Below are 230,686 nucleotides of genomic sequence, written 5' to 3'. Positions count from 1 at the left end.
CGGTTGCGGAAGTCGCGCTGGGCGCTGATCACGCGCTCCTGCAAGTGGCGCTCACGTTGCTGGATTTGGTCCGAGGCCATATTTTTCGCCTGGGCCTGCAGCTTCTGCTGCTCGTCCCGCCAGCCAGCCTGCTCCTTCTGCGCGTCGCGCGCCAGTTCGTCGCGCCGGCCGCCCAACACACGCTCGGCCTGCTGCGCTGCAGTCGACAGACGCATCACGTCAGGCACGCTGATCACACCAATCACCGGCACCGGCGGGGCGACGCCGCGCGGAATATCGGGCGACGGTGGGACGGGCGGCAGCGGCAGCACAGGCGGGGTCTGCGACTGGGTCTCATCGCCATCGGCGGGAGCCGCGGGCATAGAAACGGGGGCCGTGCGCGCCGGGCCACGGGGGGCGGAAGCCGCCGGCGCCGGCTGGGCGGTCTTGGGCACGAACCAGCCTGCATTTCCGCCGGCAGGTGCGGCTCCCTGCGCCCAGGCCGGAACGCAGGAGGTGCCGGCGCATGACAGCACGACGGCCGCGACCAAAGCGGATACGCCACGTGAACGAAGCATTGTCACCTCAGAATTGCTGGCCGAAGCCGAAGCGGAACAATTGGGTCCGGTCATGCTTCTGCTTCAGGACCGGAATACCAAGGTCGATATTGATCAGGCCGAACGGGCTCTTCCACGCAAACCCGACACCGGTACTGACGCGGGGCGTCAATGTGTCGCCATAAACCGGCGTGTAACGGGGCATGTCCTGCGGATAGGATGTATAGCGCCGCGATACACGCAACCCGTCCAGTCCACCCATATCAACGAAATAGCGGCCGCGAATCCCCATATCGGCCCCGAACGGCATCGGGAAATTAAGGGTAGCCGAGGCGGTGTAGAGGAAGCGGCCGCCGATGAAATCCTCCTGCGAATGCATCGCATAGGACTGGCCGTTCCACGTATAAGCAGGGATACCCATGCTGCGCGGCCCGGCACCACCGTCCAGAAAACCGCGCAGCGTGTTACCGCCCAGATAGAAGTTATCGATGATGTCGCTGCGGCCGCCACCCCAGTTGGCGATCTCACCCGCGCCAGCCGTTAGTGCCAGCGTCCAATCATGGTTGCCCGTCAGGTCATCCATCGGAATATAGTAGCCGAGATCCACCTTGCCGCGCACGTAACGTTCATTGCCGCCCAGACCGGCGAAATCACCGCCGAGCCGCACCACGTAGCCGCTATGCGGCTGCATCCGGTTGTCACGCGTGTCGTAGGTCAGGGTGGTGCTGAGCTGCGAGAGTAACGACCAGCCAGTCTGATCCAGAACATACCACGACGCGTCGCTATAAGCATTGTCGACATGACGATCCGTCAGCGTGTAGCTCCACGATTGGGACAGACGGTTGGTATAGGCATACCCCATTCGTAACGTGATGCCGTACCGCCCCTCCGAATAGTTCTGATAGGTCTGGTAGTTGTTCTCGATGACGAACAGGTCGACGCCGGCCACCAGGTTGCGGTTAAGGAAATACGGATCACTGACTGATATATCCGCCTGCCTTTGGTAATATGCCATCGTGCCCGAAATACCGGCATCGACGCCCGACCCCAACAGATTATGCTGCTTCAGGCCGATATTGCCCAGAATACCCACATCGGTCGAATAGCCGCCGCCCAGCGAGAATTCACCTGTCGGCTTCTCAACAACATTGATCGCCACGTTCGTCCGGTCCGGGGCGGAGCCGGTGGTCTGATCAACCGAAACGGTGCTGAAGAAGCCAAGATCCTGCAGGATCGCCTTGGCGTATTTCCGTTCGGTGGGCGTGTACGGGTCGCCTTCAGACATTGGGAGTTGGCGACGAATCACTGCATCCTGCGTGATCGTGTTGCCGTTGATGTCGATCCGCTCGACATAAGCGCGCGGCCCTTCGCTGACATCGAACAGCAGGTCCACAACGTGACGTTCGGGGTTTCGGGCGATTTCAGGCCGCACCATGGCGAACGGATAACCCTGGCCCTGCAGAATTTCCTGCATGTCGGTCGCGTTATGCTGCACCGCGCTGCCGTCGTACCACTGATTCGCGAACAACTCGATATATTTGCGCATCGACGCCGCGCTGACATGTTTCAGTGACGAACGGATATTCACCTTGCCCAGCCGGTAGCGTGGTCCTTCGTCTACCGTAAAGGTCACGTAGAAGGATTTGCGGTCCGGAGACAACTCGCCGGTCTGGTTGCGTACCTGGAAATCGACGAATCCGTTGCGCAGATAAAACCGGCGTAGCAGCTCCGAATCGTAGCGAATACGCTCAGGGTTATATTCGTCGGAAGACGCAAAAAATCGGTACCAAGCCGTTTCTTTCGACGAAATGACCTGTGCCAGTCGGGCCTCGCTGAACGCCTTGTTGCCGACGAATGAGATCTTGTGGATCAGCGTCTGCTGGGCTTCATTGATCAGGAAGACCACATCGACCCGGTTATGGGCCAAGCGGATGATCTGAGGTGTCACAGTCGCGGCATAGCGGGCTTTGCCTGCATATACCTCCAAGATCTTCTGGCGATCAGCCGCTGTGATCTGGGTCGAGAACACAGCGCGCGGCCGCAGCGAAATCACCTTGCGCAAATCCTCGTCCTTCGCAGCGTGATTGCCCTCGAAGACGATGCGATTGACAATCGGATTCTCGGCCAGGCGCACCTGAAGCACGTTACCAGCACGATGCAGCGTCACGTCGCGGAAGAGACCCGTAGCGTACAGCGTCTTCAGCGAACGATCGAGCTCGTCCTGATTGAACGGGTCCCCCGGCTGCACCACCATATAGGACAGGACGGTACTGGTCTCGATCCGGTCGTTACCGGTGACCTGGATGGATTCGATGACACCACCGGACCGGACCGATTGCGTCGCCGAGGAATGACCTGCCGCTGCAACGCCGCGCCGAGCCTCGGCGGTCCCGGCAAAAAACAACGGCACGAGGCAAACCGACGCAAGAAGCGTTGAACGTTTAGTCGGCAAATTCGGTTTCCCCCAAACCAGACGCTCCGCGGCCCCCGACACCACGCCATGCGAACAGAGTCGCCGGGCACGAGATCGATCATATCCGCTTGGCGGACGTATCCGAAATCCCCCCCCTCGCGCAAGCGCCCGCATGCCGCAACATGCAGAAGCGTCAACCGCTCAGCGACGCAACCCAGCGAAACAGGCCGAAATGGGACAAATCATTAAATGTGGAAAACAGAAACAATCCCGCGATGACCGCAAACCCCGCCTGGAAACTGATATCGCGCACCCGGCGCGAAACCGGGCGGCCGAGCAGAGCCTCCAGCCCGTAGAACACCAGTCTCCCGCCATCCAGCACGGGAATCGGGAACAGGTTGATCAGACCCAGATTGACCGATAAGAGCGCCATGAACGACACTAGGCTCGCCACCCCATATTGCGCGACCTGCCCCGACATCTGCGCGATGCGCAGCGGTCCACCGAGATCCTTCGCGCTATGCTGGCCAGTCAGCATCTGCCACAGCCCATCCAGCGTCTGAACCGTCAGGCGCCACGTCTCCTGTACGGCAGCACCAAGCGCCGCCAGTGGCGCCATCGGCTTGCCGATCGTCGCGGTGAACATCACTCCAAGCTGGCCGGTCCGACCGCCGTTCTTGTCCGTCACAATTCCGACGGTCACCGGCAACGTCACCACCTGATCGCCTCGCCGGACGCCCAGTTCGGTGTGCGCACCTGGCTCCGCGGTGATGCGGGCCTGGATATCTGCGACGCCAGAGACCGCATGAGTGCCTATACGTACAATCATGTCCTCCGGCTTCACCCCGGCCGCCTCAGCCGCACTGCCCGGCATGACCTGCCCCACGACATTGCGAATCTCCGGCCGCCCCGTCGCCATGAACAAGCCGGCGAACAGGACGATGGCCAGAAGAAAATTGAACACCGGTCCAGCGGCAATCACGATCGCCCGCGACAATACCGGCTTGTCATGAAAGGTGCGCCCCGGCAGCCAAGCGGCCACCTGTTCCGGCGTCGCTTCTTCCGGCCCTTCGAATCCGTGCGGCTTAACGTATCCACCTAGCGGAACGGGACAAAGCCGCCATTCGGTTCCCACCCGGTCGTGCCAGCGCAGCAGGGGCCGCCCGAAGCCGATCGAGAAGACTTCGACATGCACTCCCCGCCAGCGGGCAGCCAGATAGTGGCCCAGTTCGTGAATGAAGACCAAGACACCCAAAACGAGGGCAAAGGCCAGAAGGGTCCGAAGCAGCTCGGGCATAGTGATGGGTCAGCTCCTCATAACGATATTGCCGCTCCATATCCCCGGGACACACGAACCCGGGCATAAGTCAGGCAGCAAGCGATGTCGTACGCAAGCGTGCCGCGCGACGGGCTTCCTCGTCCCAATGCAGCACCTCCTCCAACGAATCGGCACTCTGGTGTCCAAGAGCCCACATTACGTCCTCGACCACCCGCGCGATGTCGAGGAATCCGATGGAGCCCCCCAGAAACGCCTCGACCGCAATCTCGTTTGCCGCCGACAAAATAGTGGGGACGGCACCGCCCGCACGCAAGGATTCACGCGCCAGCCGCAGTGCCGGAAAACGCACCTCGTCGGGCTCCTCGAAATCCATCCGTCCCAATGCCGCCAGATCCAAGCGGGGCGAGTTCGTCGCCATGCGTGCCGGCCAGGCCAGGGTATGGGCGATCGGGATACGCATGTCGGCCGATCCCATCTGGGCCACGATACTACCGTCGCTGTACTGGACCAGACCATGCACCACCGATTGCGGATGTACCACGACCCCGATCCGGTCCTCGGTTAGCGCAAACAGGCGCGCCGCCTCGATCACCTCCAGCCCCTTGTTGAACATGGTGGCCGAATCGATGGTGATCTTGGCGCCCATCGTCCATGTCGGATGCCTCAGCGCCGCTTCCAGCGTCGCCTTTTCCATCTCGGCAAGCGTAGACCGGCGGAATGGCCCACCCGAGGCGGTCAATACGATCTTCTCCACTTCAGAGACCTGACGGTCGGCCATCGACTGGAAGATCGCGTTGTGTTCGGAATCGACCGGCAGCAACGTGGCATCGGCCAGTTCCACCGCACGCAGCATGACGTCACCCGCGCAGACAAGGGCCTCCTTGTTCGCCAGCGCGACGGAACCACCGTTCTTTACCGCCGCCAGCGTGGGCTCAAGCCCAATCGCCCCGGTGATGGCAGCCATGGTCCAGTCCACCGGTCGCGCAGCAGCTTCGATCACCGCCTGCCGGCCGCCTGATGCCGCAATGCCCGTCCCATCCAGCAATGTGCGTAGTTCCGGCAAGCAGGCCTCGTCAGCGATGACGGCATGTTCGACCCGCAATGCCCGGGCCTGCTCGGCCAGGCGCTGGACATTGCGCCCGCCGACCAGAGCGACAGCGCGAAAACGCTCCGGTGCCTGCAACAGCAGATCGACCGTGGAGCACCCGATACTACCGGTGCTGCCCAGAACGGTGACTGACTTCATGCCTCTTTCTTCCCTGCCGTTCGGCGTTGACACGCCATCATCCCAATCCGAGCGTACGCCCGCCGTCCAGCGCGTGCGGCACTACATCCGCGTGCGCCGCGAACAGGGCGGAAACCAGACCGGCGGGCGTCACATACCAGAACGCCCCGCCACCCGCCGCCCCCAGAGACAGCAGGGCTGCCAGCGGTGCTGCAACCAGCAGCCCATCGAAACGATCAAGCAGCCCGCCATGCCCCGGAATAATCGCGCCGGAATCCTTGACCCCACGCGCTCGCTTCAACGCGCTTTCCGCCAGGTCGCCGATCTGGGCCGCGACAGCCATCAACGCACCGAAAGCCACCCCACGCCCCCACGCATCAGGTCCGGACACAAGTGCGCAGACCAGTCCTCCGGCCACCATGGCACTGGCTAGCCCTCCCAACGATCCGGACCATGTCTTGGCTGGCGAGATCGCAGGCGCCAGCTTGGGCCCACCGATCAGGCGGCCGACCAGATAGGCCCCGCTATCGCTGATCGCGACACAGGTAATGACGAACAGCACGACGCCGGCACCAGGCATTGTCATTAGCCGCAGCCACAGCAGCGCCAGCCCTGCACAGCCGATCACCACCTGGCCGCTCCACAGCGCCGGACCAAATACGAATGCTCCGCCAATGACCAGGAAGGCCTCTAGCCAATGTCCGCCCAACGCCGCCGCCATGGCGGCAACCGGCCAAGCGACATATAGTGCGCCGCGCCAGGACCAAGCGTGCAATCCGAACAGGCGCCCCCACTCCACCGCCATGCCCGCCGTGGCCAGCAGGACGAGCACGGCGTAAGCAGTTCCTCCCGCCCATATACATAGCGCCGCCATAGGGACCAGCACGGCGGCAGAAATCAAACGAGCACGAAGGTCCTTCCAGTTCCTACCCCTACTTGGAATGGCGGGAGGCTCAGAGCGTGGGTCGAGCACCGAATCGCCTTTCACGCCGGGCGAACATGTCCAGCGCAGCGTCGAAATGCTGCTCATTGAAATCCGGCCAGAGCGTGTCAAGAAACACCAACTCAGCATAGGCCGACTGCCAGAGCAGAAAGTTGGACAAGCGGCATTCGCCGCTGGTCCGGATGATCAGATCCGGGTCGGGCAGATCGGCTGTGAGCAGGAAACGCCCGAACAGGGCCTCGTCCAGCCGGTCTGGGTCCAGCGTGCCATCACGCACGGCCAGAGCCACATGCTTCGCTGCCTGCATGATGTCGGCCCGTCCGCCGTAAGATAATGCCAGCACCAGCGTCAGCCGACGGTTAGCGGCTGTTGCCTCTTCTGCCCGCTTTGCTTCGGCTCGCACCTCGACGTCAAAACGCGACAGATCACCGATAATGCGGATCCGCACCCCTTCGCGCGACAACTCTGCCACTTTATGCCGCAGATAATAGCGAAGCAGAGATGTCAGGTCCGCCACCTCGTCGGGCGTCCGGCGCCAGTTTTCCGAGGAAAAGGCATATAATGTCAGATATCTGACTCCGCGCTTGATCGCAGCCTGGACGCAACGCCGCACTGCCTCGGCGCCCGCATTATGCCCCGCAGCACGAGGCAGCCCGCGGGCCATCGCCCAGCGCCCATTACCGTCCATGATCAACGCGACATGCTCCGGCGGGGCCGGAACGGCACCACCATCGCCTCGCCCCACCACAGGGAGCGGGGGCGTCGGAGGTGCCTGCGCGTCTGTTGTCCCAGCCGCCGGGCCGGGTACGGAGCCCACAGTCACAGCGAGGTCAGACCTGCTTGATCTCGCGTTCCTTTTCCGCGAGCATGTCGTCGATTCGCTTCACATACTGATCAGTCAGCTTCTGAATCGCCTCGGACCAGACCTTCACGTCATCCTGGCTGATTTCGCTTTTCTTTTCGAGCGTCTTCGTCTGGTCCATGCCGTCACGCCGCACGCCGCGCACCGCGATCTTCGCGTTCTCGGAATATTTTCCGGCGGTGCGGGCCAGATCGTTTCGGCGCTCCTCGGTCAACTGCGGAATGGGCACCCGCACGGTCTGCCCGTCCGCAGCCGGGTTCAACCCAAGCCCGCTATCGCGAATCGCACGCTCCACCGCGCCGACCAGCGACCGGTCCCACACCTGCACGGTCAGCATCCGGGCTTCGGGCACCGCGATCGACCCGACCTGCGTCAACGGCACTTCACCACCATAAGCCTCGACCCGCACCGGTTCGATCAGGGCGGGGCTGGCCCGTCCCGACCGCAATCCAGCGAAATCGCGGCGCAGGCTCTCCAGCGCGCCGTCCATCCGGCGGACAAGGTCATCCAGCAGTGTCTTCTGATCAGCAGCCACAATGGCCCTCCACACTCAAGCAGGGCAGCCGCCGGAGCGGCCGCCCGTCACAACATATCATATCCCGCCGCGTGAGCGCCGGGTCAGCGAAGCTGTCAGGATGCCTCGACGATCTTGGTATACAGCCCCTCACCCCGCATCACCTGGGGAAACGCCCCCGGCGCATGGATATTGAACACGAGGATGGGCAGCCGGTTTTCGCGCGCCAGACTGATAGCCGCGGCGTCCATCACATGCAGATCGCGCGCCAGCACGTCGAGATAGGTCAGCGTCTCGAAGCGCGTGGCGTCCGCGACCTTACGCGGGTCGGCCGAATAGACGCCGTCGACCTGCGTGCCCTTCAGCAGGGCGTCGCACTCCATTTCGGCTGCGCGCAAGGCGGCTGCCGTGTCGGTGGTAAAGAAAGGATTGCCCGTTCCCGCCGCGAAAATGACCACACGGCCTTTTTCCATATGGCGGACCGCCCGCCGGCGGATATAAGGTTCCGCCACCGACGACATATGGATGGCCGACATCACGCGCGTCGGCACGCCGTGCCGCTCCAGTGCGTTCTGCACCATCAAGGCGTTGATCACGGTCGCCAGCATGCCGGCATAATCGCCCTGCGCGCGGTCCATGCCCCGCGCGGCAGCCGCGACACCGCGGAAGATATTGCCGCCGCCGATCACCAGGCAGACCTCGACCCCAGCCCGGGCCACGGTGGCCACATCGCTGGCGATGGTATCCACCATCTCGGGGTCGATGCCGTACGAGCCGTCGCCCATCAGGGCTTCGCCCGAAATTTTCAGCAGGACACGGCGGTAACCCTGAACGTCTTGTGCTTCACGATCCGTCACGAGGTCCCCCGATTGCTCACATGATGGCTCCTCACGGGGTAGCCCCCGTCCGGCCCATACTTACGCCGATCCTCTTATCCCCCCTTAGGATCGGTCACAAGCACGCTCGTCGTCTCGAAATCATTCCCGGTTCAAGAGGCGTCGTCCAGTCCGATGGCGCGCAGGCGTGCCTTCTCCTCGTCCCAACCGGCGCGCTCCTTCACGTTCAGAAACAGATGGCATGTCCTGCCCAGCAGGCGTGACAGATCCTTGCGCGCCTTTTCGCCGATCGAGCGGATGCGGCTGCCCTTCTCGCCGATCAGGATCGCCTTGTGCCCCGCTCGCGCCACATAGATCGTCACCTCGATCCGCACCGAACCGTCGGGCTGCTCGCGGAAGCTCTCGGTTTCGGCGGTCGCGGCATAGGGCACTTCTTCGTGCGTCTGAAGAAAGATCTGCTCGCGTACCAGTTCAGCCGCCAGCAGGCGATCGGGCAGGTCGGTCAGGTCGTCTTCGGGATAGAGGTACGGTCCCTCGGGCACCGCAGCACCCAGCGCGTCCAGCAGGTCGTCCACCCCGTCACCACTACGCGCGCTGACCATGTAGACATGCTCCACGTCCAGCAGGCCGGACAATTCGGCCGTCAGCGGCAGCAGCGCCTGACGGTCCACCAGATCGGTCTTGTTCAGCACCAGCCAGACGCGACGGCGCGTCTTGGCCAACTGCTCGACAATGGGGCGCACCGTGTCACACAGGCCGCGACGCGCGTCGATCAGCAACAGCGTGATGTCGGCGTCCTCGGCCCCGGTCCACGCCGCCGCGACCATTGCGCGGTCCAGCTTGCGCCGGGGCTTGAAGATGCCTGGTGTGTCCACCAGCAGGATCTGGCTGACGCCACGCATCAGGATGCCCAGCACGCGAAAGCGCGTCGTCTGCGCCTTTGGGCTGACGATGGAGAGTTTCGCCCCCGCCATTCGGTTCAGCAATGTCGATTTCCCGGCATTCGGCGCACCGACGATAGCGACAAAGCCGCAGCGGGTGGTCATATCCTGTACCCTTTCCAGCGAGGTCGTCCCCTCGCCACAATAATCCGTCATCCGATCCGCCGCAGCAGGTCTGCCGCCGCTGCGCTTTCGGCAGCACGCTTGCTGCCGGCCTCGCCTTCGCCCGACTGGCCACCGGCCGTCACTGCGATCACGAACCGAGGGGCATGCGACGGCCCGTCAACCAGGACCGTCCGATAGGATGGCAGCGGCTGCCCACGGGCCAGCACCCATTCCTGCAAGGCGGTCTTGGGGTCCTTGGGCGGGCGGGCCTGGGCGATGATCGCATCGTTCCAGGCCGCACGCACAAAGCGGCGCGCGGGTTCCAACCCGCCATCCAGATACATCGCACCCAGAATTGCCTCGACCGCGTCGGCCAGCACATTGGCCATCTGCCGCACGCCGGCGCGGGCCTCGTGTTCAGCCACGTCCAGGGCCTGCGTCAGGTCCATCGTGCCGGCTATAGCGGCCAGGACCGGACGCGAGACCAGATGGGCATGGCGGGGTCCGAGCGCGCCTTCCTGCTCGTCGGGGAAGCGCTCGAGCAGCCATTCGGCCATCAGCAGGCCCAGAACGCGGTCGCCGATGAATTCCAGCCGTTCGTTCGATCCGGCACCACGCCGCGATGCCGGCTGGCGGCTGCGGCGCCCCGCCCCGGCGCTGCGCTGGTGCGCGGCCGAGCGATGGGTCAGTGCTTCGCGCAGCAGGTCGGTTCGGCGAAAATGATAGCCCAGACGCGCCTCGACCGCCTTCACGTCCGCGCCCGGCGCACCATCATCCAGGAGACCTTCTCCGCTCATCTCACGCCCATGAAGAGACGGTTCCAGCGGATTTCGGCCGGCCACATCCAGAATTCCCATACCGGATAGCGCGCGTCGAGCGACAGGAAGATCCATTTGGCCTGGCCGATCAGGTTTTCCATCGGCACGAAGCCCAGATCTTCCGGGTCATCGCCCATGAAGCGGCTGTCGGCGCTGTCGTCGCGATTGTCGCCCATTGCGAAGAAATAGCCCGGCGGCACGACATAGACAGGGGTATCGTTCTGGAATCCCTCGTTTGTCAGCTTCAGGATATCGTGCTCGACCGGCGGCGCGCCTGCGCTGCCCGGCAGCGTTTCCCGGAAGCGCTGGCCTTCCATGCGGGTGCGATGCTCGTCGACCGCGACGTAATCGCCCTTGGCCACGCGGGGTACCAGCACGTCGTTGAGGTAGAGCTCGCCCCCGCGGACCTGCACGCGGTCACCCGGCAGGCCGACGATGCGCTTGATATAGTCGATCGACGTGTCCCTGGTGAAACGGAAGACCGCGACATCGCCGCGATGAGGCACGCTTTCGAAGATTCGCCCGCTGAACAGATCGGGAGACCATGGCAGCGAGAAATGGGAGTAGCCGTAGCTGTATTTGGCGACCCAGAGATAGTCCCCGACCTGCAAGGTGGGAATCATCGATCCGGACGGTATGTTGAACGGCTCGAACAGCACGGTGCGCACCCCGATCGCCAGCGCGCCGGCGATGACGATGGTGCGGACCAGGTCCCAGACGCCACGCAAGGCCGGAAGAATACCCCCGGAGGAGAGGGGGGACATGTGGGTCTTGTGCGGGTCGTCCATAGGGATGATGTCTGAATCCGGAAGTGATGCGGAGGGGTCCGCCCGAGGGGGCCGGACGGCAAGCCCGCGGATGAAGCGAGGGGGACCATCCCCACCCGGCGCGCCGACCTTAGCCCGATCCTAGGGAGCTGGACCAGCGTCGATCATCACCTGCGCGAACGCATAGGGATATTCGTCGGTCATGGTCAGGAGAATCCGCGCGGCCTCGCCGGGCGGCAGGAGGGCATCCAGCCGGGCCCGGGCCCCGCCGGTCAGGACCATGACGGGCTGGCCGGTCGGCAGATTGTCGACCCCCAGGTCGCGATGGAACACGCCGAGCGAAAATCCGGTCCCCAGTGCCTTGGCGCAGGCTTCCTTCGCCGCCCACCGCTTGGCGTAGGCGCCCAGCCGCGCCTGCCCCTGCCGCCGGTCGGCCCGCCGCCGCTCGGCTTCGGTGAAGACACGGTCCAGAAACCGTTCGCCGTGGCGATCCAGCGCGCGTTCGATGCGCCGGATATCGCACAGGTCGGACCCGATGCCGAGCAGACTCATCCTTTCGCCCGCTCCACCTGGACGACGCTGCTGGAGGCGCGCATCGCGGCGATCAGCGACGAGAGATGGCGCAGGTCGCGCACCTCGATATCCGCCAGGATCTCCATGAAATCGAGCTGGCGGTTGACGATGCGCAGATTGACGATGGTGCCGTCATGCTTGGAGGCGACATTGGTCAGGGTCGCCAGGATCGAGGGCTCGTTGGCGGCGACGATGCTGAGCCGTCCGATATGCGGCTCGCTCGTGCCCCGCGCGATCACGTCGTAATCCCAGTCCACGTCCATGAAGCGCTCGGGCGTGGCGGCGAAGCTCTCCAGCGTCTGGCAGCCGGCGGTGTGGATGGTGATGCCCTTGCCGGTCGCGACGATCCCCACGATCCGGTCCCCGGGCAGCGGATGGCAGCAGCCCGCGAAATGGACCGCGATGCCGGGGCCGATGCCGGCCAGCGCCATGCCGCCGCCCGATTTGGGCCGCCCGGTGCGCGTGGGTGCGCGCATGGGAATGCCCGGCACCATGCGCGGCGCGCGCGGCGTCTGGCGCAGTGCGGGATAGGCCGCATGCACCACGTCGCGCGGCCCGATATTGCCGTTGCCGACCGCGACGTACAGATCTTCGACCGAAGCCTGTTTCAGGTCGGACAGGATGCTCTCCAGCACCTTTTCCGACCCGTCCACGCCCTCCTGCCGGAAGGCCTTGGCCAAGGCGGCGCGGCCGCCATCGACATGGGCCTCGCGCTGCTGGGCGGCGACATGACGGCGGATGCGCGCCCGCGCCTTGCCGGTGACGACGAACCGCTCCCACGACGGCGACGGCGTGCCGCCGCGGGCCGTCATGATCTCGACCTGGTCGCCGTTCTGCAATTCGTGACGCAGCGGCATCAGCCGCCCGTTGATCCGTGCGCCCACACAGGTATCGCCGACCTGGCTGTGCACCGCGTAGGCGAAATCGACCGGCGTGGCCCCCCGTGGCAGCGAGATGAGCTGCCCCTTGGGAGTGAAGCAGAAGACCTGATCCTGGTAGAGTTCGAGCTTGGTGTTTTCCAGGAATTCGTCGGGTGCCGCCGAGTCCTCCAGGATGTCCAGCAGGTCCTGCACCCAGCGCAGGCCGGTGACGACCTGTGCGGCACCGCCGGCGCCGGGTAACTGCTTGTACATCCAGTGCGACGCCACGCCGTTCTCGGCGATGTCGTGCATCTCGGCAGTGCGGATCTGCACCTCGATCTTCTGGTTGCGCGGATAGCGCAGCGTCACGCCCGTATGCAGGCTCTGATAGCCGTTGGCCTTGGGCGTGGAGATGTAGTCCTTGAACCGGCCGACGATGACGGGGAAAGCGGCATGGACCGCCCCCAATGCCACGTAGCAGGCCTCACGCGTCGGCACGATGATGCGAAAGGCCATGATGTCGGAAAGCTGCTCGAAGGCGACATTGCGCTTCTGCATCTTTTCCCAGATCGAGAACGGCGATTTTTCACGCCCCGACACCTCGACCTCGCCCAGCCCGGCATCGCGGCACAACCGGACCAGCTCGCGCCGCACCTCTTCGATCACGTCGGCGCCCTGGCCGCGCAGATAGTTCAGCCGTGCGCGGATGGTCGCGTTGGCTTCCGGCTCCAGCTCCGCGAAGGACAGGTTCTGGAGTTCGGTCTTGACCTTGTCCATGCCGATGCGCCCGGCCAGGGGCGCATAGATTTCCATGGTCTCGCGCGCGATGCGCTGGCGCCGGTCGAGCCGCTGCACATAATGCAGCGTGCGCATATTGTGCAGCCGGTCCGCCAGCTTGACGATCAGTACCCGGATGTCCTTGGACATCGCGAGCACCAGCTTGCGGAAATTCTCGGCCTGCTTGGTGCGGTCGGACTGGAGCTCCAGCCGGGTCAGCTTGGTGACGCCATCCACCAGGTCGGCGATGGCCGGCCCGAATTCGGCGCGCAGCCGCTCGTGCGTGACGCCGGTATCCTCGATCGTGTCGTGCAGCAGCGCGGTTGCGATCGAGGACGGGTCGAGATGGAAGCCGGCGAGGATGCTGGCCACCGCCAGCGGATGGGTAATGTAAGGGTCGCCGTTGTCGCGGACCTGCCCGGCATGGGCTTCCTGCGCCACGGCGAAGGCCCGGCGGATCAGGTCGAGATCGGCATCCGGAGCATAGGCGCGGACACGCCGCACAAGCCCTTCGCAGGAAATGACGCGGGCGGGGGGCTGTGTGGTCCCGGCGGGTTCACCCTCTTCCGGTTCAGGCGCGGACGCGGGCGAGGCCGGCGCCTGAGCGGCGACAGGTACCGTGTCGGCAGGGCCGGCCGCATCCGCTGCCATGGGCTTATCGCCGCGAACGGCCGCCCAGCTCGGCCTCGATCGCGGCCTCCAGTTCCTCGGCCGACATGCCGGCCCCGTGGGCCGCCTCTTCCTCGGCCGAAACGTCCTGAAGACCGAAAATATTCTGCTCGGTCGGGATCAGGTCCATCACTTCCTCATCCGCCGGCTCGGGCTCGGGCGCGCGGGCCAGCGAACGGACCAGGTCGCTGCGGATCTGTTCCAGTTCGATCGTCTGGTCCGCGATTTCACGCAGTGCAACGACCGGGTTCTTGTCGTTGTCGCGGTCGATCGTCAGCTCCTCGCCACGCGACAGGCCGCGCGCGCGCTGCGCCGCCAGCAGAACCAGCTCGAAGCGATTGGGAACCCGTTCAACGCAATCTTCGACGGTGACGCGAGCCATGAGGCAGGCCTCCGGAGTAAATTAGTTAAAAAAACAATTTTATCCACAACGAACGTCAAACGCAAGGTCCGCGTGTCACGCGCCTTCCAGGCGGCGGATCTGCTGGTCCGCGAGGGCCGCGATCGACGCCCCGATACCATGCCCGGTCCTGGGATTGCACCAGTCCGGCGCCACATCGCGCAAGGGCAGCAGGACGAACGCCCGCTCCTCGGCCCGGGGATGCGGCAGGATGGGATCGGGGGCATCGCGCACGCAATCCCCCATCGCCACGATATCCAGGTCGAGCGGCCGCGCGGCGTTGGCGACCGTACGCCGCCGCCCGGCCTCGGCCTCGATCGCCTGCAGGGCGGCCAGCAGCGTTGCCGGGTCGACCTCCCCTTCCGCCGCCACCATGCCATTGACATAAGGCGGCTGGCCGGACGGCGGAATCGGCGCGCTTTCATACCATGCCGAGACCGCCGTGACCCGCAATCCGGGAATGGTGGCGATACGCCCGACCGCCCAGCGGCAGGTCTCGATCGGCGTGCCGCCCCCTTCGCGCGGCAGATTGGCCCCGATCGCGATCAGGATCATCGGACCCGCCGCCGCGCCGCAATTCCATGGAGTCCACCCGATGGCGGTGGCGTTTCAGCGTTTTGCAAAAGGAACATCATATGCCTTATTCGCCCATATCAATTTGCCCACGGCGGCTCTACCCTTCCGCCTGGTGGGCATATTGTTAAGTGCGGCAATCAATCCGCGCGACATTTCCAGCTCAGGCCATACTACAAGGATTCAAGGCCCATGTTTTTTCAACCCGACGAACGTACATGTCTTTTTATCGATGGTTCAAGTCTCTATTCGGCTTCCCGTCATTTGGGGTTCGACGTCGATTACCGCAATCTGCTGACATTCTTCCGTTCCAAATGTCACATCATCCGCGCCTATTATTATTCCGCGATCCTGGAAAGCGAGGAATATTCGCCCCTCAAGCCCCTGACCGACTGGCTGGTCTATAACGGCTATTCGCTCGTCACCAAGACGGCACGGGAATTCGTCGACCAGAACGGGCGGCGGCGCGTGAAAGGCAGCATGGATATCGAGCTTGCCGTCGACATGATGGAGATGGCTCCCAAGATCGACCATGCCGTCCTGTTCAGCGGCGATGCGGATTTCCGGCGCCTGCTGGAAAGCGTCCAGCGTCAGGGCGTGCGGACCACGGTCGTCTCGTCCGTCCGCACCTCGCCGCCGCTGATCGGCGACGATCTGCGGCGCCAGGCGGACCAGTTCATCGAACTCGCCGACATCGCGGCGCAGTTCACCCGCCGCCAGAGCGAGGCCCGCGTGACCCGCCAGCAGCAGGCCCCCGTCCGCCACCCGGCGGACCAGTTCAGCGAACTGGACCACGACGAAGACTGACGGACACCGGAGCCGGGCAAGGCCGCACGCGGCGCCCTGCCCGGCCCGTGTCCTGTCGGGCCTCAGCCCTCGAGTTGCAGGGCCCGCGTCGTCCAGTCATGCACATGGGCGCACAATTCGGGCCGGTCGGCCAGCGGGCCGCCATAGGACGGGATCATTTCCTTCAGCTTCGCGTCCCAGCGCGGCAGCTCGCCGGCAAAGCATTTGCGGATGACGGTCAGCATGATCGACACGGCGGTCGAAGCCCCCGGCGAGGCCCCCAGCAGCGCCGCGACCGTGCCGTTGGCGCCGGTGATGACTTCGGTGCCGAATTGCAGGACCCCGCCTTTCTTTTCGTCCTTCTTGATCACCTGCACGCGCTGGCCGGCGGTGATCAGTTCCCAATCCTCGGCCCGGGCGTTCGGGACGAAGTCGCGCAGCGCATTCAGGCGCGTCTCGTTGGATTGCAGGACCTGCTGCACCAGGTAGCGGGTCAGCGGCATATTGTCGCGGGCCACGGCCAGCATGGCGCCCAGATTGTCCATGCGAATCGATTTCGGCAGGTCCCACAGCGACCCCTGCTTCAGGAACTTGGTCGAGAAGCCGGCATAGGGGCCGAACAGCAGCCCCTCCCTGCCGTCGATCACGCGGGTATCCAGATGCGGCACCGACATGGGCGGCGCGCCGACCGATGCCTTGCCGTAGACCTTGGCATGGTGACGGGCGACGATATCGGGGTTGGTGCAGCGCAGGAACTGCCCGCTGACCGGGAAGCCGCCGACCCCCTTCGATTCGGGGATGCCGGTCTTCTGCAGCAGCGGCAGCGCGCCGCCGCCGGCGCCGATGAAGACGAAGCGCGCGGCCACCGGCACGGTGGCGTTCGTCGTGAGGTCGCGCACCGAAACGCGCCAGGCGCCGGAGGCGTCCTGCTTCAGGTCCTCGACCTCATGCGACAGTTTCAGGTCGAAACCCGGCTGACCCGACAGGAAATTCACCAGCAGATGCGTCAGCGCACCGAAATTCACGTCGGTCCCCGACGCGATCCAGGTCGCGGCCAGCTTGGGGCCGGCCGTGCGGCCCTCCATCACCAGCGGCATCCACTGCGCGAGCTGTGCCGGGTCGGTCGAGAAGCGCATGCCGCTGAACAGCGGGTGATCCTTCAATGCTTCGTAGCGGCGGCGCAGGTAATCGCAATTCTCGTCGCCCCAGACGAAACTCATGTGCGGAATCGGGTTGAGGAACGCGCGGGGCGAGGCGATCACGCCCGACTCGACCAGATAGGCCCAGAACTGGCGCGAAAGCTGGAAGGCCTCGTTCACGCCGACGGCCTTGGAAATGTCGATCGTGCCGTCGGCGCGCGACGGCGTGTAATTCAGCTCGCACAGCGCGGAATGGCCCGTGCCGGCATTGTTCCAGGCGTTGGAACTCTCCTTCGCCACGTCGTCCAGCCGCCCGAACATGCCGATCGACCAGTCCGGCTGCAGAAGCTTGAGAAGCGCGCCCAACGTCGCGCTCATGACCCCCCCGCCGATCAGGACGACGTCATAGGCGGATTCGGTTCGGGTCGTATGCGAGGTCATGACATTCTCCGGAACGAGGCGCGCAGGCCGAGGCCTGTGAATACGGTCTGGGCCGCCGGTCCCATCGCGGCGGACCGAAGGCGGGAAAGGGTGATCGTCCATGAACCGGACGAACCTGAACCAGGTGCCATGCGGGCCGTACCGTCGCGGACAGTCCGCACATCGCACATACGGTATCGCACAGCCATCACCCGGTCCGGTCCACCGGAACGCCTCAACCTCTTGCCATCTGAACCGGTTTTCCGAGGCATCATCTCTGCGCGAGCCGATCCTGACCCGCCTTGCCCGCCACGGCAAGCGGCGAATGAATACAGATTCCGCCTCTTCCTTTTTATTTCTTCCATTTTTCGGACTTCCCCGTCGGAGTGGCGCTTCTGTCCATTCCATTACCGCATGACTGTCAGGCTTTTCCCGCATCATGGCAAGGGAACCGCCCGCCGCAATGCGGGACGCTCAGACTGACGGCGTTTTCACGCGGCGGGGCATGACCCGATAGACCCGGAAAGCCAGCAGGGCGGCCACGACCAGGCCATAGAGCAGCGTTTCGACCCGTATGACCTTGAAAGACAGGATGAAATGGATGGCGGCGCAGATCGCGGCGGCATAGACCCAGCGATGCAGCGCCTTCCAGCGCCGCCCCAGCCTGCGGATGGCCCAGCCATTGGACGTGGCGGCCAGCGCGGACAGGATGGTGAAGGCGACCATGCCGAGGATGATGAAGGGCCGCATGGTCACGTCGGCCAGCAGGGTGTGCAGGTCGAACCCCTGGTCGAGCGCCACATAGGCCGACAGGTGGAACAGCGCATACCAGAAGGCCAGCAGCCCCACCGCCCGCCGGTAGCGGAGCAGATTGACCCCGGCCAGGTCCCGCAGCGGCGTGATGCACAGCGACAGGATCAGGAACCGCAGGGCCCACAGGCCCAGCGTGCGCTCGAACGTATTGACCGGATCGGCCCCCAGCCGGTTCGTCGCCCCCAGGACGAACGAGACCACCGCCGGCGTCAGCCCGATGCCATACAGCGCCAGCCGGATCGGGCCGGCCGATCGCACGCGCCGCGCTGCCATCAGAAGTCGCGCCGCAGGTCCATGCCGGCATACAGGCCCGCCACCTGCTCGCCATAGCCGTTGAACGGCAGGGTCGGCTGACGCCCGGCACCGAAAAACCCGCCGCCGGCACCGATCGGCCGCTCGCTCGCCTGGCTCCAGCGCGGGTGGTCCACGGCGGGATTGACGTTGGCGTAGAACCCGTATTCGTCGGGTGCGCGGACATTCCACGAGGTATGGGGCTGCCGGTCGGTCAGCCGGATGCGCACGATCGACTTGATGCCCTTGAACCCGTATTTCCACGGCACGACCAGCCGCACCGGCGCGCCGTTCTGGTTGGGCAGCGTCTGGCCGTACAGGCCGACGGCCAGGATCGTCAGCGGATGCATGGCCTCGTCCAGGCGCAGCCCCTCGACATAGGGCCAGTCCAGTACCGGCAGCACGCCGCCCTGTCCCGGCATTTCCGACGGGCGCACCACCGATTCGAAGGCGACATATTTCGCGCTGCCCAGCGGTTCGACCTCGGCCAGCAAATCGCGCAGCGCGAATCCGATCCACGGAATGACCATCGACCACGCCTCGACACAGCGCATGCGATAGATCCGCTCTTCCAGCTTGCGCCCCAGCAGCGCGTCGATGTCATAGGTGCGCGGCCTGGCCACCATGCCTTCGACCCGCACGGTCCATGGACGCGGATGGAAGTCGCCCGAGCGCTCGGCGGGGTCGGTCTTCTCCAGCCCGAATTCGTAGAAATTATTGTAGTGCGTCACATCGCGCAGCGGTGTGGGCTTCAGCCCCTCGCCCGACAGGGGGCCAGGCTGCGCCGCCAGATCCACCGCCCTGGCCGAGCGGGAGGGCAGGATGCCGCCGAGGAGGCCGGCGGCGGCACCCGCCGCCAGCAGGTCGCGCCGCGACAGCCAGAGAGCGTGCGGCGTGATGGAGGAGGATGGCGGAGAAGGGTAGCGGAAGACACGCATGCTGGACGCCTTCTGGAGCGGGGCGGGGCCGGGCCGGCGGGCCGCCTGGGGGAGGTGACACCGCCGGGATCGTCCGGCACCCTGCCGGAAACGGGACGGAAAAGAAAAGGAGCAGCATCATGCCCGATTCCTCTGAGCACGGCACGGCCGGCACTGTCGGCTTTGTCGGCTTCGGCGCCATGGCCAGCCGCATGGGCCGCAATCTCCAGGCCGCAGGATACCAGATCGTGGCCTACACCCCTTCCGGCAAGGGCGGCGACGGCGATACGCGCTTCCTGCCCTCGCCGCGCCTGCTGGCCGAAGCGGCCGGGGGGACCGTCATTCTCTGCGTCCCGGACGACGAGGCGCTGGCCAGTGCCGCGTACGGGCCGGATGGCGCGCTGGCGGGCATGGCGGCGGGACAATTGCTGATCAACACCAGTTCGGTATCGCCCGAGGCGTCGCTGGCGCTGGCCGCCGCCGCCGGGGAACGCGGGATCGCCGCGCTGGATGCCCCGGTATCCGGCAGCACGCCCGAGGCCGATGCCGGGGCGCTGGTGGTGCTGGTCGGCGGGGACGCGCAGAGCGTCGCGCGGGCCCAGCCGATCTTCGACATTATCGGCAAGACGACGATCCATGCCGGGCCGGCGGGCAGCGGCTCGAAGCTGAAGCTGGTGATCAACGGCATCATGGGCGTGGGCCTGGCGGCGGTTGCCGAGGGCATGTGCTACGGACTGGCCGCCGGGCTGGAGCGCGACATGCTGTTCGAGGCCCTGGATTCGGTCGCGGTGATCTCGCCCCACCACAAGCGCAAGCTGAAGGCGGCGCGGACCGGCGATTTCCGGCCGCAATTCCCGACCCGCCTGATGCAGAAGGACATGCGGCTGCTGCTGGACGCCGCTGCCCGCGTGGCGGCCCCGGTGCCGACCATGGCCGCCACCACCCAGTTGCTGTCCCTGACGCGGCGGCTGCACCCGGACGACGATTATTCCGCGCTGTTCGCCGTGCTGGAAGGCACGGTGGCCAACACGCCGTAAGACGCACGCCGTAAGACGTACTGGGGGCCCGGCCGGACGGCCGGGTCAGCCGAACGCCATCGCGGCCATCACCGCCAGCCGGTCGCCCAGGCCGCGGGGTGCGAATCCGACCGGCGCGTCGGCGGCCCCCCGGGCCAGGTCCCGCCGGGCCAGGATGCCGGGCAGTGCCGCCGCGCGGGCCGCGCGCGGCAGGCGCGGGCGCCCGGCCTCGGCCAGGAAAGCCGCGCCTTCGCGGCACAGGGCGGCGCGCAGGCCCCGCAGGATGTCCGGCGTCAGCGTCGCGCCGTCGCGAATCGCGTCGCCCGACAGGCTGGCTTCGGCCAGTGCGGAGTCCGGCACCGGGCATCGGCCACCGGCCAGCACCATCTCCAGATGCCGCACCAAGCCGCCCGCGCCATAGGCGGCACCGTGCGATTCGACGGCTTTCAGCAGATCGGGGTCGGTCACGCCGGCCGCCTGGGCGATCGCGACCTGCACGCCGCCGGCACCGCCAAGCATCGCGGCGCGCCAGGCGGGCCAGTCCGCCAGCCCGTCCAGTTCGGCCTCACGCGCGTCCAGAATGCCCAGCAGCGTTTCCACCTTTACCCTGCCGGTCGCGATCAGCGCGCGCAGCGGCCCGGCGACCGCGTGCGGGTGGCCCGCGCCCTCGACGATCTCGCGCCACCATTGCAGGCGAATCAGCCCCGCCATCGGCCCCGCGACCGCGCGGGACTGCATGCCGCCCAGGGCGCGAACGGTTTCGTGATTGAACGCGATCAGCGTGAAGGCGTCCTCGCGCGCTGCCTGCGGCAGGAACAGGGCGCACAGGAAGCGGTCGGGATCGGCCCGACGGGCGGCTGCCGCGCCGGGGGAAACTCCGGCTCCGGCGGCGCGTCTTTCGGGGGGGGCTGGCCTGGCAGCGATTGTCATGACAACGACTTGCCGCGCGCGACGGCGTGGCGCAAGAGTTTCGGCCGGCGGGTCGGCCGTCCCTGTTCCGTCACTTGACGCCCCTTCCCCGCCCTCATAGCTCTGACGGGCGGCGTTTCCGCCGCTGCAATTCCAAGGAGAACGTCCATGGCTTTCGAATTGCCCACTCTTCCGTTCCAGACCAACGCGCTGGCGGCGCGCGGCATGTGCCAGGAAACGCTGGAGCTGCATCACGGCAAGCACCATCAGGCCTATGTCACCGCGCTGAACGGCTTCGTCGAGGCCAAGCCCGAACTGCAGGGCAAGTCGCTGGAAGAGATCATCCTGGCGGTCAAGGGCGATGCGGCCCTGGCGCCGGTGTTCAACAATGCCGGCCAGCATTGGAACCATATCCTGTTCTGGCAGAACCTGTCGCCGACCGGCGGTGTGATCCCCGACGCGCTGGCGGCCAAGATCACCGAGGATTTCGGCAGCGTCGACACGTTCAAGACCGATTTCAAGGCGGCGGCGACGTCGCAGTTCGGTTCGGGCTGGGCGTGGCTGGTCCTGGGTTCCGACGGCAAGCTCAAGGTGACCAAGAGCGCCAACGGCTCCAACCCGCTGGCCGAAGGCCAGGGCAAGGTGCTGCTGGGCCTGGATGTGTGGGAGCATTCCTACTATCTCGACTTCCGCAACCGTCGCCCCGACTATGTGACCAACTATCTGGACAAGCTGGCGAACTACGAGTTCGCCGAGGCGCAGCTCAAGGCCGCCTGATCGGCCGACGGCAGCGCAGGTTCTGGAATGCCCGGCCCCCTTGGGGCCGGGTTTTTCATGTCGGGCCGCCTGTTACCGGGGCCCGCGCCCGATATCGCGCAGGCGCACGCCGGCGGTGAGGTCACGCTCGATCCGCTCCAGCGTCAGGTCCTTCGTCTCGGGCACGAACAGCGCGACCAGCACCACGAACAGCGCATTCAGCCCCGCATAGAGCCAGAAGGTGCCGGACAGGCCCAGCCGGTCCACCAGGGTGAGGAACGATACGCCCACGATCATGTTGGCGATCCAGTTGGCCGCGGTGGAACAGCCGACGCCGAATTCCCGGCCCTGAAGCGGCTGGATTTCCGCGCACAGCACCCAGACGATCGGCCCGGCCGAAAACGCGAACCCCGAAACGAAGCAGACCATTCCGCCGATGGTCAGCGCCTGCGCCGTCGCCTCCCGCACCTCGGCGGAGGGCGAAAGGCCGAGCAGCACCATGCCGATGCTCATCACGACCAGCCCGCAGATCAGCAGGGGCCGGCGGCCCCAGCGATCGACCAGCCCGATCGCCAGGAAGGTGGCGGCCACGTTCACCGCCCCCACGCTGACGGTGCCCCACAGCCGGGCATGGTCGATGAAACCGGCCAGCCCGAGGATGCGCGGCGCGTAATACATGACCACGTTCATGCCGGTGAATTGCTGGACGAGTTGCAGCGTCACCCCCAGCAAGACCGAGCGGCGGAAATTCCGGTCCGCGCGCAGCAGCGCCCAGCCCGACGTGCGGACATGCAGGCGGGCGTCGATCTCGCGCAGTTCGCGGGCCACGCTGTGCCCCTGGCCGCGCAGGTCCTGCAGCGTGCGCCGCGCCGCCTCGCGCTTGCCGCGCATCATCAGCCAGCGGGGGCTGGACGGCAGGAAGGCGACGCCGATCATGAAGACGATGCCGGGAAACGCCACGATCCCCAGCATCCAGCGCCAGGTATCGAAATAGGAAAACAGCGCGTTCGAGACGAAGGCCGCCATGATGCCGAGGGTGATCATGAGCTGATAGATCGACACCATGGCGCCCCGGTGCGGGGGATCGGCGATCTCGGCGATATAGAGCGGCGCGGTGAAGGTCGAAATGCCGACCGCCAGCCCCATCATCACCCGTCCCGCGATCAGCATCCCCACCGATCCGGCCATGGCGCAGAACAGCGACCCCGCCACGAACAGGACCGCGCCGATGAAGAGCGTGTGCTTGCGCCCCCAGCCGAAGGAGAGGCGCGCCGCAATGGGCACGCCCAGCGCAGCGCCCAGCATCATGGCTGCGACGATCCATTCCTGCAGGAGACGATTGGCGTGGAATTCCCGCGCGATCGGGGCGAGGGCGCCGGAAATGACGCCGATATCGAGGCCGAACATCAGGCCGGCCACCGCCGCGAGGCCCGAGGCCACGCCGGCCCGGCCCGGTGCACTGGTGGCCGCGAAGCGCCCGGCCTTCATCGCGTCGAGTTCTCCGTACAGCGTCATTCCCCCTCCCCCGAACGGACATAACGGCGGTCGACGCCGCCGGTTCGCCGTCCGTGCCGAGGAGGTACGCCCAGAGCCTGACCGACCATGTGGGCTGGCGAGCGAGAGCGGCCCTGATGGCCGAGAGCACCGGAGCGCAGGACATGCGCGCCGGATCGCCGCCGGCGCGCATGTTCGGTCAGGCTCTTCAGCCGGCCTTGGGGGCGGCGTCGTTGGCCGGCTTGGCGGTGCTGGTGACCACCGAGGTCAGGGTCTCGCGCAGGACCGTCACCCGCACGTTGGGGGCGATCTCGACCTCAAGCTCGTTCGAATCGTCGCGCACCTTCTGCACGACGCCGACGATGCCGCCGGCCGTCAGTACCCGGTCGCCACGGCGCAGCGCCGCGAGCTGGGCGCGGAGCTGCTTCTGCTTCTGCTGCTGCGGGCGGATCAGGAGGAAGTAGAAGATCGCGAACATCGCGACATAGGGCAGGATCGACATCAGGCCGCCGGCGCTCAGGAATCCTCCCTCGCCTCCGGCGGTCTGGGCGTATGCCGGGGTTACAAGGAAATCCGAAACTGAGGTCATGTCGCGTTTCCGGCCGTCATTTAGTGGGTTGCGGGCTGAGGCAGTGGACCATAGTTTTCGTCCGTTTCCCGTCAAGGCGTCGGTTCGCCGGTAGCGGCGCTTTTCCCAGCCACCCAGCCACAGGACCGACGATGGAGTCCCACCCTCTGCTGCCCGTTCTCGACCGTATCGCCCAGGCGCTGGAGCGGCTGTCCCCGCCGCCGCCGAGCCTGGCGGGCCTCGATGCGGCCGATGCCTTCGTCTGGCATCCCGCCCAGGGGCGGCTGGCGCCGGTGGCCCATGTGGCGCATGTCGATATCGGCCTGCTGCGCGGTGTCGAGATCCAGAGCCGGCTGGTGCTGGACAATACGCTGCATTTCGCCCGTGGCCTGCCGGCCAACAACGTCATGCTGTGGGGGGCGCGCGGCATGGGCAAGTCATCGCTGGTCAAGGCCGCCCATGCCCAGGCCAACCAGATCGATGGCACGCCGGCCGAACCGGGCGCGGGCCGGCTGGTGCTGATCGAGATCCAGCGCGAGGACCTCGCCACCCTGCCCGACCTGCTGGCCCTGCTGCGGACCAGCCCGCGCCGCTTCATCGTCTTCTGCGACGATCTGTCGTTCGAGAGCGAGGATGCCGACTACAAGGCCCTGAAATCGGTGCTGGATGGCGGCATTTCCGGCCGGCCGGAGAACGTGCTGTTCTACGCGACCTCCAACCGGCGGCACCTGATGCCCCGCGACATGATCGACAATGAGCGCTCGACCGCCATCAACCCGTCCGAGGCGGTCGAGGAGAAGGTCTCGCTGTCCGACCGGTTCGGGCTGTGGATCGGCTTTCACAACTGCGCCCAGGATATCTTCCTGGACATGGTGCGGACCTATGCAAGAGCCCGCGACCTGGCGATCGGAGACGAGGATCTGGCCCGGCGCGCCAATGCGTGGTCCGTCACCCGGGGCGGGCGGTCCGGCCGTGTCGCCTGGCAGTTCGTCGAGGACCTGACCGCCGAACTCGCCACCGCGCCGCACGTTGGGGAATCGACATGTCCTTGATCCGGATCAAGGCCGGCGACCGATTCCATCCCTGATATCTTGATGCCCTCCGCCATGCCGGCAGGAGGGGGAAACCGGGCCGGCATCGTTCCGAAACATTGATACGCGTTATCAATTGCACGACACGATGAGATGCCTCTTTAATGTGTGCGGCTTATGTCCTGGTACCGCACGGCCCGCCGGACAGAAGCAGGCGACCGAGCATATGCATATAGAGAGACGATGAACCAGATCTTTTCGACGGACAGCATGCCCCGCCCCGCCCTGACCCTGGGAGAGGACCTGCGACGCATTCGCTGTGATCCCGATTTCTGGTACCCCGTGGCCTGGTCGCACGAACTCAAGGCCGGCAAGACGATCGGCACCCGCTATGCGGGCCTGCCGATCGCGCTGGTCCGCCCCGTCGAAGGCGAGGTCTTTGCGCTGGAGGATCGCTGCGCCCACCGGCAGGTGCCGCTGAGCAAGGGCACCGTGAAGGGCCAGGCGGTGCAATGCTGCTATCATGGCTGGGCGTATGGCCGGTCGGGCCGCTGCATCGACGTGCCCTATCTGGGCAAGGGCAAGCTGCCCAATGGCGTGCGCACCTATCCCTGCCGCGAACAGGACGGGCTGATCTTCGTCTTTCCCGGTGATGCCGAGAAGGCCGGGTCCGTGCCGCTGCCCAAGCTGTCGCAGGTCGCCAATCCCGAATACAAGACCAGGCGCTTCGGCCGGCATGTGAAATGCCACTACAGCTTCATGCATGAGAACCTGATGGATATGAACCATCAGTTCATGCACATGAAGCAGATGGGCCAGATGAAGCCCCGCTTCCTGGGCCAGGATCGCGGGCCCGGCATGATCGAGGCGCGCTATACCTTTGCCCGCACCGGCGGCAAGCAGCCGATCGGCGAGGCGCTGGTATTCGGGCAGAAGCGCGACAACAGCGCGAAATTCGCCCATCGCGACGTCATGACGATCCGTACCGAATATCCGTACCAGACGCTGAAGATCGAGCCGACCGGCGGCGAGGCGGTGATGGATCTGTGGATCGCCTACGTTCCGCAGGACGAGGAGCAGTTGACCAACCGCGTCTTCGGGCTGCTGTCGATCAAGCGCCCCAAGCTGCCGGGCGTGCTGGACCTGGCATGGCCGTTCCTGGTCGCCTTTACCGAGCGGATCTTCCGCGAGGATCGCGAGATCGTGGAACTGGAGCAGAATGCCTGGAACGAGCTGGGTGGCGATCACAACCAGGAAGTGTTCCCGGTGATCCGCGACCTGCGTCAGCTTCTGGCCGAATGCGGCATCCGCGCCCCCACCGCCGGTTGAGGGTGTCGTCACATCCATGAGCGACGAACGGACGGATACCACCCTGCAGGCCGGGCCCTTCCGGCTGCGGGCCCTCCTGTCCTCGGACGCGGGTGCGATGCACCGGCTGGTCAATGACTGGAGCGTCATCCGGATGCTCAGCCGTGTCCCGTTTCCCTATCCGCGGGGGCTGACGGATGAGTGGATCGCCTCGACCGCCGATCTGTCGCGGCGGGGGGCAGCCTATCATTTCGCCATTACCCACCCCGAATCGGAGACGCCCGATTCGCTGATCGGCTGCATCGGCCTGCAGGTCGATCGCGGGCGCCGTTCGGCGACCGTGGGATACTGGGTCGGCCGCCCCTACTGGAACCGCAAGGTCGCCACCAGCGCAGTGGGGCGGATCACGCGCTGGGCGCTGGCCAACATGCCGGTGGACCGCGTCGCGGCTGCCGTCGCGCATGACAATCCGGCTTCGATCGCCGTGCTGCGCCGGCTGGGTTTTCGCGAAACGGGCACCGGGCACCAGGAATTCGTCTCGCGCGGCGGCGAGCATCCGGTCCTGCTGTTCGAAGCGACGCGGGCGGACATGGCGATGAATGCGCCATCGGCGGGTTCTTCCACCCTGGCGGCGGAACGGAAGCGCGTGGTACTGGTGGCCGCCGTCGCGCTGATCGATACCGACGGGCGCATCCTCCTGGCCCGGCGGCCGGAAGGCAAGCCGATGGCCGGTCTGTGGGAGTTCCCCGGCGGCAAGGTCGAGGCCGGCGAAACGCCCGAAGCGGCGCTGATCCGCGAACTGGACGAGGAGCTGGGGCTGGACGTCAGCCGTTCGTGCCTCGCACCCTACACCTTCGTGTCGCACGATTACGGGCATTTTCACCTGCTAATGCCCGTTTATGTCTGCCGGCGCTGGAAGAACGTTCCGCGCCCGCGTGAGGGCCAGACCCTGGCGTGGGTTCGGGGGGAGGATCTGTCGGCTTATCCGATGCCCGAGGCCGATCTGCCGCTGGTGCCGTTACTGCGCGATCTGGTCTGAGAGACGGTTGCAAAGCCGCGCTTAGCCGCAGGCGACTTTCAAACCTGCCCCTACAGCGCGAACGGGGTGTCGAGCGTGAAGGTGGCCTGTTTCTGCCCGGCGATGCTGGTGCCGAAGGCGAACAGGCTGCCGCTGAGGGGCTGGTCCGCGAGCTGCTGCGCCGACAGGCCCTTGCGGGCGGTGGTGACGAAGACGGTGCGGTAATCGGCGCCGCCGAAGGCCACCTTGGTGACGTTGCGGGCCGGCATGGGAATGGGTTCGACCTTCGTGCCGTCGGGGGCCAGGCGCTCGATCCGGCCGCCATCCCACACGCCGATCCACAGGAAGCCCGCGCTGTCTACCGCGATGCCGTCGGGATAGCCGTCGCGCAGGATGGCGAAGACCCGCCGGTTCGACAGGCTGCCGTCGGGCGCCACATCGAACGCGTAGACGGTCCGGGCGGGCGAATGGTTGTGATAGAGCGTGCGCCCGTCGGGAGAGAGGGCCGGGCCGTTGCTGACGACGTAGCCCGTATCCTCGCGCCGGATCGACAGCGCGCCGCGATCCTGGCGGACGGAATAGAGCGAGCCGGTCGGGTCGGTTTCCGCGTCATGCATGGTGCCGAACCAGAGGCGGCCGAACCGGTCCACATGGCCGTCATTGATCCGGTTGCCGGGCTGGTCGGGCTCGACCGGCAGGTCCAGGCCGAACCGGCCGGTGGCGGGCGAAAACCGGTGCAGCCCGTCACGCAGCCCGCACAGGAAGGTGCCGTCGGCCAGCGGTACCAGGAAGCCCGGCCGGTCCGGCGCGGCCCAGGATGTCCGCTCCCCGCTTTCCGGCCGGTAGCGGTGGATCGCCTTTCCGACGATATCGACGAAATACAGGGCCTGCTCGGCTTCCGACCAGACGGGGCCTTCGCCCAGCATGGCTGGAAGCTCCCACACGCAGCGCGGCACGCCGCACATCGGTCCTTCCCTCATCGCCCATTCCTCCCGTCTGGCCGGAAGCGGATTCCGGGCCCATAATGATGGTCCATGCCATCGGACAGAGACCTGCCGCCATGAACCCGACAGCCTGCATTCTCGTCATCGGCAACGAGATTCTTTCGGGCCGGACGCAGGACGTCAACGTGCAATATATCGCGCGACGCCTGTCCGAACTGGGGATCACGCTGTCCGAAGTGCGGATCATCCCCGACCGCCGCGAAATTATCGTGACCACGCTGTGCGACGTGCGGGCCCGATTCGACATGGTGTTCACCACCGGCGGCATCGGCCCGACCCATGACGACATCACCGCGCCCTGCGTGGCCGAGGCGTTTGGCGTGCCGTGGACCATTCACCCCGAAACCTTCCGCGCGCTGGAAGCCCATTTCGCCCCGGGCGAATTCAATGCCGCCCGCCAGCGCATGGCCACCCTGCCACAGGGGGCGACCCCCATCACCAACAGCGTCTCGATCGCGCCGGGCTTCAGCATCGGCAATGTCCATGTGCTGGCCGGCGTGCCGCGGATCATGCAGGCGATGTTCGATTCCCTGGCCCCCAGCCTGCCGCGCGGCACACCCGTGACCTCGCGCAGCTGGTACGCGCTGGACCTGTATGAGGGCACGCTGGCCGCCGGCCTGTCCGAGATTCAGGACCATCATCCGGACCTCGATATCGGGTCCTATCCGTTCCGGCGGCCGGATGGACGACGGGGCGTCGCCCTGGTCAGCAAGGGCCTGGACCGCGATGCCGTGCTGGCAGCGGCGGAAGCGACGCGCGACCTGATCACCCATCTGGGCTTTACGCCGCAGGAAGGCGAACCGCCGCCCTGAGCGTCCGCCGTGAAGGTTTCTATCCGTTGTCACCATCCGGCAACGCGCCGGGGGCGTGCAGGTCCGGCAGGTGGATCATCACCTGCCGGACCAGATTGGCGGAATGGCCGCCGAGCGACACGCCGTAATCGCCGGCGGGCACCATCCATTCCAGCGTGGCCGGATTCCATCGCCCCAGCATCCGTGCATCGACCGCCAGGGTGAGATGCGTGGTCTGTCCGGGGGCGAGCTGTACGGGGCGCCAGCCGACCAGCCGCTTGGGTGCCCCGCCGCTTCCTTCCGGCAGGTCCAGATAGATCTGCGGCACGTCGCGCCCGGGCGCGGCGCCGCGATTGGTCACGCTGAAGGCGACCAGCAGCCGAGACCCGTCCCGCGTCGCCTTCAGGTCGCCATAGGTAAAACGCGCGCGGGCCGACAGCCCGTATCCGAATGGAAACAGCGGCGCGACATGCGCCCGGTCGAACGCCTTGTAGCCCGCCAGATGCTCCTGGGGCGGCGCCATGCCGCCGGTAAAGGTCACCGGCAGCCGCCCGGAGAAATCGCGCTGCCCGATCAGCAGCTCCGCCAGGACATCCTCGCCGCCGTCGCGCCATGACCAGGCCTGCACAAGCCCGTCGACCAGATCCAGCCAGGGCATGCGCCGGTCGGGATCGTCCGACAGCAGGACGACGACCACGTGCCCCCCATTATCGGCCACCGCGCCGATCAGCCGGTCGTCCTCGGGGCCGGCGGAGAGGATCACGATATGGCTGGCCTGCGCGATATCGGGCGGCAGCGGCCCGTTTTCGGGCGCATCGGCCAGTCGCACGGTCCGTCCCGTGCGGCTCAGGGCATCGATTACCGCCCGCGCCGCCGTACGGGCCGCCCCCGCGCCCAGGACGAGGATCGGCTCGGCTGGGGTGCCGGCCAGCGGCAGGACCGCGTTTTCATTCCGCAGCAGGACCGCCCCCTCGGCCACCATCTCTTCCGCCAGCGGGTCGCGGTAGGAGGTGGGCGCGCGCAGCGCGCCGAAGGGAGGCGGATGCTCGGTCACCCCGGCTTCGTCCATCGACTGCATGACATGGGCAGCCATGCGATCCAGCCGGACGGGCGGCACGAAGCCGCCCTTCGTCACCGCCTGCCGCAGGGTGGCGCCGAACAAACCCGTGTCGGCGGGTCCGGGCTCGCCCTCCACGTCGACGCCGGCCGCCAGTGCCGAAAGCAGGGCATGGCGACGGGCCGGCGGATCGTCCGGCGTCGCATGGTCCGCCAGCAGGGCGATCATGCCGCCATAGCGCCATCCATCGCGGAGCGTGCGCTCCATGCCGTCCAGGCCCCCGCACGGCCGGAGCCCCACGGTGGCGACCCGGCAGAGCATGCCCGCCCCCCTGGCCTGCCCCAGCGCGATGGACAGCGCCAGCATGCGGTCCTCGGACATGCCGTCGGCGCCGGGCCGGCCACGGCCGCCGAACAGCGGCAGCACATGGCCCGAGATCAGCCCGGATGCGACCTCGCCCATCATCCGGCCGGCCAGCAGCGGGTCCTCGCCATCATAGGCCCGCCCCGCCGGCAGCGGGCCAATTCCGCCGACCGCCGCGAGCGCGCGCCCGCCGGCCCGGATTGCGCGGGCCTGGGCCTGCCCCGCCCGCCGGGCCAGATCGCGGTCCCAGGTCGCCATCAGCGCCAGCGGGGAGGACTGGCCCGCCTCGCCATCCACCATGGCCATGCGCAGGGCCGGCAGACCGGCGCGCGGGATGCCGGGCAGGGTTACGATCGACACGCCTTCGGCTGGCGCGGGCGCGGGCACGACATCCGCCCGGACCAGCATCAGTTTCTCGGCCTGGGTCAGGCGGGCCGCCAGGAGCGTGCCCCGCGCCGGCCGGTCGGCCGCGCCGGCATGCGGGGCCGCCAGCAGCGACAGGACCGCCAGAGAGGCCACGCGCCGCCATTGCCCGTGGAGCCGCCCAGGGGACCGCCGCCATGTCCGCCTGCCCGCAATGCCTGCCACGCCGCCCCTCCGATCTTTCGTCCCGTCGCGCGGCGACTCCTCGCGCGGCCCCGTATGATGGCCATTTTCAAACCGCCGGGCACAGGGAAGGCAAGGCTTGGGATCGCCATCGCCGCCCCCATTCGTGCCCCGGTACCGATCGCCGTCGCGGGCGGCACGGAGAAAATCACCGGCCGGCTTGGCGGGGATGGCGGGCCGGGATATGAAGATGGCAGTGAAACCGGCTGAACCGAGGCCCGACCGCAGGCCCCGGACGGGCAGGACAGGCCACGGCCGCCGATCCATCAGCGGGGCCAGACCCGAGGGGACCACAGGGGCAACATGACCGTTCGACCGCCATTCGCCATTCACCGTCTTTCGCCATCGGCCCGCCTGCTGGGCGGGCTGGCGCTGTCGTCGCTCCTGGGCCTGACCGCTTGTTCCTCGTCGCACCGCCGCGCCGATGCGGGGCTGGCGATGCCGCAGAATCACCTGATCACCGAGGATCGGTCCGCCAGCGGCGGTGACGACCAGATCGGCAAGAGCGGCGTGAACGCCTATCTGTGGCGCGGTGCGATCGACACGCTGTCCTTCATGCCCTTTGCCTCGGCCGACGCGATCGGCGGCGTGATCCTGACCGACTGGTACACGCCGCCGGCGACCAGGAACGAGCGTTTCAAGATCACGGCCTATGTCCTGTCGCGCAACCTGCGCTCGGACGCGCTGCGCGTGTCCGTCTTCCGCCAGGCGCTGACCGACGGGCAGTGGGTCGATACCCCGGTCGCCCCGAACACGGTGTCGGACATCACGACCCGAATCCTGACCCGGGCGCGGCAGCTTCGCGCCGACAGTGGCGGCGGCAAGTAAGCCCCTCCCCCCGGCGCACCGCGCCGGGGACGATGCCGGGCTGCGGCCCGGCATCCCTTCTTCGTATCGGCCGGTCGTGACAGACCGCGACGCTCCGGCCCATGCTCCTGGACCCTGCCATGACTGAAATGACCCCCGCTTCCTACGATTTCCGCACGGCCGAACCGCGCTGGCAGGCCGAGTGGGAGCGGGCGGGCGCCTTCGACGTGCCCGACGTACCGCCGGCCGATCGCCCGAAATATTACGTGCTGGAGATGTTCCCCTATCCGTCGGGGCAGCTCCATATGGGCCATGTCCGCAACTACACGCTGGGCGACGTGGTGGCGCGCTACAAGCGGGCCAGGGGGTTTTCGGTGCTGCACCCGATGGGGTGGGACGCGTTCGGCCTGCCGGCGGAAAACGCGGCGCGGGAACGGGGCGTGCATCCGCAGGCCTGGACGCTGGACAATATCGCCGCCATGCGCGGCACGCTCAAGCGGCTGGGCTTCTCGTTCAACTGGGACCGCGAGATCGCGACCTGCCTGCCCGAATATTACGGCAAGCAGCAGAAGCTGTTCCTGGACATGCTCCGGGGCGATCTGGTCGAGCGGCGTGAGAGCTGGGTCAACTGGGACCCGGTGGACCACACCGTGCTGGCGAACGAGCAGGTGGTGGACGGGCGCGGCTGGCGGTCGGGCGCGCTGATCGAGAAGAAGAAACTGTCGCAGTGGTTCCTGCGCATCACCAAGTTCGCCCCTGAGCTGCTGGAGGGCCTGTCGCACCTGCCGCGCTGGCCTGAGCGGGTCCGCATCATGCAGGAACGCTGGATCGGCCGCTCGGTCGGTGCGCGCGTGCGCTTTGCGCTGCATACGCCGCCCGAGGGGTTCGACACCGATCTGGATTCGGTCGATGTCTATACCACCCGGCCCGACACGCTGTTCGGCATGGCGTTCCTGGCGGTTGCGGCCGACCATCCGCTGGCCGCGAAGGTCGCGGAAAACAATCCCGAGGCCGCCGCCTTCATCGCCGAATGCCGCCGCCTGGGTACCTCCGAGGAGGCGATCGAGAAGGCCGAGAAGCGCGGTTTCGACACCGGCCTGCGCGTGTCGCATCCCTTCATGCCCGATCAGAGCTTTCCGGTCTGGATCGCCAATTTCGTGCTGATGGAGTACGGCACCGGCGCCATCTTCGGCTGCCCGTGCGGCGACCAGCGCGACCTGGATTTCGCCAATGCCTATCACCTGCCCTTCCGTCCGGTCATCCTGCCGGCGGGCGAGGATGCCTCGACCTTCGCCATTACCGCCAAGGCGTGGGACGGTGACGGCACGCTGATCAATTCCGGCTTCCTGGACGGTCTGGACACCAGGGCCGCCCGGGCAGAGGCCATCAGCCGCCTGGAAGGGATGGGCATCGGCCGGGGCGTGGAAAACTGGCGCCTGCGCGACTGGGGCATCTCGCGCCAGCGCTACTGGGGCTGCCCGATCCCGGTCATCCATTGCGCCGCCTGCGGCCCGGTTCCGGTGCCCGACGACCAGTTGCCCGTCACGCTGCCCGAGGATGTGACGTTCGACCGACCGGGCAATCCGCTGGACCACCATCCGACCTGGAAGCATGTGGCCTGTCCGCGCTGCGGCGCGGATGCGACGCGCGAGACCGACACGTTCGACACGTTCGTCGACAGTTCGTGGTATTTCGCCCGCTTCACCGCCCCGCATGCCGCCGAGCCGACCGTCCTTCCGGCCGCCAATGGCTGGCTGCCGGTCGATCAGTATATCGGCGGGATCGAGCATGCGATCCTGCATCTGCTCTATGCGCGCTTCTTTACCCGGGCGATGCGCGAGACCGGGCATCTGGGGCTGGACGAGCCGTTCGACGGGCTGTTCACGCAGGGCATGGTCAATCACGAGAGCTACCGCGACGCAGACGGGCTGTGGCTGTACCCGGAGGAAGTCGAGCGGCGCGGCGACGGCGCGGTGCATCGTGAGACCGGTGCCCCGGTGACGATCGGCCGGGTCGAGAAAATGTCCAAATCCAAGCGCAACACCGTGGCGCCGGTGGCGATCATCGAGCGGTTCGGTGCCGATACCGCGCGCTGGTTCGTGCTGTCGGACAGCCCGCCGGAGCGCGACATGGAATGGACCGAGGCCGGCGTTGCCGGCGCCGCGCGCTTCCTGCAACGGCTCTACCGCGTGGTGCGGACGGTGGCCGAGACCGTCCCGGCCGCCGCGCCTGCCGAGACCGCGCCGTCCGAAGCCGCCGATACGCTGCGCCGTGCCACCCACCGCGCCATCGCGGCCGTGAGCGAGGCGCTGGAAAGCTTCGCGATCAATGTCGCGGTGGCCCGCCTGCACGAGCTGACCTCCGCCCTGGCGGAAGCCGAGCGTGCGTCGGCCGATGCCGGCATGGACCATGCGCGGCGCGAGGCCGCGCTCGCCCTGTGCCTGCTGGCCGCCCCGATGGTTCCCCATCAGGCGGAAGACATGCTGGCCCTGCTGGAACCGGGCCAGGCGCCGGCCGTCGATCGCCCCTGGCCGGTGGCCGAGCCCGAGCTGCTGGTGGCGCGCGAGCTGACCATCGCGGTCCAGATCATGGGCAAGCTGCGCGGCACGGTGGCCGCGCCGCCCGACGCGCCGGCCGAAACGGTGATCGCCCTGGCGGAAAACGAGCCCAATGTGGCGCGCCTGCTGGAGGGCAAGCGCATCGTCAAGCGCATCCATGTGCCCAACCGCATCGTCAATTTCGTGATTGCGGGCTGATCGCATGCCGCACCTGCCCCACTCCGACGCGCCCCGTTCGTATCGTCCGCTCCGCCGGGCGGTGCTGGTGGCCATGGTGACGATGCTGGGCGGGTGCGGCTTCCAGCCCCTTTACGGATCGCCCGCGGGCAGTACTGCCGCGGGCGGGACGATCCCCGACCAGTTGCGCCAGATCTACGTGGCCAGCATTCCGGAACGGTACGGGCAGGAATTGCGGCTGTTCCTGCAACAGAACCTGGCCGGGGCCGAGCAGGAAGACCCGACCGGCTATACGCTGCGCGTCAGTTCCTATGTGATGAACGAGGCGATCGACATCCATTCGGACAACACGACCGGCCGCACCCGGGCCACGGCCCATGCGCACTGGATGCTCTATACCGTCGCACCGACCCCGGTGCTGGTGACGCAGGGCGACACGCAGGTCATGGATGGCGAGAACGAGACGTTCGAGCAATATTTCGCCCAGAACCTGAATCAGGCGGCTCTCGCGCGTCGGGTCGCGCAGGCTGTCGCCGAGCGCATTACCCAGCAGCTCGCGATCTGGTTCAGGACCCGCGCCGCGCCTGCCCAGCGAACGGTGATGCCGCAGGCTACCTATGTCGACCCGAACGTCATGCCCAATTCCAGCACCGAAATCCCGCGCCAGTCGGTCGGTGAGGACGGCCTGCCCGGCATGGCGATCGGCCGTTCCTCCCCCGATCCTTCCGGCACGGCGGGAAGCGAGCCGGGCAACGGAACAGTCAACAACCAGTGAAGGTCGATGCCCGCTCGGTCGCCCGCATCCTGCGCGACCCCGGTACGCTGCGGGCCATCCTTCTGCATGGCGAGGATAGCGGCCTGATCCGCGAGCGCGCGCGCCTGGCCGCCACCGCCATCGCGCCGCAACTGGACGATCCGTTCCGCGTCGCGGTGCTGGATCGCGAGGCGGCGGATCGGCTGGAAGAGGAGATTTTCGCGCTTTCCCTCAGCGGCGGGCGACGGGTCGTGTGGGTGCGTGACGGCGGCGACAGCCTGACGGCGCCGCTGAAGGCAAGCCTGGCCCGCAATTCCGACACGCTGGTCATCATCGAAGCGCCCGGCCTCGCCAGCCGCTCGCGCCTGCGTGCCCTGGCCGAAGCGCAGGTCGATTGCGCCGCGATCGGCTGCTACCCGGAGGAAGGGCGGGCCCTGGAGGGCACGATCCGCCAGAGCCTGGGGGAAGAGGACATCCGCATCGACGCCGATGCGCTGTCCTGGTTCGCCGGCCTGCTGGGTCCCGATCGTGCCGCGATGCGCGGTGAGGTCGAGAAACTGGCTCTCTATGCCGGTCGGGGCGGGCATCTGACGCTGGATGATGTCCGCACCTGCATCGGCGATGCCGCCGGCGTATCGCTGGAAGACGCGGCCTTTGCCGCCACTGTCGGCGATCGGGCCGGCGCGGATACCGCCATCGAGCGGGCTTTGGCCGAGGGCACCAGCCCGATTGCCGTCGCGCGGGCGCTGCTGTCGCATCTGCACCGGCTGCGCCGGGCGCGAATCGCGATGGATTCGGGGCAAAGCCGGGCGGATGCCATGCGCGGACTGCGCCCGCCGGTTTTCTTCAAGCGGACTGAATCCTTTGGCCAGGCCCTGTCGCTGTGGACGGAAGAACGCCTGATGGACGCCGCCGAGCAGACCCAGGCGCTGGAGAAAGAGTGCAAGCAGACCGGTGCGCCGGACCTCGCGCTGTGCCGCCGTCACATCGCGCGCCTGGCCGCGACCGCGACGATGCTGCGCCGCGAGCGCTGACGCGTCGTCCCCTTTCCCTTCGGGGGCGCTTGCCCGAATCTCCGTGCTCGGTTAGAAACAGGCTGTGTGTCCGCGTAGCTCAGCAGGATAGAGCACAGGATTCCTGGTTTTCAAATTGGGCGTCATGGCGGGAAACCTCATGACGGATCCGCTCAAATTCGGGGAACGCTCTGACACGCTGTGTCGTGCCGATCCCGAGCCAAGCCCGGCCTTGCCGGGACGGTGTAGAGACTGGACGGGCGGCACCTGTCGGCCTTCGGGCCCAGGGTGAAGGGACAGTCCAGACCACGAACGCCATTTCCGGATGGCGGCGGCGAAAGCCGAAGTGGGATGAATCCTGGGGCCGTGGGTTCGAATCCCGCCGCGGACACCACAAGACGCCGCAGATGCGTCGCACCCTGTCAGCCTGTTGATTGCCATGCTGCTCGAGCGGGGCAGCCGTTGGTTTTCGGCAAGCATGCATGGCGGTGACATTCTTATGCCCGAGGCGTCGAAAGACATAAAAAAACCACAGACGATGCCGGTTATTCGTCAGTAATCGGGTGACGGATAACAGGTCCGCAGCCAAGAGGTTATATGTACCTTCGATAAAGGCGTCCGGAAGCACGAAAGAAAATCACAGCCATCGTCTGAATGATTGCCGAATAGTCCTGCACTGATGCGGCACGGTGGGACCAGTCGCCCGCCGCGCGCTGTGGCCCAGATGGGGGCAGTTCCAAATTCCCTCATATGCTTCGCGCAGGATATCAAGCGGCCCGGCCGGCCTTGCCCCCATCTCTCCGGACGGTGTGTCTCATGAAACCAGCTGAACTATTTTTTCAACGCCGATATGGCTTTTCCCCCCGACCCGACCGCGTTACATCGTAGTCCGATCATCGCATTGGGACACATATCTCTTCATGCATAACAGTTCGACGTCCGAGCCGAATACCACTACTCGGGATGAGCCCATCGCCATCATCGGCGCATCCTGCCGCCTTCCCGGGGCGCCGGACGTCAACAGCCTGTGGCAGTTGCTGGACGAGGAACGCGAAAGCGTGCGCCCGATCCCGGCAAATCGTTTTCCGCTCCGGGATTTCTGGCACCCTCGTCGCGGCGAGACGGGCAAGTTCTATGCCACCCGGGCGTCGACGCTGGATGAAATCGAACTGTTCGATGCAGCCTTTTTCGGCATTTCGGCCCGCGAGGCCAGGCAGATGGACCCGCAGCAGCGACTGCTGCTGGAACTGGCCTGGGAAGCCCTGGAAGACGCGGGCACGACGGCGGACCGCATCGCGTCGGCCGGCGTCTATGTCGGCGCGTCGGGCCTGGAATATGCCAACCTCCGCCTGACCGACCCGTCATCGGGCAATGCCTATTTCATGCCCGGCAACACGCTGAGCATCTTCTCGAACCGCGTCTCCTACGCTCTGGGCCTGCATGGGCCGAGCATGACCATCGATACCGCCTGCTCGTCCTCGCTGTTCGCCCTTCACGAGGCGTGCGAGGACCTGCGTGCGGGCCGGACGGGCGTGGCCCTGGTCGGCGGTGTCAGCATGCTGCTGACGCCGTACCCCTTCATCGGTTTCTGCGCCGCGAGCATGCTGTCCCCGACAGGGCGGTGCCACGCCTTCAGCGCCGATGCGGACGGCTATGTCCGGGGCGAAGGCGGCGTCATGCTGCTGCTCAAGCCCCTGTCGGCCGCACAGCGGGACGGCGACGACATCCGTGCCGTGATCATGGCCAGCGGAATCAATGCCGATGGCCGGACGCCGGGCCTGACATTCCCCAGCGCCCAGGCCCAGGCCGAGCTGCTGCGCGAGGTCTACGGGAAGGCCGGCGTCTCGGCGGACCAGGTCGCCTTCGTCGAGGCGCACGGCACCGGCACCCAGGCGGGAGACCCGGTGGAGACGAATGCGCTGGGCACCGCACTGGGCCAGTTGCGCGATACGCCCCTGCCGATCGGTTCGGTCAAGACCAATCTCGGGCATCTGGAACCGGCGTCGGGCCTGGTCAGCATGCTGAAGGCCATGCTTGCGCTGCAGAACCGGCGCCTGCCCGCATCGCTGCATTGCACGAATCCGAATCCGGCCATCCCCTTCGCCGAACTCAACCTGGAAGTCGTCACCGAGGCCCGGCCGCTCGCGGATGGCCCGCTGATCGCCGGCGTCAACAATTTCGGCTTCGGGGGCGCCAATGCCCATGTGATCCTTGCCAGCGCCCCGGTTGCGCCCGCTGCCGCGCCGCCCGTCGCGACCCCGTCGGATGACGCGGTGCCGTTGCTGCTGTCCGCCCGCTCGGAAGCCGGCCTGGCCAGCCTTGCACGCGTCTGGTCCACCCGGGCGTGGACCGATGCCGAGCTGCGCGGTCTGGCGACCCGCCGGGCACACCTGCCTCATCGCCTGGGCGTTCCGGGGGGAGACGCGGCGGAGATGCGCGCGGCGCTGGCCGCGTGGGTCGATACGCACGCCCATGCGGATGTGGTGACCGGTCAGGCACTCGCCCAGGCGCGCACCGTCTTCGTGTTTTCCGGCAATGGCAGCCAGTTCTCGGGCATGGGGCAGGATCTGCTGGAGATCAGCCCTGTCTTCGCTGCCGGGGTGGGGGAGGCAGACGCTGCCCTGCGCCCGCATCTCGGCTGGTCGGTCCTGGAGGCGATGCGGTCGGGCGACTGGTCGGCCGATCCGGCCGACGTCGCGCAGCCCATGCTGTTCGCCTTCCAGATCGGCGTTCTGCGCGGGCTGGAGCGGCAGGGGCTCAAGGCTGATATCGTCGTCGGCCACAGCGTCGGCGAAATCGCGGCCGGGGTCCATGCCGGCATGCTGGACATGGACGAAGCCGCGCGCATCGTCGCCCTGCGCAGCCGCCATCAGGCGACGGCACCCGGCGGCGGCATGGCCGCGCTGCATGGCGATGTCGAAGAGGCCGGGCGTCTGCTGGCCGAAGCGGCGCCGACCCTGGAAATCGCGGCCTTCAATGCGCCGAATGCCCTGGCCGTGGCTGGCGAGGCCGAAGCGCTCGATCGGCTGGAGGCGGCGAAGGGTGGTTCCTCGCTGCTGGTCCACCGCCTGAAGGTGGGTTATGCCTATCACAGCAGCCATATGGACCGGATCGCGGACGCGCTGATCCGCGATCTGGGCGAGATCACCGCGCGCCTGCCGGAACGGCTGATGATCTCGACCGTGACCGGCCAGTCCTTCACGACCCTGCCCGATGCCGATTACTGGTGGCGTAATGTCCGCGCGCCGGTGCTGTTTGCCGAATCGGTGCGCCAGGCGGCGGCGGAAGGCGGCACGGTCTTCGTCGAGATCGGTCCCCGTCCGGTCCTGCAACATTATCTGCGCGACATCCTGAAGGGTGGCGACGCGCAAACCCGCGTCATGCCGGCGGTCCCGGCCAAGATCACGACCGATCCGTTCCCCCGCACCGCGCTGGCGTGCTTTGCGGCGGGCTGCGACATCCTGTCCGCGTCGCATTTCGCCGGTCCGGCCCAGGTCCGGGGCCTGCCAGGCGTGCAGTGGCAGCGCGAGCGCCACTGGTACGAACCCACCGAGGAAGCCCTGGCGGTGCTGTGGAACCAGCAGGGCACGCACCCCCTGCTGGGCGACCACGGCAAGACGGATGCAAGCGAGTGGACCGCGCATCTGGACGGCGCGGTGCAGCCCTGGCTGGCCGACCACAAGGTTGGCGACACGATCGTCCTGGCTGCGGCCTGCCTGATCGAATTCGCCTTTACGGCCGCGCGGGCGACATGGCCGGACGCGCAGATGCTGGAACTGCGCGATTTCCAGATCCTGCGCCCCGTCATCATCGAACAGACGCAACTGCGTGAAATCCGGGTCCGGCTGTCGGCGGACGGCGCCGTGACCATCGACAGCCGTCCCCGGCTGTCCCATGCGGTCTGGACGCGCCATGCCACCGCCCGCGCCGGGCTGTCGCCGGTTGCCCCGGCCGCCCTGCCGTCGGCCGCCACCGATACCGACATGACGGGCGACGCGCTTTACGCCACGGCCCGCGCTGCCGGACTGGCCTATGGGCCGGCCTTCCGCCGGGTTGGCGGGATCTCCATGGCTACGGACCGGGTGGAGGCCACCCTGACCGGCGAGGCGCCGCTCGATGGCCTGACCCTGGACCCGACGGCGCTGGACGGCACGTTCCAGGCCCTGGTCGGGCTGGCCGTCAACCATACCGATGCCACCGAAGCCCCGCTGCCGCGCAAATTCGGCATCATCCGGCTGGACCTGACCGCCGGCACGCCCGCACGCGGCCAGGCGGTGGTCACGACCTCCGGCCCGCGCGAGACCGAGGCCGATATCGTGATGCTGGATGCCACCGGCCGCGCCGTGCTGTCGGCCACCGGCTGCTGGTTCACCCGCATGCCGGGCGAACGCCCGGTGCCGGTCGCCGAACGCAGCTTCCACGAGATCTGGCTGCCGGCGCCTGTCGCGTCGGCCCCGCTGTCCGACGAGCGGTTCCTGGGCCTGCGCCCGGCCATGGAGACGCCGGCCGGCGATGCGGATGACAAGGATGCCGGCCTGCTGGCCCATACGATCCTCGCCGGACTCCGCGCCTCGGAGGCTCCGGCCACCGAGGATGCGCCGGACCTTGCCCGTCTTTGGCAGACCCTTTTCCTCGACCTGCCGCAATGGTTGCCGGCGGCCCTGCTGCTGGCCTGGGTACAGGAACGGAAGAGCGCGGGCACAGCCCCCGATGCGGCGCGCGGCGACGATTCATTCCCCGATATCGCCTTCCGGCAGCTGCTCTCCGGCCGCAGCGTGGAACTGGCGGCCGAGCAGATCGCGGCCACCATCGCCGCCTATATGCAGGACTGGCCGCAGGACCGGCCGCTCCGCGTGCTGGAACTGCATGCCGACCGTGCGGCCCTGACCCGCGCGCTTGCCCCGCGCCTCGCGAGCCTGCCGGGCCGGCTGGACTATACGATCCTGGAGCCGAATCGCGAGCGACAGGCCCGGTTGCGCCCGACCGTGCTGGCCCACCTGCCCGGCATCGTCATGGCCGAGACCGTGCCCGAGGGTGCCTATGACGTGCTGGTCGCCTATGCGCCCGGCCTGCACGGCATGGTGCCGGCGACGACGCTCGCCCACGCCGACCGCCTTGCGCCGGGGGGGCTGATCCTGGTGGCCGAGGCGGCCGAGGATGCGGGCTGGGCCACGTTGCGCGACCTGTCGCCCGAGCCGCTGCTGACGATTGCCGCCTGGCGCGACCTGCCGCACCGCCTGCGCGCGGTGGCCGAAAGCGTGCCCGCCCAGGCGCCCTTCCCGCTCGCCGTGCTGGCGGCGGTCGCGGTCGAAGCCGAGGTTGCCGAAGCCGCCGCCGAGAGCGTGTCCGCGCCGCCCGCGATTCGCCTGTCCCATACGCCCGCGCATGATGAGGGCGCGGATGAGGCCACCCTCACCGCCCGTGCGATGCTGGCCCTGGCCGGTGACGCCCGCGCGGCGGCCGAGGCTGGAGACTATCTGGCCGTCGTGACCCGTGAGGCGGCCACCACGCCGCACGAGGCCGCGCGCATGGCCCTGGGCCGGACGATCGCCAACGAGTTCCCTGCCCTGCGCTGTCGCCGGATCGACCTCTCCGCCACCCTGTCGGAGACTGCGATCGCGGCCGCCCTGGATGCGGAGCGCAACGCCACGGACGATGAGCGCGAAGTGCGCTGGACGGAAGAGGGCCGTCTGGTCCGCCGCCTGCGCGAGGGCCTGCCGGCGCGCGCGGCGGCGGCGGCGGTGGATGTGCGGCTGATCCAGCCCGTGCCCGGTCCGCTCGACCGCCTGTGCTGGATGCCGGAGCCCCGGACAGAGCCCGGCCCGCGTGACGTGGTGATCGACGTCCAGGCCAGCGGGCTGAATTATCGCGATGTGCTGTCGGCCATCGGCATGCTGCCCGACGAATTGCTGCTGGACGGTTTTGCCGGCGCGACGCTGGGCATGGAATGCGCGGGCACCGTGCTGGCCGTCGGGGCGGAGGTCACCGACCTGGCCCCCGGCGACCGCGTCATGGCCCTGGCCGCCGCCGCGCATGCCAGCCGTGTGGTCACCGACCGGCGCAGCGTCTTCGCGCTGCCGGAATGGCTGTCCTTCGCGGCCGGCGCGACCATTCCCGTCACCTATCTGACCGTGCTGTATGCGCTGGAGACCGTTGGCGCGCTGCGGGCCGGCGAGACGATCCTGATCCACGGTGCCGCCGGCGGTGTCGGCCTGGCCGCGATTCAATATGCCAGCCATGTCGGGGCGCGCATCATCGCCACCGCCGGTTCGCCCGCCAAGCGGGCGGCCCTGCGCGAACTGGGGATCGAGACCGTCCTGGACAGCCGGTCGCTGCGTTTCGGGGCCGATGTCCTGACTGCCACCGATGGGCAGGGTGTGGACGTGGTGCTCAATGCCCTCAGCGGCGAGGCCATGGAGCGCAGCCTGGAGCTGGTGCGCCCCTTCGGCCGCTTCCTGGAACTGGGCAAGCGCGACTTCCTGGCCAATACGCGGGTCGGCATCGGTCCGATGCGGCAGAATGTCAGCTATCACGCGATCGATGTCGACGCGCTGGTGCGGCATCGCCCGGATCTGGTCTCGACCGTGACGGACCGGCTGCACGCCCTGCTCGAGGACGGTGCGATCGGGCCGCTGCCTTATACCGCCTTCCCGGCCTCCGCCGCGACCGACGCGTTCGCCCTGATGCGGACCTCGGCCCATGTCGGCAAGATCGTGCTGACGATGGGGCCGGTCCATGTGCCGCCGACGCTGGATGTCCCGGCTGACCGCACCGTGCTGGTCACGGGCGGCACCGGCGGCTTCGGCGCACGCGCCGCGCGGTGGCTCGTCGCCCGTGGGGCCCGCCACCTGGTGCTGCTCAGCCGGCGTGGGCCGGCGGCCGAAGGCGTCGCGGCGCTGCGCGAGACGCTGCTGGAGGCCGGTGCGCGGACGGTGGAGGTCCGGGCCTGCGACGTGACCGACCATGCGCGCCTGGCTGCCCTGCTCGCGGAGATCCGTGCCACGATGCCGCCCCTGGGCGGGATCGTGCATGCCGCCGTCACCGTGGCGGACGGGCTGGTCGCGACCCTCTCCGAGGAGCAGGTCATGGCATCGGTCCAGGCCAAGCTGGCCGGCGCCCTGTCGCTGGACGCGCTGACGCGCGACGATCCGCTGTCGCTGTTCCTGGTCTTCTCGTCCGCCACCATCACGCTCGGCGCGCCGGGCCAGGGTGCGTATGTGGCGGCCAACGCGGCGGTCGAGGCCATGATCCAGCGCCGGCGCGATGCGGGCCTGCCCGGCTGCGCCGTCCGCTGGGGGCCGATCGCCGATGCCGGCTTCCTGGAACGCAACGAAGCGGCGCGCGAGGCGCTGGACCGGCGGCTGGGCGCGCGTTCGATGCGTTCGATGGCCGCGCTGGATGCCCTGCCCGACCTGCTGGCCTCGTCCGATCCATGGCCCGTCCTGGCCGAAATGGACTGGCAGGCCACCGGCAGCCTGCCGATCCTGAGCGAGCCGCTGTTCGGCGCCGTGGCCCGCCGCCGCGACGAGGACAGCGATACCGGCGACCTGATGAGCCTGCTGGCCACGGCCAGCGAGGACCGGCGGGAGGAAATCGTCGCCGACCTGATCCTGGGCGAACTGACCCGCATCATGCAGACCGACCGCGAGGCCCTGCCCATGGACCAGCCGCTGGCCGAGCTGGGGATGGATTCGCTGACGGCGGTCGAACTGGCGCTGGGGCTGGAACGCCGGCTGGGCGTGTCGCTGCCCGGCTTCGCCTGGCAGGAAATGACGGTCCGGCGCGTTGCGCGCCAGGTGTCCACCCTGCTGGGCAACAAGGGACAGGATGCCCCCGCCGCCACGCCGGACGAGGCGGTGATGGCCCGCCACCTGTCGGATGAGGAACGGCATGTCGTGGCCGAGACCGCCGAAGCACCAGAGGCCCCCGAGCCTGCTCTTTCGAACGAAGAAGAAACCATCCGATGACGGGACCGAAATTCGGCCGGCGGCTGGGCGAGCGCATCAAGCTCCTCGCCAGCCTCTCGGGCACCGCGCCGGCCGAGACCGGCACGCGCGGCTGGTCGCTGCCGGGCGTGGAGGAAATGGAGTTCATGGCGAAGCGGGCGGCGGCGCTGGGCGTCTCCGATCCGTTCTTCCGCCAGCATGACGGGCTGGCGGCGGCCACGACCCTGATCGACGGGCGCGAATACATCAATTTCTCGTCCTACGATTATCTGGGCCTGAATGGCGATCCGCGCGTGATCGGCCGGGTGGAGGAGGCGCTCCATCGCTTCGGCACAACGGTTTCGGCCAGCCGCATGGTCTCGGGCGAACGTCCGTTCCATCGGGAGCTGGAACGCGCCCTGGCCGAATGGCATGGCGCCGAAGATTGCGTCGTGATGGTGTCGGGCCACGCCACCAACGTAACCACGCTGGCGCAGCTCATGCGGCCGGGCGACCTGATCATCCATGATGCGCTGGCCCATAACAGCCTGATCCAGGGGGCGATCCTGTCGGGCGCGCGGCGCATCGCCTTTACCCATAACGATGTCGCGGCGGCGCGCGAGCAGCTCTGGATGCATCGCCGGGCCCACAAGCGCGCGCTGCTGGTCCTTGAAGGCCATTACAGCATGGATGGCGACATCCCCGACCTGGCGGCCTTCGTCGAGCTGGCCCGCGAGTTCGACTGCATGACGCTGGTGGACGAGGCGCATTCGACCGGCGTGCTCGGCGCGCGCGGGCATGGCATTGCCGAAGAGGCAGGCGTTGCCCCGGACTCGATCGATCTATGGATGGGCACGCTCAGCAAGAGCCTGATCTCCTGCGGCGGCTACATCGCCGGCCGCGCCGATATCATTACCTACCTGAAGCGTACTGCCGCCGGCTTCGTCTATTCCGTCGGGCTGCCGCCGACCAATGCCGCCGCTTCTATGGCGGCGCTGGACATCATTCGCGAGGAGCCGTGGCGCATCGCGCGCCTGCGCGAGAATTCAACCCAGTTGCTGCGCCTGTTCCGCGAGGCCGGGTTCGATACCGGTACCTCCGAGGGCTACGGCATCGTGCCGCTGGTCACCGGCAGTTCCCTGCTGGCCGGCCGCCTGTCGCAGGCCCTGTTCGAACGGGGCCTTAACGTCCAGCCCATCATCCACCCGGCAGTGCCGGAAAAGGCGGCGCGCCTGCGCTTTTTCGTCAGCGCATCGCACACGCCCGGGCAGATCGAACAGACCGTATCCCTGGTCGGTCAGGCCATGCGGGCCCTGTCGGAATAGGCCGACAGAATCCTCCGCACCGAGCCCTCGACCGCGAGGGCGCGCCCCTCGGGGGTGAAGAAATCGCCCTCGACCAGGACTTCCTGGATCAGCATGCGGCAGAACGCATCGAGCAGTTGGCTGTCCGGCTTGCTCGCCTCCTGCCAGAAACGGTCCAGGGGCTCCTGGAACGTCAGCCCTTCGACATCGTAGATGGCTTCGCCCAGGATCTTGACCGGCCTGTTGCGCCGCAGCGCCAGCAACCCGACCGTGCTGTTGACCGTCACAATCCCCTCGCTGGCGTCCAGAACGGGATCGAGCGGGCCGTCGGCCATGAAATAGACCCGCTGCGCGATGCCCAGCGCGCGCGCGTGCCGGCCGATCAGCCCTTCCCAATCGGTCAGGCGCGGATCGAGCGGATGCCGGCGGATGACCAGGGAGAGCGATGCGGGCGCATGCCCGGCGAAGGAGACCAGGATACGCTCCAGCGCCTCGGCCATGCTGTGGAACGGCGAATGGACCCGCAACTGGTAATCGCCATCCAGTTGCATGGGCACCAGCATGAACGGCCCGTCGGGCAGGGTCGCTTCCTTCGGCTTGCGCAGCAATTGCCCCGCCCAGTCCCGCAGCCAGCCCGCATATTCCACGAACGGGCTGATCACGGCATGAAAGCGCGCGTGGGGAAACAGCGGCGTCATGGCCACGCGCAGCCCATGGTAGGACACATCATAGACGGCGCGCCGCAGGAAATCCGAATGCGGGTTGTAGCGCATGGGCGGCCATGGCGCCCTGCCCCGTTCGCGGATCGCCGCGGCATCGCGCGGCAGGGCCGAAAATCCGTTGACGCCATGGGGCTCCAGCGTGATCCAGCCGGGCCTCAGATATCCTTCCTCGAACACCCAGATGGCGATGCCGCGCGCCCGTGCGATGTCGGTCGCCACCAGATGGATCGGGCGGCAGTCACCAAACAGGATGATCGCATCCGGCCTGTCCTCATCGACGATCTTTTCGAGAAAGCCAGGCAGGGCATCCTGCCGTCCACGAAACCACGTGACATCGTGCGAAAAGACGACATCCCCGCCATTGAAGGCGATGCGGCGGACATGATGACCGGCAGCCCGAAGCGCCACCGCCAGTTCGGAGAAGAACGGCGTGGCATTCCCCTGCAGCATCAGAAAACTCAGCAAACCGTCTCCACCTTCCTATCCGTCACGTGAACGCGCCATGGCGCGCATGCCCGCTATCCCCCATCCCTGCCGTCGAGTACGGCCAGGGCGGTCAGTCCGGCGACCACCTGGGTCGGCCAGTCGGCGAATGACGGTGCGGCGACCCTGCCCGCCGCGCTGTCATCCGCGCTCAGTTCCCGGATCGCACGCCGCCAGCCAGGCCCATCCAGGGGGTCGAGATAGACGGGCAGGTCTCCGGCGATCTCGCGGAAAACCGGCAGATCGCTGCACAGGCACGGGATACCCATCGCCAGGGCCTCCAGCAGCGGAAGACCGAACCCTTCGGCGAAGGACGGGAACAGCAGCGCGCGCGCGCCATGGACCAGACCGGCGACAGCCTTGTCGGACAGGGTGGCATGTTCATGCACGATCCCCTGCAGAGCCGGGCATCGCTCGATCATGTCCAGGATATTTTCATTTTCCCATCCGCGCCGCCCGATGATCACCAGATGCGGCAGCGGGGCGGAACCGCCCTCGGCGGCCATCTGGCGCCAGAGATTCAGCAGCAGCAGGTGATTCTTTCGCGGCTCGATCGTCCCCAGGATGACGAAATAGGGCGCATCCGGCGCCAGGCTACCGACGGACGCAGGGACATCGGAGGGGACGAGGCACCCGTGATGCACCACGCTGACCGGCGGGCAGTGCCCGTGCGGGGCCAGATAGGCCCGCAGGGACTCCCCGACCGGCCGGGACGGCACGATCACGGCCTCCGCCAGCCGCCCCACCGTATCCATGCGCCGGCGATGGCGGTCGGGTTCGGTGGGACGGGCATATTCGGGATATTCGATCGGGATCAGGTCATGGACCATGACCGCCATCCCGGCATCCGCGCGTTTCAGGAACGCCTCGATCACGTCCTGGCGCATCAGGTGATGATGCGAAAGAAGAAGATATGTCCGACGCTGTTTCGTATTGCCGACCGCCCCGAGTGCTGCCGCCTGCAGCAGTAATCCGGCCATCAGCGATGCGGCGCGCGATGGCCGCGTCCCGCTTGCCCAGGCCCGCGCCAGAATCCGCAGGAAGCAATCCGTCAGGCGGCGTGGCAGGATGCCGATCCGCCCGATCGGATGCCAGGCCACGAACATGACCCGCGAAGACGGAAAGCGCATGAGATACAGCGCATATTCCAGTTCCACGCGGTCGATCCCCGTCGGTACCGCGCTGCCGGCGCGCGACAGCAGGCGGGAGATATCCAGCAGGACCGGACGGGGCATGATATCGGCGCGCCGTCGCGAAGCTTGAACCTGGCCGTCGATCATGAGGTCCAAGCTGCCCGGATGCGCGCCCATGCCTTGCGCAGGGCCGTCTGCGCGGCCAATGCGCGCATCCATGGGGTGGGGCGCCAGAGATCTGGGGTCTGCAATCGGTCGATCAGGACTTCCGGCCCGCACGGCAGGCGCGTGACCGGATCGAGATAGCGCGGGAACAGGATCAGCACTCCGGCAACGAGTTCTTCCAGGGACAGGTGCCGTGTCCGGCGTGCAGGCACGTCCCCCAGATCAACCGTCAGTCCCCAACCAGCATAGAACGGCGCGCCATACGTAACAACCCGCCGTCCGCGCATAAGCGCCTCGAACCCGGCGAGGGACGTCAGGGTATGTACCTCGTCGACCCGGCTGATCGTATCGAGGATCGCACCGCCCCGATCGATTCGATCAGCCAGTTGCATGACAATGGAATCATCCATGTGGCCCAATCTGTGGGTTGCCTCGACATCCGGATGGGGCCTGTAGACGACAAACGCGTCAGGATTATGTCGCCGGACGGTCTGCAGCAGTTCCAGGTTTCCACCGATCCGGCCGCCTCCGCACCGTACCGACTGATCGTCCGCCACCTGTCCGGGCACCAGAATGGTCCGCCGCCCCCCGGTGTCCCACGATTCGCGCAGGGCCACCGCGCGACCCGCGCCATATTTGGAAATGCCCCGCCGGACCAGGGATTCGACCAGCTTTCCGGCCCGGGCACGCAGCGCAGGGTCGAAGGTGGCGGTCTGCAGGATATGTTCCAGGTCGCTTTCCCGCGCCGGATCATAATAGATCCCGCGCGTATCGATGGTGATCGACGATGGCGGCATCAATGCGCTGCCCAGCCCTATGGAGCGGACGAAGCCGTCCTCCACGCGCCAGACGGGTGTTCCGCTCCTGCGGGCGGCCTCAGCCAGGCCCGGCGGCTGGCGTGTCGCCCAGACCGCGAGAGCCCCGTGCAGCCCGGCACGAAAATCCTCGATGAAGGGTGGCGCGCCGGGCGCCGTTGCCAGGAAATCGGCGATCCGCCGCCGTTTCCATCGCGACATGGCCAGGCAGGCGCCGATCTGGCGATTGGCCATGATCGTGCGGCGCCAGCCGGCCAGCAGCGCGATCGCCTCGGCACAGGATATCGGAGAGGATGTGAAGGGGCACACATACGCCGTGCGATCCAGAAGATCCGCCAGCACGTCAGTGCGCAGGAAGGGCTCCTCGCGCCCTCCCTCCGGCCCGAGCAGGACAACAGGCAGGCCGCGCAGGGCCGCCAGCCGGGCGATATCGCCCACGGCATCGGCATAGACGCGCACCGCGCCGTCCAGCAGCGCATGGGGGTCGCTCTCCCAGGGCACATGCGCAATGCCCAGCCGGCGTGCCAGGCCGGCTGCCGGCTGCCTCGCCCCCCGCCGGACCAGCATGACGTCCCGCGCGGCATGCACCGCCAGCACCTGTTTCAGCATGGTCGCCAGGCGGCTTCGTTCGGGCCCTTTCCCGGAGAGAACGACCAGGACCGGGCGGCGCTGCCCCGGATCGGGCGCCCAGAAACGTCCGCCGACCCGCTCGCGCACGATCCGGCCGGCCAGTTCCTCCCGCTCCGACTCCGCTACGGGGAAGGCTGGCGTCGCATGCCGACATGCACGGGCGAGGATGGGCACCGACCGATGGAAAGGCGGTGTCCGCAGCAATCCGGTCATGGACGGGGCCAACCGATCGACCGGACAATGGACCCGATCGTGGCCTCCCGGACCTTTCCTGCCAGCATTTTACCCCTCCCCGGTCGAAAACGCGTAGGACAGCTTCTTAGCACGCATGTTCCTGCACGAAAAAAACTCCGGTCCTGGTACAGGATGCGCCATCACGAAAAAGACGGAACAGGATCAGTCGCTTCCCGTTGAACGGAAAATGTCATCAACAGCCACGACGCCGATGATCGCCAGCGCGTTCATGGGCTGGAGGCCGTTGCGTAATGGCGCCTGTACCAGCCGACGGACGCATCGATGCCGACCTGAAGCGGCGTCGAGGGGCAAAAGCCGGTCAGGGCCTTGAGGGCGGAACAGTCAGCCCAGGTGCGCGGTACGTCGCCCTTCCGTATCGGCAGATAATGGCGCACGCATGACCGGCCGGTCGCTTTTTCGATCGCCTCGATAAATGCCGTCAGGCTGACGGGCTGACTGTTCCCGATATTGACCACGCGATAGGGCGCCGCGGGGCTGCTCCCCGGATCGTTCTCTGCCGCTTTTTCGGGCGCAGCCCGGGAGAGCCGGAAGATTGCCTCCACCACATCGTCGATATAGGTGAAATCGCGCTCCATATTGCCGTTATTGTAAACCGCGACCGGCTTGCCGGCATATATGCTGGCAATGAACCGGAAAAGCGCCATGTCCGGCCGCCCCCACGGACCATAGGCCGTGAAGAAACGCAGGACCGTCGTCGGAATTTTCCAGACGCAGGCATAGGAATGCGCAAGGTCCTCGGCCGCTTTCTTCGTCGCCGCATACAGGCTCAGCGGATGATCGCAACGATGCGCTTCGGAAAAGGGCAGAACCGTGTTCGCCCCATAGACCGAGGACGAGGATGCCATCATGAAATGCCTGGGCGGGTTCCGACGCATCGCCTCCAGCAGCGTGTACGTTCCGACGATATTGGAATCGACGTAGTGCCGGGAGCATCCAGGCTGTGGGAAACACCCGCCTGACCCGCAAGATGCATGACCATATCCGGTGTCCGCCGCGCGAACACGTCATGCAGTGCCTGAGCATCCTCCAGCATGAATTCATGGGACGAAAAATTTTCGAACCGATGCAGGAGGGCGTGGCGCCTGCGTTTCAATGAGACGTCATAATAGTCCGTGATGCCATCGAGACCGATGACGGTGTATCCTTCCTCCAGCAACCGCCTGGCAATATGAAACCCGATGAATCCAGCGGTGCCGGTCACGAGAACACGCATCGGGAACCTCCCAGAAGGACCCAGGACAAGCCATTCCAGGCCTGGCCGGACGGTCCCGGACCAACATATCGGGAGGTCTATACACCACCTCCCACGGATGGGCAGGTCGCCACGGCGCGGGTCACATCAGCGAACAATAGAACCGACGCAACCGGTCGACATAAGCGTCGGGCGAAAACCGGGCCGCATGCGCCGCTCCCCTGCCGATCAGGGCCAGACGGGCCGGATCAGTCTCACCCCAGCCATCCAATCGCCTGATTCCCTCCGCGATATCGGACACGTCCAGCGGATCGACCAGGATGGCGGCATCTTCCGTGGCGACTTCCCCCGTCGCGCCCCCCCGCGCGGTGAGAACCGGCGTGCCCAGCGCCATCGCCTCGATGATCGGCAGGCCGAACCCTTCGGCCAGCGAGGGAAACAGCAGGGCGTGCGCGTCCTGCATCGTCCGGATCAGGGTGGCGCGATCGCTCCAGGGCAGGCGTATGACCGGCACATCCCCCACCAAGGACTCGTAATCCGGCCTGTCATCCCCGTCGGGGCCGATCAGGACCAGCGGCCGGCGCGTTCCGCTGCGTGCATGGGCGGCGACGAGGCGACAGATGTTCTTCCGCTGCTCGACCCGGCCGACATGCACGAAATAGCCGGGCGGCGCCGGCGGCCGGGCAGCGCGCGCCAGCCGCAATTCCTCGTCCGAGAACGCGACGGCCTGGGAGAGGTTGTGGATGCGTGACGGCGAAATGCCGCACTGGGCGGCAATATCCTGTCGCGCGGTCTCCGAAACCGTCACGATCGCATCGGCGCTCTCGGCCAGGGCCTGCATCAGGCGCCGATAGCGCTCGGGATCGATGCCGGTCAGGTCCGGGTGGGTCAGCGGAACGGCGTCGTGGACCGTGACCACGTTCCGCGCGCCTTCCAGCCGGATGGGCAGGGGATAGGTCCAGTGCATGATGTCCGGCGGCGCCGATGTGCCGACCCGCGCCAGCCTGCCCTGATGGGTGAATTTGACATGGGCGATCCGGAAGATGTCGGGGCAGACCGCATAGGGCATGGGCCCTTCCCCCCGCAGGGCCGCAGGATAGCGCGGGCGCATGCTCTGCAATCTGCGCCATATCTGCCGGCCCGGGGCATGCGGGTTGGCCGGGGCCGTGCCCGGGGCGTAATCGGTCAGATATGTCGGTGGCATGCCGGCATCCGCCAGGCATTCCGCGATCACCTCGGTATAGCGGGCCACCCCCGTGCCGCCGGCCCGATTCGTGTTGCGGGCATCCAGCCAGATCTTCGGCATGGGTACGGGCATGGCAAAAACTCCCTCTTCTCTGTATGGACATGCCCCATCGATCACCTGCCGACGAGAACCGGAATTTTGCCGAGCACGATCCCGACTGCCAAGACGCGACACCCAGCCGTGGCGCACGACGCACAGAAAACAGGGGGATAGGATGCCGGGCTGGACCATTGCCGCCGTATCGGGCCTCGCGATCGTGGCGCTTGTCATCCTGAGGATAACAGGCGGCAGACCCTTCAGGCCGCTCAGGAACGATCTGCCCGATGTGGCGGTCGCCCTCATATTGTGGCTGTCGCTTGCGCTGCTGACCGGTCGTCCGGCCTCGTCGGCCCTGCTGTGGGTGGTGCTGGCCGCAGGCCTGCTGCTGGCCGACCATACCAAGCGGGAAGTCCTGCGCGAGCCGATCGTGTTTGCCGATGCCAGCGAGCTTCTGCTGGTCTTTACCCACCCGCGCTTCTACCTGCCCTATGTCCATCCGGCCGTCTTCTACGGTATCGGCGGCCTGCTGGTGGGGGCGACGGCATGGCTGTTTTCCGTCGAGCCGCCCTCCATGCCGGGCGGCCCGGTCCTGTCGCGGCTCATCGGGGCGTTGTTGCTGATCGTGCCGATCGCCGCCTATTTCTGGCGGCCGTCGCTGAACGTCATGGCCGGCGTGATCCGCCGGCTGCGGCCGACCGGCGACCCGGTCGAGGATGCGAAGACGCTGGGCATGCTGGGCAGCTTCGCCGCCCATACGCTCTGCTCGCGCCAGGAACGGCCGGCACGCCAGGCTGCCTGCAGCTTCGGTATCGTGACGGTGCCGGCCGACAAGCCCCCGGTCGTGCTGGTCCAGGCCGAATCATTCTTCGATATCGGCCGGCTGGACCCGAGCCTGCCGTCGCCGCTGACGGAATACCAGGCCTGCCGCGCCCAGGCGTGGCGCCATGGCCGCCTCGATGTCGATTCGTGGGGGGCCAATACCACCCGCAGCGAATTCGCCGCCATCAGCGGGGCGGCACCGTCCGACCTGGGGCTGGACCGTTTCAATCCCTATTATTCCTTCGCGCGCCGGCCGCTCGACACGCTGGCCGCCCGCATGCGCCGGGCCGGCTACCTGACCGTGTGCGTGCATCCCTATGACCGCCGGTTCTATGGCCGGCACAAGGTCATGCCCAATCTCGGCTTCGACCACTTCATCGGCGGCGAGGCATTCGACTCCCGGCGCGGCCAACTGGTCCCCGACGAAGTGCTGGGTGCCTGGATCAACGATTTCATCGCCCGCGAGACACGGCCGGTCTTCGTATTCGCCATCACGGTCGCCAACCACGGCCCGTGGGCCGCCCAGGCGGAAACCGACAGCCCGTTCGCCCCCATGCTGGGCGGCTACCTGGACAGTCTGATGGGCACGGATCGCATGATCGGCCAGCTCGCCGCCTCCCGGTGGCTGAACGAAGATGGCGGCATCTTCGCACTCTATGGCGACCATCAACCCAGCCTGCCGGTTCTGCTCAACGATGGCGCGCATATCGGCGCCTCGACCGACTATTTCATTCTGGACCGCACGCGCCCCGCCGGCCCACGCGACGACATTCGCGTCGACCAGTTGGGCCGCGCACTCGCCGGATGCCTGAAGGAGCATATCCCGCTGCCGGACAGGCTGCGCGGATAGGTGCACCCTGTAATTATCCGCCCTGGAACAAGCTGTTTTCGCTAGACTTTTTCCGATTTCGCAACTCGGCTCCGCCGGAACCGTTGCAGGCATGGGGGAAGAAGAGACCCACCATCCCTGAGCCCGACGATGCGATGCACTCGGCTTCACACAGATGTTAAATAAACAATAATGATTGGATAATAAGATATAGAATAACGGGACATCCCATAAGATTTATTTCCTTGCGCCGTGTTTTTTTGATTGTAGCATGACCATACCAACAGACGAGGCAAGAGTGTGCGCATACTCGTAACAGGTGGATGCGGTTTCATCGGTTCGGCGGTCGTGCGGCATGTGATCGGGTCGACTGGCCATTCGGTGGTGAATGTCGATGCCATGACCTACGCCGCCACGCAGGATTCGACAGCGGATGTCGCGGCGGACCCGCGCTACCTGCATATACGGGCCGACATCACCGATGGAGCGGCGATGCGGACGATCTTCGCGTCCCATCAGCCGGACGCGGTGATGCATCTGGCGGCCGAAAGCCATGTCGACCGCTCGATCGACGGCCCCGGCGTGTTCATGACGACCAACGTGCTGGGCACCTTCACCCTGCTGGAAGCCGCGCGGGAATACTGGTCGGGGCTGGACCCACGCCGCCAGGCGGCGTTCCGGTTCCATCATATTTCGACCGACGAGGTCTTCGGCACATTGCAGCCGGGCGATCCGCCCTTTACCGAAACCACACCCTACGACCCGCGCAGCCCCTATTCGGCGTCCAAGGCGGCGTCGGACCATCTGGTGCGGGCCTGGCAGCACACTTATGGCCTGCCGGCCTTCGTCACCAATACCACCAACAATTACGGGTTCTGGCATTTCCCCGAGAAGCTGATCCCGCTGGTGACGATCAACGCCATCGCCGGGCGCCCCCTGCCCGTTTATGGCGATGGCGGCAACATGCGCGACTGGCTGTTTGTCGACGACCATGCCGAGGCGCTGGTGCTGGCGGTGGAGCGCGGCCGGCCGGGTGAGACCTATGCCATCGGCGCCCGCCAGCCGCGCACCAACATTCAGGTGGTCCAGACCATCTGCACGATCCTGGACGAACTGCGCCCCGACCCGGCGGGGCCGCATGCGCGGCTGATCCGCTACGTCACCGACCGGCCGGGGCACGATTTCCGCTACGAGATCGACCCCTCGCACGCCGAAGCCGCGCTGGGCTGGCGCGCCCGCCACGATTTCGAAACCGGCCTGCGCCGCACCGTGCGATGGTATCTGGAGCATCGGGACTGGTGGACGGCGCTCCAGGCCCGGCATGACAGCACGAAACGTCTGGGGATTGCCCCGGCAGAGGGCACCCGATGAGCATGATTGTAGGAAAGCCGTTTGCGGAGGCAGCGATGAAGGGCATCCTGCTGGCCGGCGGATCGGGCACGCGGCTGCACCCCATGACGCTGGCGACCAGCAAGCAGTTGCTGCCGGTCTATGACAAGCCGATGATCTACTACCCGCTGTCGACCCTGATGCTGGCCGGCATCCGCGACATCATGATCATCTCCACGCCCGACGACCTGCCGCAGTTCCAGCGCCTGCTGGGCGACGGGACGCAATATGGCGTGCGCTTCAGCTACCGCGTCCAGCCCAGCCCCGACGGCATCGCCCAAGCCTTCCTGATCGCCGAGGACTGGCTGGCCGGCGCCCCCTGCGCCCTGGCGCTGGGCGACAACCTGATCTTCGCCGACCATCTCAGCGTATTGCTGCAGGGGGCGGCCAGGCGCGACAGCGGGGCGACGGTGTTCGCCTACCAGGTGCGCGACCCCGAACGCTACGGCGTGGTGACCTTCGATGCCGAAGGCCGCGCCAGCACCCTGGTCGAGAAGCCCGCCCATCCGGTCTCGCATTGGGCGGTCACCGGCCTGTATTTCTACGATGCCCGCGTCAGCACCTTCGCCCGGCAGATCCGCCCGTCGCCCAGGGGCGAGCTGGAAATCACCGACCTGAACCGGATCTATCTCGAGGAAGGCTCACTCCAGGTCGAAAAACTGGGAAGGGGCTGCGCGTGGCTCGATGCCGGCGTCCCCGACGCCCTGCTCCAGGCCGGCATGTTCGTGCAGACCATCCAGTCCCGGCAGGGCATGCTGGTCGGGTCGCCCGCCGAAGTCGCCTTCCGCATGGGCTTCATCGACGCCGAGCAGTTGCGCGAGATCGCCAGGACAGTCCACAAGACCGAGCTGGGCCGCCTGTTGCGCAACATGGCGGACGGGGAGGCCGGACGATGAAAATCGAAGCCCTGGCCATTCCCGATATCCTGCTGCTGACGCCACGTCGTTTTGCCGACGCACGCGGGTTCTTTTGCGAAACCTACAATGTCCGCACGATGGCCGAGGCCGGAATCACCCAGCCCTTCGTGCAGGACAATCACAGCCTGTCCCGCCAGCGTGGCGTGATCCGGGGCCTGCATTGCCAGCTTGCCCCGCACCCCCAGGGCAAGCTGGTACGCTGCACCCACGGCGCGATCTGGGATGTGGCGGTCGACGCACGGCAGGCCTCGCCCACCTTCGGCAGTTGGGTGGCGGCCGAACTGAGTGCGGAGAATGGATCGCAATTGTGGATCCCCCCCGGCTTCCTGCACGGATTCTGCACCCTGACCGACGATGCCGAAGTGCAGTATAAATGCACCGACCTGTGGGATCGCGACAGCGAGCGGTCGGTACGGTGGGATTCGCCGGAACTGGCCATCGCCTGGCCGGTGGCACCGGGTGCTGCGATCCTGTCCGACAAGGACGCCGAAGCGCCGGACTTCTCCACGGTGCGGGACTGGTTCTGATGACCGGCGCCCCGATCCCGGTCGCCCCGGTTCTCGTCATCGGCCGGTCCGGACAGCTTGCGACCGCCCTGGCGCGCTCCGGCCGTCCCGGTCTGCGCTGCGTGGGCCGGCCGGATCTCGATTTCGACCGGCCGGAGACGCTGGCGGCCGCGTTCGCCGCATTCTCCCCCGCCCTGGTCGTGAATGCCGCCGCCTGGACGGCAGTGGACGCGGCGGAGAGCGACCCCGAAGGGGCCGCACGTGCCAACCGGGACGGTCCGGCCATGCTGGCCCAATTATGCGCCGAACGCGGCATTCCGCTGATCCATGTCTCGACCGATTACGTGTTCGATGGCAGCAAGGGCGCGCCCTATGTCGAAACCGATCCGATCTCGCCCCGCACGGTCTACGGACGCAGCAAGGCCGAAGGTGAGCGCGCGATCCTGGCCGCCCACGACCGCGCGATCATCCTGCGCACTTCCTGGGTCTATTCGCCCTATGGCCGGAACTTCGTGCGCACCATGCTGAATGCGGGAGCGAAGAATCCGATCCTGCGGGTGGTGGGCGACCAGCATGGCAACCCGACCAGCGCCGATGACCTTGCGGACGCCATTCTGGCGATCACCGACACGATCGGCCGGGAGGGCTGGCGCGATGAATATGCCGGCCTGTTCCATTCCGCCGGCAGCGGGGATACGACCTGGCATGGCCTGGCGGTCGCCTCGTTGCAGGAAGCGGCAAGCGCCGGCCACCCGATGCCGGAGGTCCAGGCCATCGCGACCGCCGACTGGCCGACGCCCGCCGCCCGGCCGCAGGATTCCCGCCTGGACTGCACCCGCCTGCACGACGTGTTTGGCATCCGTCTGCCCTTCTGGCGCGACAGTGTCGCGCGCAGCGTCGCCAGGACGATCGGCACGTCATCGACCGGCTGAGATCGCCGTCGGGCCCGCCGCGCCCACATTGTCAGACCGGTTTCCGTTGCAAATATACAACATATTGCTCGGCTGTTCGCTCTTTTCCCACCCATGAATTGCAACATTATAACATACCACTTATAGGCTGAGAGGAGTTTCATACGAACAGGATCGCCTTGATGACCCCGTCTCGACCTGCGCTTCGCATGGCCGTTTTGCTTGCAGGAACCGCGTTGGCCCTGCCGCAGGCAGCCCGTGCGGGGGCCCCGGATCAGTCCCCACCTTCCGCTCCGTCCGGCCAGACATCGGACACGACCGCCCCAAAGGGGACATCGTCCCGGTCCTCCTTCACCGCCACGCCCGCGACCGACCGTATCCTGCCCGACGGCAGCGTGGAGGCGACCGCCGCCAACGAGGAACATATCCTGGTCAACGCGCATCTCGACGTGACGCGCGCGGCACTCCAATCATCCACGGGCGCCACCACCTATCGTTTCACGCGGCGCGATATCGAAACCATTCCCGGCGGCGACAACGCGCCGCTGAATTCCGTCCTGTTGCAGGCCCCCGGCGTCGCGCAGGACAGTTATGGGCAGATCCATGTTCGCGGCGACCATAATGAAGTGCAGTTCCGCCTGGACGGCGTGGAGCTGCCCGAAGGCATGAGCGTCTTCGGCCAGACGCTGATGACGCGCTTTGCCCATTCCATGTCGCTGACGACGGGTGCGCTGCCCAGCGAATACGGCTTCCTGCAGGCCGGCGTGATCGATATCACCACCAAGACCGGCAGCGCCGATCCGGGCGGGGACGTGTCGATCTATGGTGGCGCACGCGATTACTTCTTTCCGTCCCTGCAATATGGCGGCCATGCCGGACGATGGGATTATTTCGCGACCGCCGATTTCGTGCATGATCGCGTGGGCGTCGAAAATCCGACGCCGGATTTCAATGCCCTGCACGATCTGACGAACCAGTACCATTTCCTCGGCCATCTGCGCTATACGGCCGATGACGACACGCGCATCAGCCTGACGGCCGGCGTATCGAACGCCGAATATCAGCTTCCGAACAATCCTGGACAGCAGAGGCAGTTTGCCAACCCGTCCTTCCTCGACAGCGCGCTGTCGCAGAATCTGTACGGCAGCGTCGACAGCGCCAGCCTGAACGAACGCCAGAAGCAGATCACCGATTTCGGAATCCTGTCTCTACAAAAGGATATCGGCAGTATCAGCCTGCAAAGTTCGGCCGTGGTCCGCTACAGCTCACTGGGCTATTCCCCCGATCCGCTGGGGGACCTGGTCTATAACGGCATCGCCCAGCGCGCCCAGCGCTCGGTCTTCTCGTCCGGTTCGCAGACCGACGTGACGTGGCATGCCGATGCGCAGCACACGGTCCGTTTCGGCTACCAGATCTATGTCGAACGCACGATCTCCAAGACGGATTCCACCGTCTACCCGCAGACCGGCATCGATGATGACGGCAGCGCGATCTTTGGCGACCAGCCTGTCTCCATCCATGACGGCAATGGCCGCACCGGATGGCTCTACGGCCTGTATGCCCAGGATGAATGGCGCCCCGTGCGCAACCTGACCATCAATTACGGGCTGCGTTTCGACGGGGTGGATGAATATACCCATTCCAAGCAGGTCAGCCCGCGCATCAACATCGTCTATCAGCCCTGGCATGGCGGCACGTTCCATGCCGGTTACTCGCGCTATTTCACCCCTCCCCCGTTCGAACTCCTGAGCGGCGCGCAGCTTGGAAAATTCGCCAACACGTCGGCTGCACCGGCCAATTTCCAGAATACGACCGTCAAGGCGGAGCGCGACCATTATTTCGATGCCGGCTTCGCCCAGGAGATCCTGCCCGGCTGGCATGCCTCGTTCGACGCCTATGTGAAGCTGGCGAAGAACCTGATCGACGAAGGCCAGTTCGGGTCGCCCATCATCCTGTCCGCCTTCAATTACCGGCGCGGGCAGGTCCATGGCTACGAATTCGCCACCGATTACGAACATGGGCCCTTTACCGTCTACGGCAATTTTGCCTGGTCGCGCGCGATCGGCAAGGACATCGACACCGCCCAATGGAATTTCGACCCGGCCGACCTGGCCTATATCCAGCATCGCTGGGTCCATCTGGACCATGACCAGCGCTGGACGGCGTCGGCCGGCGGCAGCTACACGGCCTTCTACCGAACCGGCCACCCGCTGCGCCTGTCGGCGACGATGGTCTATGGCAGCGGCCTGCGCCAGGACAGCGACATTCCCAACGGGGGCGTGATCCCGCAATATGCGACGTTCAACCTGTCCGCCGTCCAGTCGTTCCGGGATCTGTTCCATATCCCGTTCCTGAAGCGCACCCAGTTGCGCCTGGACGTGATCAACCTGTTCGACAAACGCTACGAACTGCGCAGCGGCTCGGGCATCGGCGTCGGTGCGCCGCAATACGGGCTGCGCCGCACCATCCTGACCGGCATCGAACAGCGTTTCTGACCCGCGCGGGCTGGCGGACGCGTGCGCCGCCAGCCCGCGCGCTTGACACAAAGCCGTCCCCGATGCCTCTCTTGGGGACGGCAATGGATTCTGCCTGACCCTTCGGGGGTCGAACCGCCTCGCCGCCGAGGCTGATGATTCCTACCCGGCCCGACAGGGCGTGAAGGGAGGAATCCGTCCATATGCTCTCGATGCTCTCATTCCACGATGGTCCCGTGACCTCGCCTCTGGCTCGCGCCCATGGCCGGCATGGGTTACATATCGTCCCGGTCCGAAATCTCTGACGGAAGGGGCCGCGATGCGCATACTTGCCATTCTGGACCGGCCGGAGACCGCCCTGTCCACGCTTCAGGCCGCAGGGGAACTGGCCAGGCGGCTGGATGGGCACGACATCCGCCTGCTTCATCCCAAGCCGGCGATCGACCCGGCTTTCCAGGCGCCGGACGAAGGCATCCCCACCCCCGACCAGCGCAGGGCCTTCGCCGCCGAGGTCGCCAGCCGCGCGAAGCGGCTGCACGACATTGCCCGCCAGTGGATCGGGGCGGCCGGCCACCCGAGCGCCGCCAAGGTGGAATGGGTCGAAATGGCCGGCGATATCCGCGAGATCGTGGCCCGGGAGGCCCGACTGGCCGATCTGGCCGTCATCAGCCGCCCATGTGCGGATGACCGGCAGACGATCGGCCAGGCCTTTTCCGGCGCCCTGTACGATGCGGGTGCCACGGTCCTGATCGCCCCCTTGCAGGCCTGCGATACCGTCGGCCGGCGCCCGGTCGTCGCATGGCATCCCTCACCCGCCCTCGACCGGGCCCTGGACGCGGCCCAGCCGCTTCTGGACGCGGCCGAACATGTCACCTTCCTGATCGGCACGGCACATGACACGGCCGAAGCGCCGCCGCACCGGGCCCGGATGCTGGCCGATCGCGGCGTGCCGGTCACGATCGACCGTTTCGCGGCCCCTCGTGACAGGATCGGCGCGGAGATCCGCACCCATGCGCTGGCCGCGCGGGGCGACCTGCTGATCATGGGCGCCTATACGCATTCGCGCTTCCTGGAATTCCTGTTCGGCGGCCCGACGCGCGATCTGCTCGCCCACGCCACGCTGCCCATCCTGACCTGTCATCACGGTATCGAAGACCCTATCGCATGAATTCCAACATCATGACGACTCTCGGCATCGCCCTGGCTGGTGCCTGCGGCACCCTGATGCGCTACTGGGTCGGTCTGGCGACCGCGCGCATCAGCCAGAGCCTTCCCTGGGGAACGATCCTGATCAACCTGTCCGGATCGTTCGCCATTGCGTTCTTCGGCGCGCTGACGGTCGGCAATGCCCGCTTCCAGGTGCCCGATACCGCCCGGCTGATGTTCATGGTGGGCATCTGCGGCGGATACACGACCTTTTCATCCTTCACGCTCCAGACGCTGGACCTGCTGCGCGGCGGGGCGCCCGGGCGGGCGCTGCTCAATATCGTGCTGTCCGTCACGCTGGGCATGGCCAGCGTGACGGCCGGCTATGTCGCCGCCCAGGCCCTCAATCCTCCCCGCCCCACAGCCGGGTCAGGAGAACCCTGAAGACTTCCCCCCCCGGCTGCGCGAGGGACGGGAAGACGCCGGGTCATCGGGGTTGGACGATCTTCGATGCTGATGGTACAGGGGCCACGGAACTGTTTTGGAACGCTTAACCACCCTGACGACGCATGGAAACGTAGACCGTGCCGCGCGTTTGCCGGAGATGGTTTTCCCTCAAGATGAGATGATGGATCATCGTCTCTTGCGAAAGAGTGTCTCATGAAGATAGCCGAGTGGATGACTCAGTCCGGTGTTGCCTTCGGCACCAGTGGCGCCCGGGGCCTTGTCACCGCGATGACCGATGCGGTCTGCTTCGCCTATACGGTCGGCTATCTTCGGCATCTGTCAACGCTCGGCGAGTTTGCACCCGGCACGCCGGTCGCGGTCGCGGGCGATCTGCGCCCCAGCACGCCCCGCATCCTGCGCGCCTGCGTGGCCGCCATCCGGCATATGGAGGGCGAGCCGGTCTTCTGCGGGTATGTTCCCACCCCCGCACTGTGCCTGCATGCATTCGCGCAGGGATATCCGTCCCTGATGGTCACGGGCAGCCATATCCCCGCCGACCGCAACGGCATCAAGTTCAACCGCGCGCGCGGCGAGTTCCTGAAATCAGACGAAGCCGCCATGCGCACGCTGGACGTGGACCTGCCCGAAGGCTGGTTCGATGCTGACGGCGCCCTGGTCGCACCGGTCGAACTGCCCGAGCTGACCGATGTCGTGCCCGGCTATGTCGCGCGCTATCGTGCATTCTTCGGCGCGGATGCGCTGTCCGGCCTGAGATTGGGTGTCTATCAGCATTCCGCGGTCGGCCGCGATGTGCTGGTACGGGTAGTCGAGGCCCTGGGCGGCACGGCGGTGCCCCTGGGCCGTGCGGAGAGCTTTATCCCCGTCGATACCGAGGCCGTGCGCCCCGAGGATGCCGCCCTGGCCCGCGACTGGGCGGCGGACGGCACGCTCGATGCCATCCTGACGACCGACGGCGATTCCGACCGTCCCCTGCTGGCCGACGCCCAGGGCAACTGGCTGCGCGGCGATGTGCTGGGTATCCTGGCCGCGCGCTTTCTCGGCGCCGCTGCCGTCACCACGCCCGTCAGCAGCAATACGGCACTGGAGAAGAGCGGCTTCGCGCGGGATGTCCGGCGCACCCGCATCGGCTCGCCGTTCGTCGTCGCCGCCATGACCGACGCCGCCGAGGCCGGCATCACGCCCTCCGTCGGTTATGAGGCCAATGGCGGCTTCCTGCTGGCGACGGATATCGGGAAGGACGGCCGGACGCTGCATGCGCTGCCGACGCGCGACGCCGTGCTGCCGATGCTGTGCGCCCTGGTCGCAGCCCGCCGGGAAAAGACCGGCCTTGCCGCCCTCGTCGCCACGCTGCCGCCGCGCTTCACGCTCAGCGACCGGCTGGAGAACATGCCGACCGCGCAAAGTCTGGCGGAAATCGGAAAGCTCGCCAGCCATCCCGCCGAAGGCGCGATGGCGCTGGGCTTTATCCGGACGCCCGAAGATCTGGCGCATGTCGACCAGACGGATGGATTGCGCATGACTTTCGCCAATGGCGAGATCATCCACCTGCGTCCGTCGGGCAACGCCCCGGAACTGCGCGTCTATGTCGAGGCCGATACGCAGGCCCGTGCGGCAGAACTGCTGAGAACCGGCATTGATGCCGTCAGCGTCTGGAAAGATCGCGGAGCCTGATCAGGACCGATGGGATAACAGCAACCCGTGATCTGTATTGTCCATGGAGAGAAGGCAGGGCCATCACGGCCCATTCCCCTGCCGGATCCCGGCGAGTGCCTTCATGGATGTGATGAAAAGCTCGGCAGCTTCGTCGCCTTGCAGACTTTCCCCCGTTGGTCCGAGATAATTGACGAGTGCACAGTCGCCGCCGGGGGACCAGTTCGTCGCGACCCCGCTGCGTGAGATCTCGAATTTCGTCCGGCGCGACGGCGGAAAGATCGAGACCGATGGCGCGATCGCAGCGCCACGACAGCAGCCGGGTCAACTCGCCGATCGAACATCCGGCCTCGATCGCGACAGAATAGTGGGGTCGCGGCAGGGCATGCCGGGTCGCCCGCGGGCGTGGACCACACGTTCGGGAATGCGTTCGTGGTCGAAGTGGAAGATCTTCTCGCGGAAATGGAAATCCTCCAGCAGCGCGGGGCCGCGGGCGCCATAGCGCAGCGTGTTCTGGTCGTCGGCGACCGGTGCGCCCTTTGCGGTCGTCAGGGTTACGACGTCTCCGCCCGCTACCTGATGCGTTTCGCCACCGGCACGTCTCCCGACTTCTTACCCTTGGTCATGAGCCCTCTCCTCGCCGCCGTTGCTGACGGGGTGTCAGGATCGCCGGTCCGGGAGATCGACCGCCCACGCCCGACATCGTCCTCCTGCTACGCACAGTGGGGAGAGAGGTTCCGAAATTATATCGGCTCAATATTTCGTCATTTAAATACTTTTATTGTATAATGAAATAGTTCATTTTTATTGTAAAATATTTTATATCGACCTTCCCCTTCTCCGATATTTCGATCATTACCAGATCGGATGGAGAATGGACGATCCATCATCCTGCGACGGCCGCAGAGAGAACTTTTCCCGCTCTCCAGCCTTGTCACCAGACGTCGTCTCGTCCCGACCGAAGGGCAGAAGGCGGCAGCGATCTGTTGCGAGCGGGAGCATGAACCATGCCGCGTGGCGATAAGTCCGCCTATACGGACAAGCAGAAGAGACAGGCCGAGCATATCGAGCAGAGCTATGAGCAGCGCGGCGTCGGCGAGGAGGAAGCCGAGCGCCGGGCATGGGCCACCGTCAACAAGGAAACCGGTGGCGGCAAGAAGAGTGGCTCGGGACGGGGGCGTGAGGTGACGCATGAGCCGTCTCGCAAGGGGGGCAGACTGGGGGGTGCGGCCTCCGCCCACCGGTCGGCCGAGGAACGCTCGGCGTCCGCGAAGAAGGCTGCCGAGACGCGCAGGAAGAACGCGCAGGAATAGGGCATGGAGAACTGAAGCGGTGCGGGTTCAGCCTTGGCGTCCGAATACCCGGCGGAGTTCCTGCTTGGCGCGGTCGAGAACCCGGCGCCTCTCGGGAGGAAGCGAGCGCCCTGCCCTGTTGATGTAGAAAACCAGCATCGACATCGCAGAACGAAAGGGCGTGGCCTTGCGGCGCGTGCTGGCCTCGGCGGACTGTTTCAGGGATTCCGCAATGCGGTGCGGGTCGTCGGATTTGAAGAGATCGGGCTCGAGGTCCAGCGCATCGCTGTGGTGGGTCACCTCTGCCGACCAGCGTGCCGTCTTCGCGGGATGGTCGGCAGTCTTCCGGACGGTCATGGAACGGCTCCTTTCCGCAGGCGGGCATGCCGTGGCCTCCGTTCCGATATGGGCAATCCCGTGGTGGAAACCAGTGAATGAGGACCGAGCCATGGCACCGAGACCCTTCTGGACCGGCCATCTGAAGCTTTCCCTCGTGACCTGCGCCGTATCCATGACCCCTGCCACCACCGAGACGGAGCGCATCCGCTTTCACATGATGAGCCGCAGGACCGGCCATCGTGTGGTCGTGCAATATGGTGACGCCGCGACCGGCAAGCCGGTCGATGACGAGGACCTCGTGAAAGGCTACCCGCGCGGGGGCGACCAGTATGTGCTGCTGGAGGATGAGGAACTGGATTCCGTTGCCCTCGAAAGCACGCATGTCATCGATATCGAACGCTTCGTCGATGCCGGGGAGATCGGCTGGATCTGGTACGATACGCCCCATTACCTCATGCCCGACGACAAGGTCGGCGAGGAAGCGTTTGCCGTCATTCGCGATGCCATGCGCCATACGGGCACGGTCGGCATCGCCCGACTGGTGCTGTATCGGCGGGAGCATGCCGTTCTGCTGGAGCCGCGCGGCAAGGGGATCGTGGTCTGGACGCTCCGCTATGGCGAGGAGGTTCGCGACCCGGGCGACTATGTGCCGGCGAACAAGATGCCGGAGCCGGACCGGCAGGATGTCACCCTGCTCGGGCAAGTGATTGGCGAGCGCATGCGGCCCTGGAACCCGGACATGATCCGCGACCCGGTACAGGCGCGCCTGCAAGGGATTATCGACGCCAAGAGGCGCGCCCGGCCGAAGAAGCCGATCAACCGGAGTGCTACGGCGCCGGCCGATCACGTCGTGAACATCATGGACGCGCTCAAGGCGAGCCTGAAATCAGCGAAAGGCCATAAAGCCTAGGGCCGGTTACGCGAGCGGGTGCCGCGCCGCGTGAAACCCCTCCCACGGGTCGGTACGCAGCGAGGAGAGCCGCGCCATCGCATTGCCCACCGTGAACTGCGCCGATCCGGTGATCTCCCCCAGCTCGTCCCAGGCCAGCGGCATCGAGACGGGGGCGCCGGCGCGCGCGCGCGTGGAGTAAGGCGCCACCGAGGTCGCGCCACGCTGGTTACGCAGATAATCGAGCAGGATTTTCCCGTGACGCTTCGACTTGGTGATGGTCGCGATAAACCGGTCCGGATGATCGGCGGCCATCGTCTGCGCCAGCGTTCGGGAGAAGGCCTTGGCCGCCTCCCAGTCCGCCTCGGGTTTCAGGGGGGCCACCACGTGCAGCCCCTTGCCGCCGGAGGTCTTGACGAAGGCCGTCAGGCCCGACGCCTCCAGGCGCTCGCGCACCTGCCGCGCCGCGGCGATGATTTGCGCCCATGCGACGCCCTCGCCGGGGTCGAGATCCATCACCAGTTCGTCGGGTCTTTCCCAGTCGCGGCAGGATGCGCCCCAGGGGTGGATTTCCAGCACCGCCGCTTGCACCAGCCCCATGAGGCCATCGAGATCGTGAATGCCGATCAGATGCTCCTCCTCCTCACTGGCTGGATCGTCCAGCGCCTGGATATGGGCATTCATGCCCTTCCAGGCGTTTTTCTGAAAGAAGCGTGGCCCCTCGACCCCTTCCGGGCACCGCAGCAGCGCCAGGGGCCGATCGACGATGAACGGCGCGATGCGCGGCCATATGGCGGCATAGTAATCGGCCAGCCCTTCCTTCGTGACGCCGGCATCCGGCCAGTATACCCGGTCCGGATGGGTCAGTGCGACGGTGCGTTTCTGCTCTGCTCCGGCTTTGCGGGGCGATATGTCCGGCACGGGCATTTCACGTACGATCTCCGCTGCTGGCTTGTCGTCACGGATACCACGAAAGGACGCATGCCGAAGCCGGCCATCCGCCGTCCAGGCACGGAATTCCACTTCCGCCACGCACTCGGGGCGCACATAGCGCACGCCACGCGCTTCCGCCGCGGAAAGCCGGTCGACAAAGGGGCTTCCGGTCGTCCTGGTGGCGTCCAGGGCGCGAAACAGATCCTCCGCCACAGGGGCCGAAAACCCGGTGCCGACGCGCCCGACATAGCGCAGTCCCTGCGCGTCATGCACGCCAAGCACCAGGGAGCCCACGCTCTTGTGGCCTGTGGTCGAAAGCACATAGCCGCCGATGACGAATTCCTGCCGCGCGGAGCATTTCGATTTGACCCAGATCCTGCCCCGACCGGAGCGATAGGGGGCGTCCGCCTGTTTGGACACGATACCTTCCAGGCCGAGGCGGCATGCATGGCGCATGACCAGCGCGCCATCATCGGCAAAATCCTCGCTGAACCGCAGGATGCCGGGCGTTTCCGGCATGAGGCGGCGCAGCGCGGTCTTGCGGTCGGTCAATGTCGCCGCACGAAGGTCCTGCCCGTCCAGGTAAAGCAGGTCGAAGGCATAGAAGACGAAACGGTCCGTCCGCCCTTCGCTGAGATCGGTCTGCAGCGCCGAAAAATCGCTGGCGCCCGAGCGGATTTCGACCACCAGTTCGCCGTCGATCAGGGCCGTCTGGACCGGCAGCGCCGCCAGCGCGTCGCAAACGGCGGAACCGAATTTCGCGGTCCAGTCCAGGCCGCTCCGTGTCAGGAGCTTGAGCACGCCCTGCTCGATCCGGGCCTCCAGCCGATAGCCGTCGAACTTGATTTCGTGAATCCAGCGCGGCCCCGAGGGTGGTCTGGCGACCAGGGTGGCCAAGGCGGGTTCGACGAACGCCGGCAGATCGCCGGGCTTTGCCCCCCTGATCTGCTGCGGGTCCTGAATGGTGGACGGCGCATCTTTCTGCGCTTTCGGTGCCGGTTCGGTTGCTTTTCGCGCTGTCTTCGTCCGCTCGGTTGGCGGCGCGCCGTTGGCGATCTCGGCGATCGTCCGGCCCGTTTTGACGGAATTGGGCTGCTCTTCGAGGATGTCCGGATCGGTGGGGCTCCGGGCCGCCTCGTCGTCGCCCTTGATCAGAAGCCAATTGTCGCGCTTGTCGCTTGGCCGGCCTTTCATCCGCACCAGATGCCAGCGCCCGGCGAGTTTCTCGCCGTGCAGTTCGAAGTCGAGATGGCCTTTGGACAACCCTTTTTCCGCGTCCTCGAGCGGCGTCCAGGTCCCGCGGTCCCACACCGCCACCGTCCCGCCGCCATATTGGCCCTTGGGGATCGTGCCCTCGAAATCCCCATAATCCAGCGGGTGGTCCTCGACATGGACCGCCAGGCGCTTTTCGCCCGGAATCAGGCTCGGCCCCCTGGTCACCGCCCAGCTTTTCAGGACGCCGCCCAGTTCAAGGCGAAAATCGTAATGCAGCCGCCGCGCGTCATGCTTCTGGACGACGAAACGGTGCCCCTCGGCCCGGCTGCCCTCCCCCGCCGGCTCCAGGGTCCGGGTGAAGTCGCGCTTCTGGCGGTAGGTCTCCAGTGCCATAGGGTCAGCCCGCCTTGCGGCCCGGCGCGGGCCTGGAGCGCGATCGGGTCTTTTTCCCGGCAGGGGGGTGTGCCGCGCCGGCACTCTCGCGCAGGGCGTCCATCAGGTTGATGATCTTGCCCTCGGCCGGGCGGGGCGGCGGCGCGGGCTTCCTTCCTTTCAGCTTGGCCTCGACCAGTGCGGCGAGGGCCGCCTCGTACCGGTCTTCGAATGCCGACGGGTCGAAATGGCCCTTCCTGGTGTCGATGATATGCGCCGCCAGATCCAGCATCTCCTGGGGCATATGGTGGTCTGGAATGTCCTTGAAGGCGTCCTGGGATGAGCGCACCTCGTCATCGAAGTTCAGGGTCGTCGCGATCAGGATGTCCCCATAGGCCCTGATGAGCAGCGTGCGCACACGCCGGAACAGAACCGTCTGGGCCAGTGCCGCGACCTTCTGCTGATCGAGGCCCGCCCGGATCAGCGCGAACGCCTCTTCCGCCGCAGGGTCGGCAGGGCTGAGGTAATAGGGCCGGTCCAGATAGACGTCGTCGATCTCTTCGCAGCGGACGAAGGCGGAGACTGCGAGCATCTTGTCGCTGTCGGGCACGGCGGCCGCGACTTCTTCGGGATCGAGCAGGACGATGTCGCCGTTCTTCGTCTCGTATCCCTTGACCTGATCGTCCCGATCCACGTCGTCACCGGTCTCGCTGTCGACATAATGCCGATGCACCCGGTTCCCCGTCTCGCGGTTGATCAGGTGCAGGGCAATCCGTTCGGACGTCGACACCGCCGCAAAGAGCGCAACCGGGCAGGTCAGCTTCCCGATCCTGAGCGCGCCCTTCCAGCTTGCCCGCGGAGCCATGGCCACATCCTCCTGTCCAGATGGACACCAGCCCAACGCACCAGGGCGGACAAGCGTTGCGGGCCGCCCGAGCGGATCGCCGCGCAGGCGTGCCGCTCCAGACGCGCCTCGGCGCCGGCCGATCGCCGATATGGACATCACCCTGAATCTCAATACATTTGTCAGTATCGGATCGGTGCCAACGCTTTCTTCAACCAGTATCTCGCGGCCAACGGGACCTTCAATGCCTTGCCGGGCCGGGACCAGTATACCGGGTTTTCTCCTTTCCACGCCACCGGAGGATATTGTTACGACGGCGTCGGGGTGAATTTCTGACAGCCATTCCGGGTTGCCGCCGACAGACACAAAAGACGACGCATGCAGATGATGTTCAGGAGCATATTTGTGCCTTCCCTCCATAAAAAGTGGAAATCCGCGCTCTATCTCGGTGCTGTCTGCTCGTCCCTGGCCATGGGCGGCCGGGGATTGGCCGCCCCCGCGACGGGAACGGGCCAGGGCGAGATTCTCTGGGACACGTTCGGGGTCCCGCATGTTTATGCCCGCACCCAGGCCGGGGCCTTCTACGGTTTCGGATGGGCGCAGGCCCATAGCCACGCCGACATCCTGTTGCGCCTTTACGGAACGGCCCGTGGGCGGGCGGCGGAATATTGGGGGCCGAAAGAGGAAGAGTCCGACCGCTGGCTGCTTGCCAATGGCGTCTATGACCGCGCGAAGACCTGGTACACGCAGCAGACACCCGATTTCCGCAAGGACATGGATGCGTTCGCGCGCGGAATCAACGATTACGCAGCCAGCCACCCGAACGAAATCGCCAGCGACGTCGAACCCGTCCTGCCGGTCAGCGGTGTGGATGTCATTGCCCACGCCCTTCGCCTGATGAATTACGTCTATATCGCCGCCGAAGAGAAGATGCTGCCCGACCCGCCGGCGCGCGCGGCGGGCGGATCGAACGCCTGGGCCATCGCCCCCTCACGTACCACCGACGGTCACGCGGTCCTGCTGGCCAACCCGCATCTGCCGTGGGCCACGGCCTTCTACACCTATTACGAAGCCCAGATCAGCGGCCCGGGATTCAGCATTTACGGCGCGACACAGGTGGGGCTGCCGATCCTGCGCTTCGCGTTTACCCGGGATGTCGCCTTCACCAACACCGTCAATACGATCCTGGGCGCCACCCGCTATACGCTGACGCCCGATGGCGACGGCTATCGTCTGGATGGCAGGAAGCACGCCTTTACGACGAAGACCCTGTCCTACAAAGTGAAGATGCCGGATGGAACGGTTGCGACGAAAAGCTTCGCGCAGCATTACGCCGTGCAGGGGCCGGTTTTCAAGCGGGCCGATGGCAGTTCCTTCGCCCTCTATGTGGCCGGCCTCGATCGCCCCGGCATGCTCCGGCAATATTGGGACATGGCGCTGGCGCATAATTTCGACCAGTTCCAGACCGCGCTCAAGACGCTGCAGATTCCGATGTTCAACATCGTCTATGCGGATCGCGACGGCCATATCATGTATCTGGACAATGGAATCCTGCCGAAGCATGAAAGCGGGGATTTCAATGACTGGAACGGCTACGTTCGCGGCGACACATCCGATAATATCCCCAAGGGCATCGTCGGCTACGAAGACCTTCCGAAAATCATCGATCCGTCGACCGGTTTCGTCCAGAATGCCAACGACCCGCCGTGGGTGGCAACCTATCCGCGCGTATTATACCCTCAGGCCTATCCGGCCTATGTCGCCGTGACGGGACCGATGACGTTCCGTGCCCAGATGTCGGCGACGATGCTGGCGGGCAACGACAAGATGTCGTTCGATGATATCGTGTCGAAAAAGCTCAATACGCACGCGCTTATGGCGCAGCGCGTATTGCCCGACCTTCTGGCGGCCGCCGCGCACGATAATCGCCGCGACGTCAGGGACGCCGTCCGGGTCCTGAGTGCCTGGGATGGCGCGGATGATGCCGACAGCAAAGGCGCCCTTCTGTTCGAGACCTGGGCACGCCTGTTCATGGGCCCGAAACTTTCCGACCTCCGGAACTTCGCAACGCCATGGTCGCTGGAGGACCCGATCCACACCCCGTCGGGCCTGAAGAACCCGGCGCAGGCCGTGGACCTGCTCGCACAGGCTGCCGTTGAGACGCGACGGCTTTATGGTGCGATCGATCGGCCCCTGGGGGAGGTCTCGCGCTTTCATCTGGACAATGTGAACCTGCCGGGCAACGGAGGGTTCGGGAACACCGGAATCTTCCGCACCATCACCTGGGGGCCGATGAAAGACGGTGAGCGGACACCGTTCCATGGCGAAACCTGGGTGTCTCTCGTCAGCTTCTCCACCCCGATGAGGGCAAAGGGATTGCTGAGCTACGGCAATTCCAGCCAGCCGGGCTCGCCACATCACACCGACCAGTTATCCTATCTCAGCAACAAGACCCTGCGCGACCTGTGGCTGACGCGCGCCGAGGTGGAGAAACACGTCGAATATATCGATCAACTCCGCTGACGCGCTGGCGATCATGGCCGCGACCGCGCAGACCGCCGTGCCCCCGGGGGCGCCATCCCTGCACGCCCTGATCGACCGGATCACGACACCACGCCATCTCGACAATAGCGGGCAAGAGCCCCGGCGAGATGCCGGAACGCCGCATCAACCCGGCGGCTGTGACGCAGATCCTCGTGCGCGACGATCCAGGTATCGAGTTCGGCAACGACCAGGTCCGGCATCACCCGAATGAGATCGCGCTCCCCGATCGGGATCTGCGTCACGCCGATCCCCAGGCCGGCGCGCATCGCCGCCAGTTGCGCGGGATGGCTGTCCGTCCGGAAGGTGAAGGGCAATGTCTGGCCCAACCTTTCTTCCAGCGTACGGGCAAAAGCCCGATCCGCCTGCGCGCGGTCGGACCCGATCAGGGCATGACGGGCCAGATCCGCCGTGCCGCGGGGCGTGCCGTGCCGCTCCAGATAGGCGGACGTCGCAAAGAAGCCCAGAGGAATCCGGCCGGCATGTCGCGCGATCAGCGCCTCCTGCCGGGGACGATGCATGCGGATGGCCAGGTCCGCCTCCTGGCTCGGAAGATCGGCCGTTTCGTTGCTCAGCACCAGTTCGATGGCGAGCGCCGGATAGCGTGCGCGAAGAGACATCAGCATCGGCGGCAGCACCTCGATGCCCATGAATTCCGCCACGCTGATCCGTACGGTTCCGGCCACCTCTCCGGCAACGCCGGCCGCCGCACGATGAAAGGCCGCCGAAGCGAAATCCATGCGGCGGACATAGCCTGCCAGGTCCCGCGCGTTTTCGGTGGGCGTCAGGCCGTTCACGCCGCGCACGAAGAGCGGCTGCCCCACGGCCTGTTCCAGCGCCTCGATCCGATGACGCACAGTCGGCTGTGTCAGCCCGAGCAATCGCGCCGCCGCCGACAGGCTGCCGGTGTCGAGAACGGCCAGGAAGGCACGCTGGTCTTCCCAATTCGGTGTCGCATTGCTCATCGTTTTCTGATGAGCGGAATGATTTTTTCTGTCAATTTCCACCAGGCTCGGAATCACTGATCCTTCCCGAAAACACGGGAGTCTCCAACATGACGAAGACAATGCTTGTTCTCGGTGCCACCGGCGGGGTGGGCGGCGCCGTGACGCGTGCGATGCTGAAACGGGGGTGGCAGGTGCGCGCACTGGTCCGCACGCCCGACCGGGCAGCGACGGGATGGAAGGACGCGCAGGCTCCGCACTGGATCAAGGGGGACGCCATGTCGCGCGACGACGTCACCCGGGCGGCGCGGGGCGTCTCCGTCATCTTTCACGGCGTCAATCCGCCCGGCTACCGGGACTGGGAGAATACGGTCCTGCCCATGATCGACAACACGATTGCCGCGGCACGGGCGGCAGGAGGCGCGCGCATCGTGCTGCCGGGCACGATCTACAACTACGACCCGGCTGAAATCTCGCTGGTCGATGGCGAGACCCCGCAGCGTCCCAAAGGCAAGAAGGGCGCGATCCGGGTGGAACTCGAAAGCCGCCTTACCCGTGCGGCGCCTGATGTTCCGAGCCTGATCGCGAGGGCCGGCGATTTCTTCGGGCCGGATGTCGGGCAGAGCTGGTTCGCCCAGGCCATGGCAAAGCCGCCCCTGAGGCGGATCATCAATCCCGGCTCACCCGGCATCGGTCACGCCTGGGCCTATGTTCCGGACCTGGCCGAGGCCATCGTACGTCTGCTGGAATTACCGGCCGGCCGCCTGCAGCCGGCTGAATGTGTCCAGTTCGCCGGATTCTGGGATGCGGACGGTTCAGACATGGCCGCCGCGATCCGGCGGGCTGCCCACGCGCCACGTCTGCCCGTCCGTCGCTTTCCCTGGTGGCTGATGCGCGCGCTCTCGCCGTTCGGCGGATTCCCGCGCGAGGTCATGGAAGTCCGCCCGTTCTGGAACCATGCCGTGCGGCTGGACAATTCCCGTCTTGTCACACTTCTGGGAACGGAGCCGCACACGGATCTCGATCAGGCCGTTGCCACGACGCTGGCCGCATCATGACGGCAGCCCCTCGCCTATCTCGGGTTCAAAGTCTGTAGCCGGGTGCCTGGGCATCCAGCACGCGCTTGATGCTTTCAAGATGCAGGCGTGCGCTTTCCGGATCGCCTGCCCGCATCTGTCCTGCCGCGGCGGCGGCAACCTCCGGCCTGACCGGAACCAGGGGCCGTCCGGCACTCATGGCCTTGAGCTGCACTTCCGCCGCCCGCTCGAGATAGTAGAGATCATCCCAGGCCTCCGCGACATTCGGCGCGCAGACCATGACACCATGATTCCTCATGAACAGAATGTCGTTGTCCCCCAGCACGGCGGCTATGCGATCACCCTCCCGCTCATCGAGCGCAAGGCCGTTATAATCCTCGTCGACCACAGTGCGCCCGTAGAATTTCAGCGCGGTCTGCCCGGCCCAGAGAAGCGGTTCACCCTCGATCATGCCGAGCGCCGTCGCATTGGGCATGTGCGTATGAAACGCGGCGCCGACACGCGGCACCGCCTTGTGCAGCCGGGCGTGAATGAAGAAGGCCGTCGCCTCCGGTTCGCCGTCGCCTGACAGGACGTTGCCGTCGAAGTCGCAGATCAGCAGGCTGGACGCGGTCGCCTCCCCGAAAGCCCAGCCGAGGCGATTGACGAGGAACAGATCGGCATGTCCCGGCACGAGGGCGGAAAAATGATTGCAGATCCCCTCTTCAAGTCCATGCCGCGCCGCCGCCCGCAGACAGGCGGCCAGGTCCACGCGGGCCCGCCAGATCTCTTCCGTGTCGAGATCGGCATTGCGCAGGATCGCCGGCGACACCCGCCCGCGATTGAGTTCATGAGCCACGGTCGCACCTCCGCCAGAATGAGCGCCTCATCACATCCAGCCGGCATTCGAAAGCAAAGCGGGACCGTCGTCCAGCCGGGTGAGCCCGACGCATTGCAAGGGACAATCCGCCTCGGCCGTGCGTGCCAGACGTGACCGGTCTCCCGGCGGCCATTCATGTTCCGGGTCACGCTCCGCCACGGTCAGAGCGTCGCGTGGATCTTCAGGCCGATCGCGTCGATCGCGGGCTTGTTGCGTTGCAGGTTGGGCCGCATGATCCGCTGATAGTCGGGCTGGATCGAAAGCCCCTGGCAGACATGGATGTTATAGGTGGCTTCCAGAACGCTGATATGGCTTTGCGGATAGGTTGCGTTGGCGGGCAATGAACGCCCGGCATCGTAATCCAGCCATTGCGTTGCGACCAGTTCGGGACTGGCCGTGGTGCGCGAGACCTCGATGCCGAACGTGTCGTCGGGACGTGCGCGCCAGAAACCCCGGTCCACCAGCCCGAAATAATATTCGTAGAGATACGGGCCGCTTTCCGGCGTGTTGCGTACCAGACCGGCCATGAGGTAGAACCCGTTGAGCGGGCCATGACCGTTGCGGATCAGCATCTGGTCGCCTTCCAGCCAGATCTGCGTCTTGCCGTTGTCCATCTGCGCGGCCTTGCGTGTCAGCGCCAGCGGATTGCCGTTGATGTCATAGTAGTTATTGGCATAATTCGACGAATCGTAGGCGATGCCCAGCTTGTAGTGGCCGACGAGCTGGTTTTTTCCCAAGGATGGAATCAGGCCGACTTCGACCGGAATATACATGCCCGTATAGAGGTTCGTGTTGAAGTTGAAGCCGGTGCGGTCGTAGCGGTTGGTATTGAGGTACGGATTGACGCCGTACAGCCCCGCCTGCGCGTAGACCCCGTGCATCGGCCAGTATCGCACCCGCGTCCCCCAGGTCGAACCCGGATAAGTACCGAACCCCGCGGCGCCGCGGGTCAGCGACTTGGGGTTGCCGCACATGGATTTGTTCATGAACGTGCAGAAGAGCGGCGACGCCGAGAAATCGATATTGACCGGCATCTTGCCGATCGCGACCTGCACGCGGTCATGGAACAGGTTCTGGGTGCCGTAGACGTAGACCAGGTGGACGGCGGTATTGCCGCCGCCGCCATAGATCTCCTGGAATCCGTTGAGCGACCTGTCGCCGAAATCGGCGGCCATGTTGTGACCGGCGCGATTGACGATGACCGCATGGGTCACGAAGCCGCGCCAGCCGACCAGCTTCTGCCAGTCCACGTCCAGTTGCACGCCGATCTGGTGCGCATAACCCGCGTCGCCGGGATGGCCGCCATCGAGCGCCAGTGCGCTTTCGCTGGTATAGTCGATGACCAGGCCGATCCCCTTGCGATTGAGGTTCCGGATGATGCTGCCCCAGGCCGGCACGATATGCTCGACCGGCGGGGTGAACGGCGTGTTCGCATAGGACGTGGGCGTGTCGAGCGAGAAGGACGGCGCCGTCAGGGCGACCGGACCACGATATTGCGCGCGGGCCGGATGGCAGCACAGGACGGCCAGGGCCGCCACGATCCACATAGGCCGCGCAAGGTAGCGGCACGCATGCGACATTGAGGAGCGCATTGTTTTTTCTCTGATCGGATGAACGCCATGCGGATCGGCGCGGCCGACGCTTCGCCGCCGCGCCGGTCCATCGGATCACCTGGAACAATGGAAACGATATCCCCATCCCGTCCGCCCACCAGGCCCGGCAGGACATGCCGGGCCTGGCAGCACCATGACGGCTACACGACCGGGGTCAGCAGCGCCTTCCCGCCGAACCAGGCCGCCAGGTTGCGGACCACCAGGTCGCCCATCGCCAGGCGCGTTTCCACCGTGGCGCTGGCGCGATGGGGTTGCAGGACGACATTGTCCATCGTCATCAGCGCCTCGGGGACATGGGGCTCGTGCTGGAACACATCCAGCCCGGCGGCGCCCAGCGTGCCGGCCTGCAATGCCGCGACCAGCGCATCCTCGTCCACGACGCTGCCGCGCGCGACGTTGACCAGCACGCCGCGGGGGCCCAGGGCCTCCAGCACCGTCCGGTCGACGAGGTTGCGCGACTGCGCGCCGCCGGATGCCGCGACGACCAGGATGTCGCTATGCCGCGCCAACTCGGCCAGGTCGGCGAAATATGTATGGCCGCTTTCGGGAATTTCGCGGATGTCGTGATAGGCGACCGGCATGTCGAAGCCCCCGGCCCGCGCGGCGATCGCGCGCCCGACCTGCCCCAGGCCCAGAATGCCCAGCCGCTTCCCCGTCACCGCATGACCCAGCGCGATCGGTTCCCTGCCCCACGATCCGGCACGGACATAGCGGTCGCCGGTGCCCAGGCCCCGGCAGGCCATCAGGATCAGCCCCAGCGCCATATCGGCGACATCGGCGGTCAGCACGCCGGGCGTCGTCGTGACGCGGATGCCGCGCTCGCGCGCCCTGTTCAGGTCCACCGCGTCGGTCCCGATCCCGTTGATCGCGATGATCCCCAGTTCGGGCAGCGCGGCCATCACATCGGGGGGCACGCCGGTCGCGCCGCCGGTCGCGATGCCGCGGATCGATCCGGCCACGTCCGCCAGCGACGCGACATCGGTGAAACGATGCACGACATAGGCGTCGTCCAGGGCTTTTTCGATCTGCGGCAGCATCGGCTCGATCAGGAGAATGGCAGGTTTCATTCAGGCTCTCCGGTTCAGGTGGAATTAAGGGGCAGCTTCAAAAGCCTCCAGGATCAGCCACAGGTCAGCGACAGCGTGCCCAGATGCGCGAAGGTCGCGCGGACATGCGTGCCAGGGTCGACGAAAAGGGTGCCGGTGGTCGATCCGGTCGTGACGATCGTACCGGCGGCCAGCCCCCCGGCATGACGGGCCGCATGCCCGGCCAGCCAGACCAGGGTACGGATCGGGTCGCCGGCGGAATTGCCGCCGACATGATCCGCCACCACCCGGTCGCCGACGGTCAGGGTCACCCGTTCCTCCAGCGGCACCAGGGGCCGCCAGTCGGTGATGCCTGGGCCCACGAACAGGGCGCCATGGCTCTGCTGGTCCGCCAGATGGTCCAGTGCGGGCTGGCTGCCGGGAACGGCGAAGCGCGTATCGATGATCTCGATGGCGGTATGGACCGACACGATCGCGTCGCAGACCTCGCCGGCCGTATAGGGTACGGCGCGCGGCGGCAGGGCGCGTCCGAACCGGTAGGCGATTTCGGCCTCGACCCCGATATGCCGGCACAGGCCGGGCGGCAGGATGGTGCCACCATCGAACAGCGTCGCGGCCAGGATGGGGGCCGCGAACGGTTCGGATTCCGGCGTGCGGGCGCCGACCTTCCACCCCGCGATCCGCCCGCCCAAGGCGTGAATGGTCGCATGCTGCACCCGATAGGCCGCGTCCGCCGAAGGCACCTCGCACCCGTCGGGCACATGCTCCAGCAGGGGCGCGCCGGCACGGACCCGCAGGAACGATCCGGTCAACAGGTCGGTCGACCGACCGGAGAAAACGCTCACGCCATGCTCCTCAAGACAGTATTTCCTGCCCATGCACGCCCGATATCCATGGAGATCAGCTATTGATCAGGTCCCGCCGGTCCAGCAGGTCGCGGTTACGCGGTTCCGGGGCGAACAGGGTGGCCACGATCGTGATGGCTGCCAGCACCATCACATACAGCGCCAGCGGCAGCCACGCGATCAGGCCGGGATGGGCCGACGCGGCCTCATGGCGGCTGACCATCGCGATGATGACGGACCCCACCAGCGGCGCCAGCCCACCGGACAGCACGGCCGAAACCTCGCGCGTCAGCGAAACGCCCAGATATCGATGGCGCGCGCCGAACATTTCCGGCAGCAGCGCGCCCTGGGTGCCGAACATGCCCCAGGTGGCGCAGCCCAGCGCCAGCGACAGCGCCGCGATCGTCAGCGGCAGAGAGCCGAAGCTGAGCGCGTACCAGACCGGAACGGCGGCCACCAGTTGCAGGATGGCGAACCCGCGATAGACGACGATGCGCCCGAACCGGTCGCTCAGCATGCCCGCCACCGGGATCACGCAGGCCCCCACGACGGCCGCGCACAGCAGCGACAGCGCGCCGGTGGCATTGCGCATGCCCACCACGTTGACCGAATAGCTGACGGCCAGGACCTGATAGATCGAAGACCCGCCATTTTCGGCCATGCGCAGGCCCATGCCCAGCAGGATCGTCTTCCACGATTCCCGCACCACCTCGGGCAGGGACATCGATCGGGCGCGTTCCTCCTCCTCGATCCCCGCGAAGGTCGGCGATTCCTTGAGCGTCAGACGCATATAGAGGGCAACGAGCAGGATGACGGAACTGAGCAGGAACGGCAGGCGCCACAGCCAGCTTCCCAGCACGTCGGTCACATGGAACAGCAGCGCGAAATAGACGATGGCGGCGATCACCGTGCCGATCTGAATGCCCAGGAACGGCAGGGCGGCATAGAAACCCCGCTTGCCCGTCGGGGCATATTCCGTCATCAGCACGGCGGCCCCGGCCTGTTCCGCCCCGGCGCCGAGACCTTGCAGCAGGCGCATCATGATCAGCATGACCGGCGCCCAGATGCCGATGCTCGCGTAGGTGGGGATCAGGCCGATGGCGGTGCTGGCGCCGCCCATCAGCGTCACCGTGATCAGCAGGACGAGCTTGCGCCCGAAACGATCGCCCATCATGCCGAACAGGACACCGCCGATGGGACGGACGGCAAATCCCAGGAAATACGTCGCGAAGCTGGCGATCAACCCGACGCTCCTGCTCTGGTGCGGAAAGAACAGCGGGCCGAATACCAGCGCCGACGCCAGGCTGTACAACGCAAAATCGTAATATTCCAGTGCACTGCCCAGCGAACTGGTCCATGCCGCGCGGCGCAGGTCCGCCACGGTGATCTCAGGGCTGGACAGCACCGCCTCGCGTTGCGGCGCGCGCGACCGGATAATGGAGGCGCCCCCATGGGCGGCGCCGGCGAAAATTGGCTGCTTCATGGCACATTGATCCCGATCTCGCGCCCGGTTAGGGCGGATTCGCGCAGGGCCAGCGCGATGGCAAGCGAGGCGACGCCATCCTCGCCGCTGGCGGCGGGTCGGCCATCGCCATGGATGGCACTGGTGAACAGGCCGAAGGCGCGATGGTAAAGATTATGATGCTTCAAGGCGATTTCACGCTCGCCATCGGCATCGCGCACCGACACGGTGCCGATCGGCCGCTGGCTCATGCAGTCGCGGCCGATGATGATGCCCCGCTCGCCCATGATTTCGATGCCGCCGGGCGAAAACGGCGTGGTATAGCCGCCATGAATCTGCACCAGCACGTCGCCGGGAAAACGCAGGATGGCCATGATGCCGTCGGCGATCCCGTCCCGCGCCAGGCGCCCGCTCTGCGTCATGGCGAAGGCGCTGACGGGATTTTCATCGAACAGGAAACGCAGCGTGTCGATATCGTGGATCGTGCTGTCCAGGAGCACGCCGCCATCCTGCTCGTTGACGCGCCATCCCTGCAGGGCGGCAGCCAGGAAATTGGCGTGAAACACCCGCGCCGCGATCAGCCCGCCGATCCGCCCGTCCTCGATCAGGCCATGGATGGCCATGTGCGTGGCGGCATTGCGCAGATGATGGTTGGTCCCCAGGACGACGCCCGCATGGTTGCAGATGCGCACCATCTCGCTTGCGTCTTCCACAGACAGGGCCAACGGTTTTTCGCACATGACATGCTTTCCCGCCCGTGCCGCTGCAATGGCCTGTTCGAAGTGCAACCGGTTGCCGGTGCTGATATAGACCGCGTCGATGTCCGGCCTGGACAACAGATCCTGTAGCGACGTCGTGTGACAGGCGATATCATTGGCCTGGGCGAATGCCGCCCCGCGCCCGACATCGCTGCTGAGTACCGCGCGAACTTCGCCGCCGGGCTGGGCACGGATCGCATCGATGATCCATTCCCGCGCGACATTACTTGCTCCTATCAGACCCCATCCGGTTGGATGCGTCATTCCGCCCTCCTCCCGAGCCACAGATTCCGGCCCTTGTTCGTCTTATTGATTGTCGTAGAGATCGGATGAAAAACCTGCAGGACGTCGCACGGCGAAACGGAACGGCGCGGATGGAACGATGTTCCATCGGCATGTCCCGTCAGAACGGACGACGGCCCGACGATCCGCCCGTGTCCGCGCAGCGTCTTCGCCAAGCGCGGCAGGGCACAAGGTCCGATCATAGAGGCCGTCATCTCCGGCCAGGCAAGAACTTTTCCTTTCGGTCGCTTCACAAATTCGTATCTGTGTACTGCAAGATCATCCGTTCCGATTCAGGGCGGGATCTGGATCGCCTCCGGCGACATGTCGATGAACGCCGCCAGGGCCTCGACCGCCAGCCGGTGGTCCTCGCGCTGCGGCAGGCCGGAAACGCACAATGTGCCGACCACCCCCACCCCCCGCACCCGCAGGGGAAACGCCCCGCCGAAGGGGGCATACTCGGCTTCGGACAGGCCGAACCGCTCGGCAAGCGTCTTGCCTTCCTGCCCAAGCTGGAGGCCGATCGCGTACGAGGCCCGGTGAAAGCGCGCCGTCAGGCGGGTCTTGCGCGCGATCCAGCCCAGATTGTCGGGCGTTGCCCCTTCCAGGCAGGCACTGAACAGCGTCTGCTCGCCCCGGCGAATATCGATCGCGATCGGATAGCCATGCGTGCTGGCCGCCTGGCGCAGCCAGCACCCCAGACGCCAGGCATCATCCTCTGTCAGGCCCGGCAGGATCAGCGCGCGCTCCTGCCGGGCGATCCGCTCCAGGTCGCGCGCCGGTGACGAATGGTCTCCCCCGGCAATCCCCGTCCCGGCCGGTTCCGCCATGATGCCGTTCCCTCCCGCGCATTGTCCGCATGTCCGCGGAATCGTCACCATGGCGACCCGCAACCGGCGATGTGAACGATATCATCACCGTTGGGATGCGCGTGGAGAGTGACTTTATCGTGACGTCGGCCTGCGAGGCGGCAGGATCAGTCCCTGATCGCCCGTCGGCGAACAGTGTTTGTCATGCAGATGACCGAGCCCACCGATCGTTCCAAGCATCGCTTTTTGCGCAAAATCCGCCAGCAGATCGTCAGGTGATCGGTGACGGCGATTCCGGAGAGCTGACGGAAATGTGTTTTATGGTCCGGAACATGCCGACACGGCGGCAGCCCGAGCGCGGCGAGCGGGCGGCGCATCGCCGAGGCAAGCCGTGCGGCACGAGGCTGGACAGGCATGTATTATCATGGGCCGCCAAAGTTCGGCAAAGAACAGATACGGGGAAAGCTGCCACTCCAGTCTTCAGGGCGTTCTCATCTCACGGTTTCGTCCAAATCGATGACCTGGCCTGTTGCGTAAGCCATCTTTCGAGAATCTCCACGCATTCCGTCATCTGCGCGCCCCTGGGCCGGATCAGCCCGTAAGACGTCCCGTCGGCATCGAATCCGGCCGGCGCCAGCAGCCGCCCGTTCGCGACATCGTCCGCCGCGATGATCCGGGGCGACAGGGCGATGCCCAGGCCGCTGGCGGCAGCTTCCAGCATCATGAAATGATGGTCGTATAGACGGATGTCGCGCGGTGCCGGAATGCCGGGCCGGGACGCCAACCAGTTCTTCCACGCCTCGGGCCGGGTCCGGGACCCCAGCGCCAGATAATCTCCGCCCGCGAACTGCTCCGCCATGTCGGGCCGCACCACCGGCCCGACCGATTCCGGCACGAGCGTGGTGACGGCCCAGTCGGGATCGAGCGGGAAATCGAGGCGCCGGATCGCCAGCGTGATGCGCTCCCGCGCGAAATCCAGCGCCCCGCCACCGGTCGCAAGATGCACGTCGATGCCGGGATACCGATCCTGGAAGTCCGACAGGCGCGGGATCAGCCAACGCATGGCCAGCGACCGCTCGCAGGACAGCACGATCGGCGGCGCGGCGGCGGACGACCTGATCTCGGCCAGCGCCGCCGCGATCCCGCCCAGCGCGTCGCTCGCCGCGCGGGCAAGCCGCTCGCCGTCCCGGGTCGGCCGCACGCCGCGTCCGTCCGGTTCCAGCAATGTCAGGTTCAATCCGGCGGCCAGCTTGGACACCCGGCGGCTGACCGCCCCATGCGTCAGAGCCAGTTCCACGGCGGCCGCCCGCACCGAGCCCAGTCGCACCACCACCGCGAAGGCGCGCAGATCGTCCAGCGACGGGATGTCGGATCGCTTCATTGGTCAGTTTTTATCACCGGAACAGGTCAGTTCATATCGATTTTCCTCCCGCACCGTTCCGCTATTCTCACCATCATGACCGCACCATCCTCCTGCCACACCCGGCCGCTGGCCGTCACGATGGGCGATCCCGCGGGGATCGGGCCGGAAATCGTGGCCCGGATGTTCCTGCGGCGACCGGTGCAACGGCACTGGATGGTGGTCGGCGATCCGCTGGTGATGCGCCATGCGCTGGCCGCGCTCGATCCGGCGGCGCGCGTGCGCCGGATCACGATATCGGCCGAAGCCCGGTTCGACGACGGCGTGCTGAATGTCCTGGCATCATCGGAAGGCGTTTCCCTGCCGCCCATAGGCCGGATCAGCGCCGAGAGCGGCCGCGCCGCCTATGCGGCAATCATTGCCGCCGTCCGGCTGGCAAGGACCGGCACCGTCCGGGGCATGGTCACCGCGCCGATCCACAAGGAAGCACTCGCCGCCGCCGGCCTGCATTACCCCGGCCACACCGAAATCCTTGCCGAACAGGCCGGTGGCGCAGGTGTCGCCATGATGCTGGCGAACGAGGATATCCGCGTCGTACTGGTGACCATCCATTGTTCGCTGCGGGATGCGATCCGGCGCGCCGATCATCCCGCGCAGATGGCGGCGATCCGGCTGGCCCACGCGGGCGCGCGGGCACTGGGCATCGAACGTCCGCGCGTCGCCGTGGCGGGTCTCAACCCCCATGCCGGAGAAGGCGGCCTGTTCGGCGACGAGGAAGCCCGCATCATCGCGCCCGCCATCGCACAGGCGCGGCGGGAGGGCATCGATGCGTCCGGCCCATGGCCCGGCGACACGGTGTTCATGCAGGCGCGCGAGGGGCGCTTCGACGTCGTGGTGGCGCAATACCATGACCAGGGGCTGATCCCGGTGAAATATATGGGCCTGGCGCAAGGCGTGAACATCACGCTCGGCCTGCCCTTCGTGCGCACCAGTCCCGACCACGGCACCGCCTTCGATATCGCGGGACGCGGCGTTGCCGATCCGTCCAGCCTGGAGACGGCTTTCGATTACGCCCTTCGCCTCACCGGAGCCGCGACATGACCCGACCCGACTTCATTTTCATGCTGACCCGCAACGACCGGACGGTGGAGAATGCGGCCGATCTGATCGAAACCGCCCGAGCTGCGGGGGTCTGCCATATCGGGTTCAAGGATATCGGCCTGCCGTTTGCAGCCCTTCAGGCTCTTGCCAGTACCATCCGGCAGGTCGGGGCGAAGATCTATCTGGAAGTCGTCTCGCTCGATCGCGAGAGCGAGCTTCGCTCGGTGCGGGCCGGGATCGCTCTGGGCGTCGATTACCTGCTGGGCGGCACGCATGTCGATGATGTTCTGCCGCTGCTGGAAGGCACGACGATCCGCTATTTCCCCTTCCCCGGCCGGATCACCGGGCATCCCAGCATTCTCGAAGGAACCGAAGCCGAGATCGTGCGCAGTGCGGTCGATCTCGCTTCCCGGCCCGGCGTGCATGGGCTGGATCTGCTGGCCTATCGGTTCACGGGGGACGTGCCGAGTTTGATGCGACGGGTTTGCAAAGCCGGGGCGGACAAACCCGTCATTGTCGCCGGCTCGCTCGATCGGGCGGAGCGTATCCGGGCGGCTGCCGCGGCCGGTGCCGCCGGTTTCACGGTCGGCACGGCAGTTCTCGACGGGGCGTTTCCAGCACCGCCCGATCTGGCGCGGCAGATCGCCTATGTCCAGACCACCGTTCGGCAACTCTGATGGATATGCAAGCAATAAAAAAATAAACCGTGGCCATTCCTTCGCGATTTTTCCGACTATTGGAGCCTCCGTATGGCCGGCGACATCAACACGTCAAAGATCAGGCTGGCGAAATTCAAGGGGTCGTTCGACTGGCACCATCACGAGCATGAGGACGGACTGTTCCTGGTCGTCTCCGGGACATTGCTTGAGCCTCTTTTTGCGCTACCGCCATTCTGGCATCTGCCGCAGATCTTCGATCATGAACTCACGGCCGGGCGGCACGTCTTGCGAGAAATAGAATACCGTGTCCTTCGGAAAGAAACGCTGCGCTTCGGGGAAAAATTGGTGGAAGGCTGCCCGCGCCCGCTGCCGAATGGCCTCCTCCTCCACATCATAAAAGCGCCGCAACAGGTCGAGCAGATAGTCGAAGAAGTTATGACCGATGAAGCGGTCGTAGACGATGCTGTAATATTGTTCCATCGACTGGCCGGCATCCGGAACCAGGCCCACTCCGGGAAAAGGCAGGCCGAGATCGGCGCGACGTCGTGTTTCCGTATCAATCCAGATATCGAAATCGCGATGAACGATCCGTGTGGGCCGAAAATCGCGATCAATCTCAAGCAACGTATTCTGGGCGTGGGATTCCAGCAACAAGCCACGACGCGCGCCCCAGCACCAGGCCGCAATGATGGGAATGATGATCGCGTTGATCACGAACGCGGCCGGATCGACGCGCAACTGCGCAATCATCTGCACCAGCAGCGGCGGATCATCCGGGGCATGGATATCGCGCCCATAGAGCGCAAAGCACGGAATCAGAGAGCGGTCGGCGATGAGCGGCCGGGGAATGACTTCCCGCACCAGGAAACCCCAGGCCTTCTCGTCGGTGCCGAAAGCGAAGCCGAGCGTATCGGGCAGATAGGCAAACCGCTCCGACTGCACCTGCGCCATTTCCGCCGTGATGGCGACGCTGTTCTGGATGTTGCGCCGCAGCAGCCCGCGGTTGAAGCGAGAGATCCGCACCGGATAATGGAGCTTGAGACAATGCGGCGCCACTTCCGGACCGACTGCCAGGACGGTGCGGGTCGACGCCGTGGGCGCGGCCAGGATCGGCGTGCCGCGCGGCAGGGCACGAAGTTCCTCGATATGCGCAATTCCCTCCATGGCCCATGTCGCGGGATGGATCGCAAACCGGATACCTTCCGGCCGCAGATACTGCTCGGCCAGATGTCCGGCAGGCGCCGCCTGGAACACGGAGACTTGCTCCCGAGGCACCGTGACGGTGACGAGATCGAACGATGCCAGTTCGCTTTCCGGCTGATAGGCCGACGCTGCCTCTGTTCGTGCCGCCAGTGGACTATACGTTTTCGTACCCAGGCCGACATAGCGCTCCATATAGAGCAGCGACTGGCGATCCTGGGTGACGGCATCGAGTTTCATGGGCATGCCTCACGGGGGAACGGCGCGATACCGGCAGCCGGAGCAGCCGGACGACGCGCGTTCCCTTATCCTTTCTTCAGGTCCATCTGATCGAGCGCCGCCTTCAGGCCCTGCGCCAGCCGGCGCGCATCGTCATTCGCCCAGAAATGCATGAAGAACAGCCGGGGCTGATCATTCAGCATGTGATTATGCAGCGCCGTGACCGCGATGCCATGGTCTCGCAACGTGCGTAGTACTGGATTGACCTCGGACGCAATCAGCACGAAATCCCCTGCGATCGCCGCCCTGCTGCCGCCTGTCGGCTGAAAATTGATCGCGATGCCCGTTCCCATGGCAACCGGCAGCGACATGTCGTCGCTCATCAGCATTTCGGCCCGTGGAATGGTGAACTGATAGACCCCGCCATTGGCCTTGCCGGTCTGCCCGAGAATCCGATCCAGCATCGCGGTGTCGAGATCGAGCGGTTTCGAGGGGGGCGCACTCGCAGGAGCACCCAGCGGCGTCTTTGTCAGCAGCAGCGCCGCGTGCAGGGTCTGGGCCAGCTTCACGGGGTCTCCGTGTCCGTCAATGTGCATGTACATCGTCATCGGTTCGGCCCGCAGCAGATGGTTGTGCAAGGCGGTGATCTCGAAGCCGCCCTCGATCAGGCGCTTGATCACCGGCTCGACCTCATCCTGGGTCAGCACCAGGTCGCCCATCGCCATGGCATCCTTGCCCATCGGCAGAAAGGCCAGCCAGGACCCAAGCGCCAGCGCCGGCCTGATCGCGACGCCATCGAGCGTGACCTTGAGGTCGGAGCGCGGCAGGGCCACGCGATAGACGCTGCCGGGCAATTCCATGCCGGGTTTGCCCAGGGTCTCACCCACGGCTGCCCAGGGATCGGGCGCGGCAGAAGCAGGGGCGGCCCACAACATCGCCATGAGCGCCGCGCCCGCCATGAATCGTCTCAGCATTTTTCTTCTCCTTGATCGGTTCCTTGATCGGTGGCGGTACTGACCGGCATGGCCTGCCCGCTCCCGGCCCGGGCCCGAAGGGCGTCGTAAAGGACGACGCCACGCCGCAGGATCTCGTGATCGCCGGGCGTGATCGTCCGCAGCCCCCGGAAAATCGCCAGCCGTCCCGCCGATTGGGGTAATTCAGTCGATCGGTGTCCGCGCCCCACATGATCGCCGCGACCATTGAAATGGCCGGATCACGATCGAGACCGTATTGGGCAACGAAGGCGTCGAAGCTGCGGCACTCTCCGGCATGCCCGAATTTGACCTCCCGGACCGTCAAAGAAGATCGCACCGGTCGCCCCGACGACTGGCCGAACCTGTTCCGGCAGGATGAACAGGAATGCGGCCTTCCGGTCGATCACCGGCCGTTCGCGCGTAACCCATTTCATGGGCCCTCCCCTGGCAGGGGGCTGCATCACGCTTCTGCAGCACCAGAACTGACAAATGATACAGCGGTTGCACCCGGAAAGGGGCATTCCTGAAATAAACCTCATGAGCGCGGAGTCCTCCCGAACCGGGCAGCCCCGGCTGTTCCTGCTCCACCAGTTGCCGGCGAAGCCGGCCTATTTCCGGGTGAAGATCTGGCGGCGGCTGCAGGTCACCGGCGCAGTCGCGGTTGCGGCCGCAAAAGCTATCCGTTCTGTTCAGAAAATCGGGGGACATCGCGATCACCCAGCGGAGCTGACGTCGTCAATGGAACGGCGATCATATCCTTTCCGTTTTCAGGCACGGCACAGGCGTGCCGCATATCGTTATCGGGCACGAAGCCGACCTGCTCCATTCGACAACGCAATGTTCAACGTGCGAACGAAGGCGTGGCATGAGTATGGAGATGGAATGCAGGGCCTTCCTGTGACCTTCGCGCTCGCCCCTCCTCTCACAATCCGTAATTTCCTGAGAAGCATTGGGCAATTTTAATTATTGTACGCCCGCCTATTTCGTTCAGGTTCTCGTCAGGAATATGTGCTAGGCCACGGTCCATCTTCCTGGGGACCGAGCATGACCGAAGCCGTTGCGAATGCCACGGACAAGCTGCGCTATGATCGTGGCACTGTCCTCCTGCATTGGACGACGGCCCTCCTGGTAGTGATTCAGTTTGCCCTCGGGGAAATGTGGGATTGGCCTGCAAAGCCCGTCCACCATCTCATGGTCGTCACGCATCTGACGGCGGGCATGGTCCTGACCGCCATCATCCTGTTTCGCATCGGCTGGCGGATCACCCGGGGGCGTCGCCTGGCCTCCCTTCTCTCTCCGGTCGACCGGTTCTGCGCCCTGGCCATGGAAAGCACGCTCTATATGCTGCTGCTGGCGGAAATCGGCCTGGGCTATGCCTGGCGCTGGGGCGCGGGGCAGGCAATAAGCTTCCTCGGACTCCTGCTTCCCTCCCCCTTCACCCCTTTTTCATCCGGAACAATTTGGTGGATCGAGACTCTGCATTCCTGGAACGCGTGGCTGATCGTCGGTCTGGCGACCGGCCACGCCGCCGCCGCCCTCTTTCACCAATTCGTCATCAGGGACCACGTGTTGGCTCGCATGCTGCCTGCTGGAACGCTCCTGCCACGTACGAAGCCATAGCGCGCCCCGCAATCGCAGCCGCGGCGCCTGTTTCTACCCATCCTGGATGTTCTCGAGCCCAATACGTATGACGCGCTGCAAACGCCATAAGCAGGTCACACGACCTTCTCTCCCCACCCTTCTGGCAATTGGCTTTCTCGCTACAGGCAGGGTCGACCCGTCCACTGCACAGACGATGCACCGCGACCAGGCCGGTGATGTGACTGTCGACGCGGATTCACCACTCCTGCCGCGTCTCGCAGTGGAAACCGTCAGGGTCGAGGAGCGGCCGAAGACGATCGACGCGCCAGGCGAAATCGTCGCCGAACCCGCGCGCACCATCTCTCTGCTGCCGCCCGTGGCGGGCCATATCGTCCGCCTGGATGTCGCACCCGGCACCCCCGTCAAACGCGGCCAGCTCCTGGCCCTGATCGCGTCAGGCGATATGGCACAGGCCAGTTCGGACGAGGAAAAAGCCCGCGCCGCCTTCACCCTGGCGGGAGATCAATATGAACGCGCCCGCCATGTCGTCGGCGCCGGAGGCGGTGCGGTCAAGGATCTGGAAAGTGCACGGGCCGCCTACGCGCAGGCCCGATCCGAACTGGATCGTGCGCGCGACCGTCTCGCGGCGCTCGGCCGCGACGGACAGGCCGGGACCGACGCCCACGCCGGCTCCCTGGTCCCCTTGACCGCGCCGATCGACGGGGTGGTCGATACGGTCTCGGTCGCGGCGGGCATGAACGTCACCGATCCGACGGCCGTCATGATGACGTTGCTCGACACGCGCATGCTCTGGGTCACCGCCGACCTGGCGGAAGATCAGGCGCCGCTCGTTCAGGCCGGCATGACCGCGCATGCCACGTTTCCGGTTCTGCCCGGCCTTCAGGTGAGCGGCATGATCGACGGGCTGCGCCCCGCCCTGCAGGCGGACACGCGCCGGCGCACCGTACATTTCGAAGTCGCGAACCCGACCGGCACCCTGCTGCCCCACCTCTATGCCCATGTTGCCATCGCCGTGCCGCAGCCGCCGGACATCACGATTCCGCAGACGGCTATCCTGATGAACAACGACGCGACCACGGTGTTCGTGGAAGTGCGGCCCCGCGTCTTCCGCCGCCGGACGGTCGATATCGTCTATGATGACGGAACGAACAGCCGGGTCCTGAGCGGGCTGGCCGCGGGCGACCGGGTCGTGACCCAGGGCGCGGTGCTGCTGAACGATGATTAACAAATTCATCGGCCTGTGCCTGCGCCAGCGCCGCGTCGTCTTCATGATCATGGCGCTGCTGGCCTGTTTCGGTGCCCTGGCGTGGCGGGATATCGCGGTCGAGGCCTATCCGGACCTCGGCTCCGTCAATGTCGTGATCACGACGCAGGCGGGCGGCCTGGCTGCCGCAGAGGTCGAGCAGCAGATCACCACGCCGCTGGAGCGACAGTTGGCCAGCGTCCCGGGCCTGATCGACAGCCGGTCCAGCAGCACGTTCGGCCTGTCGCTGATCACGCTGATCTTCCGCGACGGAACGGACGTCTATTTCGCGCGCCAGCGCGTGACCGAACAGATCGCCCAGGCCAGCCTGCCGGCCAACGTCACGCCGGCCCTTGGCCCGGTCACGGGACCCGCCGGCGAGATCTATCGTTACACGCTGCGCTCCGACAGTCTGAACCTGATGCAGTTGTCGGATATCCAGAACTGGGTCGTCATCCCGGCGCTGATGCAAATCCCAGGGGTGGCATCGGTGAGCAATTTCGGCGGCTTCACCAAGGAATATCAGCTCCTGCTCGATCCGGACGCCCTGAACCGGTACCATATCGGGATCAACGACGTCCTGGCCGCGCTGAAGAACAATAATGTCAATGTCGGCGGCGATCGCGTCACGCGCGGCGACCAGTCCTATATCGTGCGCGGGATCGACATGGTTCATACCCTGGCCGACATGGGCGATATCGGCGTGGTCGCGCATGACGGCAAGCCGGTGCTGATCCGCGACCTGGGGCAGATGCAGTTCGGACATCAGGTCCGGCAGGGCATCCTGGGGATGGACGGCAATCCGGACACGATCGAAGGCATCGTCGCAACGCTGACCGGCCAGAATCCCTCGCAGGTCCTGGCCGCGGTCCACGCGCGGGTGGATCTGCTGAACAGGCGCCTGGCGCGGCAAGGCGCGCGGATCGTGCCCTATATCGACCGAGACAATCTGGTTCGCGCGACCACCGACAAGGTGGCTCACACGGTGCTGGAAGGCATGGGACTGGTCTTCGTCGTGCTCGTGCTGTTCCTCGGCAGTCCGCGTAGCGCCGTCATCGCCGCCGTCACCATCCCGCTGTCGCTGGCCACCCTGTTCGTGCTGATGATGGGCCTGCACATGCCGGCCAACCTGTTCTCCCTCGGCGCGATCGATTTCGGCGTGATCGTGGACGGCGCGATCGTGGTGACCGAAGCCATCCTGCGCCTGCGTGAGGACCATCCGGACAGGACACTGATTTCCGGGGACATCCTTGAGATCACCGATACGATGGCGCGCGCGATCTTCTTCGCGACCCTGATCATCATCATCGCCTACGGCCCCCTGTTCGCCTTCGAGGGGGCATCGGGCAAGCTGTTCCGGCCCATGGCGTTCACCGTCAGCTTCGCCCTGCTCGGCGCGCTGCTCTGCGCCATCACGCTGATCCCCTCGCTGGCGTTCCTGGTCCTGCGTAAACCACACCGGCTGTTCCATAATGCCCCGCTGGAATGGTTGCACGGGCTCTATCACCGGCTGCTGGCCCACAGTCTGGATCGTCCGTTCCTGGCCTATGCCGGGGGGATCGCCGCCTTCGTCCTGACGGCATGGCTCGGCGCCAGCGCCGGACGCGAATTTCTGCCCGATCTCGATGAGGGTGCGCTGTGGGTTCAGGTCCAGCTTCCCTCCGGCCTGTCGCTGGAGCGAGCCAGCGCCATGGCTGATGAGATCCGCACCGCGATCCGTTCCTTCCCGGAAACCAGCTTCGCCGTCACGCAGCTCGGCCGCAGCGATTCCGGCACCGATCCATGGACACCGTCGCATATCGAGGTGCCGGTCGGGCTGCATCCCTATGACGAATGGCCGCATGGCGAGACCAAGGCCCAGTTCGTCGCCCGCCTCCGCACACGCCTGGCGACGATCCCGGGTATCAGCTTCGGCATCAGTCAGCCGATCGCCGACAACATGAACGATCTGGTCGGCGGCGCGCACTCGCCGCTGGTTCTGCGCGTCTATGGGGACGATTTCCACGAACTGCGCCGGATCGGCACGCAGATCGTCGATATCATGCGGCAGGTTCCCGGCACGGCAGCGGCCTCGATCTTCCAGGAGCCGCCGACACCCGAACTGGATGTCGCCGTGGACCGCAAGGAAGCCGCGCGCTACGGACTGGCCGGCACGGACATCCTGGCGGTGGTCCAGAACATGATCGGCGACACCCCCGTCTCGTCGGTCTATGCCGGAGACCGCGTCTATAACATGACCGTCCACATCCCACGCGCGATCAACAGCAATCTCGACATCATCCGCCAGTTGCCGCTGACCACACCGTCGGGTGCGCGGATACCGCTGGGCGTGGTCGCCCATGTCTCGCTGCAGACCGGCGAGGGAACGATCGCCCATGAGCGCAACCAGCGCCAGATCACGATCCGCCTCGACAATGGACAGCGGCCGCTCTCCCAATATCTCGCCGATGCGCAGGCCCGTATCGCGACTCAGGTCCATTTCGATCCCTCCGTCTACAGCCTGGAATGGGCCGGCACGTTCGAGCAGGCGCAACGCGCCCAGGCGCGCCTGACCGTGGCGCTTGGCATCATGTTCGCCGTCATGCTGGTGCTGCTGTTCTGCCAGTTCGGCGCGATGCGCCAGGCGGTGCTGGTGCTGGCCGTCGTGCCGATGGCGACACTCGGCGGCCTGGTGGCGCTGCATGCACGTGGCGAGACGCTGAATATCGCAACCGCCGTCGGGTTCATCGCCCTGTTCGGCGTCGCGATCCAGAACGGCATCATCATGGTCTCGAACTTCAATCGCCTGCGCGCCGAGGGCGAAGCCCTGCGGACGGCTGTGCTGGACGGCGCGGGCCAGCGTTTCCGCCCGGTCCTGATGACGGCCACCGTGGCCAGCGTGGGCATGCTGCCGGCGGCGCTCGCGACCGGCATCGGCACCGATGTCCAGCGTGGGCTGGCGACGGTGGTGGTCGGCGGGCTGGGCATCGCCACCGTGCTGACCCTGTTCATTCTCCCGACCTATTATTACGAACTGGAAAAACGGCTGGAAGGACGGCCAATGCGCCGTACGCCCGGGGAGGCGTCATCATGACGCCGCGCCGCACCATATCCCGGCTGGCGGGCAGTTTCGCTATGATCGCGCTGGCTGGCTGCGCCGTCGGTCCCGATTACCATCGCCCGGCCCTGCCGGTGGACAATCGCTATACGCCCGCGCCCCTGCCGCCCCGCACCGCCGAAACCGGCGGCGTGGCGGGCGCCGCGCAATCCTTCCGGCCGGGGCAGGATATCCCGGCTCAATGGTGGGCGTTGTTTCACTGCCCGGCCCTGAACACGCTGGTATCCCACGCGATCGATCATAGTCCGAGCCTGGAGTCGGCGCATCAGGCCCTGCTAGCGGCGCAGGAGGGCGTCGCCGCGCAGAAAGGAGCGCTGTGGCCGAATGTCAGCGGCTTCTTCAACCCGACACGCAACAAGATCTCGCAGGGCATGGGTGTGCAGGGTTTCAACAGTTATCTCTACAACCTGCATACCCTGCAGTTGAATATTTCCTACATGCCGGACGTCTGGGGCTCCATCCGCCGGCAGATCGAGGCCAGTGACGCACAGCGTGCCCTGGCGCGCTATCAGCTTGATGCGGCCTATCTGTCACTGACCAGCAATCTGGTGAACGCCGCCATCCAATATGCCGCCATCCAGGGGCAGATCGAGGCGACCGAAGGGGTGATCGCTTCGGCGCGCGCCATCCTCGGCATCAACGAGAAGCAGAAGCGCTTCGGTGACATGGGCGAGCGGGACGTGACGCCGCAGCGGGTCCTGCTGGCCCAGGCCGAACAGACCCTGCCGCCTCTGCGCCAGCAACTGGCCGCCCAGCATGACCTCATCGACGCGCTGACGGGCGACGGGTCGGATGTGCCAACGCCGGATTTCCGTCTTGCCGATTTCCATCTGCCGACGGAACTGCCGGTTTCCCTTCCACTGCAGTTGATCGACCAGCGTCCGGATATCCGCGCGGCGGAAGAAACCTTGCATGCCGCAAGCGCCCAGATCGGAGTCGCCATCGCCAACCGCCTGCCCGACCTCGACCTTGTCGCGACGCCGGGACTGGCAGCCAACCGATTCAGCCAGTTTGCGACACCGGGATATGGAACCTGGACCCTGGCGGCAATGATCACGCAGCCACTTTTTGATGGATTCACGTTATTGCACCGGGAGCGGGCCGCCCGAAATACCTACAAGATGGCGGTCGAGGACTATCGGAATACAATCGTTCTCGCCATACAGAATGTCTCGGATGCGCTTCACGCGGTCGGCAATGACGCGGACACGCTGGTCGCGGCTGCAAAAGCCGAAGATGAAGCCAGGAAGAACCTGGACTTCGCGCGTATCGGGAATCATTACGGAGACGAGAGCACGCTCATGCTCCTCATGGCTCAGCAGGCCGAAATGCAGACGCGCCTGACCCTGGCCCAGGCGCAATCCGGCCGGCTGGCCGATACGGTCGGCCTGTTTCAGGCTCTCGGGGGTGGCTGGTGGAACAGAAAGACCGCAGATCCACGACCGGTTCGTAACCACATGCCATAACGCGCTTATGTTCACCTCAGAGCCTGACCGGAAATGCGCGTCGGATCGCCACCAGCGCGCATTTCCAAACAGGCTCTATGAGCCCCAGCACCAGCGTCGACCAGTGATATTCCTCCGGCCATTCGTGTTCGCCGTTGCGGTACGTGTAGGCTCTTTGCTCTCTGCATGATTCTCGTCCCACCTGTTCAAGGGCGGCGTCCACCGCATATCAAGAGGATTCGTGTCGCCCTCAATCGCAGTCCAGAGCATTGCCCCGTCGAGTTACATGCAGGTAGAATGATTTTTTAAAATCGGTCATAGGCGATGACGTCGGCATCCGGAATCCGTCCCCCATGCGGAGGCAGTTCGGCCACTCCCTTCCCAACCGCCACGAACATGACCAGCGCATGGTCCTTGGGCAGGCGGATGATTTCCGCTACCTGTTCGAAATCGAATCCGTCCATCGGGCAGGTGTCATAGCCGTGCGCCGCTGCCGCCATCATCAGGGCATAGGCCGCCATACCAGCGGAACGGAACGCCTCGTCGCGCTGCATGGTCAGGTTGTTTTCATAATACTGGGTGATCATGGAAATATATTTTTCGCGCATGGCCTCCGGCGCGTCCTTCCAGTAACGGCCGGGGTCCTTCGCGTAGGCATGCATGTCCGCGCACAGAACGATCAGTGCCGAGCATTCTTCGATCTGCGGCTGGTGCCATGCCACTTCCTTGATCGCGGTACGAACGACAGGGTCGCGCACCACCAGGAACCGCCAGTTCTGGATATTGAATGCGGTAGGCGCTGTCCGCGCGGCATGCAGGATGGCGGCCAGAGTCTCGTCCGGAATCTCATGACTGGCGTCGAAGCGTTTCGTCGCGCGCCGCGCGAGCATCGTATCCAGAATCTCATTCATCTTGCTTTCTCCTTCGGTTCATCCAGATCCGCTGCGGGCGCGGAGCGCATCAGGCCACGCATTGCCTCTGCCGGCCAAGCCCATCAATGCCGAGTTCCACGACGTCGCCGGACCGGAGATAGACAGGCTCCGGCCGCATCCCCATCCCGACGCCCGGAGGGGTTCCGGTGGCGATGACGTCGCCCGGCATCAGCGTCATGTAACGGCTGACATAGGCGATGACCTCGGCCACTGAAAAGATCATCGTGCGCGTATTCCCGGCCTGCATCCGGCGCCCATTCACCTCGAGCCAGATATCCAGATCCTGGGGGTCCGGCACCTCGTCCCGGGTCACCAGCCACGGGCCGAGCGGCCCGAACGTGTCGCAACCCTTGCCCTTGTCCCACTGGCTGGACTGCATCTGGAAGGCACGTTCGGAGACGTCGTTGGCAAGGCAATAGCCCGCAACATGATCCAGCGCCTCGCCCACTGCGATATTCTTCGCGCGCATGCCGATGATGACGGCGAGTTCGGCTTCCCAGTCCAGGCATGTCGCGCCGACCGGCGCCACGATCGGATCGTCCGGCCCGGAAAGCGCCGTGGTGGCCTTGAGAAAGACGATCGGCTCCTTCGGCACCGGCAGGCCGGCCTCCTCGGCGTGGTCTCGATAATTGAGTCCGATGCAGACATATTTCCCGATCCCCGCGATTGGCACGCCCAGCCGCGCCCCGGCATCCACAGGCGGCAAGGTCAACGGGTCGATCGCCGCCAGAGCAGCCAAACGCGCTGGTGCCAGAACCTCCGGCGACAGGTCACCGATGACGCCCGCCAGACTGCGCAGGCCCCCCATCCGATCGATCAGCGCCGGACGCTCCTGTCCCGGTTCGCCGTAACGGCACAGCTTCATGCATGTATCCTTTCGTTCAGTCGGAATCGCAGACGATGAGAGTCGATGGCTCGAACGCATGCAAGATGATCGTTTCGAATCCGGTAATCGCGACACCGCAGCCCGCGTCGGCGTCATGCCCAAGGATTTCCACATGTCCCGCAGCGACGAGAACGTAGACGCAGCGATCCGCATAGGTCGGGACGACCGCCTGTCCGCCGGCCGGCAGCATGAGGCGAAGCACACGGGCGCTGGCCTTCAAAGGTAGCGGATCGCCTGAGCGTCCCTGATCCGTTTCCTCCGGATCGTCAGCGGGAAAGCCGCTGGCCAGCAGGGCATGCTGATGCCCGAAGCGGTCCCCATTGCGACACAGGCCGATTTCCGGCTCTCCCCCCTCTTCCTCGGGCAGGAGCCACAGTTGCAGCAGCGATGCCGGCGCACCCCCGGCTTTCCACGTCGCCAGGGCCACGCCCTCACCGGCGCTGACGACATGACAGTCGCCCGGCTTCAGCAGGCTGTCGCCAAGACCATCCACCAGCGCCGCGACCACGCCATCCAGCACGAGAGTCACGATTTCGATCGCGCTTTCATGGTCCAGCCTGAAAGCGGCATCGGCCTCCAGTTCGACCCGGTTGAGAACCCGCAGCCGTCCCCAATGGAGAGGGGCGCGGTCGACATAGTCCCGGAACGCAAAATGACAGTCGAGTCTGACGCCATCCTGGACCAGATGACCCAACTCGGAAGGATGCCGTACCTTGATCATCCCTGTCGCCCCCCCTGCTCTGCCCGCTGGGCCGTCGCGACCGGATAGCGCACCTCCCAGCCGCCGCCGAGCGCGCGGTAAAGCCGGGCCACCGAGACCGAAACCGCTGTCGTCGACTGCACGAGCTGGTTCTGGCTGGCCAGGAGCGTGTTCTGCAAGGTCAGCACGTTCAGGAAATCCGACGCACCTTGCACATATTGCTGCTGGGCCAGACGTACGGCCGTTTCGTTCTGGGCCACGGTGTCCCTCAGCCGGTCGCGCTGCCGCTGGGCGGCCGAGAAATCGGCCATGGCATCGTCGATCTCCTGCCATGCCTTGAGGATGGTGCGCTGAAGGGTGATCGCCGCTTCCTTCTGCTGCGCCCGGCGCAGGCGCAATTGCCCGGTGAGGCGACCGCCCTCGAACAGCGGCAGCGTCATGGTCGGACCGAACCCGTATTGTCGCGACGCCCAGGACCCGAGCCCGCTGAATTGCAGCGCCTGCACGTCGAGACTGCCGGAGAGTGTCACGCGCGGAAAGAAATCCGCCACCGCCACGCCGATGCTGGCGGTGGCGACATGCAACCGCTCTTCCGCCATGCGAATGTCCGGCCGGCGTTCCGCCAGTTCCGACGGCAGGCCGACGGGCACGGCGTCGGGCACCGGCGGTATCGGTGCCGGCGTGCCGAGTTGCGCCCGGAGCGCACCCGGCTCGCGCGCGACCAGAAAGCTCAGCGCGTTGATCAGATGCACTTCCTGGCTCTGCAGGATCGGCAGGCGCGACTGGAATTCGCTGAGCTGCCCACGCGAATCCGCCACGTCGAGCTGGGTGGAGGCGCCTTGCGCAAAGCGCAGGCTGGTAAGGTCCACGCTGTGCCGGGCAGTGTCGATATTGCGGCCGACGATGGCGATCTGCGCCTGCACGCCACGCAGATCGAGATAATCCTGCGCGGTTTCGGCCATCAAGGAAACCAGGACATCCCGCTGCATGTCCTGCGTCGCCTTGACCGCCGCGTTGGCTGCCTCGACCTGGCGCCGGACATGACCCCAGAGATCGACCTCCCATGACGCGCTCATGCCGTATTGCGGCAGGTTGAAGGACGGATTGCCGACCGTGCCCGGCACGGCCACGGGGCCGAAACCCTGCGCGCCGCTGGCGACATCGCCCGCGCCGGCACGCTCCAGCGTGCCGAGCAGGCCGAGGATACCGTTGGTGCTGGCCCGCTCGCGGGCGTAGGAGGCATTCCCCTCCACATGCGGGAACTGTGCCGCGCTCGCGATCCGCCGCTCGGCCAGGCTCTCCGCCAGGCGATAGGCGCTCGCGCGCAGGTCCAGATTGGCGGACGCGACCTGCTGTTCCAGCGCGGTCAGCACCGGGTCGCGATAGATCGTCCACCATTGCGGGTCGGCGGGACTTTCCACCGGGTGGCTTTCGGCATCCGCCACGCCGCGATGCCAGTGCGGCGCGCTGGCGAGATCCGGCTTGTGATAGTCGGGCCCGACCGTGCAGGCGCCGAGCCAGAGCGCGCTTGCCAGAGCGAGCATGCGGCGGTTGAGGACTGCGGTCATGATCGGTCCCTCACCGCCACGCATAGCGGGGGTCGTCCGCCTTCGGGCCTTCGGGACGGGAAGCCGTATCGATCCTGACTTCCACCGACATGCCGACCCTGACCCGCGTCGCCAGAGGCTGCCCCGGATCGAAGGTGATGCGCACCGGCAGACGCTGCACGACCTTGGTGAAATTGCCGGTCGCATTATCCGGCTGGATCGGCGCGAACGCGACGCCGGTCGCCGGCGGGATGCTGTCGACATGGGCGCGGAACGGCTGACCCGGGAACGTGTCGACCCAGACCGTCGCTTTCTGCCCCGGCAGAACGTGCGTGAGCTGCGTCTCCTGGAAATGGGCAACCACGAAGGCGTCCTGCACTGGGGTGATCGCCATCAGCGCGCTGCCGGGATTGACATAGTTGCCCACGCGCACCCCGCGCGCGCCCACCACGCCATCCACCGGGGCCGGGATGGTGCAGTAGGATAAATCCAGGTCCGCCCGTTGTTCCTCGCCTTCGGCGCGGGTCAGATTGCCTCTGGCGCGTTCGATCTGGGCGGCGAGCACGTCCTTTTCCCGGGTGGCGGCCTGCACGGCGGCCTCGTCACGGGCTTTCGCGGCCGTGGCCTCGCGGGTCTGGGCCGCCGTGCGCTGGCGTTGCTCCATCGTGCCGGCGCCGCCGGCCGCCAGGTTGCGGTACCGGGCCTCGTCCTGCTGCGCGAAAGCGAGCTGCGCGTCGTCCGCCAGCACGGCGGCCCAGGCGCCGGCGATGAGCGAATCCTGCCGGATCAGCGTCGCCTGCAAGTTGGCGATGTCGGCGCGCGCGGCGACCACATTGCCCTGGGCCACCTTGAGCGCCGCGCGGTAGTCGTCATCCTCGATATGGGCCAGCACCGCGCCCTTGCGAACCTGCTCGTTGTCCTGCGCCATGACCGCGTCAATCCGGCCGCCGACCTTGGGGGCGACGACCGAGGAATAGGCCGACACATAGGCGTCATTGGTCTCGACCCGCACGCCGTCTCCGAGCACGAGGCGGTCGCCGCCCCAGGCCGCGGCCCCCAGCACCACCACGCCGGCCGCCAGCAGCAGCGCCTTCGTTGTTCCGTTCATGAATATTCCTTCTGGCGGCCCCGGTGGCCGCATCGTCTGTCGCAGATGCGCGGGACCGTCAGGTCAGCTTCAGGTAGAGCGTCACGACGAGGGCCACGAAATACCCCTCGATCCGGTCGCGCAGCATCCATCCCGGCGCTGTTGCGTTGCCCGTTCGATCCGATGATCGGATGTCCGGGTGCCGCAGTCGGCGCGTATCCCGATACGAACTGGTCTTCATATTATTCTCACATGACATACTGTCCCCCCGTCAGCGCGCAGGAGCGGTGGTGGATGGCGCGCGGGGCGGATAGACCCGTTGCGGCAGAACCAGATTGAGAGCGAACAGGGCCGCGCAGACGCCGATCATGATCGTGTAGATGTCCGCGCAGGCCAGAATGAGTGCCTGCTCCGACGCCTCGCCGTGCAGCAGGACGGTCATGTTCCAGTCCAGTCGGGCCGGATCGGCTATATGCGGCGCCAGCAGCGCCTGCGCCGGGTCACCCCAGGACTGCAGCGCGTTATGGTTGGTGCCATAGGTGTCGAGCAGCATGGTGGAATGGAATTGCTCGCGCCGGCGCAGCAAGGCCGAAATGACACCGGCCGCGATGGCGTTGGCCAGTCCCTTGGTCATGTTGAACATGCCCGAGATGAACGGCCCATCGGCCGGGCCCAGGCCCATCGTCGCCAGCATCAGGATCGCAATGACCATCATCGGCTCACTGGCCACCTGCAGGAGTTGCATGGCGTAGAAGTTCTCGCGCACCCAGTCGGCATCGATCCAGGTGCCCAGGAAATAGGACAGGCCCTGGATCGCCAGCCCGGCCATCAGCACATGACGACAGTCCACGCGGCGGATATTGCACAGGGCGGAGACCAGCGGCAGCGCCAGCACTTGTGGCACCGCGAGGATCAGCATGACCGGCGCGATCTGGATCGGGCGATAGCCGCGCACCTCCTCCAGATAGACCGTCGGGATCTCCGCCGTGACCGCGCCCAGCACCAGCACCGCCGCCAGCGTCAACAGCGCGGCGGATACGTTGCGCTGCTTGAGCAACTGGATGCGGAAGAACGGCACCGGGTGGAACCATTCATTGACGACGAAGAGCACGAAGAGGAACCCGCCACCGAAGAACAGATGGGTGATCAGCGGCGAGCGGAACCAGTCGAGCCGGTCCCCCTGCTCCAGCGCGATCACCAGCATGCAGATCGCGGGCAACCCGGTCAGCAGGCCGCGCCAGTCGAACTGACGGAAACGTTCCAGTCGGATCGGGTCCTGCGGCAGGCCCCATGCCACGCACACCATGGAAACGAGGCACAGCGGCACGATCTGCCAGAACAGGAACGGCCAGCCGACATACTCGAACCAGAATCCCGCCAGCGGCGCACCGCCCAGGTTGGGCCCGAAGGTCGCGGTCAGGGCATAGGCGCCGAGGCCGTAGATCTTGATGTTGGGCGGCAGGAAGCGCAGCGCCACAGTCATCAGCATCGGCGGCAGGCTGCCGCAGGCCAGTCCCTGCACGCAGCGCAGCAGCAGCAGCAGGGACGACAGGCTCGGCATGAAGGGTGCCATCATGCCCAGCACACCGGCGAGAGCGGTCATCGCGATCGTCAGACGACGGATCGAGAACGTCACCGAGCACCAGGGTGCGAACGCCATCGCGGCGATGTTGAAAGCCTCGAACAGAGCGGTAATCCAGGTTCCCTCGTCGTGCCCCAGATGGAACGCGCCCCGAATATCGGCGAGCCCCGCCTCGGTCGTGTGCTCGTTGAATCCCGCCAGCAGGACCGCCAGCAGCACGCCCGCCAGCCCCGTCGCCAGGCGCGGACCGAAGACCGGCGCCTTCGGCGGCGCCGGAGGTGGTTCCGACTGCATGGAAACGGGCGCGGGCAGCATATCGGAGTGCGGACGCGTCAGCGCATCAGCGTGGTCCATAGGACACCTCGCAACAGCATCGTTTGATCTCGTGGCGGCAGTCTCGGATAAACATCCCACGCTTGGGAACGCTCAATTATGAAATCGTCTGAAAGCAGATATGGAACGGTCGGATGTCAGATTCCGGTTGCGACGCAACGATGTCTCTGCCAGCGTTGGCCGAGGCGGAGGCTCCTCGCCATATATTCATCCTATGATTGGGTGTTTATCAGCCATTTCGGAGCCCGACCCGCATGGCAAGGGAAGACCTGATGGCACACGTGGCGCGCGGCTACGATCTCAATCTCCTGCAGGCCATGAACGTTCTGGTCGAGGAGTCGAGCGTCACGGGCGCGGCCGAGAGGCTGCAGGTGAGTGCGGCGACCATGAGCCGCACCCTGTCCCGCCTGCGCGAGACGTTTCACGATGCCATTCTGGTGCAGTCGGGCCGGCACATGGTGCCGACGCCGCGCGCCCTGCAGATGCAGCCGCGCGTCAGCCAGATCCTCTCGGCGATCAGCGACCTGTATCGTCCACGGCATGCCCTGGATTTCACGGGCCTGACGCCGACCTTCCGTATCCGGGCCGCCGATGTGGTGATCGGCCCATACGCCGAGGCGCTGCTGCGCGCCCTGCGCGCCGACTGTCCGGACACCACGCTGATCTTCACAGCGGAATCGAACAGCGACGACAGCGATTTCCTGCGGCAGGGCGGGATCGATCTCTATATCGGCGCCACGGCATTCCTGCGCCCCGAAATCATGCGCCAGACCCTGTTCGAGAGCCGCTTTCGCGGGGTCGTGCGGGCCGGTCATCCCATTCTGCTGGGTGATATCACGCCCCAGGCGCTGGTGGTCTACGATCACATCGCCGTCTCGCGCCGGGGGCGGCGACGGGGACCGATCGACGAGGTCCTTGCCGATCAGCATGGGCTCGAACGTAGTGTCGCGCTGCTGCTGACCTCCTTCTATGCCGCGCTGCAAGGGCTCGCGCAGACCGATCTGATCCTCCCGGCGCCGGATATCCTGACCGACGCGGCAATGCTCGACCGGCTGGGTCTTTATGGCTTTCCGCTGCCGCTCGATCTGGAGCCGGTGACGATCTTCCAGGCCTGGCATCCGCGACACGACACCGATCAGGTCCATCAATGGCTTCGACAGAAGGTCGTCCAGATCATGGGGCAGAGACGTCCGCTGTTGTTCGATGGACCGTCAGTGTCCGACGACGTCAAGCGTTCGATCCAGGCATGAAGTTGGGTCGGGTTGGGCGCCAACCCAGATGAGATGAAGCGATGTTCCCCGATCAGTTCGTAACAACCCGGCTTGGCTTTGCGTCCGGTCCGCGCGAGCGATGCTCAGGCCATGCTGCCGTGGATGTTGATAACGTGGGCTCGATCCGGGTCATGGAGAAGGCGGGTTTTCAACGTGAGGGCCTTCTCCGGAGATGGCTTGTCCATCCCAATACCGGCAATACCCCTCGGGATTGCATCATCTTGTCCAAGACTCGCTAACGCCCGGTTTCAGGAGGCGATCATGGAAATTCCTATGTGCGAGAAGAGGGCGAGAGTGGCCGGATTCACGACGGCATCATCACCTCAAGATAGCGTCCTGATCAGGGGGCGCAGCACGGCCTTGGCCGCTCGCGTGGCTTGTGCGCTATCCTGGGCCTCGATGGCCTGAAACAGGCGTTCATGCAATGCCAAACCAGGTTCCGCGACATCATGCTCGATCATCGCGGAACGCGCCGCCTGCCTCGCGACGGTCAGAAAGTAGCGATAAAGCTCCGCCAGTGCGCCGTTCCGTCCGGCTTCGGCGATGGCTAGATGGAATGCGGCATCGTGCTCCAGAAACGCGTCGATATCGCGTCCCTCGCTCCAGTCACCGCGCGCCTTGAGCGCCTTTTCCATCGCACGGAGGTCACGCGCCGATCGGCGTTCGGCGGCGCGTCGCGCGGCTTCGACCTCCAGTACGGCGCGCAATTCGAAATGATCGCGCAGGCTCGACCGGCTGATCGCCTGCATGATGCTGGCAGGATCCTCGACCGTCCTGACATAGGTTCCGTCACCCTGGCGCACATCGAGAACCCCCGCGTGCGAAAGAACGCGGACGGCCTCTCGCACGGTATTGCGCCCGATCTGCAGCATCTCGGCGAGTTCCGCTTCGCGCGGGATCCGCTCGCCCACAGGCCACGCACCCGTGGCAATCTGGTCGCGCATGGCGTCGAGCGCCGACGCGACGAGGGACGGCCTGGGCAGACGAACGAGGGAAGCCGTACGGGTCATGTGCAGACGCTCAATCAGGTGCTGTTCATCCGATGAAAGGATGTTCTTGAACACGATTTCATCCGCAGGCCAAGCCCGTGTCAAAATGGCCGCATCACGGACCACGAACAGAACCAACTGTGCGTAGCGGCGCCGCAGGAGAGTAATGCTCCTATCGCCAACGGCCTCAGAGCCTGTCTGGTATCTGGTCCGTCCTGTCAACGACCTGCTGCGCAGGCGGCGGTTGCGTATCTTTCGTAGTCCTTGACGAGCCTGCGACAGCGCGTGGCCGACTTGAGCATTATGCAAAAGGGCTGAGGCAATGGAATTATTCGTTTCCTACATTTTCAGATGGTCGCCATCCGTTCGTCCGATAGTATTCCACCATTTTCTTGACGATAGCTTTTGCGGTCCTGTCCGCGTCTTCATGGCCGTCGCTCAACGCCTCCTTCGTGATGGCGCGCGCACTGTGGATGCCAAACCCGATCGGATTCCAGGCGCTGACAATGACCCCAGGCATGGAGCCGCTATCGGCCTTGACGGTAAAGTCCAGAAGATCCGTCAATTGCGTTCCACGTTCATCATATAATATAACATGGGATTGCAGGCGGCTTTTTCCTGTCCCGAAACCGACCAGTTCACGCGTCCAGGCACTGCCGGTCTGGAGTGTGCCGATATCGACCACGAGCGCAAGATCACGACCGTTCGCATGAGGCGTCGTCTCCGATGGGTCGGCAGGGTACGCGACGATATGAGCCTTCTCCAGGCTTTTCGCCAGGCCGGCGGCCAGAGCCTGCATGTTGCGATCCAGGCGCGGTGCATTCTGCGCCGTTCGGGGCATGCTGGTCGTCACGGTCACGGCAACCGGGGCGACAGGTTGTCTATCGGTCATGGTCACGGGATTCTGGACATGAGCGCCGGCACAGGACGTGAGGAGCAGAACCGCTCCGATCGCCGGGATTTTTCCTGCGACCACCGTGGAGCGGCCCTTCAAAAAGAACGGCGTCATGGCATCGGGCGCGCCGGATACACGTAGGCAGGAGCGGGCGCCACGATGACCGCAGGCGGATAGACGACCGGGCGCGGTGCGACATAGACCGGATAAGGATAACCGTAAGGATAGGGATAAGGATGCGCTGCCGCACCGATCGCGGCACCTGCGGCGACGCCGGCCGCAACAGCCCCCGCCCCGCGCCAGGGGGCGTAGCAACATGGACCGGGCACCGGGTGAACATACGGGCCGGGCGCATGCACCGCAGCCACGCCGCCATGTGGCCCCCACCAGGTCGCCGTTCCGGCTCCGGCCGGAGCGGCAAATGCGATGAAAGCCGCGATGCCGATGGCGCCACCAAGCGCATGAGGAATTTTTGACATTCTTCGCCTCCAATTCAGGAATTGTTTATTTTTCTTCAGGATTGCGGATGCCAGTCATCGGGCGTCAGATATCCTTTGCCGCTGGTATCCATCTGGGCGAATTTTTCGTCGAGCCGCGCCTTCTGGTCCTCGGGCGCGAGCCGGCTGAACATGGCGGCGCGCATGCCGCCGGACGACGCCATCCGGGCTCTGGCAAACGCCTCGAATTCGTCTTGCGAGACGCGCCCGTCGTGATTCGCGTCAGCCGCCTGGAAACTCGCCATGCGTCGGTCGCCGGAACCGTCCTGCGCGAACGCCATGTCACTCAGAGCCGGTCCGACCGTGCCCAGGATGAGCGGCGAAAGAAGGACAAAAGCTCCGATCCTGATCGCGAATTCTTTGAAAGCGTCGGACATGCTGACCTCCGTTCGGTTGTCCAATGCTGTTACGGACGGAGGACTGGAATACGACGGGGGCGGCGCAATTTTTCAAGGACCGACAGGCACCGGGTAGATCACGGCTGGTGGCGGATAGGCGATAACGGGCGGCGGTCCATAGGCCATCGGTGGTGGAGGCAGTTGCTCGCCATGGCCGACCATGCATTGGGCATATGCGCCGTCATAACGATACTGGAGCGTCTGGCCGGTCTGCCGCGCGCGACCCGCCCCGATGACCGAACCGAGCAGGAGGCCGCTTCCCGCACCGATCGCTGCGCCGTTCCCGGCATTGCCGGTCACGCTTCCGAGCAAAGCGCCCGAAGCGGCGCCGATGCCAGTGCCGAGAACGGCGCCTTTCAGGCCGCTCGATGCAGCACCCTGCGACGGCGTCTCGCCCGTCTGCGTCTGTGCGTAGAGACGGCATTGGGCATCATTCTTCTGGAACGTCGCGAAATTTTCATCGGGACGAGGCATGATCGTGAAACTTGGTGCGACCGGAGCGGGCGACGTGCACGCCGCAAGCGTAAGAGCGCCAAGCAGGGGGATCACGGTCCGCCCGAAGAAGAAGAGTGGCGTGCGCGTGGAGAATTGTCTTTGAAACATGAAGCCTGACCCACCAGGGTTGAGGTAGAACGCATGGTCGCGCTGGCGACCATGCGTTCTACGGATGACGGATCGGCGTCCCCCGGATCAGGCGTTTCAGCGGTATCCTGCTTTGCCAAAAAATGGATCAGAGATCCGGCCGCTGGTGTGGCGCGGCACTGACCAGCGCACGGCGCCCCGCTGGAGACAGACGGCCCATGGCCTCGACCAGAGCGTCACTGAACGTGCCGACGAAGACATTCCACGCGGCCCGCCATTGTTGCATGGCGGCGCGGGTCGCCACCGGGTCGAATTGCGGCGCCAGCAATTGACGGTCGATTTCCGCGCGGGCCCGCGCGAGGTTTTCCTGTGCCTGGGCATAGCGTGGCGCCTCCTGGCGCAATACCGTGCGGAAAGCCTCCGCGTCCTTTGAATCGAGCCGGGACGTCACATGCTGCAGAACACGCATGAGAACAGGTGCGTTACCCTCACGATGGCGCAGATATTGACCGCCGACGACGGCAACGAGAAAGAGATTCAGCAGGAGCGAACCGGCCAGCATCCATCGGCGAGGCCCGCCGTTCGCGTCGTAAAAAATCATGATCCGCCACCACTTACTGGAATCACAAGAAGCGAATTGAGCAGGTCGCCCGCCCCGCCGGACGACTGCACCCATCCCAGCCACAGACCGCCTGTTACGGCAAAGGCGCAGCCGAGTACCAATCCCGCGCGACGGACGACGACAAGGCTGTCTGCCGTCATCGCCCAGGCTGGCTGCGCGCGTGGCCGATGGAAAATAAAGCGCCGCCATCCACGCGATGGGCTCATTTTCCCGCTTTGCTCAGCGATCCGCCCGGCCACGCCTGCGCGCAGGCGCGTCAGGGCGGCATGCGTGTCTTCATGGGCGCTCCGGATATGCAACTCCGCGTCCTGGGCATCGAACGCACGAGCAATGACAGCATCCATGTCCTGCTGTTCCCGCAAGACGGCACGGGCCTCCGGAGACTGTGCAAGAAGCGTTTCCGCCAGTCCACGATCGGCCGCAGGCCAGCGGGAGAGATCCGCGCCGTAGCATTCCGCCAGAGCACGGAATTTTTTCTGCGTCATCATGAGCTTTGTCCCCTTTCCGTGTGCCCTCCCCTCCCCAGCGCCTCCCGCAGGAGTGTGCGTCCCCGCGCGAGCAGCCGTTCCACCGCCTTGGCCGAAAGCCCCATGCGGCGTGCCGCTTCCGCGCCGGACAGGCCTTCGTCATACACCAGAGCCATCGCCGCCCGTTGCCTGGGCGGTACGGCCTGAAGCGCGGTGACGAGCGCCTGGTGTTCCTGTATCGCATCCAGACGGCTTTCAGCGGACAGCCCATCATCGATCATGTCGAATCCTTCAGGCAGCGGCTCCGGCTGCTTCCGGCGGGCAAGATCGATGCTGAGATTGACGATGACCCGGTAGAGCCAGGTGGTAAACCGAGCGCGCGAACCGTCGAAATCGCGCGCGTGACTCCATGCCCGCACGAAGGCGTCCTGCACCAGATCCTCTGCCGCTTCGACATTGCGGGTCAGGCGACAGGCCGTACGCAGCGCATACGGACCATGCCTGAGCACGATCTGATCGAATGCGTCACGATCCCCCATTCCCGACCAGCGCAGAAGATCGTCATCGGACGCCTCGCCATAGCGCCGACGCTCATCCGCCATCGACCGATACCCCACCCCTCTGTGGCTTGGAGCCGCGCATTCGGCAAGCTGCACGCCGATCATCCTGCTGAAGCGCCATCCTGTCATGCCATTCCGCCGTGTCCGATGCTGGCGATGATACGGCGGATGATCGACCATCCCCCGCCAGCGGACCAAAATTCTCCAGCCACGCTTTTTTTACGCTGGAACCGGGGGAGCAAGCCTTACAGACCGTAACAATGGCATGACACACGCTCATCCCACCTCAGTGATCCGTGGCACGACATTCGCCAAAGTCGCCAGCATGCTGACGCTGCTGCTCCTCGGTGGCTGTGCAGGCACCACGGTCAGCCACCGCCACAGCGGCCGCAAGCCCGGACTGATCGCGACCGCGGCGGTAACGCTCGGAACGGCCGTCCCGATCCACATGGCGATCGGGGGTGGCCTCAACCTGCTGCTCGGCCGTCGGGAGGGAACGGACGCCGATCTGCGCAACGCGACGGGTGCCATCACGCGCGAAGTTCTTGCCTGTTACCGGGCCATGGGCTGGAGTGCCCCCGCATGAGGTTTCCCCGGCCAGTATCCCTGCGCGGGCAGATGGCACTTCTGCTCGGCGGAAGTTCGGTCGTCATGCTGGCGATGGCGGCGGCGGCGTTCCTGACTCTGCGCACCGAGGAACCAATGCCGCCGCCCGGTCCGTGGCCCGACGCCATCGGCATCGCCACCACGTTGCGTGCGATCAAGGCGGTTCCGGCGCCGGAGCAGTCCGCTATCGCGTCGACGCTCTCCACGCCGGACCTGGTCGTCGTCCTGAACACCGACACCCCTTGTCGGCCGGAAACGGACGCTTTCGCGACACGAAGACTGCGGCGCGCACTCTATGCACTGGAGATGCCTGCCATGACGGCCCCCCTCGTCATGAATTGCGCCAGTGACGCCTGGCGGCCGGGATTTACCCATGTCAGCTTCGACGTCCCGAGGGCGACTTTTCTCGTCCGCAACTACGCCCGGGTCAGCGGACCGGGCATGATGCTGGCGACGTTGCCCTTTGCGCTCTGGATCGGAACGATTGCTGCCGGTACTGCTGTGCTGCTGTTATGGTCGGCATGGTCTATCCGCCGTCCGCTGGGACTGTTGGCGGACGCCGTATCGCAGTACGAAGCTCAGGATCGACCCGCACCGATCGATGAGACGGGGCCATCCGAGGTCCGGGGCGTCATCCGCGCGTTCAATGCGCTACAGGAACGTCTCGCCCGATCGAGTGAAGCACGGATCTGTGCCCTCATGGGCGTCGCGCATGATCTGCGCACGCCCCTGACGCGCCTCGCATTACGGGTGGAAATGGGTGACGAATATACGCGAAGGGAGGGTATGAAACGGGACATAGGCCTTATGAAACGCATGCTGGACGATGCCATGTCGCTGTTCCGGGGCTATGACGAGACGGAAGACTGGCAAGTCGTCGACCTCGCGGCCCTCGCGCAGGAGGTGAGCGCCGACTTCGCCGCCGTGGACCGCTCGGTGCGGAACCTGGCTGAATCCCCGATCCTCCTGCGCTGCCAACCATTGGCCATGACGCGGGCGCTCGGAAACCTGATCGAAAACGGATGTCGGCATGCGCATAACGTGTCTGTCACTCTGCGCGAAGACGATTCCGAGATCATCCTGGAGGTCAGCGACGATGGCCCTGGCATGCCTTCACGGCAACGGCGGGCGGCACTGCCGGGAGACACGCGAAAGGTTCCGGAGCGCGCCGATTGCGACGGACATCTTGGTCTCGGTCTGCCGATCGTCGCTGAAATCGTTCGCCGACATCAGGGACACATGGCGCTGCTCGATGCGACCCCATGCGGCCTCATGGTACGGATTGTTCTGCCCCGCATTCTTTCTTCAGGTGCGTCGCGGCCAGACACGATGGCGGGCCGCCGGCACGCCGACATGCTGTGGTCCGATGTCAATTACGGCATCGCGGTCGAGTAATTGATGGAGCAACCGGCCAGTCCGGCTCCAATACTAAAAATACCACGATGAGGGAAATGGAAATGCGGGACGATTTTTTGATTGAAAAGAACAAACAGGTCGTACTCGACTTCAACATGCAGGTGATCGTGGCGGGAAACAGGGACGCCTTCGATGCGCTTATGAGACGAGATTTCGTCAACCGCTCGGCCCCGCCCGGCGCGCCCAATGGTCCGGAAAGCATGTGGAACACCTTCGAACATATTCTTCGGCCGGCATTGGGAAACCTGACTGTGGAAATACACGACCAGGTCGCCGAAGGGGACGAGGTCACGACGCGAAAGACCATCAATGGCGTCCATATCGGCCCCTTCATGGGTGTTCCCGCGACCGGCAAGCCTGTCACCATCAACGTCATCGACATCGTTCGCGTGGAACAGGGGCAGTATGCGGAACATTGGGGAATCAACGATCTCGCATCGGTTCTGGCGCGACTCAATAACCGGGCTTGAAACATGAGAGGTCGCATGGGCGACCCGCAGGCTCGCAGGCCTCCGGGTCGCCGCCTTCACATGCCTTATGCCCGAAAACGTCGCTACACCCGCTCAAGGCAATGATTCGACCAACATGCCCGCCATCATTGCAACGGCGAACACCGCGCCGTCACCTTGCGCGAGCCCCAGTGACACGATAGCCGGTCCAGGACATAACCCCGCCAACCCCCAGCCGATCCCGAACAATGCCGCCCCGCCGATGAGGCGGCGATCGATCGCGGTTCGGGTGGGCAGGTCGAAATGTTCGGTGCAGACGGGCCGACTCATCCTGCGCGACAGACGATAACCCAGAAAAGAGACCGAGACCGCGCCGCCCAATACGAAGATCAGGCTTGGGTCCCACGCTCCGGCGAGGTCGAGGAATCCCAGCACGCGCGCCGGATCGACCATACCGGACAGGGCGAGGCCGAAGCCAAACAGCAGACCACAGCCAAGGGCAACGATGATGTTCACGATCCACCGCCCATCAGGTGCCGGGTGACGAACACCGTGATGAACGCCGTGATCATGAAGGTGGCGACGGCCGCCGCCGAACGCCTGGACAGGCGAGCCAGTCCACAGACGCCGTGCCCGCTGGTACAGCCCGATCCCAGCCGGGTACCGAAACCGACCAGCAGCCCAGCCAGCACGAGCACGGGCCAGGAAGCGGCGATATGGACAGCCGGCCATCTCCCGGTACAGGCCCGATAGAGCGGCCCGGCCAGGAGGAGCCCCGCGATGAAAGCGGCGTTGCCGGCGGTCGCGCGGTTCCGGGGCCCGAGAAGGCCGCCGAGAATGCCGCTGATGCCGGCGACCCGCCCGTCGAGCAGCAGGAAGAGCGCCGCCGAGAGGCCGATCAGCATGCCTCCGCAAGCCGCCTGGATGTCATGCGCCCAGTTCATGCGCGTCTCCTCCTGCCTGTGCTCACGGCAGCAGGCGGCGCGCGCAGGCGACGGCCAGCAGGTAAAGCGCAAGATAGAGCGCGGGAATAAAGAAGATGATTCGTTCCAGATCGCCCAACATGGTCAGATCTCCCGTTCCGAAGCCTGTTCATCCTGCGCATCCAGCAGGATGGCGCCGGCGCCGGCGATGAGGATGATCATCACCGTGCCGACCACCCAGGCGAAATACCATGGCCCCTGGTCGCCGACGAAGACGGCGAACAGAAGCGAGACGACCAGGGCGACGGCCAGCCCGGTCAGGCGCATGATGCTCATGACATGATCCTCAGTAGCTGTGGGTATCGTGGATGACGTCGGCTGTGCGGACCTTGCCGCGCATGACGTAATAACACCACGATGTGTAGGACAGGATGATCGGCACGAAGATCGCCGCCACCACCAGCATGCAGGCCAGCCCGTAGGCGCTGGCGGTGCTGTTCCAGATCGTCAGGCTCTGGTCCGGCGTGGTGGCGGAGGGCATGAGGAAGGGAAACATCGCGGTGCCGACGGTGCCGATCGTGCCGATCCACGACCCCACACCGGTCCACCAGGCAAGGACCGGACGGTCGGCGCGCACCATCAGCGTGCCGAACAGCATGCAGGCGACGCCCAGAAGCGGGATCAGCCACAATGCCGGGTGGGCCTGGAAGTTTTCCAGCCAGCCGCCGGCGCTGACGGTGACATGCTGGCCCTGGATCGGATTGGCGGGCATGCCGGGATCGGCATCGGTCAGGCGGAAGCCGTTCAGGCGGCTGATCCACACGCCGCCGGTTGCGAACAGGATTGCAGCGGCGATGCCGCCGCGCATCGCATAGCGCCGCGCGCGACCGTGGATCGGTTCCTCGGAGCGCAGCATCAGCATGACTCCGCCCTGATAGACGCTGAGGGCGACCGACATCAGGCCGCACAGGATCGCGAACGGATTGACCAGGTAGGACAGGAACGATTCGTCCTGGTAATACTGGCCGGTCCAGCCGAAATGGTAGCCCACGCCCTCCAGCACGTTGCCGAAGGCGGCACCGTAGATGAACATCGGCAGCGCGCCGGAGACCAGGAAGGCGACGTCCCAGCTGGCGCGCCAATGCCGGCTGTCGGCCTTGGAGCGGTATTCGAACGCCACCGGCCGCAGGATCATGCTGAACAGCAGCAGGATCATGACGACGTAGAAGACCGAGAACGAGGTGGCGTACAGCGTGGGGAAGGCAGCGAAGATCGCGCCGCCGCCCAGGATGAACCACACCTGGTTGCCGTCCCAGTGCGGGCCGATGATGTTCAGCGCCGTACGGCGTTCGCCGTCATTGCGGCCGACGAAGCGCAGCAGCGTGCCTACGCCCATGTCCATGCCGACCATCACGCCCAGCCCGATGAACAGGATGCCGAGAATGGCGGCCCAGAGCAGTTTCAGAATTGCGTACGAATCCATTTTGACGACTTTCCCTTATGAGGACAGGGAGGACACGATGGAAAACGCATCCTTCCGATCATGCGCGACCGTCAGGTGCGACCCGTGTGCGCCATGCGCGCCGTGATCGGGGCCGAGGCGGGCGTATTTGAACATCAGGAACAGTTCGGCGGCGATGAAGGCGGAGTAGAGCAGCGCGAAGCCGGCCAGGGAGAAGATCATGTATCCGACGCTGTGGCTGGAGGCCGACAGGAACGTGGGCAGGCGGTTGAAGACCGTCCAGGGCTGGCGGCCGGCCTCGGCGGTGATCCAGCCGAATTCGGTGGCCAGGATCGGCAGCGGGATCGACCACATGCACAGTTTCAGCAGCAGCCGGTTGCGTTCCAGCCGGTTCTTCAGGCTGACATAGGCCGACAGGGCGAAGACGGCGAAGAACCACAGCGACAGGAACACCATGATCCGGAACGACCAGAAGGTGACGAACACGTTCGGCAGGATGTCCGGCTCGGTCTGCCGCACCACGCTGTCCATCTCGGCGGCGGAAATGGCGGTCACGTCCTGACCGGGGGCATGACGCATGGCCAGGAAGCCGAAGCCCATGTCGGCCTCATGCGCCCTGAACTGCGCCAGGTCCGCCGGGTCGTGCCCCTGGCCGTAGCGGCGTAGTGCCGACAGGGCCTGGATGCCCGAAACGATGCGGGGGCCGGCCTGTTCTTCCAGTTCGGTCATGCCGGTGATCGGCGTGTCGAAGCTGTGGGCGACCAGCGGCGTCAGCACGAAGGGCACGCCGATTTCCAGATGGTTTTCCTGTTTCGCGTCATCGGGCAGGGCGAAGGCCAGCCAGGGTTCGAACGGCGGCTTGCTGGTGTGCCACAGCCCTTCGATCGCGGCGATCTTGGTGGGCTGGTGTTCATAGTCCAGCCGGCCCAGCACGTCGCCCAGCGTGATGACGGCGACGGTGGAGATGATGCCGAACAGCGCCGCCATGCGGAAGGATCGCGCCGCGAAAGCCTTGTGCTGGCCGCGCAGGATATAGAACGCGCTGATACCCATGACGAACATTGCCGCCGAGATGTAGCCCGCCACCGAGGTATGGACGAACTTGGCCTGCGCGTCGGGGTTGAAGATCACCTTCACCACGCTGTCGAACTGCATGCGCATGGTGTCGGGGTCGAAATGCGCACCCTCGGGCATGTTCATGCTGGCGTTGGCCACCAGAATCCACAGGGCCGACAGGTTCGAGCCCAGCGCGACCAGGTAGGTGACGGCCAGGTGCGCCGGACGGCTGAGGCGGTCCCAGCCGAAGAACATCAGCCCGACGAAAGTGGATTCCATGAAGAACGCCATGAGGCCTTCGATGGCCAGCGGCGTGCCGAACATGTCGCCGAAGAAGCGGGAATACATCGACCAGTTGGTGCCGAATTCGAATTCCATCGTGATGCCGGTGGCGACGCCGATGGCGAAGTTGATGCCGAACAGCTTGCCCCAGAACTGGGCCATGTCCTTGTAGATCTGCCGGCCGGTGACGACGTACACCGTCTCCATCGCCGCCAGCATGAAGGTCAGCCCCAATGTCAGCGGCACGAACATGAAATGGTACAGCGCAGTCAGCGCGAACTGGAATCGCGACAAGTCGACGACCCCAGGATTGATAAGCTCCACGATCAATTCTCCTGATCTTTGCAGTCTGGCCCGCGCGGCGTGGGCGCGGACGTCATTGTCGTGTCCTGCGACACGCAGCCATCGTCATGTCATCGCGGCCTCCCGCGAGATGTCGCGACCTCGTGGAAGCGGCGATCGGCGATCTCTACCGTCCGGTCCAGAAAGGGCAGGATGGCCGTGCGATGCGTGATGCACAGGAGGGTCGCATCATGCGGCAGGGAAGCCACGAGACCGGCCATCACCGCCTGCTCGGTCGCCGCGTCCAGTCCTTCGGTCGGCTCGTCGAGGATCAGCCAGCGCGGACGGCGCAGCACCACGCATGCCAGTGCCAGCCGCCGCCCCTGGCCGCCGGACAGGCGCAGCCCGGCTTCGCCGATCAGCGTGTCCAGGCCGGCAGAAGCCTCACGCACAAAGGTTGCCAGTTGGGCGATTTCGAGCGCTGCCCACATCGCGGCCTCGTCCGCCGTGGGGCATGCCATGGCCAGGTTGCGGCGGATGCTGCCCTGGAACAGGTGGGCGTCCTGCGCCATGACGCCCACCAGGCCGGGCAGTGCGTCCGGGGCCAAGGCGCGGGCCTCGACCCCGCCGAAGCGGATTGTGCCTTCCTGATAGCCATGGAAACCGAACAGCAGGCCGGCGACCGTGCTCTTGCCCGCACCGGATGGCCCGACGAGGGCCACACGTTCGCCCTGGCGGATCGTGAGGCCGGCATGACGCAACACCCAGTCTTCGTCCGGGGCGTACCGCATGCCGAGATCGCGCACTTCCAGGTCCAGCGGCGCGGCCGGCGACAGCGACCCGCTGGCCGGCAGGGGTGGTACGGCGCAGGCCGCACGCACGCGCCGGCCGGCCAGCAGGGCGTGGCGCGCCGTCTGCCGCGCCGCCGGCAGCGGGGCCACGCTTTCGAACGCAGCCAGCGCCCCCAGGCCGAGCATCGGCAGGCAGGCGGCGGACAGAAGGCCGGCATGCCGCGCCGCCGACGCACAGGCCAGCACCCCCAGCGCGGTCAGCACGGCCACCACGCCGACCAGTGCCCGCGCGCCGCCCTCGATTGCCGCCAGACGCAGGCGGGCCTGCCGGATCGTCGTCTGGCGGGCATCCAGGCGGCGGCACATCGCATCCCCGGCCCCCAGGAACGCGATTTCGTCCAGGCCTTGCAGGATGTCCACCAGGTCGCCATGCATCGCGTCCTGATGAGCGGCGATCCGGGCGGTCGCCCGGTCCGACAGGTGGCCGGCCGCCAGCGGCAGGGCCACGCCGCATGCCAGCAGCCCCGCCGCCAGCACGATTCCGGCAGAAGGAACGAAGGCGGCGATGATGCAGACATAAACGAGCCCGCAGACCGCCGCCGCCGCGAACGGCACCCCGACATCCAGATAAGCGTGGCCCACGCGCTCGGTGTCCGACACGAAGCGGAAAAGCTGTTCGCCGCTGCGCTGGCGCGACAGATGCGCCGGCGGCTGCCGAACCAGCCGCCCGAAGCTCCAGGCCCGAAACTGGCCGACCAGGCGCAGCGTCGCATCGTGGGTCACGACCCGTTCGCCGTACCGGGCCAGAATGCGGAGCGTCGCCAGAAAGCGGACGCCCGCCGCCGGCAGGGCCATGTTGAAGGCATGGGCTGCGACCGACCCCGCCAGTCCGGCGGCGGCCGCTGCCGCCAGCAGCCAGCCGGACAGTACCAGCAGGCCGAAATTTGCCAGCGCGGCCAGGCAGGCCAGGGCCAGCCCGCCCAGCATCCGGCGGCCGACCGGCCCCGTCGGTGCAACCAGGGACGAAAGCCGTCTCATGCCGCTGCCCTCTCGCTGATGGACAGGGGGCGGAGTGCACCGCCCGCGACCGAGAACAGACGATCGGCCTGTGCGATTACCGCCTGCCGGTGCGTCGTGACGATGACGATCCGCCCCGGTACGGCGTGCCGGATGGCCTCTGCGACTCGCTTCTCGCTCTCAGGATCGAGGTCGGCCGTCGGTTCGTCCAGGATCAGGATGGCCGGATCGCGCACCAGGGCCCGCGTCAGGGCCAGGCGCCGCGCCTGCCCGCCGGACAGGCGGGCGCCGCGTTCGCCGACGGGTGTATCGAAACCCTGGGGCAGTGCCTCGATGAACGCCAGGGCGTCGGCTTGGGCCGCCGCCGCGCGCAGCCGCGCCAGATCCGCGTCCGGAGCGCCCAGGCGCAGGATGTCGGCAACGGTGCCGAACGGCAGGCAGGGACGCTGCGGCACCCAGCCGATCCGGTCGCGCCAGGGACCTGCGACCGCCTGCCCCCCTTCGTCCAGCGCGACGACGCGGCCCGCCGACGGCGCCAGCAGGCCCAGCAGCAGGCGCATCAGGGTTGTCTTGCCCGCTCCGCTTTCGCCGACCACCACCGTCAGTTCGTCGCGGAGGAACTGGCAGGAGGCATGCTCCAGAACCGGTGCGCCGCCGGCATCGTAGCCGGCCGAGAGATCCGCGCACGCGATGGCTGCGACCGCTCCCCGCAGGGGCTCCGCCGGCGCAACCGCGGCCGGAGCCTCGGGCAATGCCAGCAGGGCGGCAACGCGCCGCATCGCGACGGTCGCATTCTGCCGGGCATGATAGCTGGCGGAAAAGGCCCGTAACGGCATGAAATATTCGGGGGCCAGCAGCAGGACCAGGAAGGCGGTGCGAAAATCGGCATGGCCGGCCAGCAGGCGCGCGCCGAACACGACCGCCACCAGGGCGATCGACAGGCTGGCGAAGAATTCCAGCGCCGCCGAGGTCAGGAACGCCACCCGCATGACCGACAGGGTGGTCCGGCGGTAATCGTCGGCCATGCAGGCGACGGCCGCCGCCGCCTGGCGCGCGTGACCGAACAGACGCAAGGTCGTCATGCCCTGCAGGAAATCGAGAAAGCTGCTGCCCAGCAGCAGGAGCTGGGTCCATTGCCGGTCCATGATCGCCTGCGCGCGATAGCCGACCAGCGCCATGAACAGCGGGATCAGCGGCCCCGTGCAGGCCAGGATCGCGAAGCTCCAGCCGTCCAGGCCCGCCACGCAGGCCAGGATCATCAGCGGCATGACCGCCATCATCGCGGCGCGCGGCAGGTAATGGGCCACATAAGGTTCCAGGGCATCGATCCCGTCGGTCAGGGTGGTCACGGCCTCCCCGGCGCCGAGGCCCGCCATGCCCAGAGGACCGACCCGCAGCAGATGGGCCAGCACGTCGGCGCGCAGCGCGGTCGCGACCTTCATCCCTGCCGTGGCGGCCGCCATGTCGGCCAGCCAGACCAGGAGCGCCCGGCCGGCCAGCAGGGCCGCCAGCCAGCCCGCACGGCCGGCTTCCGCGCCGAACCCATGGGATTGAAAGGCCAGATCGGCGACGATGCGTGCCAGGACGATCAGTTGCAGCACCAGCATGGCCGCCGCCGCACCATTCAGGACGACCGCCACGCCCAGCCACCGACCGGCGCGCGATGCCAATCCCGTCAGGCCACTGTCCCCCGTCCGCATCGACTGCGCACTTTCACCTACCCATATGGCAGGGCTGAATATACTTTCATATACTATGAAAGTATCATTTAATATAATTATGAAATTATATGCGGTCAAGGGACCGTGATTGCGCCCATGAGGGACTGCGACCGAAGCGTGACGATATCGGGCGAGGCCAGGTCGGGCATGATCGCCGCGGCGAGCAGGTTCGGACCAAGGGGAGCGCGCGCTGCCGTGCATATTCGACGCCTGCCGAATGCGGCACGTGTCACCCGGCGCTTTTCAGGACGATCCCGTCGACGGATGCAGGCTTCCGTCGGGATGTGGGGGCGTTATTCCCCGTCCGTTGTCATGCCAACGCGAGCAAATACCGCCCCGGCTTCTTCGTGCGCGATGCGGGGCGTGCGGCCGATGTCGGGTCGGAGCTGGATGTCGATGCTGGATTGCGCATATCGCATGCCCAGCAGCAACCGCACCCACTTCTCTTCCTCGGTATCCGCGAAGCTGTAGAATATCGTGCGGGATTCGCGTTCCGTGCGCAGGATGCCCGCTCGGCGCAGGATGCCGAGCTGCTGGCTGAGGACCGGCTGGCCGATCCCTGTGCTGCTTTCCAGTGCGCTGACGGCGCGGGGACCATCGAGCAGCTGCACCAGGATCAGCAATCGCTGCGGCTGGGCGAACAGCTTCAGCCGCTCGGCCAGTTCCTTTGCGCCATCCGCCGTCAGAACGCTCATGCGCCCATGTCCGGCCGGGTGCGCATGAACCATGCAGGCCCTGCCGCGGCCGCGTCCTGCTGGGTCTGCACTGCGGGCATGACCGTGTCCTGGCCGGGCCGCCAGTCGGCCGGTGTCAGCACGCCTTCCGTCGTCACCTTCTGCAGGGCTGCGACCAGACGCAGCAATTCATCTACCGAGCGGCCGACCTGCATCGGATACCAGGTAATGGCCCGGATGACGCCCTGCGGGTCGATGGCATGCACCGTGCGGACCGTGGCGCTGCTTTCCGCGGTGAAGTCCAGCATGCCGTAGGCGCGGGCGACCGCCATGGATGGATCCTCGATGATCGGGAAAGGAACGGTTACCCCGAACTGGGCCCGAATGGCCTCGATCCACGCCAGATGCGCAGGCAGACTGTCCACCGAAAGCCCGATCAGGGCGCAATCCAGGGCCTGGAACCGCTCGAACGCTGCCGCGAAGGCCAGGAATTCGCTGGTGCAGACCGGCGTGAAATCGGCCGGGTGGGAAAATAACAGCACCCAGTGCCCCCGCAGGTCGCTGAGCCGCAGGCGCCCATGCGTGGTCCGGGCGATGAAATCCGGCGCCTCGTCGCCGATTTTGGGCGGAGCCGCGAGGGTTGTGGCGCAGGCCGTCGAAGAGGAATCGGTCATGCCTCCTTCATAAATCGCCCCCCGACCTTGACGCAAGGATGTTTCATTGTTAAATAAATTAATATACATTAGTTAAGATATATTCTTAACGAATAGGAGTTCGCCGTGTCCGATTCCGCACTGGCAACCGCCATCGCCCAGGTCCAGAAAGTCGAGCAGGGGTTGGCCCCAGCCCCCGTGGTCCGGACCTTCTTCGACGAGGCGACCTTTACCGCCACGCATGTGGTGCATGACCCCGCCACTCGGCAGGCCGCCATCATCGACAGCGTGCTGGACTACGAAGCCGCGTCGGGCCGGACCAGTCATACCACGGCGCAGAAGGTGGTCGATTACGTGCGGGACGCGGGACTGGAGGTGCAATGGCAGCTCGAAACCCATGCCCATGCCGACCATCTGTCGGCAGCCCCGTGGTTGCAGGCGCAACTGGGCGGCAGATTGGCCATCGGGACCGAGATCGTGCGCGTGCAGTCGGTGTTCGGCAAGATATTCAATGCCGGCACCGAATTCGCGCGTGACGGCTCGCAGTTCGACCGGCTGTTCCGGGACGGGGACCGATTCTCGATCGGGGGGATCGAGGCGATCGCCCTGCACGTACCCGGCCATACGCCCGCCGACATGGCGTTCGTCATCGGCGATGCCGCGTTTATCGGCGACACGCTGTTCATGCCCGACTATGGGACCGCGCGGGCCGATTTTCCCGGCGGCGAAGCGCGCCAGCTCTTCCGCTCGATCCGGCGCCTGATGGCGCTGCCTGACGCCACGCGCGTATTCCTGTGCCACGATTACAAGGCCCCCGGCCGCGACCATTTCGCCTGGGAAACCACGATCGGCGCCGAACGCCAGGGCAATATCCATGTACATGACGGGGTGAGCGAGGATGACTTCGCCGCGATGCGGACCGCGCGCGACGCCACCCTGTCGCTGCCCAACCTGATCATGCCTTCGGTGCAGGTCAACATGCGCGGCGGGCGCCTGCCCGAGCCGGAAGAGAACGGCACCCGCTACATCAAGATCCCGATCAACACACTCTGACGCCCGCCTTCCGCACGCCTTTTCCTTATCCTTCGCCGACCGGGAATCCCGCCCCATGTCCTTTCGCTCGCTGACCCCCGCATTCTCCGTTTCGCCCCAGCTTTCCGTCGCCGACGTGAATGCGGCGGCGTCGGGCGGTTTCAGGACCATCATCTGCGCCCGCCCCGACGGCGAGGGTGCCGACCAGACGCCTTCCGCCGAAATCGAGCAGGCGGCGCGCTGCCGGGGCCTGGAGTTCCTCGCCATTCCCGTTCGTTCGGGCAGCCTGCCCGGCGACGAGGCGGTGGAGGCCATGCGGTCGGCACTGGAGCGGATGCCGGGTCCGGTCCTGGCCTATTGCCAGGGTGGAAACAGGGCGGCGCGGCTCTGGGCGCTGGCGCAGGCGGGCCACATGCCGGCGGATCGCATTCTGGCCGCCGGCCGGACGGCGGGGATCGACCTGTCCGCGCTGGGCGACCGCCTGAACGCCGCGCCACATGCGCCGCAGCCGGCGGCCAAGCGGGCAGGCGCGCGGCGCTTCAACGTCGTCATCGCGGGCGGCGGCGCGGCCGGCCTCGCCACGGCCGCGAGCATCCTGCGCCGCAGGCCCGGCATTTCGCTGGCCATCGTCGACCCTTCCACCACTCATTACTACCAACCGGGATGGACCATGGTGGGGGGCGGCATCTTTACGCCCGAACAGACGCGCCGCTCCGAAGAGGGGCTGATTCCGGCAGGGGCGACCTGGATCCGCCAGCCGGTGGCCGGCTTCCTGCCGGAGGTGCGCGAGGTCGCACTGGGCGACGGGACGGTGCTGTCCTACGATGTTCTGGTGATGGCGACTGGGCTGACGCTGGACTGGGCGGCGATTCCGGGCTTGGAGGAAACGCTGGGCAGGAACGGCGTCACCTCCAACTACCGCTACGATCTTGCGCCCTATACCTGGCAACTGGTGCAGGGCCTGTCGCGCGGCAGGGCCCTGTTCACCCAACCGCCCATGCCGATCAAATGCGCAGGCGCCCCGCAGAAGGCGATGTACCTGTCCTGCGACGCCTGGCGGCGGCGCGGCGTGCTGAAGGATATATCGGTCACATTCGACACCGCGACCCCGGCCCTGTTCGGCGTGGCGGCCTTCGTGCCCGCACTGATGACCTATATCGAACGATACGGGATTGACCTGCACCTGCGTTCGAAGCTGGTGGCGGTGGATGGCGCACGGCGCGTGGCGACCTTCGAACGCGCGACGGAAGCCGGTTCCGTGCAGGTCGAGCAGCCGTTCGACATGCTGCATGCGGTGCCGCCCCAAGTGGCGCCGGCCGTGGTCCGGTCCAGCCTGTTGGCCGGCGCCGACGGGTTCGTGGCCGTCGATCCCGCAACGTTGCGTCATGCAACCTTTGCCGACGTCTTCGCCCTGGGCGACGTCGCCGGCACGTCGAATGCCAAGACCGCCGCCGCCGCACGCAAGCAGGCCCCGGTGGTAGCGGTGAACGTCCTCGCGGCGCTGGACGGCAAGGCCCCCGTCGCGGCCTATGACGGCTATGGCGCCTGTCCGCTGACGGTCGAGCGCGGACGCATCGTGCTGGCCGAATTCGGTTATGGCGGAAAGCTGGAGCCGACCTTGCCCCTTTGGCTGCTGCGCGGCACACAGCCGACGCGGCTGGCATGGTTCCTGAAGGAGAAGATCATGCCCCTGCTCTACTGGCGCGGCATGCTGCGCGGGCATGAACTGATGGCCGCCCCCCAGAAGGCTCCGGGAGCGTGAGATGTCGGCCGACCTGACACATCTGGTGCTGGAAGTGTTCTCCGGCGCGCTGGTCGGTTTCACGCTGGGGCTGATCGGTGGCGGGGGGTCAATCCTGGCCGTTCCGCTGATGGTCTATGTTGTCGGCGTGGCCAACCCGCATGTGGCCATTGGCACCAGCGCCCTTGCCGTCGCGGTCAACGCACTGGCCGGGCTGGCGCAGCATGCGCGCCTCGGCACGGTCAAATGGCGCTGCGCCTCGATTTTCGCCGGCTGCGGCGTGGTGGGAGCGTTCGTCGGGGCAACGCTGGGCAAGGCGATGGACGGGCGCCGGCTGCTGCTCTGCTTCGCGCTGCTGATGATCGTGGTGGGTGTCCTGATGCTGCGCGGACGGCGCAACCAGGGATGCGCGGGGGCTGCCTGCAATCGCGGCAACGTGGGGCGCGTCATGACCTATGGTCTGGGCACCGGCGTACTGTCGGGCTTTTTCGGCATCGGCGGCGGGTTCCTGATCGTGCCGGCGCTGATCGCCTCCACCGGCATGCCGATCCTCAATGCCATCGGCACCTCGCTGGTCGCCGTCGCCGCCTTCGGTGCCAGCACGGCCATCAGCTACATGGTCTCCGGCCTGATCGACTGGAACCTGGCCCTGCTGTTCATCGTCGGCGGCATCGTCGGCAGTTTCGGTGGGATGCGCGCGGCCAAGGCCATGGCCGGCACCACCGGCGCCCTGACCGTCTTCTTCTCCGGTGTGATCTTCTGCGTAGCCACCTATATGATTTGGCGCAGTTTCTAACGAGACAATCCACAATCGCCCCGTCCAAGAGCCTGCTCGATCTTGATCCAATCTGCGGCTGCGGCGAGACGAAAGACAGCGAGGAGTGAGACGGCGGTCTTTCGTATCGGGTTGCGACGGCGTGCCATTCCTTCAGACAGACCCAAAGGTTTTTCTACCAGATGCCGGTTGCGATAAGCCCATTGTGGGCAGGCGACGGCGGCATCCCGGCGTTTGGGCGGGATCGCTGGCCGCGCTCCCATGGTCCGGATATGCTCCCGAAAAGCATTGGAGGCGTATCCTTTGTCGCCGAACTTACGCCGTGCCGCGGCGTAAGTTCGGCGGTATTTGGATGGGCCGGAATCACTCCCACTCGATGGTCAAGCGGTTCGAGTGTGCTTTGTAATCGCGATGCTTTCCGCCCGCGTTCAAAACCCATACCAACAGCGATACCATCAAATTCAGCAGGCTGAAATCGCGGATTGTCTCCACGGTGCTTGCCGCCACAAACCCGCGCGCATCATAAACGAACGTCGGGAGAAAGCAGGGAAAAGCGTCACCACATACGGGCAACAATTTGAATCATTCCCAATAACCTTTTTAACAATATGTGCTATTTTCTTATCCGATATTTTTTCCAGACATCATTCATGTCAAGCCCCTCAGCAAGAGCCTGTTTCATCTTTCTTGTCGCGTTGTCGGAGAAGCATGAGAAGGTGCTTCTTCCGAACTCGAATATATGGTGGCAATCCTTGTCATCGTCGATGCCAAGGTGCCAGCGGAGAGCCTTTGATTTCTGGGTATTCAGTTTTAAGGCTTTCGCCAGTTCGGCTGCCCGCATGTGGAACTTCTTGCGCATATCGACTTCGCGCACAGCAGCCGCCTCTTCTAAATCATCGCCGCTGACGTAGCGGACAGGTGCTCCTTCCTTTTTTGAGAAATGAACCTTAAGCGTTACGCCTTCACCAGAGGTTTCGGTCGAAACGGTGATGAGGCGTGGGAACACTTTGCCGATCTCCGCTCCTGCCTTGACTGCCTTTTCGATTCTGTCGATGTCCTTCTCGCTGATCTCCACCTCGTCGGTCGTCAGAGCTTCCATGGCGAGCAGGGAACGGATACGTGCTCGCGCCTCGTCCCGCTGGCGCTTGCCGGGGCGCAGTAACTCTGCAATCAGCTTGTATTCACGGTCGATCAGGAACTCGAAATCTCCTGGGGGTTTCGATGACACAGGCAGAACGCGCGGTGGTATATATGTATGGAGATCGGCTTCCAATGAGCGCTTCATGTAATCGTCGAAAGACGAAATCACCGCCCGCGTGTGCATGTAAAGCAGGTCTTCTGATACGAAGATAAACCAATGCTGGCTGGCGTCGCGCAGTGCATCGACGGCGCGCATGACGCCTGCCTCCTCTTGCTTCATCCCATGACTGGACTGGCAAAGACGCAGGCATTTCTCAAAGCCGATAGATTTCCCTGTTGTCTTGTCAAAGACGGCCGCCTTTTTCTGCACAAGGACCGCCTTCAGTAGCATTTCGCTGGCGTGCTGAAGGTGAAGAAGGACTGAAGTGATACGTCCCTCTTCTTCATAGGAATTGAAGGTCGTCATGGCGATTTTGAGCGAAGCGACGGCTTTTTCCTTTAGCGTCCTAGAATCACGTACAAGCTTCATCATAAGAGCGGCACCTCTCCTCCAAGACAGTTGTACCAACCGTCAGAATGCGAATTTCGCCTGGCCCCGGTCCTCGACCGGCCGCAGCCGAGCATAGGCCAGCAATTCGGCGATCGAGCCCCCCTTGTCGCGCCACCCATAGAAGGTGTCTTCACCGAGTAGGACATAATGCCAATCCGCCTCGCTGCGTGCTTCGGCCGGCAATCCGTTGATCCGGTCGCACCAGGCAACGGCGGCTTTGCGCTTCCGCAGCACGTTCGGGCTGGTAAGTTGGCCCTGCGCCTTGGTCTCGACGAGGTAGACCGCCCCGCCAGCCCGCACGAAGAAGTCGGGCGAATAGAAGGCGGGCAGCCCATCCTCCTTGATGTAGCGCAGCCGTGCGAAGGTGTGCTTTTGCTCGTTGATCTTGCAGAAGGCCTCCACGCTAGCGTCGCGCTCGCAAGTTTCCATGAAGGCCTGTTCTAGGCCGCCGTTCCGCGCGGGATAGGGCAGCCGCAGGTAGATCGCCTTCTCAACCGCGAGCGAGGCGCTTTCGCGCATGGCAAGCTTCGGCACTTCCGACAGCCGCCGATGCGCGACCTCAGCATCGGCCACGATCACGCTATCCTCGGCTCCGAGGATCGCCCTCGCCCAGACTTTGATGACGTGATCCGTCACCGGGTCGATCAACAAGACGCGCCAGTTTTCATCTGCCAGCGGATCCATGTCGCCTCGGAAAAGGTAATGACGGATGAAGGTGTCGATGCCCTCAGCCAGTTCGGCGCGGTTGATCTGGATATAGGGGAACTTGCTCGCGTTGGCGAAAGCCTTGGCGCTGCCGGTCGTGTCGGTCAACGTGACGGCTTCGGTGATCCGGCGCGTGATCCGCGCCAGATAGTCATTGTATCCCGTGGCAGTCATGACGCCACCATGCACGCGGTAGTCCCCAAAGCGGGTCCGGGCCTGCACATCCTCGGAATGGAACCGTTCGCCGTGTCCTAGCTGGCTCTTAAGCTGGTCAAGAGTGAAAGCCCCGAAAGGTTCAAGGCTGGCCGGCTCTATATGCGTGTCTTCCAGCTCTTCGACCTGTTCGTGCAGAATGAAAGGGATGGCGAAGTCGTATTCCTCGAAACCGGAGCGCAACCCGACCGAGATTAGGTCGCCCGTGCCGCTGGTGTTCCGATCATCATCATCGTCGGATTCCGCCGCCAGGCCTTCCTGGATCAGGTCGTCGTAGAAGCTCTGGAAAGCCGGATGCTCAACGATCGAGAGAATGTCGATCATGTTGGTGGGCGTCTTGCCAGCACGAATGAGTTGGCGGTTCTCTCGCTTGATGTCGTCGTATTCGTTGCCTCGCCACATGAGGCGCAGGCCTCGCCCGATCGTCTGTTCGAGCAAGATACCGGCGCTCGACGCGCGCAGTGGAACGATGACGCAGATGTTGTTCACGTCGAAGCCCTCGCGCAGCATGAGCACACTCACGATGACACGCGGGGATTTGTGCCGATCCACATCGAAAAGGCGCTCGCGCAGCACCTTCCATTCGTCGGGCTTCAGCTCGCCTTTGCGGTTTGAATCGACGCGTAACACCTCGTCGTCGGCCAGTCCTTCAAGTTGCATGAATTCAGACACAAGAGGCGTGACCGTGGTGTCTTCGCAGACAACCAGCATCTTCGGATGCTTGTCGGGATCAAGCCCCGCGAAATCGGCTTCGAGCTTGCGAAGCTTGGTGAGGCCGGCGCGCAGCATGATCCGCTGCCCTTCCGACAGCATGGGATTGCCGTTCTCGTCGCGGTCAGCCTTAAAATCCAGCTCTTCATGGCTGAGCGCCCCAATTTCGGAGCGTTTGTCGAGCACGAGCGATTTGACCAAACCCGCCCGCATGGCCGTCTTCAGGTCGAAATCGACGACGATATGCGGGAAATAGGACTTCCGGCTATTTCGTCCAGTCCCGACCTCGTTATAGGGCGTTGCCGAGAAATCCACCTGAACGAAGCGGCGGCCTTTCGGCTCGGCGATCAGGTTGAGACTCTTTTGCCATTCAACTTCTGTTACCTCACCTTCACGCTTGAATTCGTGAATATGATGCGCCTCATCATTGAAGACCATCAGGGCGGGTAGTTCTTTCAGATAGTCAAGAATACCGCCCCGCTCGTAGCGGCGGTTCAGCACGTTCAGGTCGTTACCTTTGCTCGTACCCGGCGTCAGCGGCAGGATGCTTTGCACAACTGCCTTCGGATCAATCTCTGCGCCGGGTGCTTCTATCTCCTCGTCTTCCGGCGGTTCGCCTTCTTCCGAGAGAACATGCCAGTTAGAAATGGCGATGATGCCGCCAGCCGTCACTTTCCGGCCGATATCCTCCTTCGGGCAGACCGCGCCTTGGACGAAGCGGAATACCTCATCCCGGTAGGCGTCGGGAATGAACAGCTCCTGAAAAATCGACAAATCGGAGATCGAGAAGTCGCGTTTGCCGTCGCGCTCCTTGCCCATGAAGGCGTCGAGCAGTCGGTCGTAAACGATCAGGCCAGGGGCAACAACGAGGAAATTCCGGGTGAAGCGGGGACTATCCGGCGCGCGTGCAGCGTTGAGAATTTGCCAGACCATGAGGGCTTGCAGCACCCATGTTTTACCCGTGCCGGTCGCCATTTTGAGACAGTATTTGGGATAGGCGTTCTTCGGCGCGCGGATGGTCTCGGAGTCCCGCGTGCTGGTCAGCATCACCTCCGACGCAGCGAACTGATAAAGCTCCTGTAACGTCGAAATGCCCAGAACTTCATGGGCATAGATGACATTCAGCAAGGCTTGCTGCTGACCGGGGTGGAAATTGAAGGTGCGGATGTCCTTAAAATCTTCTTCAAACCACCATTTCAGCAACTCCGCCGTGATCTCGGAGACCTGATCGAGGATCGGAGCATTGCCATTTTCCAGCCCGACGCAGGCCTCCTCGACCTTGGCCGTCAGGCCCTTGGCAAGGGAAAGGTCGTTGATGCTCGTCATCACACCACCTCGACCGTCGCTTCGGCCTCGAAGCCGAACACATCGACCACGCGCACGCAGATGCGGCGCGGACCGTTCTTTTTCGGCAATCCGACAAGTTTTGCCGCTCTGACCACACGATAGGGGTCGCCATCGTTATCCGTATTGCCACGATAATCTTGCCAAACAGAGCGGAACACCTCGCCGTCATAGTCGGGATCGACGCTCCAATACTCGATCAGCGCCAGCGGGTCCGAATTGATAATCTTTTGCAGCTTGTCCCGGTTCGCCTCATCGAGATTCAGCGCCTCCGGCGAGAGCAGCACATAATTGGCAATCTCCACAGAAAGAGTCTCGCGCTCCCCATCCTTCTGGCAGGAAACTGAGCCCAGCTTGAGATATTGCAGCGACGAGAAACGCACCTCGTCAGCCTTGAGCTTGTGGCCCTTCTTTTTGAGCCGGTCGAGCAGGTCTGGCGGGATCACCAGCACTTCGAGTCGATCCCCCTGCCCCAACGCCTCAATGTCGCGTCCGATCTCTGTCGAGAAGTTCCAGCCGAGAATCACCACCTTGTCCCAGCCGCCCATGAGGTTGTCACGGATTTCGATCGCGCGGCGCAGCGTGGCAAGGCCGGTCATTTTGTTCGGGCTATCGGCCAGCACAAGAGTTTTGCTCCCCTTAAGCCGACCCATGTTCTTGTTTGGATTTTCCTCGATGGGGAGTGGCAATGCTCCGTAGAGCCCAAGCACGATTTCAGCGAGGTCGCCGATGCGAAATCTCGCGCCCATTGTCGAACGCATCTGTTCCACCTGATAGTCGCCGATGTGCTGATAGAGGAACGGCTTCGCGTTCTGGTCGATCAGACGTTTGCGCGTGATCATGCAGGCTGGCTTGCCGAGATCGGACACAATCCATTGACGACCGAGCCGCTCGGCTACGGCCGCCGTTGTGCCGGAACCTGCAAAAAAATCCGCAACTAAATCACCCGTAACCGTGACAGCTTTTACTATCCTATTCAACAGCTCTTCTGGTTTCTGCGTTGCATATCCGATATTTTCGCTGCTATACCTGACTGAATTTCCATTAATATCTGTCCATATATTCGGAACTTGTTTTCCTTTTTCAAGGCGCTCATATAAGTAGTATTTTTCCCGTATTGTCTTTCCCGTGAAATGCAAGCGATTTTCATTTTCTAAATCTCGCATCCTTTTCTCATTGAATCGCCATCCATTGTTTGGCGACGCCCACGCCCGTCCCTTATTATCAGTATAGGTATATTGTAGATTCGGTCGCGGCGCGGGGTTAATGATGGGCTGTGTGTTATATGCCCCTCGACCATCTCCATCGTCCATGGTGAACGTGGAAATATCATTCTCACTCAGATCTTTAATAACCGGGAAGAATTTGTAAGATCCTGATTTTGTAAACCATATAATATAATCAGCATTTTTTGGAAGGTTGTTATAAATCGGTTTTCCAGCGGATGTTCTTTGCCATATTATTTCATTTCTATAGTTTTCATATCCGAAAATACTTTCTAGGGCTATTTTGACATGATGCCCCATCCGCCAATCTATATGAAAAAATAGAGAACCGGAGTCTTTTAGAAGTTCGCGCATAAGAATTAGACGCGGAACAATCATCCTCATATATGATGCAGCCCCGTCAACCCATGTATCGGAATATGCAAACTGCTCTAAAATTGTTGGGGCTTGTTCTAAATTTGTCGTTCCTAAATCAATTTTAGTTCTATAATCAGCCTTACTATCAAAAGGAGGGTCTATGTAGATAAGGTCGATCTTGCCCCGCATGGACGACGAAGGCTCGTCACCTGCCAGCAATGCCGACATTGCCAGCAGGTTATCGCCGTAAATCAGCCTGTTCATTTCGGTCGAATTCAGGTCGTGGCTGGCGCGATCGGCTATGCGCAGCATGTCAGCCGAATCTGTATCACGCGACGGAATGACCAGTTCGCGGGTTTGCAGCCCGAGGCGATAGTTGCTCTCGGCTCGCTCCATCACGCGCTCGGCTTCCCTCTTGCCGTCGGCGACGATGGCGGGAAGCTGGTCCAGCAGGCTTTTCAATTCAGTGTCCCCCAAGGTCCGTCAGGCTTTTGGCCCTGTGTTGTGCTCTGGCGATGATGCGGGCTGCTGCGCCGCCTTCAGCCGCTCGTATTCTTCAACCGACATGACCACGACCACGCCTCGTCCGTGTTTTTCGACCGTGACAGGCTCGGCGCGCGCTGTGTCGATCAGCAACCCAAAGCCGTTCTTGGCATCGCGCGCCGACATGGTTTTCATGGCCCGAATCTCACCGATTCCAAAGTGGCCATTTGGAATGAAATAGCTCTTTTTGGCAATAGCAGATGGGGCGGGCTGGGCGACGCTGAGATGTGTGCGGCGTGCGCCCCTCTCCTCAAGACGCGTGTCGATCTGGTCGTGCGCGATCCGTATTGCATAGCTCAACCTTAACGTGTCGGTCGGTATATGTTAAAAATACCAAGATTCTTCAGCATGTGCGGGCCGATATGTATAGGGAAATCGCCTGTCGTTAACAGGTCGCCAGCGTGTAGCTCCGGCGGCGTGGGGCGGAACCGCCGCAGCATCATATTGAAAATTCCGCTCTGAAAGCGGATTTTTGAGGACGACCCGACGCAGGTGACCCTCTCATTGACCTTCAGGGCTGGTTTATATATTGCAAGAAAAATAAAGCTTGGCTTAGCGAATGTCGATAAATATGAACTCGACACAGGTTTGAAATTCTGTCAGAATACTAAGCATGGATATGCGTTCTGGCGGAAAATTAAACCAACTCCAGCAGGAACTCCCCGAGGGACTCTTGGCCGATGCCGCTTGGATGGAGGCCCACGGCTATTCGTCGGCGCTACGCAGCCAGTATGTTCGCGCGGGCTGGCTCGATAGCCCGGCCCGGCGAGTCTATCGCCGCTCGCGCACGACGCTGACCTGGCAGCAGGTGGTGGTCTCGCTTCAGAAAGTGCTGGACCTTCCGCTGACCGCCGGCGGGCGCACGGCGCTCGAACAGCAGGGTTACGCCCACTATCTTTCGACAGCGACGCGGGAGGTTCACCTTTACGGACCGAAGCGCCCGCCGACCTGGCTGGCGAGCCTGCCGCTCGACGTGACCTTTCACTGGCACAACAGCCTGCGGCTGTTTCCCGGCGATGCCGACGCGCCGCCTGAACCACGTTCCGTCATGGTCAATCCCGGCGGACTGACCCTGCCACTCCGCTATTCCAGCAAGGAGCGCGCCGTTCTCGAATTGCTCGACGAGTTGCCCGAGCATGAGAGCTTCCATCAGGTCGATGCCTTGATGGAAGGGATGAGCGATTTAAGCCCCCGCCGCCTGCAAACGCTGCTTGAGGCCTGCGCCAGCGTGAAGGTGAAGCGACTCTTCCTCTTCTTCGCCGACCGCCACCGCCATGCGTGGCGATCCCGACTCGACATATCCCGCGTCGATCTGGGTTCGGGCAAGCGCGTTCTCGTCAAAGGTGGCAGGCTCGATCCGAATTACAACATCACCGTGCCGTCTGACCTTGGAGGCCCGTGAATTTCATGGCCTTCCTCGACACATACCGGCAGCAGGTTGCCCTTCTCATTCGTGCCCTTCCTTTCGTGGCGGAGGAGCGGGCTTTCGCACTCAAAGGCGGCACAGCGATCAACCTGTTCGTGCGCGACATGCCACGCCTCTCCGTGGACATCGACCTGACCTATCTGCCGGTTGAAGATCGGGCCACATCGCTCACAGCAATCGACACCGCAATGCTGCGGATCAAGGAACGGATCGAGCGAGGCATCCCCGCCGTGAGGGTCAACGCCTCGCGGTCCGCCGACGAGAATATCGTCACCAAGCTGATCGTTCGGGCGAATGGCGTGCAGATCAAGATCGAGGTGACGCCGGTGCTTCGCGGCGCAGTCTATGATCCCGTCGTGATGAGCGTGGTTCCTGCTGTCGAAGACGCCTTCGGCTTCGCCGAGATGCAGGTCGTGTCCTTTGCCGATCTCTATGCGGGCAAGATCGTAGCAGCGCTCGACCGCCAGCATCCTCGCGATCTTTTCGATGTGCGTGCCCTGCTGGCAAACGAAGGAGTCGACGATGCGTTGCGTCAAGCCTTTCTGGTTTACCTCATCAGCCACAACCGTCCGATGGCCGAAGTTCTTGCCCCGACTCGCAAGCCGTTGCGCGAGGAGTTCGTGCGGGGCTTCGCCGGCATGACGCAGGAGCCTGTCGCGCTTGCGGAGCTTGAGGCTGCGCGGGAAGCGATCATCGCCGCGATGGTGGCCGACATGCCGGACGATCACCGACGCTTCCTCATTGGCTTCAAAAAGGGCGAACCGGATTGGGCGCTTCTCGGAATACCGGAGGCGCGGCATCTGCCTGCCGTCATGTGGAAGCAGCGCAACCTCGCCAAGCTGCCCAATACCAAGCGGGCTGAACTGACCGAGGCCTTGGAGCATGTGCTCTTTCCCTGACCGCCCGCCGTCCCAATCTCACATCCCGTCATTCCGCTCCTGTATGACGGCGGGATTCGCATCGTCGCGTTCCGCCTTGAAAGCTGCTCTTCCCTTTTCGGCCCAGAGTTCACGGGCGCGTTGGGCGTCGTCGCTTTGGAGCTTGTCGGCCATCCAGAGCAGCGCGCCGTAGATCATGGCGCGGTTATCGTTGGTGAGGTCCACGATCCCGGCTTTGACGACGAGGCCGCCGAGTTCGATCAACCTGTGCGTGCGGATGCGGCGCTTGATCTGCCAATCGCGCATGTCATGTCTCGCTTGGGCTGCCTGGTGGCGATTGCGCGCCGCCCGGTTGCGTTTGAGCGCTGACAGCGTCGCGGTCAGGCGCTTGCGGAGTCCGCCGAATCCGGCGCTGAAAGAAGGCGGCACCTCGCTTCGCCCATGCCTCCCTCTTTCCGGCGTCCTTCGTCTCGGCGAGGACGATCAGAGCGCCCGCCAGTTCGTCGGCGTTGAGGACGTCGGCGCCGGTCGCGATGACCAACTCGCCGAGCTGTTGCACCTTGCGCGCTTTCAACGCTCGCGCCTTGTGCTCCAGAACCTTCAGGTCCGCGTCGAAGTCCCGTGGCTTGCGCATCATGTCCTCCATTGGCGTTCAATGAGGTCATGATAGTTGAGCGCACGCCTGATTGCTTCTATGTTGCCGGGACGCTCTGACACGGACCGATCCCTCCCGAGATTTTTTCGAGGGAGGGCGCGCTTATACGTCGTTCCGACGTGCGCTTGGCCGTGCCAATTCTTGATCGCGATGGCGATCTATCATCTTCACGTCAAGATCATCGGCCGCAAGGCCGGAAGCAGCGCGGTGGCGTCGGCGGCCTACCGCTCCGGCTCGCGGCTACGCGACGAGCGGCTCGAGCGCAGTCACGACTTTTCCCACAAGCGCGGCGTCGTCCATTCCGGGATCATGCTGCCCGAGAACGCGCCGGAGCAATGGAGCGACCGCGAACGGCTCTGGAACGACGTCGAAGCCTTCGAAATCCGCAAGGACGCGCAGCTTGCCCGAGAGGTCGAGTTCGCCCTGCCGCGCGAGATGACGCAGGCGCAGGGCATCGAACTCGCCCGCGACTTTGTGCAGGAAGCGTTCGTCGATCAGGGCATGATCGCCGACCTCAATGTGCATTGGGACATCGCCGAGGACGGGACGCCCAAGCCCCACGCCCATGTCATGCTGACCATGCGATCCGTGGATGAGAATGGCTTCGGTTCCAAGGCGCGCGAATGGAATCGCACGGAGAGGGTCGAGCGATGGCGGGAACGCTGGGCCGAGCTTGCCAACGAACGGCTTATAGAACTCGACATCGACGCGCGCATCGACCATCGCAGCTTTGAGGCACGCGGCATCGGGCTGGAGCCCCAGACGAAGATCGGCGCGCCCGCACAGCGCATCGAAGCCAAAGGGAAGGAGGCCGACCGCGCCGAGGAGCATCGGCGCATCGCGCGAGAGAACGGCGCGCGGATCGTCGCCGATCCTTCCATCGCCCTCGACGCGATCACGCATCAGCAAGCGACTTTCACGCGCCGCGACATGGCACTATTCGCCCATCGGCACAGCGACGGGATCGACCAGTTCAACGAGGTCATGGGCGCGATGCGCGCCTCGCCCGAGCTGGTGGAATTGGGTCAGGACGGACGCGGCGAGGACCGTTTCACCACAAGCGACATGATCGAGGCCGAACAGCGTCTCCATCGCGCCGCCGAACTCATGGCGGAGCGCAAACGCCATGAAATGAGCGACAGGGAGCGCGGCGCGGCTTTGGAGCGTGCCGAACAACGTGGCCTGGCTCTTTCCGGCGAGCAGGAAAACGCGCTGGCGCATGTCACGGAGGGGCGCGATCTCGGCATCGTCGTCGGCTATGCCGGGACGGGAAAGAGCGCGATGCTCGGCGTGGCGCGCGACGCCTGGGAGACGGCGGGTTACGAGGTCCGGGGCGCGGCGCTGTCGGGCATCGCCGCCGAGAATCTGGAGCGCGGATCGGGCATCGCCTCGCGCACCATCGCGAGCCTGGAGCATGGATGGGCGCAGGACCGTGACCTTCTCACCGCCCGCGACGTTCTGGTGATCGACGAGGCGGGCATGGTCGGCACGCGCCAGTTGGAGCGCGTGCTGTCACACGCCGCCGATGTGGGCGCGAAGGTGGTGCTGGTCGGCGATCCGCAGCAATTGCAATCCATCGAGGCGGGGGCGGCGTTCCGCTCCCTTCATGAGCGTCACGGCGGCGTCGAGATCGGCACGGTCCGCCGCCAGCGCGAGGACTGGCAGCGCGACGCCACGCGCGATCTGGCGACCGGCCGAACGGGCGAGGCGCTTCATGCCTATGACGCGCATGGGATGGTTCATCCCACTGAGACACGCGAGCAGGCGCGCGGCGATCTGATCGACAACTGGGACCGTGACCGGCAGGCATCGCCCGATAAGAGCCGCATCATCCTCACCCACACCAACGCGGAAGTGCGCGAACTCAACAAGGCCGCGCGCGAGAAGATGCGGGAAGCAGGCAATCTCGGCAACGATGTGCATCTGACCGTCGAACGCGGCGAACGGTATTTCGCCACGGGCGATCGCGTCATGTTCCTGCAAAACGAGCGCGGGCTCGGGGTAAAGAATGGCACGCTCGGGATTATCGAACTGGCCAATACCCAGAGCATGAGCGTCCGCACCGACGACGGACGCAACGTCTCCTTCGACCTCAAGGATTACAACCGCATCGACCACGGCTATGCGGCGACCATTCACAAGGCGCAGGGCATGACGGTGGACCGCACCTATATTCTGGCCACGCCAGGCCTTGACGCTCATGCCAGCTATGTCGCCCTCTCGCGCCACCGCGACGCGATAAGCCTGCATTACGGCCATGACGACTTCACCGATGAAAACCGCTTGGCCCGCACGCTGTCGCGCGACCGGGCGAAGGACATGGCCTCCGATTATGAGCCCACGCGGGATTTTGCCGAACGGCGCGGCATCACCTTCCGCGAGCGCGTTGCCGAGATCACGCGCAAGATCGTCCCGGAGAAGGTTCGTACCCTCTTCGACGGGCCGAGCCTGCCCGCCGTTGGCGGGCAGGGGCCGGAAAGAGCGACGCCGGAAAGAAGAGCGACAGACGACCCGGAAGCGGTGTTGCGTCGCGCGCGCACCCGCGCGCTCATCCGCCATGCCCGCGCGGTCGATGCGATCTTCGAGGCGCAGGAACGCGGCGGCAAGGCCAACCCGGAACAGGTGACGGAACTGCGCGACGCGCGCAAGGAATTCGAGGCGGTGCGGCCTTACGGCTCGCACGACGCCGAAGCCGCCTATAAGAAAAACCCGGAACTGGCTGTGGAGGCCGCGAGCAGTCGGGTCAACAACGCCATCCGCGCCCTGCAAATCGAAACCGAACTCCGCACCGATCGCCAGCGCGCGGATCGCTTCGTCGAACGCTGGCAGGGTCTGGAACGGACAAGCCTTCGCCAATATCAGGCAGGCGACATGTCCGGCTACAAGGCCACGCAGAAAGCGATGGGCGATATAGCCAAAAGCCTCGAACGCGACCCGCAGCTCGAATCCATCCTTGCTAACCGCAAGCAGGCTCTCGGCATCGCCATCGAATCGGGCCGCCGACTCGGGCAGGAACTGGCCTTCAATCACGGTCTCGACCTCGGCAGGGAACGCGGCCTCGGGCTCTGATCCTACCCTTTTACCGCCGATTACACGCTAGAACCCTACGACCTTAAATATCTGTTGCATAACGAGAAATCTTTATTCTGTCCTGTGTCGGAAGCCCAAAAAATCCCGGCAGAAGGCAGCACAACCATGTCCACGCCAGAGCGTATCGTCCGCCTGAAATCCGTCCTCGCCCGAACCGGCCTGTCCCGCTCCACGATCTACCGAAAGATCGCCGAGGGCACCTTTCCGTCCCAGATCCGAATCAGCATCAACGGCGCGGGATGGCACGAATCCGACATCGACCGATGGGTCGCCGATCCCGTGAAATGGAGACCCACCCACGGTGGGCCTTGACCGATCATTCAGAGATCGTCATCCAGCTCGTCGTCATGAACCTCGGCGGCGCGCTTTTTCGCGTCGGCGATCAGATCCTTCGCGGATTCCCCCTTCATCCAAACGTCGAGCATATCCGCCCAGCACTGAAGCATGATCCTCCGCTCCGTGAGATAGCGGTTCACGTTATAGACGGCCGCGATCCGGTTCCGGGGCGCGTGGGCGAGGCTCATCTCGATCCAGCGATCGTCGAACTTGGCGCGGTTCAGCCCTGTCGAGAACGTGCGGCGCAGGTCGTGAACGCCGAAGCTCTGAAAATCCGGGTTATCCTGCCGGATGCGCTCGACCACCGTATCGAGCACACGATTGAGCGTGGCGTTGCTGATGGGTGTTTCGCCGTCATACCGGCCAGGGTGCAAATATCGGCTGGTGCCGAACATGGTGCGGAACGCCGTCAGAATGTCGAGTGCCTGATCGCTCAGCGGGACGACATGTGGCTTGCCCGCCTTCATGCGCGCGCCCGGAATGTTCCACCGCGCGGCGGAGAAGTCGATCTCCTTCCATGTCGCGTCAATGAACTCCGACTTGCGAACGCCGGTCAGCAGGACGAACCTCACAGCCTGGCGCAGCGTGGGCGCTGCCGCCACATGATCCAGAGCCGCCAGAGCCATACGAATTTCGGACGGCGACAAGGCGCGGTCGCGCGGCTCGAACGTAGCGATCGCGCTGGTGCGAATCTGCTCGGCGGGATTGCTTATATCCAGCCCGCTTCCTTGAGCATGGCGGAATACGAGCAACACGACCTCCCGCACATGCACGGCGACGGCCGGCCCGCGCTTCTCCTTCACCTCGTCGCAAAGAGATTTGAGGCGCTGCGGCGTCACCTCCGCCAGCTTGAGCTTCGCCAACGCGCCCGCAATGGCGCGGTCATAGACGGATCGGCGCATTGCCAGCGTGCTGTCAGCCAGTCTCTCGGCCCCGGATTTCGGATCGGCCTTGTGCCTGAAATACGTTTCCGCCCATCCGCCGAAGGTCAACGCCTCGATCGACGCGGTGCGTTTCTCCGCCTTGGCTCTCGACGGCGAATCGCCCCGCTCGACCTGACGGCGCGCGCGGGCCAGCAGCGCCCTCGCCTCGGCAAGCGATACGTCCATTCCGTAATCCAGAGCCTCGGGCGCCCGCGTCAGCTTGCGCGCCGCCTCGGCACTATAGCGGCCGATGGTCAAGACCTCCTGCCGCCCGTTCACCCGGTAATGATAACGGAAAGAGATAATGCCGGTCGGCGTGACGGCCGCGAACATCCCGTCGCGGTCCGCCACCTTGTAGAGCCTGGTTCTCGGCTTGAGGTTTTTCAGTTCTTTATCAGTGAGTTGCCCCATGAATCCGCATCCGGTCGAGGGCGGACAATACCATCAAAAGGGCTTGATGGTATCGGAAGCCCGTTTCTCGACCATCCTGCGCGATACCATCACCAGTACCAACAAACCGGCCAGGCCGGGGTGATACGCAGAGATACGGGTTAGGAAAAATAATCCTTGTTCGTCAAAGACATCGTGCAATTATCGGCACGGCGCGAGATGGTCTGAAACGACCCTAGATCACTCCCACTCGATCGTCCCGGGCGGCTTCGACGTGATATCGTAGGTCACGCGATTGATGCCGCGCACCTCGTTCACGATGCGGCTGGCGACGCGGTTCAGGAAGCCGATGTCGAACGGATAGACATCGGCCGTCATGCCGTCGGTACTGGTGACCGCGCGCAAGGCGCAGGCATAGTCATAGGTACGACCATCGCCCATCACGCCGACGGTGCGGACCGGCAGCAGGACCGCGAAGGCCTGCCAGATCGCGTCGTACAAGCCAGCACTCCGGATTTCTTCCAGGAAGATCGTGTCGACCTGGCGCAGCAGCGCCAGCTTGTCGCGATCGATCGCGCCGGGAATGCGAATGGCCAGGCCCGGCCCCGGGAACGGGTGACGGCCGACGATGGCCTCGGGAATCCCCAGTTCGCGGCCCAGTTCCCGAACCTCGTCCTTGAACAGTTCGCGCAGCGGCTCGACCAGCTGCATCTTCATGCGTTCCGGCAGGCCGCCGACATTGTGATGCGACTTGATCGTCACCGACGGGCCGCCGGTGAAGCTGACGCTTTCGATCACGTCGGGATACAGCGTGCCCTGGGCGAGGAATTCCGCCCCACCCAGCTTCGCGGCCTCTTCCTCGAACACCTCGACGAACAGGCGGCCGATCGTCTTGCGCTTCACCTCCGGGTCGGTCACGCCTTCCAGGGCGGAGAGGAACAGGTCCGACGCGTCGCGATGGATCAGCTTGATATTGAAGCGGCCACGGAAGGTCTTCACCACCTCCTCGGCCTCGCCGGCGCGCAGAATGCCGGGATCGACGAAGATGCAGGTCAACTGGTCGCCGATCGCCTCGTGGATCAGCACCGCCGCCACCGAGGAATCAACCCCGCCCGACAGGCCGCAGATGACCCGGCCCGACCCGACCTGCTCGCGGATACGGGCAATTTCCATGTCGCGGAACCCGGCCATGGTCCAGGTGCCCTGACAGCCCACGACACCGTGCGTGAAGTTGCGCAGCAGGGCCGCACCGTGCGGCGTGTGCACCACCTCGGGGTGGAACTGCACGCCATACATGCGCCGCCCCTCATCCGCGATGATGGCATAGGGCGCGCCCTCGCTGACGGCAACCGCACGGAAACCGGGCGGCAGCTTCGTCACCCGGTCGCCATGGCTCATCCACACCTGCTCGCGCCCGCCTCGCGTCCAGGTGCCACGGAACAGCGCACAATCCTCGACGATATCGACATGCGCGCGGCCGAATTCACGATGCGCGTGCGTTTCCACCGCGCCGCCCAACTGGAGACACATTGCCTGCTGGCCGTAGCAGATGCCCAGCACCGGCACGTTGAGGGCGAACACGATATCGGGGATGCGCGGCGCGTTCTCGTCCAGCACGCTGGCGGGGCCGCCCGACAGGATGATGCCGCGCGGGGCGAAGGCACGGATCCGCGCCGCATCGGTGGAAAACGGCCAGATTTCGCAATAGACGCCGCTTTCGCGCACGCGGCGGGCGATCAGCTGCGTGACCTGGCTGCCGAAATCCAGGATCAGAATCCGGTCCTGATGCAACGTTGCATCAAGCGCCGTCGTATCCTGGGGCAGGGTCTGGGTGGAACCGGCGGTCTTCACATCGTCGCTCATCGTGGCTCTTTCGGTCGCGGCGTTACGGTCGCAGGGCGCGCTGCGCGACCGGGCGGGCCGTGCAGGAGCCGGATATGCGTCGACGCAGAATATAGTGCAAGCCCGGAGCGGGCGGGACCCTATGGTCCAACGGGCCGGCCGCCGCCATATAGGGTCGCAGACCAAGGTGTTACGGAGCCCGAACGTGTCCCTCTTCCGACTGGACCGCCCTTTGCCCCCTCCCTGTCCCCCCAACGTGGGACGCGCGACGATTATCGGCGCCCTCATCCTTGCCCTGTCGACGGGCGGCCTGTCGCGGGCTGCCGGAGCGGCCGAGGACGCAGCGCGCGATCCACTCGGGACCTGGACCGGTACGCTGATCGCCGACCGTGGCATCTGCCCCGAGACGCGGGCCCCGTCGACCTTGCAGATCGAAGGCAAGCGCATTGCCTTCACCCCCGCCGACGGCGCGCACACTCTGCGCGGCCAGCGCGACGCAACACCGGGCCATTTCCACGCCCAGCTCGTGCTGAGCGACATGAACCACAAGCCCTTTCCCATGGTATTCGAAGGCACGCCCGAAGGAGCTGAGATCCATGGCACCTACGGCACGCCGCGCTGCCGCGCCCATGTGGTCCTGACCCGCCCGCAATCCCATGCCATGGAGCATTTCCTGGGCCATTGAAACGGCCCGCCGGACGCCCTGCATCAGGATGATGGCCGGTTGCCTGATCCATCCGGTTGCGACATGGTCGACCACGCGAAAAGCATGACATTTCCGCATGACGGATAGAGCAGGAGCGCCTGGTTTGACCCTTCCCTTCCATCGCCCGGGCGGGGCGATCGCCTTTGCGACCGCCCTCGGCCTGATCAGCAGCCTGGGCCATGCCGCCCCTCCGGCGGCGCCGACGGCCGCATCGTCCCTGACGGTGCAGACGGGCAGCGACATCCCCGCCCATGTCACCTTCCCCACCGCCGCGCGCGATTACGTCAAGCGCGAGATCATGATCCCGATGCGCGACGGGGTGAAGCTGCATACGGTGATCGTGATCCCGCGCGACGCCCATGATGCGCCGATCCTGCTGACGCGCACGCCCTATCATGCATCGAAGCGCCTCAACCGGGTCGAGGACGCGCCGACCATGCGCGCGCTGCTGCCCCAGGGCGACGATGTGTTCGTGGAATCCGGCTATATCCGCGTGTTCCAGGACATTCGCGGCAAATACGGGTCGGAAGGCGATTACGTCATGACGCGCCCGGTGCGCGGCCCGCTGAACCCCACCCATACCGACGAAGTCACCGATGCGTGGGACACGATCGACTGGCTGGTCCACAATCTGCCGCAGTCCAACGGGCGCGTGGGCATGCTGGGCTCGTCCTATGAAGGCTTCACGGTCGTCATGGCGCTGCTGAACCCGCACCCGGCGCTGAAGGTCGCGGCCCCGGAAAGCCCGATGGTCGATGGCTGGATGGGTGACGACTGGTACCATTACGGCGCCTTCCGCCAGGGCGGGCTGGACTATTTCACCGACCAGATGACGGTGCGCGGCTCCGGCTCCTCCATTCCCCGCGTCGATCGCGACGACTACACCAATTTCCTGCGCGCGGGCTCGGCCGCCCAGTTCGCCTCCGCCGCCGGGCTGGACCAGTTTCCGTGGTGGCAGCGCATGCTGGCCCATCCGGATTATGATTCCTTCTGGCAGGACCAGGCGCTGGACAAGCTGATCACCCGCCATCCGCTGACCGTCCCCACCATCTGGGAACAGGGGCTGTGGGACCAGGAAGACATGTGGGGCGCCATCCATTCCTGGCAGGCGCTGAAGGCGACCAGCCCGAACGTGCCCAACGTGCTGGTGATGGGCCCCTGGCGCCACAGCCAGGTCAATTACGACGGGTCGGAACTGGGCCCGCTGCACTGGAACGGAGACACCGCGCATCAATTCCGCGCCGAGGTGCTGCTGCCCTTCTTCAACCAGTATCTGCGCCCCGGCTCGCCCGAGGTTCATCTGCCGGAAGCCATCATCTACAATTCCGGCGAGAACCATTGGGACCGCTTCCCGCACTGGCCCCTGGCGTGTGACGACAAGAGCTGCGACCAGAAGCTGAAGCCGCTGTATCTGCAGGCCGGCTACAGCCTGTCGTTCGACCACCCCGCCACCGGGCAGGATTCCTACGTGTCCGACCCGGCGCATCCGGTGCCGTTCGTGCAGCGTCCGTTCAATTTCGCGGAGGATTCACCGCGCTGGAAGACCTGGCTGGTCCAGGACCAGCGGCAGGCCGAAAGCCGCCCGGACGTGCTGACCTATGAAACGCCGGTCCTGACCAAGTCCATCCGCGTCAGCGGCGTGCCGGTGGCCGACCTGTTCGCGGCGACCAGCGGCACCGATTCCGACTGGGTGGTGAAGCTGATCGACGTGATGCCCGCCACCGACGGCGACCGGCCGGAAATGGGCGGATACGAACTGGCGGTGTCGATGGACATCTTCCGTGGCCGCTACCGCGAAGGGTTCGACCATTCGGTGGCCGCGGTGGCCAATGCGACGGCGCGCTACCGCTTCACGCTGCCGGCGGTCAACCACGTGTTCAAGCCGGGGCACCGGATCATGGTGCAGATCCAGTCCTCGCTGTTCCCGCTCTACGACCGCAACCCGCAGACCTTCGTCCCCAACGTGCTGCGTGCCACGCCGCATGATTATGTGACCGCCACCCAGACCATTCACCGGGGTGGTGAGCAGTCGACGGCCATCTGGCTGCCGGTCGTTCCCTAAAGCCTGACGGGAAACACGCGGGCAGCCATCAAGGCCGCCCGCATTCACAGCCTGCCCAGCCAGGCATTGAGGGGACGCCGTATGGTGGCGCCGGGGGCAGGCATGCGGTTAAGATCGCCGCATGACTGCTTCTTCCATCGTGTCCGCCGCCATCCTGGCCGTCGTTGTTCGTGACGCGCGCCTGCTGCTGATCCGGCGCGCCAACCCGCCAGACCAGGGGCTATGGGGCTTCCCCGGCGGCCGGATCGAACATGGCGAGACCCTGTTCCAGGCGGCCGAACGCGAACTGCGCGAGGAAACCGGGTTCGTCACCCGAGCCCAGGGCGTGTTGACGGCATTCGACGTGCTGGACCGGGCACCCGACGGGCGGTTGCGCTTCCATTACGTCATCACCGTGGTGCATTGCGCCGATTCCGGCCAGACCGACATCCAGGCTGCCGATGACGCGGTGGCCACAGGCTGGTTCACCCTCGACCAGATCCGGGCCAACCCGGAGCGCATGAGCCCCGGCCTGCTGGAACTGGGCACCCTGGCGCTTTCCGAACGAGGGCCCGCCCCGTGGCCCGTCCCCTGGGGCGATCCTCGTCGCCTCATCCCCGCACAGGACCATGCATCATGACATCTGGCCGCCATATCCTGCTGGTCGAGGACGAATCCGCCATCGCCGACCTGATCCGCACCGCGCTGGAGGCATCCGACCTGCGCGTCACCGCCTGCCCGGGCGTGCAATCGGCCGTGAACGCGGTGGAACAAGGGCCGGTCGACCTGGCTATCATCGACCTGTCCCTGCCCGACGGCCCGCCTGATCGCCTGATCGCCGAACTGAAGGCTGGGGGCATCCCCCTGATCGCCATCAGCGGTGACCCGGTGCGCCTGGCCACCCTCACGCCGATCCCGACGCTGGAAAAGCCATTCCGGGTCCGCGCACTGATGGAGCTGGTACGCAGCACGCTGGACAGCACGGCGAAATAGCGACGCCCTATTCCCCAGCCGGCAGGCGGGCTGCGCCGGCGAGCGGGCCGGGCGCCAGCGTCACGCGGAAGACGGCATAACGTTCGGCAACCCTGCCCTTGCGCGCCCGCTCCACTGTGCCGATCCGCGTGGCGCTGCTGAACGGCGACAGATCGAGGTCGCGCAGCCTCCGGACGCTGCACAGGAAGATACCGCTGCCCCCCGCCGGGCGCGGCAGGTCGAACAGTGCCCAGCGCGGCTCGATCCCGATCACGGTCCGGCGCGGCAGCGCCAGGGCCAGTTCCGCCGCCAGCCCGTATTCATCGGCCGCCACCATGTCGCCGGGGGCCGCCAGAGCATCGACGTCCCGCGCCAGATCCTGCCAGCCGGCCATCTGCCGCAGGGTGATGTCCAGATGCGGCGACAGCGAAACGGGCGCCAGGGTGGACTGCGCATAAACCAGCAGCGTCAGCGCAAACCCCAGCACCGCCCCCGCGCGCCAAAGGCGCCAGGCGGGTGACGCAGCCAGCACGGCCAGCGCGGGATAGAGCAGCACCGGCCAGTTGGCCTGCACCCGATCGCCCAGCGCGTGCTGCACGAACACCAGCGCCGACGGCACGATCCACCACAGCAGCACCGCCGCCCCCGGGTCGCGGCCGGCACGGCGCCAGGCCCGCCACATTCCGCCGCCAAATCCCAGCGCGATCAGCGGCGTCATCAGGCCGATCTGCCCGCCTGCCAGCTCCGACAGGAACTGCACGGCCCGCGCCGGCCGCCAATCCCCTGCCCGGCCGCCCTGACGCACGAAGCTGGCCCAATGATGCGCGTGGTTCCAGCCGATGACCGGCAGGAACAGGATCGCGGCCAGCACCACACCGCACCAGGGCCAGGGCGTGCGCAGCCACGCCCGGCCCGACCGGCTGCACAGGCACCACAACGCCAGCCCGCCAATGGGCAGCACCGCCGTATATTTGCTGTCGCAGGCCAGGCCGAGTGCCACCCCCAGCACCAGCCACCACGTCCCCCGGCCCGTGACCAGCAGCCGGCCCAGCGCCCACAGCGCCAGCGTCACGAAGAACAGCAGCGGCGTATCCGGGGTCATGGTCACGGCGCCGATGCCCAGCGCCAGCGTGGCGTTCAGCAGCAGCCCCGCCCGCACCATCCGGCCGGCCGGTGGCCCGTCGCCCTGGCCCAGGTCGCGCGCCGCCACAGCAAGGAAGAGCGTACCGATCGCCGCCGAGAGCGGGGCCAGCAGACGCACGCCCAGGGCGCCATCCCCCAGCAGGACCGTACCCGCGCGGATCCACAGCGCCACCATCGGAGGATGGTCCAGATAGCCCGGTGCCAGCGCGCGGGACCAGACCCAGTAATAGGCCTCGTCCGGCGACAGGGGCGTCCACGCGGCCACGATCACGCGCAGCAATGTCACCCCGACCAGGGCCAGGCCCCATCGCGACAGGTCGGGCCCGCCCCGTCCCACGGCGCCTGTCATCGCACGCGCCAGATCAGGGTCGATGAAACGGCGTAATTCCACACCACCGCGATCGCCGCCCCGGCCGCCCCGGCCAGGCGCCATTCCCCGTCACGACTGAAGATCGCCCGTGCGATGCCGACATCGGCGACGGCGCCGGCCGAACAGATGATCATGAACAGCCCCAGCCCCAGCCACATCCGCCCGCCGCGCAGCCGCCGGTCGCGATAGGTCAGCGCGTTGTTCATCCAGAAATTCGTCACCATGGCAACCAGTGTACCCAGCCATTGGCCGGTGGTGAAATCGGCGCCGAAACGCCGCCCGATATCCAGCACCGCCAGATTGACCAGAATGCCGACCAGCCCGACCAGCGAGAACGCGATGAACCGGGTCGGGAGGAACCCCCGGCAGATCTTGTCCGCCAGCATCGCCACGAACTGCATCAGCACCAGGATATCCAGCTTGCTCTCGCCCGCCGCACGGGGGCGGAAGACGAACGGCACCTCCAGCACCCGTGGCCGCTGGGGCGCGGACAGGAACACATCCAGCAGGATCTTGAAGCCCGTGCCCGACAGGCGCGGCACCGTACGTTCGAACAGATCGCGGCGCATGGCGAAGAATCCGCTCATCGGATCGCCCAGCCGCACCGGCAGGATCATCTGCACCAGGCGGATGCCGGAGTCGGAGAGGAAGGTCCGCCAGCCATTGGCCAGCCCCGCATTGTCGCCGCCGGCCACATGGCGGCTGCCGACCGCGATGTCGTACCCGTCATGCGCCACGGCGTCGATCAGCCGTCCGAGGCACGATTCGTCGTGCTGCATGTCGCCATCCATGACGGCGACGATCCGCGCCGAGGACGACAGCACGCCCTCGATCACCGCTGACGACAGGCCACGCCGCCCCACACGCAGCAATCCGCGCACGCGGCCATCGCGTTCCGCCATGGCCCGCACTTCGTCGATCGTGCCGTCGGGCGAACTGTCATCGACGAAGATGACCTCCCACGCCCGCCCCGCCAGGGCCTGGTACAGCGCCGCGACCAGGGGACGCACATTGGCGCGCTCATTGTAGCAGGGCACCACGATGCTGATGTCCGCCGCCGGACACGCCTGGCCGGCCCCGCCCGCAGCGCCGGTGTCATCCCCCCACACGGGGCCGGCCCGGCCCCGGACCTGGGTCATGCGCCGTCTGTATCGCCGAAGGGCTGGGCCAGTGGCTGCACCGGCACCCCGGCGCGGCTGAGGGAGGTACGGATGGTCTGCAATGTCTGGACCCGGCTGACATGCGGGCTTTCGGTCAGGCGCCGGGTCAGTTGATTTTCGTGCGCGGCGTCGCGCGCCACCAGCCGGACCAGGAAATCGCCGCCGCCCCGGATCATGTGGCACTCCCGTACCTCCGGCCATCCGGCAACCTGGGACTCGAAGGCGGTCAGGACCGCCTCCTTCTGGCTATCCAGCCCGATCAGGGCAAACAGCGTGATCGTCCATCCCAGCAGGGCCGCGTCGGTGTCGGCATGATAGCCGCGGATCAGCCCTTCCTCCTCCAGCCGGCGCACGCGCCGCAGGCATGGTGGGGCGGAAATGCCGACCCGACGCGCGAGTTCCACGTTGGTCATGCGGCCATCCGCCTGGAGTTCCGCTACGATCCGACGGTCAATCGCATCCAGATCCATCACGTCAGTTTTGCCCGTCCCAGAATATCAAGCCTTCAGGATACGGCATGCGCCCCGCGCCGAAAAGAGCATCCCGATCCCCACATGGCTTGTGCCTGGCGCGCCGCACGGCCATATCCCATGCAGCTTGAACAGACCTGTGCCGAGTCCATGACCCATACCCATTCCACCGACCTGCTCGTGATCGGGGCCGGCCCCGCCGGCTACACCGCCGCCATCTACGCCGCCCGCGCCAACCTGAAGCCGATTCTGGTTGCCGGCCTCCAGCCCGGCGGCCAACTGATGATCACGACGGACGTGGAAAACTATCCGGGCTTCGCCCGCGGCATCCAGGGCCCCGAGCTGATGGAACAGATGGCCGCCCAGGCCGCCCATGTCGGAACGCGGATCATCCACGACATCATCACGGAATGCGCGCTGGTGGGGCGCAAGGCGGGCGAACCCTTCCGCCTGGTCGGCGATTCGGGCGATGTCTACCTGGCCCGCTCGGTAGTGATCGCGACCGGGGCACAGGCGAAGTGGCTGGGCATTCCCGGCGAGGCCCAATATCAGGGCGCCGGGGTTTCGGCCTGCGCCACCTGCGACGGGTTTTTCTATCGCGGCCGCACCGTGGCCGTCATCGGCGGCGGCAATACGGCGGTCGAGGAAGCGCTGTACCTGACCCATCATGCAGAACATGTGTTCCTGATCCACCGGCGCGACAGCCTGCGCGCCGAGAAGATCCTGCAGGACCGGCTGTTCGCGCACCCCAAGGTCACGGTGAAGTGGAACCGCGTGGCCGAGGAGATTATCGCGGACGGCGAGCCGCCCGTCGTCACCGGCATCACCTTGCGCGACACCACGACCGGCGCGCATGAAGATCTGTCGGTCGACGGCGTGTTCGTCGCCATCGGCCACGCGCCGCACACGGAGATTTTCCGTGGCCAGGTCGAGACCGATGACGAGGGCTATATCGTCACGAACCCCGGCGGAACCCGGACATCGGTGCCCGGCGTCTTCGCGGCCGGCGACGTCCAGGACAAGATCTATCGCCAGGCCATCACGGCCGCCGGCACCGGCTGCATGGCCGCGCTGGAAGCGGAACGTTTCCTGGCTGGAATCCCGGGCTGATTCCCCATCAAATCCTTGACCGGACGGCCCGTTTCGGTCACCAAAAGTAACATTGGTTTCACAATTTCTCCTGTCAGGATCGGAGCGTACATTGGACTGGGACAAACTCCGTATTTTTCATGCGGTGGCCGAAGCCGGTTCGTTCACGCATGCGGGCGACGTACTCAACCTCAGCCAGTCTGCCGTCTCGCGACAGATTTCGGCTCTGGAAGAAGCACTTCAGGTTCCGCTGTTCCACCGCCATGCCCGGGGCCTGATCCTGACCGAACAAGGCGAGACCCTGAACCAGACGGTGCGGGAAGTCTTCTCGAAGCTGGCGATGACGCAGTCCCTGCTGACCGAGAGCAAGGAGAAAGCCGCCGGCCGCTTGCGCGTGACCACGACGACGGGTTTCGGCACCTGTTGGCTGACGCCGCGCCTGCATCGCTTCATGGAAACCAATCCGGACATCACAATTACGTTAATCCTGGAAGATAACGACCTGGATCTGGGCATGCGCGAGGCCGATGTGGCCGTCCGCATGCATCCGCCGCGCCAGCCCGACCTGATCCAGCGCCACCTCGCGGATTTCCCGCTGCCGATCTACGCTTCCCCCAGCTATCTGGAAGAATTCGGCACTCCCAAGACCCTGGACGAACTGTCGGGCCACAAGCTGGTACTGTTCGGCGGCTATCATCCGCCCGTGCCGCACATCAACTGGCTGGCGGAAGCCGGCGTGCCGTCGGACGAGAAGCGGGGTGCGCGGCTTGAGGTCAACAGCCTGCCGGCAATGGCATCGGCCATCGCGGCCGGGGTCGGCATTGGCTCGGTGCCGCTTTACGCGACCGAGCCGCATGCGAACCTGGTCAAGATCCTGCCCGACGTTCCGCTGCCGACGGTCGACGCCTATTTCGTCTATCCGGAAGAATTGCGGACATCGAAGCGCGTTGCCGTGTTCCGCGATTTCCTGCTGTCGGAAATCAATGCTCGCCACTAGGCGGTGCAACGCCCGCAAGGAACCGCAGCACCGATGAGCAGTCGCGACAAACCGACAAGCGGACCGGGAAAACAGGCCTACGAAGCCCGCCGGGCCGCGAAGGCAGGGGTCAGCCTCGATAACTGGCTGGCCCGCAAGGAAGATGCCCGCAAGGCCGCTTCCACCCCTGCCGCGCAGCCCAACCCCGTGCTGGCCCAGGCCCGCTCGGTGTGGCGACGGCTGATCGAACGCGCCCACCGCCCCCTCTGAGACCGTACCGGAAATTGCGCACTGGCGGCGATCTGGCCCGCGTTCCCGCGCTTCGGTGCCCCCGGCCATCGAGGCTCCTCTCCAATGCTTGGAAACACAGGATGGCCGTGCCGCCAGTCACCTGAATCTGAAGTTCGGTTCGATGAACGCGACGAGATCGGTCGTGGAGCGATGCACGCCGCGCTGGGGCTGCCTGCATGTCAACTCGGCAAACCTGCGCTCTACCTGATTGAACCAGGAAGCCGATGTCGGCGTGAAATGAACATGCCAATGAGGCCGACGGGCCAGCCAGGCCTTCGTCACGGCGATTTTGTGCGTGGCGGAGTTGTCCATTACGAGATAGACGTCCAGGCCGTCAGCGATCCCGGCGTCGATACGCTTCAGTAAAGTCCAGGAACCCGGCTGCCCGGTGCCATTTGCAGCATTTGCCGGTCACCGCACCCGTCGCGATGCCGAGGGCTGCGAACAGTGAGGCCGCGCTATCGTACGCCCGAACGTGCGGCGACCTCCCTGCTTTGCAAACCATCAGCAGAGCAGGAGCATCCCACCATCATTGCACTTCCGCTCTCCGCAACAAGAGCAGAATATAATGAAGTATATTTCAATTCCAGGTGACCGGGTGCTGCCTGCATTCGACTCAGCCAGATCATTGCGAATTCCCAATGTACGAAACCCTTGGAGGCCGGGAGCGTTTTCTCCCATCGCAGGCGATATCGGCATGAACTGTCGAAAGGGTGCTGTCGATCGGGGACATATGCGAAGTCCGACACGTTGGCCAGGGTATGGAAAAGCCTTTTCCGGACGACCGGGTGTGACCAAGGTCGAAAACGGGCGTGGACCACGGTCCATCCGCCGAACACGACCGGCAGGTCACGCCGGCATGCCGCATTGGCGGCCATCCGCAAGATCGCATCCGCGAACAGTCGATTGTCGACCCTACGCCGCCCGGGCGTTTCGATCCAGCCCGGCAGATAGCCTGTCTCAAACACGAGCATGTGTATGCTCGGCGTTTTTTCTTTTTAAAACATTACAAACCGGTTACGCTGAAATATTTCGTGCTGAGCCGCCCCATAAAAGGGGTCGCATTCGTCAACGCGACTGCAATACCCGATGCCAACTCACATCGCACCACCTAATCACGTCGCGTCATCCAATTTCCAGGACCACTCTCTTCAGGATGGGTTAAGATGCCATGAGGACAATACCTGCGAATAGCGTGAAATTTATAAATATAAGCAAACTGCTTATAGCAAATAAAATAAAAGAAGCTTCATTTATAGTATTAATATCGATGATATTAATTTCTGTATTTAATTTTAACATATTTGACTACAGCATTTCGAGATATATAAGTTACATTGGAAAAGGCAGAGACCTGATTGATGTTGTTGTGGGCATAATTACTGGACTAAATGCCTTTTCAAATATGTTGATGATGTCTATTGTTGTTTTTGCATGGTTTTATTCAGACACAAACGCAAAAAAGATCAGCGTCTTTATAGGGACTCTGACTTCATTCGGAGCAGGTGTGATTAGCCGCATATTGCAGTTTAACCTACCGATGCATGTCAGGCCCCTCTATGATCCGGCGCTGAATTTCCGACTTCCAAATGGTGTCGCACCTGGCACTCTTAGCCATTGGTCATCATTCCCGAGCGATCATGCCACGATTTTTTTTGGTTTCGCCTGCACAGTTAATGCCGTCAATCCCGCCGCCGGAGCTTTAGCCTATATACTTGCATTTATCTTCGATTTCGGTCGGATCTATCTTGGTTATCATTTTCCGAGCGATGTCATTGGAGGGGCAGCTCTAGGCATATTTTGCGTCACATTGACCAGGCCGCTCTGCGTCAATAAAAAAGTAAATTCGTTTTTCTTACGGTGCATGGCACATAAACCATATTTCTTTGCTGTTTCATTCTATTTTTCCATTTGCATAGCAACTATGTTTGATGATTACCGGGCAGCAATACTCAAGATTCTTCATACGTTTCATGTTCACATTCCAACCTAGCCACCCGAATCCGAGGTTCGATTCATTGTCTTGTGACAGAAGCGTTTGATGGATGCGAGAATCTGATCGGCGGATCTGACCCACCGATATGGTTTGGGATTTTCGTTATGCGCGTCCATGAACGCGACGAGATCGGTCGTGGAGCGATGCAGGCGTTGGAGTTGCCTGCATGTCAACTCGGCAAACCAGCGCTCTACCTGATTGAACCAGAAAGCCGATGTCGGCGTGAGATGAACATGCCAATGAGGCCGACGGGCCAGCCAGGTCTTCGTCACGGCGATTTTGTGCGTGGCGGAGTTGTCCATTACGAGATGAACGTCCAGGCCGCAGGTTGCCCGACCCGATCAGCTATGTCGGCGGCCCGTGCGGCCAAGCTGGCAGCGGTGCGCCTTGTCACGATAATACATGGCCTGCCCGATCGGGGCGAAATATTGCCGGTGGCCGATAATCCGCAGCCTGTGGCCATGAGTGCCGATCACAGCGTCATGAGACGCGCAGAGATGGGCCGCCAGCCCCGTGCGGTGATGATGATGCGACGCATGGCGCGTGCCGGCGCATGCCGGCAGGGCAACACACGACACCGCAACGCATACAACGAGAAATCCAGAGATTACGTACCACACCCTTACACACCTCCGCGGTCCGGCACCGCTCGTGGAGAAGGATTCGTAGCAGCCGCGATCGGAACATATCAAGAACATTCTATCCGGCACCCAGGACCCCACGTCCCGCGAACACCGGACCGGAACGATCAGTCGGCGCCGGGCTCGACGCCGCCATTAACGCGTTCACGCAGTTCCTTGCCCGCCTTGAAGAAGGGGACGACCTTTTCGTCCACCGCCACCATTTCGCCGGTGCGGGGGTTACGGCCGGTACGGGCATCGCGTTTCTTGACCGTGAATGCGCCGAATCCGCGCAGTTCCACCCGGTCGCCCCGGGCCAGCGCCGCACTGATCTCGCTGAAAATCGTCTGAACGATCAGTTCGACATCGCGGCCGAGAAGATGCGGATTGGCCGCAGCCAGTTCGGCGATCAGCTCCGATTTGGTCATCCGTCTTGTCCCGTTTCGATTCAAGGTTTCCAGAGCGCAACCGCTCCGTCGAGCGCAACACCTTGCGATACCACAGATCCCGCCCATTCCTCACCAAGAATGACGCCGAGCATGCTGCGCGTCAGTCGCGGAATCCAGTCCCGGCCGGTCGGAACCTTCAGATCGAGAACCGGAACCGTCTCGGACAGGTGCTGCTTGCGCGCCAGCCAGGTCACCGCATCGCGTTCGGTCCCGATCTGGTCGATCAATCCCAGCGGCAGCGCCTGCCGGCCGGTATAGGGCCGGCCATCGGCCAGCGATCGCACCCGGTCGACCGGCATATGCCGCCCGTCGGCCACCATCGTGACAAACTGGTCGAACAGATCCGCCACCACGCCCTGCAGCATCTGCCGCCCCTCGGGCGAAAGCGGCTGAACGACCGAAGGTTGCCCCTTCATCGGGCCGGAAACCAGTTCGTCCACGCGAACGCCCACCCGCTCCAGCAGGCCGGAGACATCCGGCGCCTGCATGATCACCCCGATCGATCCGGTCAGGGTCGACTGGCTGGCAAAGATGCGCTGCGCGGGAACCGAGATCATGTAGCCCGCCGACGCCGCGACGCCGCCCATCGTCACCACGACCGGCTTGCGCGCGGCGAAACGGGCCACCGCATCATGCAGGGCCTCGCCGCCGCTGACCGAACCGCCCGGACTGTCGACCGACAGCACCAGGCCCAGCACCGAGTCCGCCCTCGCGGCCCGGTCGATCAGGTCGATCAGCTTGCGATTGTCCGACCCGATGATGCCGGACACCCGCACCCGCGCCAGATGGTCACCCCCGACCAGGGCGCCATGATGGAACAGCGCATGACCGCCGAGCCCCAGCCAGGCGAGGACGAACGCGGCGACCGCCCCCACCCGCCAGAACAGCAACCGCCGACGCAGGCGCAGCCGGTCCACCACCAGATCGGGATCAGCCATGGGATCTCCGACCGGGCCGTGGCGCGAAACGCACCGTTACTCCTGCGGCGCCGCGGCCTTGCGCCCGCGGCGGGCCGGCTTGGCGGCCGCGCCGTTGTCGGCAGGCGTTTCTTCCACCGTCGCGGTGATCTTGCGGCCCAGGCCGATTTCCCGCGCCAGGGTGGAGCGGCGCTCGGCATAGTTCGGGGCGACCATCGGATAATCGGTCGGCAGGCCCCAGCGCTCGCGATACTGCTCCGGCGTCATGCCATAGGCGCTCTGGAGATGCCGCTTGAGCATCTTCAGCTTCTTCCCGTCCTCGAGGCAGACGATATAGTCCGGGAAGACCGAACGCTTGATCGGCACCGCGGGCTGCAGCTTCTCGGGCTCGGGCGCGGCCTGGCCGAGAGAAGTCAGCGCCTGGTAGACCTGCCGGATCAGATCAGGCACGCCATCGGCGACCACGCTGTTGTTCGAAACATGCGCCGACACGATCTGCGCCGTGAGTTCCAACAAAGATGCACCCTGCTCGATTTCCGACATACCGAAATTCCATTCTGTTATTATGACTTCTCACGACGTCAGCGATTCGCATCGCTTCATTATCATAAATATCTTGAAAAGATAGCGAAGACAAATAATTCTTACAAAAACATTTTAAATTTTTAACGGGAACGAGGCGCCGGTGTTCGTAACAGGAAGTAATAAATCCCCAATCTTCGTATTCGGCAGCGTCAATATCGACGTCAGCGCGCGGCTGAATCACTTTCCCGTTCCAGGGGAAACCCTCCACGCGCGGGATGCCGGGCTGGGCCTGGGCGGCAAGGGTGCCAACCAGGCGGTGGCGGCGGCGCGGCTGGGCGCGGATGTCGGGCTTGTCGGCCGAACGGGGGACGATCCGCTGGCCGATTTCGCCGCAGCGGCGCTGCGGCGGCACGGTGTCGCGCCAGACGGCCTGTATCGTTCGGCGGCCGACCTGACGGGACTCGCGATGATCTGCACCGACTCGGGCGGCGAGAACACGATCGTCGTCGTGGGCGGCGCCAACATGACCATCGACGCCACCGATATCGCCCGCCTGTCGCCCCTGCTGACACCGGGCGCGATCGTGCTGATGCAATGCGAAATTCCGATGGACACGCTGCGCGCCGCCGCACGGGCGATCGCTCAGGCCGGGGCGCGGCTGATTCTCGACCCGGCGCCGGTGCCCGAAGACGGGCTGGACGCCGAGTTGTTCGCGCTCGCCGAACTGATGACGCCCAACGAGACCGAGACCGAACGCCTGACCGGCCTGCGCCCGCACGATACGGACAGCGCACGCCGCGCCGCCGACACGCTGCATCGGCTGGGGCTGCGGCGCGCCATCGTCAAGCTGGGGGCGCGGGGTGTGCTGTATTCCGACGCATCCGGCCACGGCTTCGTGCCGCCCTTTGCCGTCACCCCCATCGACAGCACGGCGGCCGGGGACTGCTTCAATGGCGGCCTGGCGGTCGCGCTGTCATCCGGCATGGATCTGGCGGGCGCCACGCGCTACGCCGCCGCCTGCGGAGCCCTGGCCACGACGCGCAAGGGTGCCGCCGAAGCCGCCCCGACCCGGCCCGAGGTCGAACACCTGCTGGCGACCCAGCCCGGCTAGGCCTGCCCTGTTTGCAGCCCGCCGGTCCATACATGGGTCATATTGGCCCGCGACGCAGTATAGAGCGCGGTCGCCAGCAGATCCTCGTCGCTCTCGTCGCCCCATAGCCGCATGGTGCCCAGGGGCGCATCGGGGTCGATGCGCAGCACGTCGAAATGCTGGCCGGGGGCAAACCGCCCCACCGGCAGATCCAGCGCGTCGCCGCCCCCGGCCGTGGCCAGATGAAAAGCCGTGATCATGTCCACATCGCTGCCCGGCCGGCCGCGTTCCGCCGCCGGCCGGTCGGGATCGACGCCGTCCCGCAGCATGCGCGAGGCGGCGACCGTCATGCGCATCGCCCCCATCATCGATGCCGACGGGCCACCCGCAATGTCGGTCCCCAGCCCGACCCGCACACCTTTTTCCAGTGCGGCGCGCAGCGGAAAGACCGCATTGGCGAACCAGGCGTTCGACAGCGGACAATGCGCCACCGCGGCACCCCGTCGGGCCATCAGGTCCATGTCCGCCCCGGTGATGAAATTGCCATGGGCCAGCACGGTATGGCGGGTCAGGAGACCGAAACGGTCCAGTGTCTCGATATCGCTGTGCCCGAAACGGGCCTGGCCGTAGTCGCGCGCCCAGTCGCTTTCCGCGCAATGGGTCTGGACATGGCAGCCGCATTCCCCGGCCAGATCCCCGAGCGCGCGCAGCATGTCGTCGGTGCAGGAGGGCAGGAAGCGCGGAGTCACCACCGGCCGCACCCATCCGTCATTGGCCGGATGGGATTCGATATGCGCCGCGACCGCCCGGGTGGCCGCCAGCCCTTCGGCCACCGAAGCGTCACGATAGAAGTCCGGACACTGGCCGGGATTGTCCATGATCACCCGCCCCACCAGCGCCCGCTGCCGGGCCGCGATGCAGGCATCGGCCAGTTCGCAGGTGGCCTCGACATGCCGGCTGGCGAAATACAGCGCCGTGGTGGTGCCGCCCGCCAGCAGGTCGGACACCAGGCGCCGATAGACATGCCGGGCGAACAGGCGGTCGGCATAGCGTGCCTCCAGCGGGAACGTATAGCGTTGCAGCCAGACTTCCAGCGGCAGGTCCAGCCCCTTGCCCAGTTGCGGATATTGCGGCGCATGGACATGCAGATCGACCAGCCCCGGGATCAGCAGTCCATCCAGCGTCACCAGCCGGCCTGCCCGCGCCGCCGCGCGCGCCATCGCGCGGTGCCCTTCGCTGCCTGCATGGCAGACGGCGACGATCCGCCCGTCGGCGCCGATTTCGACCAGCCCGCCGTCCATCCGCTCCAGCCGGCCGGGCGACGGGGCATGGAACCAGTCCCCGGCCACCACGCGGTTCCGCAGGTCCGCCCATGAATGCGCTGCGGAATATCGGTCGGTCATCCTTCCCTCCGTGCGGCGCCCCCGCCATGCGACTTCCGATGTCTATGATTGATATACACGGCCTGGCTATCGTCCTGGAGATGCCTGACCTAGTCTGTCGCGTAACAGCCCCTGCCGCCGGAAACGCCACACCCCGTGCCCGCCTTCCCTGACTTTGCCCTCACCGTGCTGGAACGCCTTCTGTCATGGCGCCCCCGTTCCCTGCGCCCGCCGGGCGCCGGACGGCTGAGCCATCTGCGCTGGCTGTATGCCCCCAAGGCCGACGCGGTCGGCTTTGCGCTGCGCACCACCGCCGCCGCCATCCTGTCGCTGATCCTGGCGATGTGGATGGAACTGGACGATCCCCAATGGGCGCCGATGACCGTGTGGATCGTGGCGCAGGGATCGCGCGGCGAAAGCCTGTCGAAGGCGCGATGGCGCCTGGTTGGCACCGCCATCGGCGCCATATCCGCCGTCGCCCTGGTCGCGGCGTTTCCGCAGGCACCATGGCTGTTCTTTCCCGCCATCGGCATCTGGATCGGCCTGTGCTGCGGCGTGGCGACCCTGGTGCGCAACTTCCGCTCCTACGCGCTGGTGCTGTCGGGCTATACCTGCGCCATCATCGCGCTGGATGCGGTGCGCAGCCCGAACGACGTGTTCATGATCGCCATGTCGCGCTCGACCTACATCGTGCTGGGCATTGCGTGCGAAAGCCTGATCGCCGGCCTGCTGTCCCACAACCTGGCCGACACCGCGCGCCGCAATATCCGCGAGAAACTGCTGACGGCCCTGACCAGCACCTCGCACGCCATCGCCGACCTGCTGGCCGGCAATGAGGAGGCTTTCGTCCGCTCGCGCGCGCTGTTCGGCACCATCCTGACCATCAACGACCAGATCGAGTTCAGCGAGATCGAGATGGGCCCCCACGGGCACGAGGGCGACCATGCCCGCGCCGCCCTGGCCACGGTATCGGTGCTGCTGTCGCGCGGCCTGGGCATGACCGCGCGCCTGCGCGCGCTGGGCACGGCACACCCGGGCTTTACCGAAACCTCGCTGCTGGTGCGCACCTTTCTTCAGGGCCTGCCGCCCCGCCTGAAACAGGACGAGGACCTGCCGGCGGTGCTGGCCGACCTGCGCGCGCTGCGCGGCGTCTGCCGCCAGCAGATCGTCAATGCGCTGACCGAGGAAAGCAACGGCCGGCACCCGCCCGACAGCCCCGAGATCCAGGCACTGCTGGATGGGCGCATCCTGCACAGCGCGCTGGAGGAATTGCTGGCGGAACTCCAGCAGGCACTGGAGGAATTCGATGCCAGTCACCGCGTCATTCGCGGCGACCGCTTCCATTTCCGCCTGAAATCGCATCGCGACCTCGAGGAAGCCGCCCATAACGGCATCCGCGCCGCCGTCGCGATCACGTCCGCCGGCCTGATCTGGGAAGTGACCGCCTGGCCAAGCGGACTGGCCTTCATCATCATGGTCGGCCTGACCTGCGGCCTGTTCGCGACGCGCGAAAACCCGGTCCTGGCCACCATGAACTTCCTGCTCGGCGCGGTATGGGCGGTCGGGGTCTCGTTCGTCCTGGTCGTCCTGATCCTGCCGCGCCCGGCGGATTTCGAAATCCTGGCCGCCTGCCTGGCACTCCCGATGATTGCCGGCGGCCTGGCGACCCGCAACCCCGCCACGGCAGGGGCCGCCGCATCCTATACGCTCTTCCTGTCCAACCTGATCGGGCCATCGAACCAGGGAAGACTAAACGAGATCGCCTATTTCAATTCCTCACTTTCGCTGCTGGCCAGCATCGGCTTCTCGGTCCTGATCTTCCGCATCGTCCTGCCCTTCAGCAGCAAGGCGGAGCGCCTGCGCATGCGCGAGCGCAATCTGCACGACCTGCATCATCTGGCTTCGGCGCTGCCCATACCGCAGACCCGCGACTGGATCGGGCTGAACACCGACCGTTTCGCCCGCCTGATCCGCCATGCCGGCCCTACCCCCACACCCACCATCGAAGCCTATCTGCAAGGCACGCTGTCGGTCATGACGATCGGGCTGAACATCATCCGCGTGCGCACCGTCCTGGCCCGCGACCAGTTGCCGCTCCAGGCGCGCCGCCCCCTGCTTCTGGTCCTGCGGCGGATGGCGCAACTGACCGGCAAGCACGGCCGCACCGCGCGCGCGGCGCGCACCGCCGTCGCCAGCCTGCGCGCCATCGAGGCGCGCGAGCCCAATATCGGCGCCCGCATCGAACTGACCCGCGCCATCGCCTACCTGCTGGTCATTTCGAACGAACTGGATGCCAATGCCGTGTTTCTCGACACCTCCCGGTCCTATCGTCCCCAGCCGCCAGCCTGACATGCGCCGCGCCTTCACCATCGTGGCAAAACAGGCAACACTGGCCGGATCGTGCCAGACCGAGTACCCGATCATGATCCCGTCCCTCCCCCCTGCCCCCGCCCGCCATGCCCTCCGGGGGCGCGCCATCACCTTCGGCGCCAATCCTTTCCTGGACGATCCGGCCCGGGCGCTGGTGCATGAGGCCGATGCCCTGATCCTGATCGAGGATGGACACATCACGCGATTCGGCGCCTTCGACGCGCTGCACGACACGCTGCCACCCGATACACCGGTCACGACCTGGCACGACGGCATCATTTCGGCCGGGTTCGTCGATACCCATGTCCATTATCCGCAACTGCCCATGATCGCGGCCTATGGCGAACAGCTTCTGGAATGGCTGGAGCGCTATACGTTTCCCACCGAGGCCCGCTTCGCCGACGCCGATTACGCAGCCGGCGTGGCGCGGCGTTTCCTGCGGGAACTGCTGCGTGCCGGCACCACCAGCGCGGCGGTGTACTGCACCGTCCATCCCCAGTCGGTCGATGCGTTCTTCACGGAATCGGCCCGGCTGAACACCCGCATGATCGCGGGGAAGGTACTGATGGACCGCAACGCACCCGCCAACCTGCGCGACACGCCCCAAGGCGGCTATGACGCTTCCCTGGCCCTGATCGAGCGCTGGCACCAGCATGGGCGGCAGCTCTATGCCGTCACCCCGCGCTTCGCCGCCACCAGCACCGAAGAGCAGCTCGACCTCGCAGGCAGCCTGCTGCGCCAGCGCGAGGGCCTGTTCATGCAGACGCATCTGTCGGAAAACCTGGCCGAGGTGGAATGGATCAGCCACCTCTTTCCCCGGCGCGCCTCCTATCTGGATGTCTATGCCCATGCCGGGCTGGTGAGGCCGCGCAGCGTGCTGGGCCATGGCGTACATGTCGATGAAGACACATTCCATACCTGCCATGCGGCCGGATGCGCGCTGGCGCATTGCCCGACATCCAACCTGTTCCTGGGCAGCGGCGCCTTCCGCCTCTTCGACGCGCTCGACCCGCGCCGGCCGGTGCGGGTGGGCCTGGGCACCGATGTCGGCGCCGGCACCAGCCTGTCGCAATTGCAGACGCTCAACGAAGCCTACAAGGTCGCGCAATCCACCGGACGGCGCCTGCATCCGGCCCAGGCCTTCTGGCTGGCCACGGCCGGGGGCGCCCATGCACTGTATCTGGACGACCGCATCGGCACCATCGCCCCCGGCATGGAAGCCGATCTGTGCGTGCTCGACCCACATGCCACGCCGCTGATGGCCCAGCGCGCAGAACAGTGCGAAACGATCGAAGACCTGCTGTTCGTATTGATGATGCTGGGAGACGACCGCAGCGTCCGCGCAACCTATGTGGCCGGCCAACTGGTCCACGACCGGGACGCCCCGGAGGCGGCGGGGGCTCGATAGCGCGATGCATATTACTTCATTTACATGAACGAACGATATGTTACGTTAGGGAACCGTTAACACTCAGGATCGTCATGTCGAAACCACTCCATGACATACCCTCATATCGCAAACGATATGGCCCGGTGCGGCAGGTGGTTTCCGACCTCCCCCTAAGGGCCGGAGACATCCCGCCAGCGCTTCGATCTGTCTGGCGTCGCCGAATATGCCCTGATCTTTCGGCATGACTGACGCGACAATGTCCATGGTAAGCAGCCGATAGCTTTCCGCGCCATCCTTATGCCCGCAGCCGCCATGCCGATGAAGGAAATGTGATTTCTCTCCCATCGAAGATTATGAGAGTCAAATTAAGGATAGTCCCTTTCATGTCAGGTCATTCAGAACGCCGCTTATGGAACAGCCTGTCCGCCCGAATTGTTCTGATATGCGGGCTGGCCTTCATCAGCATACAGGCAATGGCGGTGACGATATCGGCATGGATGATGAAGTCCCAAGTCGAGAAGAGCGTTTTTTCCGAAGCGACATCCCGCAGCCAGATCCTGGTCGACCAGATCACACGGCGATTGCTGGACCAGAACGACATCGCACGCGCCAACTCGGTGGCCGCAGAAGCAATCCACAAGGCCGGAACGGCCAGCCGGGCCGAAATCGTCAGCCTGCTCCGCGAAGCCGAGATCCGGTCCCCCAACCTCTATGCCGTCTGGATGGAGGAAATACCCGGAGGGTTCGACGGCCAGAAGGCATTCAATGCCCCGGGGACCAACAGCCACGGCATCCTCAATCCTTATTACGTGCGCAAGCCGGACGGTTCGATCGATTTCAATGCCGTCGACGAACATTACAGCCAGACCTGGTTCACACTGCCGATGGAGCGTGGAACCGGCATCCTGACCGAGCCCTATATCGACGAGGGCAGCGGGGTGGAGATGGTCTCGTTTTCCTATCCGGTCACCTTCGACGGCAAGAAGATCGGCGTTACCGGGATCGATACCCCGCTTGACTGGATCGTCACCCTTCTCGGCAATTCCGACGTCTTCGGCAGCAACAGTATTTCGCTCCTGTCCGAAGACATGGTCTGGATCTCGCATCCCGACAAGAAGCGACTGCTCCAGCCCTACAAGGACGACGGAAAGGCCGAGCTGTCGCAGGCGATTTCCAGCCGCAAGGTGCGGATTATCCGTGGTTTCCATGATGGGGAGCAGGAACGGGTCCTGGTCCCCTTCCAGATCCCGGGCTTCAGCAATGTCTGGACCCTCGTCGTCGACATCCCCCGCGCCGCGCTGGACGCACCGGTGAAGAACAACGTCATCGCCCTGATGATTTCAGGCGTGCTGCTGATGATCCTTTCCGTGCTCGCCGTCTATTTCATCTCGGGAAAATTGATCAAGGCGCCGTTCCGCAACCTGCTCGACACGGTTTCCGACCTCACCCGAGGCAAATACGACAACCAGGTGTCCGGGACGCAACGGGGCGACGAGATCGGCATGGTCGCCCAGGGGCTGGAAGGTTTTCGCAAGACGCTCCAGAAAAGCAGGGAGGCCGAGACCCGCGCGGCAGAAGCCCGTGACCAGCACGAGCAACTCCAGAAGAAGACGAGGCAGGAAGAAGAAACCAAGATCCGGAACATCAACAACGTCATCCGGACCATGGGAGAAGGACTGGACAATCTGGCCAGGGGCGACCTGTCCTGCCAGATCGATAATCCCCTGCCGCCCGAGTTCGAACCCCTGCGGCTGAATTTCAACCAGTCGGTGTCCCAACTCGCCGAGGCCCTGTCCGCAATCGCCGGCGCGGGCCGCAGCATCAGCAAGGGCACCGCGCAACTTGCGACGGAGGCCGAAACCCTGGCCGAGCGGACGGAGCAGCAGGCGGCATCGCTGGAGGAAACTGCCGCCGCGGTCAACGAAATCACCGAAAGCGTCAGCAGCTCCGTCCAGCAGATCAGCGACGCACAGAAGGTCGGCCTGCAGGCGCGCGGGTCTGCCAGCAGCTCTTCCGACATCATGCAGCAGACGCAGACGGCCATGCTGAGGATCGAGGAGAGTTCCAGGCAGATCGTCGCCATCGTCGAGACGATCGACGTCATCGCGTTCCAGACCAATATCCTGGCCCTCAACGCCGCCGTCGAGGCGGCCCGGGCCGGGGACGCGGGCAAGGGTTTCGCCGTCGTCGCCAGCGAAGTGCGGGCACTGTCGCTGCGCTGCGCCCAGGCGGCGAAAGAGATCGGCACCCTGGTCAGGACCACGACGGCAGACATCCGGACCGGTTCGCGGCGCGTCACCGAAACCGGAAAGGCACTCCAGGATATTTCCAGCTTCATTGCTCAAATCAGCGATAATCTGAATCAGATCCTGACGGCGGCGCGGGAACAGTCCGCCACCCTGACCGAAATCAACATCACTGTCGGTAACATGGATCAGGTGACGCAGCGCAATGCCGCCGTTGCCGAACATTCCCGCGCCGCGTCCCGCCGCCTGGCAGGCGAGACGGACAAGCTGACCCAACTCGTCAGTCGTTTTCGGCTGGCCAGCACTGCAAATCTCGCCGAATACAGGGCCAGAAACAGGGCGTAAGAACGACGTGACGGCCAAGGGCGGCAGCGCGTTCACGCAACCGGGGGCCGTCGGATAACCAGCGGAGATTTTTTCAAAAGAGTTTCATTTGCCGGTCGGCCCTGCCTGGGACAGCCTGAAGGCAGGGCCTGAATAGCGAGAATGGCCGGACATTGGAACAACGGAAAGCCTCCGCAGGATGCACCACCGGCGCACATAGCCAGATAAGCCTCCAAAAGCATGCAGTCATGACGACCTATACCGACGATACCGAGATCGACGACCTCGTGGCGAGTTTCCTGAGTGGAAGCCTGCCCAAGGCCGAATGGACGCATGTGGCGCATTTCGCCGTCGCCCTCTGGTTGCTGCGTCATCGGCCCGAATGCGCGGAACCCGGCATCATGCGCAGCCTGATCCGCGCCTATAACACTGCAACCGGAACCGCCAATACGTCCTCCAGCGGCTACCACGAAACGATCACAATCGCCTCGATGCGTACCGCGAAGTCCTTCCTCGAAACCTACCCGCCCAATACGCCGCTTTTGCGCGTCCTGGACGCTCTGATGGCCGGACCTTCCGGCAGAAGCGACTGGCTGCTCACCTACTGGAATCAGGAAACCTTATTCAGCCCCGACGCACGATCACGCTGGGTCGAGCCCGACAAGGCCGCGCTGCCGATCTGATGCCCTCCCCCCGCCGGTGAGGCGGTCATGGACCATGGGAGGCACTGCTCGATCAGGCCGCCAGTTTCGGGCGCTGGAGCGAATCGATCGATCGGCCGACATACAGGCGCGCCCGCTGCCTGACGACACCGACAACGCGCTGACTCATCGGCCGCGTGCCGCACCATCTTGAAGACGATGGCGTTCACGATGGACTCAAACTCCACCCGGCCGAAACGGGACTGACGCGCCGAAAGTTGCCTCATCGCATCCAGTTAGAGCCGACCAGGCAGGTTTCCTGCTCGTGCGACGAAAATACCGCCGGTGCCGGTTCCGCGCCCGGCCGTGTTCACGCTCGGCAGCCAGATGCTTGCGCATATTCGCGCAGACATGGCCAGCCGGACAATGACAGGTCCATGCCTCCAACCATGCGCTGACAAAATCAGGGTGCCAGGTTGTGAGACCGGCGGGGCGTCAGATCGCCTGGCGACTCTTTTTCTTGAGCCGGCGTCCATAAAGTTCCAGGCGGGTCGTCGCGACTTCATAGCCCATCCGGGCCCCGATTCCAGCCAGAAGCGCCTTCAGATCCTCGTCGTCGAACTCCATGACAGTGCCGGTATCAACATCGATCAGATGGAAATGATCGCCGTGGTCGGTCGTCTCGTAACGTGCCCGGCCCCCACCAAAATCCCGCCGTCGCAGGATGCCATTCTCTTCGAACAGCCGGACCGTCCGGTAGACGGTCGCGATGGAGATGCGCGGATCGACCGCCACAGCCCGACGATAAAGTTCCTCGACATCCGGATGATCATCGGATTCGGACAGTACGTGCGCGATGGTGCGCCGTTGTCCGGTCAATTTCATCCCTTTCTCGCGGCACACCGCAGCGATCGGGGAATCCAGTCTATCGTCTGTTTTCATTGCAACGGCAGCATAACCCGATCCCACGAATCGCGTCCAACAGATTGGCGAGGCGCGAGCCTGCAGGCCGGTCGGAAATCGAGATGGATGTGACCGGCTTATATTTGCAAGTAATATTCGTTCTCATATTATGAGACGATACGGCAGTAGATCGGCGACAGGGACCCGTGGTATCGCACGCGGGGCAGCCATGCTGTCCGATGGCCAGGTCGACAGCGAGATGTCGGAATAGTCCGACAACCGGGTATCGGCTCCGAAAGCCGGCCAGCTTACAGCAAAGACGACTTTCCGTTTCCCGGAAGCGGGTCCACCGCTCTTCCACTTCCCGCCAGTTCGATAAACTCGCCAGCGAGCGTCACGATGTCCTCAACGACGTTGGAACCGTGTTTGGCCAGGCGTCCGGCGATACATTCCATCGCCGGCAGCCTCAATCCAATATCCATGATCCGGAGCACGCCCTGCTCGAGTTGGCGACGCACGACCTCGACGGGAAGCAACGCCAGGCCACCCCCTTTACAGATCATGTCAACGATGGTCGGCACCGAATTCATGGCACAGACGCGATGATGCACGATTCCTTCACGGGACAGCAGGCTGCACAAGATCGCATGAGGAACCGTATTGCGGCTGAACGTCATGATCGGCATGGATGGCATGGTCTTCAAATCGACCCGACCACCCTGACCCGAAACCAGATGGCCGGAACAGACCAGAGCCATCTCGAAATCGCAAAGATGTGTCTCTGTCAGCATGGGGGAATTGGTCGCACCGATATAGAAGCCGACATCCAGCATTCCCTTGAGAATCTTGCGCTGGATCTCATCGGATACATTGACATCAAGATCGACTGTAACTTGCTGATATTTATCAGAAATAACACACATCAAGGAAGGAAGCCATGTATGTACGGCGGTTTCCATCGTACCGATCCGGATGATTCCGTGCTCTTCATTATGCCCCTTGATCGTGGCGACGGCGGCTTCCCGGAGGGAGAGTATCCGTTCCGCATAATTGACCAGGGTTACACCGACGGGCGTAAGGGAAACTCTTTTACCGGAACGATAGAAGATTCGGGCATCAAGCATCGCCTCCAGTTGGGAAATCCGAGCCGAGACCGCTGGCTGCGTCATGCGCAAGGCCTCGGCCGCAGCCTTGAAGCTGCCAAGACGGTCCACCCAGATCACCGCTTCGAGGCTCTTGAAATCCATTGGATCGACGCATCCTTTCAGAACCTGTCGAGAACTGTGGCCAGAATGGCAGGAGCCAAGGAATCGGAGGGCCCGCTCCTTGGCCCGGCTACCCCTGTTGCATCAGAAACCCGATCCGGTCATTGATGCTTTAATATGCCCTCCACTGCCTCGGCAAATGCGAGCAACGGCCAGTCTCCGCCCCTGTGCCCCCAGAGCATCAACCCCACCGACAGGCCGGGACCAGGTATCGGCAACGACAGGGCAGGAAGGTCGAGCATGTTTGCGACCCGCGTGTTCCGCAAGAGCAATCCGTTGGCCCGCCGGAATGCATCGGCATCCTGCAATGCATCACGCCGTGGGGCGACAATCGGAACCGTCGGCAACATGATCGCGTCGAGGCCCACCATGCGATCCTGCATTTGCTCGGTCGCGCAGGCGCGCATGCGACACATGTTCAGGTAGCCGGTCGCGCGGACATCATATCCCGCGCGCACCCTCTCCCAGATCATCGGATCAAGCAGTTCACATTCGGCGTCGGTCAACGATCCGAGCCGAGCGGCGAGTTCGATACCCGGGAAAAGCCCGATCGCGTCAATCCTGGCGATACTGTCCAATAACGGCCCCAGATCAATCCCGACCAATTCCGCGCCGGCGTCACGCAGCAGGCGGCAACTTCTTGCGTAAGCGCGCGAAACCGTCTCATCCATTTCGGCCATGAGGCGCGGATCGTCGATCAGCCCGATCTTTCGGCCGGCGACACCCTCAATGCCGTCATGCGACGCCGGAACCAAATTGCTGAGAACAGCGAACGCCTCTCGGCATGTCACGACATCCGACGCGATCGGCCCGATCGTGTCCAAAGTGGTGGAAAGTGGAAATGCCCCTTTTGTCGAAACAAAATCAGAACTAGGGCGGAAGCCGGTCAGCCCGCACAAAGCGGCTGGAATACGCAGCGATCCTCCCGTATCGCTCCCCAGACCTATATCGGCCAGTCCCGTTGCTACCGAGACCGCCGCCCCCGATGAAGACCCGCCGGGAATGCGGGATGAATCAATTGGATTATCGGGAGTGCCGAAATGTGGATTGATCCCGACTCCCGAAAAGGCCAGTTCGGACATTGCCGTCCGGCCGATCACAACACAGCCTGCCGCCCGGAGAAGGCCCACCGCCATGGCATCCGCCTGCGCAGGCTTACCCGCATTTTCAAGAATTCGGGAACCTGCTACCGTTACACTTCCTTTCTCGTCGAACAGATCCTTGACCGAGACGATTCGTCCATCAAGCCTCCCGAGCGGACAGCCTGCAGCGAGCCTCCGATCGGAGGCTCGTGCCGCCTCCAGTGCCGTATCGGCATGGACAACGCGAAAGACATGGCGGGTCTCCCGTGCCCCCCGTTCCAGACGCTCGATGATCTCATGCACGCGCCGCTCACATGAGATCTGTTCGGCCGCCGATGCCGCCGCTTTCATGCGCGCGTTATCCAGTTCATTCATGCCACGGCCGGCAGGCAATTCACGCGATAGGCATGCGTGAGGGTCCGGCCAGAGACAGGATCGGATAACGAGACCGTCAATCCTTCCGAAGGTACGATTCCGCCGATCGCGGGTGTGGTGCCGCAGAACATGAGCGCGCCTGTCGCCAATCGCCGATCCGACGGCGCCGTTGCCGGTCCCTGCTCCATCAACCGCTCCGGTCGAATCAACGAGGAAAGCGCACCTTCCTGATAAAGGATGCGTTCCGTGCCGACATGGCGGTAGGAACGCAGCACAAGATCGTCCCAATGGTCGATCACATCCTCATATCGCCAAAACCGACGCCCGACGATCTTCGGGCAGACTTGTTTGGACAAGGCCACGCTGAAATTCTCGCATGTCCGGTCCGTATGATCCGATCCGACCCCCACAAACAGGCCGTCCTCGGTACGGACGAGAATGGGCTCCGCCTCGCCGGACGTATTTTCCCCCACCACAGTGATCATCTCCTGCTGAGTCACCCGGTCGACGGAGACACGATAGAAAAGCGGTGTCGCCGACGGCGGGGCCACACCAAGCGCCGCCAGTTCGCGTATATGATGCTCCACGTCCTCCCGATCCCGGCCGGCCCATCCGGCGATAATGACCGTCGAAATCGTGCTGTCGATGCTGAGTTGCAGTTCCATTCTTCAGTATTCCTGTTTGCCGGCACGATCTGCCCGCAAGAGAGCCAGTGCCGTAATGGCTGCCGCCACCACGACGTAAAGCGAAAGTGAGAGGGTTGAACCGGTCGTGCGGTAAAGGACCGTCATGATCAACGGAGCGAATGCCCCCCCGCCTGCCAGACTGCCGAACGTGTAAGAAATCGATGAGCCGCTATATCGAATCTCGGCGGGGAAACAGGCGGTGATGAAGGCTCCCTGAACGGCATACATCGAGGCGTGAACGACCAGCCCCGCCGCGACCGTGGCGATGATCGCCGCCTCATGTCCGGTTCGCATCAATGGAAAGAAAACACACGCGAAGGGTATCGCCATGAAAAGACCGCCAAGATAGACCATCCTGACGCCGATACGGTCGGCAAGCAGGGCAAACCCGAGCGTCGCAGGCACGCTGAGGGTCGACCCGACCAGAAGAGCCGTCAGGACAATGACGCGGGATTGCCCGACGACCTGCGTGACATAGGTAAGACTGAACACGACGAGCAGTGCATACAACACATCGGGGCCGATCCGCGATAACGAGGCGATGACCAGCGAGCGCCCGTGGTATCGCAGCAGGTGCCGGATCGGAGAACGCAGCGTTCTCCCCTTCCGTTGCATCGTCTCGAAGGTTTGCGTTTCGCGCACCCCGTGCCGCAACCACAGCCCGACGATCGCCAGGCCTCCACTGAGGACGAACGGGATACGCCAGCCCCAATCAAGGAACTGCGCTCCGTCCGTCAGGGTCGCAACGGAGGCAATCACGGCGGAGGACGCAAGCGTCCCTACCCCCGGCCCCATCTGTGCCCAGGAGGCATTGAGCCCGCGGCGACCGGCGCAGCCATGCTCCACGCCAAGCAGGACCGCGCCGGCCCATTCCCCGCCCAATGCAATGCCCTGTAAAAATCTGAGAAGCACCAAGATGATGGGGCTGAGCGCACCAGCCATCTGGTAAGTCGGAAGAAACGCGACGAGTCCGGTGCTGATCCCCATCAGCAGCAGCGTCAAAGTCAGGACCGCGCGCCGTCCGATCCTGTCGCCCATCTGCCCGAAGAGTATCCCCCCCAGAGGACGGGAAAGATAACCGACGGCATATGTGGAAAATGCCATCAGCGTCCCTGTCATCGGCGAACTGGCCGGGAAGAACAGCCGACCGAAGACAAGCGCTGACATGGTATTGTAAATCATGAAATCATACCATTCCAGCGCAGTTCCAATCATGCTGGCAATGGCGACATGCGTCATGGAATGACGGGCAATATGATCTTCGGAAGACAGGACTGTCATAAAATTCCGCCAGATTGAGACCGTCCGAAACGACGGGCGCGGCCGTGCGCGCCCGCCATCCTGGACCAGAAACGTGGGATCAGAAACGCAGGGACGTCTTCACGTAATACATGCCGCCATTAAATCCATAGGGTGAATTTCCGGCATAAAGGAACGAATTCTGCAACGCGGCTCTGGAGGCCGCATTGGCGCGTGCCGGATAATGGTTGCCGACATTATAGGCGCCCGCAGCCACATGCCATCTCTTGAAGATGTCGTAACCGATTTCGAGGTTGGTGATGTAGGACGGGCCGGCGTAAGTCCATTGCGTCTGTTGCAGGGATGGCGAGGCAACCCAGGTGTAGGCGCCGAACCGCTGCTCTTCCACCCTGATGGAATAAGGACCCTTGTTCCACAGAACGGTCAGGTTCTCGACATTCCTCGGTGAGGAGTGAAGAAGATATTCCTCGTTTGTACGATTGAAGGTACTCAGGCCCATCCCGGACAGGAGAGCCGGCGTCGCATTATAGTGGCTGATCTGCGTATCGCCGATATTGACCGAAAACCTGAATTGAAATGTCCCGGCCCGCGCTGTCCGCCAGGTATAGGATGTCGCGATATCGCCTCCGCTGGTCGTCGTATTGACCGGATTGCTGTAATAAGACGCATAATAGACACCCGGCAGGCCCGCGCCGGCCAGAAGATTTTCGATCTCGTTGCCCCCGAACTGGGATGTATTGAACAGGCGATCGTTGATCGAAATACGATACAGATTGGCCGTCAGCGTCCAGTCCGGCAGAAGCGTAGCATCCACGCCCACGCTGAAGCTGCGCGACTGCTCGCCCTTGAGCCTGCTGGCACCCAGCGATTTCGCCCAGGTTGAATTCACCGGGAGTTGCGCCGTGCGATAGGTCGGATAGGTCGTCTCGGCGAAGAACGCCTCCTCACCCAGCGTCGGGGCTCGGTAGCCTGTGTTGGCATTCGCTCTGACGGCCAGCCTGCTATTGATATCGTAACGCGTTCCAATGGACCCGGTCGGGTGGATGCCGACATCGTCATAACCGGCGACATGCCCCCCGAATGTCCATTCCCACCGCTTCGTCAGATACAGGTCCATATTGACGTAACCGTCGTAGATACCTCGATTGTTGATGCTTCCTGCCATGGCGGGCACACCGAACTTGTCTACCGCGCCGGCAGCCGCGGGCTTTCCGGCGTTGGGGCCATCCAGGATCGGCATGCCGCCATCGATGACCGATCCCAGGTCGCCCGCACCGACCTGGTAAGTATCGAAACGATATTCGAAACCATAGGACAGGCTCAGCGGCTTGGGGAGCGCCGAAGGATGAAAGAATTTGGTCGCTCGCAGACCGGCTGCAAGTTCCGTTGAAATGAACAGGCTGGTCTTAAAGGTCCGGGGACTTTCGACGCCCAGGGTGGGATTATCCGTATTGGCAATGAGGGTCTTCATAGAATCGCGCCCGTAATTGACATAGGCGTCCCATTGCATTCCCAGAAAATTATGGGCCCGAATACCATTATCGACCTGAAAATCATATTCCTCAGCCAGGGCCAGGGGCTGCATTCCGTCAGGATACAATGCCCGCACGACCGTATCGTTCGACGGCGCACGATAGGTCTGGGCTTGGACCATGTCCTTATGGGCGAAAGTAGACGTATTATAGACCTCAAAGCCGGCACCGACGGGATAGGCCGCATTGGTGCTGACTGTCTCGAGCAACGTCCGTGGCGTGCCGGCGATGCGCTGCACGTCCTTGCTCGCCGTCTTGTTGCGGGGATCGCCCGAAAAATAGAGATTGCCCGGATAATCGCCCGAACGATTCGTAGAAAGCTGGTTGGAGATCTGTGCCGCGACGTTAAGTGACTGTTTGAAAAGGCTCCAAACGGGCTGAAACCCTGAGTCGGCACAAGCCGACTTGGGTGGGTTTACCGTTACACGGGTAATTTCCGGTAAGAAGATAATTTCTGCCATTTGGGTAAAGTTAGGGTGGGCTAATTGCGCCCTATTTGTCACAAATGGAGGATGAAATGCTAAAATGGCTGAACAATAAATGGAAATGTAGAATTATATTTCTTGTTGCTCAACAGCTTGGTATAGATATTGATGTAGGTTTATACCCATTCGATATGTTTGATAAATCGGATTAACTCCTTATAAAATTTTTCCGGACCAATAAAAGTAGCTTCAACTACGTCTAAATTCTTTACGATTATTCTATCAATATCTGGATTAATAAACTTTTTCAATTCTGACGAAATGTCAAAAATGCCCTCTTCGGTCTTAATAATATAGCATGATGTTGTATGGTTAAAATTGTCGTACTCTTTTAGTTTTTTTCGGAGATTCTCATAGACATCACTATAGTCAGGACGGCTTATTTTTTTAAGTCTAAATGAAACCATGAAATTATTCGTATGATTTTGTTTTATCAAATTTGCCAACTTCACTACTTTCCCCCTCCTATATCCCTACATAGGCACTAGCCTTCTCAGCATCAACCTGATGAAGGCCAGTCTCACCATGGCACAACTATGCGCCATGAGGCGTTCTCTATCAATGGATAGGCGCCAATAGTCGCCCAACCAAGCGAAGCCACGTTCTACCAGCCATCTCTTCTCGTCGGGAACGAAACCGTTGGCGGTGCTGGTGTGGTTCTGGCCTATGGCTACTACGGCTTTGAACGCTTTGCGAACGAAGCCTTTCAGCATCTCGCCACGATAGCCCTTGTCCCCGATGATCTTCCTCACGCGGGGTTGTTTCACCCGTTTCTGATACTTTTTGAGGACCTTCACGGCGCCTTTGGTGTCATGCACGTTGGCCGGGGTGACGGCCACGTCCACCAGCAGGCCCATACTATCGACCAGAACGTGGCGCTTGCGCCCTTTGACGCGCTTGCCACCATCATAGCCCTTGGTAGGAGCCTCGGCGCATTTGCCGGTTTTCACGCTTTGGCTGTCGATAATCAGCAGAGTAGGGTCGGGTTGCCTACCTGCTTCATCACGCACCATCTCATACAGGGCGTAGTGTATGCGTCGCCACCGGCCACGCTCCTGCAATTCAGAGAAATAGCCGTACACCGTGCGCCACGGCGGGAAGTCCTTGGGCAACCCACGCCATTTGCAGCCGTGCGTCACCACATACATGATGGCGTCAATAACCCGCCTCATGCTGGTTTCGCGGGGCCTGCCGCCCTTTTTGGCGCGTGGGATATGACGCCTGATTAACCGCCACTGGTCATCAGTGAGGTCTGTGTCATACGCCATGGCTACGGGCACAACGCGAATACCATTCCGTAATGGTAATAAATCGGGCAGAAAAATCAATTAAAATTTTTGTAATGTTGTTATATATCAGTCTATTAGCGTGTGCTGTAGCCGCATGGCCGGTCATGTGCTAGGCTGCCCGTGCGCTTGGCAGCGCGATTGAAACAAGGCGGCCCCTATGTCGGGTGGCCTGCCGAATACAACACCCGGACCTATGGTCCAGCGGTGAACGGTGAAAGCTGTTCATCGTCTGGGAAATAGGCAGGGCGTGCGTTCACCTTGTTTCACACGCTGCCAACCGCCCGACGCCAGGAGGTGTCGGTGGCGTAGCTATGCCCTTGGCAGGGCAATGAAACACGGTGACAAAGATGGCTGAGAAGCTTTTCAAAGCGAAGATCGTCCTGAAAAACGGTAGCATTCAAGAGGTCTCTGTGACGGCAAGTAATGTGTTCAATGCAAAAGAACTCATAAAAATGCAGTACGGAAACCCAAGATTTTTCGCTGAACCCAAAGAGGTTCGTTGATAATTAATAGTGTTTTGGTAAAAATGGGGTGACGGAAAAACCGTCACCCCTGCAAATTATTTCTGAAGACTTTTCAAAATGCGAGAAGCCGCCATTTGCATATCCTCGCGTTGTGCTGCCTGTATTATGCTCGGGCTGGGAATGATAATTCTTCCTGTAGCGTAAAAGGTGGCAGCGCACCTTTCGATTTCCGCTTGGGCCAAGTCTCTCGCGGTCATGAGGTTGGGTTCCTGTGATTGAGTTGGGTGGAATCCATCAGGGGAGTCTTCTCCCCTAACGGGGCCGGGTGCTGCTACACCCGGCCCCGTTGCTATTTGGCCCAACAACGGCCTTCGGCTCAATGGTGAACAAACATAGAACATGATAGCTGCACTAACGAAAGATACATTTCGTTACATTATAAATCTGACCAAGTTACCTTGGTATGACTCAAGTTCTTAAGCTGTTTTTAGGCTTTTCAAACAGCCTCTAAAATAACCTCCGTCATGCCCAAGGGCGAGGCCGTAATTGGCATTTCCGTCGAAGGCCTGGCCATCTCCAAGATAATATCCGCTGTTCTGGAGATTGATCGAGCCCCCTTTCGTATCGCGCTTCAGGACGATATTGACCGCGCCGGCCTCGGCATCCTGTCCGTATAGCGCGGTCGCGCCTTCGGTAATGATCTCGACATGGTCGATGGCACTGATCGGGATCAGAGACAGGTCGGCAGGATCTGTTCCATAATTCGGACCGGACTGGAAATAATTGAAATTGGCATCGACATGGCGGCGCTTGCCATTCACCAGCATCAACGTCTGATCAGCTCCCAGATTGCGAAGCTGCATAGTCTTGTTCAGGCCGTTTCCGCCAATTCCACCAAAGGGGGACGACGTGACGGCCGGTGAAATCTGTGCGATCGCGGCAAGGATGTTCGTCTGTCCCGTTTCCCGGAGTTGATCCGCGCCATAACGGAAGACCTGTACGGTACTATGCTCGCGCGTGGACGGAGAAAGCACTGAATTGGCCAGACGCGTTCCCTGGACCGCGATATCTTCATTCGCTCGCGCAATCATCGGAGCGGATGCCTGACGAGCCTTCCGCACTTCGCCAGCGGGCTGAACGGAAGGCAACGCTTTGCCTGCTGCGACATTGGCCTTTGCCTTGCCACCGGTTCCATGCGAAGCTGCCGCGAAGGACTGGGCCTGCATACCCAGGAGCGCGACCGCAGCGCAGCATGAGCGCAGGACAACATTTCGACTTAGAAATGTTGAACAAAACAGATTTCCCTGCGGCATCTCTCGCCTCCCTCCGATTGAATCAATTCGGGCGCCACCGCCCCGCCATCACGTCATTTCGATCAAACATCTAAATAATTGTGAGATAAAAATAAAATCTTATCTCTTTATATCTTATGATAAATTTTACTTATGAGACTTCAGCATGAAATGCGTTTGGCGCACCATCTTCGATCCGGGCCGGAAAGGACGGCCTTCTTGAACGTGTTTTTCAGGGCTTATATTTGCATGATTCGTGCCGGAAACAGGGCTGGCCCGCCGGAGCGTCCGGACGCGGTTGCAGCGGCAAGTCGCACGCGTCCGCCTTCGCGCTTCTAAAACAGGTTTGAAAACCTCGAATTTAAAGCGAAACAACGGGACATCAATTCGGCGCGGATTATGCCGCCTCGTTCGGGTCCGAGGGAGCAGTCTCCCATCCCGGCCCGATCACGGCGGCACTCCGCCGCCCCATGCCGTCCACGCGCAGGACAATGACGTTCTGCTCTTCCAGATAGGTCAGCTGGCGGCGGGCACGACCCAGCGAATGCGTGCCGTAGACGCGCGCGACCGCTGCGTCCGACGGGCAGGGTTCGCCTTCCATCGCGGCGCGCGCGATCAGCAGGAAGATGCTCCGCACATCCTCCGGCAGCGGGACGGCCATACGTTCCGCCTGCATCCAGCGGTCGGATTCGGCGGTCTCGGCATCCACACCGGCCCGCGCGGTCGCCAGAAGCCGGCGGAAACGCGGCATGTCCAACGCCTCGCGCCCCATGCCCTCGATCCGGCAGCGGACCAGGAAATCCTGGTACAGCACGGGCGGCGGCCGGAAGCCCGCATCCTCGTCACGCAGGATTTCGGTCAGGATCGCCAGAAAGCGGCGGCGCTGCTCGGCCTTGTCGGCCGGCGTTTCCACTACCGGCGCCTCCGTCTCTGCCTCCACCGCCGCCGAGGCCGCGTGGGCCGCAAGCTGCGCCAGGATATCGGGCGGCGGCGGGGCGGCCGGCCGGACCGGCCTCGGCAGGCTCTCGCGCTCCGGCAGTTTGGCCAGGATCAGGTCGCGAATATCCTCGGGCGGCGCGGCCGGCGCCATGGGCAGCAGCGACGGGCCGGCGGACCGGCTCTCGGTCTCCACCTCGCCGATGCGCACCGGCACCGGCCGGCGATACAGCGCCGGCCCCAGCGCCACGAAATATCCTCGTTCCAGGTCGCGGAAACTCTCGGCCTGCCGGCGTTCCATGCCCAGCAGATCGGCGGCGCGCATCATGTCGATATCGAGGAAGGTACGCCCCATCAGGAAATTCGACGCTTCGGCGGCCACGTTCTTGGCCAGCTTGGCCAGGCGCTGGGTGGCGATCACGCCCGCAAGTCCGCGCTTGCGCCCGCGGCACATCAGGTTGGTCATGGCGCCCAGCGAGGCACGCCGTGCCTCGTCCGTCACCTCGCCCGCGGCGGCTGGCGCGAAAAGCTGCGCCTCGTCCACCACCACCAGCACCGGATACCAATATTCGCGCCCGACCTCGAACATCCCGCCCAGGAAGGCCGCCGCGCGGCGCATCTGCACCTCGGCATCCGCGCCTTCCAGGTTCAGCACCACCGAGGCCCGATGCACGCGCATCCGTTCGCCGGCCGCCTGCAACTCGGCCTCGGTATGGGTGGCGCCGTCGATCACCAGATGGCCGAACCGTTCCGCTAGGCTGACGAAATCGCCCTCCGGGTCGATGATCGCCTGCTGCACCAGCGTCGCCGACTGCTCCAGCAGGCGCCGCAGCAGGTGGGACTTGCCCGAACCCGAATTGCCCTGCACCAGCAGCCGCGTGGACAGCAATTCTGCCAGGTCCATGACCGCCGGGCCGCCACCCCGCATATCCCCAATCGTGATCGAAACCGTCATGGACAGGACGGATACCGTTCCTTGCCCCCCTCCTGCAACCAGTCCAGCACGCCACGCGCCGCAGCCCGACCGGTCGCGAAGCAGGCCTGCAACAGATAACCGCCGGTCGGCGCTTCCCAATCCAGCATCTCGCCCGCCACGAACACGCCGGGCAGCGCGCGCAGCATGAAGCGCGCATCCACCGCATCGGCCCGCACGCCGCCAGCCACGGAGATCGCCCGGTCCAGCGAATCGGGAGCCGTCAGCGTCACGGGCACTGCCTTGATCAGGCGCGCCAGCGACGCCGCGTCACGCGGCGGCGCATCCGGCCCCTCGCGCAGCAAGGCCACCGCGACCGGTGGCAGGCGCAACGCCTTGCGCAGCGTGTTCGACAGGCTCTCCCGCCCCCGCACCCGCGCCAGCCGCTCGGCCAGCGCCGCCTCGGCCATGTCGGGGCGCAGATCCACCAGCAGCCGCGCCTGCCCGTCCGCGACGATCCGGTCGCGCAGCAGGGCCGACAGGGCATAGACCGCCCCGCCTTCCAGCCCCTGCGCCGTTACCACCGCCTCGCCCCGCACGGTCGGGCCGCCGCCCTGGGGCGTCAGCGCGATGCCGCGTAGCGGCGTGCCGGCGAAACGATCACGCAGCGTGTCGCTCCAATTGGTACGGAAGCCGCAATTGGCCGGGCGGAACGGTGCCAGATCCACCCCCTCCCCGGCCAGCCTGCCGGCCCACGTGCCATCGGCACCCAGCCGGGCCCAGCTTGCCCCGCCCAGGGCCAGCACCACCGCGTCGGCGACCAGCACGCGCTCACCCTGCGGCGAGACCACACGCACCCGTCCCGGCCCGTCCCAGCCGGTCCAGTCATGGCGTGTCAGGATCGTCACCCCCTGTTTCGCCAGCCGCGCCCCCCATGCCCGCAGCAACGGCGAGGCCTTCATCGCCTGTGGGAACACCCGCCCGCTGCTGCCGACGAAACAGGGCTGGCCCAGCGCCGCCGCCCACGCCCGCAGATCATCGGGGGAAAATGCCCGCACGGCGTCTTCCAGCCACGGGCGCGCGGCACCATAGCGGGTCAGGAACAGGTCCAGCGGTTCGGAATGGGTCAGGTTCAGCCCGCCCCGGCCGGCCATCAGCATCTTGCGGCCGATGGTCGGCATGCGCTCCAGCACCGTCACGGCACATCCGCCGGCGGCCAATGCCTCGGCGGCGGCCAGACCGGCCGGTCCGGCGCCGATCACCACGATATGGGCCATGCTGCTCCTGCTCCCTCGCGCGCTCCCGGCCAACCGGCGCGCGAGGGCAGCCGGACTCAACGGGGTACCAACGGCCCTTCGGTCCGCGCACCGCGATGCCAGACCTGCTCGATCCTGTCGACCGCATTGATGTCCGCCGCCGGATCGCCCGAGACCACCATCAGGTCGGCCCAGCGGCCCGGCAGCAGAATCCCCCGGTCGTCCAGATGCATCAGGGCCGCCGCATTGCCGGTCGCCACCGCCAGCGCCTCCATGGGCGTCAGGCCGGCCGAGACCATCAGCTTCAGTTCGCGATGTTCGGCAAAGCCGGGGATGCGGGTGGCGGACGCCCCGGAATCGGTGCCGAAGCCGATATGGATGCCCGCCCGGTAGAGCGTGACCAGATTGCGCGCGTTCAGGGCCAGCGCCTTCTTCGCCGCCGCCGTCAAGGGGGCGGCCAGGATCTTCGCCCGCCAGGCCGGGTCGGCGAACTGCGCCCGCAGATCGGGATTCAGCCCCGCCGAGAGGAAAGGATCGTCCAGCCATTCCGGATGTTCGGCGAAGATATAGTTCGCCTCGTCCAGGTCCAGGGTGGCAATGTACCAGGTCCCCTTCTGTTCCATCAGCATGACGAAATCGGTATCGACCGGCTGGTCCCGCACGCCGTGGGCGATGATGTCGGCCCCGGCCGTCACCAGCGCCTTGGCGTCAGCGAGATCGTGGATGTGTGCCGCGACGCGGAGCCCGCGGGCATGGGCCCGTTCGATCACCGCGCGATAGATCACCGGGTCGATCTTGGGATAGCCCTTGGCCCCCGGAACGCCATTGCGGAAATCGTCCACCCAGATCTTCACCAGATCCGTGCCCTCGTCGGCCATGCGATCGACGGCGGCCTGCGCTTCGGCCACGCTGGTGGGGCGATAGACCTGGTCCGGTCCCAGATGGAACATGCCCTGCGGCGGCACGCCGTCGGGCGCGCCAATTCCCTGATCGACCCCGAACAGGTCGGCACCCGGATTGCGCCCCGCATGCTGTTCCTGCCGCAACTGGTCGAACAGCGGCGATTTGTTCAGGCCCAGCGACACCACGGTCAGCACGCCATAGCGCTCGTACTGCTTCAACTGCGCCAGGATATTGTCACGCGTATAGTTGGCGCTGTCGTTCTTCGTGCCCTTCACCAGCCCGGTATGGCTATGATCGGAAATCAGGCCCGGCAGGATCGTCCGTCCGGTCAGGTCGACCAGTTTCGCACCCGGCGCTGCCACCGTGCCCGCGGCCCCCACAGACACGATCCGCCCGTCGCGGATCAGCAGCGCGCCATCGGCCAATGGTGCCCGGCCGGTACCGTCGATGATCGTCGCATGTTCCAGCAGCACGGGCTGCGCCGCCAGCGCCCCCGATGCGGCGCCGGCCAGCCATGTCCCCAGCGACAGGGCTGCCCAGAATGGAGCCGTCCGGAACCGGACGCACTTCCCGCCAATCCGTGATGCGATCTTCATGTCGGCCGCCCTTTCCTGCCCCTATTCCACTGTCCCGCACAGTGTTCAGTGCGATAGCCGGGATGTCCAGATCGACCGTCTATCATTACACTTGGCCAGGGCGACCGGCACCACCTCATTTTTCCATGCGCCGCGAGATCAACGCGCGAGATATCGTCAACGAGGACTTTGCCCTTGAGCCGCCAAAGGGCAATCGCCCCTTGGAAACCCATTCGCGATCAGATCATTGGGGTGCGCGCTGGGGGCGATCCAGCGCGCGGTTCCCGCATTCATCAGAATCGTGCGCGCAACGTTCCGAAGAACTGGCGCGGCGCACCAGCGAACATGGACTGCCGGTCACCCGAAATCGGATTGGCGCCGATCGAGCTGATATATTCCTGATTGAACAGGTTGTAGATACCAAGGGAGAAATTCAGATCCGCCACATGCGGGACATGCTTGAAATCATACGACGCCGTCAGGTTCGCGTTCCAGTAAGGGTCGACCGACGTATCGTTCATGTAGGACAGATACCGTCGTCCCATGTAATACACGTTGAAGTTCAGCGTCGCGTTCCCGTAGGTATAGGCTACGTTCGACTTGTACATGACGGACGGGTAATTGACTTCAAGCTTGCCCTTCAGATCGTAATAGACCCCCGCATTATAGATTCCCTGACCATAAGTCGAATGATTGTAGCTGATGCTGTTGAAGATTTCCAAATGCGGCAGGGGCCGGACGGTGACTCCGGCATCGATACCCCACATCGCCATCGACCCGACATTCAGGAAGGTCTGGTTGGCGTTGACCAGTGTACCGCTGGTAATCGGCGCCAGGCGGTTCGAATAATCCGAATGATACAGGTTCAGCACGCCATCGACATATTTCGAGTTGTAGCGATAGCCGATCAGGTAATTCCAGGTACTCTCGGGCTTAAGCGTTTTGCGCAGCTGCGAGAAAATGGTCTGGTTGTCGACACCCCAGGCGACCGGTGAATTCCACCCGCCATAGGAATAGGCGCGCATGTCGCGCGACACGTCGAAGAACAGCTCATGATGCCGTAGGAACGTCCAGTTCAGGCTGACATGCGGCAGGAAGGCGCCCGCCGTCGTCAGGCTGCCGCTGGGCAACGCGCTCTGCCCGGTATAGGTCTCGTTGTTCTCGAACGCGCCGCCCGCCGTCGTGACCAGCAGCGACTTGAATCCGGCATGCAGGCGCAGGCTGGGCAGGATGTGCCAGGCATCCTGCAGATAGTACTGGAAGGTATTGGTATTCATCTGCACACCATAGCGCGTGGCAAACGAATCCTCGTAAGGGCCGGTGCCCTTGCGCGGCGCGCCCTCGCCCAGAAGGGGCTGGCTATACAACCGCTGCGAATATGTGAAATCGTTGTTTTCGTACCAGACACCGGATTCCAGGTCATGATGGCCCAGCCGGTATTGCAGCGCCAACGTGCCGCCGACGCGGCGGAACCACTGGTGGTCGGCCTGCTGGATCATCGGCGCGCCGTTGGGTGACGACACGTACGGATTGGTGAATTCATAGTCCCCGCCGGATACCTGCGCGTATAACACGCTCTTCAGCCGCAACCGTGATGTCAGGTCGTAATTCCCGTTCAGCCCGGTCAGATAATTCCGCTGATCCTGCGCGGCATCGTAATACGCAATGTCCGTGGGGCTGGACACCTGATCCCATCCGGCGGGAAAGATGCCCTGCGCAGCCAGATAGGCGCCCTTGTAGTCCGGATAGAAATAATCCGTCCTCGATCCCAGCTTCCGTTTGATCTCCAGGCTGATATTTCCATAATTATACTGGTTGAATTCCGAATAATCGAAAAATCCCGTCAACTGCCCACGCTCGCCCAGGGGCTGAACGAACTTGAAATTCGCCTGCTGTTCGTACTGGTCACCATGGCCCTTCCATTTCTGCGCGTCGGTACGCGCATAGGACGCCATGAATTTCGTGCCGGTTTGGTTCAACACGCCACTGTGGAACCGCCCGAACGTGCGATAGGTGCTGTTGCTGCCGAAGGTCTGCGCGACATCGGCGCCCAACGTGTCGCGCGGGTCCTGCGTGTAATATTGCAGCGCACCGCCCAGGTTCGCGGTCGACGCGACGTCCAGCGCGCCACCGCCCTGGGACATGTCGATCCGCGCGATGTTGTCGGGCGTGACGGCCTCGTTGATATCCAGACCATTCGTGTTGATGAATCCCTGGTCGCCTAGAGGAATTCCATCCAGCGTGACGCCCAACTGGCTCTGGTTATAGCCACGAATGTAGAGCGAATTGGCATAGGTATCGAGGCCCAGCGCATCTGCCGTGGCGAAACTGACGCCCGGCGTCGTCGCCCCCAGGACCTGAAGCGGACTGGTCCCCGCCACGAAGCGGTTGAGCATCTTGCGCGTGACGGTTTGCTCCATGCCGTGGGACGTCTCGTGCGACCCTACGACTGACAATGCCTCGGCCGAGCGGGGTTCCGCGGTTTGCGCGCTGCGCACGGCCGGCTTTACGGCCGCATGCCGCGCCGGGGCCCGCGTGCCGTGGGCCGGCGTGGGCGTCAGTGGGGCGGCCTGCGCATGAGCATCCAGGAGCGCCACAGGTGCCAGCGCCATTGCCCCCAGGGCCGTCGCCAGCATCAGCCGGCGACGGCGGTCGACGGGGCGCGCAACCCCTTCCGCCCGCACGGGAATCGTCGCCTTCAAACCGGAGCCATCAGTTTTTTGCATATCAGACCCTCAAAATAGGAGGGCAAAACATATCCAGTCCGTTATGATCGGTGCATTCGTTTTTACATCAAAATGAAGGCGGATGGCGTTGTTGCGGAGGTGCAAATGAACGATTTTTCCAATTTTTCCTGGACTACTGAAAAGTGAAACAGTTTGACATAGACGAAATCGACAAGCGAATCCTGCGGGTTCTCAGCATCGACGGGCGGATTTCGATTACCGACCTGGCGCGCCATGCCGTGACCAGCACCGCAACCTGTTTCCGGCGCGTGCAGCGCCTGACCGAGGACGGCATCATCACCGGCTTCAGGGCCGACGTCGCCCCGACCGCGGTGGGACGAAGCGCGGTCATCGTCATGGGCGTCTGCCTGGACCGACTGAATAAGCTGGCTTTCGCGGAATTCGAAGCCGCGATCCGCGATCACCCGCTGGTCGTCTCGTGCTACCTCGTGTCCGGTGAATTCGATTACCTGGTCACGATCCGGGCGTCGTCGATCGACGAATTCAACGCGATCTATGGCGACTGGCTGGTCTCGCTTCCGGGGATTCGCATGACCAGGACGTTCTTCTCCATGAAAGAGGTCGTCCAGCGGACCTACCTGCATTTCTGACCCGCATTCCAGGCCGGTGCGCTCGGACTTCCGGTCCCTGCCGCAAGGACTTGCCCGGCGAACGCGCGCTGGATCGCCGCCAGCGCGCGTTCGCCGGTCGGGCTTGTCAGATCATGTAGTCGATGGGGGGAAGCATCTGATCCATGGTGAAGGCCGGCAGCGCGCTGTGGCGCGTGCCGACCGGGCGCGCCGGATTGCCGACCACGGTGGTGAAGGGCGGCACCGATTCCAGCACGATCGACCCGGCGCCGACCTTGGCGCCCTCGCCCAGTTCGATATTGCCCAGGATCTTGGCGCCGGCACCGATCAGCACCCCGCGCCGCACCTTCGGGTGGCGATCCCCCACATTCTTGCCGGTGCCGCCCAGCGTCACGCCCTGCAACAGCGATACATCATCTTCCAGCACCGAGGTCTCGCCGATCACGATTCCCGTTCCATGATCGAACAGGATGCGCCGCCCCAGCCGCGCCGCCGGATGAATATCCACGGCGAACAGTTCCGACGTGCGGCTTTGCAGATGCAGCGCCAGATAGCGCCGGCCGTTGTTCCACAGCCAGTGAGCCACGCGGTAGCTCTGCACCGCGTGATAGCCCTTGAAGAACAGGAACGGCGTCGCGTAGTTCGCCGTCGCCGGATCGCGCTCGCGGATCGCCACCAGGTCGGCGGCGGCGGCGGCGACGATTTCCGGATCGGCGGCGAAGGCCTCGGCCACCAGTTCCGACAATGCGTCATCGGCTACCGACCGGTCGCCCAGCTTGCGCCCGATCAGTGCGGCCAGCCCATTGGCGAAGGTGGCATGATTGCGGATGCCGGTCGCCAGCAATCCACGCACCAGCGGATCGTCGCAGCCCTCGCACCCCGCCGCGATATCGGTCCACAGCCGTTCCTGGTCGATGGGCAGCAAGGTCGGATCGGCCACGGCGCGCGCGCCCCGGGCCGAGGCCAGCGAAGTCGGAGAGAGTTCAGGCATGAAACCGGTCCTGTCAGCAGAAGGAACCATATGGGAATGCACCGTCTCCTCAACCAGAGGCGGTGGAGACAAGTGAATCATCCCAAGCGTGGGCGGACATGTGGGCTGGTGAGCGAGAGCGGCCCGAAAGGGTCGCGCCCGGCGTGCGTTTCCGAGCACCGGAGCGGAGCGGCCTTATTGGCCGTGAGCACCGGAGCACAGGGAACCTGCGTCGGATCGCCACCAGCGCGCATGTCCGCCCACGCTCAGAGGCCCATGGCGTGGCGTACGAAGGCCCGCCTCAGCGCGGGCATCCGGTGCACCCCGGCCAGGCCCAGGTCGCGGGCGCGGCGCAGAACCGGATTGTCGTTGCCGAACAGCCGCTCCAGCATGTCGGTCGCGGCCAGCATCAGCATGTTGGCGGGCCGGCAACGCGCCTGATAGCGGCGCAACAGGGAGGGCGCCCCCACATCCTCGCCCCGTGCATGGGCGGTGATCAGCACATCGGACAGCGCCGCCACGTCGCGGAAGCCCAGATTCAGCCCCTGCCCGGCGATGGGATGGATGCCGTGGGCCGCATCCCCCACCAGCACCATCCGCGTATCGAAATAACGCTGGGCATATTGCGCGGACAGCGGATAGACCCAGCGCCGCCCGACCGGCGTGACCCGCCCCAGCCAGTCGCCCATGCGGCGCTGGATCTCATGGGCGAAGGCATCGTGCGGCAGCCCCACCATGCGCTGCGCAAGCTGGTCGCTTTCGGACCAGACGATGGCCGAAAGATTCGGATGGTCGGGCGTCGCGGCCATCGGCAACTGCGCGAACGGCCCGGCGGGCAGGAAATGCTCCAATGCCCGGTTGTTGTGCGGGTGTTCGTGCGCCACGGCGCAGACGATGCCGCTCTGATGGTATGGCAGGCGGGTGATGCCGATCCGTGCCTGGTCGCGCAGCGCGGACCGCCGCCCCTCGGCCGCCACGACCAGCCGCGCGCCGAATGTCCGGCCCGAGTGGGTCCGCACCCGCGCGCCTTCTTCCGTGCGGGTCACCGTCACCTCGTCGGGCGCCAGCACCGTGATCAGGTCATGGGCATAGAGCGCCCGATTCAGCGCCACACGCAGCGCCCGCGCCTCGATCATCCAGCCGAAGGGCTGGTCGGCATCCTCCCGCCCGAATTCCAGGAACAAAGGCGACGGGGCCTCGCCCGGCCGGCCGTCGGAGACGCGGATCTCCTCGATCGGACAGGCCTCCAGGGGAAGCAGGTCCCATACCCCGGCCTCTTCCAGCAGCCGGCGCGGGCCGGCGGCGATGGCATAGGCGCGGCCGTCGAATGCCGGGTCTTCCATGGGCGGCAGGGAAGCGCGATCGACAATGACCACGCGCAGGCCCGCCACCGCCAGCCGGCAGGCCAGCGTGGCGCCGACCGGCCCCGCCCCCACGATGCAGACATCCACATCGTCATGCCCGGCGCCGGTCTGGGGGTGGGACGTCATGCCTGCGGTCATGCCTGTGGTCCTGTGATAGCCGTGCCGGCCCGACGGCCCCGCGGCAAGAGTGATCCGTTCGGATGCGCCCGCCCACAATTCAGGCAGATATCGGCGCGCACGAAAGGCGCAAGGCACACCAGACGCCGCGCTCCGTCAACCATCCATGTGGTTGGCACGGTTTTTGTATTGCCCTTATCGCGATTTGGATCATCATCCGGATCAGGGAACGGATTACCACAATGAAACAAGGAGACGTGGCGCGATGAAGCTTGTCACAGCCATCATCAAGCCCTTCAAGCTCGACGACGTTCGGGAATCCCTGACTCCCCTGGGCATCCAGGGGCTGACCGTCTCGGAAGTGAAGGGATTCGGCCGCCAGAAGGGACAGACCGAAATCTATCGCGGCGCGGAATACCATGTCAGCTTCCTGCCGAAGGTGAAGATCGAGGTCGCGGTATCCGACGACATCGTCGACCAGGTCGTGGACGTGATCCTGCAGTCCGCACACACCGGCAAGATCGGCGACGGCAAGATCTTCGTCTCCAGCCTCGACAGTGTCATCCGCATCCGCACGCGGGAAACGGGAGAAGACGCGCTGTGAGCATTTCGGGCGCTTATCGCGCAATACCCCGCCTGCCCGCCGCGGCTCTGGCGGCTGCCTCCCTGGTCGGCCTGTCCACCCCGGCCCTCGCCGCCGACGCGCCCCCCGCGATCGACACGGGCGACACGTCATGGATGCTGGTCAGCACCGCGCTGGTGCTGATGATGACCATTCCGGGCCTGGCCCTGTTCTATGCCGGCATGGTCCGCCGCAAGAACGTGCTGGCGACGCTGATGCAGTCCTTCGCGATCTGCTGCATCGTCACCGTCGTCTGGATGGTGGCCGGCTACAGCCTGGCCTTCGGCACCGGCACCCCCTATATCGGCGACCTGTCGCGCGTCCTGCTCAACGGCATCGGCGCACATATCGCCAAGGGCGCCGATATCGGCTTCACGCTGGGCGCGGGCACCCCCAACGCGGTCACGATGACGATCCCCGAGAGCATCTACATGATGTTCCAGATGACGTTCGCCATCATCACCCCGGCGCTGATCACCGGTGCCTTCGCCGAGCGCATGAAGTTCAGCGCCCTGTGCGTCTTCACCGTCCTGTGGTCGCTGCTGGTCTACTCACCGATCGCCCACTGGGTGTGGAGCCCGCTGGGCTGGGTCGCCGGCCTGGGCGCCATCGATTTCGCAGGCGGCACCGTCGTCCATATCAATGCCGGTATCGCCGGCCTCGTCACGGCCCTGGTGCTGGGCAAGCGCAAGGGTTATGGGCAGGACGATCTGTCGCCCTTCAACCTGACCTACGCCGTCATCGGCGCGTCGCTGCTGTGGGTGGGCTGGTTCGGCTTCAATGCCGGTTCGGCCGTCGGCGCCAACGGCCGCGCGGGCATGGCCATGGCCACGACCCAGATCGCCGCCGCCGCCGCCGGCGTGGGCTGGATGCTGGCCGAATGGGCCCGCAGCGGCAAGCCGACCGTGCTGGGCATCATCTCCGGCGCAGTGGGCGGCCTGGTCGCCATCACGCCGGCGGCGGGCTTCGTCCTGCCGGGCAGCGCGCTGATCATCGGCCTGGTGGCCGGCGTGGTCTGCTACTGGTCCGCCACCTCGCTCAAGCACCTGCTGGGCTATGACGACAGCCTGGACGCGTTCGGCGTGCACGGCATCGGCGGCATCATCGGCGCGCTGCTGACCGGCGTGTTCGCCTATGGCCCGCTCTCGGCCACCGACGCCAATCCCGGCGGCATCAGTGGTTCGTTCGCGCAGTTCGTCTCCCAGGCCGAGGCCGTGGGCGTCACCATCGTCTGGTGCGCGATCGTCTCGTTCGTGCTGCTGAAGATCATCGATGCCGTCATCGGCCTGCGCGTCAGCCGCGACGACGAACAGGAAGGGCTGGACATGACCCAGCATGGCGAGCGGATCAATATCTGATCCGTCCGCTCCGCCTTCTCAGGCCGAACCGCGGACGCGGTTCGGCCTTTTTCTTTCCGTATTCAAGTCATGATGTTATGGGATTCCGTCCAGACTGAACGGCCCTGCCGCATGGCGCGGCATCGGGCCATTCCGAAAACGGAAAGGATCGCCCTAGCCATGGCTCTCGCACTTCGCGGCCGAATCGCCGCTGCCCTGCTTCTCGCCACGCCGGCCATCCCGCTCGCCGCTCCGGCAGCCCACGCCGACAGCCCGGCGCAGGCCTGCTACAAGAAATTCAATGCCGAGCGGAAAGCCGGCACGATCAAGGGCCAGACCTACAAGGACTTCAAGGCGGCACAGTGCGCGACGGACACGACACCGGCCGCCGCCGCTGCCGCACCGGCCGCCACCACACCCGCCGAGCAGGCGACCCCGTCGGTGACCGCGGCACCGCCGCAGGCGCCGGTCACGCCGTCCAAGAATCCGGCCAGCATCGCGGCCACCGCCGCCGCCGGCAGTGCGGTACTGCCCACCGCGCTTTCGCCGAAATATTCCAGCGAAAGCCCCGGCAAGGCCCGCATGCATACCTGCCTGGACCAGTACAACGCCAACAAGGCGACCAACGCCAATGGCGGCCTGAAATGGATCCAGAAGGGCGGCGGCTATTACAGCGTCTGCAATGCCCATCTGAAGGGCTGAACCGGACCGGGCATGGCGGCACATCCCGCCATGCCCGCTATTTTCCCGCCGGTCGCGTGAACATCCGGCCGGTGGCATAGGATATCCAGACATCGTGCCGGGCGAACCAGTCCGCCCCCAGCAGCATGTCCACCTGCTCGCGCAGCGGCGCGACCGTCAGCACGGGTGCGGGCTCCATTTCCCTCCCCACGCGCAGGCTGGCGAAACGATGCCAGTGATACGGCACCGGCCGGCCGTCGACACCGCTGGTCTCGCCCCCCGGATCGAGTGCCAGGCGCCCTTCCGACACACCCGCCCGTTCCGCCGCTTCCATCGAGAGAATGCGGGAGCGCGCGCCGCTATCGACCAGCGCGGTCAGGGCCTGTCCGTCCAGTTCCACTGTGACCGCCACCCGGTGGCCCTCCCGCCGCAGCGCCACGGTATCGTAGGCTCCGCGCCAGGCCGGTGCCGCGCGACACGCGCCGTCATCCCCCTGCATGCGCCAGAAGGACAGCCAGCCGCCCGCGACATCGAATTCCAGCTCGAAGCGCGACAGCACGTCGCCCCCCAGCAGCCCCGCGACCGGCGGCGTGATCATCGGCTGCCCCGGCAACTCGCCCACGGGTGCCGAGAGCGGGCCGAGATCCAGCCCCTGTCCACCTTCAGGGCCCAGACGCAGATTGTCGATCAGGACGTTCGGGACCATGCTGCCGGCCCCGCCCGTGCCATACAGCACGGTGCGCCGCCCGGAATCGACCGCCAGCCCCAGCGCCCCCGCCACGCGGCCACTGAGCAGCCCGCCTTCGGCGCCGGTATCGACCACCAGACTATAGGCGCCCTGCCCGGTCCGGCCGGCAATCGACACCGGCACGGACAAATACCCGCCGTCATCGCGCAACGGCACCCGCGCGACGCGTGTGACGGCACAGGCAACCGGCGCCCGATCCTGCGCCACCCCGGCGGCCGGCGTCAGGCACAGCAGCAGCGCCGCAAACCTGGCCCGCCGGGCCGCCGCGCGTCGGGACGCGCCGTCAGCCGGCGGCAAAACGGTCGGTGGCATCCAGCAGCGCGGTCTGGATGCCCGGTTCCGACACGGCATGGCCGGCATCGTCCACCAGATGAAAATCGGCCTCGGGCCAGGCACGGTGCAGGTCCCATGCCGTGCGCATCGGGGTAGCGACATCGTAACGTCCCTGCACGATCACCGCCGGAATATGCCGTATCCGCTCCACATCGCGGATCAGTTGTCCTTCGTCCAGCCAGCCCCCATGGACGAAATAATGGTTCTCGATCCGCGAGAAGGCCAGCGCATACTCCTCGTCGGCATGCTGGGCGGAGAGCGCCGGTGCCGGGCGCAGGGTCAGCGTCTCGCCCTCCCACAGGCTCCAGGCCACGGCGGCCTCGACCCGCACCGCCCGATCGGGGTCGGTCAGGCGGCGGCGATAGGCCGCCATCATGTCGCCGCGCTCCGCGACTGGAATCGGCGCCTGGAACCGCTCCCATTTATCGGGGAAGAGCCAGGATGCGCCCTCCTGATAATACCAGAGCAGTTCGGACCGCCGCAGCGTGAAGATCCCGCGCAGGATCAGCCCCGTCACCCGGTCGGGATGGGTCTCGGCATAGGCCAGGGCCAGCGTCGATCCCCAGGAGCCGCCGAAGACCAGCCAGCGTTCCGTGCCGGTCAGCACCCGCAGGCGCTCGATATCCTCCACCAGATGCCAGGTCGTGTTGTTGTCCAGCCCGGCATGCGGCGTCGACCGGCCGCAGCCCCGCTGGTCGAACAGCAGGATGCGATAGCGCGCGGGATCGAACAGGCGCCGGTGCGACGGCGTGCATCCGCCGCCGGGGCCGCCATGCAGGAACACCACGGGAATCCCGTTTGGATTGCCGCATAATTCCCAATAGACACGGTGCCCGTCACCAGTGTCCAGAAAGCCGCTGCGAAAGGGCTCGATCGGCGGATAGGGCGCGCGGCCGGCGGCGATAATCATGGCTCGTTCTTTCCCGTTGTTGTTATCGTATCCTCGCCCCGCGACGCGCCTGGCCGCGTGGCGCGTGGATGGGCACCGGCCCAGACCTGCATCAGCCGCGCCTCGTCCGCCTGCGTATAGCGCTGCGTCGTCGACAGGCTGGCATGTCCCAGCAGATCCTGGATCACACGCAGGTCCGCGCCCCCTTCCATCAGGTGGGTGGCGAAGGAATGGCGCAGCGCATGGGGAGTCGCATGATCGGGCAGGCCCGCCATGTCGCGCCAGACCCGCATGGCGCGCTGCGCCACCGCCGGCTGCAGCCGGCCGCCCCGCACACCGGGAAACAGCGGCGCGCCGGCCAGCGGTGCGGGGTGCCGTGCCCGCCATTCCGCAAGGGCGCGCACCACCGCCGGCACCATCGGCACCAGCCGCTCCCGGCCGCCCTTGCCGCGGATCAGCAGCGTGCCCCCCGCCGACAACGCCCGATCCAGATCCCGGATATCGAGGCCCAGCGCCTCGGAGATACGCAGGCCGCAGCCATAGAGCAGCAGGAACAGTGCCCGGTCGCGCTGTTCGGCCATCGGGCTGGCGGCGACGGCGCCCAGCCCGTCCGGCACCTCCAGCGCCTGTTCCGTCGTCAGCGGGCGCGGCAGCGACGCGCGGAAACGGGGGGCGGCCAACAAGCCAGGCGCCGGATTGGTCACGCCATGGTGCCGCGCCAGATAGCGATAGAACGAGCGCATGGCCGACACCCGCCGGGCCCGGGTCCGCGCCGCGCGATCCGCGCTCCCCGCGCGGCGGCCGGCCGCCTGCTGGGCGCCGGCATGCTCCGACGCCAGCCAGGCGCGCAGGTCGGTCAGGGACAGCCGGTCCAGCATCGCCAGATCCACCTCGCCGCCCAGATGGGCGCCGACAAAAGCCAGAAACCGGTCCAGATCGCCCCGATAAGCGGTGATCGTCAGCAGCGCGGCGCGCTTTTCGTCGCGCATCCAGTCGAGGAACGCATCGCGCAATGCGGCGCCGGTCATGACCGCAGCCGCACGGCGCGCGCCGATCGCGGGACAAGACAGCCGGCGGCCAGGACGATAAAAAACCTCATGGTAAACGCGAGTCTAGACAAACGCCCCCCCGCGCGAAAGCCGGAAAGCGCCGGCCGACCGCGCGTCGCGGTGCTGTTGCCGCTGCCCTTTCCCGGCCCGTTCGACTATGCCGTGCCCCCCGCGCTGGCCGACCTGCAACCGGGCGACATCGTCAGCGTGCCGCTGGGCCGCCGGACCGAAACCGGCGTGGTCTGGGACCCGGCCCCCGCCCTGCCGCCCGAATTCACACCGCCACCGATGAAGCCCGTCGCCGACGGACGGCTGAAACCGGTGCTCACCCGCCTGGACCAGCCGCCCTTGCCCGGCGCGCTGCGCCGTTTCGTCGACTGGGTCGCGGCCTATACGCTCTCGCCGCCGGGCATGGTACTGGCGATGGCGCTGCGCACCGCGGCCACCACCCCCATCACTCCCGCGACGGGCTGGGCCGCCGCCGAAGCGCCGCCCGACCTGCGCGAAACCCCCGCCCGCCGCCGGGTACTGGACGTTGCCACCAGCGACGGCCCGCTCCCGGGCGCCGAACTGGCGCGGCGCGCAGGTGTTGGGGCCGGCGTCGTGCGCGGACTGGCCGATGCCGGCGCGCTGCGTGCCGTGGTGCTGAAACCCGCCCCCCCATTCGCCACGCCCGCCCCCGCTTATTGCCCGCCGACCCTGGGCGACGGCCAGAGGGAGGCGGCGCAAAGCCTGCGCGACCTCGCCGGCGCGGGCGGCTTCTCCGTCACGCTGCTGGAAGGCGTCACCGGATCGGGCAAGACCGAGATCTATCTGGAAGCCATCGCCGCCTGCCTGGAACGCGGCCGGCAGGTGCTGGTGCTGCTGCCGGAAATCGCCCTGTCGGCGCAATGGACCGGCCGCTTTGCCCGCCGCTTCGGGGCCGAACCCGCGCTCTGGCATTCCGACCTGAGCCCGCGCCTGCGCCGCGTCACCTGGCACGCGGTGGCCGAGGGCAGCGCACGCGTGGTGGTGGGCGCGCGCTCGGCCCTGTTCCTCCCCTTCGCGGAACTGGGCCTGATCATCGTCGACGAGGAGCATGAAAGCGCCTTCAAGCAGGAAGACGGCGTGACCTATCATGCGCGCGACATGGCGGTGGTGCGGGCGCGCATGGACCACGCCCCGATCATCCTGGTGTCCGCCACGCCCAGCCTGGAGACGCTGGCCAATGTCGGCGCCGGCCGCTACCGCCATCTGGCGCTGACCGCACGGCATGGCGGGGCGGCCATGCCCGCGGTGCGCACCGTGGACATGCGCGCCCATCCGCCCGAACGCGGACTGTTCCTGTCGCCCGTGCTGACCGAGGCCATGCAGGCGACGATGGCGCGCGGCGAACAGGCCATGCTGTTCCTCAACCGTCGCGGCTATGCGCCGCTGACGCTGTGCCGCACCTGCGGCCATCGCCTGCAATGCCCCAACTGCACCGCCTGGCTGGTGGAACATCGCGCGCGCCGGGTGATCACCTGCCATCATTGCGGTTATCAGGAACCCACACCGCCCACTTGCCCCTCCTGCCATGCCGAAGCCAGCCTGACCCCGATCGGCCCCGGCGTGGAACGCATCACCGAGGAAGCCCGCGCCACCTTCCCCGATGCCCGCCTGCTGGTCATGGCCAGCGACACGCTACCCGGCCCCGCGGCGACCGCCGACGCGGTAGCGCAGATCGCCCGGCGCGAGGTCGATCTGGTGATCGGCACCCAGATCGTGGCCAAGGGCTGGCATTTTCCGCACCTCACCCTGGTCGGCGTCGTCGATGCCGATCTGGGGCTGGGCGGCGGCGACCTGCGCGCGGCGGAACGCACGGTGCAGTTGCTGCATCAGGTCGCCGGCCGCGCCGGCCGTGCCGAGGCGCCGGGCACGGTCCTGCTGCAAAGCTATTGCACCGAACATCCGGTGATGCAGGCCCTGGTCTCGGGCGATTTCGCCAGTTTCATGCGGCAGGAGGCCGAGCAGCGCCGCCCCGGCTTCTGGCCCCCGTTCGGGCGCCTGGCGGCACTGATCGTCAGTGCCGACACGCCGGAAGCCGCCGACGCTACCGCCCGCGCCCTGGGGGCCAGCGCCCCGCGCGGCGAGGGCATGCAGGTCCTGGGCCCGGCGCCGGCCCCTCTGGCCATCCTGCGCGGCCGCCACCGCCGGCGGCTGCTGCTGCGCGCGCGGCGCGAGATCGCGCTGCAACCGATCGTGCGGCAATGGCTGGAGCGGGTGGCACCGGAACGCGGCGCGCGGATCGATGTCGATATCGATCCCGTCTCGTTCCTCTAGGAGACTGATGGAAGGCCGAACCAATCCGAAACCCGCGACCCGGACCAACGGCACACAGGGCCGTCATGGTATATTCAATCCACAATATATATATGATTTTTCTCTTGAAAAAATAAGCCATTTTTCCAAGAGACGCGACAACGATCAAAGGGTTGCGACTGGCGAGAATATATTCGACATCGAAAGTTGCAACCACCTTCGGTCTGGTGAAGCATGGCCTGCCGACCGGATCGGCATTTTCCGCATGAGGTCAGGAGGCACGCCGACACCAGCCGCCCTGAACCCGCACACGGGAGAGATTTCCATTGAATCGTCGCGACCTTTTCGCCGCCGCCGCTGGCGCCACCCTTCTGCCCGTCCTGGCCGCCTCCGCACGCGCCGGCACGGTATCGGGCGATACGGCCCCCACCGGATCGCTGGAAGTCGTTGCCGAATTCTATGGTCCCGGACCGTCCGGGATCGCCGTCACGCCCGATAACCGCATTTTCATCGGCTTTCCGCGCCATGCCGAAAACCACGGCAAGGCGACCCTGGCCGAACTGAAGGGCGACGTGCTGGTCCCATACCCCGACGCGGCACTCAGCCTGCCCTCATCCGCCGCGCCGGACCGCAGGCTGATCTCGATCCACGGCATGACGACGGACAGCCGTGGCCGGCTCTGGGCCATCGATGACGGCAAGATCGTCGGCCGCCCCATCGCACCGGGTGCGGCGAAGATCATCGGCATCGATCCCGCGACCGACCGGCCGATCGCCAGCGTGGTGCTGAATCCCCCCGCCATGCGGCCCGACAGCCACATGAACGATCTGCGCGTCGACCTGACCCATGGCGCACGCGGCACCGCCTATGTGGCGGATTCCTCGTTCGGCACCTCGCCGGCGCTGGTCGTGGTCGATATCGCCACCGGCCGCCAGCGGCGGGTCCTCGCCGATCATCCGTCGATCCACGCCGAGAAAGGGTTCCTGACCGTCCTGGAAGGGCGCCCGCTGCGCTACGACCCCAAGCATCCGACCTTCCCGATCGGCGGCGTGGACAGCATCACGCTCAGCCCGGATAGTTCGCTGCTCTATTATTCGCCGCTGACCAGCCGCCGGCTCTACAGTATCCCCACGGCGCTGCTGTCGAATTTCGACGCGACCGAGGAACAGCTTGCGGCCGGCATCACCGACCATGGCGAGAAAGTCATGACCGATGGGCTGGCCACCGATGCCCAGGGCCGGATCTATCTGACGGCGAGCGAGCATGATGCGATCATGCGCTGGATACCGGACGGCACGATCGAGATCGTGGTCCGGGACCCGCGCATCGTCTGGCCGGACGGTATTTTCGCCACCCGTACGCATGTCTATTGCACGTTGGGCCAATGGAACCGCCTTGCGGGCTTCAATGGCGGCACGGATCTGCGCCAGCCGCCCTATCTGCTGGTGCGCGCACCGATCACGCCCCCGATCCGGGAAGACCAGACCTGAGGAGCCTGACCGGAAATGCGCGCGGGCGAAGACGCAGCGCCGTCTCCAGGTTTTCCGTGGCGCGCATCACCGGCACGGGAATGTTCTCCAGCCATGGGCACCGGTGCCCCGAAGATGCCGGGCATCGATGCCTTGAACCCCCTCTCTCAGCGGTAGCGGGCAAGCCAGTGCGCATAGGGCGGCGGCAGCACCGACGCCGCGTCGTCACGGCCCAGCGCCTTCGCGGCCGCATAGGGCCAGTGCGGATCGGCCAGCAGCGGGCGCCCGACCATGACCAGATCCACCTCGCCCTGACGCACCATCGCGTCGGCAAGTTGCGGCGCACTGGCGGCATTCCAGCTTGTCGCCGTCGGCAGACCCGTCTCGCGCCGGACCTGCCCCGCGATCGCGCCCAGGAAACCGGGCCCCCACGGAATCTGCGCCATCGGCGTATTGAAGCCGATCGACACATCCACGAAGCCCAGCCCGTCCTCCTTCATCACGCGCAGCATGGTCAGCGCCTCGGCCAGCATCGCGGCATCATCGCCCGCGAATTCGACGACGCCCAGCCGGACCGACAGCGGCAGGGCTTCCGGCCATACCGCGCGCACCGCGCGCAGGGTTTCGACCAGGAAGCGCGCCCGATTTTCGGCGGAACCGCCATAGGCGTCCGTCCGTTGATTGGCGAAGGGAGAAAAGAAACTCTGCGCCAGATACCCATGCGCGAAATGCAGCATCAGCCATTTGAACCCGGCCTCACGCGCGCGGATGGCAGCCGATACGAAATCCTGCCGCACCCGCTCAATGTCCCCGATCGACATCTCGCGCGGCTGGCGCGGCAGGTTTGCGCCGAAGGCCACGGCCGATGGCGCGATCGGCTGCCACGCGCACGGATCGCCGGGCGGCAGATGGTCGTCGCCTTCCCATGGCCGATTGGCACTGGCCTTGCGCCCTGCATGGGCGATCTGGATACCGGGCACCGATCCGGCCGCGGTGATCGCGCGTGCGATCGGCGCCAGGGCCTCGGCCTGATCGTCGCGCCAGATGCCGACATCGCCGGGCGTGATCCGGCCCTCGGGCGAGACGGCGGCGGCCTCGACCACCACCAGCCCCGCACCGCCCCGGGCCAGCGCGCCCAGATGTCCATGATGCCAGTCGTTCACCACGCCGTCATGGGCCATATACTGGCACATGGGCGAAACGGCGATCCTGTTGCGCAGCGTCACGTCGCCCAGCGTGTATGGCGTAAAGAGATGAGCCATGCCGTGTTCCCTGTCCTTCCGCCCTTCCCCGCGGGGGAAGGATTAGTTCCATTCTTATCGAACAAATGAAATCTCGGGTAGAGTTGGCGCCATGGCAAGAGACGAAAGCGGCTTTTCTCATCCGGATGAGGGGACATTATCCCTGGAGGCGATCTTCCACGCGCTGTCCGACCCTTACCGGCTGCGGATCGTCCGCGCCCTGGCCGCCAGCGCCGTCCCCATGAATTGCGGCGACCTGAGCTTCGGCCGTCCGAAATCGAGCATGTCGCACCATTTCCGCATCCTGCGTGCCGCGGGCGTGCTGCACACGACCAGCCAGGGCGTGGAACATATGAACAGCCTGCGCCGCGATATGCTGGACCGGCGCTTCCCCGGCCTGATGGCCGCGATCCTGGGCGAGACCGGCCAATCTGCCGCCGGGGATCACCCGCGCAGGCTCACGCCCGCCTGAAAACACGGCGCCATCACCCATCGACATGGCGACCGGACGGGAATGCGAACGCGCCCGCGCGATGTGGTCTTGACGCATCTCCCAATGATGGAACATCTGTGCCATGCGCTTAGTGCAGATCCTGGATCTCGTCGGACGCGGAGCCTGAATCCCGATGCGTATCGTGAACGGCGTCCTGAGCTGACGCCGATGGATTCCGGCAAGCCCTCCCCGATGCCACCGTCAGGGCCTCGGAGGCACATCGCCCCCCTTTCGCCTTCCACCGGAAGCGTGGCGCCGTGGCATGTGCTGATCGTCCTGCTGTGCGGCATCGTCAGCCTGCCGCTTCCGGCCCGGGCGGGCCTCCCTCCACCCCCGCTGGCCAACTACGTCATCGATCACTGGACCACGCGGGACGGCCTGCCCCAGAATTCGATCCGCGACATCGCGCAGACGCCCGATGGACGCCTGTGGTTCGCGACATGGGAAGGGCTGGCCTCCTATGACGGCATAGAGTTCACCGTCTATGATCGCGGCAGCCGCGTTCCCCTGCTCGATAACGGGATCGGGACGATCGTCACCGACCCGGCGGGCACCCTGTGGTTCAGCGATTCCCGCGGCAATATCGGCCGGCGGTCGGCCGACGGAGGCTGGCGTCTGTGGCCGCATCCCGCGAACGCCCCCTCGATCATCGTCCAGTCCCTGCAGACCGACCAGACCGGCCGGCTGTGGATGCTCTATGAGGGCAACGGCCTGGGCAGCATGACGGCGGACGGCGCCTTCCGCTATGTCCGGCCGCCCCCGAAATCGCCGATGCTGAACGTTTATCGCCGGATGGCGTTCGACAGCACCGGCGCGCTCTGGCTGGGCACATATGACGGCGTGGTCGTCCAGGACGCGGGGGGAAAGGTCCACGCCGCACCGGCCGACTGGCATTTGCCGCCCGGGCTGGCATGGCCCTATCGCGGGCCGGATGGCCGGTTCTGGATCGTCGCGGGCAGCCGGATCTTCCGGATCAGCGAAGCAGGGGCCATCCTGCAATACGACCTGCACGACATCGGGCGCATCACGGCCCTGGTGCAGGACCGGCACGGCGCGCTCTGGGTGGGCACCGAGGATCACGGGCTGTTCAGGCTTTCCTCCTCGGGTATCGAACGCCTGCACGACCACACGGAACCGTCTTCCGGCCGAATCCTCAGCCTGATGGAAGATACCGAGGGCAGTCTCTGGATCGGTTCGAACGGCGGCCTGTATCGCCTGCGCGAAGGCCTGTTCAGCACCCTCACCCGGCAGGATGGCCTACCCGACGATTTCACCCGCACAGTGCTGGAAGATCACGACGGCCGGCTATGGATCGGCACGGATATCGGCCTGTCGCGCGAGGGGCCGGACGGCACGATCGGTGCCGTGCCCCTGTCCACCGAACACGACCACCATCCGGCCGTTCTCAGCCTTGCCGAAGGCAAGGACGGCCATATGTGGATCGGTACGTATTCCCAGGGGCTGTACGAACGCCTGCCGGATGGATCGTGCCGCCATTTCGGCACCATGGAAGGATTGCCGGCCGGCAATATCCGGGCGATCAGCGTCGCCGCGGACGGCACGGTCTGGATCGGGACCCAGCATGGCGTCTTCAGCCTTGGCGACGGCACGCTCCGCCCGTTCGACATGCCGGGTGCGCCGCATGGCCTGATCACGGCGCTGAGGGCACAGGACGGCGAGCTGTGGATCGGCACGCTGGATGGTGTGCGCCATGTGCACGGCGCCTCCATCCGGTCGATCCGTTTCCATGGCCAGCAAGGGGCGCACACGATCTTCGGCTTCACGCCGGTCGGTCACGAGATATGGTTCGTCAGCGACCGGGGCCTGTACCGCGACCGGGCGGGGACGATCGTGCAGGTCGCGCGCGAACAGGGCCTGCCCGTCGATTCGATCTTCGCCATGCTGCCCGACCGGCAGGACCATGTCTGGCTGACCAGCAATCGGGGCATCATGCGCGTGGCCCTGCCCGATATCGAGGCCGTGGCCGACGGCAGGGCGACACGCGTGTCATTCCTGCATTTCGACGAGGCCGACGGCCTGCTCAGCAGCCAGGCGAGCGGCAGTTCGGCCCCTTCGGCGATCCTGCGCCAGGACGGCACGATCTGGATCGCCACCGCCGCCGGCGTCGCGCATGCCGATCCGGCCCAGGTCCATATGTTCGTCACGCGCCCGCCCCCGCCGCCGGTGGCGCTCGGCTCGCTCGATCTCGACGGCAATCCGCTTCCCGCGCCGTCGGGCGGCGCGCCCGTTCACATTCCGGCGGGTCACGGCCTGACGGTGCGCTATGCGGCATTGAGCTATCTGCTGCCGGACCGGATCGTCTACCGCACCATGATCGAAGGCATGGACCCATCCTGGAGCCTTCAGGGCAACACGCGCAGCATCCGCCTGATGGGCCTGCCGCCGGGGTCCTATACGCTGCGCGTCTCCGCCGCCCATCCCGGCGGCGCATGGTCCACCCGCGACATGGACGTGCCCATCGTGGTCGATCCCAGATGGTGGCAGCGTCGGGACGTGTGGATCGGCGCCCTTGCGACCTTGGGCGTGCTGCTGGCCGCGCTGTATCTCGGCATCGCCTATTACTATCGGCGTCAGGCGCGTTTCCTGTCGCGCATCATCGCGGAACGGACGGGAGAACTGACGCGGACGGCCGAACGGCTGCAGACCGCCGACCGCGACAAGACCCGCCTGCTCGAACGCCTGCGCCAGCAGGCCGATCTGGCAACGCGCCAGGCCCGGGAAGACCCGCTGACCGGGCTGCCGAACCGCCGGGCCTTCAACGAACAGCTTGCCGCGGCGCTGGAGGGGATCATGGCCGGCCAGCCCGATTTCTGCCTGGCCCTGATCGACGCCGACCATTTCAAGCAGATCAACGACCGCCATTCCCACGCCACGGGCGACGAGGTGCTGCAGGGAATCGCCGATGTGCTGCGGGCCAGCACGCGCGCACCCGACATCGTGGCCCGCATCGGGGGCGAGGAATTCGCGCTCCTGATGCCGATGACCACGTTGCGGGACGCCGAAGCCGCCTGCGAGCGCCTGCGCACTGCCTTCCATGAGAAAAAGGACTGGGGCGGCGCGCTCGCCCTGCGCGTGACCTTCAGCGCCGGGCTAGTCAGTTCCCACCCGGGCGAGCCCAGCGCCGCACTGCTGCTCCAACGAGCGGATGCCGCGCTGTACCGGGCCAAGAACACCGGCCGCGACAGGGTCTGTGTGGAAGACTGACGCCGATCCGTACGGCCTATTGCGCCTGCGCGCTCCGGGTCATGGTCTGGCGGATCAGCCCGTCCACGGGCCGGCCCGCCATGGTCAGGGCCACCGCTTCGGCCACGCGGATGCCGTCGATCGCCGCCGACAGGATGCCGCCGGCATAGCCCGCGCCCTCGCCCGCCGGATACAGGCCGGCGACATTGGTGCACTGCCCATCGGGACCACGCGGGATTCGCAGCGGGGAGGATGTACGCGTCTCCACCCCCGTCAGCACCGCGTCCGCCATGTCGAAACCATTCAGCTCCCGGCCGAATGCCGCCAGCGCCTCACGCATCGCCAGCACCACGAAATCCGGCAGGCAGGCCGACAGGTCGGTCGGCGTCACGCCGGGCCGGTAGCTGGGCTCGACCGCGCCCAGATGGGTGGAAGGCCGGCCGGCGAGGAAATCGCCCACACGCTGCGCGGGCGCGCGATAATCGCCGCCGCCCGCCAGAAAGGCCTGCCGCTCCCAATGGCGCTGGAAGGCGATGCCCGCCAGCGGGCCGCCGGGATAATCGGCCTCGGGCGTCACGCCGACCACGATGCCGGCATTGGCGTTCCGCTCGGCCCGCGAATACTGGCTCATGCCGTTGGTGACCACGCGTCCTTCCTCCGAGGTCGCGGCCACCACTGTACCGCCGGGGCACATGCAGAAGGAATAGACCGCCCGCCCGTTGGTGGCATGATGCACCAGGCGGTAATCCGCCGCCCCCAGCAGCGGATTGCCCGCCTGCGGGCCGAAGCGCGCCGCGTCGATGACCGATTGCGGATGCTCGATCCGCACGCCGATGGAAAAGGGCTTGGCCTCCATGGCCACGCCATGCGCATGCAGCATCGTGAACGTGTCGCGCGCGCTGTGGCCGACCGCCAGCACGACGTGATCGGCCGCGATCTCCTCGCCATCCGCCAGGCGCAGCCCCGCCACCCGCCGCATGCCGTCGGCATCGGTCGCCAGCACGATATCCTCGACCCGGGTATCGAACCGGTAGCTGCCGCCCAGCGCCTCGATCTCGGCCCGGATATGCTCGACCATCGAGACCAGGCGGAAGGTGCCGATATGCGGCTTGGAGAGGTACAGGATCTCTTCCGGCGCGCCCGCCTTGACGAATTCATGCAGTACCTTGCGCCCGTAATGGCGCGGATCGCTGACCTGGCTGTACAGCTTGCCGTCCGAGAACGTGCCCGCCCCGCCCTCGCCGAACTGCACGTTGCTCTCGGGCGTCAGTACCGATTTGCGCCACAGGGCGAAGGTGTCGACAGTGCGCTCGCGCACCACCTTGCCCCGTTCCAGGATCAGCGGCCGCAGCCCCATCTGCGCCAGCAGCAGCCCCGCCAGCAGGCCGCATGGCCCGGCCCCGATCACGACCGGGCGCCGATAGCCCGGCCGGTCCGCAAACGCCGCGCCGTCGCGCATCACGAAATGATAATCGGTGTCGGGCGCCGGGCCGACATGCGGCGTGCCGGCCAGCCGCGCCAGCACGGCATCCTCGTCCCGTACCGTGCAATCGACCGTATAGACCAGCATGATCGCACCGCGCCGCCGCGCGTCATAGCCGCGCCGGAAGACCGTATGCGCCAGCAGGTCGTCCTGCGCGATGTCCAGCCGGCGCACGATATCTGCCACCAGAGCCTCGGGCGGGTGGTCGAGGGGAAGCCTGATTTCGGTCAATCGGATCATGCGGGGCGAGGCATCCGTGTGCGGGGGTACGGGACTGTTCACGCGCCGTGCCTTATCACGACCGCCCGCCATGACGAAAGAACGCGGGACTGGCCCCCGGCGCGATGCTTCTGATACAGAGAGCCGCCATTCGAGGAGACCCCGCATTCATGGCCCATTCGCACGATCCCTCATCCGCGCATGGGCATGAAGGGCAGAACACGGCGCATGGCTGCGGCCATGACCATGACCATGACCATGACCATGACCATCATGGACATCACGGGCACGGACATGTCCATGCGCCGGCATCGTTCGGTGCCGCCTTTGCCTGGGGAATCGGGCTCAATCTGGTCTATGTGATCGCCGAGGCCACCTGGGGCGTCACATCCCACGCGCTGGCCCTGCTGGCCGATGCCGGGCACAACCTGTCCGACGTGATGGCACTTGGCGCGGCGTGGCTGGCGCACACGCTGTCGAAGCGCGCGCCCAGCGCAGAATTCACCTACGGGCTGCGCCGGTCCTCCATCCTGGCCGCCCTGGGCAATGCCGTGGCGCTGCTCCTGATCACGGGCGGCATCGTCTGGGAATCGGTCCTGCGCCTGATCGCACCCGCCCCTGTGCCGGGCGGCACGGTCATGGCCGTGGCCGGACTGGGCATCCTGGTCAATGGCGCCACGACCCTGCTGTTCGCGCGGGGCGGCGGCGACCTGAACATTCGCGGCGCCTTCCTGCACATGCTGGCCGATACGGTCATGTCCGCCGGGGTGGTGATCGCGGGGGGGATCATCTTCTATACCGGCTGGGCCCGGCTGGACCCGATCATGGGCCTGGTCCTGTCCTGCGCCATCGTCGCCAGCACATGGTCGCTGCTGCGCGATTCGCTGGACATGGCGCTGGACCGCGTGCCCCGCACGATCGACCGCGCGGGGGTGGAGGCCTATCTGCGCACCCTGCCCGGCGTGCAGGACCTGCACGACCTGCACATCTGGCCGATCAGCACCACCGAGACCGCGCTGACCGTCCATCTGGTTCGCGCCACCCCGGCGGACGACATGCTGCTGGGCGATGCGACCGAGGCACTGCGGACCCGCTTCGGCATCGGCCACCCGACCTTCCAGATCGAAACCCTTTCCTATGCCGCGCGCTGCGTGCTGGCCGACGCCAGCGTGCCCTGACCCGATGGCCGCGATCAGGATGCCCGACATCAACAAGACCGCGCTGGCCTGGACCAGCCTGGGCGTCAGCATCGCCGCGCTGGGCCTGAAATATGCGGCCTGGCGCGTTACCGACTCCGTCGCGCTCTATTCCGACGCGATCGAGACAATCATCAACGTCGTCGCGGCCCTGACCGGCCTGTGGGCGTTGCATATCGCCAGCCTGCCGCCGGACGAGAACCATACCTACGGCCATTACAAGGCCGAATATCTCTCGGCCGTGGCCGAGGGCGTGCTGGTGCTGATGACCGCGCTGGCCATCGGCCGCGAGGCCTGGATCGACTGGCAGCATCCCAGCCTGCCCACCGCGCCCCTGTCCGGCATCGCGCTCAACGGCTCGGCCGGCGTGCTGAACCTGGCCTGGGCGCTGACGCTGTTGCGCGCCGGGCGGACCAAGCGCTCGCCTACCCTGGTCGCGGCCGGCCAGCATGTGATGTCCGATGTCTGGACCACCATCGGGCTGGTAGGCGGCTTCATCCTGATCCCGCTGACCGGCTGGCCGTGGATCGACCCCCTGCTGGCGGGCCTGATCGCGCTCAACGTGCTGCGGGTGGGCTGGGGCATGATGCGCGAATCCATCGCGGCCCTGATGGACGAGGCCCCCGATCCGGACACGCTGGAGGCGATCCGCCAGGTCATCGCCGCCAGCGGGCACGGCGCGATCGAGGCGCACGATCTGCGCGCCCGCATCGTCGGCGCCATGGCCTTCGTGGAATTCCACCTCGTCGTCCCCGGCGCCATGAGCGTCAGTGCCGCGCACGAGATCTGCGACCGGATCGAGGCCGCGCTGCGGGCCCGCATCGGCGATGCGCTGATTCACATCCACGTCGAACCGGACCGCAAGGCCAAGCATTGCGGGATCGCGATCCCACCTTATGCCTTTGAAGAAACTGTCTAAAAAGTTCCGTTGTTTCAGGGACAACCCAGCATCCGCAGCCGGTCGGGGATAAGTGAGCGGTTCCTGTGGCAATGCCGGGTCCTTACGGAGTAAAGGGCGGGTACATATCGTAATCGCCCCCCGGCCGCCGGCCCGGGGCGCCATTGTCCCGGACACAAGACGATGAAGACCGACCTGACTGAACTGCGCATCCGCCATATGCGACATCTGCGCCGTTCCGCCCGGGTTACGACGGCGCAATGGCGCCGCAAGATCGTCTACTGGACGGCGGCGGTCCTCGTGGGCGTGGTCGCGGTCGGCTTTGCCTCCGCCGCCGACACGGCCGCCGCGCTGCGCACCCGGCTGATCGCCTGGGACCCGTGGATCATGCTGGCACTCACGCCGGCCGGACTGGCACTGTCGACCTGGCTGACACGGACATGGTTCCGGGGCGCCCAGGGCTCGGGCATTCCCCAGACGATCGCCGCCCTGCACCTGGAAAATTTCACCATCGTCGACCGGCTGCTGTCGCTGCGCATCGCCTTCGGCAAGATCATGCTGACGACGCTGGGCCTGCTGGCCGGCGCCTCGATCGGGCGCGAGGGCCCGACGGTGCAGGTCGGCGCGGCCATCATGCATGCCTTCGGCCGGCGGCTGAACCTGTCCACCGTCAGCGTCCGTCGCGGGCTGATCCTGGCGGGCGGCGCCTCGGGCGTATCGGCTGCCTTCAACACGCCGCTGGGCGGGATCGTGTTCGCGATCGAGGAACTCAGCCATTCCTTCGAACAGCGCACCAGCGGCACGATGCTGACGGGTGTGATCCTGTCGGGCGTCACCGCCATCGCGCTGGTCGGCAACTATACCTATTTCGGCCATACCGACGTCGTGGTGCCGATCGGCATCAGTTGGATCGCGGTACTGACCTGCGGTATCCTGGGCGGCATCAGCGGCGGCGTATTCTCGGCGATCCTGATCCGGACCTCGCAATATGGCCTGCCGGGCGTTCTGGGCCGGTTCGTGGTGCACCGGCCGATCGCCTTCGCCGCGTGCTGCGGGCTGGTGCTGGCCATTCTGGGCCTGGCTTCGGGCGGCATTACCTATGGCACGGGCTATCTTCAGGCGCGCGAGATCATCGCCGGGCAGACCAACTACCCGGCCTCGTTCTTCATCCTCAAATACATCGCCACCATCGTGTCCTACTGCTCCGGCATTCCGGGCGGGCTGTTCGCGCCCTCGCTCGCCATCGGAGCGGGGATCGGCGGCTGGGTGGCGCAGTTCCTGCCGCACACCACGCCGGGCGCGGTGGTGCTGCTGGGCACCGTGGCCTATTTCTCGGCCGTGGTGCAGGCACCGCTGACGGCCAGCGTGATCGTGATGGAAATGTCGGACAACCAGCAGGTGACGCTGGCGCTGCTGGCGACCTCGTTCCTCGCCTACGGCGTCTCGCGCATGATCTGCTCCCGCTCGCTCTACAGCGCGCTGGCCGAGAAATTCCTCTCGGTGGTCGAACATGCGCCGCCGCCGGCCGAGCCCTCCGGCTCCGGCAGCGGCGCCCTGCCCGCCCCGGCCGCGTCCGAGCGCGCGTAATCGGACCGGGGCCCATTCAGGCCCCGATGGGCGACGCCTACCGCGCCGCCAGGTCCACGATCCCGATCGCTCCATCCTCGGTCCCGAATGCCAGGCCGGTGCCGTCGGGGCTGAAGGCCAGCGCCGAGATCGCACCGCCACCGGCACCACGCACCGGCAGGACCTTCTGCGCCGCCGCGTCCTCCAGCAGGATGGTGCCGTCGGCAAAGCCGGCCGCCACGATCTCATGCACCGGATGGCACGCCACCCGCCGGCAGATCACGCCGGGCATCCCGGCCAGTTCCACGGGCGCCTTGCCCATCGGGCCGCCGCCGAAGAACGGCCACATCACCACGCTGTCCGCCCCGCCGGTCACCAGCCATTTGCCGGTGCGCGAGAAGGCCATGGACTGCACCTTCGCCGGATAGCCGCTCATGCGCATATTGTGTCCGTCGGCCAGCCGCCAGCCATGCAGTTCGTTCTCCTGCATGCTGGTCACCAGCGCGTCGCCGCCGGGATGGATGGCGATGCCGGTATGGCTGCCCTTCCAGTCCAGCCGCCGGGGCGTGTCGACCTTGGCCTGCACGAACCATACCGACGCCCCATTATAGTGCGACGCCGCCACCCGCTTGCCCTTGGCGTCGAATACCACGCCGCTGACGGTGGACGGATGCTCCAGCACCTTCAGCGTCGTCGCGCCGGCGGCATCGCGCAGTTCCACCTGCTTGCCGGAGGCAAAGGCGATCACACCCGATTTCGGGGTGCTCTTCGCGTCGATCCAGGTCGTGACATGCTCGATCCACCGGCGGCCGCGCACCAGGTCGGTCACCGCACCGTCCGCGCCGATCCGGCGCAGCGTGGAATCGTCGCCGCCGGTCAGGAAGCCGGTCGGCGCGGCATCGGGCGCCAGGCACAGGATCGCGCCATCATGCACCGTCTGCACCTGCCACGCCGCCGCATCACCAAAATCGTCGCGGGCCGCCAGCACCACATCGCCCTCGGCGGTCGCGAAGGCGAACTGGTTGCTGTCGCGCGACGCCACACAGGCGATGACATGGCCATCGATCGTGCGCGTGGCACCCCGTCGTTCGAGCAGGCCGGTCGGAGCCCCGCTCTCGGTCCTCATCCCCGTCATCGCGCGCGGCAGCTTTCAAAACCGCGACGCAGGCGCGGGCGGTTGAGGTTGCGGCCGATCATCACCAGGCGGGATTCCTTCTTCTCGCCCTCTTTCCACGGCCCGATGAAACCGCCATCGGCCATCATGTGCACGGCCTGGAAGGCAAAGCGCCGGTCCTCGCCCTCATAGTTCATGATACCCTTGGCCCGCAGGATATCCGGCCCCTGCTCCTGCAGCACCGCGCCGATCCAGGCCTGGAACTTCGCGGCATCCAGCGGCTCTTCCACCACGTACGAGACCGAACTCACATTCTCCTCATGCGAATGGCTGGTATCCTCCAGGAAATGCGGCGCGTGTTCCAGCGCCCGCGCCAGGTCGAACCCGCCCTGGTCCAGCACCTCGGCCAGCGCCACATTGCCGCGCTGGGCACGATGCAGGCGCGCCACCGGGTTGATGGTGCGGATGCGGGCCTCGATGGACTCCAGCGTCGCCTCGTCCGCCAGATCGGTCTTGTTGAGGATGATCACGTCGGCGAAGGCGATCTGGTTCACCGCCTCGGGGCTCTCTTCCAGGGTCTGCACCACGTTCAGCGCATCGACCACGGTCACCACCGCATCCAGCCGCGTCTTGCCCCGCACATCCTCGTCGACGAAGAAAGTCTGCGCCACCGGGGCCGGATCGGCCAGGCCGGTGGTCTCGACGATGATGCCGTCGAACTTCGTGCGCCGCTTCATCAGGCTGCCCAGGATGCGGATCAGGTCGCCCCGCACGGTGCAGCAGATGCAGCCATTGTTCATCTCGAACACTTCCTCGTCGGCATCCACCACGAGGTCGTTGTCCACGCCCAACTCACCGAACTCATTGATCACAACGGCGTATTTCCGCCCGTGTTCGGCCGTCAGGATATGATTGAGCAGCGTCGTCTTGCCGGCACCGAGAAAGCCGGTCAGCACCGTGACCGGCACCAGCCCGTCGCCGGTCGCCGCTTGGGTCTCAGACATGTCGTCTCCTGTCCATCGTCGATAGTCGTCCCAGCATATAGGCGTCCCGGCGCCGCCATCCCATCCCCCCCCCCGCGTGAGGGAAGCCTCCGCCTCGTCAACGGGCTGCAATGACGGCCCGGCGCAGATCGCCCAATCCGGCACGCGTGGCCGCGCAATCGAACGACGCCGCCCGTGCCCGCCCCGCGTCCGACAGCGCGGCGCGCCGCTCCGGCGAGGCGGCGAGTTCGCCGATCGCCGCCGCCAGTTCCGTCACCGGGTCCGGACGCGCCAGGATCGCGGCATCGCCCACGACCTCCCGCAGCCCGCCAACGGGCGAGGCGACCAGCGCGGCGCCGCAGGCCATCGCCTCCAGCGCCGTCAGGCCGAACGGTTCGGGCCAGCGGCTGGGCACCACGACGATCGCGGCCCGCGCCATCGCGGCCAGCACCTGCTCATGCGGCCGATAGCCCACCATCTCCACACCAGCCGCTCGCGCGGCAGGCCGCAGCGCCCGGAGAAACGGCGTCTCGGGCGAATCCCCGCCGAAACGATCGGCCCCGATCATGCGTGCCCGCCAGCCCGGCAGATGCGGCAGCAGCGCACCGCAGGCAGCGACAAACGCGTCGGCCCCCTTGTCCGCCACCACCCGGCCGACAAACAGGATCGTCCGGTCACGCGCCGCCGCCGGTACGGGCGGCGGCAGGGACGCCATGTCGATGCAGTTCGGCATCACCGCCGCCACTGCGCCGTCCAGCCCCTCGGCAAAACATCGGCGTACCCAGTCCGATACCGCGATCACCTTCATGCGCCCCACCAGCGCCGCCCGCTGGGCCGGCGATGCCGCGCCCCGCATCGCCCGCGGATCGTTATGCAGCGTCAAAGTCATCGGCAGGCCGGGAAAGCGCCGTGCCAGTGCCAGGGCGATATCGGGCCGGTTATGGATTTCGACCAGCGCGGGCCGCACTTCACGCACGATTTTCGCCACCGCGACCGCATAACGACCCGCCGCGCTACGGGGCCAAAGCGCCCATCGTGCGGGATGCACCGCCTGGAATGCCACATCGGCGAAGGGCGCCTCGACCGGCTGGCCGACCACGATATCGCCGGGCGCCGCCAGCCGATGGACCAGCAGGCTGATCGCACCCGCATGCCCCGGCGCAAACCGCTCACGCGGCGGCAGCACGGTCAGGACGGGCGCCATGGGCATCGCCGACCGGTCAGGCGAGGGTTTCGTACCGCTCCAGATGCCACGCTTCCGGTTCGCCGGCCGCGTCCTCATACCAGCGCGCCATCAGCGGATGCGCCCGCAGGAGCACCGCGTAATCGGCCACCACAGGCGACAATTTCACGTCATAGGACAGGAAGCGGGCGATCACCGGCGCGAACATCGCATCCGCCACCGTCAGATCGGCACCGAACAGATACGGGCCACCCTGGCCATAGGCCGCACGGGTTTCCGACAGCAGCGCATCGATCCGCGCCACGTCGGCCTTCACATCCTCGGCCAGTCCACCCGCAAGCGCGCGCCCATGGCGGCCCAGATTCATCGGCAGGGCGATGCGCAGCGGCCGGAAGCCGGCATGCATCTCGGCGGCGATGCTGCGCGCATGCGCCCGCGCCAGCCGGTCCGCCGGCCACAGGGCGGGCGCGATCTCGGCGCAATATTCGCCGATCGCCAGGCTTTCCCACACAAGCGCGCCGCGATGCTCCAGATAAGGCACCATCCCGTTGGGCGACACAGCCTTGATCGCCGTCGTGCCACCACCCCCGGCAAGAGGAATCACCACATCCTCGACATCCAGTCCGGCCAGATGCACCACCAGCCAGCCCCGCAGCGACCAGGACGAATATCGCCTGGTGCCGATATACAGTTTGCCGTCAGCCACGGTGCGTCCCCTTTCGCGCGAAAGATCGTTCTTTTTTGAAAAAAGAACCAAAAAACTTCTGATCCGTTCAGCAGCCTTGTGCCTGGGGCATACGATACCCCTAACGAATCAAAGTCTTTTTGCTTCTTTTTCTTCAGAAAAAGAAGATGCTTGAGCCACTGCGGGGTCCCGCCGCCGGATAAACCCGCCACCAAGCACCCGGCTGCCATCATACAGCACGCAGGCCTGCCCCGGCGCCGGCATCGCCGGCTCGTCCAGCGTCACGCTGGCACCATCCGCCGTCCGCCGCACGGTCGCCGCCCGCACCGCTTCCCGCGCGCGGATCTGCACCATGCAGCGCAGTTCACCCTCAGGCGGGGCGATCAGCCAGTTCATGTTGCGCAACGACAGATCATGCACGGCCCCGCCCGCGCGGGGCCCGATCACCACACGGCGCGCCGCCGGCTCGATCCCGACCACCATCTGGCGCTCGCCGTCACGCATCGCGGCATTGCCCAGCCGGCGGCTCTGCCCGACCGTAAAGCGGGTCACGCCATCATGCCGGCCGACCACCCGGCCGGCCTCGTCCACAATCTCGCCGCTGCCCGCCATCTCGGGCCGCAGCTTCTCGACGATTTCGGCATAAGACCCGTCGGAGACGAAGCACAGATCCTGGCTGTCGGGCTTGGACGCCACCTCCAGCCCGAACCGCTCGGCCTCGGCCCGCACAGCCGCCTTGTCCGGCATGTCGCCCAGCGGAAAGCGCAGAAAATCCAGTTGTTCACGCGTGGTCGCGAACAGGAACCAGGACTGGTCGCGGGAGGCATCGACCGGGCGATGCAGTTCCGGCCCCTCCGCCCCTTCGATCCGGCGGACATAATGGCCGGTCGCCATCGCATCCACCCCCAGATCGCGCGCCATGCCCAGCAGGTCGGTAAACTTCACGCCCTGGTTGCAGGCCACGCAGGGCACCGGCGTCTCGCCCCCGGCATAGGCATCGGCGAAGGTCTCGATCACGCTCTCGCGGAACCGGCTTTCGGCGTCGATCACATAGTGCGGAATGCCCAGCCTGTCGGCCACGCGACGCGCGTCATGGATGTCGCGCCCCGCACAGCACGCGCCCTTGCGCGCGCTGGCCCGCGAATCATAGAGCTGCAACGTCGCGCCCACCACCTCATGGCCCTCGGCCACCAGGCGCGCGGCAACCACGCTGCTGTCCACGCCGCCCGACATAGCGACCATGATCCGCATCAATCATACCCCTCTGGTATCACGTGTCGGCCCCGGAAACGCGCGTCGGATCGCCACCAGCGCGCGTTTCCGGGCCGACACTCAGGCTGTGCGAGGGAGACGCACGACCAGCCCATCCAACGCGTCGGTCATCACGATCTGGCAGCCCAGGCGCGAGGTCTTTTCCAGCCCGAAGGCCAGATCCAGCATGTCTTCCTCGTCCTCGGTCGGCTCGGCCAGCTTCGGCGCCCATTCGGGGTCGACCACGACATGGCAGGTGGCGCAGGCCAGCGATCCCTCGCACGCGCCTTCCAGATCGACGCCATGCTTGTGGGCGATCTCAAGCACCGACAGGCCGACCGGGGCGTCGACCTCGCGACGGGTTCCGTCATGCTCGATGAAAATCATATGCGGCATTCTGCTATCCTGGCCGTGTCATCATCAGCGGCGCGCGCGGCGGCGTTCCCCGCCGCGCGCGCATCCGCCACCGCCCGGCACAGGATCGCCGCCGCGCGATCCATATCGGCGGCTGAGGTATAGCGTCCCACTGCCAGACGCAAGCTCCGCGCGGCCGCGCCCGCATCCAGCCCCATCGCGCTCAGCACATAGGAGGGTACCAGTTCGGCCGAAGAACAGGCCGATCCGGTCGAGACGCACAGGTCTGGTGCCCGCGCGATCACGTCCAGCGCCCGCACGTCGGGGAGACGCAGGTTGAGGTTGGCCGGCAGCCGATGCGTCATGGAGCCGTTGACCGCAAGGCCCGGGATGGCCGCCATCATGCGGTCCAGAAAACCGTCGCGCAGCGCCGCCATCCGCCGCGCCTCTTCCACCCGCACCTCCCGTGCGATGCGGCAGGCGACACCGAACCCGACCAGCAACGGCGTCGCCAGCGTGCCGGAGCGCAGTCCCCGCTCCTGCCCGCCGCCCGAGAACAGCGGCGCCAGCCGCACGCGCGGCCGCCGGCGGACATACAGTGCCCCCACGCCCTTCGGCCCATATAATTTGTGCGCGGAGACCGATGCCAGGTCGAGATCCATCGCCCGCACATCCACCGCCACCTTGCCCGCCGCCTGGGCCAGGTCGCTATGCAGCAGCGCGCCCGCCGCACGCACCTCCGGCACCAGGGCGGCCATGTCGTGCAACACGCCGGTCTCGTTGTTCGCCGCCATGATGCTGACCAGCAAGGTCGGCACCGCCAGCGCCGCGCGCAGCACCGCCGGGTCCAGCCGTCCATCGGCCCTAACCGGCAGGATCACCGGCTCGAACCCTTCCGCCGCCAGGTCACGCACCGATTCCAGCACGCATTTATGCTCGGTCGCCACGGTGATGACGCGCCGCCTGGTATCGCCCCGCGCCGCCAGATGGCGCACCGCGCCCTTGATGGCGATGTTGTTGGCCTCGGTGGCGCCGGAGGTGAACACGATTTCCCGCACATCGGCCCCGAGCAGCGCCGCGACCTCCGCCCGCGCCACCTCGACCGCATCGCGCGCCTGCCGGCCCATCGCGTGGTCCACGCTGTGCGGATTGCCGAATTCCTCGGCGAACCATGGCATCATCGCCGCCACCACCGCCGGGTCGCAAGGCGTCGTGGCCTGATAGTCCAGATAGAGCGGACGCATATCCGCGTCAGAGAGATCCCGTGTCATGCCCCGGCCTCCTCCAGCGTCGCGCGACGCGCGGGCAGCCGCGTCGCCATCGTGCGATAGGCATCGATGAACCGCATCACCTCTTCCTCCCGCGCCGTCCAGGGCAGCGAGACCCGGATCGCCTCGCCCGCCAACGGCCCCAGCCCCATCGCCTCCAGCACATGCGACCGCGCGACCTTGCCCGACGAACAGGCCGACCCGGCGGACACGCCGAACCCCGCGAGGTCCAGCGCAATAAGCTGGGTCTGGGCAGCCCGCCCCGGCAGTGCCAGACAGGTGGTATTGGGCAGGCGCCGCGCCGCGCCACCGCAGACCACAGCCCCCACCGCCACCGCCGCTTCGTCAATCGCATCGCGCCAGCCCGCCATCGCCGATGCGGCACCTTCGGCCGGCAATGCCCCAACAGCTTCACGCGCCGCCTCGGCCATCGCGGCAATCGCCGGCAGGGCGGGCGTACCGCCGCGCCGGCCCATTTCCTGCCCGCCGCCCGCCATGACCGGCGGCAGCGTCCGCGTCGCCTCGCCGGCCAGCAGCAGCGCCCCCGCCCCCTTCACCCCGCCGAATTTGTGCCCCGACACCGCCATGCTGTCGGCCCCCAGGGCGCGCAGATCGACCGCGATCCGCCCCGCCGCCTGCACGGCATCGACATGCAGCAGCGCGCCATGCAGGCGGCAGATCCGCGCGGCCTCGGCCACCGGCTGGATCGTCCCGACCTCGTTATTCGCCAGCATCAGGCAGACCAGCGCCGGCCGGCCATCCCCCTCGGCCAGCATCCGCTCCATCACATCCAGCCGGACGACACCGTCACCATCGACCGCAATGCTCTCCGCCGTGGCGGCCGCGCGCACCGCGTCATGCTCCACGGCAGAGGCCAGCACGCGCCGCCCGGCGCCCAATCCGGCGACGGCCAGCAGATTGGCCTCCGTCCCGCCGGAGGTCATGACGCAATTGCCGGCCCCGGCGCCGAACAGGGCCGCCAGCCGCTCCCGCGCCGATTCGAGCACCGCGCGGGCCTGCCGTCCCGCCCGATGCACCGATGACGGATTGCCGGTCGCCGCAGCCGCGCGCGCCAGGGCCTCCAGCGCCGCCGGCCGTGCCGGCTCCGTGGCGTTGGCATCGAAATAGATCCAGTCACGATAGATCCCGTCACGATCCATGCCGCTTTCTCCCCGCCCCCGCTGCCCGCCTGTCCCGCGACCGGACGGTCGCGGCGCCCGCCTGCCAGTGTAAACACGAATTATGTGGCAATTGGTGATTCCGGATCGCTATATACATCCCCACAGCAAGGCGGTCGGCCCATGAACCGCCGAAAGCGCGATGAGTATTGTCAATGCCGGGCGAACAGCAGCGTCCGCGCGGATGTCATGGACGGTGGCTGCCGCCCTGATGCAATGAAGGGATGTTGGACTATGGCCACACCAGGGAGGAAGTCAACCGGCCTGCCGGAAGCTGGCCCTCCAAGGGGTCCATGACTGCCGGAAATGCAATCCACGCCTGACAAACCGGCATTTCGCGCTGCCCCCGCGTTGCGTCACTCTAACGATGATGCAATGTCGGCGTGCTCCCGTCCGATCGGATCGGCGCTGTCGGTATGACCAGGAAGCAAGCGTGAATCGCAAGGGCCGCGCGCCCATCTGTCCAGGGCGAAGTTCAGCCGCCCTTATCATATCCGCCGGCAGGCGACGGGGCATCGTCGTCCACCGGCCGCCACAGTAACGATCCCGACGCCATGCCTGGGAGCGCGGGAAGCATATTGCGGGATACGAATGCCTGAGGTCATGTTCGCCGGCCCCGACGGCCGCCTTGAGGGACGTTATCACCATTCAAGCGAGCCGAATGCGCCGCTCGCCCTGGTCCTTCATCCGCACCCGCTGCATGGCGGCACCATGAACAATCGCATCACCTATGCGATGTATCGCTCGTTCGAGAAGATGGGTTTCTCGGTCATGCGATATAATTCGCGTGGGGTCGGCCGTTCGCAGGGGCGCTATGACGGCGGCATCGGCGAAATTTCGGACGCCGCTGCGGCGCTGGACTGGATGCAGATGGTCAACCCGAACGCCGGCGGGCTGTGGATCGCCGGCTATTCGTTCGGCGCCTTCGTCGGCATGCAGCTTCTGATGCGCCGGCCGGAAATCACCGGATGGATCAGCGTGGCCCCTCCGGCCAACCATTACGATTTCGGCTTCCTCGCCCCCTGTCCCTGCGGCGGGCTGATGATTGCCGGCGATTCCGACGAGCTGGTTCCCGAACCCGCCATCCGCAAGCTGGTCGACAAGCTGAACACCCAGAAGGGCGTTTCGGTGGATTATCGCATCTTCGCCGGCGCCGACCATGTCTTCGCCAACCATGCCGACCAGGTGGCCGAAGCCCTGGAAGACCATGTGGGCACCATCATGACGCGCGGCGCGCTGGCCCTGGCCGCCGACTGATCCTCAATTGCCGGTGCGCCGGGCGTAGTGCCCGGCGCACCGGCAGGTTCACGACGGGTTCATGTCGCCGGGCGGGCATGCTAGAGCATCGCCGCTCCCTGTCCGGCACCCTTTCATCCGGCCGGGCCGCCACGAGACCAGAGTGACCCGACCATGCCGAAAAGCGAATTCCTCCAGGAAGCCGAGGCCCGCGGCTTCATCTTCCAGTGCACCGACATCGATGGACTGGACGCCGCCCTCATGGCCGGCCCGGTGGCCGGCTATATCGGCTTCGACCCCACGGCCGACAGCCTGCATGTCGGCAGCCTGATCCAGATCATGATGCTGCGCCTGTTGCAGAAGCACGGGCACAGGCCGGTGGCCCTGATGGGCGGCGGCACCGCGCGGATCGGTGACCCCTCCTTCCGTGAGGAAGCCCGCCAGTTGATGACCGGCGAGACGATCGCCGCCAACCTGCGCGGGATCGAAGGCTGCCTGCGCCAGTTCCTGACCTTCGAAGGCGACACCGGCACCCGGCTGGCGAACAATGCGGACTGGCTGGACCGGCTGTCCTATATCGACCTGCTGCGCGATGTCGGGGTGCATTTCTCGGTCAACCGCATGCTGGCCTTCGATTCGGTGCGCTCGCGCCTGGAGCGCGAACAGGGGCTGACCTTCCTGGAGTTCAACTACTCCATCCTGCAATCCTACGATTTCCGCGAACTGAACCGCACGATGGGCGTGACGCTGCAGATGGGCGGCTCCGACCAGTGGGGGAACATCGTCTCGGGCATCGACCTGGTCCGCCGCACCGACCAGAAGCAGGTGTTCGGCCTGACGACGCCGCTGCTCACCACCGCCTCGGGCGCCAAGATGGGCAAGTCGGCGCGCGGCGCGGTCTGGCTGTCGGCGGCGCGGCTGCCGGTGTTCGAATACTGGCAGTTCTGGCGCAATGTGGAAGATGCCGATGTCGGCCGCTTCCTGCGCCTGTTCACCGACCTGCCGCTGGAAGAGTGCGACCGCCTGGCCGCGCTGGGCGGTGCCGAGATCAACGAAGCCAAGAAGATCCTGGCGACCGAGGTCACCGCCCTGTGCCATGGCCGGGCCGCCGCCGAGGAAGCCGCCGAAACCGCGCGCCGCACGTTCGAGGACGGCGAATCCCCCGCCGCCCTGCCCGCGACGACGATCCCGGCCGACCTGCTGGCCGCCGGCATCCCCGCCTTCCGCCTGTTCGCCGAAAGCGGCATGGCCGCCAGCAATGGCGAGGCACGGCGCCTGATCCGTGGCGGCGGCGCGCGAATCAACGATGTCGCAATTCAGGACGAATCCCTCATGGTCACCCCGGCGGACCTGGTGGACGGCGCGATCAAGCTGTCATCGGGGCGCAAGCATCATCTGCTGGTGCGGCCGGCCTGATGACCGGGCCGGGGGACACAGGGGCCGACGACAGCCCGCCCCCGCCCATTCCCGACGCGCTGTGGCAGGCGCTGGCCCGCTCGGCCTTCCGCGCGCGCTTCCATCTGGATGCGAAGGATCGCGCCTATCTGGACGATAGGGGCCTGCCCACGATCATGGAACATGCGGCGGATTTCATCGCCCGCCGCCTCGCCCCGGCCAAACCCGCGCGCGACGGCCGCCAGACGCCCTGGCGCGGCCACCCGGTCTTCGTAGCCCAGCACGCCACCGCCACCTGCTGCCGAGGCTGCCTGGAGAAATGGCATGGATTCGCCAAGGGGCAGGCACTGGATTCGACCGGCCGCGCCTACGTCCTGACGGTCATCCGGACGTGGCTGGAGCGGGAACGTCCCTGACCCAGATCCCGCCATCCTGCGCGCGGGCGGGATAGCGCGCCACCGCGCATTCCGGGTCGGCCACGCCATCGGGGCCGACATAATGGCCCGATTCGTCGAAGGCCCAGAGATGGAACGGGCAGATCAGGCGCCCATCCTCGACATATCCAGCCGACAGCCTTGCATCGCGATGGGGGCAGCGATCGGCGAACACGCGCGGCCTGCCGTCCGCCGCCAGCCACGCCACCAGCCCCGTGCCGTCCAGAACCACCCGGTGCGGGCCCCCGCGGGCCGCCTCCATTTCGCACAGAAGCACCCAGCCCTCCATGCTTCGGCCGCAATCCTCGTCCATTTGTGTCCCGCTCCGATCCTTCCGGGGCGGTTGCCTATCCGGTCCGGAGCGATCAGGCTAGGGTTCGCGGATCACTATGAGCAGGATATCCGGTTTCAATGACATCCTCATCGTCCCCTGACGGGTTGTCCCATGACAGGCTTCTGGACCGGCTGGGCGAAGTCGCGGTTCGCATCGGGCTGAACGTCGCGCCGGGCCAGCAGGTGCTGATCACGGCGCCGCTCGACGCCGTGCCGCTGGTACGCAAGATCGCCGAACATGCCTATCGGGCCGGCGCGTCGCTCGTGACCCCGTTCTATACGGACGACGCGGTCACGCTGGCGCGCTTCCATCATGCGCCCGACGCGGCATTCGACATCGCGCCGAACTGGCTGCATGACGGCATGGCCAATGCCTATCGCCAGGGTGCGGCGCGCATGGCCATTACCGGCGGCAATCCCGTGCTGCTGAGCCAGGAAAATCCCGACCATGTCGCGCGCGCCAACAAGGCCGCGTCGCTGGCCGGCCGCCCGGCGATGGAACTGATCACCAGTTTCGCCGTGAACTGGAACATCGTCGCCTGCGCCACCCCTGCCTGGGCGGCGCAGGTCTTCCCGGACGAGACGCCGGAACGGGCGCTGGAGCTTTTGTGGAGCGCGATCTTCCAGGCCTCGCGCGTCACGGTCGACGACCCGGTGGCGGCCTGGAGCGCCCATAACGAAACCCTGCACCGGCGCGCCGACTGGCTGAACGACCGGCGCTTCGCGGCGCTGCACTTCACCGGCCCCGGCACCGACCTGACGGTGGGCCTCGCCGACGGCCATGCCTGGGCCGGCGGGTCGGAACCCGCGCGCAACGGCATCGTGTGCAATCCCAACATCCCGACCGAGGAAGTCTTCACCACCCCGCATGCGCGGCGGGTCGAGGGCTTCGTCCGCGCCACCAAGCCCCTGTTCCACCAGGGGACGCTGATCGACGGCATCGCGGTGCGCTTCGAAGGCAGCCGCATCACCGAGGCCCATGCCACCCAGGGCCAGGCGGTGCTGGAACGTATCCTGGCCACCGACGACGGCGCCCGCCGCCTCGGCGAGGTCGCGCTGGTGCCGCATTCCTCGCCGATCTCGCAGAGCGGGGTGCTGTTCCGCAACACGCTGTTCGACGAGAACGCCTCCAGCCACATCGCGCTGGGGCAGGCCTACACGAAATGCATGGTGGAGACCGAGGGCCAGACGCCGGAACAGCTCGAGGCCCGAGGTGCCAATACCAGCTTCATCCATATCGACTGGATGATCGGCTCGGCCGAAATCGACGTGACCGCCATCACCCAGGATGGCGCCCGCGAACCCCTGATGAAACACGGTGAATGGGTCAACAGAGTATGACGACACGACTGACGATCCTAGCGGCCGTCCTGGCCGCCGCCCTGCCTGCCGCAGCACTCGCCCAGCAGCCGCAGCCTCAGCCCGCCCAGCAGGCACGCCAGCCCTCGCCGGCCGAGGTCGCGGCCTTCCAGCGCGACGTGCAGACGGCCGTGCAATATCCGCTGCCCGCCGATTTCCTGCCGCGCATGACGGCGACTCTCCGCGCCATCCAGGCCGCCGGCATCAACCCGCCGAATGCCCAGACCCTGTCGCTGGCCCAGACCATCGACCAGACCGCCGCCGTTCCGGGCCTGTCCCAGATCCTGTCGGCCCACGGCTTCTCGGCCCGCGATTTCGTGCTGGGGATCAGCGCGTTCGGCATCACCGAGTCCCTGATCCGCCAGCCGCCGCCGGCGGGTGCCCATGCCCCCACCCCCAACCCGGCCAACGTGGCCCTGCTGCGCGCCCACCAGCAGGAGGCCGACGCCCTGCTGCAGGCGATGAACTGACACCAGCCTGAGAAGCTTACGGACGGATGGCGCGCCCCGATTTCGGATGACGGAACCGGGGCATCGTCTTTTCACGCAAGCGTGATAGGGGCGGCCGGTGATGGACGTCCCCGGACGCACAGAAGTCCATTACCCTTGATGAAATTGATTCTTCTTCAAAAAACCACAGGTTTTCTGGAAACCCTTCATGTCCTCACGCGTCATGACGGCATGATGAAACAGTCGGTTTATTATTGCAATTGCGAGGCGTTCTTAACTAAGGTCATCCCCACGCACGATGCGCAACAGCCGATCGGGAGTGTCCCATGACTGACGCAATGCCCCGCCTTTACGACCTGTCCCCCAGCGAGAGACTGACGGTCCGACTCCTCCGGCGCCTGTCCGCACAATGGACGACCGGGCAAGGCACGATCAGACACGCCACCCTGCTGCCCGCCCCGGCGCGACCGCGTGCCGCTCACGCGACCATGGCGCTCGCCTTCCATGACGCGTTCAGCCGCATGGCGCATCTGTGCCTGCCGGGACTGGCCGTCGGCACGTCCGGCACCGCCCGGCTCACAGCGACCGAACAGAGTTTCCTGCGCGCCACGGCCGCCGCCCAGCAGGGACGGATGCCGGAAATCGGCACCGCGCTGCACCGCGTCATTTCCCGTCCCTCGGTCCATGCCCGGTTCGTGGCGGCGGTGAAGATGCTGGGCGCGTATCTGGCCAGCACCGGATACCACCTCCCCTATACGCGGCCACACCTGCCGGCGGAGGAAAGGCTGGTTCTCGGTGGCGCCTGCCTGCTGACCATGTCCCGCTGGCACGGGCTGGATATCGGAACGACCCGCGTCCTGTGGCCCCGGACAAAGCCGGAACACGCCGCGTCCTGAACGCTCGGAACCTGATTGGAAACGCGCGCCGGATCGCCACCAGCGCGCATTGACCGACAGGGTCTCAGTCCTGCTCGGGGGCCGGGGCCGAGTTCAGTTGAATGTAGCGCTCGATCCCGACCAGCTTGATCAGGTCGAACTGACGATCGAGGAAATCCTCATGCTCTTCCTCGTTATCGAGGATCTTCAGAAGGAGGTCGCGCGACACGTAATCCCGCACGCTCTCGCAATAGGCGATGCCCTCACGCAGGTCGTCGAGCGCCTTTTCCTCGAGCTTGAGGTCGCATTCCAGGATCTCCTGGACGTTCTGGCCGACCAGGATGGTGTTCAGCCGCTGCACGTTGGGCAGGCCACCGAGATAGAGAATGCGCTCGATCAGCCAGTCGGCATGGCGCATCTCTTCGATTGATTCCTCGTATTCCTTCTTCCCCAGCAGGGTGACCCCCCAATGGCGCAGCGTGCGGGCGTGCAGGAAATACTGGTTGATCGCCGTCAGCTCGTTGGTGAGCTGCGTGTTCAGATGCTCGATAACCTTGGGATCCTTGATGGCCATGAGCCGCCTCCGCTTGGTTGGAACGCTTCGATCATCGACCTACACCCTGCCGCGCCCCGATTGCAAACATAAAAACACATATATATCAGCATGATAATAGATATGATTATCACTCACACCCCGTCGGGAGCCGCAGGAACGCCCGACAGACCATGACGGGAGGAACGAGCGTATCATGTATGTTGCCATGGACGCAGTCCGAACCGTTCCGCCTGGTCCATATCTCGGCCGGCGAGGGCAAGACATTGACGATCGGCCCGCCCGCCTTCGCGGCGATGGCATCCGGATGCCTCTTGATGTTCCGGATCACTCCCCCTCGGTCGCATGGAAGCGCGTGTAATCGACCGTAATCCGCCCGTCGGCCGACGTGTCGATAATATCGACGAAACGATGATTGTACAGCACCCTGTCGAACCCATAGGCTGTGCGGGCGAAGACGCTCTGCCCCGAGACCTCGTCGGTTCCGCTCACGGTCGTGACGATTTCCGCCTCTTCCCTGCGCAATTCCTCGGCCGTCAGGCCGTTCAGCGGGCTGTGCGCGTCGATGACATGCATCAGCGAGAACGCAAAGCGCAGCACCGGAATATGGGATTGAACCAGCACCAGCGGATCGAACTGCCGGGCCAGCCGCCCGTTCGGCTGGACGATCAGGCGCGAGAGAAACAGTTCCGCATCGACCGACAGGATCGGGCTCAGGCGCTGGTTCGCGACGCGCACGCTCAGGTGCGACGTCTCGCTGTCCTTGCGGATCAGCGCGCTGTTGCTGAACATGACCCTGGCCCTCGGCCGGGCGAAACGGGCGAAGACCAGGCCGGTGGCCACCGCATTCAGGATCATGCCCGCCAGCAGCTCGCACGACGCGATCGCATGCGCCGCCGGGCCCACCGGGGCCATCACGCCGTAGCCGACGGTGGAGAAGGTCTGGATGCTGAAGAAGAAATAATCCCAGAACACACCGGGCCGGGTGCCGGCGATCTGCCGGGGCACCATCATGTACAGCAGCGCGAAGGCGGCGTTGACCACGACATAGCCGGCCAGGGCATACCAGAAGAAACGGCTCCAGCGGATCGTCAGCGCATGATGATAGAAATCGGACCACGCCCTGTCGGCGTGGCCCACGCGCACGATATTGTCATGCCCCCGCTCTTCCAGCGCATGATGACTGCGCAGGCGCGACAGAACGTGCGGCATATGGGCCGCCAGGGGCCTTTTTCCCGCACCCTCCCGCTGACTCGACGGCTCCGAAGCCCTGCCCATATCCGCAAACCCTTCCGCAATAGCTGATTGCGGACAGAATGGCGCGAAAACGGCACGCCGCGTATGGCACGGATTGCGCGGGTCTCATGCGCGCCACGCCATTCCCCCGCCTGAAGCCGGCGTGAAGCCTGCATGCCTGATCGGGTCTTTTCACCATGCGGCGATCATTCGTCCGGGCTGCGCCCGTTCCCGCGCGGCCTTCCCTTTCCACCACAATGGCGCGACGGCACTGGCCGGAACCCGGCGGCCATGGCACCATCGCCCATCCACAGGAGAACAGGCCATGACCGCCTATATCGTCTTCACACGGGAATCCACCAGCGACCAGGCGGAACTCGACGCCTATTCGCAGACGGTCGCCCCCACCTTCGAGGGGCACCCTCTCAAGGTGCTGGCCGCCTACGGCACCCAGGAAGTGCTGGAAGGAACCGCCCCGGAAGGGGTCGTGATCCTCGAATTCCCGACCGTCGAGGCCGCACGCGCCTGGTACGACAGCCCAGCCTACCAGACGGTCGTACAGCACCGCTGGAAAGGCGCGTCATACCGCGTCGTCATCGTCCAGGGCGTCTAGCAGACCGCTTTGAAACAGCGCTGCCGGCAGTCCTGACGCCCAGCGACAAGTCAAGGCTGTCAGGCGGCGGCGAGGGCCGCCACGACCCGCTGCCGGCGAAACAGGCCGGCCGCGAGCGTCCGCGCATCATGGAGAGATGCCATGATCTGTCCATTCAGCGGACGCAGCCATTCATGAATGGCACGAAATACGCGCGTTCCATCATGGCGAGAGTGGATGACGACCCCGACGAACACACCGTCGATCTCGACGACCTCGGATTTGATCATGACATGGCTCTCCTTCCCATGGCGGCCTGTCGGCAGAAACGCAGGTTCATGACCACGATACCGGGCCGGACTCAACGACGGCACGATGAAGACTTCATGACGGTCCGATGAAGGCCCCCACCCCCGAGCCCGCGCGCATGTCCAGACGGGCCCTCACGCCCAGAAAACGGGGGTCCGGCGAAACCTGCGCCATTGCCTGTGCGCCTCATCGCGGGTGGCATCCTGGCGGCAGCAGAGAAATCCCGAGACCGCGCCCAGGACATGGCGCATCTCGCCGCCGGCCTCTCCGTCGAACCGCTCCAGCAGCCTCCCCGTGGTCAGCACGTCACTATCCATGCCCAGGGTGGCCTGCGCCGCCGCCAGGCGCCGCAGAAAGGCCCCTCCCTTCTGCCCCGGCGCATGCAGCGTCACGAAGAATTCCGACGCATAACGCAGCTTTTTCAGCGCCAGGCGCACACCGTGGCGTTCCGGCGGCGTCAGCCGCGTGAAACCCCGCCCCGTGCGCCGTGCCTTGCGATGCAGCCGCGCCAGATGGCGGGCGGCGAAATCGGCCGCCGGCTCCTCCAGCGCCTTCAGCCCCGCCGGCGACCGGGCCTCGTCCCACAACGCCCCTTCGGCCAGACGGTCCATCAGGTGCAGGATCCATTCTGCATCCTCGCCACCCAGCACCTGCCGAACCCGCTCATAGGCCGCGTCGCGCAAGGGGTTGGCCAGCGGCGGCAGCAGCCCGGCCACATTGATCCCCGCCCGCCCCAGCGGGCTGAGACCCGGCAGCGTTTCCAGCATGAAGACATCCCAGTCCCGCGCCTCTCCGACCGTGCGCGCCAGCATGCGCGCCCGCGCCGCCGCCTCGTCCAGCGTCGCGCTGGGATAATCCCGCCGCAGCAGGCCCATCAGCGCGCGGAAGCGGCGCAGGGCCACACGCACCTGATGCACGCCCTCGACATTCCGCCCATCCATCGCCACCGGCCGGTTGGCCTCCAGATGGTCGCGCAGGACGCGGGCGATCCGCACCACCGCGCGGCGCACGGTATCGTCTCGCTCCAGTTCGACCGGCATGGCACGGTGACTGTCCGGAATGATGGTCTGGGCCCGATCAGCCATGCGCCAACGCCTCCCCTATCGCCACACCACGGGGCGGATGGCGAAATTGCTCTGGATCTGTGCCACGCCCGGCAGGCGCGAGAGTTCCTCGTTATGGATGCGCTCGTAATCCGCCGCATCGCGTACCGCGACATGCAGCAGGTAATCGGCATCGCCGGTCATCAGGTAACATTGGCGCACATCGGGGCAGGTCCTGACCCGGGCCTCGAACCGCCGCAGGCATTCCTCGGTCTGGCGTTCCAGCGTGATCCGCACGATCACGATCGTCGTCCCCTCGCGTGCCCGTTCGTCGATGATCGCGCGATAACCGCGGATCACCCCGGCCTGTTCCAGTTGCCGCACCCGCCGCAGGCAGGCCGAGGGGGAAAGCCCGACCCGCTGCGCCAGATCGGCATTGGTCATGCGCCCGTCCTGGCTCAGATGGCGCAGAATCGCCTCGGTCGCCCGGCCCATTTTCTGTTTCGAATCGGAATCTATCATGCTTCGGCAACCATCCCGGCAGATCATGCCATTCTGGCGCACAGAATTGCACATTCGGCACGCGCGAGACAGATCGTGCGACCATTCGGCAGGAAATATCAGCCCAACCGTCCTAAGCTGCTTCAGCACACCCCATGCCCTGATCGGTCGAGGCCGCGCCGCCCATGCCCCACTCCACCTCCGCCCCCCGCCTGTCCGATGCCGGCTGGCCCCGTGCCCGGGCGGGCGCGACCCTGACGATCGACCTCGATGCCATTCGCGCCAATTACCGCACCGTGCGCGGCCTGGCGGCCGGCGCGGAATGCGCGGCGGTGGTCAAGGCCGATGCCTACGGGCTGGGCGCGGCGCGGGTCGCCCCCGCGCTGGAACAGGCCGGCGCACGGACCTTCTTCGTCGCCCATGTGGACGAGGGCATCGCCCTGCGCCCCCATATCGCGCCCACCAGCCGGATCTTCGTCCTGCACGGCCCGCTGGCCGGGGCCGAAGCCGATTGCGTGCGGCACGACCTGATCCCGGTGCTGAACAGCGTCGAGCAGATTCGGGACTGGCGCACCCTGGCGCACGGGCTGGGCCGCACACTGCCGGCGGCGGTGCAGCTCGATACCGGCATGTCGCGCTTCGGCCTGTCGGAACAGGATCTCGCCTCCATCGATGCCGAACCCGACGGCTGGCGCGGCATCGATCGCCGCCTGGTCATGAGCCACCTCGCCTGCGCCGACGATCCGTCCGACCCGGCCAGCGCCCGGCAGCGCGACCGCCTGCTGGCGATGCGCGCGTGCCTGCCGGCCGCGCCGCTCAGCCTGTCCGCGTCCTCCGGCATCTTCCTGGGGCGCGATTTCCATTTCGACCTCGTGCGCCCCGGCGCCGCGCTCTACGGCGTGGCCCCCAATGACAGCGCGCCCAACCCGATGCGCCCGGTGGTGCGCCTGCAGGCGCGGATTCTCCAGACCCGCACCGTCGGCCCCAGGGACGGCGTGGGCTACGGCCTCACCTACCGCCCGACCAGCGCGCGCCGGATCGCGACCATCGCCGCCGGCTATGCCGACGGCTTCCTGCGCCACGCCGCGCGCGACGGCCGCGCCTGGCTGGGCACGCAGCCCCTGCCGATCGTCGGCCGCATCTCGATGGATTCCATGGCCGTCGACATCACCGACGCGCCCGAACCCCTCACCGCCCCCGGCGCCATGCTGGACCTGCTGGGGCCACAACACGGCGTCGATGACGTGGCGCGCGGCGCCGGCACCATCGGCTACGAGATCCTGACCTCCCTGGGCCATCGCTACCACCGCGCCTATGTCGCGGACGGCGCGGCCCTCACCTGAGCGGACCTGATACCCAATCATGAAGATCATCATTCTCGGCGGCGGCGTGGTCGGCGTGACCTCGGCCTGGTACCTCGCGCAGGCCGGACACACGGTCACGGTCATCGACCGGCAGCCGGCGGCGGGGCTGGAAACCAGCTTCGCCAATGCCGGCCAGGTCTCGCCCGGCTATTCCTCCCCCTGGGCCGGGCCGGGCGTGCCGCTGAAGGCGGTGCGCTGGCTGCTGATGGCCTATCGCCCGTTCGTCTTCCGCCCGATGGCCGACCCGCACCAGTGGCGCTGGCTGATGCAGATGCTGGCCAACTGCACGGCCGCCGCCTACGACCGCAACAAGGGGCGCATGGTCCGGCTGGCGGAATATAGCCGCGACGTCATGGGCGAGCTGCGCGCCAGCACCGGCATCGCCTATGACGACCGCCAGCAGGGCACGTTGCAGGTCTTCCGCAAGCAGAAGCAACTGGACCATATCGGCGACGACCTGCGCGTGCTGGACCAGTACAAGGTGCCGTACGAGGTGCTGGACGCCGCAGGCTGCGTGCGGGCCGAACCCGGACTGGCGGCGGCACAGGACAAGCTCGTCGGCGGCCTGCGCCTGCCGGGCGACGAGACCGGCGACGCCCACATCTTCACCCAGCGCCTGGCGGCGATGGCGGCGGAACGGGGCGTGACCTTCCTGTACGACACCACCATCCGCAGCCTGCAGCGCGAGGGCGGCCGCATCACCGGCATCGACACCAGCCGGGGCCGGATGAACGCGGATGCCTATGTGCTGGCACTGGGCAGTTTCTCGCCCGCCATGGTGCGCGCCCTGGGGCTCGCCCTGCCGATCTATCCGGTGAAAGGCTATTCGATCACCGCGCCCATCATCAACGCGGCGCGCGCCCCGGTCTCCACCGTGATGGACGAGACCTACAAGATCGGCATCACCCGGCTGGGCGAGCGCATCCGCGTCGGCGGCACCGCCGAACTGGCGGGCTTCAGCACCACGCTCCGCGCCCCGCGCCGGGCCACGCTGGAACATTCGCTGACCGACCTGTTCGCCGGCGCCGGCGACGTGCCGGCCGCGACCTTCTGGACCGGGCTGCGCCCCATGACGCCCGATGGCACGCCGATCATCGGCCCCACCGACATCGACAATCTGTACCTCAACACCGGCCACGGCACGCTGGGCTGGACCATGGCCTGCGGGTCGGGCCGGGTGCTGGCCGATATCCTCTCGGGCCGCAAGCCCGACATCGCGCACGAGGATCTGGCCCTCAGCCGCTATCGCGCCTGAGCACGGCTCCCGTCAAAACGCCCCCCCGCCATGCGCGGGGGCCTCGCTTGCCGCCGTCCGGACGCTGCGATATGGTGCGCGCCGCATCCAGAGCCGGGATTTCCCGGCACCAACCTGCATCCGAGCAAGGTGGCGTTCCCGTTCCGGGAAGATGTGGCCGATCCGGCAAAAAACGGACCGCTACCTCGTGTCATCGATCCTCGTGGTGCCTGTAGCAAGCGAGGAAAGGCCGCGATCGCGATGCCCCATACACAGCAATTCGCCAGCGACAATTATGCCGGCATCTGTCCCGAAGCCCTGCGGGCGATGGAAGAGGCCAATCGCGGCTCCGCCCCCGCCTATGGCGACGATCCGTGGACGCTGCGCGCCGCCGACGCCTTCCGCCGGACATTCGAAACCGATTGCGAGCTGTTCTTCGTCTTCAACGGCACGGCCGCCAATTCGCTGGCGCTTGCATCGCTGTGCCAGTCGTACGAAAGCATCATCGCCGCCGATATCGCCCATGTCGAAACCGACGAGTGCGGGGCGCCGGAATTCTTCTCGAACGGCGCCAAGATCCTGGTCGGCCGCACCACCAACGGCAAGCTGACGCCGGAGACCATCCGCGCCTTCGTGCTGGGCCGCACCGACATCCATTTCCCGCGTCCCAAGGCCGTCACCATCACCCAGCCGACCGAAACCGGGCAGGTCTACAGCCTGAACGAAATCCGCGCGATTTCCGCCACCTGCCGCGAACTGGGGCTGCGGCTGCACATGGATGGCGCGCGCTTCGCCAACGCGGTCGAAACGCTGGGCTGCGCGCCCGCCGAGATGACCTGGCAGGCCGGCGTCGACGTGATGAGCTTCGGCGGCACCAAGAACGGCATGGCGATCGGCGAGGCCGTGATCTTCTTCGACCGCGCGCTGGCCGAAGGGTTCGACTATCGCTGCAAGCAGGCCGGACAACTGGCCTCCAAGATGCGTTTCCTGTCCGCCCCCTGGGCCGTGATGTTCGAAACCGGCGCGTGGCGCACCCATGCCGCCCATGCCAATGCCTGCGCCCGCCACTTCGCGGAACAGGTCGAGGGATTGCCCGAGGTCGAGATCATGTTCCCGGTCGAAGCCAATGGCGTGTTCCTGAAACTGCCGCCGGCCCTGATCGGCGGGCTGCACGCGCGCGGCTGGCGGTTCTACACCTTCATCGGCGGCAGCGCCCGCTTCATGTTCGCGTGGGATTCCGAAATCGCCCGCATCGACGCGCTGGTGGCCGACCTGCGCGCGCTCGCCACCGCCGACGCGGCATAGGCCCGGGCCCCGACATGACGCTGCAATCGTGGCTTCTCTACCTGAACGCCGTGTTCCTGCTGTCGGCCATTCCGGGGCCGAACATGACGCATATCATGACCGCCAGCATCCGCTACGGGGTGCGGCGGACCATTCCCGACATGGCGGGCTGCCTGCTGTCGCTGGTCGCGCTGATGGCGGCCTCGGCCCTGGGCCTCAGCGCCGTGCTGGCGGCGTCGCCACTGCTGTTCACCATCCTGAAATTCGCCGGTGCCTTCTACCTGATCCAGCTTGGCGTGCGCGGCTGGCTGTCGCATGCGCCCGCGGCAGGGGCGGAAGGCGCCGTCATGCCGCCGCTGGCGTGGCATGCCTCGCTGCGCACCTCGTTCCTGGTCGGGGCCAGCAATCCCAAGGCCATCGTCTTCGCGGCGTCCTTCCTGCCGCAATTCGTCAACCCTGCCGCCCCGCAGGCCCCGCAATATGCGTTGCTGGTCGCCACCTCGGCGGTGGTCGAGATCCTGTGGTACATGGTCTATGCCGGCAGCGGCGCCCGGCTGGCCGCGGTGCTGTCCCGCGCCACCTGGCGCCGGCGCATGCAGCGGACCAGCGGCGCCCTGTTCATCCTGTTCGGCTGCGTGCTGCTGCTGCACGAGCCGAAATAAGAGGCTGTTTCAAAAGCCCCGCCAGCCACGCTTCCACTCACCATCGAAGCTTTTGAAACGCCTCTCTACGGGACCATCCGCAAAGCCACCCGGCAGGGTGACTTTGCAAAATCGTCTTTCACAGGAACATGGTTACAGCACGACCTGCCCGCTGATCCGGGTCACGGCCTCACCACCGATCCAGATGCCACCCCCGTCCTGCGTCACCCGGACCCGCCCCATCCGTCCCAGCACGGTCCCCTGGCTGGCGATATAGGCGTGCGGGGCCAGGCCGGCACCGATCAGCCATTTCGCCAATCCCGCATTCAGACTGCCGGTCACAGGGTCCTCGAAACCCGCCTCCCCACCGATAAAGGCCCGGACCTCGAACCGTGCCGCATCACCATCCCGCGCCGCGTCCCATGGTGCGACCAAGCCGACGCGCCAGCCACCCAGGGCCCGCAGGTCAGGCCGAAGCGCCAGCAACTCCGCCCGATCGCGCAGCATCAGGGCCAGCCAGCCGGGACCGTTATCGACCCAGTTCGCAGCCACCACCCGATCCATGGACAGCCCCAGAATCCGGGTGACGGCTTCCAGGTCCGACGCATCGACCGGCCCCGCGCGACGCAGCGGCGGGGCGGCGAAGGCCAATCCATCGCCATCGCGCCGCACCGTCACCAGCCCGGCACCGCATTGCTGCACCACGTCGCGCCCCTGCGGCACGCCCCCCATGGCCAGCCAGACATGGCACGATCCCAGCGTGGGATGCCCGGCGAACGGCAGTTCCTCCTCCGGCGTGAAGATCCGCACCCGGTAGTCGACGCCGGACACCGTGGGCTTCAGCAGGAACGTCGTCTCGCTGAGATTCATCCAGTTCGCAAGGGCCGCCATCTGCGCATCATCCAGCCCATCCGCTCCCGCGACAACGGCCAGCGGATTGCCCTTCAACGGCGCGGCCGCGAAGACATCGACCTGATGAAAGGCGTATGTCGTCATCTTCCGTTTCTCCACATCATCCCGTTCGTTCATGCTCATGCGCCGGCTCCGTCAGGCCGGCGGCGCATCGTGCAACGCGGCGCTCAGCATCGGTGCTCCGATCCGCGCCACAGCCTGCGCCAGTGCCTGTTGCCGGCAATCCGACCGCCCGATGGCGGCACGCAGTGCGTCCAGGCTGGCCCGATCGTCGCCGCACGCCACCAGCGCGGCATGATCCAGCCGCGCCAGCAACCCACGCGCATGCGCCGCGTCGCGCAGGTCGGCACCGTCGTAGGCCACCCGCACCGCATCCGTTTTGTCCGTCGGCACGTCCTGGCCGTTTGCCGGCCCATGCACCGCCAGCAGCAGGATCAGGCCGAGGGCGATGACCAGCCCCATCCCCGCCCCCTCGACATGATTCCAGATCCCGTTCGACCCGGACAGCCGGAACGGCCGGGCCCGCTTCCGGGCTGCCCCCGTCGCCTTTCCCATGATGACCATCATCAATCATCCTCTTTTCAGCACGAAGAGTCCGTCCCCGCCGAGGCATCCTTTCCCCGGCATGCAGGACAATCCCAAAAATTGTACTATTACAATTCAACTTTTCTCTTCGTTTCTGTAGTTTTATTCTAGGACATTCGACGGTCAATCGTTATATTGTCATATATCAATCAGACCCATTCCCATGGCAGGCCGCATGACCCCTCACTGGCGCCCCGACATTCCGCCCCCGCCCGGCCCGCTCTATCACCGGCTGGTCGACGCGATGGAGCGGGATATCGCATCGGGGCTTCTACCCGCCGGCAGCCGCCTGCCGCCCCAGCGCGACCTTGCCTATGCGCTCGGACTCAGCGTCGGCACGGTGACCAAGGCCTATGCCGAGGCCGAGCGGCGCGGCCTTCTGCTGGCCCATGTCGGCCGCGGCTCCTTCATCCGGGGTGCGAGTCCGGACATCGCGATCGCGACCAGCTTCGATCCCGCGCCATCCGCCCCCGCCCCGCAGGCGGCCACCATCGACCTGCGCTGCAACGTCCCCCCGCGTGTCGGATTGTCCCGGATGCTGGAACGCGCAGTGGCGGACCTGGCGGCCACCGGGCTGCTGGAGCCCGCCGTGCAGTACATCCAGGGCACCGGCCTGCGTTCGGTGCGCGAGGCCGGCGCGGCGTGGCTGGCGCGCCGGCACGGCCTTGCCTGCGATCCGGCCGACCTGATCCAGTGCAATGGCGGGCAGCACGCGATCGCGCTGGTGCTTTCCTCGCTCTGCCGGCCGGGCGACACGGTGCTGTGCGAGGCCGCGACCTTCTACGGCGCGCGCACGGCCGCCGAACATCTGGGCCTGACATTGCGCGGCGTGGCGATGGACGAACAGGGGCTGATCCCCGCCGCGCTGGAGCGCGCCGCCGCCGAGACCCGGGCGCGCGTGCTGTTCACGGTGCCGACCCTGCAAAACCCGACGACCCGGACCATGAGCCTGTCCCGCCGGCAGGACATCGCGCGGATCGCCCGCCAGCACGACCTGACGATCTTCGAGGACGATGCCTATTACACCTATGCCGATCCGGCCGACCGTCCGCCGCCGATCGCGACCATCGCGCCCGAGCGCACGCTCTATCTCGCCAGCATTTCCAAGGGGATCTGTCCGGGCTTCCGCCTGGGCTTCGTGACCCTGCCGCCCAATGTGGCGCGCGAGCGGATCATGCGCGGCATCCGCGCGCTGGGCTATTGCCCGCCCGCGCTCGGCGGCCTGGTCTTCGCCCGCTGGGTGGCGGACGGCACCGCCGATGCCGTGGCCGACGCGGTGCAGGCCGAAACCGCCGCGCGGCTGGCCATGGCCCGCCGGATCCTGGGACAGGCCATGGACATGCCGGGCGCGATACGCTCGCCCCATGTCTGGGTGCCGCTCTCCCCGCTGGCCGCCCAGCGCACCCTCAACCACGCCCTGCGCGCAGGCGTGGAACTCACGCCGCCCGAAGCCTGCGCCGTATCGCGCGAGGCCGATTCCGGCCTCCGGATCTGCCTCGGCGCCCCGGAAGACCATTCGGGCCTGGAACGGGCGCTCCATATCGTACGCGACGGCATCCACGACCCCACGAGCGGCGACGCCGGCATCATCTGAGGGACAGGTCCTTACGCCACCGGCCAGACCTGGAGGCAGGCCGGGTCGATATCCACCCGGCACGCTCCCTCCGCCATGCAGGATGGATCGGCCAGGATCTCCAGTTCGGCATCGCCCAGAAGCAGCCGCATCGGGCGCTGGCCGTCCTGTATCGGCCCGCGCCACAGGATACGCGCCGGATAGGCCCCCTCCTCCGCCGGCCGGATCTGATAGGGCCGCGCCGACCAGCGCACGCGCGCGCCCGGCGGCGGCAGGTCTGCCCGCTCGCCATCCGGGTGCCGAACCTGCAATGCCACGCCCTGCCCGACATCGATCCGTCCGTCCGGCCGCACCACACCATCGCCGATCGCCTCCGCCCCCAGCAGGCGGGCGGCCAGTTCGCTGCCCGGCCGGGCGAACACGGCGGCGGCCGACCCGGCGCGGATGACGCGCCCGCCATCCAGCAGCACGACGTCCTCGGCCATCGCCAGTGCTTCGGCCGGGTCATGCGTCACCAGCACCGTCAGCACCTGCATGCCCCGCAGCACGGCCAGCACCTCTCGCCGCAGCCGCGCGCGCAACGGCGCATCGAGCGCGGAAAACGGTTCGTCCAGCAGCACCAGATCCACATTGCGCCGCGCGAACGCACGGGCCAGCGCCACACGCTGACGCTGGCCGGGCGAAAGCGCGTCCGGATAACGCCCCGCCAGATCCTCCAGCCCCAGCGCCGCCATCCACGCCGCCGCCCGGTCGGGCACGCAATCCACCGCGAACCTGACCTGTCGCGCGACCGTCAGATGCGGCGGCAGCGCATAACCCTGCGGCACATAGGCGACGGCACGCTGCTCCGGCGGCAGCGGCGACAGATCGCGGCCATCCAGCCGAACCTGCGCCCCCGCCCTTTCCTCCAACCCGGCAATCGCCCGCAGGGTCATCGATTTTCCCGATCCGGATGGCCCGAGAATGGCGATGCGCCGCGCCCGGCTGTCCAGACGCACATCGAGGGTAAAGCCCGGCAAATCGCGGCGAAGCGCCAGCATCAGGTGACGCGGCGGTGCCTCGGCCACCGCCCGATCAATCAGGGGCGGCAGCGGGCCTGTCCGGGGCACGGCACCACGGGCGACGGGCCGCGCCAGCCAGTGCCCCACCGCCATCGCCAGCGCGGCCAGCACCAGGGTCGGCGCCAGCACCGGCAGCATGGACGGCAACCCGGCCTCGCCGAACGCGACATAGGTGAAGACCGGCAGAGAATAAGGATGATAGGCCAGCATCACCGTCGCGCCGAACTCGCCGAAGGCCCTCAGCCACGCCAGGACCAGCCCGGCCAGGATCGGCCGCCACGCCAATGGCAGGCTCACACGACGGAAGATGGTGCCCGGCCGGTGCCCCAGCGTCGCCGCCACATCCTCCAGCGCCGGATCGATCGCCGCGAAGGCCGAGCGCGCGGCGATGATCAGGAAGGGCGAGGCCACGAACATCTCCGCCGCGACGATGCCGGCGAAATGCTCGCTCAAACCCAGCGCGCCCAGCGGCCCGCCATAGCCCAGCAGGAACAGCAGCAGCACCCCGCCGGCCAGGGGCGGCAGGGCAAGCGGCAACTGCACCACCCCGCCCAGCCATGCCGTCCACCAGCCCCGTCCGCGCGCCAGTACATAACCCAG

General features: G+C 65.5%; 198 protein-coding genes, 5 pseudogenes and 2 riboswitches (2 of these 205 running past the window's edge). Of the genes and pseudogenes, 81 read left to right on the top strand and 122 right to left on the bottom strand.

Annotated elements, in window-relative coordinates; genetic code table 11:
- The 15 genes from HLH36_RS08605 to folK all read right to left on the bottom strand — a co-directional run.
- Positions 1-557, bottom strand: the 5' portion of a protein-coding gene (locus HLH36_RS08605) for an OmpH family outer membrane protein (RefSeq protein ID WP_182985968.1). It extends 343 nt beyond the left edge of the window; the window shows 557 of its 900 coding nt (coding positions 1-557); it begins with the start codon at positions 555-557; its stop codon lies off the left edge, out of view.
- Positions 558-564: 7 nt separating this feature from the next.
- The gene (gene bamA, locus HLH36_RS08600; protein WP_182985967.1) at positions 565-2,988 is read right to left on the bottom strand and encodes an outer membrane protein assembly factor BamA; all 2,424 of its coding nucleotides are present in this window, start codon (positions 2,986-2,988) and stop codon (positions 565-567) included.
- A gap of 154 nt (positions 2,989-3,142) precedes the next feature.
- On the bottom strand, positions 3,143-4,246 hold the full coding sequence (gene rseP / locus HLH36_RS08595; RefSeq protein ID WP_182985966.1) for an RIP metalloprotease RseP: 1,104 nt from the start codon (positions 4,244-4,246) through the stop codon (positions 3,143-3,145).
- Between the two features lie 70 nt (positions 4,247-4,316).
- The gene (dxr, locus tag HLH36_RS08590; RefSeq protein ID WP_182985965.1) at positions 4,317-5,474 is read right to left on the bottom strand and encodes a 1-deoxy-D-xylulose-5-phosphate reductoisomerase; all 1,158 of its coding nucleotides are present in this window, start codon (positions 5,472-5,474) and stop codon (positions 4,317-4,319) included.
- Positions 5,475-5,511: 37 nt separating this feature from the next.
- On the bottom strand, positions 5,512-6,441 hold the full coding sequence (locus tag HLH36_RS08585) for a phosphatidate cytidylyltransferase (RefSeq protein WP_408871867.1): 930 nt from the start codon (positions 6,439-6,441) through the stop codon (positions 5,512-5,514).
- A complete protein-coding gene (gene uppS / locus HLH36_RS08580; protein WP_182986049.1) occupies positions 6,407-7,084 on the bottom strand; it encodes a polyprenyl diphosphate synthase in 678 nt (225 codons plus the stop codon). The genes HLH36_RS08585 and uppS overlap by 35 nt, the downstream gene beginning before the upstream one ends.
- A 142-nt stretch (positions 7,085-7,226) precedes the next feature.
- Positions 7,227-7,793, bottom strand: coding sequence for a ribosome recycling factor (gene frr / locus HLH36_RS08575; protein ID WP_182985963.1), 567 nt, complete (start codon positions 7,791-7,793; stop codon positions 7,227-7,229).
- A 95-nt stretch (positions 7,794-7,888) separates the two neighbouring features.
- Positions 7,889-8,629, bottom strand: coding sequence for a UMP kinase (gene pyrH, locus HLH36_RS08570; protein WP_182965388.1), 741 nt, complete (start codon positions 8,627-8,629; stop codon positions 7,889-7,891).
- A 131-nt stretch (positions 8,630-8,760) separates the two neighbouring features.
- Positions 8,761-9,705 (bottom strand): GTPase Era, encoded by a 945-nt coding sequence (era, locus tag HLH36_RS08565; protein ID WP_246376584.1) that lies wholly within the window; start codon positions 9,703-9,705, stop codon positions 8,761-8,763.
- Positions 9,702-10,451 (bottom strand): ribonuclease III, encoded by a 750-nt coding sequence (rnc, locus tag HLH36_RS08560; protein ID WP_182985962.1) that lies wholly within the window; start codon positions 10,449-10,451, stop codon positions 9,702-9,704. Before rnc ends, era begins: the two co-directional genes overlap by 4 nt.
- A complete protein-coding gene (lepB, locus tag HLH36_RS08555; protein WP_246376583.1) occupies positions 10,448-11,236 on the bottom strand; it encodes a signal peptidase I in 789 nt (262 codons plus the stop codon). The genes rnc and lepB overlap by 4 nt, the downstream gene beginning before the upstream one ends.
- A gap of 144 nt (positions 11,237-11,380) precedes the next feature.
- A complete protein-coding gene (acpS, locus tag HLH36_RS08550) occupies positions 11,381-11,791 on the bottom strand; it encodes a holo-ACP synthase (protein ID WP_182985960.1) in 411 nt (136 codons plus the stop codon).
- Complete coding sequence (locus HLH36_RS08545) at positions 11,788-14,100, bottom strand: RelA/SpoT family protein (RefSeq protein ID WP_220792758.1); 2,313 nt, start codon at positions 14,098-14,100, stop codon at positions 11,788-11,790. The genes acpS and HLH36_RS08545 overlap by 4 nt, the downstream gene beginning before the upstream one ends.
- Positions 14,101-14,104: 4 nt before the next feature.
- Positions 14,105-14,500 carry a DNA-directed RNA polymerase subunit omega gene (rpoZ, locus tag HLH36_RS08540; RefSeq protein WP_182965379.1) on the bottom strand — a complete coding sequence of 132 codons (396 nt, stop codon included), beginning with the start codon at positions 14,498-14,500 and terminating at the stop codon, positions 14,105-14,107.
- Between the two features lie 75 nt (positions 14,501-14,575).
- Positions 14,576-15,073: a 2-amino-4-hydroxy-6-hydroxymethyldihydropteridine diphosphokinase gene (gene folK, locus HLH36_RS08535; protein ID WP_182985959.1), complete on the bottom strand. Its 498-nt coding sequence runs from the start codon at positions 15,071-15,073 to the stop codon at positions 14,576-14,578.
- 210 nt (positions 15,074-15,283) lie between these two features.
- On the opposite strand from folK, the gene HLH36_RS08530 reads away from it, so the two are divergent.
- A complete protein-coding gene (locus HLH36_RS08530) occupies positions 15,284-15,898 on the top strand; it encodes a LabA-like NYN domain-containing protein (protein ID WP_182985958.1) in 615 nt (204 codons plus the stop codon).
- 62 nt (positions 15,899-15,960) lie between these two features.
- On the opposite strand, the gene HLH36_RS08525 is transcribed toward HLH36_RS08530, so the two are convergent.
- The 3 genes from HLH36_RS08525 to msrP form a co-directional block, all read right to left on the bottom strand.
- Positions 15,961-17,457 carry a malate:quinone oxidoreductase gene (locus HLH36_RS08525; protein WP_182985957.1) on the bottom strand — a complete coding sequence of 499 codons (1,497 nt, stop codon included), beginning with the start codon at positions 17,455-17,457 and terminating at the stop codon, positions 15,961-15,963.
- A gap of 453 nt (positions 17,458-17,910) precedes the next feature.
- On the bottom strand, positions 17,911-18,522 hold the full coding sequence (gene msrQ / locus HLH36_RS08520) for a protein-methionine-sulfoxide reductase heme-binding subunit MsrQ (RefSeq protein WP_182985956.1): 612 nt from the start codon (positions 18,520-18,522) through the stop codon (positions 17,911-17,913).
- Positions 18,522-19,478 (bottom strand): protein-methionine-sulfoxide reductase catalytic subunit MsrP, encoded by a 957-nt coding sequence (msrP, locus tag HLH36_RS08515; protein WP_182985955.1) that lies wholly within the window; start codon positions 19,476-19,478, stop codon positions 18,522-18,524. The genes msrQ and msrP overlap by 1 nt, the downstream gene beginning before the upstream one ends.
- Positions 19,479-19,597: 119 nt before the next feature.
- Between msrP and HLH36_RS08510 the strand changes: the two genes are divergently transcribed.
- Complete coding sequence (locus tag HLH36_RS08510) at positions 19,598-20,494, top strand: NAD(P)-dependent oxidoreductase (protein ID WP_182985954.1); 897 nt, start codon at positions 19,598-19,600, stop codon at positions 20,492-20,494.
- A gap of 45 nt (positions 20,495-20,539) precedes the next feature.
- On the opposite strand, the gene HLH36_RS08505 is transcribed toward HLH36_RS08510, so the two are convergent.
- Positions 20,540-21,403 (bottom strand): squalene/phytoene synthase family protein, encoded by an 864-nt coding sequence (locus HLH36_RS08505; protein WP_182985953.1) that lies wholly within the window; start codon positions 21,401-21,403, stop codon positions 20,540-20,542.
- Between the two features lie 147 nt (positions 21,404-21,550).
- On the opposite strand from HLH36_RS08505, the gene HLH36_RS08500 reads away from it, so the two are divergent.
- Positions 21,551-22,159 (top strand): superoxide dismutase, encoded by a 609-nt coding sequence (locus tag HLH36_RS08500; RefSeq protein ID WP_182985952.1) that lies wholly within the window; start codon positions 21,551-21,553, stop codon positions 22,157-22,159.
- Positions 22,160-22,231: 72 nt separating this feature from the next.
- On the opposite strand, the gene HLH36_RS08495 is transcribed toward HLH36_RS08500, so the two are convergent.
- Both HLH36_RS08495 and yajC read right to left on the bottom strand, forming a co-directional pair.
- Positions 22,232-23,653 (bottom strand): sugar porter family MFS transporter, encoded by a 1,422-nt coding sequence (locus HLH36_RS08495; protein ID WP_246376582.1) that lies wholly within the window; start codon positions 23,651-23,653, stop codon positions 22,232-22,234.
- Positions 23,654-23,840: 187 nt separating this feature from the next.
- Positions 23,841-24,221 (bottom strand): preprotein translocase subunit YajC, encoded by a 381-nt coding sequence (gene yajC / locus HLH36_RS08490; RefSeq protein ID WP_182985951.1) that lies wholly within the window; start codon positions 24,219-24,221, stop codon positions 23,841-23,843.
- A gap of 131 nt (positions 24,222-24,352) precedes the next feature.
- On the opposite strand from yajC, the gene HLH36_RS08485 reads away from it, so the two are divergent.
- The 3 genes from HLH36_RS08485 (at position 24,353) to HLH36_RS20055 (ending at position 27,578) form a co-directional block, all read left to right on the top strand.
- Entirely contained in the window at positions 24,353-25,252 is a 900-nt protein-coding gene (locus HLH36_RS08485) for an ATP-binding protein (RefSeq protein ID WP_182985950.1), read from the top strand.
- A 222-nt stretch (positions 25,253-25,474) separates the two neighbouring features.
- Positions 25,475-26,560 (top strand): aromatic ring-hydroxylating oxygenase subunit alpha, encoded by a 1,086-nt coding sequence (locus HLH36_RS08480; protein ID WP_182985949.1) that lies wholly within the window; start codon positions 25,475-25,477, stop codon positions 26,558-26,560.
- 16 nt (positions 26,561-26,576) lie between these two features.
- On the top strand, positions 26,577-27,578 hold the full coding sequence (locus tag HLH36_RS20055; protein WP_182985948.1) for a bifunctional GNAT family N-acetyltransferase/(deoxy)nucleoside triphosphate pyrophosphohydrolase: 1,002 nt from the start codon (positions 26,577-26,579) through the stop codon (positions 27,576-27,578).
- Positions 27,579-27,628: 50 nt separating this feature from the next.
- Here HLH36_RS20055 and HLH36_RS08470 read toward each other — a convergent pair whose 3' ends face one another.
- Positions 27,629-28,537, bottom strand: coding sequence for an SMP-30/gluconolactonase/LRE family protein (locus HLH36_RS08470; RefSeq protein WP_182985947.1), 909 nt, complete (start codon positions 28,535-28,537; stop codon positions 27,629-27,631).
- 80 nt (positions 28,538-28,617) lie between these two features.
- On the opposite strand from HLH36_RS08470, the gene HLH36_RS08465 reads away from it, so the two are divergent.
- Positions 28,618-29,373 carry a competence/damage-inducible protein A gene (locus HLH36_RS08465; protein ID WP_182985946.1) on the top strand — a complete coding sequence of 252 codons (756 nt, stop codon included), beginning with the start codon at positions 28,618-28,620 and terminating at the stop codon, positions 29,371-29,373.
- Positions 29,374-29,392: 19 nt separating this feature from the next.
- Here HLH36_RS08465 and HLH36_RS08460 read toward each other — a convergent pair whose 3' ends face one another.
- Positions 29,393-31,291 carry a glycoside hydrolase family 3 C-terminal domain-containing protein gene (locus HLH36_RS08460; RefSeq protein WP_338030419.1) on the bottom strand — a complete coding sequence of 633 codons (1,899 nt, stop codon included), beginning with the start codon at positions 31,289-31,291 and terminating at the stop codon, positions 29,393-29,395.
- A 390-nt stretch (positions 31,292-31,681) separates the two neighbouring features.
- Between HLH36_RS08460 and HLH36_RS08455 the strand changes: the two genes are divergently transcribed.
- The 6 genes from HLH36_RS08455 (at position 31,682) to HLH36_RS08430 (ending at position 45,937) form a co-directional block, all read left to right on the top strand.
- Entirely contained in the window at positions 31,682-32,206 is a 525-nt protein-coding gene (locus HLH36_RS08455) for a DUF3576 domain-containing protein (RefSeq protein ID WP_182985945.1), read from the top strand.
- Positions 32,207-32,325: 119 nt separating this feature from the next.
- A complete protein-coding gene (gene leuS, locus HLH36_RS08450) occupies positions 32,326-34,941 on the top strand; it encodes a leucine--tRNA ligase (protein ID WP_182985944.1) in 2,616 nt (871 codons plus the stop codon).
- A gap of 4 nt (positions 34,942-34,945) precedes the next feature.
- Complete coding sequence (locus tag HLH36_RS08445) at positions 34,946-35,695, top strand: LPS assembly lipoprotein LptE (RefSeq protein WP_182985943.1); 750 nt, start codon at positions 34,946-34,948, stop codon at positions 35,693-35,695.
- The gene (gene holA / locus HLH36_RS08440) at positions 35,692-36,708 is read left to right on the top strand and encodes a DNA polymerase III subunit delta (protein ID WP_182985942.1); all 1,017 of its coding nucleotides are present in this window, start codon (positions 35,692-35,694) and stop codon (positions 36,706-36,708) included. Before HLH36_RS08445 ends, holA begins: the two co-directional genes overlap by 4 nt.
- Positions 36,709-37,607: 899 nt before the next feature.
- Positions 37,608-44,654: a type I polyketide synthase gene (locus HLH36_RS08435; protein WP_182985941.1), complete on the top strand. Its 7,047-nt coding sequence runs from the start codon at positions 37,608-37,610 to the stop codon at positions 44,652-44,654.
- Entirely contained in the window at positions 44,651-45,937 is a 1,287-nt protein-coding gene (locus HLH36_RS08430; RefSeq protein ID WP_182985940.1) for an aminotransferase class I/II-fold pyridoxal phosphate-dependent enzyme, read from the top strand. The genes HLH36_RS08435 and HLH36_RS08430 overlap by 4 nt, the downstream gene beginning before the upstream one ends.
- Here the strand turns inward: HLH36_RS08430 and HLH36_RS08425 are convergent.
- The 5 genes and pseudogenes from HLH36_RS08425 to HLH36_RS08405 form a co-directional block, all read right to left on the bottom strand.
- Positions 45,910-47,103, bottom strand: a complete 1,194-nt coding sequence (locus HLH36_RS08425; protein WP_182985939.1) for a capsule biosynthesis protein — start codon at positions 47,101-47,103, stop codon at positions 45,910-45,912. The genes HLH36_RS08430 and HLH36_RS08425 overlap by 28 nt on opposite strands.
- A 53-nt stretch (positions 47,104-47,156) precedes the next feature.
- Positions 47,157-48,356 carry a glycosyltransferase family 4 protein gene (locus HLH36_RS08420; protein WP_220792757.1) on the bottom strand — a complete coding sequence of 400 codons (1,200 nt, stop codon included), beginning with the start codon at positions 48,354-48,356 and terminating at the stop codon, positions 47,157-47,159.
- Positions 48,357-48,397: 41 nt separating this feature from the next.
- Positions 48,398-50,077, bottom strand: a complete 1,680-nt coding sequence (locus tag HLH36_RS08415; RefSeq protein ID WP_246376581.1) for a capsular polysaccharide export protein, LipB/KpsS family — start codon at positions 50,075-50,077, stop codon at positions 48,398-48,400.
- Between the two features lie 248 nt (positions 50,078-50,325).
- Positions 50,326-51,332 (bottom strand): annotated as a pseudogene (locus tag HLH36_RS08410) (NAD-dependent epimerase/dehydratase family protein).
- Between the two features lie 121 nt (positions 51,333-51,453).
- Entirely contained in the window at positions 51,454-52,629 is a 1,176-nt protein-coding gene (locus tag HLH36_RS08405; protein ID WP_246376580.1) for a glycosyltransferase family 4 protein, read from the bottom strand.
- Positions 52,630-52,771: 142 nt separating this feature from the next.
- Between HLH36_RS08405 and HLH36_RS08400 the strand changes: the two genes are divergently transcribed.
- From HLH36_RS08400 to HLH36_RS08360, 9 genes are all read left to right on the top strand, one after another.
- A complete protein-coding gene (locus HLH36_RS08400; protein ID WP_182985938.1) occupies positions 52,772-54,265 on the top strand; it encodes an LTA synthase family protein in 1,494 nt (497 codons plus the stop codon).
- Between the two features lie 279 nt (positions 54,266-54,544).
- Positions 54,545-55,615 (top strand): dTDP-glucose 4,6-dehydratase, encoded by a 1,071-nt coding sequence (gene rfbB, locus HLH36_RS08395; protein WP_182985937.1) that lies wholly within the window; start codon positions 54,545-54,547, stop codon positions 55,613-55,615.
- On the top strand, positions 55,612-56,529 hold the full coding sequence (gene rfbA / locus HLH36_RS08390; RefSeq protein WP_408871863.1) for a glucose-1-phosphate thymidylyltransferase RfbA: 918 nt from the start codon (positions 55,612-55,614) through the stop codon (positions 56,527-56,529). The genes rfbB and rfbA overlap by 4 nt, the downstream gene beginning before the upstream one ends.
- Positions 56,526-57,077 carry a dTDP-4-dehydrorhamnose 3,5-epimerase gene (gene rfbC, locus HLH36_RS08385; protein WP_182979729.1) on the top strand — a complete coding sequence of 184 codons (552 nt, stop codon included), beginning with the start codon at positions 56,526-56,528 and terminating at the stop codon, positions 57,075-57,077. Before rfbA ends, rfbC begins: the two co-directional genes overlap by 4 nt.
- Complete coding sequence (gene rfbD, locus HLH36_RS08380) at positions 57,077-57,988, top strand: dTDP-4-dehydrorhamnose reductase (protein WP_182985936.1); 912 nt, start codon at positions 57,077-57,079, stop codon at positions 57,986-57,988. The genes rfbC and rfbD overlap by 1 nt, the downstream gene beginning before the upstream one ends.
- Before the next feature lie 188 nt (positions 57,989-58,176).
- Positions 58,177-60,462: a TonB-dependent receptor gene (locus HLH36_RS08375; protein WP_246376579.1), complete on the top strand. Its 2,286-nt coding sequence runs from the start codon at positions 58,177-58,179 to the stop codon at positions 60,460-60,462.
- Positions 60,463-60,532: 70 nt separating this feature from the next.
- Positions 60,533-60,613: riboswitch (Fluoride riboswitch) on the top strand.
- A 147-nt stretch (positions 60,614-60,760) separates the two neighbouring features.
- Positions 60,761-61,609: a universal stress protein gene (locus HLH36_RS08370; protein WP_182985935.1), complete on the top strand. Its 849-nt coding sequence runs from the start codon at positions 60,761-60,763 to the stop codon at positions 61,607-61,609.
- Positions 61,606-62,031 (top strand): fluoride efflux transporter CrcB, encoded by a 426-nt coding sequence (crcB, locus tag HLH36_RS08365; RefSeq protein WP_182985934.1) that lies wholly within the window; start codon positions 61,606-61,608, stop codon positions 62,029-62,031. The genes HLH36_RS08370 and crcB overlap by 4 nt, the downstream gene beginning before the upstream one ends.
- 234 nt (positions 62,032-62,265) lie before the next feature.
- Positions 62,266-63,726: a phosphomannomutase gene (locus tag HLH36_RS08360; protein ID WP_182985933.1), complete on the top strand. Its 1,461-nt coding sequence runs from the start codon at positions 62,266-62,268 to the stop codon at positions 63,724-63,726.
- Between the two features lie 375 nt (positions 63,727-64,101).
- On the opposite strand, the pseudogene HLH36_RS08355 reads toward HLH36_RS08360, so the two are convergent.
- A pseudogene (locus tag HLH36_RS08355) lies at positions 64,102-64,308 on the bottom strand (catalase); the annotation flags it as partial.
- Between the two features lie 404 nt (positions 64,309-64,712).
- Between HLH36_RS08355 and HLH36_RS08350 the strand changes: the two are divergent.
- On the top strand, positions 64,713-65,018 hold the full coding sequence (locus HLH36_RS08350; RefSeq protein ID WP_182985932.1) for a plasmid stabilization protein: 306 nt from the start codon (positions 64,713-64,715) through the stop codon (positions 65,016-65,018).
- Positions 65,019-65,045: 27 nt separating this feature from the next.
- Here HLH36_RS08350 and HLH36_RS08345 read toward each other — a convergent pair whose 3' ends face one another.
- A complete protein-coding gene (locus tag HLH36_RS08345; protein WP_182985931.1) occupies positions 65,046-65,354 on the bottom strand; it encodes a DUF3175 domain-containing protein in 309 nt (102 codons plus the stop codon).
- Between the two features lie 91 nt (positions 65,355-65,445).
- Here HLH36_RS08345 and ku (HLH36_RS08340) point away from each other — a divergent pair, with 91 nt between their 5' ends.
- Positions 65,446-66,246: a non-homologous end joining protein Ku gene (gene ku, locus HLH36_RS08340; RefSeq protein ID WP_182985930.1), complete on the top strand. Its 801-nt coding sequence runs from the start codon at positions 65,446-65,448 to the stop codon at positions 66,244-66,246.
- 6 nt (positions 66,247-66,252) lie between these two features.
- Here ku (HLH36_RS08340) and ligD read toward each other — a convergent pair whose 3' ends face one another.
- Together ligD and ku (HLH36_RS08330) are read right to left on the bottom strand one after the other, a co-directional pair.
- Positions 66,253-68,766, bottom strand: coding sequence for a DNA ligase D (ligD, locus tag HLH36_RS08335; RefSeq protein WP_182985929.1), 2,514 nt, complete (start codon positions 68,764-68,766; stop codon positions 66,253-66,255).
- 4 nt (positions 68,767-68,770) lie between these two features.
- Complete coding sequence (gene ku / locus HLH36_RS08330) at positions 68,771-69,610, bottom strand: non-homologous end joining protein Ku (RefSeq protein WP_182985928.1); 840 nt, start codon at positions 69,608-69,610, stop codon at positions 68,771-68,773.
- Between the two features lie 384 nt (positions 69,611-69,994).
- On the opposite strand from ku (HLH36_RS08330), the gene HLH36_RS08325 reads away from it, so the two are divergent.
- Entirely contained in the window at positions 69,995-72,112 is a 2,118-nt protein-coding gene (locus HLH36_RS08325) for a penicillin acylase family protein (RefSeq protein ID WP_220792756.1), read from the top strand.
- A gap of 80 nt (positions 72,113-72,192) precedes the next feature.
- On the opposite strand, the gene HLH36_RS08320 is transcribed toward HLH36_RS08325, so the two are convergent.
- Positions 72,193-73,095 (bottom strand): LysR family transcriptional regulator, encoded by a 903-nt coding sequence (locus HLH36_RS08320; protein ID WP_182985927.1) that lies wholly within the window; start codon positions 73,093-73,095, stop codon positions 72,193-72,195.
- Between the two features lie 89 nt (positions 73,096-73,184).
- Here HLH36_RS08320 and HLH36_RS08315 point away from each other — a divergent pair, with 89 nt between their 5' ends.
- Positions 73,185-74,132: an NAD(P)H-binding protein gene (locus HLH36_RS08315; protein ID WP_182985926.1), complete on the top strand. Its 948-nt coding sequence runs from the start codon at positions 73,185-73,187 to the stop codon at positions 74,130-74,132.
- Positions 74,133-74,157: 25 nt separating this feature from the next.
- On the opposite strand, the gene HLH36_RS08310 is transcribed toward HLH36_RS08315, so the two are convergent.
- The 8 genes from HLH36_RS08310 to HLH36_RS08275 form a co-directional block, all read right to left on the bottom strand.
- Complete coding sequence (locus tag HLH36_RS08310; protein WP_182985925.1) at positions 74,158-74,949, bottom strand: aldolase; 792 nt, start codon at positions 74,947-74,949, stop codon at positions 74,158-74,160.
- A gap of 182 nt (positions 74,950-75,131) precedes the next feature.
- Positions 75,132-76,550, bottom strand: coding sequence for a carbohydrate porin (locus HLH36_RS08305; RefSeq protein ID WP_246376578.1), 1,419 nt, complete (start codon positions 76,548-76,550; stop codon positions 75,132-75,134).
- A 173-nt stretch (positions 76,551-76,723) separates the two neighbouring features.
- The gene (locus HLH36_RS08300) at positions 76,724-77,650 is read right to left on the bottom strand and encodes a 2-hydroxyacid dehydrogenase (protein ID WP_182985924.1); all 927 of its coding nucleotides are present in this window, start codon (positions 77,648-77,650) and stop codon (positions 76,724-76,726) included.
- 53 nt (positions 77,651-77,703) lie between these two features.
- Positions 77,704-78,507, bottom strand: coding sequence for a 2-keto-4-pentenoate hydratase (locus HLH36_RS08295; protein WP_220792755.1), 804 nt, complete (start codon positions 78,505-78,507; stop codon positions 77,704-77,706).
- A 22-nt stretch (positions 78,508-78,529) separates the two neighbouring features.
- Positions 78,530-79,957, bottom strand: coding sequence for an MFS transporter (locus HLH36_RS08290; protein WP_182985923.1), 1,428 nt, complete (start codon positions 79,955-79,957; stop codon positions 78,530-78,532).
- Positions 79,954-80,958, bottom strand: coding sequence for a Gfo/Idh/MocA family protein (locus HLH36_RS08285; RefSeq protein WP_182985922.1), 1,005 nt, complete (start codon positions 80,956-80,958; stop codon positions 79,954-79,956). Before HLH36_RS08285 ends, HLH36_RS08290 begins: the two co-directional genes overlap by 4 nt.
- 311 nt (positions 80,959-81,269) lie before the next feature.
- Positions 81,270-81,806, bottom strand: a complete 537-nt coding sequence (locus tag HLH36_RS08280; protein WP_182985921.1) for a heme-degrading domain-containing protein — start codon at positions 81,804-81,806, stop codon at positions 81,270-81,272.
- Between the two features lie 475 nt (positions 81,807-82,281).
- Positions 82,282-83,166, bottom strand: a complete 885-nt coding sequence (locus tag HLH36_RS08275) for a LysR family transcriptional regulator (protein WP_182985920.1) — start codon at positions 83,164-83,166, stop codon at positions 82,282-82,284.
- Between the two features lie 75 nt (positions 83,167-83,241).
- Between HLH36_RS08275 and pdxA the strand changes: the two genes are divergently transcribed.
- Both pdxA and HLH36_RS08265 read left to right on the top strand, forming a co-directional pair.
- A complete protein-coding gene (pdxA, locus tag HLH36_RS08270; RefSeq protein WP_182985919.1) occupies positions 83,242-84,246 on the top strand; it encodes a 4-hydroxythreonine-4-phosphate dehydrogenase PdxA in 1,005 nt (334 codons plus the stop codon).
- Positions 84,243-84,923, top strand: coding sequence for a 4-hydroxythreonine-4-phosphate dehydrogenase (locus HLH36_RS08265; protein ID WP_182985918.1), 681 nt, complete (start codon positions 84,243-84,245; stop codon positions 84,921-84,923). The genes pdxA and HLH36_RS08265 overlap by 4 nt, the downstream gene beginning before the upstream one ends.
- A gap of 204 nt (positions 84,924-85,127) precedes the next feature.
- Here the strand turns inward: HLH36_RS08265 and HLH36_RS08260 are convergent, their stop codons facing one another.
- From HLH36_RS08260 to HLH36_RS20260, 3 genes are all read right to left on the bottom strand, one after another.
- Positions 85,128-86,345, bottom strand: a complete 1,218-nt coding sequence (locus HLH36_RS08260; protein WP_182985917.1) for an IucA/IucC family protein — start codon at positions 86,343-86,345, stop codon at positions 85,128-85,130.
- Between the two features lie 65 nt (positions 86,346-86,410).
- Positions 86,411-87,298, bottom strand: coding sequence for a DUF1259 domain-containing protein (locus HLH36_RS08255; RefSeq protein ID WP_182985916.1), 888 nt, complete (start codon positions 87,296-87,298; stop codon positions 86,411-86,413).
- Positions 87,204-87,635, bottom strand: coding sequence for a chromate resistance protein ChrB domain-containing protein (locus tag HLH36_RS20260; protein WP_408871862.1), 432 nt, complete (start codon positions 87,633-87,635; stop codon positions 87,204-87,206). The genes HLH36_RS08255 and HLH36_RS20260 overlap by 95 nt, the downstream gene beginning before the upstream one ends.
- A gap of 707 nt (positions 87,636-88,342) precedes the next feature.
- Here HLH36_RS20260 and HLH36_RS08245 point away from each other — a divergent pair.
- From HLH36_RS08245 to HLH36_RS08230, 4 genes are all read left to right on the top strand, one after another.
- Positions 88,343-88,918: a cytochrome b gene (locus HLH36_RS08245; RefSeq protein WP_182985915.1), complete on the top strand. Its 576-nt coding sequence runs from the start codon at positions 88,343-88,345 to the stop codon at positions 88,916-88,918.
- A gap of 199 nt (positions 88,919-89,117) precedes the next feature.
- On the top strand, positions 89,118-90,125 hold the full coding sequence (locus tag HLH36_RS08240; RefSeq protein ID WP_182985914.1) for an efflux RND transporter periplasmic adaptor subunit: 1,008 nt from the start codon (positions 89,118-89,120) through the stop codon (positions 90,123-90,125).
- Complete coding sequence (locus HLH36_RS08235; RefSeq protein ID WP_182985913.1) at positions 90,118-93,216, top strand: efflux RND transporter permease subunit; 3,099 nt, start codon at positions 90,118-90,120, stop codon at positions 93,214-93,216. Before HLH36_RS08240 ends, HLH36_RS08235 begins: the two co-directional genes overlap by 8 nt.
- On the top strand, positions 93,213-94,706 hold the full coding sequence (locus tag HLH36_RS08230; RefSeq protein ID WP_220792753.1) for an efflux transporter outer membrane subunit: 1,494 nt from the start codon (positions 93,213-93,215) through the stop codon (positions 94,704-94,706). The genes HLH36_RS08235 and HLH36_RS08230 overlap by 4 nt, the downstream gene beginning before the upstream one ends.
- Before the next feature lie 284 nt (positions 94,707-94,990).
- Here HLH36_RS08230 and HLH36_RS08225 read toward each other — a convergent pair whose 3' ends face one another.
- From HLH36_RS08225 to HLH36_RS08195, 7 genes are read right to left on the bottom strand one after another with little or no spacing between them, the layout of a single operon-like run.
- On the bottom strand, positions 94,991-95,596 hold the full coding sequence (locus tag HLH36_RS08225; RefSeq protein WP_182985912.1) for a nitroreductase family protein: 606 nt from the start codon (positions 95,594-95,596) through the stop codon (positions 94,991-94,993).
- A 49-nt stretch (positions 95,597-95,645) separates the two neighbouring features.
- Positions 95,646-96,482 carry a fumarylacetoacetate hydrolase family protein gene (locus HLH36_RS08220; protein ID WP_182985911.1) on the bottom strand — a complete coding sequence of 279 codons (837 nt, stop codon included), beginning with the start codon at positions 96,480-96,482 and terminating at the stop codon, positions 95,646-95,648.
- Between the two features lie 16 nt (positions 96,483-96,498).
- Positions 96,499-97,224: a pirin family protein gene (locus HLH36_RS08215; RefSeq protein ID WP_182985910.1), complete on the bottom strand. Its 726-nt coding sequence runs from the start codon at positions 97,222-97,224 to the stop codon at positions 96,499-96,501.
- Positions 97,221-98,771, bottom strand: a complete 1,551-nt coding sequence (locus HLH36_RS08210; RefSeq protein ID WP_182985909.1) for an efflux transporter outer membrane subunit — start codon at positions 98,769-98,771, stop codon at positions 97,221-97,223. The genes HLH36_RS08215 and HLH36_RS08210 overlap by 4 nt, the downstream gene beginning before the upstream one ends.
- Positions 98,772-98,781: 10 nt before the next feature.
- Positions 98,782-99,858, bottom strand: a complete 1,077-nt coding sequence (locus tag HLH36_RS08205; protein ID WP_182985908.1) for an HlyD family secretion protein — start codon at positions 99,856-99,858, stop codon at positions 98,782-98,784.
- Between the two features lie 58 nt (positions 99,859-99,916).
- A complete protein-coding gene (locus HLH36_RS08200) occupies positions 99,917-100,078 on the bottom strand; it encodes a hypothetical protein (protein WP_182985907.1) in 162 nt (53 codons plus the stop codon).
- A gap of 30 nt (positions 100,079-100,108) precedes the next feature.
- Complete coding sequence (locus tag HLH36_RS08195; protein ID WP_408871866.1) at positions 100,109-101,734, bottom strand: MFS transporter; 1,626 nt, start codon at positions 101,732-101,734, stop codon at positions 100,109-100,111.
- 290 nt (positions 101,735-102,024) lie between these two features.
- Between HLH36_RS08195 and HLH36_RS08190 the strand changes: the two genes are divergently transcribed.
- A complete protein-coding gene (locus HLH36_RS08190) occupies positions 102,025-103,002 on the top strand; it encodes a LysR family transcriptional regulator (protein ID WP_246376575.1) in 978 nt (325 codons plus the stop codon).
- Positions 103,003-103,346: 344 nt separating this feature from the next.
- Here the strand turns inward: HLH36_RS08190 and HLH36_RS08185 are convergent, their stop codons facing one another.
- The 8 genes from HLH36_RS08185 to HLH36_RS08150 all read right to left on the bottom strand — a co-directional run bounded on the left by HLH36_RS08185 (position 103,347) and on the right by HLH36_RS08150 (position 108,138).
- On the bottom strand, positions 103,347-104,087 hold the full coding sequence (locus tag HLH36_RS08185; RefSeq protein WP_338030417.1) for a FadR/GntR family transcriptional regulator: 741 nt from the start codon (positions 104,085-104,087) through the stop codon (positions 103,347-103,349).
- Positions 104,088-104,340: 253 nt separating this feature from the next.
- Complete coding sequence (locus tag HLH36_RS08180; protein WP_182985905.1) at positions 104,341-105,021, bottom strand: DUF4410 domain-containing protein; 681 nt, start codon at positions 105,019-105,021, stop codon at positions 104,341-104,343.
- Positions 105,018-105,386: a hypothetical protein gene (locus tag HLH36_RS08175; protein ID WP_182985904.1), complete on the bottom strand. Its 369-nt coding sequence runs from the start codon at positions 105,384-105,386 to the stop codon at positions 105,018-105,020. Before HLH36_RS08175 ends, HLH36_RS08180 begins: the two co-directional genes overlap by 4 nt.
- A 35-nt stretch (positions 105,387-105,421) precedes the next feature.
- Positions 105,422-105,781: an EF-hand domain-containing protein gene (locus HLH36_RS08170; protein ID WP_182985903.1), complete on the bottom strand. Its 360-nt coding sequence runs from the start codon at positions 105,779-105,781 to the stop codon at positions 105,422-105,424.
- A gap of 72 nt (positions 105,782-105,853) precedes the next feature.
- On the bottom strand, positions 105,854-106,405 hold the full coding sequence (locus HLH36_RS08165) for a glycine zipper family protein (protein ID WP_182985902.1): 552 nt from the start codon (positions 106,403-106,405) through the stop codon (positions 105,854-105,856).
- 127 nt (positions 106,406-106,532) lie between these two features.
- Entirely contained in the window at positions 106,533-106,985 is a 453-nt protein-coding gene (locus tag HLH36_RS08160; RefSeq protein ID WP_182985901.1) for a periplasmic heavy metal sensor, read from the bottom strand.
- Positions 106,982-107,494, bottom strand: coding sequence for a hypothetical protein (locus tag HLH36_RS08155; protein ID WP_182985900.1), 513 nt, complete (start codon positions 107,492-107,494; stop codon positions 106,982-106,984). Before HLH36_RS08155 ends, HLH36_RS08160 begins: the two co-directional genes overlap by 4 nt.
- On the bottom strand, positions 107,491-108,138 hold the full coding sequence (locus HLH36_RS08150) for a sigma-70 family RNA polymerase sigma factor (protein ID WP_246376574.1): 648 nt from the start codon (positions 108,136-108,138) through the stop codon (positions 107,491-107,493). Before HLH36_RS08150 ends, HLH36_RS08155 begins: the two co-directional genes overlap by 4 nt.
- Before the next feature lie 160 nt (positions 108,139-108,298).
- Here HLH36_RS08150 and HLH36_RS08145 point away from each other — a divergent pair, with 160 nt between their 5' ends.
- From HLH36_RS08145 to HLH36_RS08135, 3 genes are all read left to right on the top strand, one after another.
- Entirely contained in the window at positions 108,299-108,619 is a 321-nt protein-coding gene (locus HLH36_RS08145) for a hypothetical protein (RefSeq protein ID WP_182985898.1), read from the top strand.
- Positions 108,620-108,651: 32 nt separating this feature from the next.
- Positions 108,652-110,034, top strand: a complete 1,383-nt coding sequence (locus HLH36_RS08140; RefSeq protein ID WP_246376573.1) for an ATP-binding protein — start codon at positions 108,652-108,654, stop codon at positions 110,032-110,034.
- A 62-nt stretch (positions 110,035-110,096) separates the two neighbouring features.
- A complete protein-coding gene (locus tag HLH36_RS08135; RefSeq protein ID WP_246376572.1) occupies positions 110,097-110,525 on the top strand; it encodes an ester cyclase in 429 nt (142 codons plus the stop codon).
- A 93-nt stretch (positions 110,526-110,618) separates the two neighbouring features.
- Here the strand turns inward: HLH36_RS08135 and HLH36_RS08130 are convergent, their stop codons facing one another.
- The 9 genes from HLH36_RS08130 to HLH36_RS08090 all read right to left on the bottom strand — a co-directional run bounded on the left by HLH36_RS08130 (position 110,619) and on the right by HLH36_RS08090 (position 119,386).
- The gene (locus tag HLH36_RS08130) at positions 110,619-111,020 is read right to left on the bottom strand and encodes a DUF6691 family protein (protein ID WP_182985896.1); all 402 of its coding nucleotides are present in this window, start codon (positions 111,018-111,020) and stop codon (positions 110,619-110,621) included.
- On the bottom strand, positions 111,017-111,448 hold the full coding sequence (locus tag HLH36_RS08125) for a YeeE/YedE family protein (protein ID WP_182985895.1): 432 nt from the start codon (positions 111,446-111,448) through the stop codon (positions 111,017-111,019). The genes HLH36_RS08130 and HLH36_RS08125 overlap by 4 nt, the downstream gene beginning before the upstream one ends.
- Positions 111,449-111,571: 123 nt before the next feature.
- Positions 111,572-111,763, bottom strand: a complete 192-nt coding sequence (locus tag HLH36_RS08120; protein WP_182985894.1) for a hypothetical protein — start codon at positions 111,761-111,763, stop codon at positions 111,572-111,574.
- Positions 111,764-111,773: 10 nt separating this feature from the next.
- The gene (gene cydB / locus HLH36_RS08115; protein WP_182985893.1) at positions 111,774-112,910 is read right to left on the bottom strand and encodes a cytochrome d ubiquinol oxidase subunit II; all 1,137 of its coding nucleotides are present in this window, start codon (positions 112,908-112,910) and stop codon (positions 111,774-111,776) included.
- Positions 112,911-112,925: 15 nt separating this feature from the next.
- Entirely contained in the window at positions 112,926-114,551 is a 1,626-nt protein-coding gene (locus HLH36_RS08110; RefSeq protein ID WP_182985892.1) for a cytochrome ubiquinol oxidase subunit I, read from the bottom strand.
- An 89-nt stretch (positions 114,552-114,640) separates the two neighbouring features.
- Positions 114,641-116,338 carry a thiol reductant ABC exporter subunit CydC gene (cydC, locus tag HLH36_RS08105; protein ID WP_182985891.1) on the bottom strand — a complete coding sequence of 566 codons (1,698 nt, stop codon included), beginning with the start codon at positions 116,336-116,338 and terminating at the stop codon, positions 114,641-114,643.
- The gene (cydD, locus tag HLH36_RS08100; RefSeq protein ID WP_182985890.1) at positions 116,335-118,017 is read right to left on the bottom strand and encodes a thiol reductant ABC exporter subunit CydD; all 1,683 of its coding nucleotides are present in this window, start codon (positions 118,015-118,017) and stop codon (positions 116,335-116,337) included. Before cydD ends, cydC begins: the two co-directional genes overlap by 4 nt.
- A 314-nt stretch (positions 118,018-118,331) precedes the next feature.
- The gene (locus HLH36_RS08095; protein ID WP_182985889.1) at positions 118,332-118,733 is read right to left on the bottom strand and encodes an ArsR/SmtB family transcription factor; all 402 of its coding nucleotides are present in this window, start codon (positions 118,731-118,733) and stop codon (positions 118,332-118,334) included.
- Positions 118,730-119,386, bottom strand: a complete 657-nt coding sequence (locus tag HLH36_RS08090) for a peroxiredoxin (RefSeq protein ID WP_182985888.1) — start codon at positions 119,384-119,386, stop codon at positions 118,730-118,732. Before HLH36_RS08090 ends, HLH36_RS08095 begins: the two co-directional genes overlap by 4 nt.
- Before the next feature lie 105 nt (positions 119,387-119,491).
- Between HLH36_RS08090 and HLH36_RS08085 the strand changes: the two genes are divergently transcribed.
- Genes HLH36_RS08085 through HLH36_RS08075 form a run of 3 tightly spaced genes read left to right on the top strand, consistent with a single transcriptional unit; the run spans position 119,492 to position 122,934 of the window.
- Entirely contained in the window at positions 119,492-120,418 is a 927-nt protein-coding gene (locus HLH36_RS08085; RefSeq protein WP_182985887.1) for an MBL fold metallo-hydrolase, read from the top strand.
- 55 nt (positions 120,419-120,473) lie between these two features.
- Positions 120,474-122,159: a bifunctional protein tyrosine phosphatase family protein/NAD(P)/FAD-dependent oxidoreductase gene (locus tag HLH36_RS08080; RefSeq protein WP_182985886.1), complete on the top strand. Its 1,686-nt coding sequence runs from the start codon at positions 120,474-120,476 to the stop codon at positions 122,157-122,159.
- A 1-nt stretch (position 122,160) separates the two neighbouring features.
- A complete protein-coding gene (locus tag HLH36_RS08075) occupies positions 122,161-122,934 on the top strand; it encodes a sulfite exporter TauE/SafE family protein (RefSeq protein ID WP_182985885.1) in 774 nt (257 codons plus the stop codon).
- A gap of 592 nt (positions 122,935-123,526) precedes the next feature.
- On the opposite strand, the gene HLH36_RS08065 is transcribed toward HLH36_RS08075, so the two are convergent.
- Genes HLH36_RS08065 through HLH36_RS19760 form a run of 4 tightly spaced genes read right to left on the bottom strand, consistent with a single transcriptional unit; the run spans position 123,527 to position 130,002 of the window.
- The gene (locus tag HLH36_RS08065; RefSeq protein WP_182985884.1) at positions 123,527-124,585 is read right to left on the bottom strand and encodes a hypothetical protein; all 1,059 of its coding nucleotides are present in this window, start codon (positions 124,583-124,585) and stop codon (positions 123,527-123,529) included.
- Positions 124,586-124,624: 39 nt separating this feature from the next.
- The gene (locus HLH36_RS08060) at positions 124,625-127,558 is read right to left on the bottom strand and encodes a DEAD/DEAH box helicase family protein (protein WP_182985883.1); all 2,934 of its coding nucleotides are present in this window, start codon (positions 127,556-127,558) and stop codon (positions 124,625-124,627) included.
- Positions 127,558-129,621: a site-specific DNA-methyltransferase gene (locus HLH36_RS08055; RefSeq protein ID WP_220792751.1), complete on the bottom strand. Its 2,064-nt coding sequence runs from the start codon at positions 129,619-129,621 to the stop codon at positions 127,558-127,560. Before HLH36_RS08055 ends, HLH36_RS08060 begins: the two co-directional genes overlap by 1 nt.
- A gap of 21 nt (positions 129,622-129,642) precedes the next feature.
- Complete coding sequence (locus HLH36_RS19760) at positions 129,643-130,002, bottom strand: type II toxin-antitoxin system Phd/YefM family antitoxin (protein ID WP_246376571.1); 360 nt, start codon at positions 130,000-130,002, stop codon at positions 129,643-129,645.
- Positions 130,003-130,315: 313 nt separating this feature from the next.
- On the opposite strand from HLH36_RS19760, the gene HLH36_RS08045 reads away from it, so the two are divergent.
- The gene (locus tag HLH36_RS08045) at positions 130,316-131,104 is read left to right on the top strand and encodes a type IV toxin-antitoxin system AbiEi family antitoxin (RefSeq protein ID WP_182985882.1); all 789 of its coding nucleotides are present in this window, start codon (positions 130,316-130,318) and stop codon (positions 131,102-131,104) included.
- A gap of 5 nt (positions 131,105-131,109) precedes the next feature.
- Complete coding sequence (locus tag HLH36_RS08040) at positions 131,110-132,027, top strand: nucleotidyl transferase AbiEii/AbiGii toxin family protein (RefSeq protein WP_182985881.1); 918 nt, start codon at positions 131,110-131,112, stop codon at positions 132,025-132,027.
- An 18-nt stretch (positions 132,028-132,045) separates the two neighbouring features.
- Here the strand turns inward: HLH36_RS08040 and HLH36_RS08035 are convergent, their stop codons facing one another.
- On the bottom strand, positions 132,046-132,312 hold the full coding sequence (locus HLH36_RS08035; RefSeq protein ID WP_182985880.1) for a conjugal transfer protein TraD: 267 nt from the start codon (positions 132,310-132,312) through the stop codon (positions 132,046-132,048).
- A 1-nt stretch (position 132,313) separates the two neighbouring features.
- On the bottom strand, positions 132,314-132,652 hold the full coding sequence (locus HLH36_RS08030; RefSeq protein WP_182985879.1) for a conjugal transfer protein TraD: 339 nt from the start codon (positions 132,650-132,652) through the stop codon (positions 132,314-132,316).
- 159 nt (positions 132,653-132,811) lie between these two features.
- On the opposite strand from HLH36_RS08030, the gene traA reads away from it, so the two are divergent.
- Together traA and HLH36_RS08020 are read left to right on the top strand one after the other, a co-directional pair.
- Entirely contained in the window at positions 132,812-135,730 is a 2,919-nt protein-coding gene (gene traA, locus HLH36_RS08025; RefSeq protein WP_182985878.1) for a Ti-type conjugative transfer relaxase TraA, read from the top strand.
- A 126-nt stretch (positions 135,731-135,856) separates the two neighbouring features.
- Positions 135,857-136,063 (top strand): helix-turn-helix transcriptional regulator, encoded by a 207-nt coding sequence (locus HLH36_RS08020; RefSeq protein WP_182985877.1) that lies wholly within the window; start codon positions 135,857-135,859, stop codon positions 136,061-136,063.
- 8 nt (positions 136,064-136,071) lie between these two features.
- Here HLH36_RS08020 and HLH36_RS08015 read toward each other — a convergent pair whose 3' ends face one another.
- Positions 136,072-137,421 carry a tyrosine-type recombinase/integrase gene (locus HLH36_RS08015; protein ID WP_182985876.1) on the bottom strand — a complete coding sequence of 450 codons (1,350 nt, stop codon included), beginning with the start codon at positions 137,419-137,421 and terminating at the stop codon, positions 136,072-136,074.
- Here HLH36_RS08015 and HLH36_RS20050 point away from each other — a divergent pair.
- Positions 137,420-137,545, top strand: a complete 126-nt coding sequence (locus tag HLH36_RS20050; protein WP_264813225.1) for a hypothetical protein — start codon at positions 137,420-137,422, stop codon at positions 137,543-137,545. The two genes, HLH36_RS08015 and HLH36_RS20050, sit on opposite strands and share 2 nt — an antisense overlap.
- 95 nt (positions 137,546-137,640) lie before the next feature.
- Here the strand turns inward: HLH36_RS20050 and guaA are convergent, their stop codons facing one another.
- Entirely contained in the window at positions 137,641-139,263 is a 1,623-nt protein-coding gene (gene guaA / locus HLH36_RS08010) for a glutamine-hydrolyzing GMP synthase (protein WP_246376570.1), read from the bottom strand.
- 184 nt (positions 139,264-139,447) lie between these two features.
- On the opposite strand from guaA, the gene HLH36_RS08005 reads away from it, so the two are divergent.
- From HLH36_RS08005 to HLH36_RS07990, 4 genes are all read left to right on the top strand, one after another.
- On the top strand, positions 139,448-139,927 hold the full coding sequence (locus HLH36_RS08005; protein ID WP_182985875.1) for a hypothetical protein: 480 nt from the start codon (positions 139,448-139,450) through the stop codon (positions 139,925-139,927).
- 124 nt (positions 139,928-140,051) lie between these two features.
- A complete protein-coding gene (locus HLH36_RS08000; RefSeq protein ID WP_408871861.1) occupies positions 140,052-142,010 on the top strand; it encodes a CocE/NonD family hydrolase in 1,959 nt (652 codons plus the stop codon).
- A 121-nt stretch (positions 142,011-142,131) separates the two neighbouring features.
- A complete protein-coding gene (locus HLH36_RS07995) occupies positions 142,132-142,629 on the top strand; it encodes an NUDIX hydrolase (protein ID WP_182985873.1) in 498 nt (165 codons plus the stop codon).
- A complete protein-coding gene (locus HLH36_RS07990) occupies positions 142,626-142,982 on the top strand; it encodes a response regulator (protein WP_182985872.1) in 357 nt (118 codons plus the stop codon). Before HLH36_RS07995 ends, HLH36_RS07990 begins: the two co-directional genes overlap by 4 nt.
- A gap of 7 nt (positions 142,983-142,989) precedes the next feature.
- Here the strand turns inward: HLH36_RS07990 and HLH36_RS07985 are convergent, their stop codons facing one another.
- From HLH36_RS07985 to HLH36_RS07975, 3 genes are read right to left on the bottom strand one after another with little or no spacing between them, the layout of a single operon-like run.
- Positions 142,990-144,453: an ArnT family glycosyltransferase gene (locus tag HLH36_RS07985; RefSeq protein WP_182985871.1), complete on the bottom strand. Its 1,464-nt coding sequence runs from the start codon at positions 144,451-144,453 to the stop codon at positions 142,990-142,992.
- Positions 144,450-145,613, bottom strand: coding sequence for a glycosyltransferase (locus tag HLH36_RS07980; protein ID WP_182985870.1), 1,164 nt, complete (start codon positions 145,611-145,613; stop codon positions 144,450-144,452). Before HLH36_RS07980 ends, HLH36_RS07985 begins: the two co-directional genes overlap by 4 nt.
- A complete protein-coding gene (locus tag HLH36_RS07975) occupies positions 145,610-146,104 on the bottom strand; it encodes an Lrp/AsnC family transcriptional regulator (RefSeq protein ID WP_182968844.1) in 495 nt (164 codons plus the stop codon). Before HLH36_RS07975 ends, HLH36_RS07980 begins: the two co-directional genes overlap by 4 nt.
- A 150-nt stretch (positions 146,105-146,254) precedes the next feature.
- Here HLH36_RS07975 and trxB point away from each other — a divergent pair, with 150 nt between their 5' ends.
- The 3 genes from trxB to HLH36_RS07960 all read left to right on the top strand — a co-directional run bounded on the left by trxB (position 146,255) and on the right by HLH36_RS07960 (position 148,439).
- Positions 146,255-147,214 (top strand): thioredoxin-disulfide reductase, encoded by a 960-nt coding sequence (gene trxB / locus HLH36_RS07970; RefSeq protein ID WP_182986029.1) that lies wholly within the window; start codon positions 146,255-146,257, stop codon positions 147,212-147,214.
- Positions 147,215-147,305: 91 nt separating this feature from the next.
- Positions 147,306-148,190: a LysR family transcriptional regulator gene (locus HLH36_RS07965; protein ID WP_182985869.1), complete on the top strand. Its 885-nt coding sequence runs from the start codon at positions 147,306-147,308 to the stop codon at positions 148,188-148,190.
- A 33-nt stretch (positions 148,191-148,223) separates the two neighbouring features.
- Entirely contained in the window at positions 148,224-148,439 is a 216-nt protein-coding gene (locus HLH36_RS07960; RefSeq protein WP_182985868.1) for a hypothetical protein, read from the top strand.
- A gap of 141 nt (positions 148,440-148,580) precedes the next feature.
- Here HLH36_RS07960 and HLH36_RS07955 read toward each other — a convergent pair.
- Positions 148,581-148,947, bottom strand: a pseudogene (locus tag HLH36_RS07955) (transposase); the annotation flags it as partial.
- A 180-nt stretch (positions 148,948-149,127) separates the two neighbouring features.
- A pseudogene (locus HLH36_RS19755) lies at positions 149,128-149,434 on the bottom strand (transposase); the annotation flags it as partial.
- Positions 149,435-149,631: 197 nt separating this feature from the next.
- Here HLH36_RS19755 and HLH36_RS07945 point away from each other — a divergent pair.
- Entirely contained in the window at positions 149,632-150,453 is an 822-nt protein-coding gene (locus HLH36_RS07945) for a phosphatase PAP2 family protein (RefSeq protein ID WP_182985866.1), read from the top strand.
- Here HLH36_RS07945 and HLH36_RS07940 read toward each other — a convergent pair.
- The 4 genes and pseudogenes from HLH36_RS07940 to HLH36_RS07925 form a co-directional block, all read right to left on the bottom strand.
- A pseudogene (locus HLH36_RS07940) lies at positions 150,450-150,779 on the bottom strand (transposase); the annotation flags it as partial. The gene HLH36_RS07945 and the pseudogene HLH36_RS07940 overlap by 4 nt on opposite strands.
- A 425-nt stretch (positions 150,780-151,204) precedes the next feature.
- Positions 151,205-151,504, bottom strand: coding sequence for an integration host factor subunit beta (gene ihfB / locus HLH36_RS07935; protein ID WP_182968902.1), 300 nt, complete (start codon positions 151,502-151,504; stop codon positions 151,205-151,207).
- Positions 151,505-151,524: 20 nt separating this feature from the next.
- A complete protein-coding gene (sppA, locus tag HLH36_RS07930) occupies positions 151,525-152,463 on the bottom strand; it encodes a signal peptide peptidase SppA (RefSeq protein ID WP_182985865.1) in 939 nt (312 codons plus the stop codon).
- Positions 152,464-152,499: 36 nt separating this feature from the next.
- The gene (locus tag HLH36_RS07925; RefSeq protein ID WP_182985864.1) at positions 152,500-152,985 is read right to left on the bottom strand and encodes a MucR family transcriptional regulator; all 486 of its coding nucleotides are present in this window, start codon (positions 152,983-152,985) and stop codon (positions 152,500-152,502) included.
- Between the two features lie 142 nt (positions 152,986-153,127).
- Between HLH36_RS07925 and HLH36_RS07920 the strand changes: the two genes are divergently transcribed.
- Positions 153,128-154,078: a PfkB family carbohydrate kinase gene (locus tag HLH36_RS07920; RefSeq protein ID WP_182985863.1), complete on the top strand. Its 951-nt coding sequence runs from the start codon at positions 153,128-153,130 to the stop codon at positions 154,076-154,078.
- Here the strand turns inward: HLH36_RS07920 and HLH36_RS07915 are convergent.
- Positions 154,075-155,460: an amidohydrolase family protein gene (locus HLH36_RS07915; protein ID WP_182985862.1), complete on the bottom strand. Its 1,386-nt coding sequence runs from the start codon at positions 155,458-155,460 to the stop codon at positions 154,075-154,077. The two genes, HLH36_RS07920 and HLH36_RS07915, sit on opposite strands and share 4 nt — an antisense overlap.
- A 135-nt stretch (positions 155,461-155,595) precedes the next feature.
- Here HLH36_RS07915 and HLH36_RS07910 point away from each other — a divergent pair, with 135 nt between their 5' ends.
- From HLH36_RS07910 to HLH36_RS07895, 4 genes are all read left to right on the top strand, one after another.
- Positions 155,596-157,788 (top strand): FUSC family protein, encoded by a 2,193-nt coding sequence (locus HLH36_RS07910; protein WP_182985861.1) that lies wholly within the window; start codon positions 155,596-155,598, stop codon positions 157,786-157,788.
- Positions 157,789-157,861: 73 nt separating this feature from the next.
- A complete protein-coding gene (gene guaD, locus HLH36_RS07905) occupies positions 157,862-159,217 on the top strand; it encodes a guanine deaminase (RefSeq protein ID WP_182986028.1) in 1,356 nt (451 codons plus the stop codon).
- A 479-nt stretch (positions 159,218-159,696) separates the two neighbouring features.
- A complete protein-coding gene (locus HLH36_RS07900) occupies positions 159,697-161,790 on the top strand; it encodes a methyl-accepting chemotaxis protein (protein ID WP_182985860.1) in 2,094 nt (697 codons plus the stop codon).
- Positions 161,791-162,017: 227 nt separating this feature from the next.
- On the top strand, positions 162,018-162,452 hold the full coding sequence (locus tag HLH36_RS07895; protein WP_182985859.1) for a hypothetical protein: 435 nt from the start codon (positions 162,018-162,020) through the stop codon (positions 162,450-162,452).
- 453 nt (positions 162,453-162,905) lie between these two features.
- Here the strand turns inward: HLH36_RS07895 and HLH36_RS07890 are convergent, their stop codons facing one another.
- The 7 genes from HLH36_RS07890 to HLH36_RS07860 form a co-directional block, all read right to left on the bottom strand.
- Entirely contained in the window at positions 162,906-163,352 is a 447-nt protein-coding gene (locus HLH36_RS07890) for a Fur family transcriptional regulator (RefSeq protein WP_182986027.1), read from the bottom strand.
- A 269-nt stretch (positions 163,353-163,621) separates the two neighbouring features.
- Positions 163,622-164,560 carry a LysR family transcriptional regulator gene (locus HLH36_RS07885; RefSeq protein WP_182985858.1) on the bottom strand — a complete coding sequence of 313 codons (939 nt, stop codon included), beginning with the start codon at positions 164,558-164,560 and terminating at the stop codon, positions 163,622-163,624.
- Positions 164,561-164,679: 119 nt separating this feature from the next.
- Positions 164,680-166,035, bottom strand: a complete 1,356-nt coding sequence (locus HLH36_RS07880; protein ID WP_182985857.1) for an amidase family protein — start codon at positions 166,033-166,035, stop codon at positions 164,680-164,682.
- The gene (locus HLH36_RS07875) at positions 166,032-166,700 is read right to left on the bottom strand and encodes a DUF2848 domain-containing protein (protein ID WP_182985856.1); all 669 of its coding nucleotides are present in this window, start codon (positions 166,698-166,700) and stop codon (positions 166,032-166,034) included. Before HLH36_RS07875 ends, HLH36_RS07880 begins: the two co-directional genes overlap by 4 nt.
- A gap of 3 nt (positions 166,701-166,703) precedes the next feature.
- A complete protein-coding gene (locus HLH36_RS07870) occupies positions 166,704-168,002 on the bottom strand; it encodes an MFS transporter (protein ID WP_182985855.1) in 1,299 nt (432 codons plus the stop codon).
- A 79-nt stretch (positions 168,003-168,081) separates the two neighbouring features.
- The gene (locus HLH36_RS07865) at positions 168,082-170,016 is read right to left on the bottom strand and encodes a TonB-dependent receptor plug domain-containing protein (protein ID WP_338030416.1); all 1,935 of its coding nucleotides are present in this window, start codon (positions 170,014-170,016) and stop codon (positions 168,082-168,084) included.
- A gap of 455 nt (positions 170,017-170,471) precedes the next feature.
- Entirely contained in the window at positions 170,472-171,266 is a 795-nt protein-coding gene (locus tag HLH36_RS07860) for an IS5 family transposase (protein WP_182985854.1), read from the bottom strand.
- Positions 171,267-171,634: 368 nt separating this feature from the next.
- Between HLH36_RS07860 and HLH36_RS07855 the strand changes: the two genes are divergently transcribed.
- Positions 171,635-171,790, top strand: a complete 156-nt coding sequence (locus HLH36_RS07855) for a hypothetical protein (RefSeq protein WP_182985853.1) — start codon at positions 171,635-171,637, stop codon at positions 171,788-171,790.
- Between the two features lie 437 nt (positions 171,791-172,227).
- Here the strand turns inward: HLH36_RS07855 and HLH36_RS07850 are convergent, their stop codons facing one another.
- The 5 genes from HLH36_RS07850 to HLH36_RS07830 all read right to left on the bottom strand — a co-directional run bounded on the left by HLH36_RS07850 (position 172,228) and on the right by HLH36_RS07830 (position 180,352).
- The gene (locus HLH36_RS07850) at positions 172,228-173,064 is read right to left on the bottom strand and encodes a TonB-dependent receptor plug domain-containing protein (RefSeq protein WP_408871860.1); all 837 of its coding nucleotides are present in this window, start codon (positions 173,062-173,064) and stop codon (positions 172,228-172,230) included.
- Positions 173,065-173,440: 376 nt separating this feature from the next.
- Entirely contained in the window at positions 173,441-174,934 is a 1,494-nt protein-coding gene (locus tag HLH36_RS07845; RefSeq protein ID WP_182985852.1) for an ATP-binding protein, read from the bottom strand.
- The gene (locus HLH36_RS07840) at positions 174,931-176,169 is read right to left on the bottom strand and encodes a TIGR03862 family flavoprotein (RefSeq protein ID WP_182985851.1); all 1,239 of its coding nucleotides are present in this window, start codon (positions 176,167-176,169) and stop codon (positions 174,931-174,933) included. The genes HLH36_RS07845 and HLH36_RS07840 overlap by 4 nt, the downstream gene beginning before the upstream one ends.
- A 56-nt stretch (positions 176,170-176,225) precedes the next feature.
- Positions 176,226-177,647 (bottom strand): amidohydrolase family protein, encoded by a 1,422-nt coding sequence (locus HLH36_RS07835; RefSeq protein ID WP_182985850.1) that lies wholly within the window; start codon positions 177,645-177,647, stop codon positions 176,226-176,228.
- A 272-nt stretch (positions 177,648-177,919) separates the two neighbouring features.
- Positions 177,920-180,352, bottom strand: a complete 2,433-nt coding sequence (locus HLH36_RS07830) for a TonB-dependent receptor (protein WP_246376568.1) — start codon at positions 180,350-180,352, stop codon at positions 177,920-177,922.
- Positions 180,353-180,495: 143 nt separating this feature from the next.
- On the opposite strand from HLH36_RS07830, the gene HLH36_RS20175 reads away from it, so the two are divergent.
- The gene (locus tag HLH36_RS20175; RefSeq protein WP_182966620.1) at positions 180,496-180,963 is read left to right on the top strand and encodes an Lrp/AsnC ligand binding domain-containing protein; all 468 of its coding nucleotides are present in this window, start codon (positions 180,496-180,498) and stop codon (positions 180,961-180,963) included.
- Positions 180,964-181,069: 106 nt separating this feature from the next.
- On the opposite strand, the gene cysE is transcribed toward HLH36_RS20175, so the two are convergent.
- Positions 181,070-181,933, bottom strand: a complete 864-nt coding sequence (gene cysE / locus HLH36_RS07820) for a serine O-acetyltransferase (protein WP_182985849.1) — start codon at positions 181,931-181,933, stop codon at positions 181,070-181,072.
- A gap of 245 nt (positions 181,934-182,178) precedes the next feature.
- Positions 182,179-183,414, bottom strand: coding sequence for a UbiH/UbiF/VisC/COQ6 family ubiquinone biosynthesis hydroxylase (locus HLH36_RS07815; protein WP_182985848.1), 1,236 nt, complete (start codon positions 183,412-183,414; stop codon positions 182,179-182,181).
- Between the two features lie 244 nt (positions 183,415-183,658).
- Here HLH36_RS07815 and glnK point away from each other — a divergent pair, with 244 nt between their 5' ends.
- The 3 genes from glnK (at position 183,659) to HLH36_RS07800 (ending at position 186,054) form a co-directional block, all read left to right on the top strand.
- Positions 183,659-183,997: a P-II family nitrogen regulator gene (glnK, locus tag HLH36_RS07810; protein WP_012226274.1), complete on the top strand. Its 339-nt coding sequence runs from the start codon at positions 183,659-183,661 to the stop codon at positions 183,995-183,997.
- A gap of 23 nt (positions 183,998-184,020) precedes the next feature.
- A complete protein-coding gene (locus tag HLH36_RS07805; RefSeq protein ID WP_408871865.1) occupies positions 184,021-185,373 on the top strand; it encodes an ammonium transporter in 1,353 nt (450 codons plus the stop codon).
- 159 nt (positions 185,374-185,532) lie between these two features.
- Positions 185,533-186,054: a hypothetical protein gene (locus HLH36_RS07800; RefSeq protein ID WP_182985846.1), complete on the top strand. Its 522-nt coding sequence runs from the start codon at positions 185,533-185,535 to the stop codon at positions 186,052-186,054.
- A gap of 37 nt (positions 186,055-186,091) precedes the next feature.
- On the opposite strand, the gene HLH36_RS07795 is transcribed toward HLH36_RS07800, so the two are convergent.
- The 3 genes from HLH36_RS07795 to HLH36_RS07785 are packed head-to-tail and all read right to left on the bottom strand — an operon-like array spanning position 186,092 to position 189,031.
- Complete coding sequence (locus HLH36_RS07795; protein WP_182985845.1) at positions 186,092-187,093, bottom strand: retroviral-like aspartic protease family protein; 1,002 nt, start codon at positions 187,091-187,093, stop codon at positions 186,092-186,094.
- A complete protein-coding gene (gene pip, locus HLH36_RS07790) occupies positions 187,065-188,024 on the bottom strand; it encodes a prolyl aminopeptidase (protein WP_182985844.1) in 960 nt (319 codons plus the stop codon). The genes HLH36_RS07795 and pip overlap by 29 nt, the downstream gene beginning before the upstream one ends.
- Entirely contained in the window at positions 188,021-189,031 is a 1,011-nt protein-coding gene (locus HLH36_RS07785; protein ID WP_182985843.1) for a tyrosine recombinase XerC, read from the bottom strand. Before HLH36_RS07785 ends, pip begins: the two co-directional genes overlap by 4 nt.
- Before the next feature lie 69 nt (positions 189,032-189,100).
- Here HLH36_RS07785 and HLH36_RS07780 point away from each other — a divergent pair, with 69 nt between their 5' ends.
- The gene (locus HLH36_RS07780) at positions 189,101-191,353 is read left to right on the top strand and encodes a primosomal protein N' (RefSeq protein WP_182985842.1); all 2,253 of its coding nucleotides are present in this window, start codon (positions 189,101-189,103) and stop codon (positions 191,351-191,353) included.
- A 305-nt stretch (positions 191,354-191,658) separates the two neighbouring features.
- A complete protein-coding gene (locus HLH36_RS07775) occupies positions 191,659-192,822 on the top strand; it encodes an L-dopachrome tautomerase-related protein (protein WP_182985841.1) in 1,164 nt (387 codons plus the stop codon).
- 146 nt (positions 192,823-192,968) lie between these two features.
- Here the strand turns inward: HLH36_RS07775 and HLH36_RS07770 are convergent, their stop codons facing one another.
- Positions 192,969-194,063 (bottom strand): NADH:flavin oxidoreductase/NADH oxidase, encoded by a 1,095-nt coding sequence (locus HLH36_RS07770; protein WP_182985840.1) that lies wholly within the window; start codon positions 194,061-194,063, stop codon positions 192,969-192,971.
- Between the two features lie 91 nt (positions 194,064-194,154).
- Here HLH36_RS07770 and HLH36_RS07765 point away from each other — a divergent pair, with 91 nt between their 5' ends.
- Both HLH36_RS07765 and HLH36_RS07760 read left to right on the top strand, forming a co-directional pair.
- Positions 194,155-194,514 (top strand): ArsR/SmtB family transcription factor, encoded by a 360-nt coding sequence (locus tag HLH36_RS07765; protein WP_182985839.1) that lies wholly within the window; start codon positions 194,155-194,157, stop codon positions 194,512-194,514.
- 270 nt (positions 194,515-194,784) lie between these two features.
- Complete coding sequence (locus HLH36_RS07760) at positions 194,785-197,760, top strand: two-component regulator propeller domain-containing protein (RefSeq protein WP_182985838.1); 2,976 nt, start codon at positions 194,785-194,787, stop codon at positions 197,758-197,760.
- Positions 197,761-197,776: 16 nt separating this feature from the next.
- Here HLH36_RS07760 and HLH36_RS07755 read toward each other — a convergent pair whose 3' ends face one another.
- Positions 197,777-199,462: an NAD(P)/FAD-dependent oxidoreductase gene (locus tag HLH36_RS07755; protein ID WP_182985837.1), complete on the bottom strand. Its 1,686-nt coding sequence runs from the start codon at positions 199,460-199,462 to the stop codon at positions 197,777-197,779.
- Between the two features lie 149 nt (positions 199,463-199,611).
- Between HLH36_RS07755 and HLH36_RS07750 the strand changes: the two genes are divergently transcribed.
- The 3 genes from HLH36_RS07750 to HLH36_RS07740 all read left to right on the top strand — a co-directional run bounded on the left by HLH36_RS07750 (position 199,612) and on the right by HLH36_RS07740 (position 203,122).
- Positions 199,612-200,619, top strand: coding sequence for a cation diffusion facilitator family transporter (locus HLH36_RS07750; protein ID WP_182985836.1), 1,008 nt, complete (start codon positions 199,612-199,614; stop codon positions 200,617-200,619).
- Positions 200,620-200,638: 19 nt separating this feature from the next.
- A complete protein-coding gene (locus HLH36_RS07745; RefSeq protein WP_408871864.1) occupies positions 200,639-201,556 on the top strand; it encodes a cation diffusion facilitator family transporter in 918 nt (305 codons plus the stop codon).
- A gap of 198 nt (positions 201,557-201,754) precedes the next feature.
- Complete coding sequence (locus HLH36_RS07740; protein ID WP_182986024.1) at positions 201,755-203,122, top strand: chloride channel protein; 1,368 nt, start codon at positions 201,755-201,757, stop codon at positions 203,120-203,122.
- A 37-nt stretch (positions 203,123-203,159) separates the two neighbouring features.
- Here the strand turns inward: HLH36_RS07740 and HLH36_RS07735 are convergent, their stop codons facing one another.
- From HLH36_RS07735 to HLH36_RS07700, 8 genes are all read right to left on the bottom strand, one after another.
- Positions 203,160-204,227 (bottom strand): WD40 repeat domain-containing protein, encoded by a 1,068-nt coding sequence (locus tag HLH36_RS07735; protein ID WP_182986023.1) that lies wholly within the window; start codon positions 204,225-204,227, stop codon positions 203,160-203,162.
- Between the two features lie 5 nt (positions 204,228-204,232).
- A complete protein-coding gene (locus HLH36_RS07730) occupies positions 204,233-205,219 on the bottom strand; it encodes a CobW family GTP-binding protein (RefSeq protein WP_182985834.1) in 987 nt (328 codons plus the stop codon).
- A 97-nt stretch (positions 205,220-205,316) separates the two neighbouring features.
- Entirely contained in the window at positions 205,317-206,402 is a 1,086-nt protein-coding gene (locus HLH36_RS07725) for a glycosyltransferase family 4 protein (protein WP_182986022.1), read from the bottom strand.
- 16 nt (positions 206,403-206,418) lie between these two features.
- Positions 206,419-207,087, bottom strand: coding sequence for a glutathione S-transferase C-terminal domain-containing protein (locus tag HLH36_RS07720; RefSeq protein WP_182985833.1), 669 nt, complete (start codon positions 207,085-207,087; stop codon positions 206,419-206,421).
- A 108-nt stretch (positions 207,088-207,195) separates the two neighbouring features.
- Entirely contained in the window at positions 207,196-208,317 is a 1,122-nt protein-coding gene (gene mnmA, locus HLH36_RS07715; protein WP_182985832.1) for a tRNA 2-thiouridine(34) synthase MnmA, read from the bottom strand.
- Between the two features lie 81 nt (positions 208,318-208,398).
- Positions 208,399-208,713 (bottom strand): ferredoxin family 2Fe-2S iron-sulfur cluster binding protein, encoded by a 315-nt coding sequence (locus HLH36_RS07710; RefSeq protein WP_182966579.1) that lies wholly within the window; start codon positions 208,711-208,713, stop codon positions 208,399-208,401.
- Positions 208,701-209,942: a cysteine desulfurase family protein gene (locus HLH36_RS07705; RefSeq protein WP_246376565.1), complete on the bottom strand. Its 1,242-nt coding sequence runs from the start codon at positions 209,940-209,942 to the stop codon at positions 208,701-208,703. Before HLH36_RS07705 ends, HLH36_RS07710 begins: the two co-directional genes overlap by 13 nt.
- The gene (locus HLH36_RS07700; RefSeq protein WP_182985831.1) at positions 209,939-211,099 is read right to left on the bottom strand and encodes a cysteine desulfurase family protein; all 1,161 of its coding nucleotides are present in this window, start codon (positions 211,097-211,099) and stop codon (positions 209,939-209,941) included. Before HLH36_RS07700 ends, HLH36_RS07705 begins: the two co-directional genes overlap by 4 nt.
- 609 nt (positions 211,100-211,708) lie before the next feature.
- Here HLH36_RS07700 and HLH36_RS07695 point away from each other — a divergent pair.
- The 3 genes from HLH36_RS07695 to HLH36_RS07685 all read left to right on the top strand — a co-directional run bounded on the left by HLH36_RS07695 (position 211,709) and on the right by HLH36_RS07685 (position 214,164).
- Positions 211,709-212,374: an alpha/beta hydrolase gene (locus HLH36_RS07695; RefSeq protein WP_182966573.1), complete on the top strand. Its 666-nt coding sequence runs from the start codon at positions 211,709-211,711 to the stop codon at positions 212,372-212,374.
- Between the two features lie 153 nt (positions 212,375-212,527).
- Positions 212,528-213,769, top strand: coding sequence for a tyrosine--tRNA ligase (gene tyrS, locus HLH36_RS07690; RefSeq protein WP_182985830.1), 1,242 nt, complete (start codon positions 212,528-212,530; stop codon positions 213,767-213,769).
- Positions 213,769-214,164, top strand: coding sequence for a DUF4186 domain-containing protein (locus HLH36_RS07685; RefSeq protein WP_182985829.1), 396 nt, complete (start codon positions 213,769-213,771; stop codon positions 214,162-214,164). Before tyrS ends, HLH36_RS07685 begins: the two co-directional genes overlap by 1 nt.
- On the opposite strand, the gene HLH36_RS07680 is transcribed toward HLH36_RS07685, so the two are convergent.
- Positions 214,130-214,459, bottom strand: coding sequence for a Rieske 2Fe-2S domain-containing protein (locus HLH36_RS07680; RefSeq protein WP_338030415.1), 330 nt, complete (start codon positions 214,457-214,459; stop codon positions 214,130-214,132). The two genes, HLH36_RS07685 and HLH36_RS07680, sit on opposite strands and share 35 nt — an antisense overlap.
- 134 nt (positions 214,460-214,593) lie before the next feature.
- Here HLH36_RS07680 and HLH36_RS07675 point away from each other — a divergent pair, with 134 nt between their 5' ends.
- The 3 genes from HLH36_RS07675 (at position 214,594) to HLH36_RS07665 (ending at position 217,219) form a co-directional block, all read left to right on the top strand.
- Positions 214,594-215,856, top strand: a complete 1,263-nt coding sequence (locus tag HLH36_RS07675; protein WP_182985827.1) for an aminopeptidase — start codon at positions 214,594-214,596, stop codon at positions 215,854-215,856.
- Positions 215,853-216,344 (top strand): hypothetical protein, encoded by a 492-nt coding sequence (locus tag HLH36_RS07670; RefSeq protein WP_182985826.1) that lies wholly within the window; start codon positions 215,853-215,855, stop codon positions 216,342-216,344. The genes HLH36_RS07675 and HLH36_RS07670 overlap by 4 nt, the downstream gene beginning before the upstream one ends.
- A 305-nt stretch (positions 216,345-216,649) precedes the next feature.
- On the top strand, positions 216,650-217,219 hold the full coding sequence (locus HLH36_RS07665; RefSeq protein WP_182985825.1) for a hypothetical protein: 570 nt from the start codon (positions 216,650-216,652) through the stop codon (positions 217,217-217,219).
- A 64-nt stretch (positions 217,220-217,283) separates the two neighbouring features.
- On the opposite strand, the gene bfr is transcribed toward HLH36_RS07665, so the two are convergent.
- Both bfr and HLH36_RS07655 read right to left on the bottom strand, forming a co-directional pair.
- A complete protein-coding gene (gene bfr / locus HLH36_RS07660) occupies positions 217,284-217,772 on the bottom strand; it encodes a bacterioferritin (protein ID WP_182966559.1) in 489 nt (162 codons plus the stop codon).
- Between the two features lie 306 nt (positions 217,773-218,078).
- Positions 218,079-218,963: an ion channel gene (locus HLH36_RS07655; protein ID WP_246376564.1), complete on the bottom strand. Its 885-nt coding sequence runs from the start codon at positions 218,961-218,963 to the stop codon at positions 218,079-218,081.
- A gap of 349 nt (positions 218,964-219,312) precedes the next feature.
- On the opposite strand from HLH36_RS07655, the gene HLH36_RS07650 reads away from it, so the two are divergent.
- Entirely contained in the window at positions 219,313-219,600 is a 288-nt protein-coding gene (locus HLH36_RS07650) for a DUF1330 domain-containing protein (RefSeq protein WP_182985823.1), read from the top strand.
- Positions 219,601-219,659: 59 nt separating this feature from the next.
- Here HLH36_RS07650 and HLH36_RS07645 read toward each other — a convergent pair whose 3' ends face one another.
- The 3 genes from HLH36_RS07645 to HLH36_RS07635 all read right to left on the bottom strand — a co-directional run bounded on the left by HLH36_RS07645 (position 219,660) and on the right by HLH36_RS07635 (position 221,453).
- Positions 219,660-219,869: a hypothetical protein gene (locus HLH36_RS07645; RefSeq protein WP_182985822.1), complete on the bottom strand. Its 210-nt coding sequence runs from the start codon at positions 219,867-219,869 to the stop codon at positions 219,660-219,662.
- 153 nt (positions 219,870-220,022) lie between these two features.
- The gene (locus tag HLH36_RS07640; protein WP_220792749.1) at positions 220,023-220,973 is read right to left on the bottom strand and encodes a CHAD domain-containing protein; all 951 of its coding nucleotides are present in this window, start codon (positions 220,971-220,973) and stop codon (positions 220,023-220,025) included.
- A 15-nt stretch (positions 220,974-220,988) separates the two neighbouring features.
- Positions 220,989-221,453, bottom strand: a complete 465-nt coding sequence (locus HLH36_RS07635) for an Lrp/AsnC family transcriptional regulator (protein WP_246376563.1) — start codon at positions 221,451-221,453, stop codon at positions 220,989-220,991.
- A gap of 164 nt (positions 221,454-221,617) precedes the next feature.
- Between HLH36_RS07635 and alr the strand changes: the two genes are divergently transcribed.
- The 4 genes from alr (at position 221,618) to HLH36_RS07615 (ending at position 225,976) form a co-directional block, all read left to right on the top strand.
- Entirely contained in the window at positions 221,618-222,775 is a 1,158-nt protein-coding gene (gene alr, locus HLH36_RS07630; protein WP_182985821.1) for an alanine racemase, read from the top strand.
- A gap of 19 nt (positions 222,776-222,794) precedes the next feature.
- Positions 222,795-224,051, top strand: a complete 1,257-nt coding sequence (locus HLH36_RS07625; RefSeq protein ID WP_182985820.1) for a D-amino acid dehydrogenase — start codon at positions 222,795-222,797, stop codon at positions 224,049-224,051.
- A gap of 78 nt (positions 224,052-224,129) precedes the next feature.
- Positions 224,130-224,234: riboswitch (SAM-I-IV-variant riboswitch) on the top strand.
- 57 nt (positions 224,235-224,291) lie between these two features.
- Complete coding sequence (locus HLH36_RS07620) at positions 224,292-225,335, top strand: threonine aldolase family protein (RefSeq protein ID WP_182985819.1); 1,044 nt, start codon at positions 224,292-224,294, stop codon at positions 225,333-225,335.
- Between the two features lie 14 nt (positions 225,336-225,349).
- On the top strand, positions 225,350-225,976 hold the full coding sequence (locus HLH36_RS07615; RefSeq protein ID WP_182985818.1) for a LysE family translocator: 627 nt from the start codon (positions 225,350-225,352) through the stop codon (positions 225,974-225,976).
- Positions 225,977-226,108: 132 nt separating this feature from the next.
- Here the strand turns inward: HLH36_RS07615 and HLH36_RS07610 are convergent, their stop codons facing one another.
- On the bottom strand, positions 226,109-226,990 hold the full coding sequence (locus tag HLH36_RS07610) for a PhzF family phenazine biosynthesis protein (RefSeq protein WP_408871859.1): 882 nt from the start codon (positions 226,988-226,990) through the stop codon (positions 226,109-226,111).
- A 12-nt stretch (positions 226,991-227,002) separates the two neighbouring features.
- Positions 227,003-227,434, bottom strand: a complete 432-nt coding sequence (locus HLH36_RS07605; RefSeq protein ID WP_182985817.1) for a UrcA family protein — start codon at positions 227,432-227,434, stop codon at positions 227,003-227,005.
- A 193-nt stretch (positions 227,435-227,627) separates the two neighbouring features.
- On the opposite strand from HLH36_RS07605, the gene HLH36_RS07600 reads away from it, so the two are divergent.
- Complete coding sequence (locus tag HLH36_RS07600) at positions 227,628-229,046, top strand: aminotransferase-like domain-containing protein (RefSeq protein ID WP_220792748.1); 1,419 nt, start codon at positions 227,628-227,630, stop codon at positions 229,044-229,046.
- Positions 229,047-229,057: 11 nt separating this feature from the next.
- On the opposite strand, the gene HLH36_RS07595 is transcribed toward HLH36_RS07600, so the two are convergent.
- Positions 229,058-230,686: the 3' portion of an ABC transporter ATP-binding protein/permease gene (locus HLH36_RS07595; RefSeq protein ID WP_182985815.1), read on the bottom strand. Its footprint extends 201 nt past the window's final position; 1,629 of the gene's 1,830 nt are visible here — the last part of the coding sequence; its start codon lies off the right edge, out of view; the stop codon is at positions 229,058-229,060.

It is taken from the genome of Gluconacetobacter aggeris, assembly GCF_014174395.1.
Classification (GTDB): Bacteria; Pseudomonadota; Alphaproteobacteria; order Acetobacterales; family Acetobacteraceae; genus Gluconacetobacter; species Gluconacetobacter aggeris.
The sequence above is the reverse complement of the archived record's forward strand: the minus strand, read 5'-3'. Positions and strand labels throughout refer to the sequence as shown.

Coding starts and splice junctions, on each gene's coding strand:
- HLH36_RS07700 (WP_182985831.1), bottom strand. CDS start 211,099: ATGGATCGTGACGGGATCTATCGTGACTGGATCTATTTCGATGCCAAC.
- HLH36_RS07845 (WP_182985852.1), bottom strand. CDS start 174,934: ATGACGGTTTCGATCACGATTGGGGATATGCGGGGTGGCGGCCCGGCG.
- HLH36_RS08280 (WP_182985921.1), bottom strand. CDS start 81,806: ATGGCGGAACCGGCCGGGACGGGGATTGCCGGGGGAGACCATTCGTCA.
- HLH36_RS08400 (WP_182985938.1), top strand. CDS start 52,772: ATGCCGGGCTGGACCATTGCCGCCGTATCGGGCCTCGCGATCGTGGCG.
- HLH36_RS07675 (WP_182985827.1), top strand. CDS start 214,594: ATGACATCCTCATCGTCCCCTGACGGGTTGTCCCATGACAGGCTTCTG.
- HLH36_RS07770 (WP_182985840.1), bottom strand. CDS start 194,063: ATGGCTCATCTCTTTACGCCATACACGCTGGGCGACGTGACGCTGCGC.
- HLH36_RS07600 (WP_220792748.1), top strand. CDS start 227,628: ATGACCCCTCACTGGCGCCCCGACATTCCGCCCCCGCCCGGCCCGCTC.
- HLH36_RS08210 (WP_182985909.1), bottom strand. CDS start 98,771: ATGACCGCAGTCCTCAACCGCCGCATGCTCGCTCTGGCAAGCGCGCTC.
- HLH36_RS07915 (WP_182985862.1), bottom strand. CDS start 155,460: ATGACCGACCGATATTCCGCAGCGCATTCATGGGCGGACCTGCGGAAC.
- msrQ (WP_182985956.1), bottom strand. CDS start 18,522: ATGGCAGCGCGGCGCGTGCGATCGGCCGGCCCGATCCGGCTGGCGCTG.
- HLH36_RS08030 (WP_182985879.1), bottom strand. CDS start 132,652: ATGGAGGACATGATGCGCAAGCCACGGGACTTCGACGCGGACCTGAAG.
- HLH36_RS08495 (WP_246376582.1), bottom strand. CDS start 23,653: ATGACGCTGTACGGAGAACTCGACGCGATGAAGGCCGGGCGCTTCGCG.
- HLH36_RS07735 (WP_182986023.1), bottom strand. CDS start 204,227: ATGAGGACCGAGAGCGGGGCTCCGACCGGCCTGCTCGAACGACGGGGT.
- bfr (WP_182966559.1), bottom strand. CDS start 217,772: ATGGCCATCAAGGATCCCAAGGTTATCGAGCATCTGAACACGCAGCTC.
- mnmA (WP_182985832.1), bottom strand. CDS start 208,317: ATGCGGATCATGGTCGCTATGTCGGGCGGCGTGGACAGCAGCGTGGTT.
- HLH36_RS08295 (WP_220792755.1), bottom strand. CDS start 78,507: ATGGGCAGGAAATACTGTCTTGAGGAGCATGGCGTGAGCGTTTTCTCC.
- HLH36_RS08165 (WP_182985902.1), bottom strand. CDS start 106,405: ATGTTTCAAAGACAATTCTCCACGCGCACGCCACTCTTCTTCTTCGGG.
- HLH36_RS08265 (WP_182985918.1), top strand. CDS start 84,243: ATGACCCGACCCGACTTCATTTTCATGCTGACCCGCAACGACCGGACG.
- HLH36_RS07745 (WP_408871864.1), top strand. CDS start 200,639: ATGCCCGACATCAACAAGACCGCGCTGGCCTGGACCAGCCTGGGCGTC.
- HLH36_RS08420 (WP_220792757.1), bottom strand. CDS start 48,356: ATGCCCCGTCCGGTCCTGCTGGATATCTCCCGCCTGCTGTCGCGCGCC.
- glnK (WP_012226274.1), top strand. CDS start 183,659: ATGAAGCTTGTCACAGCCATCATCAAGCCCTTCAAGCTCGACGACGTT.
- HLH36_RS08235 (WP_182985913.1), top strand. CDS start 90,118: ATGATTAACAAATTCATCGGCCTGTGCCTGCGCCAGCGCCGCGTCGTC.
- HLH36_RS08175 (WP_182985904.1), bottom strand. CDS start 105,386: ATGTCAAAAATTCCTCATGCGCTTGGTGGCGCCATCGGCATCGCGGCT.
- HLH36_RS08150 (WP_246376574.1), bottom strand. CDS start 108,138: ATGATCGGCGTGCAGCTTGCCGAATGCGCGGCTCCAAGCCACAGAGGG.
- HLH36_RS07625 (WP_182985820.1), top strand. CDS start 222,795: ATGAAGATCATCATTCTCGGCGGCGGCGTGGTCGGCGTGACCTCGGCC.
- HLH36_RS07710 (WP_182966579.1), bottom strand. CDS start 208,713: ATGCCGCATATGATTTTCATCGAGCATGACGGAACCCGTCGCGAGGTC.
- sppA (WP_182985865.1), bottom strand. CDS start 152,463: ATGGCTGATCCCGATCTGGTGGTGGACCGGCTGCGCCTGCGTCGGCGG.
- leuS (WP_182985944.1), top strand. CDS start 32,326: ATGACTGAAATGACCCCCGCTTCCTACGATTTCCGCACGGCCGAACCG.
- HLH36_RS08035 (WP_182985880.1), bottom strand. CDS start 132,312: ATGCGCGATTGGCAGATCAAGCGCCGCATCCGCACGCACAGGTTGATC.
- HLH36_RS08225 (WP_182985912.1), bottom strand. CDS start 95,596: ATGAATGAGATTCTGGATACGATGCTCGCGCGGCGCGCGACGAAACGC.
- HLH36_RS08255 (WP_182985916.1), bottom strand. CDS start 87,298: ATGCTGAGACGATTCATGGCGGGCGCGGCGCTCATGGCGATGTTGTGG.
- HLH36_RS08200 (WP_182985907.1), bottom strand. CDS start 100,078: ATGAAGACCAGTTCGTATCGGGATACGCGCCGACTGCGGCACCCGGAC.
- HLH36_RS08075 (WP_182985885.1), top strand. CDS start 122,161: ATGTCGGCCGACCTGACACATCTGGTGCTGGAAGTGTTCTCCGGCGCG.
- ihfB (WP_182968902.1), bottom strand. CDS start 151,504: ATGACCAAATCGGAGCTGATCGCCGAACTGGCTGCGGCCAATCCGCAT.
- cydD (WP_182985890.1), bottom strand. CDS start 118,017: ATGCGGACGGGGGACAGTGGCCTGACGGGATTGGCATCGCGCGCCGGT.
- HLH36_RS08345 (WP_182985931.1), bottom strand. CDS start 65,354: ATGACCGTCCGGAAGACTGCCGACCATCCCGCGAAGACGGCACGCTGG.
- HLH36_RS08300 (WP_182985924.1), bottom strand. CDS start 77,650: ATGAAACCTGCCATTCTCCTGATCGAGCCGATGCTGCCGCAGATCGAA.
- HLH36_RS08135 (WP_246376572.1), top strand. CDS start 110,097: ATGCGGGACGATTTTTTGATTGAAAAGAACAAACAGGTCGTACTCGAC.
- guaA (WP_246376570.1), bottom strand. CDS start 139,263: ATGAGCGACGATGTGAAGACCGCCGGTTCCACCCAGACCCTGCCCCAG.
- HLH36_RS07730 (WP_182985834.1), bottom strand. CDS start 205,219: ATGTCTGAGACCCAAGCGGCGACCGGCGACGGGCTGGTGCCGGTCACG.
- HLH36_RS07620 (WP_182985819.1), top strand. CDS start 224,292: ATGCCCCATACACAGCAATTCGCCAGCGACAATTATGCCGGCATCTGT.
- cydB (WP_182985893.1), bottom strand. CDS start 112,910: ATGGATTCGTACGCAATTCTGAAACTGCTCTGGGCCGCCATTCTCGGC.
- HLH36_RS07960 (WP_182985868.1), top strand. CDS start 148,224: ATGAGCAGTCGCGACAAACCGACAAGCGGACCGGGAAAACAGGCCTAC.
- HLH36_RS08360 (WP_182985933.1), top strand. CDS start 62,266: ATGACTCAGTCCGGTGTTGCCTTCGGCACCAGTGGCGCCCGGGGCCTT.
- HLH36_RS08505 (WP_182985953.1), bottom strand. CDS start 21,403: ATGACAATCGCTGCCAGGCCAGCCCCCCCCGAAAGACGCGCCGCCGGA.
- rfbC (WP_182979729.1), top strand. CDS start 56,526: ATGAAAATCGAAGCCCTGGCCATTCCCGATATCCTGCTGCTGACGCCA.
- HLH36_RS07750 (WP_182985836.1), top strand. CDS start 199,612: ATGGCCCATTCGCACGATCCCTCATCCGCGCATGGGCATGAAGGGCAG.
- HLH36_RS07740 (WP_182986024.1), top strand. CDS start 201,755: ATGCGACATCTGCGCCGTTCCGCCCGGGTTACGACGGCGCAATGGCGC.
- HLH36_RS08205 (WP_182985908.1), bottom strand. CDS start 99,858: ATGAACGGAACAACGAAGGCGCTGCTGCTGGCGGCCGGCGTGGTGGTG.
- HLH36_RS08180 (WP_182985905.1), bottom strand. CDS start 105,021: ATGACGCCGTTCTTTTTGAAGGGCCGCTCCACGGTGGTCGCAGGAAAA.
- HLH36_RS07840 (WP_182985851.1), bottom strand. CDS start 176,169: ATGGCCCATATCGTGGTGATCGGCGCCGGACCGGCCGGTCTGGCCGCC.
- alr (WP_182985821.1), top strand. CDS start 221,618: ATGCCCCACTCCACCTCCGCCCCCCGCCTGTCCGATGCCGGCTGGCCC.
- HLH36_RS08065 (WP_182985884.1), bottom strand. CDS start 124,585: ATGATGAAGCTTGTACGTGATTCTAGGACGCTAAAGGAAAAAGCCGTC.
- HLH36_RS07685 (WP_182985829.1), top strand. CDS start 213,769: ATGACCGGGCCGGGGGACACAGGGGCCGACGACAGCCCGCCCCCGCCC.
- rpoZ (WP_182965379.1), bottom strand. CDS start 14,500: ATGGCTCGCGTCACCGTCGAAGATTGCGTTGAACGGGTTCCCAATCGC.
- rfbA (WP_408871863.1), top strand. CDS start 55,612: ATGAGCATGATTGTAGGAAAGCCGTTTGCGGAGGCAGCGATGAAGGGC.
- HLH36_RS08320 (WP_182985927.1), bottom strand. CDS start 73,095: ATGAGCAATGCGACACCGAATTGGGAAGACCAGCGTGCCTTCCTGGCC.
- rseP (WP_182985966.1), bottom strand. CDS start 4,246: ATGCCCGAGCTGCTTCGGACCCTTCTGGCCTTTGCCCTCGTTTTGGGT.
- HLH36_RS08155 (WP_182985900.1), bottom strand. CDS start 107,494: ATGATGACGCAGAAAAAATTCCGTGCTCTGGCGGAATGCTACGGCGCG.
- HLH36_RS08445 (WP_182985943.1), top strand. CDS start 34,946: ATGCCGCACCTGCCCCACTCCGACGCGCCCCGTTCGTATCGTCCGCTC.
- HLH36_RS07765 (WP_182985839.1), top strand. CDS start 194,155: ATGGCAAGAGACGAAAGCGGCTTTTCTCATCCGGATGAGGGGACATTA.
- HLH36_RS08145 (WP_182985898.1), top strand. CDS start 108,299: ATGACACACGCTCATCCCACCTCAGTGATCCGTGGCACGACATTCGCC.
- HLH36_RS07995 (WP_182985873.1), top strand. CDS start 142,132: ATGACTGCTTCTTCCATCGTGTCCGCCGCCATCCTGGCCGTCGTTGTT.
- HLH36_RS07615 (WP_182985818.1), top strand. CDS start 225,350: ATGACGCTGCAATCGTGGCTTCTCTACCTGAACGCCGTGTTCCTGCTG.
- trxB (WP_182986029.1), top strand. CDS start 146,255: ATGACCCATACCCATTCCACCGACCTGCTCGTGATCGGGGCCGGCCCC.
- HLH36_RS07610 (WP_408871859.1), bottom strand. CDS start 226,990: ATGAGCATGAACGAACGGGATGATGTGGAGAAACGGAAGATGACGACA.
- HLH36_RS07815 (WP_182985848.1), bottom strand. CDS start 183,414: ATGACCGCAGGCATGACGTCCCACCCCCAGACCGGCGCCGGGCATGAC.
- HLH36_RS08315 (WP_182985926.1), top strand. CDS start 73,185: ATGACGAAGACAATGCTTGTTCTCGGTGCCACCGGCGGGGTGGGCGGC.
- HLH36_RS07635 (WP_246376563.1), bottom strand. CDS start 221,453: ATGATAGATTCCGATTCGAAACAGAAAATGGGCCGGGCGACCGAGGCG.
- HLH36_RS07870 (WP_182985855.1), bottom strand. CDS start 168,002: ATGACAGTCCTGTCTTCCGAAGATCATATTGCCCGTCATTCCATGACG.
- HLH36_RS08020 (WP_182985877.1), top strand. CDS start 135,857: ATGTCCACGCCAGAGCGTATCGTCCGCCTGAAATCCGTCCTCGCCCGA.
- HLH36_RS07650 (WP_182985823.1), top strand. CDS start 219,313: ATGACCGCCTATATCGTCTTCACACGGGAATCCACCAGCGACCAGGCG.
- HLH36_RS08080 (WP_182985886.1), top strand. CDS start 120,474: ATGTCCTTTCGCTCGCTGACCCCCGCATTCTCCGTTTCGCCCCAGCTT.
- HLH36_RS07800 (WP_182985846.1), top strand. CDS start 185,533: ATGGCTCTCGCACTTCGCGGCCGAATCGCCGCTGCCCTGCTTCTCGCC.
- HLH36_RS08350 (WP_182985932.1), top strand. CDS start 64,713: ATGCCGCGTGGCGATAAGTCCGCCTATACGGACAAGCAGAAGAGACAG.
- HLH36_RS07755 (WP_182985837.1), bottom strand. CDS start 199,462: ATGATCCGATTGACCGAAATCAGGCTTCCCCTCGACCACCCGCCCGAG.
- HLH36_RS08090 (WP_182985888.1), bottom strand. CDS start 119,386: ATGACCGATTCCTCTTCGACGGCCTGCGCCACAACCCTCGCGGCTCCG.
- HLH36_RS08510 (WP_182985954.1), top strand. CDS start 19,598: ATGCCCGATTCCTCTGAGCACGGCACGGCCGGCACTGTCGGCTTTGTC.
- HLH36_RS07885 (WP_182985858.1), bottom strand. CDS start 164,560: ATGGATTTCAAGAGCCTCGAAGCGGTGATCTGGGTGGACCGTCTTGGC.
- HLH36_RS08415 (WP_246376581.1), bottom strand. CDS start 50,077: ATGACCGGATTGCTGCGGACACCGCCTTTCCATCGGTCGGTGCCCATC.
- HLH36_RS07830 (WP_246376568.1), bottom strand. CDS start 180,352: ATGCAAAAAACTGATGGCTCCGGTTTGAAGGCGACGATTCCCGTGCGG.
- HLH36_RS07785 (WP_182985843.1), bottom strand. CDS start 189,031: ATGACCGGCGCCGCATTGCGCGATGCGTTCCTCGACTGGATGCGCGAC.
- cydC (WP_182985891.1), bottom strand. CDS start 116,338: ATGAGACGGCTTTCGTCCCTGGTTGCACCGACGGGGCCGGTCGGCCGC.
- HLH36_RS20055 (WP_182985948.1), top strand. CDS start 26,577: ATGAGCGACGAACGGACGGATACCACCCTGCAGGCCGGGCCCTTCCGG.
- HLH36_RS08530 (WP_182985958.1), top strand. CDS start 15,284: ATGTTTTTTCAACCCGACGAACGTACATGTCTTTTTATCGATGGTTCA.
- HLH36_RS08455 (WP_182985945.1), top strand. CDS start 31,682: ATGACCGTTCGACCGCCATTCGCCATTCACCGTCTTTCGCCATCGGCC.
- HLH36_RS08120 (WP_182985894.1), bottom strand. CDS start 111,763: ATGAGCATCATGCGCCTGACCGGGCTGGCCGTCGCCCTGGTCGTCTCG.
- HLH36_RS08045 (WP_182985882.1), top strand. CDS start 130,316: ATGGATATGCGTTCTGGCGGAAAATTAAACCAACTCCAGCAGGAACTC.
- HLH36_RS07855 (WP_182985853.1), top strand. CDS start 171,635: ATGGCTGAGAAGCTTTTCAAAGCGAAGATCGTCCTGAAAAACGGTAGC.
- HLH36_RS07890 (WP_182986027.1), bottom strand. CDS start 163,352: ATGAAAACAGACGATAGACTGGATTCCCCGATCGCTGCGGTGTGCCGC.
- HLH36_RS08500 (WP_182985952.1), top strand. CDS start 21,551: ATGGCTTTCGAATTGCCCACTCTTCCGTTCCAGACCAACGCGCTGGCG.
- HLH36_RS08015 (WP_182985876.1), bottom strand. CDS start 137,421: ATGGGGCAACTCACTGATAAAGAACTGAAAAACCTCAAGCCGAGAACC.
- HLH36_RS07875 (WP_182985856.1), bottom strand. CDS start 166,700: ATGGAACTGCAACTCAGCATCGACAGCACGATTTCGACGGTCATTATC.
- guaD (WP_182986028.1), top strand. CDS start 157,862: ATGATCCCGTCCCTCCCCCCTGCCCCCGCCCGCCATGCCCTCCGGGGG.
- HLH36_RS08485 (WP_182985950.1), top strand. CDS start 24,353: ATGGAGTCCCACCCTCTGCTGCCCGTTCTCGACCGTATCGCCCAGGCG.
- cysE (WP_182985849.1), bottom strand. CDS start 181,933: ATGCCTGAACTCTCTCCGACTTCGCTGGCCTCGGCCCGGGGCGCGCGC.
- HLH36_RS08170 (WP_182985903.1), bottom strand. CDS start 105,781: ATGTCCGACGCTTTCAAAGAATTCGCGATCAGGATCGGAGCTTTTGTC.
- HLH36_RS07605 (WP_182985817.1), bottom strand. CDS start 227,434: ATGATGGTCATCATGGGAAAGGCGACGGGGGCAGCCCGGAAGCGGGCC.
- HLH36_RS07925 (WP_182985864.1), bottom strand. CDS start 152,985: ATGTCGGAAATCGAGCAGGGTGCATCTTTGTTGGAACTCACGGCGCAG.
- HLH36_RS07945 (WP_182985866.1), top strand. CDS start 149,632: ATGAGGACAATACCTGCGAATAGCGTGAAATTTATAAATATAAGCAAA.
- rnc (WP_182985962.1), bottom strand. CDS start 10,451: ATGAGCGGAGAAGGTCTCCTGGATGATGGTGCGCCGGGCGCGGACGTG.
- msrP (WP_182985955.1), bottom strand. CDS start 19,478: ATGCGTGTCTTCCGCTACCCTTCTCCGCCATCCTCCTCCATCACGCCG.
- HLH36_RS08545 (WP_220792758.1), bottom strand. CDS start 14,100: ATGGCAGCGGATGCGGCCGGCCCTGCCGACACGGTACCTGTCGCCGCT.
- HLH36_RS08140 (WP_246376573.1), top strand. CDS start 108,652: ATGGCACTTCTGCTCGGCGGAAGTTCGGTCGTCATGCTGGCGATGGCG.
- HLH36_RS08060 (WP_182985883.1), bottom strand. CDS start 127,558: ATGACGAGCATCAACGACCTTTCCCTTGCCAAGGGCCTGACGGCCAAG.
- HLH36_RS08375 (WP_246376579.1), top strand. CDS start 58,177: ATGGCCGTTTTGCTTGCAGGAACCGCGTTGGCCCTGCCGCAGGCAGCC.
- HLH36_RS08290 (WP_182985923.1), bottom strand. CDS start 79,957: ATGAAGCAGCCAATTTTCGCCGGCGCCGCCCATGGGGGCGCCTCCATT.
- HLH36_RS08285 (WP_182985922.1), bottom strand. CDS start 80,958: ATGACGCATCCAACCGGATGGGGTCTGATAGGAGCAAGTAATGTCGCG.
- HLH36_RS07980 (WP_182985870.1), bottom strand. CDS start 145,613: ATGACCCAGGTCCGGGGCCGGGCCGGCCCCGTGTGGGGGGATGACACC.
- HLH36_RS08095 (WP_182985889.1), bottom strand. CDS start 118,733: ATGAGCGTTCTGACGGCGGATGGCGCAAAGGAACTGGCCGAGCGGCTG.
- HLH36_RS07655 (WP_246376564.1), bottom strand. CDS start 218,963: ATGCCGCACGTTCTGTCGCGCCTGCGCAGTCATCATGCGCTGGAAGAG.
- HLH36_RS07670 (WP_182985826.1), top strand. CDS start 215,853: ATGACGACACGACTGACGATCCTAGCGGCCGTCCTGGCCGCCGCCCTG.
- HLH36_RS08405 (WP_246376580.1), bottom strand. CDS start 52,629: ATGCCCGTACCCATGCCGAAGATCTGGCTGGATGCCCGCAACACGAAT.
- HLH36_RS08370 (WP_182985935.1), top strand. CDS start 60,761: ATGCGCATACTTGCCATTCTGGACCGGCCGGAGACCGCCCTGTCCACG.
- HLH36_RS08465 (WP_182985946.1), top strand. CDS start 28,618: ATGAACCCGACAGCCTGCATTCTCGTCATCGGCAACGAGATTCTTTCG.
- HLH36_RS08480 (WP_182985949.1), top strand. CDS start 25,475: ATGAACCAGATCTTTTCGACGGACAGCATGCCCCGCCCCGCCCTGACC.
- yajC (WP_182985951.1), bottom strand. CDS start 24,221: ATGACCTCAGTTTCGGATTTCCTTGTAACCCCGGCATACGCCCAGACC.
- HLH36_RS07640 (WP_220792749.1), bottom strand. CDS start 220,973: ATGGCTGATCGGGCCCAGACCATCATTCCGGACAGTCACCGTGCCATG.
- rfbD (WP_182985936.1), top strand. CDS start 57,077: ATGACCGGCGCCCCGATCCCGGTCGCCCCGGTTCTCGTCATCGGCCGG.
- pip (WP_182985844.1), bottom strand. CDS start 188,024: ATGATTATCGCCGCCGGCCGCGCGCCCTATCCGCCGATCGAGCCCTTT.
- HLH36_RS07900 (WP_182985860.1), top strand. CDS start 159,697: ATGATGAAGTCCCAAGTCGAGAAGAGCGTTTTTTCCGAAGCGACATCC.
- era (WP_246376584.1), bottom strand. CDS start 9,705: ATGACGGATTATTGTGGCGAGGGGACGACCTCGCTGGAAAGGGTACAG.
- HLH36_RS08215 (WP_182985910.1), bottom strand. CDS start 97,224: ATGATCAAGGTACGGCATCCTTCCGAGTTGGGTCATCTGGTCCAGGAT.
- HLH36_RS07850 (WP_408871860.1), bottom strand. CDS start 173,064: ATGCCGCAGGGAAATCTGTTTTGTTCAACATTTCTAAGTCGAAATGTT.
- HLH36_RS20050 (WP_264813225.1), top strand. CDS start 137,420: ATGAATCCGCATCCGGTCGAGGGCGGACAATACCATCAAAAGGGCTTG.
- folK (WP_182985959.1), bottom strand. CDS start 15,073: ATGATCCTGATCGCGATCGGGGCCAATCTGCCGCGCGAAGGGGGCGGC.
- HLH36_RS07705 (WP_246376565.1), bottom strand. CDS start 209,942: ATGACACGGGATCTCTCTGACGCGGATATGCGTCCGCTCTATCTGGAC.
- HLH36_RS08230 (WP_220792753.1), top strand. CDS start 93,213: ATGACGCCGCGCCGCACCATATCCCGGCTGGCGGGCAGTTTCGCTATG.
- HLH36_RS07665 (WP_182985825.1), top strand. CDS start 216,650: ATGACTGACGCAATGCCCCGCCTTTACGACCTGTCCCCCAGCGAGAGA.
- HLH36_RS08040 (WP_182985881.1), top strand. CDS start 131,110: ATGGCCTTCCTCGACACATACCGGCAGCAGGTTGCCCTTCTCATTCGT.
- HLH36_RS08275 (WP_182985920.1), bottom strand. CDS start 83,166: ATGAAGCGATCCGACATCCCGTCGCTGGACGATCTGCGCGCCTTCGCG.
- HLH36_RS07990 (WP_182985872.1), top strand. CDS start 142,626: ATGACATCTGGCCGCCATATCCTGCTGGTCGAGGACGAATCCGCCATC.
- HLH36_RS08525 (WP_182985957.1), bottom strand. CDS start 17,457: ATGACCTCGCATACGACCCGAACCGAATCCGCCTATGACGTCGTCCTG.
- lepB (WP_246376583.1), bottom strand. CDS start 11,236: ATGTCCCCCCTCTCCTCCGGGGGTATTCTTCCGGCCTTGCGTGGCGTC.
- HLH36_RS08435 (WP_182985941.1), top strand. CDS start 37,608: ATGCATAACAGTTCGACGTCCGAGCCGAATACCACTACTCGGGATGAG.
- HLH36_RS07725 (WP_182986022.1), bottom strand. CDS start 206,402: ATGGCGCCCGTCCTGACCGTGCTGCCGCCGCGTGAGCGGTTTGCGCCG.
- HLH36_RS07975 (WP_182968844.1), bottom strand. CDS start 146,104: ATGGATCTGGATGCGATTGACCGTCGGATCGTAGCGGAACTCCAGGCG.
- HLH36_RS08260 (WP_182985917.1), bottom strand. CDS start 86,345: ATGAAACTCGATGCCGTCACCCAGGATCGCCAGTCGCTGCTCTATATG.
- HLH36_RS07895 (WP_182985859.1), top strand. CDS start 162,018: ATGACGACCTATACCGACGATACCGAGATCGACGACCTCGTGGCGAGT.
- HLH36_RS07880 (WP_182985857.1), bottom strand. CDS start 166,035: ATGAATGAACTGGATAACGCGCGCATGAAAGCGGCGGCATCGGCGGCC.
- HLH36_RS08195 (WP_408871866.1), bottom strand. CDS start 101,734: ATGCTGCCCGCGCCCGTTTCCATGCAGTCGGAACCACCTCCGGCGCCG.
- HLH36_RS07645 (WP_182985822.1), bottom strand. CDS start 219,869: ATGATCAAATCCGAGGTCGTCGAGATCGACGGTGTGTTCGTCGGGGTC.
- HLH36_RS08160 (WP_182985901.1), bottom strand. CDS start 106,985: ATGATTTTTTACGACGCGAACGGCGGGCCTCGCCGATGGATGCTGGCC.
- uppS (WP_182986049.1), bottom strand. CDS start 7,084: ATGGACGGTAATGGGCGCTGGGCGATGGCCCGCGGGCTGCCTCGTGCT.
- HLH36_RS07860 (WP_182985854.1), bottom strand. CDS start 171,266: ATGGCGTATGACACAGACCTCACTGATGACCAGTGGCGGTTAATCAGG.
- HLH36_RS08190 (WP_246376575.1), top strand. CDS start 102,025: ATGGCACACGTGGCGCGCGGCTACGATCTCAATCTCCTGCAGGCCATG.
- HLH36_RS08305 (WP_246376578.1), bottom strand. CDS start 76,550: ATGTCGCATGCGTGCCGCTACCTTGCGCGGCCTATGTGGATCGTGGCG.
- HLH36_RS07795 (WP_182985845.1), bottom strand. CDS start 187,093: ATGCCACCGACCGTTTTGCCGCCGGCTGACGGCGCGTCCCGACGCGCG.
- crcB (WP_182985934.1), top strand. CDS start 61,606: ATGAATTCCAACATCATGACGACTCTCGGCATCGCCCTGGCTGGTGCC.
- HLH36_RS07780 (WP_182985842.1), top strand. CDS start 189,101: ATGGTAAACGCGAGTCTAGACAAACGCCCCCCCGCGCGAAAGCCGGAA.
- HLH36_RS08430 (WP_182985940.1), top strand. CDS start 44,651: ATGACGGGACCGAAATTCGGCCGGCGGCTGGGCGAGCGCATCAAGCTC.
- tyrS (WP_182985830.1), top strand. CDS start 212,528: ATGCCGAAAAGCGAATTCCTCCAGGAAGCCGAGGCCCGCGGCTTCATC.
- HLH36_RS08470 (WP_182985947.1), bottom strand. CDS start 28,537: ATGAGGGAAGGACCGATGTGCGGCGTGCCGCGCTGCGTGTGGGAGCTT.
- ku (WP_182985928.1), bottom strand. CDS start 69,610: ATGGCTCCGCGGGCAAGCTGGAAGGGCGCGCTCAGGATCGGGAAGCTG.
- HLH36_RS07835 (WP_182985850.1), bottom strand. CDS start 177,647: ATGAAGATCGCATCACGGATTGGCGGGAAGTGCGTCCGGTTCCGGACG.
- HLH36_RS08125 (WP_182985895.1), bottom strand. CDS start 111,448: ATGAACTGGGCGCATGACATCCAGGCGGCTTGCGGAGGCATGCTGATC.
- acpS (WP_182985960.1), bottom strand. CDS start 11,791: ATGAGTCTGCTCGGCATCGGGTCCGACCTGTGCGATATCCGGCGCATC.
- pdxA (WP_182985919.1), top strand. CDS start 83,242: ATGACCGCACCATCCTCCTGCCACACCCGGCCGCTGGCCGTCACGATG.
- HLH36_RS07985 (WP_182985871.1), bottom strand. CDS start 144,453: ATGACAGGCGCCGTGGGACGGGGCGGGCCCGACCTGTCGCGATGGGGC.
- dxr (WP_182985965.1), bottom strand. CDS start 5,474: ATGAAGTCAGTCACCGTTCTGGGCAGCACCGGTAGTATCGGGTGCTCC.
- HLH36_RS08220 (WP_182985911.1), bottom strand. CDS start 96,482: ATGAAGCTGTGCCGTTACGGCGAACCGGGACAGGAGCGTCCGGCGCTG.
- ku (WP_182985930.1), top strand. CDS start 65,446: ATGGCACCGAGACCCTTCTGGACCGGCCATCTGAAGCTTTCCCTCGTG.
- ligD (WP_182985929.1), bottom strand. CDS start 68,766: ATGGCACTGGAGACCTACCGCCAGAAGCGCGACTTCACCCGGACCCTG.
- traA (WP_182985878.1), top strand. CDS start 132,812: ATGGCGATCTATCATCTTCACGTCAAGATCATCGGCCGCAAGGCCGGA.
- HLH36_RS08245 (WP_182985915.1), top strand. CDS start 88,343: ATGACCGAAGCCGTTGCGAATGCCACGGACAAGCTGCGCTATGATCGT.
- HLH36_RS07695 (WP_182966573.1), top strand. CDS start 211,709: ATGCCTGAGGTCATGTTCGCCGGCCCCGACGGCCGCCTTGAGGGACGT.